Genomic DNA, 230,686 nt, shown 5'->3' on the forward strand with positions numbered 1-230,686 from the left:
ATCACTTTCAGTGCCCAAAAATGGTGTTCTACCCTTTCTAGCAAAGTCATAGGTATTAATAGACAAGCTATAGAGAGGGTGGAAGGATGAAAAGAAGAAATTCCCCAGGAATCATAACAGCCGTTCACGGATCAACAATAATAAAAACTTTTCTAGGTATTCTCGCCTTGCTTCTTTTTGTTTTTTCAGTCAGTGGGGTCATGACTTCCCTAAGACCGGAGTATCGGATATCTTCCAATTCCGTACATACTGTAGCCAACCAATTCTCGGGAAAAATGCTGTTCTCGATGCTGGCCAATGAAAACCATTATCTTTTTAATGCCCTGCCGGAAGGTAAGCAGGAATCAGTGATCACGAATCAATTGATAAAAGTCTCGACAAACATTTCACTCGAGGACCCGCGAAGTTTACTTGGCAGGGAATTGCCTGGTTTTTCGATTTTTGATAATGAGATCCTCGTTGCCGGGGAAGGGACGAATTATACGAATATGCCATATGAATCCTCGCCTCCGGTGGACGTGCTAAATGAAGAAAGGGATGCATCCCTGCAAAACCTGGATGAGATTGAAGAACCGGAAAAAGGAGCGGCCAATCAGCCGAAACAAACGACCAATGGACGGAAAGTGGTCGAGATTTACCATAGCCATAACCGGGAGTCCTATCTTCCATATTTAAAAGGCGTGACAAATCCGGACCTGGCCTATCATTCTAAAATCAATATCACGAAACTTGGGGAACGGATGGTTGAAGATTTGGCCGATAAGGGGATTGGCTCCTCGCTCGATAAAACGGATATCATGGGAAATCTGAATAATAAAGGATTGAATTATGCCAAATCGTATCAAGAATCACGAAAATCCGTACAAACGGCATTGGCCAATAACAAAGATTTAGAATATATGATCGACATCCATCGCGATTCAAAACGAAAAAAACATACGACCATTAACATTAATGGTAAAGATTATGCCAAGATCGCATTCGTGATCGGGGGGAATAACCCGAACTTTGAAAAAAATGCGGCGCTTGCCAATAAACTTCATAAAGCTCTGGAAAAAAAATATCCCGGAATTTCACGAGGGGTTATGAAACAGGGCGGAGCGGGTCAAAATGGAGTATATAATCAGGATTTATCAAGCAAAGCCATGCTTATTGAAGTTGGCGGTGTTGATAATACTTTCGAGGAAATGTATTTGACCGTTGATGCCTTTGCCGATGTTTTCAGTGAATTTTACTGGGATGCCAAAGCAGTGGATAACCCGACCGGGGATTCGGAAGCGAAGTAATTTGAAAGGAGTTCTCTTATCATGGTTCGATTTTGGTTGAAATGTACAGGGATCGTGCTCGTATTATTTTTAGGTGTTCTGATTGGGATGCAGCAAGCGAACGATGGGATGAAAAAAATGAAGGGGTATGAAGATCCCGCTTTGAATAGTGCATTCATTATTAACCAATCGGACCAAGGGGAGATGGAAGCGGATATCCTTGGCGAAAAAGTAACAAGTCATGATTTAGAGACGAAAAAAGAAAAACTTGAAGAAATGAAAGCCTTCAACTTTTTTTCATCGATCGGCAAAACGCTTGGAGAGTCCATATCGGGTGCCTTCCAAGCCCTGATCGATATGATTTAGGTATGAAATAAGGTGAGTGCCCTGCCAAAAGGCTGCATCCGAATCCGGAATGCAGCCTTTTTTTATCCTTTGGCCTGCAATGATGCTTCTTTTGTAACTATTCTGTTGAATCTTGCATTTTCTATTGATATAATAAAAAATAGTGTATTGTGTCGACTAGTGGGAGTGAACGTCATGAATAGAGAAGAAAAATTAAAAAGACAATCAAAAATTCGTAACTTTTCCATCATCGCTCATATTGATCATGGTAAATCTACATTGGCGGATCGTATCATAGAAAAAACGAACGCCATGACTCAGCGTGAAATGAAGAGTCAGTTGCTGGATTCCATGGATTTAGAACGTGAGCGCGGAATTACGATTAAATTGAATGCGATTCAATTGAAATATAAAGCGAAAGATGGAGAAGAATATATCTTCCATCTTATTGATACACCGGGACATGTCGATTTTACGTATGAAGTGTCACGAAGTCTTGCAGCATGTGAAGGCGCTGTCCTTGTTGTCGATGCGGCACAGGGGATTGAGGCCCAAACGCTAGCAAACGTGTATTTAGCTTTGGACAACAACCTTGAAATCATTCCGGTCATCAATAAAATTGATTTGCCGAGTGCGGATCCGGAACGTGTGCGTGGAGAAATCGAGGAAGTGATCGGATTGGATGCTTCCGATGCTGTCTTGGCTTCGGCTAAAGCCGGAATCGGAATCGAGGAGATTTTGGAACAGGTCGTTGAATTGGTTCCAGCTCCACAAGGTGATCCGGATGCTCCTTTCAAGGCGCTTATTTTCGATTCACTGTTTGATGCGTACCGGGGTGTAGTTGCCTATATCCGTGTTGTCGAGGGTTCCGTTAAAGTGGGCGACAAAATCAAAATGATGTCCACTGGCAAGGAATTCGATGTTACCGAATTGGGAGTCTTCAACCCTAAGACCCAGCTGTTGGATGAACTGAACGTAGGTGATGTAGGTTTCCTTACGGCATCCATTAAAAACGTTGGTGATACGACTGTTGGCGATACGATTACAAGTGCCGTGAATAGTGCGACGGAACCATTGCCTGGTTACAGGAAGATGAATCCGATGGTATATTGCGGTTTATACCCGATTGACGCATCGAAATTCAATGATTTACGGGATGCATTGGAGAAATTGGAATTGAATGATTCAGCGCTTCAGTTCGAAGCGGAATCGTCGCAAGCATTGGGCTTCGGTTTCCGTTGCGGATTCCTTGGGCTCCTTCATATGGAAATTATCCAGGAACGGATTGAACGTGAATTCAAAATCGATCTGATCACCACTGCACCGAGTGTTATTTATGATGTGGTCCTAACGGACGGAACGGTCCTGAAAGTGGATAACCCGTCTAATATGCCTGATGCCCAAAAGATCGAACGGGTCGAGGAGCCATATGTCAAAGCAACGATGATGGCACCGACGGAGTTTGTCGGGGCGATCATGGAAATCTGTCAAAACAAACGCGGTAACTTCATTGATATGGAATATATCGATGAGACCCGTGTGAGCATTCATTACGAAATTCCATTATCGGAGATCGTGTATGATTTCTTCGATCAATTGAAATCCAATACAAGGGGCTATGCTTCATTTGATTATGAGCTGATCGGCTACAAACCGTCCAAGCTTGTGAAGATGGATATCCTATTGAATTCTGAAACTGTCGATGCTTTAAGTTTCATCGTTCATAAGGACTTTGCATATGAACGCGGTAAAGTCATTGTTGAAAAATTGAAGAAGCTGATTCCAAGGCAACAATTTGAAGTGCCGATCCAAGCGGCAATCGGGCAAAAAATCATAGCCCGTTCTTCGATTAGTGCAATGCGCAAAAACGTATTGGCTAAATGTTACGGCGGCGATATTTCCCGTAAACGTAAGTTGCTCGAAAAACAGAAAGAAGGTAAAAAGCGGATGAAACAAGTAGGTTCCGTTGAAGTTCCGCAAGAAGCTTTCATGGCTGTTTTGAAAATGGATGATACGACACCCAAAAAATAAATAAAATAAACGATAGTTAGAAAAAAGAGGGTAGAGGAGATCTAGCCTCTTTTTCTATCGACTCATTCGATTAAAAGGTTGTGAACACAATGATCAAAAGCGCCTACCTCCATATACCATTTTGTGAACATATTTGTCATTATTGTGATTTCAATAAAGTATTTTTGCAGGGGCAGCCGGTCGACGAATATTTACAGATGATGAAAAGGGAAATGCAGATGCAGCTTTCCAAATACCCGACTGCGGGTTTGGATACGGTTTTCGTCGGTGGAGGGACACCGACCTCTCTAGATGAAAAGCAGCTTGCCTTCTTATGTGAAGCAATCAATGAAACCCTGCCCTTTGAACCTACAAAGGCTGAATATACATTCGAAGCCAATCCAGGGGATCTTTCGAGGGAAAAACTCGAGATTCTTTATGATTCAGGGGTCAATAGACTTAGCTTTGGAGTGCAAAGCTTCAATGATGAATTACTAAAACGAATTGGCCGGACTCACCGGGCTTCTGAAGTATATGAAACGATTTCTTTGGCTCAAGAGGTTGGCTTTACGAATATAAGCATCGACTTGATTTATGGATTGCCGGGCCAAACGATGGAAGACTTCAAGGATACACTGGATAAAGCGATTGCCCTTCAATTGCCGCACTATTCCAGCTACTCATTGATTGTTGAGCCGAAGACGGTTTTTTATAATCAGATGCGAAGGGGGAAATTGAACCTGCCGCCGCAGGAGCTAGAGGCTTCGATGTATGAGAGGCTGATGGAACAGATGGAGAAGCACGGTCTGCATCAATATGAAATCAGTAATTTTGCCCGAGCTGGGTTTGAAAGCAGGCACAATCTGACATATTGGAATAATGCGGGGTATTATGGCATTGGTGCAGGTGCACATGGCTATACTGGAGGTAAAAGGGTGGCCAATCATGGGCCTGTGAAGAAATATATCACACCATTGCTGGCGAACGAGCTCCCTGTGTTGGAAGAACACCCGGTACCGCTTCATGAACGGATGGAAGAGGAGATGTTTTTGGGGCTCCGGAAAACGGAAGGGGTTTCATTGCAAATCTTTAAGGGTAAATTTTTTGTTGAAATGACGGAGATTTTCAGGAAACCGCTCGAAGAAGGGGTGGCAAAGGGTCTGCTAAAAGTGGAAGACGGGTTTGTGCGCTTGACTGAGCGGGGCAAACTGCTGGGAAATGAAGTGTTCCAATCATTTTTAGGCGTTATTGAATCCGACTGAAGAAAATCTATGTTATTTTAACGATGAATTAGCGGTTTTCATTGTTGACATCATAAGCTTCATTTGATAATTTATTAGTATATTAGCACTCGATGAGACAGAGTGCTAACAGAGGTGATCATACATGCTAACTGATCGTCAATTATTGATTCTACAAGTGATAATCGAGGATTTCATCCATTCTGCCCAGCCAGTCGGGTCACGAAGCTTGTCGAAGAAAGATGAAATTACGTTCAGCTCTGCCACAATTCGCAATGAAATGTCTGATCTTGAAGAAATGGGGTTTTTGGAAAAAACCCATACTTCTTCAGGTAGGATCCCTTCTGAAAAAGGGTATAGATATTATGTGGATCATTTACTTTCTCCTCAAGCTCCGAAAAAGAATGAAATGAAGATATTAAAATCCGTTTTTGTAGAACGAATTTATGAATTGGAAAAGATCGTTCAGAAGTCAGCGAAAATACTTTCGGAACTGACGAATTATACGGCAATTGTACTCGGGCCAAAAGTGAATGAGCATAAGCTGAAAAAAATCCAGATCATTCCTTTAAGTCCTGAAACGGCAATAGCCATCATTATTACGGATACAGGTCATGTGGAAAATCGAATGATTTCCTTACCGCCTTCTTTTGATATAAATGAAATTGAAAAGATGGTGAACATATTGAATTCCCGCTTGGTCGATGTTCCGCTTGTTGATCTAAAGGATAAGATCTATAAGGAAGTTGCCGTTCTATTGAGCCGCCACATTCATAACTATGGATCGATGGTCTCGATCCTTGCGGAGACCCTGACGGATACAAAGCCCGAAAAAATATTTTTCGGCGGGAAAACGAATATGCTGAGGCAGCCGGAGTTCCATGATATTGCTAAAGTAAGCACGCTTTTATCAATGATTGAGCAGGAACAGGGATTTTATGAACTTATTACTCAAAATCCATCGGGCATCCACGTCAAGATCGGCCGTGAAAACCAAAACACGGTTCTTGATGATTGCAGTTTGATTACGGCAACCTACTCAATCGGGCAGGAGCAAGTTGGCACATTGGCCATATTGGGTCCAACGAGGATGGAATATTCGAGAGTGATCAGTTTGCTTTCGTTTTTCTCGAAAGATTTAACGGCCCTGATGACAAAACTGTATCAAAAATAGTAGCAAAGGTAATATTGTTAAGGTGGCGGAGGGGTATTTTCCGCGGCCTGGCATATTACTTTAGCATAAATTGTATAACCCTTTTAGGGAGGTGAGATTGTGACAGAAAATAAAAACGAAGAACAAACATTGGAAAATGAAACAATCGAGGAAAGCGCTGCAGAAGCAGTTTTCGCTGAAGAAGAAATTCCAGCGGAAGAAAACCAAGAGGAAACTCCGGTTGAAAAAGATGAACTTCAATTGGCTCAAGAAAAGATTGCCGAACTTGAGGCGAAAATCGAAGAAATGGATAACCGTTACCTTCGTCTGCAGGCCGATTTTGATAATTCAAGACGCCGTGCCAAGCTTGATATGGAGGCGGCTCAAAAATATAGAGTTCAAAGTATTGCCAGTGATTTAGTTGAGGCTCTTGATAATTTTGAAAGAGCTACAAAAATCGAAGCGGATAATGAACAGACAAAATCCTTGCTATCCGGCATGGAAATGGTCTATAAAGCGATTACTGATGCATTGAATAAAGAAGGCATCGAACCGATCAGTTCGGTTGGCGAAGAGTTCGATCCGCGTTTGCATCAAGCGGTCATGCAAGTTCAAGATGAAAACTTCGGTTCGAACATCGTCGTCGAGGAATTCCAAAAAGGATACATTCTTAAAGACCGTGTGATTCGACCTGCAATGGTAAAAGTGAACGAATAGATTTTTACATATAAATAATTGGGAGGTAGTGAAACTATGAGCAAGATTATTGGTATTGACTTAGGTACAACAAACTCTTGTGTATCTGTACTTGAAGGCGGGGAACCAAAAGTAATCCCGAATCCAGAAGGAAACCGTACGACTCCATCCGTAGTGGCATTCAAAAATGGTGAAAGGCAAGTAGGGGAAGTGGCAAAACGCCAAGCGATTACAAACCCTAACACGATCATTTCGATTAAACGCCATATGGGTACCGACCATAAAGAAGTCATTGAAGGAAAAGAATACTCACCTCAAGAAGTTTCTGCAATCATCCTTCAATACTTGAAATCATACGCTGAAGAGTATCTTGGCGAAAAAGTTACGAAAGCGGTTATCACAGTACCTGCTTACTTCAATGATGCAGAACGTCAAGCAACTAAGGATGCAGGTCAAATTGCCGGCCTTGAAGTGGAACGTATCATCAACGAACCGACAGCTGCAGCACTTGCATACGGTTTGGATAAAACGGAAGAAGATCAAACGATCCTTGTATTCGACCTTGGCGGCGGTACGTTTGACGTATCGATCATGGAACTGGGAGACGGCGTTTTCGAAGTTAAGTCCACAGCTGGTGACAACCGTCTAGGTGGGGATGATTTCGACCAAGTCATCATCGATTACCTAGTTGAGGCATTCAAGAAAGAAAACGGAATCGACCTTTCAAAAGATAAAATGGCTGTTCAACGTTTGAAAGATGCAGCTGAAAAAGCGAAAAAAGATCTTTCAGGCGTAACGTCAACTCAAATTTCTTTACCGTTCATCACTGCTGGGGAAGCTGGCCCGCTTCACTTGGATGTAACGATGACTAGAGCTAAATTCGACGAGCTTTCCACTGGACTTGTGGAACGTACCATGGGACCAACTCGTCAAGCATTGAAAGATGCTGGCCTTTCAGCATCTGAAATCGACAAAGTAATCCTTGTTGGTGGATCAACACGTATTCCTGCGGTTGTTGAAGCGATCAAAAAGGAAATCGGTCAAGAACCAAGCAAAGGTGTAAACCCTGATGAAGTAGTGGCTATGGGTGCTGCAATCCAAGGTGGCGTATTAACAGGGGATGTTAAAGACGTTGTCCTTCTTGATGTAACACCACTTTCACTTGGAATTGAAACGATGGGCGGAGTATTCACGAAACTGATTGACCGTAATACTACGATTCCGACAAGTAAATCACAAGTATTCTCGACAGCGGCTGATAACCAAACGGCAGTTGATATCCATGTCCTTCAAGGTGAGCGTCCAATGTCAGCGGATAACAAAACTCTTGGCCGTTTCCAATTGAGTGACATTCCACCGGCACCGCGTGGAGTTCCACAAGTTGAAGTGACATTCGATATCGATAAAAACGGAATCGTGAACGTTCGTGCGAAAGATCTTGGCACGAACAAAGAACAAGCGATCACAATCAAATCATCTTCAGGACTTTCTGATGAAGAGATCGAACGCATGGTACGTGAAGCGGAAGAAAATGCCGATAGCGATAAACAACGTAAAGAAGAAGTCGAACTTCGTAACGAAGCTGACCAACTAGTTTTCCAAACGGAAAAAACGCTTAAAGATCTAGAAGGTAAAGTGGATGAAGCGGAAGTAACAAAAGCGAATGAAGCGAAGGATGAACTGAAAGCTGCAATCGAGAAAAATGAGCTTGAAGAAATCCGCGTGAAAAAAGATGCGCTTAACGAAATCGTTCAAGCTTTGACAATGAAGCTTTATGAAGAAGCGGCAAAAGCTCAGCAAGCTGGCGAAGCCGGTGCTGGCGAGTCTGCTAAAGACGATAATGTGGTTGATGCTGAATACACGGAAGTTAACGAAGAAGAGAAAAAATAAATAGTGGCCCAATCGGGACACTGATATATTGGGCAGTATTTCTGCCTGCCATTGTAAAAAAGTCAAAGTCAGGTTATCTTGACTTTGGCTTTTTTACAGTGAATGGAATCATTGTCGGAAGTATTACAATCACTGGTGGGGAATCGTTGGATTTTAGAGGGAAATGTGTGCAAATTGGCGCTGGCAATACCATTTGCAAAAATGTGCTAAAGCCGTTTGTACTTTTCTAGTTGATTATTATCTTCGTTCAGTGATAATATTACCTTTATGTGAATCGAATCGGGAGTGGATTTTAGATATGAGTAAACGCGATTATTATGAGGTGTTAGGCCTTTCGAAGAGTGCTTCGAAGGATGAAATCAAAAAAGCGTATCGAAAGCTCTCCAAACAATATCACCCTGATATTAATAAAGCGGACGATGCTGCGGATAAATTCAAGGAAATCAAGGAAGCTTACGAAGTATTGAGTGACGAACAGAAAAAGGCCCATTATGACCAATTTGGGCACACAGATCCCAATCAAGGCTTTGGCGGTCAGGACTTTGGCGGTTTCGGCGGTTTTGAAGATATTTTCAGTAGCTTTTTTGGTGGCGGCGGACGCAGGAGAGATCCTAATGCACCGCGTCAAGGGGCGGATTTACAGTATACGATGACGCTTTCTTTTGAAGAGGCTGCATTTGGAAAAGAAACGGAAATCGAAATTCCGCGTGAAGAGAATTGTGATACTTGTAAAGGATCCGGTGCAAAACCAGGTACAAAAGTGGAAAACTGTTCACATTGCCATGGAACCGGTCAATTGAATGTTGAACAAAACACAGCGTTCGGAAGGATTGTGAACCGGAGAGCATGTCACCATTGTCAAGGAACAGGAAAAATCATACCTAATAAATGTTCAACATGCGGCGGTGACGGAAAAGTCCAAAAACGTAAAAAGATCCAAGTCAAGGTGCCGGCAGGAATTGATGATGGCCAGCAGTTGCGGGTAACCGGACAAGGAGAGCCAGGAATCAATGGCGGTCCGGCAGGAGACCTGTATGTAGTCTTCCATGTACGCAGCCATGAGTTCTTTGAGCGGGATGGCGATGATATTTATTGTGAAATGCCGGTTACTTTTGCCCAGGCGGCATTAGGCGATGAAATAGAAGTTCCGACGCTTCATGGAAAAGTGAAGCTGAAGATTCCTGCAGGTACACAAACAAGCACTCGTTTCCGTTTAAAAGGCAAAGGGGTTCCGAATGTCAGAGGTTATGGCCAAGGAGATCAGCATGTGGTCGTATTAGTGGTCACGCCTAAGAAATTAACGGAAAAACAAAAGGACCTGCTTCGTGAGTTCAGTGATATCAGCGGACATGGTGTAGATGAACAAGATGATGGCTTTTTCTCAAAAGTAAAGCGTGCTTTCAAAGATAGGTGAATAAAAGTAAAAGAACAAATTGGGAGTTGGTAGATTATGAAGTGGTCTGAATTTGCAATCCAAACAACGAATGAAGCGGTTGAACCTGTTTCGAATATTCTTCATGAGGCAGGTGCGAGTGGTGTTGTCATTGAGGATCCTCTAGAATTAGTCAAGGAACGAGAAAATGTTTTTGGCGAAATCTACCACTTAAACCCAGATGATTATCCGAATGAAGGGGTAGTCATTAAGGCTTATTTGCCTGTTAACAGCTTCCTTGGCGATACTATTGATGCAATTAAGGAATCAATCAATAATCTCCTTCTTTTTGATATAGACCTTGGGAAAAATATTGTTTCAATTAGTGAAGTGAATGAAGAAGAGTGGGCGACGGCTTGGAAAAAATATTATAACCCTGTCAAGATATCTGAACGTTTTACCATCGTGCCGACATGGGAAGACTACACTCCAGTAAGCAGTGACGAATTGATCATTGAACTTGATCCAGGCATGGCCTTCGGTACGGGTACACACCCGACGACGGTCATGTGTATCCAAGCGCTGGAGCGTACAGTACAGCCTGGGGATTTAGTCGTTGACGTAGGAACTGGTTCTGGTGTTCTGAGTATTGCAGCTGCATTATTGGAGGCAAAACGAATCCAGTCCCTTGATTTGGATGAAGTGGCAGTAGAGTCAGCCAAACAAAATGTGGAATTAAATAACGTGCAGGATAAAGTATCCGTCTCACAAGGCAATTTACTGGATGGAGTGAATGAGCAAGCGGATATCGTCGTCGCTAATATTCTTGCCGAAGTGATCATGCGTTTTACGGATGATGTAGCGAAAGTGGTTAAACCTGGAGGATATTTCATCGCTTCCGGAATCATTCAAACTAAGAAACAAGATGTGAAGGATGCGATTATAGCATCTGGATTCACCGTCGAGGAAACGATCTTGATGGAAGATTGGGTGGCAATAATCGCGAAAAGAAATGATTAATTGAAAAAGTTACTCTGATTATCGGTTTTTTTGATAGTCAGAGTACCTTTTTTTAGCTTGAATATTTGCACGGGTTGCATTCTGGATTCCTGACTGTTAGCCTGTGAGTTTTTTAGACTAGACGAAGTAGGTGGCAGTGTGCAACGGTATTTTCTTAACGAAGCAGATATCAATGGAAACACGGTGAAGATATCAGGCGATGATTTTCACCATATCGCCAGGGTGATGAGAATGGGACCAGGGGAACGGATCATCACGGTGAAAGGTAATGGTATGACAGCTATCGCGGAAATTTCGGAAATTACGGATGATGCTGTTATAGGGACGGTTACCGAATGGAAGAATGAAGAAAAGGAACTTCCTGTAAGGGTTGTGATAGCGAGCGGTCTGCCTAAAGGGGATAAGTTGGAATATATCGTCCAAAAGGGCACCGAACTGGGTGCCGTTGAATTTATCCCTTTTATTGCTGCTCGTTCGGTGGTAAAATGGGACCACAAAAAGGTAGGTAAGAAATTGGAGAGACTCCAGAAGATTTCAAAAGAGGCGGCTGAGCAATCCCACCGCACGGTTATCCCTGCCATCAAGGAACCGATGACGGCAGATCAGCTAGCTGGATATGCTTCCGGTTTCGATCATAAATTAATCGCTTTTGAAGAAGAGGCAAAACGGGGGGAAACTTCTGTACTCGCTTCTGTCTTGAAAGATATCGCCGCTGGGCAATCCATCCTGTTCGTATTTGGGCCTGAGGGTGGTTTGGCGGATAAGGAAATAGAAAAACTGACTGATGCCGGTTTTATGGCTTGCGGTCTTGGACCAAGAATATTAAGAACTGAAACAGCACCTTTATATGCACTTTCCGCTGTTTCTTATCATGTAGAACTTTTGAGGTGATGAAAAATGGCAACGGTCGCTTTCCATACATTAGGCTGCAAAGTGAATCATTATGAAACAGAGGCTATATGGCAATTATTCAAAACGGGGGGATATGATCGTGTTGAGTATGAACATGCATCGGATGTATATGTCATCAACACATGCACGGTGACGAACACTGGCGATAAGAAAAGCCGTCAGGTCATCCGTCGTGCTATTCGTAAGAACCCGAATGCCGTAATAGCGGTAACGGGATGTTACGCACAGACATCGCCGGCAGAGATCATGGCCATACCAGGTGTGGATATTGTTGTAGGAACACAAGACAGGGTTAAACTCCTTGATTACATTGAGCAATTCAAGGTAGAACGTGAACCAATCAATGCCGTAGGAAATATCATGAAAAACCGTGTCTATGAAGAGCTGGATGTGCCTGCTTTTACAGACCGTACACGTGCTTCACTGAAGATTCAGGAAGGCTGCAATAATTTCTGCACTTTCTGCATCATCCCTTGGGCTCGTGGTTTGATGCGTTCCCGCGATCCAAAAGAAGTCATACACCAAGCTGAACAGCTTGTCGAGGCAGGCTATAAAGAGCTAGTCCTCACCGGAATTCATACTGGCGGCTACGGAGATGATTTAAAAGACTATAATTTGGCGATGCTGCTGCGGGACTTGGAAAAAGTCGATGGGCTGAAGCGTATCCGTATTTCATCCATTGAAGCCAGCCAAATTACAGATGAAATCATTGAAGTGCTGACGAATTCGAAAAAAGTGGTACGTCATTTGCATATACCAATCCAATCGGGTTCCGATACAGTTCTAAAACGGATGAGACGTAAATATACGATGGATTTCTTCGGTGATCGAATCGAAAAGTTGAAAATCGCACTTCCTGGTCTTGCTGTTACTTCTGATGTCATCGTAGGTTTCCCGGGAGAGACCGAAGAAGAATTCATGGAGACATTTAACTTTATAGAAAAATATAAATTCTCCGAACTTCATGTTTTCCCTTATTCAAAACGGACAGGGACTCCGGCTGCACGTATGGAAGATCAAGTGGATGAAGATATCAAAAATGAACGCGTCCACCGTCTTATCGCGTTGTCGGATCAGCTGGCAAAAGAGTATGCCTCCCGATTCGAGGGGGAAGTTCTGGAAGTCATTCCTGAAACGAAGTTGGAAAATGGCCTTTATGAGGGCTACTCCGATAATTACATGAAAATCGTCTTTCCGGCTTCGGATGAAATGATCGGTGAAATCGTCAAGGTGAAAATCACAAAGTCTGGCTATCCATCTAGTGAAGGTCAGTTCGTGACGGTAGTGAAGGATTTTCCGTTGCAACAAGCATCCAATATCTAAGACAGCGGTTAATCGCTGTCTTTTTTTTTATCCTTTTTTTGATGTGTTTTCTTGGCACTTTCGGGTAAAGACTATATATATCGTCAAAGTGGATAAACTATGGTATCATAAGAGGTACGTACAACTAGGTATAGATTGTTTTTGAGGAGGATTTATTCATGTCACAAAATGTAGCAGGTTTAATTGACCACACGTTATTAAAAGCAGATGCAACCAAAGAGCAAATAAAGGTATTATGCGAAGAAGCGAGAGAGTATAACTTTGCTTCCGTATGCGTTAACCCGACTTGGGTGAAATATGCAAGCGAACTTTTGGAAGGTTCAGAAGTGAAAGTTTGTACGGTCATCGGCTTCCCTCTAGGTGCAACCACACCGGAAACCAAAGCTTTTGAAACGAAAGACGCCATCTCCAATGGCGCTCACGAAGTCGATATGGTAATCAATATCGGCGCATTGAAGGACAAGGATGATGAGTTGGTAGAGCGGGATATCCGTGCTGTTGTGGCGGCATCCACTGGTAAGGCTCTTTCAAAGGTGATCATTGAAACTTCTTTATTGACTGATGAAGAAAAAGTCCGGGCATGTGAATTGGCCGTAAAGGCAGGAACGGATTATGTGAAAACATCAACTGGTTTTTCGACCGGTGGAGCGACTGTTGAAGATGTCACGCTTATGAGAAAAACGGTTGGCCCGGATATCGGTGTCAAAGCTTCAGGCGGGGTCCGCAACACGAGCGATGCCCAGAAAGTGATTGAAGCTGGTGCAACAAGAATTGGAGCGAGTGCAGGTGTATCCATCGTAAAGGGCTTAACGGCTGATTCGGATTATTAATATATCCTGAAATAAAAAAGGCGGAGAAAAATATTTCATTTTTCTCCGCCTTTTTTTATTACCTCCATAATTAATCGGATGGTCATTCAAATGGTGATATCCGATGATGAAAAAGAGGACCGGTATCATTTTTGGAACCCGTATTCAGATTCGAGCTTTTCTAATTATAAAAAGATTAGCTAATAAACCTCCTTTATCTTTTTATATCTGGTACAGCTACATATGTTGTCAGTCTTCCCGCAAAGCTGTCCTAAAAGAAGTCACTTAAGGCGGCTTTTGGTCAGCTCCTTATTTTTTTATATGTGGCCGATGCACCAAAAGAATGAGGTTGGAGAATTGCCTTGCCAAAGGCAAGACGGCCAAAGAAGTCAAGATATTGAATATGACACTGGCATGGGCGAGCTGTGTCCCCTTGTTTTCGGTGAAAAAGGCAGCAGTGCTTTCCAGGATGTCCACAAAAGGCAGAAATGCGGCAACCCCGATGACATTTAGCCAAATATGTGCATAAGCTGTGAAGGCAGCTTGTCTACCGGAACCGATGCTGGCCATGTATCCGGTGATGCAAGTGCCTATATTCGATCCGAGCATGATGATGATTGCGGAGTAGACGGATAACTCCCCATTCATCAAAAAGCTCATGGCTATGCCGATGGTTGCCGAACTGGAGTGGATGAGTGCGGTCAATAAAATCCCGGCTAAAAGGGCATAGCTCATGTGGCCCTCTATGTATTGGATGAGCGTTTGTATGGATGGATAGGCTGCAATCGGTGTCGAAAGCGTTTTAAAACCGCTCATAGCCGCGAAGATGGCCGAGATACCGATAAGGGACATCCCTATGCTTCTCGGTAATGCTTTTGGCATGAAGCAAAGGAAAGCGCCGCTTACGACACCGGGAATGATCCAACGATCCAGGGAGAAGGTCATGAACTCTGCTGTAAAGGTGGATCCGATATTCGTTCCCAGAATAATCCCGATCGTTTGCGGGAACGTTAAGCTTCCAGCGGAAACGAGGCCGACCGTCATGACCATGACCGCCGAGCTGCTCTGCAGGATCCCGGTAAAGATGGTTCCGGCCATGAAGCCTTTCCATGGCTTATCCGTAACCTTTGAGAGAAAGGTTTTTAATGCTGCACCCGACATGTTGAACAGGCCGATTCGTAAAACCGACATACCTGCCAAAAACATCGCAATGAATAAAAGGAATAAAAATAGCTCATGCATGACTGTCACCTCATAGTAAGCTTATGGCCCAATATCGGGAGACATGCTATAAATTGGTTTTTCCTGCATGTTGAATCATCGTTTCGAGAAAAATTATGATAATAACTTGATGATATTCAAAATAAGTTTGATTTTATTGGTTGACCTGCTAAAGATGATATATTATAATTGTTTAGTACATGTATAACATGTTGACAACTTGAGTTAGTGTGTTGTTTTCGGAGGGAGGGAAAGAGATGTCTAAAACCGTCGTTCGTAAAAACGAATCGCTTGAAGATGCTCTTCGTCGTTTCAAACGTACTGTATCTAAAGCAGGATCGCTTCAGGAAGCTAGGAAGCGTGAATTTTATGAAAAACCAAGCGTAAAACGTAAGAAAAAGTCTGAAGCTGCAAGAAAACGTAAATTCTAAGAGAGGGTGGAAAGATGAGTCTTCTCGAGCGTTTAAATAATGATATGAAACAAGCGATGAAGAACAAGGAAAAGGACAAACTATCTGTTATTCGGATGCTGAAAGCTTCTATTCAAAACGAAGCCATGAAGCAGAGACAAGATTTAACAGATGATGAAGAATTGACAGTGCTCTCTCGCGAATTAAAACAACGCAAAGACTCCCTCCAGGAGTTTGAAAACGCAGGTCGTTCAGATCTCGTGGATAAAGTCCGCACCGAACTAGTATACGTAGAGGCATATATGCCTGAGCAACTTTCAGAAGAAGACATTTCTAATATCGTTAAACAGACGATTGAAGAAGTCAATGCAACATCCAAAGCAGATATGGGGCGAGTTATGGGAGCTTTAATGCCTAAAGTTAAAGGTAAAGCGGATGGTTCTCTAGTAAACAAATTAGTGCAACAACATCTATCTTAAACTCTAAACTTAAAACTCGAAACCTAACCGCAGGCAAATTGCCTGTGGTTTTTGTGTATTTCATGAATTTTATGCGTATATTATTGAAATGTGGCCCAAGATAATGGGGCACTTTTAATTTTATTTGCTTTTTTTTGAAACCTTTTTCATATACATACGTAATAACTAAAGAACAGAGTAAAGGGTCGCTACATTTGCTCCTTATTCGAATTTTAGTTGCGTGCTGAATTTACTGGTAGGTTTTCCTCCTGAACAATGGAGGCACTTACCGCGTTTAATACGGGAAAGGGGGCGTTCCGTTGAAAATTTGGCGTTATTTATCTGTACTCTTATTTGGATTGCTGTTCACCATGTCTTCTTTTGGGGGGGCGACGGCATCTGCAAACGGGAAGATCGTTTACCATGTTCCAATTGAAGAAACGGTGGAAAAGGGACTCTCGGCCTTTTTGGAGCGCGCGCTGAACACTGCTGAGGAAGCTGATGCAGATCTTGTCGTTTTCGAGGTGAATACCCCTGGAGGTGCTGTGGATGCAGCGGGGGAAATTGCCAAGTTACTGTCGGATTCACCGATCAAGACAGTTGCCTATGTCAATAACAGGGCTTTATCTGCAGGGGCATACATTTCTCTAAGTGCAGATGAGATCTATATGGTTCCGAGCGCCACCATGGGATCTGCGGCTGTGATAGATTCAACGGGGAATGCTGCAGGTAAGAAAGCGCAATCTTATTGGTTAGCTGCCATGAAGACTGCTGCAGAACAAAATGGACGTGATCCCATATACGCCCAGGCGATGGCGGATGTTGACATCGATCTGCCCGAATATGGAGCGGAAAAAGGGAAGTTGCTGACATTTACAGCCGATCAGGCAAAAAAGGCTGGATATAGTGAAGGCACCGTCTCTGGTAAAGCGGAACTGTACCGTATACTTGGAGTCGAGGATGCTGATATTCGTTCAATCGAAGAAAGTTTTCCTGAGAAACTTGCCCGCTTTTTGACTAACCCGATCGTCGTTCCCATTTTATTGACGATAGCTGGAATCGGGATTGTGATGGAATTGTTTTCACCCGGTTTTGGAATTCCGGGGGTCATAGGAATCACCAGTCTTGTCTTATTCTTCTATGGTCATCTTGTCGCCGGTATCACCGGATACGAATCGTTAGCGATGTTCATCATCGGGGTCATTCTCGTACTAATTGAATTTTTTATCCCAGGGGGGATTATCGGGCTGCTCGGATTTTCCGCAATAGTGGGGAGTTTATTCCTCGCAACAGGTGATCCGGTACATATGACGATATCCTTGCTAATCGCGGTCACCGTATCCATTTTGGTATTCATCCTACTTGTAAAGGTGTTTGGAAAACAGATGAAATTTTTCAGGAAAATGATATTAACCGATGCAACAAAAACGGAACAAGGATATGTCAGCAATCCAAATCGTTTGGATTTATTAGGTGTTGAAGGGAAGGCCCTTACAGACTTGAGGCCTTCAGGAACAGCTTTGGTCAAAGAAGAAAGAGTGGATGTCGTGACCGAAGGAAGCTTTATTTCCAAGGGTTCGTCAATCATCATCGTTAAAGTTGAAGGATCAAGGGTAGTCGTCCGGGAAATCCCGGAATCAAATTAAATTAAATCAAAAGATACAGGAAGGATGAATCATTAAGTGATAACTTCAGGAACGATATTTATTGTACTGGCAGTGATTGCAGCCATTATCGTATTGTCAGTGTTTTTCACATTCGTACCAGTAATGCTCTGGATTTCCGCTTTAGCGGCAGGAGTCAAAATCAGTATATTTACATTAGTTGGGATGAGGCTTCGCCGTGTTATACCAAGCAGGGTCGTCAACCCGCTCATCAAGGCCCATAAGGCTGGAATCAATGTTTCTACGAATCAATTGGAGAGCCATTACCTTGCAGGAGGTAATGTCGATCGAGTGGTGAATGCATTAATTGCAGCAGAACGTGCCAATATCGTGCTGCCTTTCGAACGGGGTGCAGCCATTGACCTTGCAGGCCGTGATGTCCTGGAAGCCGTTCAAATGAGCGTTAACCCGAAAGTGATCGAAACTCCGTTCATCTCTGGTGTGGCGATGAATGGTATTGAAGTGAAAGCGAAGGCAAGGATAACGGTCCGGGCCAATATTGAACGCCTGGTCGGTGGTGCCGGTGAAGAGACGATCATTGCCCGTGTAGGTGAAGGGATCGTATCGACGATCGGTGCTTCGAAAATGCATACGGATGTACTTGAGAACCCCGATTTGATTTCAAGAACGGTTTTATCGAAAGGGCTGGATTCAGGTACTGCATTCGAAATTCTTTCCATTGATATAGCTGAAGTGGATATCGGAAAAAATATCGGGGCCATATTACAGACGGACCAAGCCGAGGCCGATAAGAAAATAGCCCAGGCAAAGGCCGAAGAACGCCGTGCGATGGCTGTTGCGCTTGAACAGGAAATGGTTGCCCGTGTTCAGGAAATGAGAGCGAAGGTTGTTCAATCCGAAGCGGAAGTTCCATTGGCCATGGCCGATGCACTGAAAAGCGGGAACCTTGGAGTGATGGATTATATGAATATCCAAAATATCACGGCCGATACGGATATGCGCGACTCCATCAGTAAAATTTCAGACAATCCGAAAGATAACAACAATAACCATAATAATAATTAGGTCAAGGAAGGAAGGTCTTTAAATGGGAGATTTTATTGATTTCTTTCTCCAGAACCCATTCCTTATCATTGTCTTGATCGGTATTTTAACGTCCATGTTAGGAAAGAAAAAGCAGCCTCAGCAATTCGACGATCCTAACACGCCTCCGAAAAAGAAATGGCAGGAGGTCATGCGGGAGCTTCAAGGTGAAATGCAGCAAGGGAATCCGCAGCAAAGGCCTGCCCCTGCTCCCGTAAGGAAAGTCGAACAGCAGGCTTCTCAGGCTGTTGAAGTGATCGATGAGACGACGAACGAAGCGGACAAAAGGATTGCTGAGCTTAGAAGGCTTCAGCAGAAGTACGATCAGGAGCGTCTATATCAAAAAGCGAAGGCGGATCAACTTACATCAACGATTTCCGATAATAGCAGTCCGGTCTATCGCAAAGGGCCGTCTTTTGGTAAAAAGCAGCTGATTGATGGCATCATCATGTCAGAAGTGCTGGGACCGCCAAGGGCGAAGAGAAGTCTTCAGAGAACCAGAAGGTGATTCGGAGCCCCGGTCTTTTTTAAGCCGGTCATTAAATGAGCAAGAAAAAATAGGTTTTCATTCACTGATAATTTTGTGCTAGAACCCTCTTTCATTTCATACATTGAGATGAAAGGGGGTTCTTTTTTATGGCACGCAATTGGGGAAAAAAAGTGAAACAGCTTATGACCAAAACAATGGACCTTCCGCAAGATGTCATGATGGACCTGCCGCGAATTACAATGATCGGACAATTACATATTTATATTGAAAACCATCGTGGCTTATTGGCTTTTACAGACAGCGAAGTACGATTGATGCTGAAAAATGGGCAGTTGCTGATAAAGGGAAATGCCTTTGTCATAAAGACGATTTTGCCGGAAGAAATCATGCTTGAAGGCAAAATCGATAAGGTCTATTTTATCAATGAATGATCCCGGGAGGTCTCCATGAAAAACCAATGGACAAACTATTATACAGGCTATGTAAAGGTGAAGGCTTATGGCAAAGGTGCAGAACGGCTGATTAATATGCTGACGAGAAGGGGGCTTCATGTCTGGGATGTGAAGCGTGTCGGAAGTGAAGCCCTGATTTTCCATATGGATATCAGGGATATCCCCAAACTCCGTCAGGTCATGCGGAAAAGTGATTGTAAAGTAAAGTTCATGCAGGGAAAGGGTTTCCCTTTCCTGATGAAGAGAGTCATGAAGAACAGCGGGTTTTTAGCGGGGATGATCGCTTTCCTGCTTTGCATATTTGTACTTTCCAACATGGTATGGGGCATCGAGGTTCAAGATGCCAAGCCGGCAACCGAGCATGCCATCCGGAAAGAATTGGACAAGATGGGCGTGAAGATCGGGAAAGTGCAATTCTTTGTTGATGATGTGGATACGATTCAGCGTAAGCTGTCGGACCGGATTGGTGCCTTGACATGGGTAGGGGTGGAGCTAAAGGGAACGACATACCATTTTCGGGTTGTAGAAAAACGGCAGCCTAAAGAAGTCGAGAAAACATCCCCGCAAAATCTGGTAGCTTCAAAAAAAGCGATCATCACTGATATGTTCGTTGAAAAGGGACAATCTATTGTTAATGTGAATGATTATGTAGGAAAAGGACAGCTTCTTGTTTCAGGATTGATTGGTAAAGAGGATAAACAGGAAATTGTATCTGCAACGGGAGTAATAAAAGGGAAAACGTGGTATAAAGCGAAAGTGGAAGTTCCGTTAAAAACAAAATTTTCAGTTTTTAACGGAGATGAAACGAGCAGGCACTTTTTGAAAATGGGGGGCTTTTCCCTTCCGGTATGGGGGTTTAAGGATCCCGGATATGAAAAACAGGAAAAAGAAACGACAGTGAGGCCTTTTCACTTTCTTCAATGGGAACTTCCCATTTCCTATAAACAAGTGACCTTGAGGAGCAAGGAAGATATTATACGAAGTTATACGGAGGAAGAAGCGGTGAAGGAAGGCAGGAAAATGGCTAAAGCAGAATTGAAAAAGCATTTAGAAGAGGAAGATGAAATCATCGAGGAAAAAATTTTGCACGAAAGCATGGAGAATGGTAAAGTTAAATTATCTATACATTACCAAGTTATTGAAGATATAGCGATTGGACAGCCAATCATTCAAGGAGACTAACGAATGGCAGATGATGTGAAAGTAATTAAGCTCGAAATAGAATCACCCAATGAAGCAATCGCATTATTGGGCAATGGAGATTCAAATGTAAAAGTGCTCGAGGAGGAGCTTGGCATCTCCGTCATAACCCGAGGTGAAGCGGTGAGTGTTGCCGGGGATATCGAGCGGGTAACGATGGGGGAGGAAATCCTCAATGCGTTATTGAAGGTGGTCAGAAAAGGAATTGCAATCAGTTCCAGAGATGTGCTTTATGCCATTGAATTGGCAAGAAAAGGCACATTGGAGTATTTCGGTGAATTATATGATGAGGAAATCGCTAAAACCGCTAAAGGGAAATCCATTAAAGTCAAAACAATCGGGCAAAGATACTATATCCAGGCTATAAAGAAACAGGATCTTGTATTCGGAATTGGGCCTGCCGGAACCGGGAAGACCTACCTTGCTGTAGTGATGGCCATCAATGCATTGAAGAATGGACATGTTAAACGGATCATCCTGACACGGCCTGCCGTCGAAGCGGGGGAAAGCCTGGGTTTTCTGCCTGGTGATCTGAAGGAAAAGGTAGATCCTTATCTACGTCCGCTGTATGACGCTCTCCATGACCTTCTAGGGATGGAACAGACGCAAAGGATGATAGAGCGCGGAACGATCGAAATAGCTCCTCTGGCTTATATGAGGGGCCGTACGCTTGAAGATGCCTTTGTCATATTGGATGAAGCCCAGAATACGACCGAAGCCCAAATGAAGATGTTCTTGACCCGGCTCGGTTTCGGATCGAAAATGGTCATTACGGGAGATCGGACACAGATTGACCTTCCGAAAGGCATGAAATCAGGTCTGGTCCGGGTAGAAGAGGTCTTGAAGAATGTTAAAGGCCTTTCCTTTGTTCATTTTGAACAAAGTGATGTAGTAAGGCATCCGCTTGTCGCCAAAATCATTACTGCTTACGAGCAGGCGAAGTCATAAGAAAAAATCCGCCATTTCAATCGGCGGATTTTTCGTGATGTGTCTAAATGGCAAACTTTATGGGGAAAAAGTGGATAAGAAGCTTCATTTATCAATACGAAGGTGAAAATTCACATGAAAACTGTTATGATTTTACATATCTAGAATAATAAACATCATTTTTTAGGAGGACCTTCCTTGAATCGTATCCAGAAATTTTTCACTCAAATAAAAGGGCTGTTGGTCCATCGTTTTTTTCAAGTGCTTTTGTTCATCATACTTGGTTTGTTTGCGTATGGGTTAATGTTCTCCAATGTTAAGCCGGAAAGGGTCCAGGTAGAGCTTTTTAAGCCTGCGGAACAAACAATCCGTTCAACCAAGACTGTGGAAGATACTTATAAGACGGAACAGGAAAAAGAAGAGATTTCAAAACAGGTGGCGGATGTTTATTCTTTAAAAAAGGAATATGCCAAAAATAAAGTCGATCTGATTTCATCCATTTTCGATTCAGCAATAGAGGTCAATAAAGAAACGGACCCCGATGAAGAGCATAAAGAAGGTGATAAAAAAGAGCCCATAAAGACGGATGCTCAAAAAGTTTCCATATTAAAAGAAAAATTGACCGATGAAGTGAATAAAAATATCGAGGAATCCGTTTTCCTTGCATTAGTGCAGGCGGATGAAGATGAGTTAAAAATAGCGAAGGATTCAACCATTACAGCCGTGAATAATGTGATGAGCTCCCGAATCGCTGCAAGTGACGTGGAAAATGCCAAGAAAAAGGTTGTCGAGGAATTGGATTATATGAGCATTGGCGGCGATATGAAAAAAGCCTCCACTTCCCTTGCACGTACGGCAATCATTCAGAATGTATTTTTCGATAAGGACAAAACCGAGGAACAACGAAGGAAAGCGGTTGAAAGCGTGGAGCCAATCAGGATCCTTCAAGGTCAAATCATCGTTGAAGAAAATCAATTAGTGGACAGGGATGTATATAGACAGCTTGAACTGGCAGGATTCTTAAATACGGAGTCTACCATTTACCCGTATATCGGCCTGCTGTTATTCATATTCCTGACTTTTGCCGCTTTTTATTATTATTTCTACTATTCCATTTCCAAAAAGGATAACAAGTACAATCAGTTATTGATCTTCAGTCTTGTCTTTATCCTTTCAATGGCTACCATGAAAACGATCAGCATTCTGGCTGACCTGAAAAACTCGAACTTGGAATACATTTTTCCGGGTGCCATGGCGGCGATGCTCATCAAGATTTTATTGAATGATAAGTTAGCGGTGGCTATGATCATATTGTTAGGTTCGTATGGTACGATTATATTTAATGGTGATACACCTGGAAATCTGGATTTCTCGATGGGGCTATATATCATTTTCGGGGGATTGACGGCAATCATCATTCTATCTAGGCCAAATTTCAAATCAAAGGTGCTTGTAGCGGGGCTGCTATTGTCTTTAATCAATATGGCATTTGTTTTTTCGCTCATCTTTATTATGGACAGCCATTATACTAGAATGGAGTACTTGTATTATGCTGCTGCCGCCATAGGTTCCGGAGTGGGTTCAGCCGTTTTGACAATGGGCCTGTTACCGTTTTTCGAGGCTGGTTTCGGGATCTTATCTTCGATTAAGCTTATCGAGCTCGCGAATCCCAATCATCCGTTATTGCGGAGGATCTTGATTGAGGCTCCGGGGACATACCATCACAGTGTAATGGTCGCCAATTTGGCGGAATCGGCTTGTGAAGCCATCGGCTCGAATGGATTGCTGGCAAGGGTCGGCAGCTATTATCATGATATCGGTAAAACGAAGCGGCCGCACTTCTTCATCGAAAATCAGATGAATGAAGAGAACCCGCATGATCGGCTGCAGCCGGAAACGAGCAGGGATATCATCATTGCCCATGCCGTAGATGGCGGGGAGATGCTGCGCAGTCACAAATTCCCGAAAGAGATTGTGGATATTGCAGAGCAGCATCATGGCACCACTTTATTGAAGTTTTTCTACCATAAAGCAAAAAAACAGGATGAGTCCACACTCGAATCAGCCTACCGATATCCCGGGCCGAGGGCGATAATGAAGGAAGTAGCCGTCATAGGCATAGCCGATAGTGTTGAAGCTGCAGTGAGATCGATGAAGCACCCAACTCCGGAGAAGATTGAAGAGCTGGTAAGTTTCATCATTCAGGACAGGATTTCTGATGGTCAATTTGATGAATGTGACATTACTATGAGAGAATTGAGTATCGTGAAGCATTCCCTATGTGAATCGCTTAATGGTATCTTCCACTCCAGGATTGAATATCCGGAGCCGGATAAATTAGGACAGAAGGTGAAAGAATGATTTTAGCTATCGATTTAATGGATGAAACGAATGAAGTAACGGAGGAAGCTCAAAGGCTTGTTGAGAGCATTCTGCAATTTGCGGCAAGAAAAGAAAACATTGAAAAAGACACCGAGCTGTCAGTCACATTTGTAGACAATGATAGGATTCGGGAAATCAATAAAGAATATCGACATAAAGATTCAGCTACAGATGTCATTTCTTTTGCACTTGAAGAAATGGGAGAAGATGAAGTGGAAATCGTCGGTGCGGAAATGCCCCGCATGTTAGGGGACATCATCATTTCCATTGAACGCACGAAAGAACAGGCTGAAGAATATGGTCATTCGTTTGACCGGGAACTTGGATTTTTAGCACTGCATGGTTTTCTGCATTTATTAGGATTCGACCACATGAATGAAGAAGATGAAAAAGTGATGTTCACTAAACAAAAGGAGATCTTGGAAGAATATGGACTTTCAAGAGAAGGGTAAAAAAAGGTATCCTTTATTAAAAAGTTTCTCTTTTGCCTGTCAGGGAATTTTGGAGGCTGTTCGGACTGAACGCAATATCAAGATACATTTCGCGTTAACGGCAATCGTCGTCTTCTTTGGTTGGTACTTCTCATTGGATGGGATGGAGTGGCTTTTCATTTTAGCGGCCATAGCCGGTACGATTACCTTGGAGCTCGTTAATTCAGCGATTGAAAGGGTAGTCGACTTGGTGACGGATCAAATCCATCCGCTTGCCAAGCAGGCAAAAGATATTGCAGCAGGAGCTGTATTCATATATGCTATATTTTCTATAATAGTTGGATTGATTATCTTTTTGCCCAAGTTTGGCCTGTAGGTTGCCGAAATGGTACTCAATTTGAAAGGAAGATGTGAATTGAATACGAAAGAATTGATTGAGGAAGCTAAAAAAGCAAGGGATAAAGCTTATGTACCTTACTCCAAATTTAAGGTGGGAGCAGCCCTTTTAACCGCTGATGGAAAGGTTTATCATGGTTGTAATATAGAAAATGCTGCATACAGCATGTGTAACTGCGCCGAAAGGACAGCTTTATTCAGCGCTTATGCCCATAACGATAAAAAATTCACTAAACTTGCAGTAGTGGCAGATACCGATGGTCCCGTTTCCCCATGCGGGGCTTGCAGGCAGGTTATTTCGGAACTGTGTGAAAAGGATATGCCGGTCGTTTTGACCAACTTACAAGGGGACATAAAAGAACTAACAGTACAGGAATTGCTTCCAGGAGCTTTTTCACCGGAGGATTTAAATGGATAAACTATTTGATGATACACAAGTAAAAGATTACAAATCAGGTTTCATTTCGATTATTGGACGACCTAATGTTGGAAAGAGTACATTTCTGAATCGGGTCATCGGACAAAAGATCGCCATTATGAGCGATAAGCCGCAAACTACAAGAAATAAGGTCCAGGGTGTACTTACGCAGAACGATTCACAAATGATTTTCATCGATACACCCGGCATCCATAAACCAAAGCATAAGCTTGGTGACTTCATGATGAAAGTGGCAACGAATACATTGAAGGAAGTCGATTTGATTCTCTTCATGATCAATGCGACTGAAGGATACGGACGCGGTGACGAGTTTATCATCGAAAAGCTTCAATCTGTAAAAACGCCCGTTTTCCTGGTCGTAAACAAAATCGATGCGATGCATCCGGATGATTTACTTCCGATCATTGAAAAATACCAGCAGCTTTACCCTTTTGCGGCGGTCGTTCCGATTTCTGCCCTTGAAGGAAATAATGTGGATACACTGCTGGAACAAATCAAGGAACATCTGCCAGAAGGTCCCCAGTTTTACCCAGCTGACCAAGTGACAGACCATCCGGAACGTTTTATCATTTCCGAATTGGTCCGCGAGAAGGTCCTGCACCTGACACGTGAAGAAATTCCGCATTCAGTGGCAGTTGTCATCGATTCAATTAAAAAAATGGACAACAGTGACACCATTAATGTCATGGCGACGATCGTTGTCGAACGTGATTCACAAAAAGGCATTGTCATCGGAAAGCAAGGGAAAATGCTTAAAGAAGTCGGCAGCCGTGCCAGAGTGGATATCGAAAACTTATTGGGCTCTAAAGTTTTCTTGGAACTGTGGGTGAAGGTACAGAAGGATTGGCGGAACAAAGCAAGCCAGCTTCGCGATTATGGCTTCAATGAGAGCGAGTATTAATTAACAAAATTTACGCGTCATGAAAGTTCGGAAAACGGTCAAGCTAACCATATGGTCGGATATTCATATTGCTAGTTAAAAATGAAAGGTGGGCTTTATATGTTGGATTTTACCTGGGAGTTATTTACTGAAACAGGTAATGTGGACACCTATTTGCTGTTTAAGGAGATAGAAGTCGAGAGACAGGAAAGACACTTGGTATTGAATGATGAGCTAGCAGAAATTGATTTTCCTGTTTCATAGGTTAGTCTTGGCGAGCATGGGTGGTGTCTTGGTATGCTCCAAAAATGTGAGGGCATTGTCATAAGGCGAACTGCATATGGAGAAAATAACAAAATCATTACTATATATACCCGTGAGCTAGGAAAAATTGGCGTTATGGCTAGAGGAGCCAGTAAACCTAACAGCAGGCTTTCTGCCGTCACACAGCTTTTTTGCTCCGGGTATTTTCTTGTAACTACATCAACCGGACTCGGTAGTCTTCAGCAAGGCGAAATGGTCGATTCGCTCCGTTTCATAAGGGAGGATCTTTTTGCCACTGCTTATGCTTCATATATTGTTGAATTGCTTGATAAAAGCGTCGAGGATAAGAAACCGAATCCATATTTGTATGAATTGCTTTCGCAAACCTTGCATTACATAAATGAGGAATATGACGCTGAGGTTTTGACATTCATTTTTGAAATGAAGATGCTGCCCGTCAATGGGATTAACCCAGTGCTGAATCAGTGTGCGGTATGTGGTGAAACGGAAGGGGAATTCTCCTTCTCGCTTCGGGAAGCGGGCTTTATCTGTCACCGCTGTCTGGGGAAAGACCCTTATCATTATAAAATTTCACCTGCAGCCGTTAAATTGCTTCGAATCTTTTATTATTTCGATTTATCAAGGCTCGGAAACATTTCCGTTAAGCCTGAAACGAAACAAGAACTGCGGAAGATCATCGATGCATATTATGAGGAATATTCCGGTCTGCATTTGAAATCAAAAAAGTTCCTGAAACAGATTGATACGATGAAAGATATGTTTTAGGATCTGAACTATTGACATTCCATGCTAGTTTGTATAAAATTCTAATCATTAAAATAAGAAGATTGCGTTGATGGAAAAGAGTATCTGTCATTCTCCATAAAAAGCGAACCCGGGACGGTGGAAGCCGGGATATGGATTTACAGGGAAGGGCGTTTCCGGAGCATGTAGCTTTTGAAAAGAGGCCGTTTTATAAACGGCAATTAGGGTGGAACCGCGGGTAAACTCTCGTCCCTATGCATTTCGCATAGGGACGGGAGTTTTTTGTTTGCCAAGATGTAATGGGTTCCGATCCTTAATTTTAATAAGAGCCGTTTTAAATAACCTGGAGGTGCACAATGAATATTCAAAATATGATTTTAACGTTACAAAAGCATTGGTCTGAACAAGGCTGCATATTGATGAATGCTTATGATGTAGAGAAAGGGGCAGGAACGATGAGCCCGTACACGTTCCTGAGAGCCATTGGACCGGAGCCATGGAGCGTTGCTTATGTTGAGCCTTCCCGCCGTCCAGCTGACGGCCGTTATGGCGAGAACCCTAATCGACTGTACCAGCATCACCAGTTCCAAGTGATCATGAAGCCGTCGCCTGACAATATCCAAGAGTTATATTTGGATTCATTGCGCGCATTAGGGATCAATCCGCTTGAGCATGATATTCGCTTTGTGGAGGATAACTGGGAAAATCCATCACTAGGATGTGCTGGTCTAGGTTGGGAAGTATGGCTTGATGGAATGGAAATCACTCAATTTACATATTTCCAACAAGTGGGCGGCCTTGAGTGTAAGCCGGTTTCCGTGGAAATTACATACGGGATCGAACGTCTAGCCTCTTACATTCAAGATAAGGAAAACGTATTTGACCTAGAATGGACAGATGGATTCACAGTTCGGGATATATTTGGTCAGCCGGAATACGAACATTCGAAATATACGTTCGAAACCTCCGACCTTGATATGCTGTTCCAGCTTTTCACGATGTATGAAAAGGAAGCGCATCGCCAAATGGAAGAAGGACTTGTACATCCTGCGTATGACTATGTTTTGAAATGTTCACATACATTTAACCTTTTGGATGCCAAAGGTGCCATCTCGGTGACGGAAAGAACGGGTTATATAGCCCGGTGCCGTAACTTAGCGCGTAAGGTTGCCAAAACCTTCTATGAAGAGCGGGAAAAATTAGGCTTCCCGATCCTGAAAGTGAAAGGGGAGAATACAAATGAGCAAGCGTGATTTGTTATTGGAAATTGGATTGGAAGAGCTGCCTGCCCGTTTTGTGACAGCATCAATGAAACAGCTGTCAGATAAAGTGCAGCAATGGCTAACGGAAAAAGCGATTGAATTCGGAACGGTTGAAGCCTTTTCCACACCAAGACGTTTAGCCGTATTGGTGAAAGATGTGGAAGAATCGCAAAAGGATATCGAAGAAGAAGCAAAAGGTCCGGCTAAGAAAATCGCTTTGGACAGTGAAGGCAACTGGTCTAAAGCCGCATTGGGATTCGTCAGGGGTCAAGGCATGACTTCAGAGGACATTTATTTTAAAGAACTCAAGGGTGTGGAATATGCCCATGTGAATAAATTCATTAAAGGACAGCAGACTGCCCAGCTTTTATCTGAGCTGCAGGAAATCATCAGCGGCATGACGTTCCCGAAAAATATGCGCTGGGCCAACCAGGAGCTCCGTTTCGTCCGTCCGATTAAATGGCTGATTGCCTTATTCGGCAATGAAATAGTTCCATTTAGCATTGCTGACGTTGAAACGGGCCGCGAAACAAAAGGACACCGTTTCTTGGGCCATAGCGCAATCATCGAGCAGCCGGAACGGTACGAAGATACGTTAAAAGAACAATTTGTAATGGCGGACCCAGATAAACGCCGACAACTTATATTGGATCAGATTAAAGAGCTTGAGCAGGAGAAAGGCTGGATCATCCCGGTCGATGAAGATCTGCTTGAGGAAGTCAATAATTTGGTAGAGTATCCAACGGTGTTATTTGGACATTTTGAAGAAGAATTCCTGGAGCTTCCTGCTGAGGTACTCATCACATCAATGAAGGAACACCAACGTTATTTCCCTGTTAAAGATAAGGACGGGAAACTGCTCGCTTACTTTGTAACCGTGCGTAACGGCGATGACCGCCATTTGGATAAGGTATCTAAAGGTAATGAAAAAGTATTGCGTGCCCGCTTATCGGATGCAGCATTCTTCTATGAAGAAGATCAGAAAAAAGAGATTTCGGATGCTTTGAAAAAGCTTGATAGCATCGTTTATCATGAAGAAATTGGTACATTAGCCGAGAAAACGGCCCGGGTAACTGCCGTGACCGGTGCCCTTGCGGATGCTTTGAATTTAAAGGCGGAAAAAGAAATGGCGCTTCGTACAGCGGCAATTGCCAAGTTCGATTTGGTGAGTCATATGGTTTATGAATTCCCTGAATTGCAAGGGTATATGGGTGAAAAATATGCTCTCTTAAAAGGGGAAGCCAAAGAAGTGGCCGCGGCGATCAATGAACATTATATGCCAAGACATGCGGATGACATTGTACCGCCTTCAGTCATTGGTGCGGTTGTGAGTTTAGCTGAAAAAATTGATACGTTGTCTTCATTCTTCGCCATTGGTGTCATACCGACAGGTTCCCAGGATCCTTATGCATTAAGAAGGCAGGCGAGCGGGGTCGTCCAAATCCTTGCTGAGAAGAAATGGGATATTACTTTAGAGGAGCTTATTGTTTTAGGCCTTAAAGGACTGGAATCAAAAGGCATCTTAAAACGCGGTCTTGATGAAGTTAAAGCGGATATGTTCACATTCTTTAAAGCCCGTGTCAAACACCTGCTTCAAGAACAGCAAATCCGTTACGATTTGATTGATGCAGTTCTGTACAATGAAATCGGCTATATCCATTCTATCGTGGAACGTGCACATGTCTTGAATGCGAAAAAAGACGAAGCTGGCTTTAAAGAAAGCCTGGAAGCTTTAAGTCGGGTCATGAACATTGCCGTGAAATGTGACAATAAGGTGACTGTCGACCCTAGCGCCTTTGAAAATGATCAAGAAAATGCGTTATACGTAAAATATCAAAAAGTGGCAATGCGTTATATGGAATCCAAAGATGAGAATGAGCGCTTTGAACAGCTTGTTTCGCTTCAAACGGAAATAGAGCCATATTTCGAGAATACGATGGTCATGGCAGAGGATGAAGCAATCCGCAATAACCGTTTATCCTTAATGAAGGAAATCAGTGATTTGGTTGCAGGTTTTGCGGCCATGAATAAGATTATCCTTACATGATCGGAAGGAATGTGGAAATCGGAAACCCTTTAAATAAGGGCTTCCGATTTCTTCAAAAGATAAATGGTCAATAAGTGGGACAAAAATGCCCTAATTAAATAATTTAGTATATAATTATTAAATGAATAACTTTTGTTACTTTACTCTGCGAAAGCAGTGGGGTGGTGATTATGATCCAATTGAATAAGCGTCAGGAACAAATTTTACAAATCGTAAAAGAAAACGGACCGATTACTGGAGAACATATTGCGGATAGATTGAACCTTACCAGGGCGACACTTCGTCCAGATTTAGCCATTTTAACGATGGCAGGTTTTCTTGATGCCAGGCCAAGGGTGGGATATTTCTATACAGGCAGGTCAGGGACACAGCTTTTGACAGATAGCCTCAACCATCTTTATGTACGAGACTACCAATCAATACCTGTCGTTGTTGACGAGGGCATTTCCGTATATGATGCAATAGTCATGATGTTTTTAGAAGATGTCGGAACAATGTTCGTCGTCGATAAGCATGCATTGCTTGTTGGTGTCTTATCAAGGAAAGACTTGCTGCGTGCGAGTATTGGGAAACAAGAGCTTAACTCCATTCCGGTCAATATCATCATGACTAGGATGCCCAATATTACAATGTGTTCAAAAGAAGACCTTTTGATTGATGTGGCCAAAAAATTGATTGATAAACAAATCGACTCATTACCGGTCGTCAAAGACACGGAAAAAGGCTATGAAGTAATTGGAAGGATTACAAAAACCAATATTACGAAAGCATTCGTAGCTTTGGCTGATGAAGGCTATTAGGGGGCTTGCAAAAGGAATGACGGAGAATATGAACGGTTCTATTATATATGTTGTATCGGATTCAGTAGGGGAAACAGCGGAATTGGTAACAAAAGCCGCTGCAAGCCAGTTCTCGGGATCTGCTTTTTCCATAAAGAGAATTCCGTATATTGAAGATGAACAAAACGTGGATGAAGTGATATCACTGGCTAAGTTGGATGGGGCAATCATTGCTTATACTCTTGTCAAGCCAGCCATTAGAGCGTATATGAAAGCACAGGTAGAGAAAGAAAACCTGTCTGCTTATGACATTTTAGGGCCGCTCATGGACATCCTTCAGGAAAGGGCGCCAAAAGGGCCGCTTAATGAACCTGGTCTGGTGAGAAAGCTGGATGATGATTATTTCAAGCGTGTGGAAGCCATTGAATTTGCAGTAAAGTATGATGATGGACGTGACCCTCGGGGCATTTTACGTGCAGACATCGTCCTTGTGGGTGTTTCGCGCACTTCCAAAACACCATTATCACAGTATTTAGCCCACAAACGCTATAAAGTGGCGAACGTACCTTTAGTGCCTGAAGTGGAACCTCCAGAAGAGCTGTTCCTGGTACCTCCCGAAAAATGCATTGGTTTAAAGATCAGTCCGGAAAAGCTGAACCATATCCGTAAAGAACGATTAAAGTCACTTGGGCTCAATGATCATGCCATTTACGCAAATGTGGAGCGCATAAAAGAAGAATTGACATACTTTGATACAATCATATCAAGGTTGAACTGTCCTATCATTGATGTAACCAATAAGGCTGTTGAAGAAACAGCCAACTTGATAATCAATATCCTTCAAAACAAAAACCGTTGATCCTTATAATTAAGGCAATTCAAAATGTGAGCTAGACACACTATGTGTCAGCTCACATTTTAATGCCAAGGTCAAAAAAGGGAATAACAAGTATAAGTTCAAAATAATTACATAAAATTATTCTTGGTTTCCAAGTGCAAATCCGTTGATTAGCATGAAAAAACAATCTGAATTTAAATGTTGGCATCTTCTAATCAAATAGACTATAATAAAAAATTGTGAGAAAAAAGTAATCTTAAGGTTTAGACTTAATTAATAAGGAATAAACTAAAGGTTAATGAGATGTCAAGGTTTTTATCATAAAAATAATTCGACATGTTCCGTATAGTTCAGGAAGTGCTGGTCTTTTTCAAGGCAAAAGAGGTGCTTTCACTTAAATAAGAAGGTATTCTTTGAAGAATAAAGTGTGCTCTTTTTAGAGGGAACCCTTAGAATCAATGCTGAAAATTCACCATATCTTCATAAAGTTTAGGGGAGAAAAAGGATTATGCAGAAAGATGTAGAATTAGAAGGTATGAATAATAAACCTACGATACACGTCGATGCCGATGCATGCCCGGTGAAAGACGAAATTCTTCATTGTGCAAGTTTGCACGATATTGAAGTCTGTTTTGTTGCATCATATAAAAATATGATGAATAACCCTGAAGGTAAATGGGTTTATGTCGATGCAGACAAAGAAGCGGCAGATCTTTATATAGTAAACTCAGTAAAAAAGGGTGATATTGTCGTTACTGCAGATATTGGTTTGGCTGGGACCCTGCTTCCTAAAAACGTTTATGTCCTTTCGCCAAGGGGAAAAGAATACACGGACGAGAATATTTTCATGCTCTTGGATATGCGTTATCAATCGGCGAAACTCCGCAGGCAGGGTAAGCATTCGAAAGGGCCGAAAGCATTCACAAAGGAAGATCGTGCATGTTTTACAAATAAACTTATGAAAACATTGTCGAACTTTGCAGGGAATTAGGAAACCGTATCGAATTAGAAACTATCACCAATATTGCAAGGTGGAAAAATGATAAATGGCCGTATAGAAGATGAGAAAATTAATCAAATTCGTGAAGCTGTTGACATTGTTGATTTAATTGGGGAGTATGTCCAGCTGAAGAAGCAGGGACGCAATTACTTTGGCCTATGTCCTTTTCATGGTGAAAACTCGCCCTCGTTTTCCGTTTCTACGGAAAAACAAATCTTTCACTGTTTTGGTTGCGGGGCAGGCGGAAATATTTTTACCTTCTTGATGGATATAGAAGGCTACAGCTTTGTGGAATCTGCAAAAGTTTTAGCTGAAAAAGGGAATGTTCCTTTGGATGTTGAAATCAATAAGGATTCCAAGCGATCTAACATGCCGGCAGGCTCCCAGCAAATGATTGAAGCCCATGACCTGCTGAGGAAGTTTTATCATCATCTCCTCGTTAATACAAAAGAGGGGCAGGATGCTCTTGAGTATTTACTTAAACGCGGGTTTACTGAAGAGACGATAGAAAAGTTCCAAATTGGCTACTCTTTGGATTCATGGGACTTCGTATCCAAATTCCTTCTAAAACGCGGGTTTCCAGCGGAATACATGGAGCAGGCAGGACTTATTATTTACAGGGAAAAAGACGAGTCATATTTTGACCGTTTCAGAAATAGAGTCATGTTTCCAATTATGGATCATCAAGGAAATACGATTGCGTTTTCAGGAAGAGCGATGGGGGACGATGAGCCCAAATATTTGAATAGTCCTGAAACGCCAATCTTTAATAAAAGTAAAACTTTATATAATTTCCATCATGCAAGACCACACATACGAAAGAAAGAACAAGCAGTCATTTTTGAAGGCTTTGCCGATTGCATTTCAGCAGTTGGCGCAGGTGTGGAGAATGCGGTCGCTACAATGGGCACTGCCCTGACGGACCAGCACATCCAGCTTTTAAAAAGAAATACTGACCAGATACTTATTTGCTACGATTCGGACTCTGCGGGATTGAACGCTGCCAATCGTGCAGTTAATATGTTACAGGACCATGAGTTTTCCGTGAAAGTCGCTCTCATGCCTGATAATTTGGACCCCGATGACTACATAAAGGAATTCGGTGAAAAAAGCTTTGTTTCTGAAGTAATAGGGGCCAGTTTAACCTACATGGCATTTAAAATGCATTATTTGCGTCGAGGGAAAAATGTAAATAATGAAGGAGATCGAATTCAATATATCGAAGAAGTCCTTAAAGAAATTTCGCGATTGCCCAATGCAGTGGAGAGGGATCATTATCTCCGGCAGCTATCCTCTGAATTTTCCCTTTCATTGGATGCGCTGGAACAGCAGCAGCGTCAGGTGTTCTTTGCGGAACGCAAGAAGGGGACACTGCCGCAGCCAGCAGCTCCAAAGAAAATGGCCCTGCAATATGAGCATAAGTTAAAGCCTGCTCACCATAATGCAGAAACGAAGTTGATCGCCCATATGCTAAAAAGCAGGGATATGACTTTCAAAATTCAGCAGTTGCTTGGGCAAACGGTCTTTCATGTAGATGAACATCAGGCAATCATCACCTATTTATATGCGTTCTATGAAGATGGACACGAACCGGATACAAGCTTTTTCCTTACGTACTTACCGGATCCAAACTTGAGAAGGATCGTTTCGGAAATAGAAATGATGTCAGTGAATGAGGAAGTTACCGATAAAGAACTGACCGATTGTATAAATCAAGTGTTGAAATATGAAAAGTTGTTAAAGATAAAAGAAAAACAAGTTGAAGAAAAAGATGCAGTTAGACGAAGTGATTATGTCACTGCTGCACAAATTGCCATGGAAATCATTAAGTTGCGTAAAATGTTGTAGTCGTTTAGGTGTAAGTCCTGGAAGGAGGGGAACTAATGGCTGAAAAACCAGCACGTTCCAAACAAGTTGATAATGAATTTAGCCTTGAACAGGTGAAAGAAAAATTACTAGAGCTAGGTAAAAAACGGGGCTCTTTGACTTTAGAAAAAATTGCTGAAATGATTGGCGGTTTTGAGTTGGATTCCGATCAAATGGATGAGTTCTATGAGGTGTTAGCAGAAAACGGCGTCGAAATACTCACTGATGGTGAGGAAGACGATGATGAAGATGATCCAGATGAGAAGAAACTTGCAAAAGAAGAAGAGTTTGACTTAAATGATTTAAGTGTTCCTCCTGGCGTTAAAATTAATGACCCAGTACGCATGTATTTAAAGGAAATTGGTCGGGTCGACCTTTTATCGGCAGAAGAGGAAATATCTCTGGCGACGCGAATTGAAGATGGAGATGAAGAAGCGAAACGCCGTTTGGCAGAGGCTAACCTTCGTCTTGTGGTCAGTATCGCCAAGCGTTATGTCGGACGCGGAATGCTTTTCCTTGATTTAATTCAGGAAGGTAATATGGGACTTATCAAAGCAGTGGAAAAATTTGATTACCGCAAGGGATTCAAATTCAGTACGTATGCAACATGGTGGATTCGCCAAGCGATAACCCGTGCCATCGCCGACCAAGCAAGAACGATCCGGATACCGGTGCATATGGTGGAAACCATCAATAAATTGATCCGTGTCCAAAGACAGCTTCTACAGGACTTAGGGCGTGAACCTTCTCCGGAAGAAATTGCGGAGGATATGGACTTAACTCCTGAAAAAGTTCGTGAAATCTTGAAAATCGCTCAGGAGCCTGTTTCATTGGAAACGCCAATAGGTGAAGAAGACGATTCACATTTAGGTGATTTCATTGAAGATCAGGATGCGACATCCCCATCGGAACATGCAGCATATGAACTTTTGAAAGAACAGCTTGAAGACGTATTGGATACTCTTACTGACCGTGAAGAGAACGTCTTGAGACTCCGCTTTGGACTTGATGATGGCCGCACCCGCACTCTAGAAGAGGTAGGTAAAGTGTTTGGGGTCACCCGCGAGCGTATCCGTCAAATCGAAGCGAAGGCGCTGCGTAAACTGAGACATCCAAGCCGCAGCAAACGCTTGAAAGATTTCCTTGAATAGAATATAAATGCCCTTAACAGAGCCCTCTTTGAATGCCCAGCGTTCGGGAGCGGCTCTTTTTTTCAATTCTGAAAGAACAGTACTTATCTGTTTATTTCCGTGTAATGGAAATCGATTTTACATAACTAAAAAGCTAAGCCGTTAAAAAGAAATGATCATCATGAGGATGTGAGATTCATGGATGAGATGAGAAAGAAAATCATCATTCAAGAAATAAACTCCTGGAAGGAAAGTCGTATGCTTCCGGAGCAATATTGTAATTACCTGCTTGCATTATACTGTCAAGGCGAATTGCCGCCATCTAAATCGAATAAAACTTGGAGCAAAAAAAACGACATCTTTTCAGTGGCGATGATTGGGGTCCTTTTTGCATTTATTGTATTTTTGAATTATTTTACTGAAATACCCATAAGAATGCAAATGCTTATGACAACAATTTCAATACTTGTCTTTTGGTTAGCGGTCCGCCGCTTTAACGGCAGGAAAATCATATTTCAAATGTCGTTGATTGGAATGGCGCTCTCATTGCTTTTATTATCTATCGGTTTTGCGGAATTCATCGCACCCGGCAAAATGGGTTTCCTTTATATTTTCTTGTTCATAAATTGCGGACTCTGGATACTAATGGGCAATAAACTGAAACTTCTTCATTTTTCCATAGCGGGAGGCCTGGGAGCACTGGTCACTCTTTACTTTTTATTCATATAACCAGCGGTTTTAAATCATGGTTTTAGGGTATGATGAAACATATGTAAGGAAAAGTAAAATTGTTTGGAAAAATACATAAGTTTTTGACAATTTTAAGAAATTATATAATATCTTCTATTTTTGGGCTTTTACTTGAAACTCTTTTCAAGTAAAATAATATATAGCTGTTTGTATATAATATTAATTATGGTAAGTTTAGGTTCTACATAGGGGAGGAAATACTATGAATCGCAATCCAGTAATGCCTTTTATTATTATCATGGTTTTTGGTATTGGACTTATGTTTTTACTTTCGTTTAAAGGTTTGGGTGATGCCAAAGATCTTGCTAAGGAGAAAGAGGGCGGCGAAAAGACAGAAGAAACAGAAAATGCCTCAGCATCACCTGAGGACATTTATAAGCAAAACTGTATCTCCTGTCATGGTGACGCGTATCAAGGCGGTGTCGGGCCTGCTCTAAAAGGAGTTGGCGATCGTCTGTCGGTGGACGAGGTTAAAGAAGTGATCACTAATGGACGAGGTGCAATGCCACCAGGTTTAGTCGAAGAACAGAACATTGACGCCATGGCCGAATATATTCATGGACTGAAATAAGTCATGAAACTGACTCGAGAAATCGTTGGAAAGCGATCTTTTTGGGTCAGTTTTTCATTTTCGGAAAAGGAGCTCCAGAATGGAAGAAAGGGCCCCATTTCTCCTTTCTGTAATTTTTCGATTGAACTTGGTATAATCGAATGGGAAACGAATTATAGTAAGACATTATTTGAATTAAGAGAGTTGATGAATATGAATCATGAAAAACTATCAATGAGATTAGAACGTGTTGCCATACATATACCAAAAGGTAGCATCCTTGCAGATATAGGTTCAGACCATGCTTACTTGCCGTGCTATGCGGTGACTAACGGCTTGTGTGACAGCGCCATAGCAGGTGAGGTTGTAGAAGGTCCCTATCAGTCAGCACGCAAGCAAGTGGCAATGACGGGGCTTGGGGACAAGATAGAGGTCCGTAAAGGAGACGGGCTTGAAGTATTGAATCCCGATGAAGCGACGTGCATTACGATTGCAGGCATGGGTGGGACGTTAATATCAAGTATATTGGAAAGCGGAAAAGGGAAACTCGGCAAGGCAGAAAGGCTTATCCTTCAGCCTAATGTCGGTGCAGCGAATGTTCGCAGCTGGCTAATCGAAAACGGCTGGGAACTTAGTGGAGAGGAAATCCTTGAAGAGGATGGGAAAATCTATGAGATCTTAATTGCCAAAAAAGGGGACCCGCTCCGCCCTTATGGGGTAAACAAGCAAGCCGGCCTCACTTTCGGTCCATACTTAAGCGAACAATTCAGTGACACTTTCATAAAAAAGTGGCAGCTTGAGAAAAAACATTTGGAAAGAATCATCGAGCAATTGGATGAAAGCGGAAGAAGCGGACTGGAAACGAAGCGCAATGAATTAAGATCTCAAATTTCAGGAATTGAGGAGGTGCTTAAAGGGTGAAGAAAGTGAATGGGCACGAAATCATTGAAACGTTTGAACAATTTTCCCCAAAGCATTATGCAATGGAGGGGGATCCAATCGGGCTGCATGTCGGGCAGCTCAATAAGCCGGTTACTAAAGTGCTGATTGCCCTTGATGTGCTGGAAGAGGTTGTTGACGAGGCGATAGAACATGGCGTGGAATTGATCATCGCCCACCATCCGCTTATTTACCGGCCATTGAAAAGGATCGATACAAACGCAGCTGGAGGCCGCATCATCGAAAAGCTGATCAAACATGATATCGCTGTTTATGCTGCACATACCAATTTGGATGTTGCCAAGGGCGGAGTGAATGATTTACTTGCCGAAGCGCTACAATTGCAGGACACAGAAGTATTGATTCCAACTTACGAGACAGCTTTAAAAAAATTGGTCGTATATGTTCCAAAGACCGACGAACAAAAGGTGAGGGAAGCCCTAGGGAAGGCTGGGGCCGGAGCGATCGGGAACTACAGCAATTGTTCGTTTTCGGGGGAAGGTACCGGACGCTTCTTGCCAGGTGAAGGCAGTGAACCGGTAATTGGCTCTGAAGGAAAGCTTGAAGAAGTAGCTGAAATGCGGATTGAAACGATATTTCCGGAAAATATCGAGAAGAAAGTGTTAGCTGCGATGATTAAAGCCCACCCATATGAAGAAGTTGCTTATGATATATATAAACTGGATAACAAAGGTGAGTCTCTTGGCTTAGGAAAGATTGGCGTACTTGCTGAAGAAATGACACTTGAACAATTTTCGGAACATGTGAAGCAGGCTCTCGATGTTGAAAAGGTGCGTGTCGTTGGTGATTTGCAAAGTCCGATAAAAAAAGTGGCTGTTTTGGGCGGAGACGGCAATAAATACTTTACCACAGCGAAATTCAAGGGAGCTGATGTTTACGTTACGGGTGATATGTATTACCATACAGCCCATGACGCAATGATGATTGGATTGAATATCGTGGATCCGGGCCACAATGTTGAAAAGGTGATGAAAAAAGGTGTAGCACGAATCCTTGAAAAAATGTGCCGCGAAAAGAACTACGATGTGGAATTCATTCCATCCCAGCTGAATACAGACCCTTTCCGCTTCATTTAAATAATAAGAAAAAGGCAGCCCTTAGTGGCTGCCTTTGTTTTTGTGCAATCATTTCTTCACTTTAATCTTAGGTAAAATCTTATGCAATGGCGTTTTCTTTTCAGTATTCCAAGTCGATTCGTCATTTGCTTCGTATTGCTCTAGAAAAGTGATGACTTCCTTCGTGATCGGAGTTGGTGTAGAAGCCCCAGAAGTGACGGCAACCGTTTCTGCATCCTTTAGCCATTCAAGGTTCAGCTCGGAAATGTCAGCGATTCGATAAGCTCTCGTGCCGGCAATCTCTTGGGATACTTGTGCAAGACGGTTTGAATTATTACTCTTTGGATCTCCGACAACTATTAAAACATCCGCTTCGCCAGCTTGCTCGGCAACCGCTTCTTGGCGAACTTGTGTCGCTAAACAAATTTCCTTATGGACTTCGGCATGTGGGAACTTTTCCTTGACCTTATCCATGATATCCAAAACATCCCATTGGCTCATCGTTGTTTGATTGGTGACGATGATCTTATCACTATCCAAAGTCAAGGCTTCCACATCTTCATCCTTTTGAACCAGGTGAACGACATCAGGAGCAACTCCGACAGCACCCTCTGGTTCCGGATGGCCTTTTTTTCCAATATAAATGATTTGATAGCCTTCCGCTTGTTTTTCCCGAATTAAGTCATGTGTTGCGGTAACATCGGGACATGTTGCATCGAGCGTAACAAGACCTTTTTTCTCAGCGATCTTCCTAATCTCAGGTGAAACGCCGTGAGCAGTAAAGATGACGGTTCCGCTGTCCACCTGTTCGATGATATCGTTGCGGTTGCTTCCGTCCAACGTGATGATGCCTTCCTCTTCGAACGCATCCGTCACATGTTTGTTATGCACGATCATTCCTAAAATGTAAATGGGACGTGGCAAGGTTTTATCTAAAGCCGCATTTCGGGCGATGACCATGGCATCGACAACGCCATAACAATAGCCGCGCGGGGAAATTTTAATTACTTTCATCTATGTGTCCTCCTTCAAGGCAAGAAACTCCCACTTTTTATACCTTTCTATTATATAAGACCATAGATGATATTACAAAACATCATATTTACATAAAATCAGTTATTGGAAAATATTTTGGTAGAGATTATATATAAAGCTTGGGACCTGAAGTTCTTTCCCTTTTCGTTTCGGTACGAGCTTGGGCGATGGGGCTAGCTTCTTTAGTTTCTTTTTTCTTCGAATCCGTTCCTACCTCACTGTTTTTTTGTGCCTCAACCTTTGGCCCGCTTTCAACGGAATCTCCCTGATCCTCGGTCTCACCGGCTGATGATATGCTCCTGAAAACTTTCCACATGGAAGGAAGATTTTTAATCACTGGCCCGTATTGTTCCACCATAGGCGTGAATTGCTCCGCCGCCTGTAACACTTTTTGCGTGTTTGAAAGCATATTATTAAGCGAATCGGGGTTTTTTAATGTTTCTAAGATACCGCCTCCGCTGCTTCTTGAAGAACTTTTGCTTGTGGAAGCGGCTGGCGCAAACAAATTGGGAGAAGCTCCTTTTTGTTTCGACTTACCGAGTATTTTCGACAATAAACCTTCTTTCTTTACTGGCGGCATTTCCTGTCGCTGCGGTTGGGTGAAAGGGCCTCGGAAACCTTGAGGTCCTTGTGGCATCTGGGGTCTATTTTGGACCATCGGCCGTTGCATTTGCTGATAAGGATTGGGAATTTGCCGTGGCTGTCTGAATGGAGCAGGGTGCTGCTGCATCCTTCGGCCATTGGGTGGCTGAAAACCGGGTCCGGGTTGACGATTTCTATTTGGGAACATAGGTTTCACCTCCTCAGTTTTTTATATGCGGTGTAATCTTCTATATAAATTATGCAACTCGGCAAAAAAGGTTTGAGGAAAGAGTGACTGGGCAGTTGTGAAGTAACCGGAAAGAAGGTAAGATGGTAACGGTAGTCTTTTAGCTCCATGTCTGCGGGGGATACGCTATGACCAGGACAGGGGCTTTTCGTTTGCAAGAGTCCATTTTAAGAGAACTAACCTCAGCGCATGCGCTTTTTGTATAATCCAGCTTCAGCGCCTAGCTCGTTGTTAAAAAGAAGATTGCCTCCACAAGGCAAAAAGCGCCTTATGGGCCAATCCCTATTTTCTTCACGAGCAACCCAGGCGCTTGCGCTTTTTGTGTAAAATTTATTATAATAACAGGACATGTCTAATGACTGACAGGATAAAGGAGTTTTTTGATGAAACAAAATCAATTTGAACGATTTAATTTGAAAAGCTACATTCTAGATGCGGTTCGTACTTTAGGGTTCGATAAGCCGACGGAAATTCAAGAGCGTGTGCTTCCGTCGCTTTTAAAGGGAAGTAGCTTAATTGGCCAGTCGCAGACAGGTACAGGAAAGACACATTCCTATTTGCTGCCGATCATGAACAGGCTTGATGCCGGTAAAAATGAGGTTCAAGCTATTATTTCCGCACCAACCCGTGAGTTAGCGAACCAAATCTACAAAGAAGCTTTGAAAATTGCTGACCATTTCCCTGAGGATGAGCAGATTCAAGTCCGTTGTTTCATCGGTGGCACTGATAAACAGCGAATGATAGATAAATTGAAGACACAGCCACAATTAGTAATTGGTACGCCGGGCCGGATCAAGGACTTGGTTGAAGCTCAGGCATTACAGGTGTATACAGCTAAAATGCTTGTAGTCGATGAAGCGGACCTTATGCTGGACATGGGGTTCATTGAAGATGTCGATTTATTTGCATCACGTATGGCTGAAAAAATTCAGATGCTTGTCTTTTCGGCAACCATCCCAGAAAAATTGAAGCCGTTTTTGAATAAATATATGGAGAATCCAAAGTATGTTCAAGTAAATCCCAAGCAGGCGACAGCTTCGAAAATCGAACATGTTCTGATACCGCTTCGCCACCGTAACAAAGAGCAGTTACTTCATGATATCATCGTTCGATATAATCCATATTTGGCGATTGTTTTCACGAACACAAAGAAAATGGCAGATCATGTGGCTAATTCCTTGAGCGAAAAAGGATTGAATGTCGGCCGAATTCATGGGGATTTAACACCTCGTGAGCGTAAAAAAATGATGAAGCAAATCAATGATTTGGAGTATCAATTCATCGTTGCGACAGATCTGGCTTCCCGTGGAATCGATATTGAAGGTGTAAGTCATATCATTAACTATGAATTGCCTTCGGATTTGGATTTTTATATCCATAGGACGGGTAGGACGGCTCGTGCAGGATATTCAGGCATTGCCACTACCATTTATGATACTTCCGATGAGGATTCATTGAACCGCCTTGAAAAGATGGGCATTCAGTTCCGTGATGCCGATATCCAAAACGGTGATTGGGTTGATATCGACGAACGTAATAAACGGAAAAACCGTAAAAAACAAAAATCTGATATTGATGTTAAAGCGAGCAGGCACGTCAAGAAGCCAGCTAAAGTTAAGCCAGGATACAAGAAGAAAATTCAACGTGATGTGGAAAACTTTAAAAAACGCGAACGTCGTATACAGAGAAAGAAATAGGGGAGAAATCAGATGCTGAAGATTGGATCGCATGTTTCAATGAGCGGGAAAGGTATGCTTCTTGCTGCGAGTCAAGAAGCGGCTTCGTATGGCTCCAACACATTCATGATCTATACAGGGGCCCCTCAAAACACAAGACGTAAAAAAATCGAGGATTTAAATATCGAAGCCGGAAGACTGCATATGGAGGAGAATGGAATCAGTGATATCGTAGTCCATGCCCCGTATATCATTAATATAGGAAATACCACGAATCCAGCCACATATGAGCTTGGAGTCAACTTCTTACGCAGCGAAATCGATCGAACCGAAGCGATTGGCGCAAAGCAAATCGTACTTCATCCAGGTGCGCATGTTGGTGCTGGCAGTGAACTGGGAATCAAGAGAATCATCGAAGGTTTGAATGAAGTGCTGACTGCCGATGATAAAGTTCAGATTGCCCTTGAAACGATGGCGGGTAAAGGTTCTGAATGTGGCAGGTCTTTCGAGGAGCTGGCGATGATCATTGATGGTGTAACCCATAATGAAAAATTATCGGTATGCTTCGATACTTGCCATACTCACGATGCCGGATATAATATCATCGAGGATTTTGATGGCGTACTGAATGAATTTGATAAATTGGTCGGTGTTGACCGTATCAAGGTCCTTCATATAAACGATAGCAAAAACGAACGCGGAGCCCGTAAGGACCGCCATGAGAACATTGGATTTGGTCATATTGGTTTTAAGGCGTTGAATGATATTGTGCACCATCCTCAATTAAGCAATGTTCCGAAAATCCTAGAAACACCTTATGTAGGGGAAGACAAAAAAGACAAAAGGGCACCATATAAATTCGAAATTGAAATGTTCAAGAATCATCAATTTGAAGAAGATTTATTGGAAAAAATCAAATTCCAACAATAATCATAATAGAAAAGGACGATTCATTGAAATAAAGATGAATCGTCCTTTCATTTGACTAAGTATGCTCAAATAAAGACTGCCAACAACAAACTTAAGATCTTTAAAAAGTGGCCGTAAGGTTGTTGAAGAGGGATTCTATCTCCCTGGCTGTGCTTGCCCCGGCAACTTTTGCAATTTGCCCAAGTACGTTCTGTCTTTGACGTATATCAAAAATGTTAATATTTTTACCGGCCAGAAGTGCAGTGATATCCTGTGCTTGTTTTTGCGTGAGTGCAACCTTATGCTGTTTAGCAAGGGAAAGCAGTTCATCGGGGCGTATATTGTTGATTTTATGATTGACCATCATTTCAAATAATTTCAAACGATCTCCTCCTTTGTTAAAACATATGAAGGAGGAAGACGTATGTGAACATGAAACTTCGTTTTGGTTACGGTAAATTGATTCAGATGATATTTTTTTGTGATACAGGGAGTCTCGGTCCTTGTTAAAGGACCGGATTCTTTACATCTGGACTTCTTTGATTTATACTAACGATTGTTAATCGTAATGATTCTTAAAAAATAGGTGATCTCTTTGGATAATGTAGTAAACCCCATAGTTAAATTTGAAGATATATCTTACAAATATACAAAAGATCTAGTGCTGGAACATGTTTCACTTGAAATTCCCAGAGGGGCTTTCTTAGCTATCGTCGGGCCGAATGGATCCGGTAAGTCAACGCTTTTGAAGTTACTGCTAGGTCTGTTCAAGCTTCAAAAGGGCAAAATTGAAATATTCGGGGAAGACATACGGCGCTTTAAAGATTGGCAAAAGGTCGGGTTCGTCTCCCAAAAGGCAAATTCCTTCAACTCAGGGTTCCCTGCCACTGTTTTTGAAGTGGTTCAGAGCGGTTTGACCAAAAAAATTGGCTTGTTTAAGTTTGCAGGCAAAGAGGATAAGCAAAAGGTGAAGAAGGCTCTGGAATCCGTGGATATGCTTGAATATCAGAACCGTAATATCGGTGAATTGTCCGGAGGCCAACAGCAAAGGGTATTCATTGCCCGTTCACTTGTCAGCGAACCGGAATTGATGATATTGGATGAACCCACGGTTGGCGTTGACTCAAAAAACGTCCACCAATTTTATGATATGCTTGAGATGTTGAATAAAAAATTAGGAATAACCCTGATTTTAGTAACCCATGATGTTGGGACTGTGACCGATAAAGTCACACATGTCGCCTGCTTGAATAAAAAACTTCATTTTCATGGGGATGCCCGTGAATATAATGAATTGGATGAAGGGGAACTCTCGGCCATTTATGGACATGGGGTCCAATTTTTAAATCATGATCATTAATATGTTTTGGAGGATAGCCCAATGATATCGGGGATATTGCAATTTGAGTTTTTGCAGAACGCATTCTTGACCGGAATCATCATCGGAGCGATTGCGCCATTAGTGGGCGTTTTTATCGTGGTAAGGCGGATGTCGATGATTTCCGATGCGCTCAGTCATGTAGCGCTTGCTGGTATAGCGTTTAGTTTATTGCTGCAGAAGAGCTTTCTATCTTTAGCAGGGTTGAATCCGCTTTATATTGGAATGGCTTTTTCTGTAGGTGGTTCATTATTCATTGAAAAATTAAGAGGGGTGTACAAGCATTACCAAGAGCTTGCAATCCCGATCATAATGTCCGGCGGGATGGGTCTTAGTGTCATTTTCATATCCGTTGCAGATGGTTTCAATACCGATTTATATAGTTATTTATTCGGCAGTGTCAGCGCCGTCAGCCGGGCGGACCTTTATGTCATTTTGGCAGTGGGGATAGTCGTAGCCTTGATGCTTACTTTATTGTATAAAGAATTATTTCTGTTATCTTTTGATGAAGAGCATGCCAAGGCGTCTGGAATACCTTATAAAGCGATTCATTTTATTTTCATTGTCATGGTCGCATTGGTCATTGCGGCTTCCATGAAAATCATTGGCATATTGCTTGTATCTTCGCTCATGACGCTTCCGGTAGCAGCTAGTCTCCGTTTTGCGAAGGGCTTTAAGCAGATGATCGGTTATTCGGTATTATTTGGTGAAGTTTCTGTCATTGGCGGATTATTCTTATCATACAACCTTGACCTTGCACCTGGTGGGACCATAGTAATTATAGCTGTACTAATTCTCATCTTGTCAATTTTGTTTGATAAGTGGAAAAATCGATAGATGGGGTGATGTATTTTGAACGTAACTACTGCCATGCAACTTTTGAAAGATAAAGGTTTTAAGCATACAGGAAAGAGGGAAGAAATGCTTCAGCTTTTCTCTTCCAGTGATAAATATTTAACGGCCAAAGATGTATTGGAGAATATGAAACAGGATTATCCAGGATTAAGCTTCGATACGATTTACAGGAACCTTTCCTTATTTGTCGAACTCGGCATCTTTGAAGCGACCGAGTTGGAAGGGGAAAAGCGATTTCGTTTTACATGCGGTCATTCTTCCCACCATCACCACTTCATCTGTTTGAATTGTGGAAAAACGAAAGAAATCGAACTGTGTCCGATGCAGGAACTTCAGGAAAGCTTGAAGGACTATGATGTTTCGGGGCATAAATTTGAAATTTACGGACGCTGTCCCGCATGTAGCGTATCTTTGGAAGCATAAAAACCATTGACCTCCAGTCAATGGTTTTTTCTTATTTCATTTTATACTCGCCACTTTTCCTGACATCCAGTTATTCACCCAGGCTGAGGCTTCTTGCCAATTGTTGACCCGAATCACCCTTTCAGGCACGGGATCTTGGTTGTAGGGAGTATTGAATAAAATCACGGGTATTTTACACTCCTCCGAAATCGCCACTGCGTTATCGTGCTTGTCCTCTAAAAAGAGATCGACTTTGAATTTTTTGGCTGCAGCAATCTTATCGTGTGAACCCACAAGTTCTATATGATCATAAAGGACTTGATTAGTCGTGAACCAATCCTTCGTTACATCCAATAGACGGGTGCTCCTGGCACTGATGAAATAAAGGTTGGCATGTTCTGCCCATTTTTCCAATACATCTTTCGCACCCTCAGCCAATAATGATTCGGAATAGATGAGCGGCTCGGTCTCAATGAACCATTTAGTGAAATCCTCTTTTGGAACATTCACAAAAGGTAATAAGTCATATTCGGTAATGTCTTCATAGGCTAAATTCAGCTGAAAAGCTTTATTTAAAAAGGGGACCATGGAATCAGGTCTTGTGACAGTCCCGTCTATATCGATGCCAAAACGTTTTTTCATGATGAATCTCTCCTCATTATTAATACTTGTAATAGTGTAACATATCCACTCATAGCTTTGGTAAAAACCCGTATTTATTTCCAAGACATGAAACCATTTTCACGATGGTTCCTGCAATTTTTACATACACTATAAATGCTTCACAAACGAAAGTGAGGGATGCACGAATGGAAAAAGATCAATACTCCAGTATTGACGATGAAATGCAATTGGCGAAAGAAGGCAGTGAACCAACCGTTGTGGATGATCAGCATCATGAGCGGTATTATAATGAAGATACACCTGAAGATGACAGACGATATGAGAGTCGGGGAAACATAACCAATATGGACAACCGGTATCAGGAAGAAACGTCTGCCGAGATTTCAACACCGCCTCAGCGAATCAGGTCATATAGAAATGATGAACCTGCAGTGGATGGTTCGGGGGATGTGGCATCAAGAGGAAAAGCGATTGGTGTCATATCATTGATCATCTCCATTTTATCGTTATTCATGATGCCTTTCATTTTAGGGATTGTAGGTATCATTGTAGGGATAGTGGCCAGAAGCCGAGGATCGAACCTGGGTACTTGGGCAATCGGCATAGGTGCAGTCTCCATCATTGTTGCCATATTCATCCTGCCGTTCTTTTAGCACATTAAACCCTTTGATGTCATCATGCATCAAAGGGTTTTTCAAATAAAACAAAAAATCCCGATAATGAAAATTCGGGATTTTTTTGCTTTATTTATTGAGTGTAGCTGCAGCAGCAGCAGCTTCGGCTCTTTGTTTTTCATAGTACTCTTCAGCGATTTTGTCAATTTCCTTTTTCAGTTCCTCGACCATGGTCTCTTCAGGCACTTTACGTACGATTTGACCTTTTCTGAAAAGTAACCCTTCACCACGGGCCCCTGCAATGCCGATATCAGCCTCACGGGCTTCTCCAGGGCCGTTTACCGCACAACCAAGCACTGAAACTTTGATTGGTGCTTTAACCGTCTGGATGTACTCTTCAACTTCATTGGCGATGGAAATCAAATCAATCTCGATTCGACCGCAAGTTGGGCAGGAAATTAAAGTGGCCATGTTGGAAGCAAGGCCAAATACTTTTAGAAGCTCCCTTGCCACCTTCACCTCTTCGACAGGGTCGGCACTTAAGGAAACACGTATCGTGCTCCCGATTCCTTGACTTAGGATGGCACCTAGTCCTGCAGCGCTTTTTACGGTCCCGGAAAACAGTGTCCCTGATTCCGTAATCCCAAGATGTAAAGGATAATCGAATGTTTTTGAAGCTTTTTCATATGCTTCGATGGCTAAATTGACATCGGAAGCCTTCATGGAAACGATGATGTCATGGAAATCGAGATCTTCCAGGATCTTGATATGGTGTAAAGCACTTTCCACCATTCCATCAGCAGTCGGGAAGCCATATTTCTCGATGATTTTCTTCTCGAGAGAACCAGCATTTACCCCGATGCGGATTGGGATTCCTTTTGCCTTTGCAGCTTTCACGACTGCTTCAACCTTTTCACGGCGTCCGATGTTACCAGGATTTATCCTGATTTTATCCGCTCCGCCTTCAATGGCCTTCAGGGCAAGTTTGTAATCGAAATGGATATCGACTACAAGAGGGATGTTTATCCGTTTCTTTATCTCGGAGATTGCATCGGCTGCCCTTTCATCCGGACAGGCGACACGTACGATTTGACATCCCGCTTCTTCAAGACGAAGGATTTCTGCAACCGTTGCTTCAACATCATGTGTTTTTGTCGTTGTCATGCTTTGTACGATAACTTCATTATTGCCGCCAATCGTTAAGTTTCCGACTTTAACTGGCCGCGTCTTGGTGCGATGTATGATTTCACTCAAGTGGAATTCTCTCCTTTAGGAAAAAAATCAGTTTTGATTTTTAATTTGCTTCTCTGAAATATTGTATCAATGTACATACCGCTTGACAAGGAAATAGGACGCATAATCTTTTTTCAATATGAGATATTTCCTATTTCAGGATATACCTGGTGCCTGGAAATCGCCTTTAATGGTTCTTGTGAAGGCGCAGACCCTTTTGACAGTCATTTATAAACGGGAATCTTATATGTTTTGCCAATCTGCATATTTTCGGGCTTCAATCCTTCATTCAAACTTTGAAAGTCAGCAATGATCGTTTCGATTGGCTGATTGGATCCGTCTTTTTCCGTTTCAACAATGGAAAGTAAGGTATCCCCGGGTTTCATGGTGATTTCTTTATAAGCGGCAGTTGGTGCGGATGCTGGCTGACTGGCCGGCACGGCCGGTTCGCCTGTGGAGGCCGGTGGATGGGAAGCCGGCAGGGTACCCGTAGTCAAATCAAAATAAATAATAAATAAAGTGAAACAGAATGAGATAAAAAGCAGTAGCCGTTTCAATTTTCCATCCTCCCAAGCTTGTCTTTAATTCATCATACTTGGAGGAGACAAAAAATATGCCTAAAAATGGGCGGTTTTTTCAAATGGAATGTGAGATTGACCAACCATATTTTCTATTTCGGTTGAGTGGCATCCTTAATATTTGAATGTGTGCTAAGAAAGGAGCGAATTTCCTTTGGGGTCAGGCCAATCTTTTTTGCCTCCATTATGAGTAACAACCACTGTACATCAATATGACTCTCCTTCACGTCTATCACCTCTTAAATACTATTTCAACCATAAGTATAGGAATAACTTGGTGAGTATTTTGTCGAATTAAGTAGATATAAAAAAATGATTACTGTAGTCATATGCGGGAAAGTTTTTGCGAAAGCAAAAAGATCCGGACCAGGTGGGCGGATCTTGGCTTGTAGATGAATGAGTCAAATTAACAAATCGATTGGCACCGGTGTACGGGACACCTGCTTAAAAAAGCTCGGTGCTCTATTTACCTATCAACGAATTTTTCAAACCCATAAAAGACAGTAGGCAAACGTACATCGAGTTTGCCTACTGTCTGGGTTCGAAACTTTTTCATGTCAATTTCCAATTTTATCGGCTGAAGTTTCTTTGATGGATAAATATAACATCATCAATGTCACAAACCAGCTAATGATGGAAGCGAATGGTACCATTGCTTGAAAAGCATCCATGATGGTGAAGAATATGGTGGCAAGCGTTATGCTGTATGCACCGATTCGCCAAAGATGCCTATAGGAAAGAGGACGGCCAAGCGCATTTTTGAAAAAAATTCCGAAAGCGGCAAGGATTGTCACTTTAATGAAGATTCCGCTAGCAGTAAACAGGTATAATATAAGTAGAAGCAATGGAAGGATGATCGGCAGTACAGATTCAACTGAATCAAGCCAAGTGGATATTTCCTGATTATCTCCCTCCAGAACTGAATATGGAGAGGATTGCACGTTGCCTCCGGATACGAAAACCAGATCGGACTTTAAAAGCGCGACAGCCTCATCAGCTTTTGCGGCTACTTCTTCCGGGGTCAAGGCTCCCGTGCCATCTACAAAAATTTGATATCCGTTTTTATTCAGGCTAAATGGCTCATCTTTCTCAGTCGTCAACGTGCCATTTTTGATTTCAAATGGCGGTAAGTCTTCGGATACTGTTTCGTGCATGGCATCTATCCCGTCAGCTACCATTGTACCGAAATAAAAAGCTGAAGGGAGAAAGGCGATGAGACTTATAAAGAAAACGAATAAAATCGTTTTCCCGATACCTTGGTTTTGAAAGGAAGCGATATCTTTAGGAGAATATAAGCTTACCCACAGTTGTTTGAATATGTTCAATGTTTTCAGCACCTAACTATATAAGATTCCTAACCAATTTTAACTATATGGGAAAGATAAAACAACCTGTATTCCACTGCATTGGTTTCAACCGTCAGTAATGAGGTAATTATGGAGAGATAAAGTCAAATTATAAATGAAATGAGAAAGGGGCGTTTCGGTTATGGATACACTATTTTGGATAATCATCACCCTCATGTTCATAATGGGATTTGTCGGTCTGATTTTTCCAATCATCCCAAGTGTTTTGTTCATTTTCGGGGGAATATTGTTATATGGACTATTTTATTCTTTTGAACCATTTGGCTGGTTTTTCTGGACGGTCCAAATTTTATTCGTCATCCTTTTATTCGCCGCCGATTATATTGCGAACATGGTCGGGGTCAAAAAGTATGGAGGAACGAAAGCGGGAATTTGGGGCAGTACGATCGGGCTTCTGGTCGGGCCATTCGTGATTCCGTTCGTCGGAATACTGATAGGTCCATTCATCGGGGCGTTCCTTGCTGAGATAATAGTGCATAAAAAAGACCCGGTTACTGCTTCAAAGATCGGCCTTGGTTCCGTTGTAGGCTTTATAAGCAGCGTAATCACAAAAGGCATCATTCAACTTCTGATGATTGGATATTTTATATTCGTGGTATTCTCATAGGAAATATAATCGAAAAATGAAAAATTGAGGCATAAGGTTTGAAACGGTTACAAAAATTTGATACTCTATTGCTAGCGAGCTTTAGGTATCTTTCGAGAACTGAAGCCCTCAAAAAAACAGCTTACATAGGGAGGAATTTTATTATGGCTTTTGAACTTCCACAATTACCGTATGCATATGATGCATTAGAACCACACATCGACAAAGAAACAATGAACATTCACCACACTAAACATCACAACACATATGTGACAAACCTGAACAATGCGCTAGAAGGCAACCAAGAACTTCTAAGCAAAAGCGTTGAAGAAATCGTCGCTAACCTTGACGCAGTACCTGAAGCTGTTCGTACAGCTGTACGCAACAATGGTGGCGGACATGCCAACCACACTTTATTCTGGGAAATCCTTTCACCTAACGGCGGCGGACAACCAACTGGTGAATTAGCGGATGCTATCACTTCAAAATTCGGAAGCTTTGACAGCTTTAAAGAAGAGTTCGCTAAAGCGGCTACTACTCGTTTTGGATCTGGCTGGGCTTGGCTTGCAGTCAACAATGGCGAGTTGGAAGTAACAAGCACACCAAACCAAGACAATCCATTATCAGAAGGTAAAACACCGATTCTTGGATTGGACGTTTGGGAACATGCTTACTACTTAAACTACCAAAACCGCCGTCCTGAATACATCAATTCTTTCTGGAATGTTGTAAACTGGGATGAAGTTGCAAAACGTTACAGTGCTGCAAAATAATTTGTAATTAAAAAAGACAGGATTCCTTTTATGAAAAGGAATCCTGTCTTTTTTTGTTTCTTTTATCCGAACGGGAACATGGAAGAAAAGCAATCTAAAGGCAAATTCACGAGTAATATCTTCAAACTCACGAGTAAAAGCATCGAATTCACGAGTAACGCACCAACGAGTAAACACTCCAATTCCTGAGTGAAATCTCGAAACTCAGGAGTAAAACCATAAAAATTTACAAGTAAAAGCTCAAAAATTCATGAATTAAAGCCCGAATTCACGAGTATACACTCCAAATTCATGAACATCCCCCTCGTCTTCGCCAATCGAAGAGCTTCTTTACACTGTTATTGTTCAAGTTCAAAAGGAAAACAGTGTAAGGGCAACTGCTTCTCTGTCTGAAAAGAAAGGGCCTTTAAGGAAAACAGTGTAAGTGCAACTACTTCTTTGTCATCGCCATTCTGTCTCGCCAATCGAAGAGTTTTCTTTACACTGTATTTATTTTTTGAGTTCAAAAGGAAAACAGTGTAAGTGCAACTACTTCTCTGTCATCGCCATTCTGTCTCGCCAATCGAAGAGTTTTCTTTACACTGTCCATGATTGAAAAGAAAGGGCCTTTAAGGAAAACAGTGTAAGTGCAACTACTTCTCTGTCTTCGCCAATCGAAGAGTTTTCTTTACCTTTTTTTACATAAATTCTTTTGTTTTTTCAAACACTAGAGTGGAATTTAAAGGAGAGTTAAAACAATGGGTATTTTAGAGAGATGGTTGGGTGAAGCGGGAGGGAAGAAGGATTTGCACCTCCTTTTGTTTATTGGCGGGCTGTACAGCCTCAGTATTGCTTTATCCAATACATTCGTTAATGTGTACTTGTGGAAACAATCCGGTCAAATAGTTGATATTGCCGTATATAATCTAACCGTGGTGCTTTTTCAGCCGCTTACTTTTGTCTTTGCTGGCAGGCTGGCGAAGAAGGTTGATCGAATCATTGTTTTGCGTCTGGGTGTTATCTTTTTGGCCCTATTTTATTTATCAGTGCTATTGGTTGGCACAAGGGCTACGGATTTCCTTTGGTTGCTTGGAGCACTGTTAGGAATCGGTTATGGGTTTTATTGGCTTGCTTATAATGTATTGACATTTGAGATAACTGAACCGGAAACAAGGGATTTCTTCAATGGTTTTTTAGGGATTTTATCATCACTGGGGGGAATGGTCGGTCCGATTCTTTCAGGGTTCATCATTTCAAGGCTAGAAAAATTCACGGGTTATTCCATTGTATTCGGATTGTCCTTGCTTTTGTTTTCCGTTGCGGTGTTTCTTAGCTTTTCGTTAAAAAGACGTCCAGCGCATGGAAGATACTGTTTTCTTCGGATATTGCAGGAACGGAAAAATAATCGGAATTGGCTCTTGATCACTCGTGCCCACTTTTTTCAAGGGATACGAGAGGGTACATTCATGTTCATCATTTCGATTACCGTTTTCATTCAGACGGATAGTGAACTTGCGTTAGGGAGCTATGGTCTGTTAAATTCGGCCATATCATTCGTTGCGTATTTTTTGGCTTCACGGTATATAAAACAGCCGATGCGAAAAAAGGCCATCCTTATTGGAGGAATCCTGTTGTATGCAGGTGTCTTATTGATTGCATTTGATATCACATTCGGGAAGCTTCTCATTTATGGGGCAATTGTCGCTACCGCTTATCCTATTCTTTTGGTCCCTTATATATCATTGACTTATGACATTATAGGACGGGCTTGGAAAGCAGCGGAAATGAGGATTGAATATATCGTTGTCAGGGAGCTGTTCGTCCATATTGGAAGGATTGTATCCATATCAGGATTCATACTTTCCGTCATGTTATTCGACCTAAAGCAATTACTGCCGATTTATCTGTTAATTGTCGGTGCTGGGCATACCGTGATATATTGGTTTGTACGGAAAATCGAATTCATTGACCAAGATTGAAAAGAGGCCTTAGAGGCCTCTTTTCAATCTACATGACTTACGGTTTTGGGATTTATGAGCCGTAAGTCACTTTTTATGTAATGTTCGTTAGTTGTTTAATATTTCTAGAACACTAAGGTAGAAAAAAATATAAATGTTCTATAGAATAGTATAGGACCTATTATGACTATGTAAAAAAGGATGTGTGGCTTAGTGTGAATAAAAAGAAAAAGAAAAAGACGCATGTGCCTTTCAGATTGAATATTCTTTTCTTTTTAGTGTTTGTTTTGTTTTCCGCTTTAATTTTACGCTTGGGAGTTGTACAGATTGTTTATGGTGATGATTACCGGCGTGAGATTGAAAGAACAGAGGAAGTGACCGTGAATAATTCGGTGCCCCGTGGGAAAATGTATGACCGGAATTTAAAACTGATGGTCGATAACCAACCACTGGATGCAATTACATATACACGAAAGCAAGGTACGAAACAAACAGAAATGGTGGAAACGGCTGAGAAACTCGCGAAGTTGATCGAAAAGGAAACAGACAAAGTGACTGAGCGCGATAAAAAGGATTTTTGGATTTTGAAAAATCCAAAGCTGGCCGAGAAAAAGATTACGGATAAAGAACGGAAAAAAGTGGAAGAGGGCGAGATGGAAGAAAGTGAATTGTATAAGCTTCAGCTTGATCGGATAACTGAAGAAGAAACAAAGCTTTCGGAAAAAGATCTGGAGGTCCTTGCGATCTACAGGGAGTTTGCAAGCGGATATGCCCTTACACCGCAAATCGTGAAAAACAAGAAAGTAACAAAAGAAGAATTCGCCAGGGTGAGTGAAAACCTTGATTCTCTCCCAGGGGTCGATGTATCTACAGATTGGGATCGTTTTTATACATATAATAAAACACTTAAATCTGTATTGGGTAAAGTTTCCTCATCTGAAGAAGGGTTGCCTAGTGAAAGCCTGAACTACTACCTTGCACGTGATTACAGCCGGAATGACCGTGTAGGTAAGAGTTATATTGAGGCGCAATATGAAGATATCCTTCAAGGGCAGAAAGCGAAAGTAAGGAATGTGACCGATAAATCAGGAAATGTCGTCGATTCCGAAGTGATAACCGAAGGTTCGCGAGGAAAAGATCTTATATTGACAGTTGATATGGATTTACAGCTTGCAACAGAGGAGATCATTGAAAAGCAATTGATCGCCAAGAAAAAAATGGGTAACACCAAATTCTTGGACAGGGCCTTTGTCGTTATGATGGATCCCGATACGGGGGAAGTATTGACGATGGCTGGCAAGAAATATGAGAAGGACCCAAAAACGGGGAAATCCTCGATTGAGGACTTCGCATTAGGAAATATCACGACTTCCTATACGATGGGTTCTGCGGTTAAAGGTGCTACCGTTTTAACCGGTTATCAGCAAGGTGCGATCCAGCCGGGTACGTACTTTTATGATACGAAGTTGAAAATCAAAGGTACACCGGCCAAAGGTTCATATAGTGACTTCGGGAACATAAATGATTTGACCGCATTGAAAGTATCTTCGAACGTTTATATGTTCAGAACGGCAATAAATATTGCAGGTGCACATTATGTGCCGAATGAACCGTTGAATATTAGTTCAAGCGCCTTTACGACCATGCGAAATTCATTCGCCCAGTTTGGCTTGGGAGTCCGTACGGGGATTGATCTTCCGAATGAAATGAGCGGGTTCAAAGGTTCTGACGTATCTCCTGGTAAACTGCTTGACCTTGCCATCGGCCAGTATGATACGTATACACCAATGCAGCTCGCGCAATATGTTTCAGCCATTGCGAATGGCGGTAACCGCATGAAGCCGCATATGGTTAAGGAAATCCGCGATCCGGTTGATAATAATGAGGAATTGGGGCCAGTTGCCGAAGACGTTTCACCGACTGTCCTTAATCGTCTTGATATGAAGGAAGAGTGGATTGAACGTGTTCAGAGCGGTTTCGATAAAGTTGCGATGGAACAAGGCGGAACGGCTTATACCTATTTTGGGAATAAACCGTATACGGTGGCAGCTAAAACCGGGACGGCGGAAGCATTCTATGATGGCCCGAACCGGATGGATTATAACGAGCCCCAAGAAACGATGAACATCACGCTTGTAGGATATGCCCCAGCCAAAAATCCGGAGGTCGCTTTTGCGGTCGTTGTTCCGTGGGCATACCAAGGACATTCAGGCCACAGCATGAGTAAAGAGATAGGTGAAGAAATTATGGATACTTATTTCGAACTGAAAAAAGAACGGGCTAAGAAGGAAACGGAAAATACCGAAACCTCGACTGATTTGAAAGTAGAGAATGGTAAAGACGTTCAAAAGGACCAGGCTGACGTCAGGAAAAGCCAGGAAAATGAATAAAAGGTTAAAACACGTTTTTGGGTAAAACCGAAAACGTGTTTTTTTGTGTTTTAAGAACGAGATCAGTACTGTTCTTTCGCCTTTACAAATAACACACAATTATTTACTGAATGTTTACAAATGCTTTAAACGGAATTTACAGTCTGAAAGTATGATGTGAGAGTAGGACAAAATATTCATATAAAATTCTTAGGGGGATTTACAAATGAGACGTTTCAAATTTATGGCTATGACCGCAGTAATGGGTGGAGTAATCGCAGTGGCAGCTGGATGTGGATCAAATGATACTTCAAACAGCGGTAAAGGAAATGAAGCGGCTTCAGATCAACTCAAGGGCGAAGTTATTACGGATGGTTCTTCAACGGTCTTTCCAATCATGGAGGCAGTTGCAGAAGAATATATGGCTACACAGCCTGATGTGAAGGTTTCAGTTGGATCGTCAGGAACAGGTGGGGGATTCAAGAAATTCATCGCTGGTGATACGGACCTAGCCAATGCATCCCGCCCGGTGAAAGAAGAAGAAAGTGCCTTACTTGATGAAAAGGGAGTTAAATATACAGAATTGAAACTGGCTTTTGACGGGATATCAATCGTCGCCAATAAAGATAATGAATTCATTGATTCACTAACAGTTGAAGAACTTCAAAAACTGTGGGTTGATAATGGAAAGGTGAAGAAATGGTCTGATATACGTCCTGAATGGCCGAACGAAGAAATTAAATTCTACTCTCCGGGAACAGATTCAGGAACATATGATTATTTCAATGAAGTGATCCTTGAAGAAAAACCGATGGTGGAAAATGCTACGCTTTCAGAAGATGATAACGTTCTTGTACAAGGTGTAGAAGGTGATAAAAATGCGATCGGATTCTTCGGTTATGCCTACTATGCAGAAAATAAGGATAAGTTGAAGATCATTTCCATCGACAATGGCAAAGGTGCTGTTGAACCAACACATGAAACGATCAAAAGTGGGGAGTATGCACCGTTATCACGTCCACTTTACACATATGTAGCTAATAAGTCTGTAGCTGAAAAAGAACAAGTCGCAGATTATACTCAATTCGTCATTGAAAATGCAGGAGAGCTTGCTGAAGAAGTGGGTTATATCAGCCTGCCGGAAGAAGAATACCAGAAAGATCTTGATAAATTAAAAGAACTGGAAAAATAAAACGATATTACAGGCTACTGAAATCCCGCCTTGACTCGATTAAGGCGGGGGTAACAGCTTGTAAATCCAAATATTGCGTGTCTGAAATGGAGGATGCAAGTTGGAACTTAGAAAAACAGAAACCTATTCTGTACAGCAAATGATTCTGGAAAAGAAAAGTAAGAAAAAAATCAATATGGAAAAAGTCATACCTAAGCTTTTGTTCCTTACGGCGGCAATTTCCGTTTTTACTACAATCGGGATCATACTGACCCTTATATTTGAAACATTTATCTTTTTTGACAGAGTTTCCATCGTCGAATTTTTTACGGAAGCTAAATGGCTGCCATTTGCATCTACACCTTCCTTTGGGATTATGCCACTTATAGTTGGAACGTTGAAGATAACAGTCATAGCAGCGGCGGTTGCAGTTCCGGTAGGACTTGCAACAGCCATTTTCTTGAGTGAATATGCATCAGAGAAAACACGGAGAATCATCAAGCCGATTTTAGAAGTTTTAGCTGGGATTCCTACTATCGTTTACGGTTTTTTTGCCTTAACTTTTGTAACACCGGTTTTGCGGGATCTATTTCCTTCCCTTGACATGTTCAATGCCTTGAGTCCAGGAATCGTTGTAGGTATCATGATCATGCCGATGATAGCCTCATTGTCGGAAGATGCCCTTGTATCGGTGCCTAAGTCGATTCGCGAAGGTGCGTATGCTTTAGGAGCAACGAAACTCGAAACGACAATTAAAGTGGTATTGCCAGCAGCCATTTCAGGAATTGTGGCATCCATCGTCCTTGCTTTATCAAGAGCGATCGGGGAAACCATGATTGTGAGCGTTGCCGGTGGCTCGACTCCAAATATGAGCATGGATGTCACTTCATCAATTCAAACGATGACCGCTTATATCGTTCAGGTCAGTTCGGGGGATGCAGGATACGGGACAACGATTTACTACAGCATATATGCGGTTGGAATGACACTGTTCGTCTTTACGCTTGTCATGAATTTACTGGCGCAGTTCATCTCTCGCAAGTTCAGGGAGGAATATTAAGACATGAAACTGATAAACAAAAGTCATGTTGCAAAAAAAATGCCTGCTAGGCTGGCTGTTAACACGATTTGTAAAGGATTATTCTTCTTGGCAACATTGGTTGGCCTCCTAGTATTGGCCATCTTATTTTATCGGATATTCACTCAAGGAATTGGCAGTCTGAATGGGGATTTCCTTCAGAATTTCGCTTCAAGGAAACCTGAAGAGGCTGGTATAAAAGCAGCACTGATCGGTTCAATCTGGTTGATGGTAGTGGTGGCTCCAGTTTCCCTGCTGCTTGGTGTTGGAACGGCCATTTATTTAGAGGAGTATGCCAAAAAGAATTGGATCACCACTTTTATCAAAGTGAATATTTCCAATCTGGCAGGTGTCCCATCAATTGTATTTGGACTGCTGGGCTTAACGGTTTTCGTTCGTGCACTAGCCTTGGACCGGTCCATATTGGCAGCAGGCTTGACCATGAGCCTGCTCGTTCTCCCGGTTATCATAGTAGCTGCCCAAGAGGCCATACGTGCCGTACCTCGTGATTTAAGGGAAGCTTCATTTGGAATGGGTGCAACGAAGTGGCAAACCATATTGAAAGTGGTCCTGCCGGCTGCCGTACCTGGCATTTTAACTGGAGGAATACTTGCTTTGTCACGGGCAATCGGTGAAACGGCGCCATTGGTGGTGGTTGGCATACCAATGTTCATCGCCTTTTTACCACAATCGTTCATGGATACATTTACAGTGCTGCCAATGCAAATCTATAATTGGACATCTCGTCCGCAGGAGGAATTCCAGCAGGTTGCTGCCGCGGGGATCATCGTATTACTCTTCCTGTTAATAATCATGAATTCAATAGCGGTTATCATTCGAAATAAATTCCAGAAAAGATACTGACAGGAGGAAGGAAGCGTGAATATGACCTTAACGAGAGAAAAAGAGTCACATGCAATCGGGATCGAAAATGTCGGACCAGCTGCCTTGACGAAAAAGGTGTATGAAACATCCAATCTCAATTTATGGTATGGAGAAAACCATGCTTTGAAAAATATTAATCTGGATATGCATCAAAATGAAGTGACCGCCATCATCGGGCCTTCAGGATGCGGGAAATCCACATACATCAAAACATTGAACCGTATGATAGAACTAGTCCCGGATGTGAAAACGACAGGACAGATTAAATATAGAAACAGGAATATCCTCGATCAGTCCTATAAGGTGGAAGATTTAAGGACACAGGTGGGGATGGTCTTCCAAAAGCCTAATCCCTTCCCTAAATCAATTTATGAAAATGTTGTATACGGACCAAAAATCCATGGAATTAAAAATAAAAAAATTCTTGATGAGATCGTTGAGAAGAGTTTAAAAGGGGCAGCCATTTGGGATGAGGTGAAAGACCGTCTGCATGAAAATGCATATGGACTTTCAGGCGGACAGCAACAGCGTCTTTGTATTGCGAGATGTTTGGCAATCGAGCCAGATGTCATTTTAATGGATGAACCGACTTCTGCCCTTGATCCGATATCCACTTTGAAAATAGAAGAATTGGTCCAAGAACTGAAAAAGGATGTCAGCATCATCATCGTTACACATAACATGCAGCAAGCAGCACGTATCTCTGATAGAACAGCCTTCTTCTTAAATGGGGAAGTCATCGAATATTCTGATACAAACACCATCTTCTCTAATCCGAATGATAAAAGAACAGAAGATTACATTACCGGACGCTTCGGTTAAAGAGAAAGGGAGATGCGATAATGATCGTTCGTGAAAATTTCGAGCTTCAATTGAAAGAGCTACAGGAGAAAATAGTGAAATTGGCTAATTTAGCTTCAGGTGCCATATCGAAATCATATGCCGCACTGGAAAACAATAATGTGGATGATGCTCTTGAAGTTATTGATGATGATACAATAGCTGATTTACTGGAAGAGGAGATCAATGACTTTGCGATTTTACTGATTGCTAAGCAACAGCCGGTTGCAATTGATTTAAGGCGCATCATTGCTGCCATAAAAATCGCCTCGGATATTGAAAGGATGGCTGACTTTGGTGTGAATATCGCTAAAGCATCCATTCGAATCGGTGACCAGCCATTTATTCTGCCATTAACACCATTAAAGCAGATGCATGATATCACATTAAAAATGATTCAACTTTCGATAGAAGCATTTGAGAAGGAAGATGTTGTTCTTTCAAGGGAAATCATTGAAATGGATGATGAGGTTGATCGCTTTTATGGAGATATGATTCGAAGTCTCCTTCGCCTTTCAGATGAAAAAAACCTGCAGCAGGTTACACAACTTTCCTTAATTGCCCGATATTTGGAAAGGACAGCGGACCATACAACGAATATCGCAGAGAATATTTACTTCCTGGTAAGAGGAAGATATATCAGCAGGAATGAATGATTACATCCTAATGTAAATAAGAGAGACTTTTTATCGGACATCGTCCATTTAAAAGTCTCTCTTATTCATTAATGGGTCAAAGTATGGGCCAATTGTCTATATGTCATATTATTTGTAACAACAAACTCGCCGATTTGTATTTTTTTTGAGAAATCACGGTCATTCATGTAAGCTTCAAATTCAGCAGAATCCTCGATGATTTTTTCCTTGGAAAGGCTTTCGGCAATTTCTGTTGCGGTCATATTCGATTTCACTTTAAGTGTATAAGTGACGATGGAGGGATCTTTTATTGAAGCCTCTTTCTCCATTGATTCCTTAACCGGATCCTTGGGTCGCACGGTCTTTTTAGCTTCCTCCATAGGAAGTGTAACGACGTATCCCTTTTCCACGAGCAATTTCTTGGCTTCCTCCGCAGTAGGGGGGGGCCTTCGAATAATCCGGTCCCATAATAAAAGCCAGCAAAGGTTGTTGTGGTAAAAATGATCCCGGCGGAAAGACCTTGCAGTCTTGCTTTGTTCATGTTCATTCACCCCGCAATCTTTGCTGCTCGATCACTGAAATGGTTTGTTCCTTCGTTAACGAGGATTGTCCAGCTATCTGGTCCAAAGAAAGACCTTGACTATATAAAGATAGAACCTGGCTTTTTAGAATGTCATGAATAGGTTCGATATCATTGGGATTGACAGTTGATTTATCCTTAACAGGGGGAACAATGTCGTCCTGGATGACGAATTCCTCTTCAAGTATCTTCACCTTCATCTTTAATTGGTAGATATCCTGCATATACGTTAGTGTCATATGTTCTAAATCTTCTTCTAATTTGGCAACTTTATCTTTACCGAAATAGGAAATGATGAGAAGGACGATTGCTAATGAAAAGAGAAGGATGATAAGTGTTACCATGTTTTCACCTCAGAAGATAAATTTCGACAATATACTTATATTTTACACATATTTTTAAAAAAATGGAGATTTTCATATTCAAAATGGGACTTATCCTTCATTTATCTTCTGTTTTTTTAAAAAAAATGACGAAAAGCCTTATGACCGTCGCTGAAGAAAAAAAATTAGATATTAAAACGGGAAAAAAACCTTTGAGAGATAACATACATAAAATTCGACAAAAAGTGTTTATTGTCCATCAGCCAATTCAGTGCTAACATAAAGATAGAATAAATCGAAAAAAACAAAATATTTTGAATAGTTAAAATCGTTCAACCTATAAGAAAATGGTGTGCAGATTCTAAGTGATTGTTTCACTGTCAGCGCCTAACGATAAGTTATATAAAGATAAATAAAGGGGAAGGGATGATTATTATGAATTCGCTATTCGCGTATATGCCGCAGGATAACCAGGATATATTCCGTAAGGGACTAAAAGTTGGGCTATGGATGGATGGGAGTTTTGATTGGTATCCTGAGGAAGATATGATGAGTCATCCTAATGGAGAGATCCGGACACTTTCACAAACATATACCCAAGGGCAGGTGACCTTTTCGAAGTTCACGATTAGGAATACATCATTCGAGACTAAGCGTCCTAAAGTGTTTTTTCACTATGAAAACGCTTTCGAAAGGCAGGCAGTAGCCTTTTATAGCCCGAATGAACGGGCGATTTTACATGTAGCCCCTCAATCGATTGCCTTATTGGGTGGATTGGTGAAAGGAAAAAGCATCTCCCAATATTGCATCCAAGGTAAGGGAAGCCTTTATCAAGAGGGGTGCTTCAAATCATTGAAAGAAGGACTCCTGGCTTATTCACCACTCGCCAAAGGGGAAGTTACCAGTGTGTTTACGTTAGAGACGGAAATATTACCGAAAGAATGTGTGGAAGCCGTGGCATGGGTCATTCATGCTGAAACGAAAGAAGAAGCGAAAGTTATAAATAATCAGCTCCTCCTGACGATGCAAAACGTAAACAATTAAGAATTCAAAAACTTAATGTTGGATTTCCCAAAAAACATACTAGCAATTCGCATTGAATAATGCTATTATAGAAAAGTCCTATGTGAAAATGTCAATATGTTTGGAGGGAAATACACAATGCGCGTGAATATTACATTAGCTTGCACTGAATGTGGAGACCGTAACTATATTTCTAAAAAAAATAAACGTAACAATCCAGACCGTCTTGAGCTTAAAAAATACTGCTCAAGAGAAAAACGCAGCACGACTCACCGTGAAACAAAGTAAGCAACAGGATTTTTCCTGTTGTTTTTTTTATTCATTTTTTTAATTCCTTCTTTCTCACTTTCCTTTCGTGAATATTTTCAGAAAGCCCTAATGATTCGGCAATTTCCGACACGGTATTTTCGAAAATGAACAAATATTATGAGATAATGAAAGAGATAGACTAAAGGAGTCGGAAGAGATGAGAGAAAACAAGAATAAGATCCGTCAAGAAGTTAGGTCCCGTTTAATGGAGCTGACTAAAGAGGAACATGAAGAACTATCGAACAGAATCGCTGAAAACTTATTTTCCCTGGAGGAATGGAAAAAAGCAGAAAAAATTGGCATCACCATCTCCATCCCGCCTGAAGTTCCAACGGTACGGATCATCGAAAAAGCATGGAGTGAAGGGAAAGAAGTGGCAGTGCCAAAATGTGATCCTGAAAAAAAGACAATGGAATTCAAAAAAATTTCGTCCTTCAATCAGCTGGAGTCTGTTTATTACGGATTGCTGGAACCAGTCGCTGAAACGGCCAAAGCTCGCAAAGAGGAATTGGATGCATTGATCGTACCCGGTCTTGCTTTTACCAAGGAAGGGTATCGCTTAGGCTTTGGAGGGGGCTATTATGACCGTTTCCTATCCTTTTACCGTGGTGATACATTGGCCCTTACATACGAGCTTCAATTAATGGATGAACTCCCGATAGAGGTACATGATATAGCGGTCGGCAAACTCATTACCCCATCCAGGATTATACGCACGTACGCTCATTAAGAACATGTTTATTAATTATCACTTTTAGCTCATAAAAATCCTGTCCTGTATCAAACTATTGATAGGAGGGATTGTTATGCTTCGAATAATTATTCAAATCTTCTTGGTTGGTTTAGTTGTTTATGCAGGTTACCAAAACCGGTACCGCCTGATAAATGTTGCGCTGTCCAACGGCGTACTGAGAAGATTTCTAGTGACTAAATCCTTGGATATGCCAATGTTCAGGGATAAAATGATGCAAAGCATGTTCACTCAGACCAAATGAGGATGCCGGCGTCTTGAAAAGGAACCTGATCAGGGGTTCCTTTTTTATTTATAAGGATAGGGGAGAGTGGATTTTAAGCAGTCTCCTTTTTTACTTTTTACATGATTTCGTCTATAGTTTTAATTAAAGAAACAGGAATTTTAGAAGCCTAAGTTTCATTGGAAAGTGGGGAAGGCATTGGGATTTAAAGAGGATTATTTGTATTGGGAAACCATAAGGGAGTTGTCTGCCCATTATGATTATCGAATGATCACTGTCACGGAAAACCATCAGGAGATTTGGCTAGAGAGCGATAAGAATAAGGAGTTTCCAGTCATAAGACTCATTAGGCATGATTTGGATTGGGCTAATTGGCTGAAACGCGATATCGACCGAACATTGCAGAATGGGGAAAGGATCAGAAGGAAATTATACAAGAAGCCCATAAACATATTAAGTATCTATGTTAGTAAATTCGCCCCGGTGGATGATCATGAATTTAGTTCACGGGTGGCTTCCTTTAAAAAAACGAATGTCCACACGTTTCTTCTAACGTGTGAAAACTTTCATGATTCGTTGCAAAACCTTGAACTTGTTTTGAAAAAACCATTTTCAATTCAAATTCCTGAAGAAAATGAAATAGATGAGGAAAAGGTCATCGCAGTAAAGAAGGCTGCCATCTCGGAGTCAGTCAAAAAGGCAAAGGCAGAGCAAAAGGTATTTCAAAATGCCAATAAGCCATTCTTTACATATATATTCATGGCGATACAAATAGCTGTGTTCATCTTGATGGAGTTTAATGGGGGCAGCACCAATTCAAAGACTTTGATCGAGTTTGGGGCTAAATTTTCCCCTTATATCATACAAGGGGAATGGTGGCGGTTCTTTACTCCGATGATTGTCCATATTGGGTTCATTCATTTACTGATGAATACATTTTCATTGTATTTAATCGGTGCTGAAGTTGAAAGGATTTACGGAAATGCCAGGTTCCTTATCATCTATATATTCGCTGGTTTCGCTGGAACTTTAGGCAGCTTCATCATGACCCCGAATCTTTCCGCGGGAGCGAGCGGAGCCATTTTTGGCTGTTTTGGGGCACTTCTGTACTTTGGCATCGTCTATCCGAAATTATTCATGCGTTCGATGGGCTCATCGGTGATTGTGTTGATCATCATTAACTTAATATATGGTTTCACCGTTTCGGGAATTGATAATGCAGGGCATATCGGAGGTTTGATCGGAGGGTTCTTGGCTGCTGGAGTGGTCCATTTGCCAAAATCCAAGAATATCTTTCGGCAGCTGGCTTTTCTGATAGGGACGGTAATACTGACCTATGCCCTGCTGCAATTTGGTTTCAATCATCAGGAAAGTGCAGCAATAGATGATAATACCATGGCCATAATGGCCCAAAAGTATATAGATGATGATGAAGAGGACAAAGCGGAAGAGATGCTATTCAAATATGTGGATGCGAATCCAGAAGCACCGCTATCGCTTTTTATACTGGGAAATTTATCTTTTGATAAAAAGGACATATACAAAGCAAGGGATTATTATGAAAAAGCGATCGAAAGTAATCCGGATTTGCATGAAGCCCATTACAATCTTGCCTTAGTCTACATGAATCTCGGATCATTCGATCAAGCCAAGGAGCAAGCTGATAAGGCCATTGAGCTTGCCCCGGATAATAAGTCATACACTAAACTGCTGGCGGAAATTGAAAAGCAACTATAACTTTTGACGCAACATGACTGGGGTACCGTCTTTTAGGGTAAACAAGACAAGTATTTCACTTTGATTCTTCGCCATAAGCAATAGGGGGGTGGTGCTACCTTGTGGAGTCACAGTGGATCCATCCTCCTTTTTTATTCCCAACACATAATTTTTGTAAAGTCCTTCCCATAGTTTCCCCACAATTTCCTCCCGTTTGAATTGGGGGAAGGCAGCAAGCCATTGATTTTTCTTTGAGGGCAGATCTGTTAAAGAGATGATATCAAACTGTTCCAGATTCACTTGAAAAGCTTGACCCGCTTTCTCCAAACCATTTCGAACCGTTTGCTCTGTCAAGCTGTCCAGCGTTTTTTTCCACTGAACCTGTTCTTCTGAAAGGGGACGGTGGAAAAATTGAAAAACCGGTGTCGTTACTGTATAGAGTTTATCTTTACTGAGCTGCTGGGCACTGGTGAAAATTGTGTCACTCGGATGAACCTCGGCATAATGAAATGTTACCGCTTCATAACGCCCGCTCTCGGATTCTTTAGATTTTGCTTTTTGAGAGAGTTCTTGTTTATTTTGGCGCCAATTTTTTAAAGCTCCAGTCAATTTTCCATTTTTGTATAAAAGCGATACGTCCTGACGTAAGTAAGCAGGCCGGTCCAAAGAAGAATCTACCCTCCAAGTGATGGTATAGGTGGAATCCCCGGTACCGTTCGGTGTCAGGTTGGTGGAGGCATAATCAAAATGGAGCGAGGAATCGATGGGAAAAAAAATGATGGTTTCCTCTGTCTGTTTATGATTTGATAAATAAAGGATGACAAAAATGGTGGTTAAAATCAAAAAGACGGTATACTTCAATTGTACTTTCATTATTCCCCTCCGTTTTCACGCGTGATGAATGCATTAAACATTAAGCCGTTAATCAAATCGAAAGAGTCCACATTCTTGATATTTCATCATATGAATACAATTGGACATGTATGTGGGGGGATGGGGGAAATTATCATAGGGGAAATGGGCGCTTGTTACAAAGAGGCTGATTCGATATACTTTCCTATAGAAAAGAGTAAAGAGGTTTACTATGAAAACATATTATGATCTACAACAATACTTGAAAAGATTTGGTACATTTATCTATATTGGTGATCGCTTAGCCGAGCTTGAACTGATGGAAGCCGAAATAAGGGAAATCCACCGTATGCAGATGATGGATACGAAAGATTATCAAATGGCGATCCTTTTAATTAGGCAGCAATTGTCTCTTGAAAGGGAAAAACAGAAAAAAAATTGATAAAAAAGGTGAGAATGATGGAAAAGTGGCTGATGGGTGTGGATTTAGGCGGTACAACTACCAAACTGGCTCTGATCAATTTATACGGAGAGATTATTCATAAGTGGGAAATCAACACCGACATCTCCGAAAAGGGAAAATTCATTACGATTAACATAGCCAAAGCAATTGATGCGAAGCTCGTGGAACTTAAAGAACCGAAAAGTAAGATAGTAGGGATAGGGATGGGTGCTCCCGGGCCGGTGAAATTTGTTAACGGTTCCATATATGAAGCCGTCAATCTGGGCTGGAAGGACTATCCTTTAAAAGATTTATTGGAGGTGGAGACATCTCTTCCGGCAGTGATCGATAATGATGCCAATATGGCAGCTTTGGGAGAAATGTGGAAAGGTGCCGGTAACGGTGCCAAAGACCTCGTTTGTGTAACTCTAGGAACGGGTGTAGGCGGCGGGATCATCCATAATGGGCAAATTGTCCATGGGACCAGTGGGGCTGCTGGAGAAATAGGGCATATAACGGTTGTAACGGACGGAGGGGCACCATGCAATTGCGGGAAGACTGGTTGTTTGGAAACGGTTGCTTCAGCTACGGGAATCGTCCGTATGGCTTTAGAGGCCTTGAATACCGCCGATGAACAGTCAATGCTTCAGCAGAAAGTCGAAGAGGGAAATGCGGTTACTTCCAAACTGTTATTCCAGTGCGCTGCAGCAGGTGATCCTTTGTCCAAAGCTGTGGTAAATAAGGTAGGCAATTACTTGGGTCTGGCATTATCACATGTTGGCAATGTCATGAATCCAGATAAAATCGTCATTGGTGGCGGCGTTTCGCAAGCGGGAGACATTTTGCTTGATCCTGTCCGTTCTGCCTTCGGAAAGTATGCATTCAAACGGGTTAGTAAATCAACGAAAATCAGCCTGGCCACACTTGGCAATGATGCAGGGGTAATAGGTGCAGCCTGGCTCATTAAAAGCCAACTGAATACGTGATCCCTTGCTGCCCTGTGGCAAACAGGGTGAAAAAAAGATGGAATCTTCAAAAAACACCCCCTTTTGAGGGGCGGGGCAATCGTTCCTGCTTTTGCATAGGGGGAGAAACCATGACCCATGATTGAGGCGCTCTGCATCTTAGCTAGCGCTTTTTCGATGAGGAGGGAGCAGGATTGAAAAGGGTCTTCAAAAAACAGGGATATTCTTTGTTTTGGGTCGTATTGATTTCACTTTGGCTTAAAACATATATTGCTTATAAAACAAGTTTTGAGATAGATATTGATAATTGGATCCAGGAGTTCATACTATTCATCAATCCTGTCAGTTTCCTCTTGCTTACTCTTGGCGTGAATATATTTTTAAGAGAAAGTAGAAGGACAGCCTACTTATTGATCATGAGTTTTTTCATCACCCTTGTCCTTTTTGCCAACCTTGTTTTTTATCGCTTTTTCAATGACTTCTTAACCATTCCCGTTCTTTTCCAAACGAGCAATATGAACGACCTTGGAAGCAGTGTGCATGAATTGATCAATCCAAGTGATCTTTTGTATTTTGCCGACATTCTGGTCTTGATGCTTCTGATGAAATATAAACCAAAAACATTCCATGAATGCCGATACAATCCCAAGGACCGTAAATTCTTTTTGTTAATGGCTTTGGGAGTGACATTTTTTAACTTGGCTTTAGCGGAAGCGGCGCGCCCTGAACTCCTGACAAGAACGTTTGACCGCGAAATCCTCGTTAAGAATATCGGTACATATCATTATCACCTTTATGATGCAATATTACAGACGAAATCATCAGCTCAACGGGCACTTGCGGATGGCAGTGAATTGTCGGAAATTGAAAATTATGTCCGTGCGAATCAAAAAAAGGTTAATGATGACCTTTATGGTCTGGCAAAAGGCAAGAATGTGATCCTGGTATCATTGGAATCCACTCAAAGCTTTGTCATCAATAAAACTGTCAACGGTGAAGAAATCACTCCTTTTCTGAACCAATTCATTAAAGAGAGCTATTATTTCAATAACTTTTATCACCAAACTGGCCAGGGGAAAACATCCGATTCAGAATTCATTATTGAGAATTCCCTCTATCCTTTAGGTAGGGGTGCAGTATTTTTCACCCATGCCCAAAATGAATACAAAGCCACCCCAGAAATCTTAACGGAAAAAGGGTACAATACAGCTTCCTTCCATGCCAATAATAAAAGCTTTTGGAATCGTGACATCATGTATGCTTCTCTTGGGTACCAACGGTTTTATGATAGTGATGAATACAAAGTCTCTGAAGGGAATACCATTAATTGGGGTTTGAATGATAAATCGTTCTTCAAGCAATCAATCTCTCACTTGAAGCGGTTGCCAGAGCCTTTTTATGCCAAGTTCATAACGTTAACCAATCATTTTCCATTCACTTTGAATGAAGAAGACCGGACATTGGAGCCATACGATTCAAATTCAAAAACATTGAATCAGTATTTTCCGACCGTACGTTATACAGACGAAGCCTTGGAACAATTTATCGGTGATTTGAAACGGGATGGAATATATGAGGACTCCATTATTGTACTATATGGTGACCATTATGGAATTTCGGAAAATCACAACTCTGCCATGAGCCAGTTCCTTGGGAAGGAAATCACGCCTTTCGAATCCACCCAACTGCAGCGTGTCCCGCTCATCATACATATCCCTGGGCAGGAGGGGAAAACGATTTCCACCGTTTCCGGCCAAATTGATGTAAGGCCGACTCTCCTTCATTTATTGGGGATTGAAAATGATGATTATCTCGAATTCGGCAAAGATCTTTTTTCTGAAGAAAGATTAGAATTCACCGTTCTTCGCGATAGCAGTTTCATCACAAGGGATTATCTCTATACGATGGATACCTGTTATGATAAAAAGACCGGAGCGGCGACTGCAAAGGATTCATGTGAAAAGTATTTGGATAAGGCAAAGCAGGAGCTTGAGTACTCCGATAAAATCATATATGGGGATTTGCTCCGATTTTATGAGCAACGTTGAATAAGGAAACCTGGCGCAATCCAGGTTTTTTTGTTTTTTTAGGAGAATCAGTAGCATGCCGAACATGAAACACGTAAGACTTCCTGAACATTTTTCCGTTTTTCACTTCATAAAGATAAAACAATGAAAGGGGCGGAGGCTGAAATGAAAGTTATGAGCAGAAGCGGGGATGATTTGGCTTATTACAGTCAATTGTTCCAAATTCCACGGGTTTTGATTGAGGATGCCAATCCCGCCATTACTGGCGGGGTTTTGCCAAATGGCATGGAGGTACAGATACCTGGGTACATTGTTCAGGAAGAGTCCCGGTTGGATATTGATTTTGCCGAAATCGCGTTACAATATCACCTGCCCATCGATGGGATCATATTGCTGAATCAAGATGGACAAAAACCTTTTTCCGTACCCGTCCGGGTGATCAATCCCATGATTGTGGCCGACAAGCCCTATGATTATCAATCACTTCTTGACGATCTTGATATTCTATCTTTCCATTACCCCTTTATTAAGGTTGAATCGATCGGGCGGAGTGTGTTGGGAAAAGAACTACTTGAGGTAAGAATCGGTCAAGGTGAAAAGGTTATTCACTATAACGGTTCATTCCATGCTAATGAATGGATCACCACGGCGGTTTTGATGAATTGGCTGAATGATTTTCTGCTGGCGGTAACGAACGATCGTACACTATGTGGAATGGATTGTATGCCTTTCTATCGGGATATGACCATTTCGATGGTTCCAATGGTGAATCCGGATGGAGTCGAGCTTGTCCTAAAGGGGGAGGAGGCGGCAGAGGGGAAGGTTGATGTTTTAAAAATAAATAATGGTAATCCTGCTTTTTATGCTTGGAAAGCCAATATCCGCGGTGTAGACCTGAATAATCAATATCCTGCCAATTGGGAGATTGAAAAGCGCAGAAAGATTCCAAAAGCCCCTGCCCCGAGGGATTTTCCAGGAGAGACCGCGCTATCAGAACCAGAAGCATTGGCCATGAAAGAGCTGGCAATAAAACGGAATTTTGAAAGAGTGATTGCACTTCACACCCAGGGAAAAGAATTCTATTGGGGATATGAGGGACATGAACCTGAACAGGCAGCGATTGTTGCGAGGGAGTTTGAGGAGCGCAGCGGATATCGGGCCGTACAATATGTTGACAGCCATGCCGGGTATAAAGATTGGTTCATTCAGGAATTTAAACGCGGCGGATTCACAATCGAACTGGGAAAGGGCATCAATCCGCTTCCGCTATCCCATTTGCCTGGTATATATGAAGATTCTGTCAAGATTTTGATGGCAGGCCTATATATGTGATGCATCCCCACTAAGGAATATACTTCCAAAAAAATATAAGATCATTATCCGCCACATTTTCTCTTTTTTACACTATAATGAAAGAGAGTAAGGATTCGATTGGTCACTCCTTACTCTCTTTCTAATGTCTCGCTCACATATGCCAGGCGTTTTAGTTTAGAAGTGGGAGGTGTGTGGAGATTAAAGTATCCAAAGCGGCACTTTGTATGCGGCTTTCCATTTGTAAGATGTTGTGTTTCGTCCCATTATTTATCTCCACTATCCTTCTTATCTCGGCTTGTGAGCCTTCCAAGGACCTTAGTAAAACCGTAAATGTTACGGAAAAAGAACATTCCCAATCTAACATGGAAACTTCAGAAAAAAATTTAAAGGTCCCGACCGCAGAAACGGAAAAAATCGAAGCCATTTTTGGATGGCTGGATTCTAAAACCATTTTATATTCTGTGAAGCGGGATGGTAATGAATTATCCCAGTTGATGGCATGGAATTTGGAAACGAATGATACTTCCGTTTTCTATCAGCCGGCTTTTACGTTTTCTGAAGTATCGATCAGTCCGTCTGGTACGCATATTTTGTTAACGTCCTTCACCTCTTCGGATAAAGCATCAATCACAATACTCGATAAAACGGGAAATCCATTGTATTCCGTGGCGATTCCAGCCTATGAATTAGCTTATGAGTGGAATTCATTTAAAGATGGCCAGTTGTTTGTATCGAGTTTTTCTGAAGATTGGACATACAGCAGTTATGTGTTGAATCCAGATGAACAAACCATGGAAACTCTGGACTTTCCGCAGCCCTTTGCTCAATGGGCAAGTGAGAATGAATTGATGTTTCTGGATTGGGACAAGGAAGAACCTGCTTTGACGGCTCCCCTAGAAAGAAAAGCGCTGAATGAGGATGGGGCGGACAGCGTTATGCTTGATGTCATTCACTTTAAAAAAATGAAACAAGCGCTGATGACGATTCAAGTGGAGACAGAAAAAAAAGATCGGGGTACATATGCATTTTATGATTCAACAAACAAGCCGATCCACTCTTTTTCCGTGCCGCTATTGAAAAGCTTTTCAGATTGGGTGATCCCATCCTATGATTTCATTGAAAAAAACAAGGAATTCATTACGTTCATTCCTAATGAATCAAAAGATGCGGACCAATATGAGGGAAGGTTTACCTTAACTAAATTAAATTGGGAAAAAGGCACACAAGAAGAATTGATGAAGGACATGGAAAATGAACCATTAAGCTGTTCGCTTGATGGCAACTTCTGCTTATATGGATATCAATTTGAGAAAATCATTGATATGAAAACCCATCAAATACAAAGATTGTTCAAACAAACATGATGACCTAATACAAAAGCTCGCCGGATGGCGAGCTTTTTTCTTCAATGGGCAACAGGAAAACCGCTGTTGATGATAGTCATGACAGTGAACCAGCCAAACACGACTGCACTGCCGGCTGCAAAAATGAATCCTAAGAAGTTTCTCTTTTTTAATGAGGTAAACACAGCTGCTACGCCTAATATAGCCACAAGTCCGAAAACAACCATTAATATCATGTCAAAACCCCCTTTTTACGTAATGAATACCTAATCCCTAATAATATACCCAGAGAATAAAGCAACTACCAAAAATATGTAGAAAAGATTGCATTTGTTAATATCTTAATATTTTTTCAATTATTTGTCGAGGTTTAATAGGTGACACTTCTATGACTTGAGTAAACTGGATTAACATTAGCAGCTTAATTAGTGTAAGATGAAGGTAGAAAATCATAAATGGAGTTGATGGAAATGAAATGGAAACAAATTCCTCTAGGTCCGCTGCAAACGAATTGTTATGTAGTTTCCGATGGACAGGATTGCATCATTTTCGATCCGGGTGAAGAGCCTCAGAAAATCATACAGTACATACAAACAAAAAATTTAAAGCCGTTGGCGATTTTATTGACACATGCACATTTTGACCATATCGGCGCTCTTGATGCTATTCGGGAACATTATGGGATACCTGCATATATTCATGAAAAAGAGGCCAAGTGGCTTCTTGATCCCTCGTTGAATGGTTCCCAAAACTGGTTCCCTGAAAACCCGATGCGAATGAAGCCTGCCGATCACATCCTGGCAAATGAGCAGGAGCTTACTATTGGAGGATTCACTTTCGAAGTATTTGAAACTCCCGGACACTCACCAGGAAGCGTTTCGTATTATGTGAAGGAAGAACGTTTCCTCTTTTCAGGCGACGTCTTGTTCCAAGGAAGCGTTGGCAGAACCGATTTAATAGGCGGAAGCGAGGCAGTGCTTTTAAATAGCATTGAAACGAAGCTGCTGACACTTTCTGATGATGCTATCGTTTTTCCTGGTCATGGACCTGTCACGACCATTATGGATGAAAAGAATACTAACCCCTTTTTGAGATAAGACTTTTACAGGTGCCACATGGCACCTGTTTTATTTTTACCATCTTATAATGTAAAAATATTGAAAGGGGTCATTTCCACAACTATACTGAATATAAAAAACGTTGAACTTCCTGGGGGTTTCCTAGTGTGGATGACTCTTCTGATTCTGCTCTGAAGTAAAATGCCTATTTGCTGGAAGCATTCATTTTTTAATTGTTGCACTCTTTAGAACTGTGAGATGAAAAATTGAACATTTTGTGAACCTTATATTTTTTTCGTGTATGATTGTCGATAAAAAAACTTATTTATGTGTTTTATTAAGAAAAAGGGAAATTTAATTTTCAATATGATGGAAGATCATGGAGACGGAGGCTATTTTGTTGAAAAATCACTTGAAGGAATTGATTGCAGGAAGCCCCCAAAAAAGGATTTCCTATCATGACTATATGGATGCTGTTTTATATACGCCAACCATAGGCTACTATGCACGCGCAAAAGAGAAAATCGGCACAAGAGGGGATTTTTATACGTCTGGCAACGTTGGGGATGCATTTGGGAGATCACTGGCCAGGTGGTTCGTTTATTTGATAAAAAGGTGCGGAGTTTCACCAAGAATCATCGAGGTCGGAGCAGGGGACGGTAAGCTTGCTTATGACATCCTCGTTTTCATAAAAGAAATGGAACCGCAGATATGGGACTCCCTGACTTATATCCTTGTGGATGGCAGTCCATATCATAGAAAGGTTCAGCAAGAACGTATAGGGATGTTCAAACAGGCAGTTTCTGCCGCCAGTTTAGAAAAATGGACGAATGTAAATGGAATCGTCTTTTCAAATGAACTTTTCGACGCGTTGCCCGTACATGTCATTGAAAAGTATAAGGGAGGCCTGGTAGAGGTATTCGTCACTGAAAAGGAAGGAGATTTGGTAGAAGTGAGGGGACCTTTGGACAACCCCGAGATTCTATCTTACCTTACAGAACGAAATATCACCTTAAATGAAAAACAACGATATGAAGTTCCGCTAAAAATGGTCCTTGAATATGAGAAGATCGTTTCCTGTTTCGAATCTGGTATTCTCCTTACGATTGATTATGGCTATACCGAAAGGGAATGGAAGGAGCCAGCTCATCTTCAAGGGAGCTTGAGGGGCTATTATCAGCATCAAATGATTAAAGATGCGCTTATGTATCCTGGTGATATGGATTTGACGGCACATATCCATTTTGACACATTACTCGAGATTGGGAAAAGAAACGAACTTTCCAATCAGGGGCTTTTTCTTCAAAATGATTTCTTGCTTAAAGCAGGGATACTAGAGGAATTGACGGACCATCAAGGAACTGATCCATTCTCGAAAACGGCAAAGCGTAATCGTGCAATTCGGGGGCTGATCGTTCCAGGGGGATTTAGTGAACATTTCAAAGTGCTGCTCCAATCGAAGAATTTAGCAGGAGATGTGACGATGTTTCCTGAATGGTGACATGTAAAAACCCATGAATCAAAATTCATGGGTTATGTAATATTGCTTGTTCTTAATGCGCAGTACCCGGAGTCATCATGAATACGCTCCAGTAGGAAAATCCTGCAAAGAAAACGGTAAGATAGGCGCCGAAAACATAAATATACATGCGCTCGGATAATTTCAAATAACTTAAAAGTACAAAAAAGATCGTTTGTGCAAAGAAAAGCAAAGACGTTTGATGCATATGGCCAAGATAAAAGAAAATTGCCATAATTCCTGTCCAAAATCCACATACTCTGAACATGCGTTCCACCCGAATCCCTCCTTATGTCTAGTCTTGTACATTCTAAATAATTATAAATGAAATTGTAAGGTAATGTAAAGGATGCCTTTTGTTTCTATGTGAGAACCGAAGCCTGGTATGAACATGTTGCACAATTGGACATCATATTTTCTAATTCCACAATATTGACATTCTCAAACAAGGCTTCGAACATACCTTCTAAAAATGAATTATGCATGGAGCATAGTGTTCTTGGCTCCACTTCAGCAACTTCCTTAAACGGGCAATTGAAGATACGGAAGTATATTTTATTTTCTTCTTCGCTTGCTTGTATTTCCGGAGATAACCCTGCGATGGTAGCCGCATTCTTAAGCATGTTGACCTTTTCCCCAAAACCAAGTCGATCGATCGATGTCGAATTAAGGGCTAGTTGCTGATTGATCAATTCTTCCCCGAATGCTTTTCCCGTTTCATAAAGTGCCTGTTTTCCTTGTTCCCCTAATGTCATCATCGTCTTGATGGCAATCCTTGAAAGCAGCTGATAGTTCCTGTATGGAAAATGAAGCTGAATGACTTTATCAGATAATCGATAAAGTCTGCTGGGACGACCGCCTTTCCCGGTCTTTCGGGCATCAGAGGTCAACATATCGATATCCTCCAGTTTCGACAAATGCAAACGGGCAACATTTGGATGGATGTTAAAAGAATCGGCGATTTGCTGTACCGATACATCACCATGCTTGTTCACAATATGCTGATATATATAATATCTGGTGGGATCAGCTAACACGTTTGTTATTTTTAACGTTTGTTCCATTACACCCTCCTGCTATTCCATAGTTTAACTATGTCCATTATAATGCAGGCAGAAAAAAATGGAACACGAGAAAGGGCAAACTCCCTTTAGTTTAAAAAATGTTCACAAATAAAGCGGATTAATAAGCAAAAATATATACAATACTTGTACAAGTATTATACAATCATTACATAGATTATTAATGTATACAAAATGTGAACGAGGAGTGATTAGTATGGCACAGTTAACTTTCTTTTCGTATCCAAGTTGTACATCTTGCCGTAAAACAAAAAAATGGTTAAGAGCCAATCAAGTTTCCTTCGATGAGAGACATTTATTCAGAGAGACTCCGACTGTTGCAGAGTTAAGAAGAATTCTTGAATTGACATCGGAAGGGCTTGATGAAGTCTTAGCAACAAGAAGTGAAGCATACAAAGACTTACGAGTTAATATTGACGAAATGATGCTATCTGATGTAATCCAATTATTAACAAAAGAACCGAAGTTATTAAGAAGGCCCATTCTCATAGACGGGCAGAAACTAGTGATTGGTCATAATGTAGACGCATTAAGAAATTTGGTTTCCAAAAGGCTGGATTTGAAAATGAGCATGTGAGAGGATTCTCGAAGTTTTTTTCGGGAATTTTTTTTTGAAGCAGGAATTTGTCGTGGATTGTCGAATCCATACAACAAGAATCATAGGAGGTGATGAATGAATTGATATCGATTGAAAAGACCGCAGAAAAAATACTCACCCGTGCTGTACAGGAATCGGCATCGGATATCCACATTTTTTTTCGCAGGGAGGGACCTCTCATCCAATTCAGGATAGACAATAAGCTTGTTCCAAAGGAAACATTGTCATTTTTTGAAGCTGAGAGGCTGATCGCTCATTTGAAGTTCCTTGCTTCGATGGATATAGGGGAGAAAAGAAGGCCCCAAAGTGGTGCCATCACCATCAATTTGGCTAATCAGGTGGTCGGACTCCGCCTTTCCACTTTACCCACTGCCCATCTCGAAAGTTTGGTCATCCGCTTAATACCCCAACAGAATATCCTTCCTCTCGAACAGTTATCCTTATTTCCAAGCACCGTTCAAAAATTGATTGCACTCCTGAAGCATTCCCATGGCATGCTCATATTTACCGGTCCGACCGGCAGCGGAAAAACCACGACACTATATTCCCTGCTTCACCATGCCCATGAGATGATCAATCGAAATATTATCACACTTGAAGATCCCATTGAAAATGTATCCGAAAAGGTATTGCAAGTCCAAATCAATGAAAAGGCGGGCATTACGTATTCTGTCGGTCTAAAAGCTGTTCTAAGGCATGACCCAGATGTGATCATGGTTGGGGAAGTCAGGGATGCAGAAACCGCCAGAATCGCTGTGCGTGCCGCATTGACCGGTCATTTGATACTTACAACCATGCATACAAGGGATGCCAAGGGCGCCATCTCCAGGTTACTGGAATTTGGTGTCAGCTTGCTTGAGGTTGAACAGAGTCTGATTGGCGTGACAGCACAAAGGCTGGTTGAATTGCGATGTCTTCGATGTAAAGGGGACTGTGCTTTTCCTTGCAAAATGACTGCCAGGAATAAAAGGGCAAGTGTATATGAATTGCTATATGGAAAAAGCCTGGCTGAGGTTCTCCGGATAATGGGAGATGAGAAAGGAAAGGCAACGGTCAGCTACCGCCAATTGAAGGATGAAATCGGTAAAGCGGTTGCGATGGGCTATGTGGATTCCGAGGAATTTGAACGGCTGGTATATGATGAAACCAAGTAAATGGAAGGTAAAAGAGCAGGCGGTCTTTATTTCGAAGCTAGGTGAATTATTGAATCATGGTTATCCTTTGGCGGACGCTTTACATTTTCTTGAGTTTCAGGAATCAAAGAAGAAAGCGGAAGACTTCACCAAGGCTAAAGCCGATTTAAGGAACGGTTACCCGTTGCACATGGTGCTGACCCATCTTGGTTTTCATCCGCAGCTTATAAGTTATATATTTTATGGAGAACAATATGGCGACCTGGAACGGGCGTTGAAAGAAGGAGGGCGATATTGGAAGAAAAGAACCGAGGATATGGATAAAATAAAAAAGTTAATGGTGTATCCATTATTCTTAGTCTTTTTTGTAAGCATCGTTTTTTATATTCTTCAGAGTGTTCTCCTTCCAAAATTCCAGACAATCTATTTCACGATGGATGTCGATCAGCACACACTCCTTAAATTGATGTCAGCCTCCACATTCATTCTTCCGGCACTCCCCTTCTTTTTATTAGGATTGCTCCTATTCTTGTATGGACTCAAACGATTTTGGTTTAACGGATTATGCCCATTAAGGCAGCGAAGGATTTTGATGGGAATTCCGATATTCGGGACCTTCATCAAATTATACGAAACCTATTTTTTTGCTAGCCAATTCAGTGGCTTACTTTCCGGGGGGCTATCGATAAACGATAGCATCAAATTATTCTCGATAAATCAACAGCAGCCTTTTTATCAAAAACTATGCAATATCATTAAGGATGATCTGATCGAGGGCAGATCACTTGAAATGATTTTTCGGGAGCTCCCATATTTTGATGGGAATTTACCAGTGGTTGCTGCAAATGGTCAAAAATACGGCAGACTTGATGCGGAGCTGCTTCATTACAGTCGTTTTTTACTGGAAAGAATTGAAGAGAGAATGAATACAATCTTGAAAATCATTCAGCCTCTGATGTTTTCACTAATAGGTCTTTTGATCGTGTCCATTTATTTGGCAGTTTTGCTGCCGATGTTCTCACTGCTCGAAGGTATATAGGATTTCATTTTTGATTCCGGAGGTGAAAATGCTCGAAGGTCATCTGGTATTCAGATGGTTTCAGGAGCATGATGATATGTTGAAGAAAGTGATGAATGAACGTGGTTTTACACTAATTGAAATGCTTATTGTTTTACTGGTAATATCCATCCTTCTCATAATAACGATCCCCAATATTACGAAGAACCAATCTACAATACAATCTAAAGGATGTGAAGCATTCGTGAAGATGGCCCAGGCACAGGTACAGGCCTATGAGATCGACAATGCTAAACTGCCCGGAAGTATCGGTGAATTGGAAAGCCAAGGCTATCTCAAACAAACATCCTGTCCTAATGGGGATGATATTAGTTTGGATAGTAAAGGAAAGATAACGGTCGTTGAGTAGGATAGAAGTGAAAAAACGGCATTCCAATGGAGGGTATACACTATCTGAAACCCTGATTGTCCTCGTTATGTTTGTACTCCTGTTTTCCTTCGCTCCTAATCTATATCCCAGCTTCACTAAAGGAATGGAAAATAGGCTATTCCTTTCACAATTCCATGAAGATCTTTTCTATGCACAACAGTATGCCATCAGTCATGAGAGCTTGATTTACCTCCATATTGATACTACCAAAAAGGTTTATACCGTTTCGTCTTATAAGGAGGGAATCGTTCTAAAGAGAAGCATACCAGAGGATATACAGTTTTCAAGTGGCACTTTGGGGTTCAGTTTTCATTTTAATCAATATGGAAATGCCTCAAAAGCCGGAACGATGATGATTGACACCTCAAAGGGAAAGTACAAGCTGATCCTCAATATCGGTAAAGGGAGGTTCAGGATTGAGAAATTGTAAAGGGTACGTCTACCTGGAGTTGATTGCCGCATTTGCCGTTTGCATATTCCTGGTCCTTGCCATTTTACCAATTCTTGAAGAGTTAATGATGGATCGGAAAGATATTGCCGTAAGGACAGAAGCCCACCATTTATTATATGAAAGATTGACGGCGTTCATGGATGGGGAGATACAAGCAGTCGGTCAGGAAATCATTTACAAAAAAAGATCCTATGAATTGGTTTGGAAGGACCATGGGGATTTCCAGGGAATGATTGAAGGGTGTGTACGTTATGAAGATGAATCGGGTAATCTTGAATCCATTTGCGATGCTGCGAAAAAATGATGGCTTTACGATGATCGAAATGCTTTTTTCTTTAATGATTTTAATCGCGACGTCCCTTTTTGTTCTGCAGCTTTTTTCTATCATTCACACCCAAATGGGGTTCGTTGATAAATTGCATCCTAAAGAGTGGGAGGTATTTACCATGCAAATGAAGCAGGAGGTCCGGAGTTCCAAAGATCAAGATGTAATGGGAAATAAATTATATTTGCTTTCAGCAGAGCAATTGTCATCGTTTGAACAATATGAAGATAAGGTTCGAAGACGAGTGAATGGCATGGGGCATGAGGTCATCTTGCAGAACATTTCGGAATTCCGGGTTGAAAAGGACGGCGGTGTCATTGTTATAAATATAACGGATAAAGCCGGGACCACTTTCAGTCGAAGATTTCACCCGTTCATCAGGAATGTTACGAATGTCAATGAATAATCAAAAAGGAGTCGTTTTCCCGATGGTCATGATTGTAGCGAGTGTTTTCATCATGTTCACGATACTAATGATAGACCAGTTCATCATTGATAAAAAGTTTTATAAAGAAGTGGAAGAATCACTTGTGGCCGACCATCTTGTCCATTTAGCCATCAAGGATGTGACGGAAGAGTGGGGCGAAGGCGAAGAGATCCCAAAAATCATCCAGGGGGAGATTTCATATCCCAATGGTGTGGTACGGTATTCCTTGATGAAACAAGAAGGTCCTTACGTATATATCGAGTTTTCTTCCACGACTAAAAATGATCGCGAGGGCAGGGTAATCATTCAATACGATAAAGAAGCGGGAAAAGTGAAAGAATGGTTGGAAAAGCAGGCTGTATAATGCGCAAGATCAACACCTTTTTAAAACGGAATGTGACAGGTTCACGTTTTCATGGAACAATCATAGGAATAAGAGGAGCGTAAACCGGGCATACTTTGCATTGGGTGATGATTTTATATGTCTACAAACGCTTATATTAAATATCTGACGCAGCAGCTTGTCGAGTATTTTAATTTGACGAAAAAGGAACGAAAAGAAAAGCGCCGGCATAGAAAAGAGGATAAAAACCATGGTATGTCCCATTGGTTTGGCATTGTCCCTTTTGCTTTGTCGATGTTCGTAAGGAAAAATATCAAAAAGTGAAACAGATGTCCCGAACTTAGGACATCTGTTTCTTTTTCGTTCTTTACTTATCCCAACGCTCTATCCGAAAGGTAAAATACTCCTCCGTTGATGATGGATATTCTGATGTTGGGTTCATATTGAGCTTTTAGTGCTTCTTTCTCGGTATGATAACTCTCACTTTTTTCGTCCATATCCTTGTAAAAATGCTCCAATAAATTCAAATCATTCTGCCAGCGCAGCATTGCTTCCTCCGCCCAGGAATGGTCATCATCCTCGAAACTGGTCCTGATGTATGTATCCAGTCTTGCCAATCCACTCTTGGGCATGATCAAAGGTGAAAGCGTAAAGGAGTAATCCGGTATTTTTGGGGTGACCTTAACCGGTAAAACCCGATGGTGGAACCCTTCCATGATTTCACCCGAGATTAAATTCAATCCGATCGACATGAAAGTATCTTTTTTACGGTCGCATTGATAGGATATTTTTACATTCAGGGTCAGCCAAGGATACAAAGGATTATTTCCGCCGCCTTTTAATGGAGGAGTATCCTCAAAAAGTCTAGTATACCCCGCCAGCTTTTTGGTTGATTGAATAATTTGATGTAGGCGTGGGGAGCCAAAATGAATCATTTCTCCCTTTAAATCGGATGGAGCCTGTTCTGGATCGGTAATGAAAGTCATCCGTGCTGGGTTCGGAACGCCACCTGTTTTTTCTAGATAATGCCAATAAAAGGGTCTATTCATCAATTCTTTATCCATTTCAATCGTCAATTGGACTGTAAGGTGGGTTGGTGCCTTATCCAGTATTTCACAATCGTTGGCCTTAAAGTAAGTTATTAAAAAATCATGAATTTCCCGTTGCTGCATGAACCTCACCTTCCTTCATTGATTGAGCGAATTGGATTAATGATGAAAAATTATCCATCTTGATTTTCATTTCGCCCTCTGTTTTGGACTCGCCGACCACATCGATTAAATATTCTTCAATGTTGTTAATATCCAGTTTGGTTAGAATATCATCCAATTCTCCAATTACTTTTTCGAATAAATTTATTTTTTCGTATAGTAACTTCAGAATATGTTCTTCCACTGTATTTTTCGTGGCAAAGTTATAAATCATCACATCTTCTTCCTGGCCAAGGCGGTGAATCCGTCCAATTCTCTGTTCGAGCCTCATGGGGTTCCATGGCAGGTCAAAATTAATCAAGTGATGGCAAAACTGCAGGTTTATCCCTTCCCCGCCAGCTTCTGTTGCAATTAATACCTGTATATTCTTTTGGAATAATTCTCTCATCCAGTCTTTCTTTCCGCGCTTAAAACCGCCTCGGAAAGGAACCGAAGAAATGCCATTCTGCTGTAGGTACCATTGGAGATATAGCTGAGTCGCCCGGTACTCGGTAAAGATGATCACTTTGTCATCAATTTTCTTTATCAGTTCCAAAGCTTTTTCAGCCTTGGAGTTCTGAACGGTTTCATTCACTTTAGAAAATAAATCATCAAGCTTTGCCAAAAAGTCAGGGGAAGGCTGATCATATTTTTCTTTCATATTCTTTAATGTATAAAAGACCGCCTCTCTGCTGCTGCATGCTTCCCTTTGGAGTGTGAGAGCCGAAAAGGCGCTTCCTTTCGATCCATCCGAAATAGGCTTGAATTTGGAAACAGCATCGTACAATGCCTGTTCCGTTGGAGAAAATTCAATGGTGATGGTTTCCACATGCCGTTTTGTCCATTCAATGCCAGTATCGGCCCGCCGGTTTCGAATCATGACAGTATTGACCAGTTCCTTTAGATGCTCATCTTCAATGATGTTCCGGCCTTTCCCCTTATACTTTTCCGAAAAGAGTGAGGCATTTCCCAAGTGGCCCGGTTTCAATAATGAAACGAGGTGGAAAATCTCCTCGACTTTATTTTGAATCGGAGTGGCTGTCAGGAGTAAACAAAATTTCTTTTTCAGATTTTGGACGAATTCATAGTTCTTCGTCTTATTATTTTTTAGTTTATGAGCTTCATCAATAATGATGAAGTCATATTCCTGGGTGAAAATGATATCTCGATGTGGAGCGCGTTTCGCTGTATCGATGGATGAAATGACCACATCACAGGAGTCCCAAACATAACTTTTTCTCTGAACGACTGCCGGTATATGAAACTTGGTATTCAATTCAAAAGCCCATTGTGTGACAAGGGAGGCTGGAACAAGGATCAATACTTTTTTTACAAGGCCCCTGATCATATACTCTTTCAGGATCAAGCCTGCTTCAATTGTTTTTCCGAGACCCACCTCATCAGCTAAAATGGCCTTTCCATTCATCTTTTCCACCACTTGCTTGGCTGCTTCCAATTGATGGGGAAGCGGGGTTAACTGCGGAAGGTGCTTGGGAGCCTGTAAACCTTCAAAATCAGGTATGATAAGATTTTCCTCCATTTGAACCGCCAACTTATAAAGCTCCCAATTTCCCCATGGACCGTCATTTTCCATTTTTTGCAGAAACTCGTCATTCCATTCAGAATTGAAGGATATATTGATTTTCATAGAAATAACTCCCTCTTAAATCATAATTTCCTTAATAAAAGGTCAAAAACCGAACATTTCGTATGTGAAGTGAGAAAAATATTTCTCTTCAAAAGATATTGCAGAGATAAGTTTCTTAGGGTAGGATATAAGTATATTTAGAAAATTCCAATTTCCAAACGCTACAAAGAATCTTTGAACATCGATTTTGCAGTTCGCGTTTTCTTAGTATGGGCTATAGGCTCCTAATTTATCCAAGATTACTGAAGGAGATCATTCAAACGGTTTCTAAGAAGTTTTAGGAGAATTGGCAGAGAATGCATTCAAGAAGCTCAAAGGTTTTACCGATGTTCGGGGCTATTACGCTTCCTTTCATTGGTAGACCATTCATATGCGGGTGAAGATAAGGGGAGAGACTACGGATGTAGCGCCGAAGGAGCAAACTTAGCAGTGAATCTCTCAGGCAAAAGAACTCTTATTGGACGCAACTCTGGAGAGCGCCGCCCGTTTTGGGACGGCCACCAAAGGGGAAAACCTATTACATAGGTAAACTTTCAGGTTTCAGGACAGAGAAAAAGCTCAAACGGGCTTTCTCTGTCCTTTTTTGTGCTTTTTTCACATCATGAATCAGGGTATGCCTGATGCGTAATGACAAGAAGCTTTTGATAATGAAGCCAATCAATTTTAAAAAAATCTGAAGGGGGTCATTTTTTGACCGATTTAAAAAGAACACCACTATTTGAGGTTTATCGTGAATACGGAGGTAAAACGATTGATTTTGGCGGCTGGGAACTACCTGTCCAATTTTCGGGTATAAAGGATGAACATGAAGCCGTACGTACAAAAGCGGGGTTATTCGATGTTTCCCATATGGGGGAAGTCGATGTTAAGGGTCCAGGGAGCGTTTCCTTTTTACAGAAGATGCTGACTAATGATCTTTCAAAGCTGCAACAGGGCGGCGCCCAATATACAGCCATGTGTTATGAAAACGGAGGCACGGTTGATGATCTTATCGTGTATAAAAGGGCTGAGGATGACTATTTGCTCGTGGTCAATGCAGCAAATACAGAAAAAGATTTCAATTGGCTGCAAGCTAATTTAACGGAAGATGTCCAAATTACGAATGTATCGAATAACTACACACAGCTGGCACTACAAGGACCGTCTGCAGAAAAGATCTTACAAAAACTATCGGGAAATACTGACTTAAGTGAAATTGGATTTTTCAAGTTCAAGGAAAATGTTCTGATTAACGGTATCTCCACGTTGGTATCCCGTACTGGATACACTGGTGAAGATGGTTTTGAAATATATAGCGACAGTGAAAATGGTCCTGCCCTTTGGAAGGCGATTATGGAAGCAGGAAAGGAAGAGGGGGTTCAGCCGATTGGTTTAGGTGCTCGTGATACCCTGCGTTTTGAAGCGAAACTGCCGCTGTATGGGCAGGAGCTTTCAGCAGATATCACCCCGATGGAAGCCGGTATTGGTTTTGCAGTAAAAGTGGATAAGGAAGTGGATTTTTTCGGGAAAGCCGTACTTGCTGAGCAAAAGGCGAAAGGAGCTCCCCGTAAGCTTGTGGGAATTGAAATGATTGACCGTGGCATTCCGCGTCATGGGTATAAGGTCTACAGCGGGGATAAAGTCATTGGGGAGGTCACGACCGGTACCCAATCACCGACGTTGAAGAAAAACGTGGGATTGGCACTTATCGATAAGGAATATTCGGTGCTGGATGCGGAAGTCGAAGTGGAAATCCGTTCCAAACGCTTGAAAGCCGTTATCATACAAACACCTTTTTATAAAAAACCACGTAAATAGAGGGGAATGGTCACTAGATGAAACATCGTTATTTACCCATGACAGAGCAAGATAAACAAGAAATGCTGGAAGCGATAGGGGTATCCACTGCACAAGAACTTTTCAATGATATCCCTGAAAGCGTTCGTTTTCAAGGAGAATACGATATCAAGCCTGCTAAATCGGAACCTGCATTAATGAAAGAATTATCAAGGCTTGCCGCCAAGAATGCGGACCTTAAAAACTATGCTTCCTTCCTCGGTGCGGGTGTCTATGACCATTACGCACCGGTCATCGTCGATCATGTTTTATCCCGTTCTGAGTTTTATACGGCTTATACACCCTATCAGCCTGAAATTTCACAGGGCGAGCTACAGGCAATCTTTGAATATCAAACGATGATATGTGAATTGACGGGCATGGATGTAGCTAACTCCTCCATGTATGACGGCGGGACGGCGCTAGCTGAAGCAGCCATGCTTGCTTCAGGCCAGACACGACGCAAGAAGATTCTCATTTCAGGAACCGTTCATCCTGAATCAAGGGAAGTCGTGAAGACATATGCCAAAGGGCAACGGGTGGAAGTGGTCGAAATTCCTTATCAAGACGGTGTGACGGATTTGGCTGCTTTAAGGGAATTGGCGAAGGATGACATTGCAGGAGTGATCGTACAATATCCGAACTTTTTTGGCCGTATCGAGCCATTGAAAGAAATGGAGGAAATCATTCATGGTGTCAAGTCCATGTTTATCGTTTCCAGTAACCCGCTTGCATTGGGAGCTTTGACATCCCCTGGTGCACTCGGTGCAGATATCGTCACGGGGGATGCCCAGCCATTTGGTATTCCAGCGGCATTTGGGGGACCTCATTGTGGATATTTTGCCGTTACCAATAAACTTGTTCGTAAAGTTCCGGGCCGGCTCGTCGGTCAAACGGTGGATGAAAATGGAAAAAGGGGGTTTGTACTGACCCTTCAAGCCCGTGAACAGCACATCCGCCGTGACAAAGCCACATCCAACATTTGTTCCAATCAAGCTTTGAATGCCTTGGCAGCTTCCGTTGCAATGACTGCGCTTGGGAAAAAGGGTGTCAAAGAAATGGCCGTGCAAAATATTCAAAAAGCGCATTATGCGAAAAAAGCACTGATGGCAAAAGGGGTGGAAGTGATATTCGACGGCCCTTCATTTAATGAATTCGTCATTAAACTTCCTGCTTCGTTTTCAGAAATCAATAAAAACCTTTTTGAAAAAGGGATGATCGGCGGCTTCGATTTAGGGACGGTTTATCCTGAGCTGAAAGACCATATGCTGGTCGCGGTAACAGAACTTAGAACAAAAGAAGAAATTGATGCACTAGCGCAGGAATTGGGGGATCAACATGAATAATCAAGATCAATCACTCATTTTTGAAATCAGTACTTCCGGACGAATCGGATACAGTCTGCCAGAAATGGATGTTGCAACTATTCCGCTAGAAGAAATTCTTCCTGCCGACTACATCCGTGAAGAGGAGGCAGAGCTTCCTGAGGTGTCCGAACTGGATATCATGCGTCATTATACAGCACTTTCCAAACGGAATCATGGAGTGGATTCGGGTTTTTATCCGCTGGGTTCATGCACGATGAAATATAATCCGAAAATAAATGAAAATGTGGCACGCTTCAATGGTTTTGCCCATATCCATCCATATCAGGATCCGGCTACTGTTCAGGGAGCATTGGGACTATTATTTGATTTGCAGGAACACTTAACGGAAATCACCGGGATGGACCAAGTGACATTACAGCCTGCAGCAGGTGCTCACGGTGAATGGACTGGATTGATGATGATTCGCGCATTTCACGAAGCGAATGGCGATACAGAACGGACTAAAGTAATTGTACCTGATTCTGCACACGGTACGAATCCTGCCTCTGCAACTGTTGCCGGACTTGAAACGATTACAGTGAAGTCGGATGAAAATGGGTTAGTCGACCTTGAGGATTTAAAGCGTGTCGTCGGACCGGATACCGCGGCCTTGATGCTGACGAACCCCAATACATTGGGTTTGTTTGAAGAAAACATTTTGGAAATGGCACAGCTTGTCCATGACGCAGGCGGGAAGCTTTATTATGATGGAGCCAACCTGAATGCAGTCCTATCAAAAGCACGCCCGGGTGATATGGGCTTTGATGTGGTTCACTTAAATCTCCATAAAACATTCACAGGCCCTCATGGCGGCGGCGGCCCGGGTTCTGGTCCTGTTGGGGTGAAATCGGACTTGATTCCATACTTGCCTAAACCGCTTGTTGTCAAACAAGGTGATCAATTCGTTCTTGATTATGATCGTCCGCAATCCATTGGCAGGGTAAAACCTTATTATGGTAATTTCGGGATAAACGTGAGGGCATATACGTACATTCGGTCAATGGGTCCTGATGGCCTTAAAGCCGTCACCGAGAATGCGGTCATCAATGCCAATTATATGATGCGTAGGCTGGAACCTTATTTTGACTTACCATATAATCGTCATTGTAAACATGAATTCGTATTAAGCGGACGACGTCAAAAGAAATTAGGGGTAAGGACTCTCGATATAGCTAAAAGATTGCTGGATTTCGGGTATCATCCTCCAACCATTTACTTCCCGTTGAACGTGGAAGAAGGAATGATGATCGAACCGACTGAAACCGAGTCTAAAGAAACGCTGGATGCGTTCATCGATGCAATGATCCAAATTGCCAAGGAAGCGGAAGAAACCCCGGAAATCGTACAGGAAGCTCCGCATACAACCGTAATAAAGCGGCTTGATGAAACTCTTGCTGCCAGGAAACCTGTTCTGCGCTATCAAGCCTAGACTGATAGCTTACACGAAAAAAATCCCTGCCTGCCGGCGGGGATTTTTCATGTTTATGTAAGAATTCATTAAAGTCCACAGTTAACTTTCACTTGCCCATGATCCAGATGAAGGCCTTTTCATTTAAAATAGCCCATACGGTGATGGGGTCTTATTTCTTTGCTTTGATTTTCCCGGTCCACATCTTGAAACCGCCCTTTAGGTGAAAAAGTTCCCTGTAGCCCTTTTTGTATAGCATGGCTGCAGCTCTTCCGCTGATGATTTCGCTTTGAGCGTACAAATATACAGGCTTGTCCGGTCTAATTTCGACCAAGCGCGTTTTCATTTGCGTCATAGGGATGTTTCTTGCTCCTAAGATATGACCATTATTGAAATCATTCGGTTCCCGCACATCGATTAGCTGCACTTTTCTGTAGTTAGCGATAAATTCGTCCTGTGTTAATGTTTTAACGATTTTACGCTGGCGGTACCAATTAAAAAGTGAATACGCAATAACCACTCCCAAGATGATGAGCAGTGTATATAATATTTCCAAACATAAAAACTCCCTTCTACCTTAACGAATACAGACAATCTTTATTATATAATTGCTTTACCCAATAATCAAAAAGAATTTTCATCAAATTCTTCATCGACTTGATAGCACTTTCTTTTTTAGAGTGTTAAAGTCTGTTAAACTACTACATGTGAGTTTTTTTGCGGGGGATTGAAAAACAGTCTATTGAAACGAGGGGTAAGGATGACTAAAGAAAAATGGGGTTTTATAGATTCCGGGTATTGTTCACCGGCTTTTAATATGGCGTTGGACGAAGCACTGTTAAACTGGCAAAGCAAAGGTGAAATTCCGCCAATCATCCGCTTTTATGGCTGGGATCCAGCGTCATTGTCGATTGGTTATTTTCAAAAGGCGGAAGCGGAAATTGATTTGGAAGAGGTTAAAAGGCAGGGCCTTGGTTTTGTTCGCAGGCCGACAGGAGGACGAGCGGTACTGCACGAGCATGAATTGACGTATAGCGTAATCGTTCCAGAATCCTATCCGGGAATGCCAACTACCGTTACTGAAGCATATCGTGTCATTTCTGAAGGAATATTAATGGGGTTCAGGAATCTGGGATTGGATGCTTATTTTGCCGTGCCTAGAACCGATCAGGAAAAAGCGGCTTTAAAAACGCCCAGGTCTTCCGTCTGCTTTGATGCTCCAAGCTGGTATGAACTGGTCGTCGAGGGCAGGAAGGTCGCTGGCAGCGCTCAAACCAGGCAAAAAGGCGTCATCCTTCAGCACGGTTCCATTTTGCTTGAACTTGATGATGATAAGCTCTTTAGCGTATTTAAATTCTCAAATGACAGGGTTAAAGAGAGAATGCAAAAAAACTTAAAAAATAAAGCTGTGGCCATAAATGACATTGCCGGAAGAAAGATTACCATACCTGAAGCGAAAGAAGCTTTTGAAAAAGGTTTTGCGGAAGGACTTTCGATCGATTTAGAGCCATACGTCCTAACTGAAAAGCAATTGCTGGAAGTGAAGGCCATTGCAGAAAGCAAATATGAAAGCGATGAATGGAATTTCATGAGATAGACGAAGTGGGATAATTAATTGATTAAATAAAAAAGTTTTTTCAGATTTTTTTGACCAAATAAGCTATCCCTTACAGGGATAAGCCCTAAAAGGGCTGGTGAAAAAGCAAGGTCCAAATTAATTGAAATCTGATGAAAAATTATTGTAAATCGACATTTTCCTCCCTTTTGCTAACTATATTAATTGATTTATCGTTTGACAAAATTAAAAGTTATTCAAAACAAACACAATATATAGTAGTTGAAATATTTAATACGACACTATATATTGATTTTTGGGTTTCGCTATGATAAATTTAGGGTACTTGTTAAGCGAAACGGACATGTAAGGCTACATAAAGATTTTTGCGGCAGCAAGAACGGATCTTGAAACATATAAAGGAGAGGGAATTATGTCGGTTGTAATAAAAGAAGCTTTAAAGGTTGATCTAGAAAGGTTGAATAAGGATATTTCTTTATTTCCCCAGGTTCACCCTGTAACAGCTGATATGAAAATGGCGCATAAGGGAGTGTCCCGTCTAGTCATGCTTGACCGCTATTCTTTTAAGGATACTGAAAAAATCACACTCTCGGCAGGCGATTTCGTCGTGTTGACGATTAAGGAAGATCCGAAATTCCCGGCAAGGGGTCTCGGTTACATCGTGGAAATTGATTGGGAAACTAAAAAAGCCAAGGTATTGGTGGATGAAGAATTCCGTGGCGTATTGGATAATCCGGAAGAAATGGAGACGGGAATCGTAAACCGTCCGTTGGATATCATCGAAAAGCCGCTTGAAATATACTATGAACAAATTGCGAAACGTAATGCAACGGGATTGGCATCAGTGGAAGCCACGGAAGAAAAAAGAACGGAATGGTTCAATAAATTCTATGAAGAATTAAAGAACCTTAATTTTGTCCCGGCAGGACGGGTATTATACGGTGCAGGTTCCAATACGGACGTTACTTATTTCAACTGCTATGTAATGCCATTCGTACCTGATTCACGTGAAGGGATCTCAGAACATAGGAAACAAGTGATGGAGATCATGAGCCGCGGCGGCGGAGTGGGTACGAACGGATCGACACTGCGTCCAAGAAACACTCTGGCAAAAGGGGTGAATGGAAAATCCTCTGGTTCAGTCTCATGGCTTGACGATATTGCGAAACTGACGCATCTTGTTGAACAGGGCGGCAGCAGACGCGGGGCGCAAATGATCATGCTTGCTGATTGGCATCCTGATATTGCGGAATTCATCATTTCCAAAATGCAAAATCCAAGGATTCTGCGTTACCTAGTGGAAAACACTAAAGATGAAGCCATCAAGAAATATGCGACGGATAAATTGAAATTTACGCCGCACACGGAACAGGAAACGGCTATGTATCAAGGGATCATCAATTATAAGGAGATTCCTGGCCAAGGTGGATTTAGCGAGAAAATCATTAGGGATGCAGAAGAAAAGATCCGTACAGGTGGAACGTACAGTGTCCATAATTCTGATTTTCTGACGGGAGCCAATATCTCTATTTGCCTGACTAAGGAATTTATGGAAGCGGCGGAACAAGATGCGGAATACGAATTGCGTTTTCCTGATGTAGAGAGCTATAATGCCGAAGAAATGGCCATTTACAATGAAGAATGGCATAATGTCGGTGATGTTCGTGAATGGGAGAAAATGGGTCACAAAGTCCGTGTTTACCGTAAAATCCGAGCTAAAGAGCTTTGGAACTTAATTAATATTTGTGCGACATATTCTGCTGAACCAGGTATTTTCTTTATCGATAATGCTAATGAAATGACGAATGCCAAAGCATACGGTCAGCAGGTCGTTGCCACGAACCCTTGTGGCGAACAGCCATTGGCTCCATATTCAGTATGTAACCTTGCGGCAGTCAATTTGGCTGAAATGGCTGATAAAGATAGCAAAACGGTCAATTTCGAGAAACTTAAGCAAACCGTCGAAGTCGGTGTGCGTATGCAGGACAATGTCATTGACGCAACTCCTTATTTCTTGGATGAAAACAAAAAACAGGCACTGGGCGAGCGACGTGTTGGACTTGGCGTAATGGGTCTGCATGACCTGTTGATTTACTGTGAAACGGAATATGGCTCTGAAGAAGGAAATATCCTGGTTGACAAGGTGTTTGAAACGATTGCGACTACAGCTTACAGGACTTCCGTGGAACTTGCTAAAGAAAAAGGCAGTTTCCCGTTCCTGATCGGGTCAACGGACAAAGAAACCAAAGAGCTTAGAACACGTTTCACACAAACCGGATTCATGGAAAAAATGCCGGAAGATATTAGGGAAAGTGTTGCTGCACATGGCATCCGTAACTCTCATTTATTGACAGTGGCTCCTACAGGAAGCACAGGGACGATGGTTGGGGTATCAACAGGTCTTGAACCGTATTTCTCCTTCACGTATTTCCGCAGCGGCCGTCTGGGTAAATTCATTGAAGTGAAGGCTGACATTGTACAGGAATACTTGGACCGTCATCCGGAAGCCGATACAGAAGTGCTTCCAAAATGGTTCATTTCCGCTATGGAATTAGCTCCGGAAGCACATGCTGATGTTCAATGCATCATTCAGCGCTGGATTGACAGTTCGATCAGTAAGACAGTCAATGCTCCAAAAGGATATACTGTTGAACAAGTTGAAAAAGTATATGAACGTCTTTATAAAGGCGGAGCAAAAGGCGGTACAGTATATGTGGATGGAAGCCGTGACAGTCAGGTCCTTACGCTTAAAGCGGAAGAAAACCAAATGGACGAGCAGCTTGAAATGGATGAATTGACAGATGTGGAAGTTAAGAAGAAAGTTGTATTGGTCGATACGATAAATGAACTGCGTTCGACAAATGTTACAATTGGATCGGAAGTGGGTAACACTTGCCCGGTCTGCCGTAAAGGTGAAGTCCAGGAAATGGGCGGATGCAATACTTGCACGAATTGCGGAGCACAATTAAAATGCGGGCTATAAGCTGATGAAAGGGAAGGTCGTTAAGTATGCTGCAAAGCTATCTTAACGGCTTTTTTCAAGTAACAGCCTGTTCAGTTACATGGCAAAAGAAGACCGAATCCTCGTAAATTCGGTCTTCTTTTTGCGTTCAATCAACCATTTTCATTTTGCTGCCCTATCTCCTTTTCAGCTAGATATTGGTTGCCATCTTTCAAAACCGAAAATTCATCGACCGAGTCTCCAGGTATATTCCTTGGATTTGGATATTTATTATCTGTTTGGACGGTGATCGCTTGTTTCCCCGTTCCATTTGTCAAGAAGTCTCGTTTATTTGCCATATCGCATCTCCTTCATTTTGAATTTCCAAGTAAAAACAATCATGAGGCTAACAGAATATTGAAAAACTATCCTTATGAATTAGATTGTGTAGTTCGATTGAAAATATGAACAAATCGATAAAAGAATGGAGATCGAAATGAAACCATTTATGCCGCAGTTAGTATATATTGAGCCAAGGGCACTGGAATACCCGCTTGGCCGGGAATTAAAAAAGAAATTCGAAGATTTGAACATTGAAATCCGTGAGACTACATCGCATAACCAAATCAGGGATCTTCCTGGAGAAAATGATCTGCAAAAATATCGTGTCGCCAAATCGACGCTTGTGGTAGGAATCAGAAAAACATTGAAATTTGATTCTTCAAAACCATCTGCTGAATATGCCATACCCCTTGCTACAGGGTGTATGGGGCATTGTCACTATTGTTATTTACAGACGACACTCGGATCAAAACCATATATTAGGACATATGTGAATCTTGACGAGATTTTCGAGGCAGCCGAAAAATATATGGATGAAAGAAAGCCTGAAATTACCCGTTTTGAGGCAGCCTGTACATCGGATATCGTTGGAATTGACCATTTGACACATTCGTTAAAAAGGGCCATAGAATATTTTGGGAAAAGTGAATATGGGGTTCTAAGGTTCGTAACTAAATTTCATCATGTCGACCATCTGTTGGATGCTGAACATAATGGAAAAACGAGATTTCGCTTCAGTATAAATTCACGTTATGTGATAAAGAATTTCGAGCCCGGAACTTCGAGCTTCGAAGAAAGGATGGAAGCGGCACGTAAAGTGGCAGGTGCCGGATATCCCCTCGGTTTTATCGTAGCGCCAATATACCGTCATGAAGCATGGAAAGAAGGCTACCATGAATTATTCGAGCGGTTGAGTGAGGCGTTAAATGGGGTGGATATCCCTGACTTGACTTTTGAGTTAATCCAGCATCGGTTTACTGGCCCAGCAAAAAAAGTGATTCAAAAAAACTACCCGAAAACAAAATTGGAATTGGACGAAACAAAGCGAAAATATAAATGGGGCCGATATGGAATTGGTAAATATGTTTATCAAAAAGAAGAAGCTGCAGAATTGGAAACGACCATTCGAGGTTATATAGCGGAATTCTTCCCTAAAGCTGAGATTCAGTATTTTACCTGAATCAAGGGAATTTTCTATTTAAAACTGTCATAAATCCCTGAAATCCTGCTTAGAAATGTAAAGACCGGATTAGGGGAGGGCAGCTATGATTATTGACGGCGTTTTTTCCGGAGGCGGGATTAAAGGCTATGGTTTAGTGGGAGCCCTGCAGGAATTAGAAGAACGGGGATTTGTATTCCATCGAACAGCCGGTACAAGTGCGGGATCCATAATTGCAGCTTTCGTAGCAGCTGGGTACACAGGTAAAGAAATGGAAAAGCTTTTTCTTGATATAGATTTAAGCGGCCTGCTGGACAAAAGGCGAGGTCTATTGCCTATCCCGCTGGCCAAATGGCTCCTTGTATATTGGAAACTTGGCCTTTATAAAGGCAACGCACTGGAGACATGGGTCGCCGGTAAACTTGCTGAAAGGAATGTAGTCACCTTTAAGGATATTCGACCAAAATCCCTCCGAATCATAAGCTCAGACATTACAAATGGGAAATTGGTGGTATTGCCTGATGATTTACCGAACTATGGCATTGATCCGAGCACTTTTCCCGTGGCAAAGGCAGTAAGAATGAGCTGTAGCATTCCTTATTTTTTTGAGCCAGTCAAACTTGATGTCGGAAAAAGCAAGTCCCTTTTTGTTGATGGAGGTGTGTTAAGCAATTTTCCAATGTGGCTATTCAATTCAGATCATGTAAGAAAGGAAAGGCCGGTCATCGGCTTGAGGCTAAGTGTCGATGAGATATGGAAACCGCATGAGGTGGATAATGCGGTTGAATTGTTCTCCGCATTATTCAAAACGATGAAAGATGCCCACGATGCACGGTATATTTCCAAGAAACACGTCCATAATATCGTATTTATCCCGATGAAGGGAATTTCTGCAATGGATTTCAATCTGAATGATGAAAAAAAGGGTGAATTGATGAATCGGGGCAGGCAGTGCACAAGAGAATTCCTTAAAAAATGGACTTATTGATTATAAATAAAAAATCGGGCTCTTAAAAAGAAGCCCGATTTTTCTTTTTATTCTTTTTCCCTTCGATGACGGTTAAGTGACTATCCGTTTTCTTTCTCCATTTTATTTTCTTTGATGATTTTGCTGCTGAGAAGCTAGCCACATTGTCTTTTTTCGAAGTTCGGTTTTTTAGCCTTTTTTTCGATTGGCGGGCAGCCTTTCGGAATGCTTGCTGCTCTTTCTTAACTGGTTTTCCCTTTGTTAATCCGGTATAAATCATATAAATAATCCCTGCGACAATGGCTATTATGAGAATGTTTCTAAAAAAGCCAATCGGGTCATTAAATAGTCGGCTCATTAGTCCGAGGACTCCGAGGGCGATGATTCCGTATATCATGAAAGATATGAAACGTTTCAACAAAGACACCTCCTTAAGAGCATCATAAGCATTTTTAGCTTATTTTAAACATTATTAATGTAAAATATTTGAAAAAAAGTAAAGAGCATTCCCATAGTTAGTATATGATTTTCCATAATCAAAATGTGTATAGATGTTTTACACAATTACATCGGATTCTAAACTTTTTTCTGTCTCTTTTTCCATCCTTAACAGTTCCTGGAAGGATGCTAATGCGACTTCGACTTGGTCATCGGTAGGGGCTTTGGTTGTCAATAACTGAAGCCAAAGGCCGGGATAGCCAAGGTAACGGAGAATGGGAATATCCCTTACTTTGTTGGTCAACTGCAGTACCTCGAAGGCTATGCCAAGCACGACGGGGATTAACAAAACTCGATTCACGACACGGAGCCATAATGGATCGGTCGGAACGAGCATATAGACGAACATGCCTACAATGACTGTAAATAAAATGAAGCTGCTGCCGCAGCGATAATGAAGGCGTGAACTTGCCTGAACATTTGCTACGGTCAATTCTTTTCCACTTTCGAAGCAATTGATCACCTTATGCTCTGCTCCGTGATACTGAAAGACACGCTTGATCAAAGGCGTCATGGATACTACGTAAATGTATACCAGCAATAATATCAATTTGAACAAGCTTTCCATTAAAACCTGTGCCATATGGCCGCTGAATATGGGTTTTGTCAATTCGGCAAGAAAGACTGGAATCAAAGTGAAAAGCAACTTCCCGAATAGGAAGGAAAGAACACCGATTACGGCAACTCCCAGCCATACACTTATTTTGGAAGATTCTTTCGTTTCCTTTTTCTTTTCCAGCTTTTCCCCGTCTTCTTCTTCATACTGTTCAGTTGAAAAGTTTAGATGTTTCGAGCCGGTGGCACTTGACTGAATAAGTGATATGATACCGCGTAGAAACGGTACTTTTTTTAAGCGGTTGACAACAGGTTTCGATTCACGCGGTAGATGATAATATACAATCGTCGAATCTTTGCGGCGTACCGCTGTGACTGTGTGATGTTTGCCGCCGAACATGACGCCTTCCACTACAGCCTGCCCTCCATAAACGGGTTTTTGAACCTCAGACATTTCTACACCAACCTAATAGTTATTCACGTAGCTCTCTCAAGGGTGCTAACATGTTTATTATCAAGCATCACAAGGGTTTAAAGGCATTCCAATAAATTTGAATGGAGGCTTTAACCCAGCGAGTACTTTATGAATGTTGAATCACAGGAAGGTAGTATCCTGTGTACATTATAAACTTCAACAGAGGATGGGTATTTTCCTCTGAAAAAAGTAGATTATTTATGATTTAATCATACAGAATAAATCGCAAAACCTCTAGTGATTCTCCTTCCTAACAATAAAAAAAAATAGTTCTAATTAACAAAGGGCATACTACGTAGCGGAGGTGATTGATATGTCTTCTAATGAAAATGGACAAATTCAACAGGAATATCAAAGCATGTTAATCTACAATGTACTTGCCGTCGGTTTTGTTGGGGGGGCTTTAGCGAGTTTTATCGGGATCTTTGCCCATTATGTTAATTTTATGGATTTCAGCCCAAAATTCATACTAACTTCGTGGTCCAACATGACCTGGATCGATCATTGGCTCGGTACGGTAATGACCATAATTTTATTCGGAATTCTATCCGTGGGAATCGCTTTTATATACTATAGTCTTTTTAAAAGGGTGAAGAGTATTTTTTCGGGTATTCTTTTCGGAGTGGTCTGGTGGGCTTTGCTGGTGTTTGTCCTAAAACCGATGTTCGTCGATTTGCCAACCTTTTCTAAAATGTCAGCAAATACGGTTATAACAAGTATCTGCATTTTTATTATATACGGTCTTTTTATAGGGTTTTCTATATCATACGATCATCAGGAGTATATACGTCAAAAAAACAAAGCCGAGAAGCAGCAGGAAAGCTGATTGCTTCCTGGTTGTAAAAAAGTAGTAAGACAATTTGTAATTATGATAGAATGTTCATGGAAAGCATTCTTATAACATGAGCAGGTGTTTGATGATGACAAAAATTTTATTAATCAATGGTCCGAATTTAAATCGCTTGGGGAAGCGGGAACCTGCGCATTATGGATCCTCGACGCTTGCGGATGTGGAAGCGCAATTAATGCAGCAGGCTCAAGGGTTAAATGTGGAATTAACCTCTTTTCAAACGAACCATGAAGGAGCGATCATCGACAAGCTCCATTGGTCAGAGGATCATGGGATCGACGGGATTATCATTAATCCTGGAGCTTTTACTCATTATAGCTATGCGATTCGTGATGCAATAGCCGGAATTGATGTTCCTGTGGTGGAAGTGCATATTTCGAACATACATGCCCGTGAAAGCTTTCGGCATGAATCAGTGACCGCGGCGGTATCGGCGGGACAGATTGTCGGCTTGGGGATACACGGATATGAATTGGCTTTGCAGGCGATTACAAAGATTGCAAAGGGGAGAAATTAAATGAATAAACTATTGCGCTTAAGGGCCTCAATGGAAAAGGCGGGCATTGATGGTTTTTTGATCACCAGTACATATAACCGCCGATTCATGACCAACTTTACGGGAAGTGCAGGCGTTGTCCTTATTTCCCAAAAAGAAGCTAAATTCATCACTGATTTCCGATACGTGGAACAAGCGGGCAAACAGGCACCGGATTATGAGATCGTTCAACACAAAGGAACCATCATCGAAGAAGTAGGCAAGCAGGCTAAATCGATGAATATCGGCAAGCTGGGCTTTGAGCAAGAGCATTTGACCTATGCCACATATAAGGCATACGAAGCGGCCGTTGATGGTCAACTTTTGCCGGTGTCGGGTGTTATTGAGAATTTACGCTTGATAAAGACTTCATCAGAGATTAAGATATTAAAGGAAGCGGCTGCTATCGCTGATGCTGCGTTTACACATATTCTGGATTTCCTGCGTCCAGGGATCTCGGAACTGGATGTATCCAATGAACTTGAATTCTTTATGAGGAAACAAGGGGCAACTTCTTCTTCCTTCGATATCATTGTAGCATCCGGCATAAGGTCCGCACTTCCGCATGGAGTGGCTACGGATAAAATCATCGAAAAAGGCGATTTTGTCACATTGGATTACGGGGCATACTATGACGGGTATGTGTCTGACATCACTCGGACATTAGCAGTTGGCAAGCCAAGTGAAGAACTTATTAATATTTATGACATTGTTTTGGAAGCTCAACTGCGGGGAATGGCTGGGATCAAACCTGGTATGACTGGCAGGGAAGCGGATGCACTAACTCGAAATCTAATTGAAGAAAAGGGATATGGCCAGTATTTCGGTCATTCGACCGGACATGGAATCGGTCTTGAAGTTCATGAAGGTCCAGCATTATCCTTAAAGTCTGATATCATTTTAGAACCAGGTATGGCTGTAACCGTTGAACCGGGCATTTACTTACCGGGTGTAGGCGGAGTGCGGATTGAAGATGATACAATCGTTACAATAGAAGGTAACGAAGCACTTACTCATTCAACCAAAGAGTTAATCATTCTGTAAACATGTACATGTAGGAGGACAAATTTATGATTTCTGTAAACGATTTTCGCACGGGTGTTACAATTGAAGTAGATAATGGAATTTGGCAGGTTATCGAGTTCCAACATGTTAAACCTGGTAAAGGTGCAGCTTTTGTACGTTCTAAACTTCGTAACCTTCGTACGGGTTCGATCCAAGAGAAAACATTCCGTGCTGGTGAAAAAGTTGCTAAAGCGCATATTGAAAACCGCAAGATGCAATATCTTTATGCAAGTGGAGATAGCCATGTATTCATGGATAACGAAACCTATGACCAAATCGAATTGCCTGCTTCAAGCATTGAACGTGAACTTAAATTCCTTAAGGAAAATATGGAAGTGCATATCATGACTTTCCAATCGGAAACACTTGGGGTCGAGCTTCCGAACACAGTGGAACTTGAAGTGGCGGAGACTGAGCCGGGAATTAAAGGAGATACTTCTTCAGGCGGCACGAAATCAGCCGTACTTGAGACGGGCCTTTCGGTTCAAGTTCCATTCTTCATCAACCAAGGTGACAAATTATTGATCAACACTAATGAAGGTTCATACGTATCGCGTGCATAATTGTTAGGAGGCCGATATTATTTTCTCGGCCTTAAATTGTAGACAAAAAGGTTTCGGAATGGTCTTATTCCGAAACCTTTTTGATTTTTTATTGGATTAGACTTCATGATGACGTAGATGATCTGCTACTTCCATTTATTCTTGCCAAATAAGGTGTGTCACCACTTTCTGATAGTCCTTACTTACTGTACAAGCCATAAAAAAACGTAGGCAAACTCGTTTTCTTAAAATTTGCCTACAGACTGTAGACCGGGATAATTTCTCGGTCTTTTTTTGTTTTTTGATCCGGGAAGATATAAAAAATCAATAAAAGGTCTGTTTCTTTAATAGCCTGTCATCATTATGGGCTTGTCGGCATATATTTTATTGAAAGTGGTGTATACAGGAGGATTGTCAAAATGGAAACGATTCTTTCTTTTTTACCGAAAAAATTAAACGAGCAACTCCGGGGTATGACACCGATGATGATCGATAGGATGGAAGAGCTGCGAATACGGGTTGGAAGGCCGCTTGAGGTCATTGTAGGAGGGGAACCATACTTCTTTTCCTATGAAGTGACCCATCTGGATGCAGATCAATTATTAAATCAAATAGGTCAATTTTCGTTATATACACTTGAGGAAGAATTAAAGCGGGGTTATATAACCATAGCGGGCGGACATCGGGTGGGGCTTGCTGGGAAGGTGATCCTTGAAAATGGGTCGGTCAAAGCAATCAGGGATATATCCTCATTCAATATTCGGGTTGCACGTGAAAAAATAGGTGCAGCTGAACCACTCACTTCATATTTATATGACGGGGAATGGAAACATACTATGTTGATAGGTGCTCCGCAAACGGGAAAAACGACTATATTACGTGATATTGCAAGAATGATATCCAGTGGTAATGAAAAACGTGGCATTGCTCCTCAAAAAGTGGGGATAGTGGACGAGCGCTCGGAAATTGCCGGATGTGTTCATGGAGTGCCGCAGCTCGAATTTGGAACAAGGGTTGATGTGCTCGATGGATGTCCTAAAGCGGAAGGGATGATGATGATGATCCGTTCAATGTCCCCGGATGTATTGATCGTGGATGAAATAGGTCGTGCAGCCGATACGCAGGCTGTGCTCGAAGCGGTGAATGCCGGTATTAAACTCATGATAACCACACATGGCCATACTCTGGATGAGATTAAGAAACGACCTTTTATCGCCGAAATTTTAAAGCAAGACATCTTTGAACGTTTTATAGAATTACAGAGAAATAAATCCGGCAAGAGGGGCTACAAAGTCCTTGATGCAGCGGGGGTTCCCATTTTCTTGGGAGAAAGTGTGAACCCGCATGTTTAAGATTATAGGAGCAGCGATAATTATTATTGCAACGACATGGGCAGGTTTCGAAGCTGCGAAAAAATTAAGTATGAGGCCCCGTCAACTGAGACAGCTGAAAGTGGCCATGCAATCGCTTGAAGCTGAAATCATGTATGGTCATACACCTTTGAAAGAAGCGGCAAGGAAACTTTCCAAACAGATGGCCAAACCTTTATCCATCTTTTTCGATACATTTGCAAATCTACTCGAGTCAGGTGAGACCACCGTCAAAGAAGCATGGGATGATAGTTTGAAGAAAATATGGCAATCCCTTGCTTTACAACATGGAGAATTCGAAATTCTTTCACAGTTTGGGGAGACGCTTGGAAAAAGCGATAAATATCATCAGCAAAAGCAAATCATGCTAACGATGGCACACTTGGAACGGGAAGAGAGCGACGCACTCGACCGCCAGGGAAAATATGAAAAAATGATGAAAAGTCTTGGTTTTTTATCAGGGCTATTATTGATCATCTTGCTGATGTAGGAATATGTGGGGGGAATGAAAATGGGCATTGATGTGGACATCATATTTAAAATAGCGGGTGTTGGGCTAGTTGTGGCATTTCTTCACACGATACTCGATCAGGTTGGGAAGAAGGAATATGCCCAGTGGGTGACACTTTTCGGATTTATCTATATTTTATTCATGGTTGCTTCTGTTGTAGAGGATTTATTTCAAAAAATTAAATCTGTATTTCTATTTCAGTAAGGGAGGGATTCGCGATTGAAATCATAAAAATCGTGGGGATTGCCCTAGTTGCTACCTTTTTGGCACTGATCGTCAAAGAGCAAAAACCAAATTTCGCATTCCTGCTAGTCGTTTTTGTAGGATGCTCCATCTTTCTTTTTTTAGCTGACAAAATATACGAAATCATTTTAATGTTAGAAAAAATTGCAGTTAATGCGAATGTAAATACCGTGTACCTAGAGACCATCTTAAAAATAATCGGAATTGCCTATATTGCAGAATTCGCTTCTCAAATTACAAAAGATGCGGGGCAAGGTTCGCTGGCATCCAAAATAGAATTGAGCGGAAAAATCTTGATTCTTGCCATGGCGATTCCGATTTTGACGGTCATTATCGAAACGATTTTACAGATGCTCCCAAGTTAACGGATTACTCCTACTAGTCAATGAGGTGAATGTATGAAGCAGCGGATGCCTTACTTATCCATTCTATTCGTTTTACTCTTTTTTTTGCATGCATCTATTGGACAAGCTGCCGAAAATCCAGAAAATGGTGAAATCGATCAAGAGCCGATCATGCAGTCCGAACTGGTACAATCCCAAATAGAAAGGCTGGGTGTAGATGAGCTCAAACAATATTGGGATGACATCGTTACCGAATATGGAGGATTCTTACCGGAAAGCCAGAAAGGAAGCTTCATGGATTTTGTAAGCGGAGATAAGAAATTTTCGTTTGAGCAATGGATAAAGGGAATGACAAAATTCATTTTTCATGAACTGCTCGTGAATGGAAAGCTGCTGGGATCACTCATTTTATTAACCGTTTTCAGCATGTTCCTCCAGTCTTTGCAGAATGCTTTCGAGCAAAGCTCAGTAAGTAAGGTTGCTTATGCAATCGTTTATATGGTGCTGATCATTTTGGCACTTAACAGTTTTCATGTGGCGATGGAATATACAAAAGATACGATAGATTTGATGATTTCCTTTTTAATGGCGCTCATCCCCTTACTCTTGGCATTGATAGCCGCTTCAGGCGGACTTGTATCGGCAGCATTCTTTCATCCGGTATTGATGTTCTTGATGAATACAAGCGGCATCTTGATCCAGTTTGTCGTCCTTCCGTTATTATTCTTTGCAGCGATTTTAAGCATAGTCAGCACGCTGACCGAACATTACAAAGTGACTCAGATGGCACAACTTCTCCGTAATTTTGCCATCGGTATCCTTGGAGCATTCATGACCATATTCCTTGGTGTGATCTCCGTACAGGGAGCATCCTCAGCTGTAGCTGACGGAGTGACCATCAGGACAGCCAAATTCGTGACAGGTAACTTTATACCGGTAATAGGGCGCATGTTTACCGATGCAACGGATACGGTCATCAGTGCATCCGTCCTTTTGAAAAATACAGTGGGCTTGTCAGGCGTCATCATTCTCCTGCTCATTACCACATTTCCCGCCATGAAAATCTTGATGATTTCTTTTGTATATAAATTGGCAGCGAGTCTTTTGCAGCCTCTGGGCGGAGGACCTGTAATAAAATGCCTCGACATTATCAGTAAAAGCATGATTTATATTTTCGCTGCATTGGCCATCGTCTCACTCATGTTTTTTTTAAGTGTCACGGTAATTATCGCCTCTGGAAACATTACCCTGATGGTTCGTTAGAAAGGAGGAGGGCTTGGTGAGTTTTTTAGCTGGCTGGGTATCCAACATCATCATATTTGTATTGCTGGCTACTGTGATTGATATGCTTCTTCCGAATTCAACTTTACAGAAGTATGCCAAAATGGTCATCGGACTTTTACTGATTGCGATCATCATCACTCCTATATTGGGATTATTCAATATGGATTTCGACGATATTCTCACTGCGGCTACTAGCGAATTTCAGGATCAGGAAAAAAAAGATTTAGGAAATTTGACAGAAATGAAGAAAAAAGAAATACAAGCTACCCAGGGTGCATATATTTTAAAACAAATGGCTGTTGACTTACAGGCAGAAGTGGAAGAGGAGCTGATGGTGGATTATAACATGAAGATTAGTTCAATTGATGTAGGTGTCAAGAATGAGGAAGAGCCGAGTGTTGATGATCTGCAGAACATAACCATCTCATTGGAACAGGCAGAAGGGAAAGAAAACTCGGAGATAGAGGCAGTAGCGAAGGTTGATATCGATGCAGATAGCCCATCCACTTCGAATGATGCCAATCTGGATGCTGTCAAAAGGTTTCTGGCAACAAGTTGGTCCGTTGATGAAGAAATCATTGAAATCGCCGGGGAAAGGAAGTGACTGAGTATTGAACAAAGACAAAGGTCCATTATCCTGGCTGCAAAAACTATTAAATAAAGATCCTGACCAAAAAGAGCCTAAGGAAAAAAAACCTTCCCTGTATGTCTATGCTCTAATAGTTGTCCTTTTGGGAGCGGGAATCATGATGGCCGGGAATTTGTTAACCACCAACCAGACTGGACAAACACCTGAAGTGAAGACGGTATTCAACAATGATAAACAGCAGGATGATGAGGGGGATGTTGAAACATTCGGCCAGAAGAAATCAGAATTCAAGACAACAAAAGATTATGAAATATATCTTCAGAATGAAATGAAGGAAGCGCTTGAATCCATTGCAGGCGTCCAGGATGTAAAAGTCGTAATCTACGTCGATGCATCCGAGAAAAAAGTATATGAAAGAAACAAAGTCACCCAAAAACAAGTTACTGAAGAAACCGATCAGGAAGGCGGCAAAAGGACGGTTGAAGACACATCTGTTGATGAACAGCTAATTTTGGTCAAGAGCGGTGAAAAAGAGGGACCGATCATTTCGGAAACGAAAAAACCTAGTGTACGAGGAGTCCTGGTTGTCGCTAAAGGGGCCGAAAACATTCAAATAAAGAAGTGGATCATCGAGGCTGTCACACGCTCACTTGATGTACCGAGTCACAGGGTTTCTGTCATGCCTAAAAAATAAGGGGGAAAATCTACATGTTATTAAAAAAACAAACCGTTTGGTTATTGACTATGCTAAGTCTGGTCGTTGTGCTTTCAGTCTATTATTTAACCGCTCCTGAAGAAAATGCAGCCGATATGACGGCAACAGAGCAACAGGAAGAAAATAAAGCAGAAACTAAAACAGAGAACAAAGCGGATACAAAAGGGGAAAATAAAAGTGAAAAAGAAACGTCCAAAAATACAGAAGGTTCTTCTGTAACCATTGCATCTGGGGATGAGTTCGAATCGTTAAGGATGCAGATTGAAGATGAACGGGCGAAGCTGAATGAAGAATTGACTGCAAAGATGGGCAACACAGAACTATCAGCTGAAGAAAGAGACGAGGCTTATGCAAAAATCGAGCAATTAAGTGAAACGAAAGTAAAAGAAAATATCATCGAAAACTTAATAGTTGCCATGGATTATAATGCCGCACTGGTACGGGTGGATGGCACGGATGTAAAGGTGAGTGTCAAGGCAGATAAACAAACGAAAACAGAGGCCAATAACATTATCCGCCTCGTTAGGAAAGAAGTGAGCGATGCACAAAATGTAGTGGTCGATTTCCAACCGGAAAAGTAAATACACATACAGAAAAAGGTGCTGATACAGAACAGTTCAACATCATAAAAATTTGAAAGCCCCCTTAATAAAAAAAAAGGGGGCTTTTTATTATGTTTTTTTACTATCTTACAATCTGGAAACTTTAGAGGAAAAGTTTTTTTATGTCAATTGGCATAAGGAACTCCAATAAAAATGGTAATAATGATCATCCGTAATATTTTAGAAAAGTAATTGACATGTATATTATGGCTGATTTTCTATGAATGTAAAGCGATATTCAAGAGAATGCGTTAAGGCGCCACGGGTGAAAAATATTCACAATATTATAATAAAGGTGTAAGATAGAAGTATGGATAATAAGTTACAATTAATCTATCATTGAATTTGTATAAGCTAATATTGTATGATGTTAGAAGCTGGTCATAAACTTTTCAATTTTCTTAGGGAAACAATATTTTGAGAAAGTGAAATATCTGTTATAATACAGATGAGGTTTGTATTCAGTTTATTCGCATTCGCATAAAGAAAGCGGCTACTTTGTGCAGTATTGGACAAAGTAGGATAAGCTAAGGGTAGGGTTACATAAAATATATTGCCTCACAAACTCATATTAAATTAGACAAGGGGTGCCACAAAATGAAAGTGCAAGAAATTCGTGAAATTATTAAGCTGGTCGATCAATCAAATATCAGTGAATTCGTTTTTGAAAATGAAGGAACGAAAATTAAATTGAAAAAAACTGAAACGGGTACAGTATTACAACCAGTAGCTACTCCAGATGTTGTTCAAGCCAATGCAGCTGTAGAGGTCAAGCCCGCAGCGGCACCTGCCCCTGCAGTGCCGAAGGCTGTTGAGCAAGCAAAACCTGCTGCTGCCGCCACTGAACAGGAAAATTTACATAAAATCACTTCTCCGATGGTAGGGACATTCTACCAATCTCCTGCACCGGATTCACCTGCATACGTTAAAACAGGCGATAAAGTAACGGGGGATTCCATCGTCTGCATCGTGGAAGCCATGAAACTTTTCAATGAAATCGAAGCTGAAGTAAGCGGTGAAATCGTTGAAGTCCTTGTAAAAGAAGGGCAGCTTGTAGAATATGGTCAACCATTATTTTTAGTAAAGCCTGAATGAGGAGCTGTTTCTAAATGATTAAGAAGGTATTAATTGCCAATCGTGGGGAAATTGCTGTCCGAATCATCCGGGCATGCAAGGAATTAGGAATCGAGACTGTTGCAGTCTATTCAGAAGCAGATAAAGAAGCATTGCATGTTCAAATTGCGGATGAAGCATATTGCATCGGTCCAAAATTATCAAAAGACAGTTATTTAAATACAACGAACATTATCAGCACAGCCAAGAAAACGGGATCTGATGCAATTCATCCGGGATATGGATTCCTAGCTGAAAATGCCGACTTTGCTGAGCTATGCCGTGAATGCAATATCATTTTCATCGGTCCTAGCCCCGAAGCGATCAACAAAATGGGAACAAAGGATGTAGCAAGGGAAACCATGCGCAAAGCTGGTGTACCGATCGTTCCAGGTTCTAAAGGCATAATTAAAGATACGGATGAGGGTGTAGCCCTAGCTAATGAAATGGGCTATCCAGTCATCATCAAAGCTACTGCCGGCGGAGGCGGTAAAGGTATCCGCGTTGCAAGGACGGAAGAAGATCTCATTAAAGGCATTAACATCACGCAGCAGGAAGCCGCGACGGCATTTGGGAATCCTGGCGTATATATTGAAAAGTTCATCGAGGACTTCCGTCACGTTGAAATACAGGTCATGGCAGATAACCATGGCAACGCCATCCATTTAGGTGAGCGTGATTGTACGGTCCAACGACGTTTGCAAAAACTGGTTGAAGAAACCCCGTCACCAGCTTTGGATGGTGAAACACGTGCGGAAATGGGGCAGGCTGCAGTAACGGCTGCACTTGCCGTTAACTATTCAGGTGCCGGAACAGTAGAATTTATTTATGACTATGTGAATAGAAAATACTACTTTATGGAAATGAATACACGTATCCAGGTTGAACACCCAGTTACAGAAATGGTAACGGGCGTGGATTTGATTAAAGAACAGATCAAAGTTGCTTCAGGTAACAAACTATCGCTTTCACAAGAGGATGTCACTTTTAACGGATGGTCTATCGAATGCCGGATAAATGCGGAAAATCCAGAAAAGAATTTCATGCCATCTGCAGGTAAGATCCAAATGTATTTACCACCAGGCGGCTACGGAGTTCGTGTGGATTCCGCTGCATACCCTGGGTACTCGATACCGCCGTATTATGATTCCATGATCGCTAAATTGATCGTCCATGCATCGACTAGGGAAGAGGCGATCGAGAAGATGAAACGCGCCTTAGGTGAGTTTGTCATTGAAGGGATCAGTACCACAATTCCTTTCCATATTAAGTTACTTCAGCATGAACAATTTGTTTCCGGGGAATTTAATACCAAATTCCTTGAAATATATGATGTAATGAACTCATAATGTAAAGGAAGACAGGAGGTGCTTTTGAATGAGTGAAATGGAAGGCCAATTACTGGAAATGAATGATTATAATAGTGGGCTGGGCAAAGTGGAGATTGCGCCTGAGGTGATAGAGGTGATTGCGGGTATCGCTGCATCGGAAGTTGAAGGTGTTGCACATATGCGCGGGAATTTCGCTACGGGTGTGGTTGAAAAGCTTGGTAAAAAGAACCACGGTAAAGGTGTTAAAGTGGACTTAACGGGAGACTCCATCAAAGTGGAACTTTATTGTGTCATGAAGTTTGGTGTTTCAATTCCGAAAGTTGCTCAGGAAGTTCAAGATAACATTCGTGAAGCTTTGTTGAACATGACCGCTATCGACGCTGGTGAAGTGAACATTCATGTAGTGGGCATTGCGTTTGAAAACGCTAAACAAGAAGCGGATTACGAACAAGAAGTGTAAGTGGCTTCATTCGATTCACACCTGCAAAAACCCGGCAAAAAGCCGGGTTTTTGTTTTTTTGAATGTATACTGCGTGATACCCCTAATTTGGAGCCTGCTTATAATATTAAATTTAAATGAACATAATAAGGCGGTGTCTGGAAGTTTCCCTTTAATTCAAGGGTGATTTCTGTTAGAGTGTAAAAGGTGAAATATGAGCATGAAAGCTAGGCATGAGCTTTTTGACACTTTCAAAAAGTATGGGATTGTGTTGGCCGTTTATTTGGAAAGTAATCTTGAGATGTTATCTTGATTCAAGATATTGAGTCTTTTGGCCTTGATTTTAGTGGGATTTAGCTGGAATTTTAAAAAATATAGCGAAAATCTTAATATTTTTGAAAAAATGTTATTTAATGTTCGTTTGTTCTAGCATTTTCATATATAATAGTAGATGTTAAAGGAGTAAGATTATGAAAAGAAGAGAAGCCCGTGAAAAATCCCTTCAAGCACTATATCAGATAGATATTGCCAACTCGAATGCAGAAGAAGCAATGGAAAGCGTATTGGATGGTGCCCCAACTGATGAATATTTCAGGAAATTGGTAATGGGAATAACGGAAAATCGAGAACAAATCGATGGAATGATCAGGGACAACTTAGAGAATTGGACGTTGGAAAGACTGGCGAACATTGATCGGAATTTACTGCGGATCGCGGTTTATGAAATGGTTCACAGTGAAGATGTTCCTGTAAGTGTTGCAATGAATGAAGCTATTGAAATTGCTAAGAAATTCGGTGATGATCAATCGAGCAGCTTTGTAAATGCCGTTTTATCCAAAGTAAAGGTGAAAAGCGGCAGCTAAAGTTGCAGCCTTGGATTCTCACAGCAATTTCTTTAGCGAAATTAACTTGGGAGGAATAAACACATGTCAGCTCAAATCATTAATGGTAAAGAAATTGCGGAGTCAGTTAGGCAGGAAATCAGCAAGGAAGTTCAACAATTACGTGAAAAAAATATCGTCCCGGGTTTGGCTGTAATCCTGGTGGGTGACAATCAAGCTTCACAAACTTATGTACGCAATAAGCAAAAGGCCTGTGAGGACCTGGGCATGCATTCCGTATTGATTAAAAAGCCTGCGGAACTCTCGCAGGAGGAATTAATTCAGAGCATTGCTGAATTAAATCAGGATGACAGCATTCATGGTATATTGGTGCAGCTGCCATTGCCTGGACATATTCAGGAAAAAGCGATCATTGAAGCGATTTCGCCTGAAAAGGATGTTGATGGATTCCACCCGATTAATATTGGCCGGATGATGACGGGGCAAGATGCATATTTACCTTGTACTCCATATGGCGTCATGGTGATGCTTGAGTATATCGACTATGACCTTGAAGGTAAGCATGTTGTCATCGTAGGGAGAAGTAATATCGTCGGAAAACCAGCTGGACAATTATTTTTAAATGCAAATGCAACCGTTACATACTGTCATTCACGGACAAAGGATCTTGCCTATTATACGAAGCAAGCCGATGTCGTTGTGGCAGCTGTCGGAAAGAGGGACACGATCACGAGTGACCATATTAAAGAAGGTGCAGTCGTCATTGACGTCGGAATGAACAGGAATGATGAAGGGAAGCTATGCGGTGATGTGGCGTTTGATGAAGTGAAAAATAAGGCTTCATACATTACACCTGTTCCTAAAGGCGTTGGTCCAATGACGATTACGATGCTTATGAAGAATACGGTCAAATCTGCTCAAAAAGCACTTGAACAGAACGGGCAAGCATTAAAAAGCTGAAAAAAGCGTTAAATTATTTTAAAGAAGCGGACCTCTTGTTTTATAATAACGGGAGACCGCTTTTTTCCATTCATGGATTGATCAAGTTCAAGTGTAATCCATAGGCGGTTTTCTTTATATCCGATTTCCATCGGAAGGAGACATGATATGAGCAACCAACAATATTTGAGTGTGTCGGCTTTAACGAAGTACATCAAAAGGAAGTTCGATGCCGACCCTCATTTGCAAAATGTATACATAAAAGGTGAAATTTCAAATTTTAAACAACATACAAGCGGACATATGTATTTTACTTTAAAAGATGAGAAGGCCCGGCTTCTCTCCGTAATGTTTGCCGCCAATAATAAAGGGATGAAATTCCTGCCCGAAAATGGTATGAAGGTACTTGTTAAGGGCGATATATCATTATATGAAGCAGGGGGACAATATCAGCTTTATGTGAAAAGCATGGCCCCTGATGGTGTGGGGGATTTGTATCTTGCTTATGAACAGCTGAAGAAAAAGCTGGAGGCGGCAGGTTTGTTTTTGGCCGAACACAAGAAGCCGATCCCGCAGTACCCTAAATCTGTAGGTGTCATAACATCACCGACCGGAGCTGCATTAAGAGATATCCTGATAACCATCAAGCGGAGATATCCAATCGCCAGGATCATCGTTTATCCAGCCCTTGTACAAGGGAATAATGCCGCTAAATCGATTGCCAAGGCAATTACCATGGCTAACGCAAGGGCGGAAAGCGATGTTCTCATTGTCGGTAGGGGCGGAGGCTCCATCGAGGAACTATGGGCGTTTAATGAGGAGGTAGTGGCCGAATCGATTTATGATTCCGATATACCGGTCATTTCTGCTGTCGGTCATGAAACAGATTTTACAATTGCTGATTTTGTCGCCGATATGCGTGCTCCTACACCGACTGGTGCAGCAGAGTTAGCGGTTCCTCACTTGAATGAAATACTCGAACGCCTGATGAACCGCAAGAACCGATTGACCCGCTCCATTCAAGAAGCGGTGAATTTTGAACGGACCCGTTTGACCAGGATGGAGAGGTCTTATGCCTTCCGTTATCCACATAAAATGTATGAACAGAAGCTGGAACAGCTAGACAAGACGATGGACAGGCTAGGTAGGACCAGCACGCGATATTTCATGAAAAAGAGGGATGAGCTGAATCAGCTGAATGATATTCTGAAAAAGCAGCATCCTGAACAAGCGGTGAAAAATGCGAAAGATGAATTACAGCAGCATACAAAGGATTTACGGAGGGCCATGGAAGCCATCTATCGGCAAAAAACACAGCAGTTCGTCCATATAACAGCCACTCTATCTGCCCTAAGTCCACTAAAAATCATGGAACGGGGCTATGGTTTGGTTTTTGCTGAGGATGAGACATTGGTGAAAAGTACACAGCAAGTATCCAAAGGGGATAAGATAGCGGTTTCGATTAAAGATGGAACACTTGAATGTGAAATTAAAGAAATAAAGGAGCGGATTGAACCATGACAAAAAAACAGGAAGCTACGTTTGAAGAAGCGATGGAGAACCTCGAAAAAATCGTTGAGCAGTTGGAAGAAGGCGATGTGCCCTTGGAAGAAGCCATCTCCATATATAAACAAGGAATGGATTTATCAAGGCTTTGCCATTCGAAGCTTAAGGCTGTTGAAGATCAGTTGACTCAAATTTTACGCGAAGATGGGGAACTTGAAAACTTCGCTGTACAGGAGGAAGAATGACATGGGTACGGCATCCTTTGAAATGTTTTCTAAAGAATATAAGGCGGTTATAGAACGGGAAATTGTGGAATATGTCAATAAACTTAAAGCTCCGGCAGTAGTAAAAGAAGCGATGATCTATTCACTGGAGGCAGGTGGTAAACGGATTCGCCCGTTATTGGTCTTTGCGGTTCTGGAGGCCTTTGGAAAAAACTTGAGGATGGGGATTCCTGCAGCGGCTGCCATTGAAATGATTCATACATATTCTTTGATTCATGATGATCTTCCGGCGATGGATGATGATGATCTCCGCCGCGGAAAACCGACGAACCATAAAGTGTTCGGTGAAGCGGTAGCAATACTGGCAGGTGATGCGCTTCTTACATATAGCTTTCAATTGGTGACGGATATGATCGATCCCGAGGTGACGGCTGAAATGAAGCTGAACCTGGTAAGTGAAATTGCGAGTTCTGCAGGAGCCGAAGGAATGGTTGGAGGTCAAGTAGCGGATATGGAAGGTGAAAATAAACAGTTGACCCTTCAGGAATTGGAGTATATACATGAACATAAAACAGGGAAGTTATTGACTGCAAGCATCCTTTCCGGTGCTATATTGGCAGGTGCTAATGAAGAACAGCAATTCCATTTACGTGACTTTGCCTACCACCTGGGGCTTGCTTTTCAAATTCGCGATGATATCCTGGATATTGAAGGGTCGGTCGAGTTGATCGGCAAACCGGTTGGCAGTGATGTGGGGAATCATAAAAGCACATATCCATCTTTACTTACGCTTCAAGGGGCAAAGGAAAAGTTGGAACACCATATAGAGCTTGCCCATGCCGCTTTAGGAAAAACAACCTTACAAACGGGTTTGTTGAATGAACTAACTGATTTAATAGCGAACCGTAATCATTGATTGTGGCTAAATTTGTTATCAATTGAGGTTTTATGGTATACTCATTGTGCAAAATTATGTGAAAATCAAAATGAATTTTTTTATTGAGATACGTGATAAAATAGGTATAATAAGCCGCCGAAATCACCTGGGTGTTGGCGGCTATTTTTTAACTTAAAACCAATTTTTCGGTCTAGTCATCCATAGTCCTCTTTAATGAGGCTTTGTTTATGCTTACAACCGAAAATTACAGAAAGTGAGTGGTCCTGTTTGGATCTTCTATCTATAAAAGACCCTTCTTTTTTGAAGAAGATGAATAATGAAGAACTTGTCGAGTTAAGTGTGGATGTACGTAAATTCCTTGTGGAAAAATTATCGGTGACCGGTGGGCATATTGGACCCAATTTAGGTGTCGTCGAGTTGACTATAGCCTTGCATAAAGAATTCGACAGTCCGAATGATAAAATTTTATGGGATGTCGGACATCAATCCTATGTCCATAAAATCCTGACTGGCAGGGCTGGAGAGTTCGACACCTTAAAGAAATATAAAGGTCTTTGCGGTTTTCCTAAAATGATTGAAAGCCCCCATGATGTTTGGGAAACAGGTCACAGTTCGACTTCCCTTTCAGCTGCAATGGGAATGGCGGCTGCCCGTGATATCAAAGGTGAAAGCAGTTTTATTTTGCCTGTAATCGGGGACGGTGCACTAACAGGCGGAATGGCGCTTGAAGCATTGAATCATATCGGTGATGAAAAAAAGGACATGATCGTTATCCTGAATGATAATGAAATGTCCATAGCCCCTAACGTAGGTGCTTTGCACACGATATTGGGAAGATTGCGTACAGCAGGTAAATACAACTGGGCGAAAGATGAATTGGAGCTGCTTTTGAAAAAAATTCCTGCAGTCGGTGGGAAACTTGCAGCTACAGCTGAACGCTTGAAGGATAGCATGAAGTACTTATTGGTCTCGGGAATCTTTTTCGAAGAGCTTGGTTTCACATACCTTGGACCAGTGGATGGTCATAATTATGAAGAATTGCTGGAGAATTTAAGATATGCCAAGAAAACGAAGGGACCTGTACTGCTGCATGTCATCACGAAAAAAGGCAAAGGGTATTCACCTGCCGAATTGGATACAACAGGAAACTGGCATGGGACAGGCCCATATAAGATCGAGACTGGCGATTTCGTGAAATCCCCTAGTAAAGGTCCTGCTTGGAGCGCTCTTGTAAGCGATACTGTGAGCAGGCTAGCTCGTGACGATGAGCGGATAGTCGCGATTACACCTGCAATGCCCGTAGGATCGAAGTTGGTGGGCTTTTCTCAAGAGTTCCCAGAGCGTTTCTATGATGTGGGGATTGCCGAGCAGCATGCTGCAACTTTTGCGGCAGGATTGGCAACGCAAAAAATGAAACCCTTCCTGGCTATTTATTCAACCTTCCTGCAAAGAGCTTATGACCAGGTCGTTCACGATATCTGCCGTCAAAATTTGAACGTTTTCATAGGGATCGATCGTGCCGGATTGGTTGGTTCCGATGGTGAAACACATCAAGGCGTTTTCGATATTGCTTTCTTACGCCATGTTCCGAATATGGTGCTGATGATGCCAAAAGATGAAAACGAAGGTCAGCATATGGTCAATACAGCCTTAAACTATAATGATGGTCCGATCGCTATGCGTTTCCCTCGTGGAAATGGTTGGGGAGTTGCAATGGATACCGAATTAAAGCAGATTCCAATCGGTTCGTGGGAAGTTCTTAAAGAAGGAACGGATGCTGCCATCTTAACGTTCGGAACAACGATACCCATGGCTCTTGAAGCGGCAGAACTGCTGGAGAAAGAGGATTATTCAGTTAAGGTGATCAATGCCCGGTTCATTAAGCCTTTGGATGAGAACATGCTAAGCAGTCTCCTTGGTGAAAAGATGCCAATCTTGACAATAGAAGAAGCGGTTCTTCAAGGTGGATTTGGTAGCTCAGTACTTGAATATGCTCATGATCAAGGGTTTTATGGGGCAATTATAGATCGAATGGGAATACCTGATTATTTCATTGAACATGGAAGTGTCGATGAACTTCTTGAAGAAATCGGTTTAACGACTGAGACAGCCATCAAAAAGATTAAAATGATAACACCCAAAAAAGAAAAAAGGGCCTGACAATATGAAAGTGATGAAAGAAAGAGTAGATGTATTACTTGTAGAACAAGGCTTGGCCGATACACGTGAAAAAGCGAAGCGTATGGTTATGGCGGGCCTTGTCTACGCGAATGAAGAAAGGTACGAAAAACCGGGAGAAAAAGTGCCGGTCGATCTCGAGTTTACGATCAAAGGAAAAGTCATGCCTTACGTTTCAAGAGGCGGTCTTAAACTAGAGAAGGCATTAAGGGAATTCGATTTACAAGTGAATGGAAAAATACTGCTTGATATTGGATCATCAACTGGTGGGTTCACGGATTGTGCTTTGCAAAATGGTGCCATAATGTCTTATGCGCTTGATGTAGGTTATAATCAACTTGCCTGGAAGCTTAGGCAGGATGAGCGGGTAAAAGTAATGGAACGTACCAATTTCCGTTATGTTACACCCGCCGATCTCGATGGGGAGATGCCAAATTTTGCAAGCATTGATGTTTCTTTCATCTCGCTTACGTTAATTCTCCCGGTGCTAAAGACCTTGCTCGTCCCGGATAGCGATGTCGTTGCCTTGGTTAAACCGCAATTCGAAGCTGGGAAGGATCAAGTGGGTAAAAAGGGGATTGTCCGTGATCCCAAAATCCATAAACAAGTGTTGGATAAGATCATTTCTTTTTCTTTAAAGGAAGGCTATGATATTAAGGACGCCTCCTTCTCACCGATTACCGGCGGTGATGGAAATATTGAATTCTTACTTCATTTACACTGGCAAGGTTCAAAGGAAGATGGAGCGATATTGCTTTCGAAAACGGTTGATGACATCGTTGGGGAGGCCCATGCCCAATTTAAAAAAGAATAGCTAGAACTTTGTATGGGCTCCTTTGGCTGAATGGTTGGCTAAAGGAGCTTTTTAACTATACATTGTGCGTGATGAACTTGAATCATTTATCGGTTGATACATAAGATAGGTAAGTACAAATAAGAGACTTGTATTCATTTTTAGAGAAATAGTTGTACAATTGCATAAAAATCCGATAACATTAATATTAGCCACTTTCAAAAGCGGCCTATTTGCACGTACTGATGACCGAAGCAACCCCATAATGGGACAACTGCTTAAGCAAGAAATGAAAGTGATACCATTACCATTAAATGAGCAACAGTTGAGAAGAGGTGCTTCTACTTATGAATAAAGGACAACGACATATAAAAATAAGGGACATTATAACGAATAATGATATCGAAACCCAGGATGAGTTAGTTGAAGAATTGAAATTGGCTGGATACAATGTAACTCAAGCCACTGTTTCTAGGGATATTAAAGAGCTTCACCTTGTAAAAGTGCCTTTAACGGATGGAAGGTATAAATACAGTCTGCCGGCCGACCAACGTTTCAATCCACTTCAAAAATTAAAGAGAATCCTTGTCGATGCATTTGTACGCATTGACTCAGCCAACAATTTACTGGTCATGAAGATGCTACCGGGTAATGCACAGGCAATCTGTGCATTGATTGATAATTTAAATTGGCAAGAAATACTCGGGACGATCGGCGGCGACGATACTTGTTTAATTATCTGCCGTTCTGAGGAAGATGCAAAGATCATTTCCGGCAAATTCTTGGACATGCTCTAATAATGTTGTGAGGTGACCTAGTTTGTTAACAGAATTATCGATTAGGAATTTTGCGATCATAGACAGCCTGTCCGTTTCATTTGATAAAGGCTTGACGGTCTTGACAGGAGAAACAGGCGCAGGGAAGTCAATCATAATAGATGCCGTTCATCTTTTGGTTGGGGGACGTGGTTCTGCAGAGTTCATTCGGCATGGTGAGTCCAAGGCTGAAATAGAAGGATTATTCCAAATTGAAGATGAAAAACACCCGGTCTTTGACAAAGCGGAAGAGTTTGGCATTGATATGAATGATGGGATGGCGATACTTCGCAGGGATATCTCACTGAGCGGCAAAAGCGTTTGCAGGGTAAATGGAAAGCTTGTAACGATTTCCACCTTACGTGAGATAGGAAGGACGCTGATAGATATCCATGGTCAGCATGAACATCAGGAATTAATGGACGAACGACTCCATCTTCCGCTGCTCGATCAATTCGGCGGTGAAAAAATCGCATCTGCACTCACTGAATACCAAAAGCTATATAAACGTTATGAAACCGCTTCTAAACAATTGAATGGTTTGAGCCAAAATGAACAGCAAATGGTCCACCGCCTTGATTTGATTCAATTTCAATTCGATGAAATCCAAAAAGCTGATTTGAAATTACACGAAGATGAAGAATTGATGGAAGAGCGGAAGAAAATTAATAATTTCGAAAAAATCCATGAAGCGCTGCAAACCAGTTATAATGCTTTAAATGGTGAGCAGCATGCAATTGATTGGCTTTCCGTAGCCATGAATAATTTGGAGGAAGCGGCAGCGCTTGATGAAGGTTTGAAAAACAGCTCTGAAACCGTTTCAAATAGCTACTTCCTGCTTGAAGAGGCCGTGTCTAACATCCGTGACCAATTAGACTCTTTGGATTATGATACAGAACGAGTGGAATTCATTGAAAGTCGCCTTAATGAAATAAATCAATTAAAGCGGAAATACGGGCGGACCATCGAGGAAATCCTGGAATATGGGGCAGCTATTGAAGAAGAAGTCGAAAAGCTGCAAAATAGGGAAACCCATATAGCGAAGCTTGAAAAGGAAATGAAATCCATCAAGGCAGATTTAATTGTCGAAGCAAAGAATCTGTCTGAACTTCGCCAGAAATACGCTCAGCAGCTAACCAAAAAGATTCATCAGGAATTAAAAGATTTATACATGGAAAAGACAATTTTTGAACCCCATTTCCTTCAAACGGCCTACACATTCGATGAATTGTCAGATAAGGGCATTAATCAGTCAGGGCTGGATACAATGGAATTTTATATTTCCACCAATCCAGGAGAACCATTAAAACCTCTTTCTAAAATCGCATCTGGTGGTGAACTGTCCAGGATCATGCTGGCATTGAAAAGCATATTCTCCAAGCACCAAGGCATAACGTCCATCATCTTTGATGAAGTGGACACAGGTGTGAGCGGACGTGTCGCGCAATCCATAGCCGAAAAGATCTACAAAGTGGCAACTGGATCACAAGTACTGTGCATATCCCATTTGCCGCAGGTGGCAGCCATGGCGGATACTCACCTTTTCATAGCGAAAAATGTAAGGGCCGGACGCACGAATACCTCGGTAAAGCCGTTAATTGAAACTGAGAAAATAAAAGAAATTGGCCGGATGATTTCAGGAGTAGAGATAACGGATTTGACGAAACAACATGCCAATGAATTAATCCAGCTGGCCAAAAGGCTGAAAATTACATCTTGATGGGCCGGTAGGAAGATTAATTAAACGAATCATAAGCATTCATTGTAAAGCTATCCAAAAACGGATAGCTTTTATTTTTTGCACTTGTTATAAATGACTGTCATGAGGGCTAAATTAAAGGTGTAGCCATTAAGTTTCAGAGAGCGAGGAGAGTGAATGGATTGAAATTTATATGGATAAACAGGATCATCGGTGGAATTCTCCTTGTTTCGCTATTAACATTAGGGTTATACCAGCCATCTCGTGAATATTTTTTAATTCCAAATCATCTTGTACTATTTGAAGGAAGTCAATATAGTATTTCCAAATCATTGCCTGTTTCTGCAAAAACTTCGGGATCCAGTGATGGAATTTCGCTTCATGATGAACAAGCTTCGATTACGCTTGGTGCTGAAAAACCAGGTACGAATGAAGTGTTACTCGATGTAGCAGGCTTGCCTGCCAAAAAGGTCGACATCAGGGTGTTAAAAGACTTTAAAGTCATGCCTGGAGGCCAATCCATTGGAGTGAAGCTTAATACTCTTGGGGTGCTTGTAGTAGGTCATCATCTTATTGATACTGCGCAGGGGAAAAAATCACCGGGAGAAAAAGCGAAAATTGAAATCGGTGATATTATTACAGAAATCAATGGTCAGACGATAAAGAAGATGGGGGATGTAACCCCTTTTGTTCAGCAGGCAGGCGAAAAGGGTAAGGCGTTGAATCTTGTCATTAACCGTGATAATGAAGTGCTTCACAGTACCCTTTTACCTCTAAAAGATAAGAATGAAGGAACATACAAATTGGGTTTATATATCCGTGATTCGGCAGCGGGTATCGGAACGATGACGTTTTATCATCCGGATTCAAAGAAATATGGGGCGCTGGGACATGTCATATCCGATATGGATACAAAAAAGCCGATTGTTGTTAAGGACGGACAGATTGTTCAATCGACGGTCACATCCATCGAAAAGGGAAGTAATGGTGATCCCGGAGAAAAATTGGCACGCTTTTCTTCTAATAAAGAAAAAATAGGAAATATCAATCGCAATAGTCCCTTTGGAATTTTTGGGAAATTAAATCAAGACTTTAAAAATGGAATTAACGATAAGCCACTCCCCATCACCCTTTCCCATGAGGTAAAGGAAGGACCAGCAAAGATCCTTACAGTGGTGGATGGTTCTGAAGTGGAGGAATTCGATGTCGAAATCGTCAGTTCCATACCACAGAAGTTTCCTGCAATTAAAGGAATGGTCTTAAAAGTGACGGATAAAGAATTGCTGCAAAAAACAGGTGGGATCGTTCAAGGTATGAGCGGCAGTCCTATCATACAAAATGGGAAATTAATCGGTGCAGTTACCCATGTATTCGTTAATGATCCTACAAGTGGGTATGGAGTCCATATCGAATGGATGTTAAACGAAGCCGGTATCAATATATACGACAAAAATAATTATGAAAAGGCAAGCTAAGAATCCGGGTATCCTTTAGGATGCCCTTTTTTAATGGAAAGTACTGGATACCATAGGTTTTCGGTAGGAATTAATTTTGTTTTCTTCAAAAAATAGAGGTTTTTTTGAAACGATGTGATAAAATGATAACGATATGAAGATTTTTCGACAATCGCTTTATTCGAATAGCAAACGAAGTCGAAAACAAGAGATATCCGGAGAATAATATTGAATTCCTTATATTTTTTCAAAAATAAAAGGAATTTAGTTTCCATTGTCGAAAAGTTCAATTACAATAGAATTTAGTCATATAGAAAAAAAGACCAATTGTAGTTGAGGAGGAAATCAAGCGTGAAAAAAATTAAGGTGTGCGTTGTAGATGATAATAGAGAACTTGTTGGCCTTCTGGAAGAATACATTTCTGCACAGGAAGACATGGAAGTAATTGGGGTGGCACATAACGGTCAAGATTGCCTGGGGATGCTTGAAAGCGTTGATCCGGATATATTGATCCTCGATATTATCATGCCTCATTTAGATGGATTAGGTGTACTTGAAAAACTTCGTGAAGTAAAACGGGGTGCTATGCCTAATGTGATTATGCTTACTGCCTTTGGTCAAGAAGATGTAACGAAAAAAGCTGTTGATTTGGGTGCGTCTTACTTTATCCTGAAACCATTCGATATGGAAAACCTGGCCAATCACATACGTCAGGTAAGCAGTAAGGGGCAGGCGGTTTTAAAAAATCATAGTCAATTTAGCTATCGTCCACAAAATGAATCCAAGCCGAAGAACCTTGATGCCAGCATCACGAGCATCATTCACGAGATAGGAGTCCCTGCACATATTAAGGGCTATTTGTATTTAAGGGAAGCGATATCAATGGTATATAATGATATTGAATTATTGGGTTCTATCACCAAAGTTTTATATCCGGATATCGCAAAAAAATACAATACTACGGCCAGCCGTGTTGAACGTGCTATCCGGCATGCGATCGAAGTGGCCTGGAGCCGTGGAAATATAGAATCCATATCATCTCTTTTCGGATATACCGTAAGCATGACAAAGGCAAAACCTACAAATTCCGAATTCATTGCCATGGTTGCCGATAAGCTGCGCCTCGAACATAAAGCTTCTTGACAGGGGTAGGGGAAAACCGGTTGTAAGGATTCAGGGTAACAATGGACCATATATAGGCTAGAGCCGCTAAATATAAATAGGAACTCTCCGTCTGGGGATAAAGGACAGGAAGAAGTTGCTTCTTGATTTTTTCTAATCGGCAACTTCAAATTTTTTATGCCGGTTAAAAAAAATTAAACGCCTTTTATTTATTGGATTTTGAAGGAAATCCCATAAATAAAAGGCGTTTTTGTTTGGTCGAAACAGCGGTTCAAATCATTTTTACCTTTTAAATAGATATGACTGTGCGAATAGGAGTAGGTAATGAATGATTTATGATGAAAATGAGCATTTTGTATGAAGCGGATAGAGAAAGGACGATAAACGGAAGTCCACCATGGACTTGCCCAAATCAAATGGTGAAGGGGAAATTACTTCCCGGATACCCGGTTGTAAATCAAAAGCTTGGGAGAGAAATTAAGTGTTTTGAAGAAAAGGAACATTCCATGCAGAAAATAATCACCTGCATTTTGATTGAAGGATTGATCTAGTTGAAAATAATTTGCTTTTTCTATTCATAAAATGGGGATATAACACTTATTGTGAGAGGCGGCGTTTCATCATGACTTTAATCTTTGCGCATCGAGGCTCAGCAGGAACTCATCCGGAAAATACGATGTCGGCGTTCAAAGAAGCTGCCCGTGTCGGGGCGGACGGAATTGAAACGGATGTCCAGCTCTCGAAAGATGGAGAAGTGGTCATCATTCACGATGAAAAGCTAGATCGGACCACGAATGCCTCGGGGTATGTAAAAGACCGGACCTTGATGGAGTTGAAAACACTTAATGCTTCTGCAACCCATAAGGGTAAATGGGGTAAAGAAAAGATTCCGACGCTTGAAGAACTATTTATATGGCTTTACGAAAATCAGCTTTTTTGCAATATTGAATTGAAAAATACCCTTTTTCTGTATCCAGGCTTAGAAGAGAAAGTCATCAGGCTCATCCGTACTTACGAAATGGAGGAAAGGGTGATCCTTTCTTCCTTCAATCATTACAGTTTGGTCCATTGCCATCAATTGGCACCGGAATTGGAAACCGCACCGCTTTATAGGGATGGTCTATTCATGCCGTGGATATATGCCAAGGCAATAGGCGGAAGTGCAATCCACCCAAATATCCGGGCTGCCCCTGATGCACTAATTCAAGCATCGGTGAGTATGGGTGTTCCTGTACGGCCATATACCATTAATAAAGAAGCCGAGATGAAGCGGTTATTCAAACTGGGATGCAGCGGCATCATTACCGATTTTCCCGAGGCAGCCGTACGGATTAGAGAAGGATTGAAATCAAAATAAAAAAAGAAGGTGCCATATGATATATGGCACCTTCTATTTGCGTTTAAAATTTAGTGAATCTGCTTTGGACCTTATTTTGTTTTCGGTCTCGATGAAGGATGAAGCCGGCGATAAAGGCTACTCCGCCAATCGTAATGAGCAGTCCGATTAAAAATTGCAGCCAAAGGACTGGGTAGGGAGGCTGTAAAATACCGAACACCATGTCCCTCATTATTTTTATGCCATATGCAGCAAAGGCACCGGGTATAAAAAGAATCAAAAAAGCGATTAAACGTTTCATGCGGTCAAATCCCTTCCGAAAATTCCGTCTTTAAAAATGATAAAGGATATAAATTATTTGTCAAGTTTCGGGAATCTAGATAATGACTGGGAGTTGGTGATTGTTTTTAAAGGGTACCGATATGGTAAAATGGTTGGGAGCATGAAAGAAATTGCAGGGAATATTTATATCTTAAGGGGGATGGCTCATGCAAAAGGTCATGATAGTAGGGGGAGGAGTGGGAGGGACAACCGTGTTGAAACTCCTATCGGAAAGTGAAGTATTCGCCATTGTTTGTATGGCTGATACGAATGAATCCGCTGAAGGGATGCTTGCTGCCAAGGAAAGAAGGATTCCTACAGTGACTGATTGGAGCATGGGATTGAGGCGGGATTTGGACATCATTTTTGATACCACCGGAGACCCATCTGTCTATAAAAAGATAAAAAGGGAAATGGGCGAACAAACGATTCTCATTCCTGGAAGTGTCGCCCTCATTATGACTAAGTTGTTTGAAGAGAAAAGTCGTTTAATAAGTAAATTGGAGAATACCTCGGCAAAAATGGATTTGATCCTTAATACGACCAGTGAAGGAATGGTGGTGATTGATCATGAGGGATACATAATCATGTTCAATGATAGTGCGGAACGTGCTTCTGACATAAAGCGCGAAGATGTGATAGGCAGACATATCAAAGATTTCATCCCTTCAACTGGATTGCTGCGAGTGATGGAAACGAACCAAAAAGAAATAAATCAGGAAATCACCCTTAAAAATGGGATGGAACTCATAACGACAAGGATACCTCTCGTGAATGCCGATAAGGAAATCATAGGGGCTTTTTCCGTGTTTAGGAATAAAACGGAAGCTGTACAATTGGCAGAGCAGATCACTGATTTAAAAGAGATACAAACGATGCTCCAGGCGATCATTCAATCCAGTGATGAAGCCATTTCTGTTGTGGATGATCAAGGAAGGGGCCTATTGATCAATCCGGCATATACTAGAATCACCGGCTTAACAAAGACCCAAGTGATCGGTAAGCCGGCTTCCATCGATATTTACGAAGGGGAAAGTATGCATATGAAAGTGCTTCAGACAAAAAAACCTGTTCGGGGTGTCAATATGCGTGTCGGCCCAAAACATAAGGAAGTGATCGTGAATGTTGCTCCGATCATTGTAGATGGGTGCCTGAAAGGGAGCGTTGGGGTCATTCATGATGTATCGGAAATTCAAGCCTTGACCAACGAACTGAATCGGGCAAGACAAATTATCCGGACATTGCAGGCAAAGTATTCCTTCGATGATATAATTGGGGATTCCGAAGAGATGAAGCTCCCCATTGAACAGGCGAAATTATCGGCAAGAACACCTGCTACTGTCTTATTAAGAGGGGAATCAGGGACTGGCAAAGAGTTATTTGCACATGCGATACATAATGCGAGCGATAGGAAATTCAATAAATTCGTACGGGTAAATTGTGCGGCCATCTCGGAATCATTACTTGAAAGTGAACTGTTCGGTTATGATGAAGGAGCCTTTACTGGGGCAAGCAGGGGGGGGAAGGTCGGTTTTTTTGAAGAGGCAAATCAAGGAAGTATCTTTTTGGACGAAATTGGTGAATTGCCAGCCAACATCCAAGCTAAATTACTTCGGGTATTACAAGAAAAGGAAATCATCAGAGTGGGGGGGACGAAGCCGATCCCCATCAATGTCAGGGTGATAGCCGCCACGAATATCAACCTGGAACAGGCCATCGCAAACGGATCATTCAGGGAAGACTTGTATTTCAGGCTGAACCGCATGCCTATTTTCATTGCGCCTTTAAGAAAGAGAAAAGAAGATTTGAGGGAATTGGCGGAGCATTTGATCAATAAAATCAATCAGGAGTATGGACGGAGCATAGAGGGAATTACAGCAGCAGCTATACATAAAATGCAAATTTACAACTGGCCTGGTAATGTGAGGGAACTGGAAAATATCTTAGGACGGGCAATCATTTTCATGAAATTGAATGAGACGGTCATTGATATACAACATATTCCGGATTTTATCGAAGAGATTCCATTAAAACAGGAGAAATTATTAATGAAGCCTTCTGGCTACGTATCGGGGAAACCGCTCTCGGAGATAATAGACCAGTATGAAGCAGAAATCATTCAGCAAGCGTTCCATACTCACAAGGGAAATAAAACGCTTACGGCAAAAGCGCTGGGGATTTCAGTTAGAAATCTATACTATAAAATGGAAAAACTAAAACTATGAAGATTCTTGCATGCAAATAACTGCGTACCGTGAAAGAAATTGCGTGGAATTTTCTGATTTGTTTTAATTTAAGCGAGACTCCACTTCTGACATGAAATTTTTTTGAATTTGTTATAGGCTATAGTTGCCCAACATATTAACCATCATCTCCTTTATTTGGATATAAACGCTCTCAATATGTATTTTATTGGCATGTTATTTGCATATTTAAAAAGTGCATGGATTTTTCAAGGGAACCATTCCCCATGGGGAAAATATCATGTTAGTAGCGGATTTTATTTAAAATGAACGTAGTAACAAGTAAGAATGAGGAGTAATTCAGTGTCCTCATATCTGATATGTATTAAAACATCTAGGGAGGATTCCTTTATGGAAATTTTTAAATATCTTGAAAAGTATGATTACGAGCAATTGTTATTCTGTCAGGATAAACAATCGGGTTTGAAAGCGATTATTGCCATTCATGATACGACATTAGGGCCTGCGCTTGGAGGCACCAGGATGTGGACGTATGCATCTGAAGAAGATGCCATTGAAGATGCCTTAAGGCTTTCAAGAGGAATGACATATAAGAACGCAGCTGCCGGCTTGAATTTAGGCGGGGGAAAAACCGTCATCATCGGTGATCCCCGGAAGGATAAAAATGAAGAAATGTTCCGTGCATTCGGAAGGTATATCCAAGGGCTGAATGGTCGTTATATAACAGCGGAAGATGTAGGCACAACGGTTGAGGATATGGATCTCATTCATGAGGAGACGGATTTTGTCACTGGGATTTCCCCTGCATTCGGTTCTTCGGGGAATCCTTCCCCTGTAACTGCTTATGGGGTATATCGCGGTATGAAAGCTGCTGCAAAAGAAGCATTCGGAACTGATTCCTTAGAAGGCAGGGTGGTTGCGGTCCAAGGCGTCGGGAACGTTTCTTATAATTTATGCCGTCACCTTCATGAGGAGGGCGCCAAACTGATCGTTACGGATATCAATAAAGAAAGCGTGGCCCGTGCGGTTGAATCCTTTGGTGCGACAGCAGTCGATCCTGGCGAAATTTATGGAGTGGACTGTGATATCTATGCACCTTGTGCATTAGGTGCTGTCATAAATGATGATACAATTAATCAAATCAAGGCGAAGGTCATTGCAGGTGCGGCCAATAATCAATTAAAGGAACCTGTTCATGGCGATCAAATTCATGAAAAAGGTATTATATATGCTCCTGACTATGTAATTAATGCAGGTGGAGTCATAAACGTGGCAGATGAGCTTTTAGGGTATAATCGGGAAAGAGCCCTTAAAAAAGTGGAAACGGTTTATGATACAATTGAAAGAGTCATCGAGATTGCAAAACGTGATCAAATCCCGACCTATAAAGCGGCGGATAGGATGGCAGAAGAGCGAATTGCTCGCATGAGGAATTCAAGGAGCCAATTCTTACAAAATGAAAAACATATCTTGAATGGAAGAAAATGATTGTAATTTACAAGATATAGATTCCTGTGTTTTTTTAAATAAACACAGGAATTTTCAACATGGATAACGTAATAAACATAGGGCAAGTAAAAATGGTGACAAATAGTATGTATTTTGTGAGGAGGAGTGGTTTTGGCTGAAGAATTTGACCTCGTTATCCTCGGAGGAGGAACAGGAGGATATGTGGCGGCAATAAGGGCTGCTCAATTAGGATTGAAAACGGCTGTCGTGGAGAAAGGCAAGCTCGGCGGAACGTGTCTACATAAAGGCTGTATCCCTTCTAAAGCACTTTTAAGGAGTGCGGAAGTTTATCAGACTGCAGTGAAAAGTGAGGAATTCGGTATTGTTACCGGGGATGTAAAGGTAGATTTCCTCAAGGTACAGGAAAGAAAGAATAAAGTGGTCGACCAACTCTATAAAGGTGTCCAGCATTTGATGAAACAAGGAAAGATAACGGTTTATGAAGGGTTAGGGCGTATACTTGGTCCTTCTATATTTTCACCGATGCCTGGGACAATTTCCGTGGAAATGAATAATGGCAGTGAAAATGAAATGCTCATTCCTCAGAATGTCATCATTGCTACCGGTTCGCGTCCGAAGACACTTCCCGGTTTAACGATTGATGGGGAATTGGTGCTTACATCGGATGAAGCTCTAAAGCTTGAGAGCCTGCCAAAATCAATGATTATTGTTGGCGGTGGAGTTATCGGCATTGAATGGGCTTCGATGCTCAATGATTTTGGTGTGGATGTGACAGTACTGGAATATGCAGATAGAATCATCCCGACCGAAGACCATGACATTTCCAGTGAAATGCTTCGTCTCCTGACGAAAAAAGGCGTCAAATTCGTTACAGGTGCGCAGGTATTGCCTGAAACCCTGAAAACGGATGGTTCAGTTTACATTTCTGCAGAAGTCAAAGGTTCTGTGGAGGAATTCACAGCTGAAAAAATGCTGGTTTCCGTAGGCAGATCAGCAAATGTTGAAGGGATCGGCCTAGAAAATACGGAAATTGTTAAAGAAAAAGGCTTTATTGAAACCAATGACTTCTTCCAAACGAAGGAATCACATATCTATGCCATCGGTGATTGTATTGGCGGTCTCCAATTGGCTCACGTTGCCTCCCATGAAGGGATTACGGCCGTTGAACATATCGCAGGCCAACAACCGGAACGGCTGGATTATTCGCTCATTTCCAAATGTGTGTATTCAAGTCCTGAAGCTGCAAGTGTCGGTTTGACTGAAGAACAGGCAAACGAGGAAGGTTATGACCTTAAAATTGGGAAATTCCCATTCCGTGCAGTTGGCAAGGCCCTTGTTTTCGGGGAAGCGGATGGCTTTGTCAAAATCATCGCCGATAAGGGAACGGATGATATACTGGGCGTTCATATGATCGGACCACATGTTACGGATATGATTTCAGAAGCGGGACTTGCAAAAGTGCTTGATGCGACACCTTGGGAAATAGGCAAGACAATCCATCCGCACCCAAGTCTTTCTGAAGCAATCGGAGAGGCGGCCCTTGCTGTCGATGGACGTGCCATTCATTCATAAAGAATAAGGTCAGGAGGTTTTATGATGGTAGAAAAACGTCATGAACAATTAGGCTTAAATGAGGAAACGGTTTTAGATATGTACCGGACAATGCTTTTGTCACGCAGAATTGATGAGCGCATGTGGCTTTTAAACCGATCCGGGAAAATTCCCTTCGTGATTTCCTGCCAGGGGCAGGAAGCTGCACAGGTTGGGGCTGCATTTGCCCTTGATCGGCAGAAGGATTATGTACTGCCTTATTATCGGGATGTCGGTGTGGTACTTACTTTCGGAATGACGGCAAAGGACTTGATGCTTTCAGGTTTCGCGAAAGAGGAAGATCCCAATTCAGGCGGGCGCCAAATGCCTGGTCATTTTGGTCAAAAGGAAAATAGGATCGTCACTGGTTCATCGCCTGTAACGACACAGGTCCCGCATGCTGTTGGAATCGCCCTTGCAGGGAAGATGGAAGGTAAGGATTTGGTGACATTCGTAACGTTTGGGGAAGGTTCATCCAATCAGGGCGATTTTCATGAAGGGGCCAACTTTGCAGGTGTGCATAAGTTACCGGTCATTTTCATGTGTGAAAATAATAAATATGCGATTTCCGTTCCTATTGAGAAACAGCTTTCGTGTGAAAATGTTTCCGACAGGGCGATTGGCTATGGGATGCCTGGAATAACGGTGGATGGCAATGATCCATTGGAGGTGTATGCAGCGGTGAAAGAAGCGGCTGACCGTGCACGAAGGGGAGAAGGCCCTACACTTGTAGAAACCGTTTCATATAGGCTTACGCCTCATTCAAGTGATGATGATGACCGAAGCTACCGGACTGCGGACGAAGTGGCCGAAGCCAAAACGAAGGATTCCATATTGACATTTGGAGCGTATTTAAAAGCAGTGGGAATCATGGATGATGACCTTGAGAAACAAATGAATGATGAAGTCATGAAGATAGTCAATGAAGCAACCGATTATGCTGAAAATGCTCCATATCCGAAGGCTGAAAGTGCTATGAATCATGTGTATGCACAAAAGTAAGGGGGTAATAGAATGCCAGTGATTTCTTATATAGATGCCGTGACAATGGCAATGAGGGAAGAGATGGAACGTGATTCCCGTGTATTCGTATTGGGAGAGGATGTAGGAAAAAAAGGTGGGGTCTTTAAAGCCACTAATGGTTTATACGACCAATTCGGTGAAGCCAGGGTCATCGATACACCGCTCGCTGAATCTGCAATTGCAGGAGTGGGAATCGGGGCCGCCATGTATGGACTTCGCCCGATAGCTGAGATGCAATTTGCTGATTTCATTATGCCTGCCATTAACCAAATTGTTTCAGAGGCAGCCAAAATTAGATACCGTTCTAATAATGACTGGAGCTGTCCCATGGTAATCCGTGCTCCGTATGGAGGAGGGATTCATGGAGCTCTTTATCATTCACAATCGGTTGAAGCGATCTTTGCCAATCAGCCGGGCTTGAAAATTGTGATGCCCTCCACTCCGTATGATGTAAAGGGTTTGCTTAAAGCTGCCATTCGTGATGAAGACCCAGTGCTTTTCTTTGAACATAAACGCGCATACCGCTTGATCAAGGGTGAAGTACCGACTGAAGATTATGTTCTTCCCATCGGTAAGGCAGACGTAAAAAGGGAAGGGGAAGACATTACTGTCATCTCTTATGGCCTTTGTGTGCATTTTGCCCTGCAGGCAGCGGAAAAATTAGCTGCAGATGGAATTTCTGCACATGTTCTTGACTTGCGTACGGTCTATCCGTTGGATAAGGATGCTATCATAGAAGCAGCTTCTAAAACGGGGAAAGTATTACTGGTTACGGAAGATAATAAAGAAGGAAGCATCATGAGTGAGGTCGCAGCCATCATTGCCGAGCATTGTCTTTTTGATTTGGATGCCCCTGTAAAACGATTGGCCGGACCTGATGTACCTGCCATGCCATATGCGCCTACGATGGAAAAACAATTTATGGTGAATCCTGATAAAGTGGAAAAAGCAATGAGGGAATTGGCCGAGTATTAATGACTGTTAAGAAGGAGGAACGAATTATGGCTATGGAATTAATGAAGATGCCTCAACTAGGCGAAAGTGTCACAGAGGGAACCATCAGTAAATGGCTTGTGAAGCCTGGGGATCATGTCACGAAATACGACCCGCTAGCTGAAGTGATGACGGATAAAGTAAATGCTGAGGTTCCTTCTTCCTTCACCGGCATCATCAAGGAATTGAAAGCGGATGAGAATCAAACATTGGCAGTCGGGGAAGTCATTTGCTCGATTGAAGTTGAAGCGGCAAAGACGGATAACGGACATGCTGGGCAAGTTTCTCAAAATGAGGAAAATGTTGATGTACCTGTTACAAGAGATGTGCAGCAAGCTTCTGCAGAAACATCAAGGAAAGCCCGCTATTCGCCAGCTGTGTTAAAACTTTCCCAGGAGCATGGAATCGATCTTTCAAAAGTTAAAGGAACGGGGAATGAGGGACGGATCACCCGTAAAGATTTACTGAAACTTGTTGAATCAGGGAATCTTCCTAAGGCGGATGAGCCTCCCGCAATATCCGATTCGGCTCCTGTTGAGATCGCCCCTCAAGTTAAACGTCAAACCAGTCCGGTACCTAACGTGCCGACTGCGGCTGGGGACAAGGAAATACCTGTTACCGGCATCCGTAAGGCAATTGCGTCCAATATGTTGAAAAGTAAGCACGAAATTCCGCATGCTTGGACGATGGTGGAAGTCGATGCAAGCAATATGGTGAAGTTGCGTGATAATCTTAAATCCGAGTTTAAACAAAAAGAAGGCTATAATTTAACGTACTTTGCCTTTTTCGTCAAAGCGGTTGCCCAAGCCCTAACGGAATTTCCAGAGCTCAATTCGATGTGGGCAGGCGAAAAAATCATACAAAAAAAAGAAATCAATATATCAATAGCGGTTGCAACCGAAGATGCCTTATTTGTACCGGTCATTAAAAATGCCGATGAAAAATCAATCAAAGGTATAGCAAGGGAGATACAGGAACTTGCATCCAAAGTGAAGACGGGTAAGTTAAAAGCAGAGGATATGCAAGGTGGTACGTTCACTGTTAATAACACTGGCTCATTCGGTTCTGTCCAATCCATGGGAATCATCAATCATCCACAGGCGGCCATTTTACAAGTTGAAACGATCGTAAAACGTCCAGTGGTCATAAATGACATGATTGCAGTACGAGATATGGTGAATCTCTGTTTATCACTTGATCATCGAGTTTTGGACGGACTGGTATGCGGACGATTCCTTGCAAGGGTTAAAGAAATCATCGAAAAGATTTCCAAAGAGAACACTTCCATATACTAAAATGAAGAAAAGGAAGGCCGGAAGGGTATTCCTTCAGACTGTAGGCAAACCCGATGAAAATCGGGTTTGCCTACAGTTTTTTTGATTGGTGTGATTTGCACGTGAATGCAGGCACTCGATTTCGCCTTGCTTTTTGATTTGGTGAGCACTGTATGCCGAAGTCAATCGCCAAAGTTTAGACTCTGTCATTTCTCTTTTCCATAGAAAAACATCGACAAAAAATTTTTTTTTGCTATTATTTTAGTAAGAGCTGTTCTAATACAGATCAGGAGCTGTACTTGATTTAAAAAGGCGAAATAGGCTAGTGGTTTTCCTACCAACAGATCTATTGTCTTAAATTTCAAGAAAATTATGGTAGAATGTTAGTATAGTCCAGATCAAATTGACGGGAGGGTGGTTTTCTTATCCAAAACTGACTGAGCGTTCGTTCTCCCAAAGAAAGGACAGGCGTATGATGCGGCAGAAGATAAGAAAGCGATTACAGATGGAACTGAAAGATGTAAAAAACATTACCTTTCCTAAGCCTTCTTTTGAAGAGTGGAAAGAAGCTGCGGAAGCAAGTTTAAAAGGGAAAAGTGTAGAAAAATTAAAAACGAATACATATGAGGGCATCACTTTATATCCGCTCTATACAGAAAAGGCGGATTCAGCGGAAAAAGCAGCAGAATTACCAGGATTTTCCCCTTTCACCCGAGGAACGTCGCCAACGGGATATCACGAAAAGCCTTGGCTTGTCGTTCAACCTGTAAGCGGTATCACGGCTGAAGAAGCAAATGAAAAGATGAAAGCTTCATTCAAGCGCGGTCAAAATGTCGTGGCATACCCTGCACGATTGCTTGCCGAGGGCGCAAGGGCTGAAAAGTTGTTTAAGGATATCCCATTAAAAGAAATTCCGGTTTTCATTGACCTTAAGGGGAAACAAAAAGAAGCATTCCCTCAATTCAAGGCTATTGCCGAAGCACAAAATACCCAATTGACAGGCGTTATTGCTGAAGATCCCATTGCAGAATGGCTCATTAGCGGTCAGCTGCCAGAAGATACGGATAACTATTTTGCGGACTGGCTGATGACGATCCAAGATTATCAGGATGTAGGCAGGGATTTAAAAACAGTTTTGATTAATACGGCAGTCTACCATAATGGGGGAGCTAGTGCCGTACAAGAATTAGCTTACGGATTATCGGCAGCCGTCCAATATCTATTGGAAGGGCAAAAACAAGGTCTTTCTATAGCAGCGGTTTCCGAAAAGATCGTATTCTCTTTTGCTTTGGATTCAAATTACTTCATGTCCATCGCTAAACTGCGGGCTGCCAGAAGGCTTTGGGCAGGACTTGCAGAAGCTTTCGAGACGGCATCGGACCATTTTAAAATGGCCATACATGCGGTTACTTCCGAGTTGACAGAAACGCTTTATGATCAGCACGTCAATATTCTTCGGACCACAAACCAAGCTTTCGCTGCAGCTATTGGAGGCATTCAATATCTTCAAATTCATCCATTCACACACGCGACTGGTGAAACCGATGATTTTTCAGAAAGAATCGCCCGTAACACTCACTTGATTTTAAAGGAAGAAACAAATATCACAACAGTGGTCGATCCTGCTGGCGGTTCATGGTATGTTGAGCAACTAACGGATGAATTGGCTGAAAAGGCTTGGGCAAAGTTCCTTGAAATTGATGCAGCTGGAGGGATTCTTGAGCTAATTAAACAAGGCACCCTTCAGAAAGAAATAGCTGAGGTTTACCAAGGAAGAATCCAAAATGCGGCTTTCAGAAAAGAAAGTATCATCGGAACGAACGTTTATCCAAATCCCGCTGATAAGATTAAAATCCCGAAACGGAATGACCATGTGTCATATATGAAAGTGGAAAAGCCGGTTGGCATTACCCCGCTTGACTTGGATCGGGTATCCATTCAGTTCGAACAAATAAGACTACGAAGTGAGAAGTATATAGAAATAAGTGGAACGTCTCCCACTATTGGTTTGATTAATTTGAAAAATCTTAAATCCTATAAACCACGTGCAGATTTCGTAACAAGTCTTGCTGCGGCAGGTGGTATTGAAACAATCGGCAGTAAGGGGTGTCAAACCATTGAGGAAGCAGTCGATTATGTAGCTGGGACCAAGCTCCCTATCTATTGTGTTTGCGGCAGTGATGCTGACTACTCGGAAATAGCGCCAGTCATCATTAAAGAAATTAAAAAGCAATTTCCTGAAATCACTATTTATTGTGCCGGCAAGCAAAAAGAAGAATTAGAGATTTCACTAAGTGAAGCAGGAGTCAAAGATTTTATCCATGTTAAAACGAATGCAATATCCATTTTATCGGAATTATTGCAGAAGCTAGGGGTGAACTGAAATGAAAAGACCGAATTTTTCTGCTATAAATCCTGCTAAGTCTGAGATTAAAGGTACGGTGGAAACATGGAAAAAGGAAGCCGAAAAAGCAGTTGGGAAAAACATGGAGGACCTTCTGTTTGAAACCAATGAACAAATAAAAATCAAACCGCTTTATGTTGAGGAAGATAATCGCGATTTGGAGCATATGGAAAGTGTGCCAGGCATCGCTCCATTTACAAGAGGGCCCTATCCTTCCATGTATGTCAATCGTCCTTGGACGGTACGTCAGTATGCAGGTTTTTCGACTGCTGAGGAATCTAATGCGTTTTACAGGCGTAATCTGGCGATGGGGCAAAAAGGGCTCTCAGTTGCTTTTGATTTAGCTACACACCGCGGTTATGACTCCGATCATCCACGCGTTGTCGGTGATGTAGGGAAGGCGGGAGTTGCCATTGATTCCATTCTTGACATGAAAATCCTGTTCGACGGCATTCCGCTTGATCAGATGTCCGTGTCAATGACGATGAACGGTGCTGTATTACCCATCCTTGCATTTTATATCGTGACAGCTGAAGAACAAGGCGTAACACAGGATAAGCTTTCAGGAACGATTCAAAATGACATCTTAAAGGAATACATGGTTCGGAATACGTATATCTACCCACCTGAAATGTCCATGAAAATCATAGCTGACATATTTGAGTATACATCCAAATATATGCCCAAGTTCAATTCCATTTCAATCTCCGGCTATCATTTGCAGGAAGCGGGGGCGCCGGCTGATATCGAACTTGCCTATACGTTGGCGGATGGGCTTGAGTATGCACGTACCGGAATGAAAGCAGGTATTGATATCGATAAATTTGCACCACGCCTTTCATTCTTCTGGGCTGTAGGAATGAATTATTTCATGGAAGTTGCGAAAATGAGGGCAGCTCGTTTCATTTGGTCAAAACTGATGAAACAATTCGAACCGAAAAATAACAAAGCGATGGCATTGAGGACGCATTCCCAAACCTCCGGCTGGAGCCTCTCCGAGCAGGATCCGTTTAATAATGTCGCAAGGACCCTTATTGAAGCGCATGCGGCTGCACTTGGGCATACACAGTCCCTCCATACGAACGCATTGGATGAGGCCATTGCCTTGCCAACTGATTTCTCGGCACGTATTGCCCGTAACACACAGCTATATCTGCAGGAGGAAACCGGGATCACAAAAGTAATCGATCCATGGGCGGGTTCTTACTACGTAGAATCGCTCACTAATGAATTAATCGAACGGGCTTGGGCTCACATAGAAGAAATCGAAGGTCTGGGTGGAATGGCGAAGGCTATTGAAACCGGCCTTCCGAAAATGAGGATCGAGGAAGCAGCTGCAAAGCGTCAGGCTAAAATCGATTCTCAAGTTGAAACGATCGTGGGCGTCAATAAGTATCGGTTGAAAAAAGAAGATCCTATTGAAATATTGGAGATTGATAATACGGTAGTTCGCGAAAGTCAGCTTAAGCGTTTGAGCGAATTAAAAGCGAAACGTGATCAGGCAAAGGTGGATGAAGCTCTTCAAGCGTTATCCATGGCAGCCAGAACTGGCGAAGGCAACCTTCTTGAACTGGCTGTGCAAGCTGCAAGAGTACGGGCTTCATTAGGTGAAATATCCGATGCAATTGAAGAGGTGGCTGGACGACACAAAGCAACGATCCGTTCAATCAGCGGTGTATATAGCTCGGCATACTCAAAAGAAACGGAAATTGAGGAAGTCGTCCGCATGACGGAAGAGTTCCTGGAGAATGAAGGAAGAAGACCGCGTTTGTTAATGGCTAAAATGGGTCAGGACGGTCATGATCGTGGAGCTAAAGTAGTAGGAACGGGATTTGCGGATTTAGGCTATGATGTCGATATCGGTCCATTATTCCAAACACCGAAAGAAACCGCCATCCAGGCCGTGGAAAATGATGTGCATGTAGTCGGAATGAGTTCGCTTGCTGCAGGCCATAAAACTTTGTTGCCGCAGCTTATGACGGAACTGAAGAACTTGGGACGTGAGGACATTATAGTAATTGTTGGCGGCGTCATTCCTGCGCAGGATTATGATTACCTAATGGAAAATGGGGCTACAGCGATTTTTGGTCCTGGTACGGTCATTCCACAGGCAGCGAAGAAAGTGCTTCAGGAAATATACAATCGCCTCGGATATGAGGAAGTGGCCCAATAATGAGTGAAGACAAGAAGCCGGAATGGGTCGATCTTAACAATCAGGAAGGTTTTGCTTCTTCATTAAAGCCAGGTGTGGAATTAGCAGCCAGCCAAAACATGCCTTCAAAAAGCAAATTCGTCAAAAAACATAATGCAAATATACCGGTCCATGAACTTAAAGAGGGAATCATAAAAGGGGACAGGGCCAAGCTAGCTAAAGGGATTACATTGGTTGAAAGCAATGCATCCCACCACTTGGATCATGCACAGCAATTATTGCATGCCATCCTTCCTCATACAGGGAACTCGATTCGCATAGGGATTTCCGGAGTGCCCGGTGCCGGAAAAAGTACCTTTATCGAAACGTTCGGAACGTATTTATGTGACAGGGGCCATAAGGTTGCCGTTCTAGCCGTCGACCCAAGCTCTTCGATCAATGGCGGAAGCATACTAGGTGATAAGACAAGGATGGAGGAACTGGCAAGAAACCCCCATGCCTTCATAAGACCCTCACCATCCGAAGGCACTCTTGGCGGGGTTCACCGCAAAACGAGGGAAACGATGTTGCTTTGTGAAGCGGCAGGATTTGATGTGATACTGATAGAAACTGTCGGGGTCGGTCAGAGTGAAGCTATCGTCCGTAGTATGGTCGACTTCTTCATGCTCCTTGTCCTAACAGGTGCCGGAGATGAATTACAGGGGATGAAAAAAGGGATTCTGGAACTTGTGGACGGAATTGTGGTCAATAAAGCCGATGGAGAGAACATTCCTCTGGCGATTAGGACGAAGTCCGAATATAGCAGAATCTTGCACTTCCTTCAGCCAGCAACAAAGGGATGGGCAGGAAAGGCATATGCTTGTTCTGCCATAACCGGTAAAGGAATCCCTGAGCTTTGGGATGTATTGAATGAATTTTCCGATATGACCAAGGAATCGGGTGTTTTTCAAGAACGGAGAAGAATGCAATCGAAGGAATGGCTTTATTCATTGATTGATCACCAGCTTAAAACGATGTTTTATAAAAATGAAACCGTCAAAGGTCTTCTCCCCATACTCGAGAATCAAGTAATGTCAGGGAATAAAACGGTCACGGCTGCTGTTAAGCAGGCCTTTGAAACTTTTACAGAAACACTTAAATCAAATTAAAAAAGAAATAGGATGGGGCAGCGTGGAATGTCTCCTAGGATGCCCTATCTTTTTGTAAGTCTTGTTGTTTCACAAATGATTCTCGCTTTTTTTTATTCGAATCTGTTTATGCGGTTTTAACAGGTAAATTTATTGAATCACGAAGTGGCAATTGTTATGATAGGATGGAAGAGAAAACTTGGAAGGAGCAAATGCCATGAATATGGATTTTAATTTTTTAATGAATGACGTAGTCAAACAAGCTCGCGATGAGATAAAGACTGCTGGATATACAGAATTGACTACTCCCGAGGAAGTAGAGGAAGTATTCGCACAAAAAGGAACGACACTTGTTATGGTGAACTCCGTTTGTGGCTGCGCTGGGGGAATTGCTAGACCTGCAGCTGCTCATGCAATCCATAATGATAAACGTCCAGATCAGCTTGTAACCGTTTTTGCCGGGCAAGATAAAGCGGCTACGGAGAAAGCCCGTGATTATTTCGAAGGGTATCCGCCGTCATCCCCATCATTCGCATTGCTGAAGGATGGAAAAATCATCACCATGATAGAGCGTCATGAAATTGAAGGGCACCACCCGATGTCTGTAGTGGAAAAATTACAAGACTACTTCGATCAATATTGCGAAGAAGTGTAAGCCCATAGCCATAGCAAAAAAAAACCGCCTATCCGGCGGTTTTTTTATTCCTGATTTTGCATAAGTCAGGGGCATTTAGGAAAGAAGATAGATAAGGATGCCGATATATTCCCTTTGGAACTTAAAGTGCGAAAATTAGAAATAAAGTTATAGCAATATTCTGAAAAATAAATCTATTATTTACGTTATTGAATAATTATAAGAGTGTGTTAAAATACACATTAGTGTATGAATATTAGTTATTCAAATTTTAACTAAACCAAATTCAAGAACAAGAGAATTGAAAATATCATTTTGGAGGAATAATAATGAAGTTGAAAAAGCAGTTAGCATTGTTGCTTACTTCTGTTTTATTAGTAGGTATTTTAGCAGCATGCGGAACATCCGGGAAAGAAGATAAGGACACAGCTGGTACAGAAGAAAAAAAGGTCTTGGTAATGGGAACATCTGCGGATTATCCGCCATTTGAATTTGTTGAAACATCTAAAAGTGAGGAAATCAAAGGATTTGACATCGATATCGCTAAAGCAATCGGAAAAAAATTAGGTTATGAAGTTCAAGTGAAGGACATTGACTTTAATAGTCTGGTGCCTGCTCTGGAAAATAAATCGGTCGATTTCGTTATCTCTGGAATGACTCCAACAGAAAAACGTGAGCAATCAGTCGACTTCAGTGATATTTACTATACAGCTAAAAACATGATCATCACGACAAAGGACAGTAAAATCAAAACTGTTGAAGATTTAAAAGGGAAAACCGTAGGCGTACAGCTTGCATCCATTCAGGAAACATTGGCAAATGACTTGAATAAATCCCAGGATATCGGGATGAAAATTGAAAAACGGAATCGTATTCCTGAGGTTGTTCAAGAAATGTCAACAGGGCGTTTTGATGCAGTGATCATGGAAGATACTGTGGCAAAAGGCTACTTGAAAGATAATAAAGAATTGGTTGGGCATTTGATCGAGTCCGGTGAACAAGATGCCGGTTCGGCAATCGCTTTCCAAAAAGGAAGCAAGTTAACGGAAGAATTCAATGCCGAGTTGAAAAAAATGATGGAAAATGGTGAAATGGAAAAATTAATATTAAAATGGTTCGGTGGCAGTGAAACTGAATAATGCAGAAAGATGAAAAACGTTCAGAAGAGATTTAGTATGCCTTCTGAACGTTTTTCCGCGCTTTATTGTTAATAAAATGAAGCAGGAAGAAGGACCTAAGATAAAGGCCTTCATAAGAGAGGATGAATGGAGTGAATCTGGAATTTGAAAGGATTATACCTTCCCTTCCATATATCCTGGAGGGGATACCGACTACATTAAAGGTTGTAGCGGTAGCGGCAGTAATCGGATTTGTTTTGGGGATATTACTATCTATACTTAAAATCAGCAGAATCAAGCCCTTAAATTGGATTGCTGACTTTTATACATCCATTTTTCGCGGTACACCTTTGGTGTTGCAATTAATGCTGATTTATTTTGGTTCACCACAAATATTAGGGATTCAAATCGAAGCGTTCCAAGCAGCATTTTTAGCATTCGGGCTAAATTCAGCGGCATACATCTCTGAAATTATCAGGGGAGGCATTTTAGCTGTCGATAAAGGCCAACGAGAGGCTTCGCTTGCACTTGGGATTCCCTATTCAGGGATGATGCTTAATATTATCCTTCCGCAGGCCATCAAGAATATCCTGCCATCGCTTGTGAACGAATTGATTTCCTTAACGAAGGAATCAGCCGTTGTCACAATTATTGGATTAGGGGATATCATGCGCCGTTCTTATATTGTCGGCGGTGAGACATATAAATTCTTCGAGCCGATATTATTTGCCGGCCTCATTTATTATGTGATGGTCATGGTTCTCACCATCTTAGGCAAAGTGATTGAAAGGAGAATGAGACGCAGTGATTAAAATTGATGGACTCAAAAAAAATTATGGTAAGCTCGAGGTATTGAAAGGAATCAGCACCGAGATAGGGCAGGGTGAAGTGTTAGCGATCATCGGCCCATCCGGTTCGGGAAAATCAACTTTCTTACGCTGCATCAATATGCTTGAAACTCCAACTGATGGTCAAATCAGGTTTAAAGATCAAATCATCACTGAGAAAAAGACCAATATCATGAAAGTGCGTGAGAATGTCGGAATGGTGTTTCAGCATTTTCATTTATTTCCGCATAAAACCGTACTGGAGAATCTGACATATGCACCTATGAAGGTGAAAAAACTATCAAAGGCCGAGGCTATAAAACAAGCTCGTGAGCTCTTGACCAAAGTCGGTTTGTCCGATAAAGAATCGACTTATCCAAATCGTCTGTCAGGCGGGCAAAAACAAAGGGTCGCGATTGCTCGGGCATTGGCAATGAACCCTGAAGTAATCCTTTTCGATGAGCCGACATCGGCGCTTGATCCCGAGATGGTAAAAGAAGTGCTCGAGGTTATGAAGTCACTGGCACATACGGGGATGACCATGCTGATCGTAACGCATGAAATGGGATTTGCCAGAGAAGTGGCAGATCGTGTACTATTCCTGGACGGGGGCCTGCTCGTTGAGGAAAGTGCTCCGGAAGAATTCTTTTCCAATCCGAAAAGCCAGCGTGCAAAAGACTTCTTGGAAAAAGTTTTATAAGCTAAAGGCAATAGTATATAATTGTGAAAAAAGGTAACGTTTAGGTTACCTTTTTTATTTTTTTCCTATAATGTATTTTTGCGTGATTGTATTTAGAAAAATTGGAAATTTAACTCGCAAAGGACTGTGAAAATATCTGATTTCCTGATAGTATTATAATAGATAGAGAAAGAGCCAGGTGATACATAACAATGTTTAAAATCGGATACAGGACGATTAAAACCGCTTTGGGGGCCACCCTGGCAATTATTATTGCACAAATGCTTAATCTCGAATATTTCTCTGCTGCGGGAATCATTGCGATCTTATGCATTCAAGTTACAAAAAAGAAGTCGGTGTATGCCTCCTGGCACCGGTTTTTAGCTTGTTTGATCGCAATGGCCTATGCATCCCTATTCTTTCATTTCATTGCATTCCATCCGCTGATAATAGGTTTGATCCTCTTGATTTTCATTCCAACGACTGTTGCCTTGAAGATTAATGAGGGGATCGTGACGAGCAGCGTCATCATCATGCACCTATACGGGGCGGGTGACATCACTTTTTCCCTGCTGATCAATGAAACGATATTAATCGCGGTTGGAGTTGGAGTTGCGCTTGTCATGAATCTGTACATGCCCAGTGTCGATGACAAACTGCTGGCCTACCAGGAAAGCATCGAAACGAACTTCAGTGCGATCTTGATGGGGATTGTCCGCTATTTAAGGGATAATGATCACACATGGGATGGTAAGGAAATCACCGAAACAGCCAATCTTCTTAATCAAGCCAAAAGCCTTGCCTTCAGGGACGTGGAAAATCATTTTTTAAGGGAAGAAGACCTGTATTACCATTATTTCAAAATGCGTGAAAAGCAATTTGAAATAATTGAACGAATTCTGCCCTTGGTCACGAATATTCCACTGGTCGTCAAGCAAAGCGGGATAGTGGCAGATTTTATAGAAGATTTGGCAGAAAACGTCCACCCACAAAATACGGCCATCCTTTATCTGAAGAAGCTTGAAGAAATGGAGATTCATTTTAGGGGAATGGCACTGCCGCAGACTAGGGAAGAGTTCGAATCCAGGGCAGCATTACTGCAGCTCATGAAGGAGATGGAGCGTTATTTATTGTTGAAGCATTCCTTCAAGGGACTGCCCAAGCTGAATAGCAACCGAATGAAAAAGAGGCACTTGGCTTAAACTAAGCAAAAAAGTGAAGGAATTGATACAAATGAAATGGATCCTTTCTTTGTTGCTCATGCTACCTTTGTGGCCATTGCAGGTACAAGCCCAACCTCAATCGGTTATGCCTGGCGATCCGTTCATCATCATCAATAAAGCTAACAATAAATTGGCGTTCATTGATGATAACGAGGTCAAGGAGATTCTGCCAGTCGGTACGGGAAAGAGCCAGGAACTTACACCCGAAGGGATTTTCACGGTCAAAGTAAAAGCAGTCAATCCATATTACCGCAAAAAAAATATCCCTGGCGGCGATCCCAGGAACCCTCTGGGGTCGCGGTGGATTGGATTCGATGCACGAAATACCGATGGGAGGATTTACGGGATTCTTGGTACGAATCAGCCATCATCAATTGGTAAATACATTTCAAATGGCTGTGTACGGATGCTTAAATCCGATGTAGAGCGTTTGTACGAAAAAGTCCCCATCGGCACTAAAGTGATGATCACCATATCGAACGAGGATTTCAAAACGTTGGCAAAGAAAAATGGAGCGATAAAATAAAGAGAGGGAAGCTTTGCTCCCCTCCCAATTACGGTTTCTATTACAAAAGAAATGCGATACCTGATAATAAGCTCGTTAATAACATTGAGATAAGCATTAAATACACGACGATTTTTCTGATTTTCTTGTTTCCCATATGCTCTCTCCCTTAAAACAGTTTAATTGATTTTATTTTAACTTGAACATTTAGTAGAAACAAGTAAAAGTATAATGTTCATATTATTCCGAATCTTGAAAGGCTTTAATGCAAGAATAGTAGTATTTCAATGGAGTCATCCAATAATACATAGCATGGGGGTTTTTTATGATGATTAAAAATATCGATCATATAGGTATTGCCGTCAAGTCACTGGAGGAAGCCTTGCCACTTTACACGGAAACATTGAAATTGAAACTTGAAGGAATCGAGACAGTGGGGAGCCAAGGAGTGAAAGTGGCCTTCATCCTGGCAGGCAATACCCGTTTGGAGTTGTTGGAAGCGTTGTCACCGGCAAGCCCAATCGCCAAATTCATCGAAAAACGCGGTGAAGGGATTCATCATGTGGCACTTGGCGTCGATGACATCGAAGAGAGAATAAAAGAAATCAAAGAATCTGGATTGCGCATGATTGATGATTCATCAAGAAAGGGCGCGCACAATGCGGATGTTGCTTTCATTCATCCCAAGTCTACCGCGGGTGTATTATATGAGCTTTGTGAACAAGCATTATCAAAGGAGGAGCAGAAATGACAGACATATACGATACGATCAATGACCTATATGACAGACGCCGCAAAGTGGAAATGGGCGGCGGTGAAGAAAGAATCGATAAGCAGCATGAAAAGGGAAAACTGACTGCAAGGGAAAGAATTGAACTTTTAGTTGATCCGGGTACTTTCATAGAGCTTAATCCTTTTATCAAACATCGTAATACCAATTTCGGCATGGAAAAGGAAGAGGGGCCGGGAGAAGGGGTTGTCACTGGCTACGGAAAGGTCAACGGCCGTGACATTTATCTGTTTTCACAGGATTTCACTGTTTTTGGCGGAGCACTCGGTGAAATGCATGCTCTGAAAATTGCCAATGTTATGGATTTGGCGGCGGAAAATGGAGCCCCTTTCATAGGTTTGAACGATTCTGGTGGGGCACGTATTCAAGAAGGCGTGGTTTCTCTTGACGGGTATGGCCAAATCTTTTACCGGAATTCCATTTATTCAGGGGTCATTCCACAGATTTCTGTCATTATGGGACCTTGTGCAGGTGGAGCCGTATATTCCCCAGCCATAACCGACTTTGTCTTCATGGTTGAAAAAACGAGCCAAATGTTCATAACAGGTCCTAAAGTCATTGAAACGGTTACAGGGGAAAAGATTTCCTCTGAAGGATTGGGTGGGGCGACGGTACATAATACAATAAGCGGTAATGCCCACTTCAAGGGAGCATCTGAGGAGCAAGTATTGGAAGACGTTAGACGTCTCCTGAGTTATCTTCCACAAAATAATGAAGAGAAGCCGCCGGTTTTGGAAGCCGACGATGGAGATGACTACCGTCCGGACTTAACGGATGTAGTCCCTTATGAAGGGATCCGTCCATATGATGTCCGGAAAGTATTGGAACAGGTTGTCGATGAGGGTTCCTTTATGGAAGTTCAAGAGGGCTTTGCGAAAAACATAGTGGTCGGCTTGGCCCGTATCAAAGGGAAATCAGTGGGGCTTGTCTGTAACCAGCCAAAGGTGCTGGCTGGGGGACTTGATATTGATTCATCTGATAAGGCTGCCCGTTTTATTCGTTTCTGTGACTCGTTCAATATTCCGCTAATCACGTTTGAAGACGTTTCAGGGTTTTTCCCGGGCGTTAAACAAGAACATGGCGGGATCATTCGCCACGGTGCAAAGCTGCTATATGCTTATTCGGAAGCAACTGTACCAAAATTGACAATCATTCTGCGTAAAGCATATGGAGGAGCTTACGTGGCTCTTAATAGTAAATCCATCGGTGCGGATCTTACGTTTGCATGGCCGAATGCTGAAATCGCGGTAATGGGTTCTGCTGGAGCGGCAAATATCATTTTTGCCCGTGAAATTCAAAATAGCCAAGATCCGGAAGCGACACGTGCAGCAAAAATTGAAGAATACCGTGAGAAGTTCGCCAATCCATATGTTGCCGCAAGTCTTGGAATGGTGGATGATGTTATTGATCCCCGTGAAACCAGAATTAAGATCATTCAATCTCTTGATATGCTTCGCAACAAGAAAGAAACTAGACCATGGAAAAAACACGGGAATATCCCGTTGTGATCCAACGTTGCAAGGAGCCCAAACGATCTGTTTTGGGCTCTTTTCCATACTGGGGTAGATATCATTTAAAAGATTACCATTAATATGCCATCGTTGACCTTTTGGCAGGGAAATGAACAGCAAGCCATTGTGGGGTCTTCCTTATCACATTATTTGCCGGGGCGCCGCTTTTAGCAGTATAATTAAAGAGGAAAACTTTTTTGGAGGTTTTATTTTATGATTAATGAACAACGTTTAGTTAATGAATTTATGGAATTGGTGCAGATTGATTCCGAAACGAAAAATGAAGCAGCCATCGCCAAAGTGCTGAAAGAAAAATTCGGGGCACTGGGTGTAGAGGTTTTTGAAGATGATACAACAGCAGTTACCGGCCATGGTGCAGGGAATTTAATATGTACTTTAAAAGGAAATAAAGAAGGCGTAGATACCATTTATTTCACCTCCCATATGGATACGGTTGTACCAGGTAATGGAATCAAGCCTTCCATCAAAGATGGATACATAGTGTCAGACGGAACGACCATTTTAGGTGCGGATGACAAAGCTGGATTAGCGGTCATGTTAGAAACGCTTAAAGTGTTGAAAGAACAGAATATCGAACATGGTACAATCGAATTCATCATTACGGTCGGTGAAGAATCTGGCTTGGTAGGGGCAAAGGCATTGGATCGCTCCCTTGTAACGGCTAAATTCGGTTTTGCACTTGATAGTGATGGAAAAGTGGGCAATGTGGTTGTTGCTGCACCTACCCAGGCGAAAGTATCTGCAACCATTTTAGGCAAGACTGCTCACGCTGGTGTCGCTCCTGAGAAAGGCGTTTCGGCCATTACGATCGCTGCAAAAGCAATCTCTAGAATGCCATTAGGAAGAATCGACGAGGAAACGACTGCCAATATCGGACGTTTCCAGGGGGGGCAGCAAACCAATATTGTTTGTGACCATGTTGAAATCCTTGCAGAAGCAAGATCCTTGATTCCTGAAAAAATGGAAATACAGGTAGCGAAAATGAAAGAGGCATTCGAGACGGCAGCCATTGAAATGGGCGGACGTGCTGAAGTTGAAGTTAACGTCATGTATCCTGGCTTTAAATATGGTGCTGGCGATCATGTAGTCGAAATCGCAAGAAAGGCAGCAGAGAAAATCGGCCGTCCTTGCGAGCTGGTCAAAAGCGGCGGAGGAAGCGATGCGAATGTCATTGCAGGCTTTGGCATCCCTACTGTCAATCTCGCGGTGGGCTATGAAGATATCCATACTACGAATGAAAGAATCCCAGTTGAGGAATTAACGAAGCTAGCTGAAATGGTTGTCACTATCATCAAAGAAGTAACAGGGGAATAATCACCCTAAATAGGACAGGGAGATGGAGGAGAGTTTCCTGGGTAAATCGAAAACGGCTGTCGTAATTCGTGAAGAGGACGATGAATATGCCTTGCTGATTGAGGCCTGTTGCCGGGGTTTCCTGTAAACAGGTAAATCAGCCGCGCTATGATGGTCAATGGTGGATTACGGTAAAGACGATATCCTCCATCAAACTATTGTCGATGGAATATATGTACAGTCATCAATAACATGATGGCTGTTTTTCTTGGAGTGGAAGCATCTTTCAACGTGGTTACCAAAGATAAATAGGGGTACCTTAATAGAAGTGGTTTTTTATTGGGCCTATTATTCGGTATTTTTTTATTTTACAAGGATGTGACGGTCAAACATGAAGGACATGTATCCCAAAAATGGCAGGGTCATTCTCCATGTAGACATGAATAGTTTCTATGCTTCAGTGGAAATGTCATATGATGCTTCATTAAAAGGCAAACCGCTTGCCATTGCAGGCAATGTTGAAGAAAGAAGGGGCATAATCGTCACCTGCAGCTATGAGGCGAGGAAGTTCGGGGTTAAAACGACCATGCCGATTTGGCAGGCGAAAAAACTATGTCCTCAATTAGTGATTCAGAAACCAAATTTCGAGCGCTATCGAAAGGCATCACTGGCTATTTTTGATGTTTTAAGGCAATATACAGAGATGGTTGAACCGGTTTCGATAGATGAGGGGTATCTGGATATTAGTGAATGCGCCGAATTGGGTTCGCCTTTAAATATAGCCAATAGCATTCAAGAAAGAATTTTTAATACGATGGATCTCCCTTGCAGCATCGGGATTGCCCCTAATAAATTTTTGGCCAAAACTGCTTCCGATATGAAGAAGCCCATGGGAATCACCGTGTTAAGGAAACGAGACATTTCGGAAAAACTCTGGCCTTTACAAGTGGGCCAAATGCATGGCATCGGGGATAAGACCTCGGAAAAGCTTCAAACTATCGGGATCATGACGATCAGGGACCTTGCACACGCCAATGATAGTCAACTTAAACAGCTTCTAGGGATCAATGGCATCCGTTTGAAAGATAGGGCTAATGGAATCGACCCAAGGGCAGTGGATCCCGAAGCGATTTTTGAGCATAAGAGCATTGGGAACTCGACAACTCTTCCGCATGACTCCACCAATCAAAAAGAACTGATAAGTGTATTGGATAAGCTTTCCGGGAAGGTAGCCGTCCGTTTGAGGAATAAACGCCTGCTTGGTCAAAAAATAGGTGTGACAATCCGTTACAAAGACCGCCGCACAATAACGAGAAGCAGGACGGTCCCTAATCCATTTTTTGAAAAGAAGGATATTTTGGATGGAGCCATCGATCTCTTTATGAAAAATTGGAATGGGGAAGGAATCAGGCTTCTTGGTGTCACGGCCTATGATGTCATCGAAAAAGAGTCGGCTTTCAAGCAACTGGATATTTTCTCCTTTCAAGAGGATGCAGAAAAAGAACCTCTGTATGAAGCGATGGAAAACTTGCAAAATAAGTACGGAGAAAATATTATTAAAAAGGGATTACCCTTGAAAAACCGTTCAATTGGAACAGACACTAGCTTCAGCAAAGATTTCTTTGGGCAATCCAGAAGGAATGATCCTTCATTTGACAAAGAATAGCGTACAAGCTGTGTAAAGATATAGAGAAGGGAAAGATGAAGCATGACAAAACAGCAGATTGGCGTTATCGGACTAGCCGTAATGGGTAAGAACCTTGCATTTAATATTGAAAGCAGGGGATATTCCATTTCCGTGTATAATCGGTCAGGGTCAAAAACGGACGAAATGATGAAGGAAGCGGAAGGCAAAAACGTAACACCCGCTTATACACTTGAAGAATTCGTCAATTCTTTGGAAACGCCACGCAAAATTTTATTGATGGTTAAAGCCGGAGCGGCAACAGATGCAACGATCGAGCAATTAAAACCGTTACTTGAAAAAGGTGATATCGTTATTGATGGAGGGAATACCTTCTTCAAGGACACTCAGCGCCGCAATGAGGAATTAAGCAAGCTTGGCATCCATTTCATCGGTACAGGCGTCTCAGGAGGGGAAGAAGGAGCTCTAACAGGTCCATCCATCATGCCTGGCGGTCAAAAAGAAGCATATGAACTTGTTGCACCGATCTTGAAGGATATTTCAGCTAAGGTCGATGGTGATCCTTGCTGTACGTATATCGGACCGGATGGCGCAGGTCATTATGTTAAAATGGTACATAATGGTATTGAATACGGAGACATGCAATTGATTTCCGAATCTTATTTCCTTCTGAAAAATCTCCTTGGACTATCTGCTGAAGAATTCCATGAAGTCTTTACTGAATGGAATGAAGGGGAACTTGATAGCTATTTAATTGAAATAACTGCTGATATTTTCAAAAAATATGATGAAGAAACCGGCAAGCCGATGGTCGATGTCATTTTAGATAAAGCTGGCCAAAAAGGTACAGGGAAATGGACAAGTCAAAGTGCGCTTGATCTTGGTGTTCCGCTTCCAATCATTACGGAATCCGTGTTTGCCCGGTTTATTTCAGCAATCAAGGACGAGCGTGTCGAAGCGAGTAAAATCCTTCGTGGTCCAAAAGCCGAATCATTTACAGGCGACAAAAAGGCTTTGATTGAAAATATCCGTAAAGCACTTTATATGAGCAAAATCTGTTCATATGCACAAGGATTCGCACAAATGAAAGCAGCATCAGAAGAAAATGGCTGGAACCTGCAATATGGGGAAATCGCGATGATTTTCCGTGGCGGCTGCATCATTCGTGCACAATTCCTCCAAAAAATCAAGGAAGCGTACGATCGTGAAGCAAACTTGAACAACCTTCTTCTAGATCCATACTTCCAAGGGATCGTCGAAAGCTATCAAGGAGCTTTACGTGAGGTCGTGTCAACGGCTGTGATGAACGGTATTCCGGTTCCTTGCTTATCATCAGCACTTGCCTATTTCGACAGCTATCGCACTGAAACGCTGCCAGCTAACCTGATACAAGCTCAACGTGATTATTTTGGAGCTCATACTTATCAACGCATCGATAAAGAAGGAACGTTCCATACCGAATGGATGGAAAAATAAAAAGTTCAAGCCGGCCTAAAAGGGGATTCCCTTTTATACCGGCTTTTTTTGGTGTCATTTTCATTTTGTTGAGGACCTCGAATGCACAGAAAAAAGAGGGCGCTTTTTGCGCCCTCTTTTTTTACTATCTCCGATGCTCTACAAGGTCAATGACCCCTAATACAACATGTGCCAAACCGAAACCAAAAACGGTATTAGCTATCATTTTGTTTGAGCCCCGGGTCTGCTTCATTGCATAACCCGCAGCTGTCACGGCTGTACCCAATGCTGTTGGAATTAATCCTTCACGAATGTCCATAGTTTAATCCCTCCACATCGAAGTTAGTGGTGCCGTCCTCTGGCACCTTTTCTAGTGTAACCTTAGCTAGGACTTAGCATTCTTTATCCATTAGGGTAAAAATGGTAAAGGTGAACTAGTTGTAAATAGTTCCAAATAATTTACCTTTTTTAGGAAAAATGTAGTATGATGTATGTCATTCATCCCTGCTTTTTAGGTTTTAAAACCTGCGGAAAAAGGAATATAAAGATTGAAAGAGTTGGACGGACCGTAGGATACAGTAGGCAAAAAGAAGAGAGAAGGAGCGGAGACTTATGTTCATCATCTGGTGGGCTGTAGCCATTTTTTTATTTTTCATTGCCTTAGAATCGGGTGTTACCTTTTGGCTTAATTCAGAAATAAAGGAAGAAATGTCCAAGCCCAAGGAAATGTTCGATATAATCCGGAATAAATTGCTGAGGAAGAGTGTTTCATGAATGAGAAGGGATGCAGATTCGAATCTGCATCCCTTCTTCATTTCAATCTACATCATTTTCGTTATTCTTGATTTCCCACCAAATATGTCCATCTTCTGCCAGGAGTTCATCGGATGCCAGCGGACCTGTGGATCCCGCTTCATAGTTAGGGAAAGACTCGTCCTTAGTATTTTCCCAAGCATTGGAAATGGTATCGACGAACTTCCATGATAAGGCAACCTCGTCCCAGTGCGTAAAGTTTGTAGCATCCCCGCGCATGCTGTCAAACAATAGTTTTTCATATGCCTCGGGAGAATTGATGTGTTCGATCCCTTTGTTGGAGACGGTCAGCTTCACTGGCTTTGTATTGGATGTCGTCCCGGATTTCTTAACATTTAAGTACAGTGTGATCCCTTCGTCAGGCTGGATATGGATAACGAGAAGATTCGGGTTCAGCGTTTCTTCCGTTTTATAATACAGATTCATTGGGATATCTTTAAATTGAACGACGATATTCGTTGATTTGACATCCATTCTCTTACCGGTACGGATATAAAAAGGAACACCGGCCCAACGGAAGTTATCAATCATCAATTTACCCGCCACGTAGGTTTCTGTGTTGGATTCGGGATCTACGTTATGTTCATTGCGGTAGGCCGGAAGTGTTTGATCGTCTATCGTTCCTTCACCATATTGGCCGCGGACGAAGTATTGATTCACTTCCTCCACTTTCATTGGCCGAAGTGAGCGCAATGCCCGCACTTTTTCGCTTCGAATCTCTTCTGTCGTCAAAGCGATCGGCGGTTCCATGGCAAGCAAGGCCACCATTTGCAGCAGATGGTTTTGGACCATATCCCTTAGGGCACCGCTGGTTTCGTAATAACGCCCGCGTTCTTCAACGCCAAGTGTTTCGCTTGAAGTAACCTGGATATTGGATATATATCTGTTATTCCAAAGCGGCTCGAATAGGGCATTTGAAAAACGTATGACCTCAATATTTTGTACCATTTCTTTACCTAAATAATGATCGATACGGTAGATTTCATCTTCAGCGAATGCAGTCCGAATCTGCTCATTCAATTTTTGCGCTGTTTCGAAACTGTGTCCAAATGGCTTTTCAATGACAAGGCGCTTATATCCATTCGTGTCGGTCAGGCCTTGAGCTTTAATCTGTTCGGCAATCGTTCCGAAAAACTCGGGTGCCATCGCCAAATAGAAGATCCGGTTTCCTTCTAATTGATATTGTCCGTCCAATTTTTCGGCAATGTCTTTCAATTGCAGATATGATTCCGAACTGGAGACATCATGGGAGTGATAATGGAAATGGGAAATGAATTCGTCGACCTTTTCTTCCGCATGTCCGAACGTAAGTATGGAATCCTTGACACTTGTTTGGAACTCCTCGTTCGTCAATGGCCTCCTTGCCACTCCAACGACGGCGAACTTATTTATTTTCTCTTTTTGAAATAGTCGATATATAGAAGGAAACAATTTCCTTTTCGCTAAATCTCCGGTAGCACCAAAAATCATGATCAATGCTGTGGGTTTATTGTTTTCTGTCATGTGTTAAAACCTCAACTTTCCGTTAAATCTGTCTATAAAGTTGGAATTCCCGTATGTGTACCAATTTCTAATTTTACGTTTAGCTTTCCCTCAAAGCAATCAATTTGCGCATTTTTTCTCATATTTCATTAAAAGTTTAATTTGGTTTCGGTTTTTATGGGTCATAAATGAAACAGGGCCCTGGTTATGCTATAGTTAACCATAAAGAAGTATTTGCAACGGAGGTAGTATGAGTGGATTTCGTTTTATTGGGTACAGGTGCCGGCGTTCCGGCTAAAGCGCGTAATGTGACATCAATCGCCCTTCAATTATTGGAAGAACGTGGGACGGTTTGGTTATTCGATTGTGGGGAAGCAACACAGCATCAAATATTAAAAACCGCGGTCAAGCCGCGAAAGGTTGAAAAGATCTTCATCACCCATTTACATGGCGACCATATCTTCGGACTGCCTGGATTTTTAAGCAGCAGATCTTTTCAAGGCGGTGTGGATAAACTGACCGTATATGGACCACAAGGAATAGATGCATTTATTAAGACGAGCTTACAGGTGAGTGGAACCCATTTAAAATATCCTTTGGAAATCATCGAAATAGAAGAAGGCGCAGTATTTGAGGACGATCAATTCACAGTGACGGCGATGTCGCTTGATCATGGCATTTACAGCATCGGTTACCGGATTGTTGAAAAGGATCGTCCTGGAAGCTTATTGGTCGATCGGCTGCGGTCTGAAGGTGTGAAGCCGGGGCCCCTTTTTAAAGCATTGAAAAATGGACAAACGGTCTGTCTCGATGATGGCCGTGTCTTAAATGGGAAGGACTATCTCAGTGCTCCGCAAAAAGGGCGGATCATCACGATACTTGGTGATACAAGAATGTGCAGCAATGCGCTCATTCTTGCTAAATCGGCGGATTACCTTGTTCATGAAGCTACATTTTCAGCAGAAGAATCCGAAATGGCATCAGCCTATTATCATTCGACCACCGTTCAGGCTGCAGAGACGGCTTTGAAAGCGGGAGCTAAGAACCTGATCCTAACGCATATCAGCTCACGGTATACTCCGGAGGATGCTGAAAGGCTAAAGGAGGAAAGCAAAGCGATCTTTGCAAACACGATTATGGGTGAAGATCTAATGGCAATTAAAGTTCCTTTGTATTCAGGGGAATCGTGCAGCTGAAATCAAAGCCAATGTTTGATATAATTAATCAATTGTTCATTGGATATTTAAAGGAGTGTAAATATGACTGACAAAAGTGACCTACATACTAAAGCAATGGATTTTCTCCTAAAAACAAGCCGGACTTTTTTCATTCCAATCAGCTATCTCCCAAAGGGATTGCAAGAGGCCATTGGGGCTGCGTACCTTTGCATGCGCGCCATCGATGAAATCGAGGATCACCCGGGTCTTCATGCAGATAGTAAGGTTTCCCTTTTAAAGTCTCTTAGTGAGGTGCTTGATGGGGATCTCAGGGAAGAAGATCTTCAATCGTTATTTGAACCATATAAGGAGGATCTTCCCGAGGTGACCCTGTTTCTTTCGGACTGGATTGAATTTTGTCCTCCCGGTGCAAAAGACAAAGTCTTGCAATCGACAAGGGAAATGGCCGAAGGCATGGCAAAATGGGTTACTAAGGACTGGCAAATCCATAATGAAGAGGAACTCGATGATTACACATATTATGTTGCAGGTTTAGTGGGGGTCATGCTGTCTGACATGTGGAATTGGTACGATGGAACCGAAACGGACCGCGAACTTGCCATCGCATTTGGCCGTGGACTCCAAACGGTCAATATCCTGCGTAACCGTGAGGAAGATGCAGAACGTGGTGTGAACTTTTATCCGGATGGCTGGGGTTTCGACGAGATGCTTGCCCATACGGAACATAATCTTGCATTAGCCGAGGCGTATATTGAGGAGATTGAAACGAAAGAGATCATCCAATTCTGTAAAATACCCTTGGAATTGGCAAAAGCCACATTGAAAGCCCTAAAAGAAGGGAAAGAAAAAATCGATCGTACTACAGTTACCGAAATTGTCAGCCAGGTTGTCGAACACTGATTTTTCATAAAGCTGCTGTGAAAGTTACCATACCTTTCACAGCAGCTTTTTTTATGTTTTGCATTCAGAACTCAAAAAATTCTAAAAAGTTAAAAAATATATTGGAATAATTGGGACTAAACGATTATAATTTAGGAAATAAAAGCGAAAAAGTTGACGTCGCTAGAAAAAACCTAATTTTAAATAAGAAAAAAGCGGGGGGAAAGTATGAAAAAGAAATTATATTCAACTGCAGCTATGACATTGGTCGCAGGGTTATTATTGGCTGGGTGTGGAAATGACAAGGAAAAAGATGCGGCAAAGGATGAAAGCAAAAAGGATACCTTCAACATTGGGGTAACACAAATCGTTCAGCATGATTCGCTGGATCAGGCTTATGAAGGATTCCAGGCGGCATTGAAGGATAGTGACATCAATGCCAAATATGATCTTCAAATCGCACAGGGTGACCAAAATAACAGTCAAACGATCGCTAATAACTTTGTTGGGGATAAAGTGGATTTAATCTTTGCCAATTCTACTCCTAGTGCCCTTAGCTCCTTGAATGCGACAAAGGATATCCCGATCGTTTTTACATCGGTTACCGATCCTGTGGCGGCGGAGCTCGTTACATCTTTGGATAAGCCAGGCGGAAATGTGACGGGTACGACGGATTCCCATCCTGAAGCCATTGCCAAATCAATGAAATTCCTGGCAGAGGAACTTGGCGCCAAGACAATTGGGACCGTTTATAATACAGGGGAGCAAAATTCCGTCGTCCAAATAAAAAACGTGAAAGCGGAAGCGAAAAAAGCGGGATTGAAAGTCGTGGAAGCATCCGTCTCCACTTCAGCCGAGGTTAAACAGGCAACGGAATCATTAATCGGAAAAGCCGATGCTTTCTATATCATTACTGATAATACCGTTGTATCCGCACTGGAATCGGTCATTTCGGTGGCAAATGATAAAGATATCCCATTGTTTGTTGGTGAGCTTGATTCCGTGAATGCAGGTGGTTTTGCAGCATATGGCTTCAGTTACTATGATATTGGTTATGAAGCGGGGCAAAAAGCGGTTGAAATCTTGAAGGATGGCAAAAAGCCTGGAGATATCGCAGTTCAATATCCACAAAAACTGAAATTGGTCATCAATGAAAAGGCAGCAAAAGATATGGGTGTTGAAATAAAAGAAGAATGGAAAGCAGATGCTGAGTTTGTAAAATAAACTCTGCTTTTGTTCGGGGAAGGAAGAAAAAAAATGTTCTCAGCTTTATTCAACTCTTTTGAGTCGGGAATGATTTATGCAATCATGGCACTAGGTGTCTATTTAACATTCAGGATCCTCGACTTCCCGGATATGACTGTGGAAGGCAGTTTTGTGACAGGGGCCTCTGTGGCCGCGATTATGATCGTTAACGGTTTCTCGCCAGTCATGGCCACGTTTTGTGCCATGGTGGCAGGTTTCATCGCTGGGACAATAACGGGATTACTGCATACGAAAGGAAAAATCAATCCACTTCTGGCAGGTATCCTAATGATGATTGCCCTCTATTCCATCAATTTAAGAATCATGGGTGCATCTAACATTCCGTTGCTTTCTCAAACGACCATTATCACGAATATTCAGGATGCCTGGGCTGGCACTGGCATGGACAATATGTTGAATGGTCTTTTATCGCTTGTGGGCCTTGGTGATAGCTTGCCAAAAACATGGGCCATACTAATTGTTATGTTGATTGTGGCCTTAATCATTCAAGCTGGAATGTCAGCTTTTTTAAAAACGGAAATTGGTCTTGCTTTACGTGCGACTGGTGATAATGAAGCAATGGTCAAGAGCTTTTCAGCCCATACAGGAAACATGAAGATCCTGGGACTTGCGATTGGAAATGCCCTTGTGGCTTTCTCGGGATCCCTGGTTGCCCAATATAACGGATTTAGCGATATTGGCATGGGGATTGGAATCATCGTCATCGGATTGGCATCCGTCATAATTGGCGAAGCATTATTTGGCTCAAAAACGATTGCACGTGCAACCCTTGCGGTCATCGGAGGAGCGATCATCTACCGAATCGTCGTAACTTTGGCACTTCGCGTAGAATTTCTTGAAACAGGTGATGTTAAATTAATTACGGCACTTATTGTGGTAGGGGCACTTGTCATTCCGAAAATTACCGATAAACAAAAGGAAAAAAGCCGAAAGAAAAGGCGTCTCAAAGAAATACAGATGCGCCATGGTGGGACTTTATCGAAAGGGGGAGAAGGATATGCTTCAGTTAAATCAGATTTATAAGGTCTTCAATGAAGGGACACCAGATGAAAAGCTAGCCCTTGGGAACCTGGACCTGCAGATGACTAAAGGCGAATTTGTAACAGTCATCGGGAGTAATGGAGCGGGTAAATCGACGCTGATGAACATGATATCCGGCAAAATTCTCCCTGATGCCGGTGAAGTCATCATTGATGGGGAAAATGTATCGGCCATTGAGGAACATGCACGTGCTAAAATGATCGGCCGCGTTTTTCAGGATCCCATGCTTGGTACGGCGCCACATATGACGATTGAAGAAAATATGGCGATTGCCTATGGCAGAACCAACAGAAGAGGTTTAGGCTTCGGGGTGACAAAAAAACGGAAAGAGCTTTTTAAAGAATGTTTGGGTACCCTTCATTTAGGCCTGGAAAATCGGATGACTGCAAAAGTGGGATTATTATCAGGAGGGGAGCGCCAGGCATTATCATTGTTGATGGCCACCTTCACAGATCCTAAAATCCTGCTTCTTGATGAACATACAGCCGCTCTCGATCCTTCCAGGGCAGAGCTTGTTACAAATCTGACGAAGGAAATCGTCGAAAAGAGCAAGTTAACGACGTTGATGGTGACTCACAATATGCAGCAGGCAATCGATCTTGGAAATTCCTTGATCATGATGGATAAAGGACAGATCATTTTTGAAGCAAGGGGTGCTGAAAAGCAGAAGCTTACCGTTGAAAAACTGCTTAACGAATTCCAGCGCATCAAAGGAGAAAAAATGCTCAATGACCGTGCGGTGTTAATTTAAGATGAGAAAAGACCCGACCAAGGTGATTAACCTTGAGTCGGGCCTTTTTATTTTTGGGGTGATTAATTAGATTAGGTCCTATTACTGAAGAAATGCTCGGCATAAGAAAAATGGCTATCGTGGGGTGCTCATGATCCATCTTGAATGATATCGATGTTAATCGCTGTCGGCTGTGCTCCATGATGAATTATCGTTCTTTCTGTTTCCAAAAATCATTTTTATGAACGGCCTTTTCTTCGTCTTTTTAGTGGCAGCAGTTTCTTCAGCCGCGAGTAAATAATCAAACGGCTGACCCATTGGTGTTTCTAACGCTTCGATACGGGCTTCGAGTTTCTTCACGAGTTTGTGCATTTCTTCCATTTCACTTCTGTGCTGTAAAAGCTGATAGGATACAACATCGTCCGCTTTTGTTTTCAGACCATTTTCAAGCCGGGTGACCCGTTCTAGCAGTTGATCATGTTCTTTATCCGGTTCGGATTGTTTCTGGATGGTTGCTTTTCTAATTTTTTTCTCTGAGATGCTGACCTTTTGGAGAATGATGCCATCGTTCAGCTGATCTTGGATTTTTCTCAATAATGCAATGTCTTCATCCGAAAACTGGTAGTGGCCGAGCTGATTCCGTTCTACTTCCATGTTCAATTGGGTGACCCAGCGTTGAATCGTACTATGGGAAACATTCAGTAACCGGGCAACTGCACTTGTATTCATCGAGATTCCCCCTTTTGGTTGTTGAATTCGATAAGTATGAGGGAATTCCTTTACAGATGACAAAACATGTATTCATTCGGCAAAGAAAGTGGAATTCCTACGTAATTTGCATAAGGAGCGTTTTTAGGAACTTTAAGAAGCATTTGTGATGGTGTTGCTATGGTCAATCAAGCTATAAAGGGAAAAGTGATCCAGATGTCGAATTTACCCTTAAAAGATGAAAAAAGGAGGATGAACAGGATCAACATTATAACTTTAGGTGTCAGGGGATATTACTGAATCATTAAGGGTTTACCGGGACGGATTGGGATTCCGTACATCGGTTAAAGAGGACGGACCCGCAATCGTATTTTTCAGTAATGCCCGCTCCGGAAGGATTACCCGTTATAAGAGTCAGGATCATAAAAGGGCTGTTGCCTGGCCGCTGCTGTAGGAGCGGTCAGGCAGCAGCCGATCATCATCATGGGGCTTACTGCGAGACTACATATTTGGCTAGTTCCTTACTTATTTGATTGCCCATTCGCTTCGATTGCTCTGTCGCTTCTTGTACACAGGCAATGAATGCTTCTTCCACTTGATGTGCTTGAAGTGCTTTCAAACCAGCTTCAGTCGTTCCGCCTGGTGATGTTACTTCCTTTCTTAGTACGGCAGGCGTTTTAGGTGATTTCTGTAACATATCGGCCGCACCCATCAGTGTCTGCAGAATCAATTGCTTGGCGGTTTCGGAATCAAGACCTATTTTTTCAGCTGATTTTTCCAATGCCTCGACCAAGTAATAAATATAAGCCGGACCGCTGCCTGATAAGCCTGTTACCGCATCTAGCTGGGTTTCGTCGACGACTGCCACCGTACCTACCGTTTCAAAAAGGGTGATCGCCGTTTGTAATTGCGAGTCATTCGTATGACTGTTAGCCGCAAGGGCCGTTGCTGATTTTCCTACAGCTGCCGATGTATTAGGCATGGCACGGACGATCGAGAACCGCTTGTTGGCTATTCCCTCCAAGCTTGCTGTCTGAACCCCGGCAACCACGGAAATGAACAGCATTTCCTCACGGATGTATTCTTTTATTGATTGCATCGTTTCTAAAATATCTTTCGGTTTCACCGCCAGTACGACAAGACTTGCATCTTGTACTAATTGCTGCAGCGATCTTGTGGAAGTAACACCATATTGGTTCTTTAAATAATCGAACCGATCATCATTTGATTTATTTGTAACAAAAATATTTGCTGGTTCAATCACCTGTTGGGTCACCAGCCCCGAAATGATTGCTTCTGCCATCGATCCAGCTCCGATAAATGCGATTTTTTTCATATTTCCCGCTCCTTTTTCTTTTAAATTTTCGGCCCTTTTTTGAAAAACAAAAAGACCCCTCATCCAATAAAGGACGAAAGGTCTAGCTTCCGTGGTACCACCTTTGTTCAACTTTTCCATAACAAATAAACAGAAAAGCTGCACTTGAATCCTCTAACGCGGGAATTACGTCAGGTTTTCCTGAAGGCTCATAAGGTAGGTTCAATAATGAGGGGGCGATGAAGCCTTTCAGCACATTCTAGCTTCACTCTCTTTACGCCATCATAAATTTACTTGGCCTTAATCAATGCCACGCCGTCTTTAATTACTTGTGATTATGAAGGATATATAAGTACTCTGTCAATGATAATATATGCAAGGACGACAAAAAGTAGACATGAATTATGTGAAAATAATGACAGTGATTTAAAATACATGTAAAATGGTAATTATACATGATAAGTGTACTAGGAATCCTGTTTAGCGTATAAAAAGATTTATATAAATATAATTTACTAAGGTGGAAAAGATTATGGCGAATTGGAATGGAGATATTGCAAAACTTGCATTGCCCACGCCGTTTGCAGTGGGTGATGTGAATGTTTATGTAGTTAAAGGGGATGCTTTAACGCTAATCGATACGGGAGTGAAAACAAAACGATCAAAGGAAGCCCTGACTAATGGGCTTGGGGATTTGGGTCTGAAACTGACTGATATCGAACAAATCATTTTAACCCATCATCATCCTGATCATGCTGGTGCACTCGATTTCTTTGAAAAGGAAATCCCGGTTTATGGTCACAAGAATAATCAGCGCTGGCTGACTATCAGTGATGAATTCCTTGAAACCCATAATCGTTTTTTCCTTGATTATGCCACAAAGTTCGGAGTGGCAGAAGAGCTGAAAAATAAACTGACCCATAACCGCGACGAAATCAGTTTCCTTAGTGAACGGAAGCTTCATGGATATTTGGCCGAGGGAGATGAGCTCCCTGGTCTTCCAGGCTGGAAAGTGATCGAGACTCCAGGGCATGCGCAAAGCCATTTATCCTTTTACCGGGAAAGTGACGGTGTCATGATTGCAGGTGATCACTTGCTTGCCAAGATCTCACCTAATCCATTAATGGAACCACCTTTACTTCCCGGAGGCATGAGGCCTCGTCCGTTACTGCAATATAATGCATCCCTTCAGAAATTATTGGATCTTTCCATATCCACTGTTTACTCCGGACATGGATCTGAAGTGGAAGGAGATGCGGTTGCCGACTTGATTCAATATCGATTCGAGCGGCAGCATAACCGTGCCATGCAGGTGAAAAGTATGCTTCAAGATAGGCCTTTATCCGCCTTTGAAGTGTGTCAGCAGCTTTTTCCGAAAGTATACCTTCAGGAAGTGGGCCTGACACTTTCGGAAACGGTCGGTCAGCTGGACTATTTAGAAGACTTGGGTGAAGTCGAAACAGAAATCCAATCAGGGGTCATTCTGTATTCAATCGCTTAATGTTCGCAAGGAGGCTCACTTTTTTGAATAAGTTGCAAGGCAAAGTTATTGTTATTACCGGTGCTTCCGGAGGGATTGGCAAGGAAGTTGCCATTCAAAGTGCAAAGCAGGGAGCCCGTCTTGTCCTCTTGGCCAGAAGCCTGGATAAATTACTTCAGCTAAAGAATGAACTGATCACCCAATATGGGATTGATGCATATGCTTATAAGCTTGATGTTGCAGATACTGATCAGGTGACAAATGTATTTAATGACATCCATGCGCAAATAGGAGAAGTGGATGTGTTGGTCAACAATGCTGGCTTCGGCACGTTTAAAGAAGCGCAGGATACGGATTTAAAGGAAACGAAAGCGATGTTTGCTGTCAACGTCATTGGATTGATGGCCTGCACAAAGCTGGTTCTTCCGTATATGAAGCAGAGAAAAGCGGGGCATATCATTAACATAGCTTCACAGGCCGGTAAAATCGCCACTCCTAAATCGACATTGTACTCTTCGACCAAGTTCGCTGTTCTTGGCTATTCAAACGCACTTCGGCTCGAGCTGATGGACGATCATGTTTTTGTGACCACCGTCAATCCTGGCCCTATAGAAACGAATTTCTTTAACATTGCGGATGAATCAGGTACATACTTAAAGAATGTTGAAAAATTCATGCTTAAGCCTGGAGATGTCGCTGCCAAAATCGTTGCGGCGATGCTGACCAATAAGAGGGAAATCAATCTACCTGGCTGGATGAATTTTGCTGGGAAATGGTATAACATGTTTCCAAAGATCACCGAAACATTAGGAAAAAAGGCGTTTTTTAAAAAATAGGCTAAACTTTCGATGCCGGAAAAGGCGAATGTATGTTGGTCTAATAATAGGCAAAGGGGAATGTCGATGACATTCCCCTTTTTGGACATGACCGAAATTTTCATATGATTTGGTAACTATTTCATGGGGAATCCGTCTATTTTTAGTAGGAGGGATTTGTATGAAGAGGATTGTGAACCTTTATATCTCTATATTCATTGCTTTTATTCTGGGCAGCTGCCAATCCCCTGATTGGAACATGGATGAAGTTATTGATAAAGGGGAAGAAGGTTTCATTACGGCTCTTGACGATAAAAGGATTTTGATAAAAGGGACGTATTATAAGGTGACCAATGATACATATATTCAAGATAAACAGGGGAATGACCTTGATTATTCCGATTTGGAAATTGGCATGAAAGTGAAGCCATGGCACCGGGGCGTGGTGAAGGAATCATTTCCTGGGAAAGCGGAAGCGGAACTGATTCTTGTTTTGACGGATGAAAAAAGCTTAGCCGAACAAAGGGCGGTCACTGCTGCCCTCGATCATGTCAGCAAAGCGGAAAGTCAGCGATTCATGGTTCTCGAAGTCGTCCATTTACCTTCAGAGCATGTTTATAATATCGAAATGATGAATCGTTCAAATTTAGACTCTTCATTCATTGTGACAGTAGAGGATGTAACGGATGAAATATTATATATAAAATAAAACAACCGGACTGAATCATTTTGGAATTCTGTCTGGTTGTTTTATGGGATTCGCTCACAAGAATGAGATCTTGTCCGATTATTTTATAAAGTTTTCGCACCTAAATATTTTGGTTTCCAATATGAATTATCCATATCCGTGATGGTTATTCCTTTAGAAGACGTAGCACTGATGAATTGACCATTTCCGATATAAATCCCAACATGGGATACCCCTGTTCCAGAAGTATTAAAGAATACAAGATCACCCTTAGCTGGTGAAGATACTTTTAAACCTGTATTGGAATAGAGCAATGATGTTGTACGCGGCAAGGTAATTCCTTGTGATTTCTGGAATACATAATAGACGAAGCCTGAGCAGTCGAATCCAGTCGGTGTCGTCCCGCCCCATTTGTAAGGTTTGCCTATTAAGGTTTTCGCATAGCTGATCAATGTAGTATTGTTGACATTATAAACACCAAGCGCATTAAATGTGCCCCGGCCGGCAATTCCATCGACAGTTAACCCTTTAGCTTTTTGGAATTTTTTTACTGCAGATGTAGAATAGGTGCCGTAATATGTAGTCAGTGAACCTGTATATGTGAAATAACCTTTGGTTTTTAAAAGTTGTTGTAGTTGTTTGACATCGCTGTGTGTCATTCCGGGTCTGAGGGTTTGATCTCCAATATTTGCAAAGGCTTGCAGTGGGGTTAGCATCATGGCAGATGCAACAGCAGCTGAAGCGATCCATTTCTTCATAATTTTCATTTCCTCTCTATCTATCTCTCTATAATTGTTAACAATATTATCCTACAATACCATTATGACAATTAGACATAATTTTAGTTACAGTTTCATTACAAAAAATGAGCAGTAAGACTAACTGAAAAACGGACGAAAGACTATTGAAAAGGGTTCAGTAATTTAAAAAAACTGAGCATATGGATCCATTGAAAATTATTCAAGTTACTAATTGATTCTCTTTTAAAAAAACTTTTTGGATACTAAGTTTAAATTTGGTATTTTATCCATTTTTAGTATCCATTATATTTTTCAAGGGAATTACAATAAAAAGTAGAAATTTGTATGAAAACTTCCATTGAATAAGAACGTATATTCGGTTAAAGTTATGAATATAATAAAAGCGAACGTATATTCTTGTTAGGGTGAAGAAATGATGGATTATGGGACGATGCCGAAACAATCAATTATGTGTATCGATATGAAAAGTTTTTATGCAAGCTGTTCAGCAGTCATGCTTGGTTTGGACCCGCTTGATTGCTATCTGGCGGTGGTTGGTGATTTGAAGAGGACAGGGAGCATTGTGCTCGCGGCTTCCCCAAAAATGAAGAAGGAATTTGGCATCAAGACAGGGTCGCGGATGTTTGAGATCCCGAATGATCCGAGGATTGTCGTCGTTGAACCTAAAATGGCGACCTATTTAAGGGTTTCGACGGAAATCACCCGCTTGTTCAACCGTTATGTGCCAAAAGAAGCGATTCACGTATATAGTGTGGACGAAAGTTTTGTGAAAGTCGATGGTGCCGCTTCTTTATGGGGAGATGCCCGGATGATAGCTGAAAAGATAAAGGATGAAATCGAACGCGAATTACAGCTCCCTTGTGCAATTGGAATTGGACCGAACATGCTTATGGCCAAACTTTGCCTTGATTTGGATGCTAAACATAAAGGAATTGCTGAATGGAAGTATGAGGATGTGCCAAGCAAACTTTGGCCGATTTCCCCGCTTCGTGAAATGTGGGGGATTGGCAGGCGTGTTGAAAAAACCCTTCATGGAATGGGGATATTTACGGTTGGGCAGCTTGCCAATTATGATCTTGAATTACTTGAAGCGAAGTTTGGGATTATGGGCAATCAGCTTTACCACCATGCGTGGGGAATAGATTTATCCGATATGGGGGCAGCGATCATCGAAGGGCAGGTAAGCTTCGGCAAAAGTCAAATACTGCTGCGGGATTATAAGGAGGAGCATGAGGTGAAGCAGGTCATGCTGGAAATTTGCGAAGAGGTTGGGAGAAGGGCACGCACCCATCGCAAGGCAGGAAGAACGGTGAGCCTAAGCATTGGTTACAGCAAGGATGAGTTTGGCGGAGGTTTCCATCGTTCGCGTTCGATTAGCGAACCGACCAACATTACGATGGAGTTATATAAAGTTTGCCTGGAGCTTTTTCATGAGAACTATAAGCAAAAAACGGTTCGGAGCATAGAGGTCAGACTCTCGAATATTGTGGAGGATAACGAAATGCAGCTGACTTTATTCGATGCTTCGCGCTGGAAAAAGCGGGAATTGAGTTACACGGTTGATCGAATCCGCCATAAATATGGAGCCAAATCGTTATTGCGTGCGGTTTCGTATACGGAAGCGGGTACAGCTGTTTACCGAAGCAGGCTGCTTGGTGGGCATAAGGCGTAAGGGCGACTTTGAAGGGAGGAAAAAGAATGATTCGTGATCGCGGCCGTATCAAATGGACATCGATGATGTTACCGGAGCATGTGAAGATGCTGCGGGATTGGGTGGTGGAGGATGGCTATGAAACGAAGCGCATCCTGGATGAGCAGCAACTGGAAGAAATGAATGCGGTAATGGGGGAAGCGATGGAGGAAAGAAAGGATGTTACGATTGCTCATTATGAAGGAAAACGGTATCAGTTGTTAATCGGCAGGATCCATTATTATAATGAGTCCACCCAAAAGCTTCATATCGTTGATCGGTTTCAACAGGTTCACTATATCAGGCTTACCGATATAGCGGATGTAAGGATAATGGAATGATGAACGGAAAGGCTGTTCCAAGGACAGCCTTTCATTATATGAAACGGCATCGTGATGAAAGGGATCACGGGGAGTAAGAGAATCGGCATTTGTTAGCACGGTCTTCGTGTGGCTCCTCTTGTAAAAGGAAGCAGGCAGTTTCATTAACAGAAGCGTTTTTATCGTTTATAATGGGGGAAAGGAAAGACATCGGGAGGCGTGCAATCATGTATATTGAATGGACGGAAACAGCGGCTGAGAAAATAGTCGATAAGGTACGGGGACAAGAAGGATATTTGCAGTTGAAATATGATACTGATGGCTGTGGCTGCGTGGTAAGCGGAGTGACCGCGCTATGGTGGGTCAACGAACCTGAAGAAGGTACCGAAAAAGTGGAAACAAACGGGATTCCTCTATATGTGGAGAAATCAAAAATGATTTTTCTTGATGAAGTCATGAAAATAGACTTTGTTCCGGAAGCGAACAGCTTTCAATTAAAAAGCCCGAATCAAATCTTAAATCCGAGGATGAGCTTTTTTTATAAAATCTAAATGAAGCAAAGAGGGAATCTTGATTCCCTCTCTTTCTTTTCAGACAAGTTTTAGAAACTGATCGATTTGATCTTCATATTCTCTTGGATTTTCATTATAAGATTGAGCGTGGGCCCCTTTTTTAGCGATGTACAGCTGCTTTGGGCCCTCTTTTGCTGCATATAATTCGGCTGTCATCGAAGCGGGGATGAAACTGTCATTTTCACTATGGATGAAGAGCACGGGGTTTCGGATATTTTTCATATAATCGATTGGTGACACTTCATTGGTCCAATACCCATCACGTAGTTTGATGAACGTACGCCCAAGCGGAAACACGGTCCAAGAGGGAAGTGGGACTACATGTTTAAGTTGGTGTTTGATCTGATCCTCGAAATTTGAAAATGGACAGTCCGCAATGTAAAAATCTGCGCCATCTTCAAGCATTCCGGCATATAAAAGCAGGGTTACAGCTCCCATGGATTCTCCATGAATGCCAATATGAAGGTCCGGACCTTTACGTCTTTTCAATTCATCGATTACGGCCTTCAGATCGAATTTTTCATAATGTCCATAACTGCTCGTCTTGCCACCGGAATCCCCATGCCGGCGGTGGTCATAGATGATAGCGTTGAAGCCCCGCTTAAGAAAAATATTCATGTACTTAATCGAATTGACTTTGTTCTCCGTCACGCCATGAGAAATGACGACCCACTTATTAGTAGCATGCGGTTCGATAAACAAGCATTTCAAGGAATATCCGGATGGTGACGATACCCAAATTTCCGTTTTAGGCAGATTATCAAAATCCTCCGTGATCAGGCGTTTGGCCATGATTTCACGATTCTGGATAAAATCATCTTCCTTCTTTTTCATGTACATGATCCGATTGGAAAAATAAATGCCGACGCCGATGATATACGATAGGATTCCAGCCAGTGTAAACCACCATTTCTTCATGAGATGTCCTCCTCGGTTGATTTTCTTTATTTTACCATGATGGAAATGGGAAAACACTGTTTGAAAAGCATGACGAGGAAAACGGCAGTCGTGATATAATAATTTCATAAATGGCCAGGAGGTTTTAAGGGTGAAAAAGAAACAGCAGCGAAATCAAAATCAAAGCAAAAACCAAGATAAAGATTCATCTTCATTGAAACTTGGTGATATGATCAACCAGGATATCATGTCCCAGCTTCGTCAAAAGCAAAAGGAACTTAATGAGGCTGAACAAGAAAAAAGGGCAGCGGAAGAAGAAAAAAAACGCGAAGAAAGAAAGCGTCGGGAAAAGAATAAATCATTCGAAGAACTATTGGGTGAAAGCAATCTGAACTGGAAGAACTATAAATGAAGAACAGGGAGCAGTTTAAGTTTAAGAGGGCTGGCTCCCTTTTTCCGTTTTAGGAAGACCGTTCCTTGCTGATATTCCTTTATTTTATAAAGTATAACGATTATATTAAAGATAAGTTCGATATGCTTTCATATCGGATGGACTACAATTAGCTGGTGATATGATGCAAAGTAAAATAGAAAAAGTACTGGAAGACCAATTATGTTTCCTGCTTTATGCAAGTTCAAGGGAAATGACGAAGAAATATAAACCGCTGCTTGATAAACTCGAAGTGACATATCCTCAATATCTTGTTCTTCTTTTATTATGGGAACAGGATACGCTTACAGTAAAAAAACTAGGGGAGCTCCTTGCCCTCGACTCAGGAACGCTTACCCCCATGTTGAAACGAATGGAGCAGAATGGCTTGATTGCCCGTGAACGTTCGTCTGAAGATGAACGGTCTGTCATGATTAAGTTGACGGAAAAGGGACTTGGTCTACAGGAAGAGGCCTGTTTCATTCCCGATCGCATTTCGGCAATGTCGGGTGATGATAAGAAGGTGGTTGAGGAATTAAAAGCTTCGCTGCTTCAACTATTGAAAACATTACAGAAATTTTAGCAAAAAAAGACGCTTGGGAATCCCAAGCGTTTTTTTTGCCGAATTTACTCTACATCTATTTTAAAGGCGACGTCCACATTGCCATTGATTGCTTTTGAATAAGGACACATTTGATGCGCCTTATGAACAAGGGTTTCGAATGTCTCCTTGTCGACCCCGGATCCCTTCACGGCCAAAGTTACAGCCAAGCTGTACTGATGCATCTCACCCATCAAAAGACTGACGTTTGCGGTGACCTTGGAATCGAAAGAAACGCGTTCAATTTTACCGACTGATTGCAAAGCACTATCAAAACATGCAGCATATCCGGCTGCAAAAAGCTGTTCCGGATTAGATGCTTCAGGCATCTGTTTAGCCCTTGGTGTCCCAGGCATCGCGATATCAACCGTGAAGTTGCCGTCAGCGGAAATTGCCGTTCCTTCTCTTCCGCCATCAACTGTTACAGAAGTTGTAAATAATGTTTTTGTCATATTTTTTCTCCCTTATCTTCTTATTTTTAATTGTGTACAATTGAATTGTACAATAGCTAAATCGAGATGTCCAATAAAAAAGTTTAAAAATGTTGGGATGAAGTAAATTGGTTTTGAAATGGATTGGAATGATGGGAAACTTGAAAGCGGTACAGAAGCAGTAAGACGAAAAAAACGAAGGAATGGAAAAAGGCTGCCTATCACGTTGGGGAAACGGAGATAGTGCAGCCTAAAGGTTGTCCTGGCATTCCTTTGAAACATTTAGTTTAGTTTTATTCTTTTTACTCCCGGTGACTTTCATATTTGTTCGCTTTGGTCAACCGCTTCAAGATATCCAGCTCGGTTTTGGACAGTGTAGGGCTGTTAGCGGCCTGGCAGTTCTCACGGAGCTGCTGTACTGAGCTTGCTCCTGGTACAACGGTAGCGACGCTTTGATGAGACAATACATATTGAAGTGCCGTTTCATTCAACTTCCTATCAGAAAGTTTGTCCTTTATTTGCGGAAGCAAATCTTTAAGTTCGTGATAGCTATAGTCAAGGTATCCATCCTCATTTGCCTTTTTGAGCATTTTTTCACTGAGCAGACCTTTGGCAAGGGGGCCACGGGCGATAATGCTGATCTGTTTGTTGGCCAAAAGGGACAGCCACTCTTCTGGGCGGCGGTCGAGTAGATTAAACTGCATCATCACGGAATCAAGCTCAGACTTTTCAGTGAATTCCTTGATTACATTCGGACGAATCGAGGAAATTCCATAATATCGGATATAGCCTTCTTTTTTCAAATCTTCAAATGCTTCTACCGTTTCTTCGATATTGTCTGAAATGGTGCCGCCATGTAACTGGTAAAGATCGATATAATCTGTACCCAATCGCTTTAAGCTATCTTTTACTGCCGCTTTAATATAGGCGCCAGATGGATCCCAGCTCCAGGAATCTTTTGTTTCATTCCAGCGGTTTCCAACCTTGGTGGCTATGTATACCTTATCGCGGACCGATTTTAAATTCTTTCCGACGATTTCTTCATTCATACCGAAATCATATAAGTCAGCAGTATCAAAATAATTGATTCCTTCATCTAATGCGGCCTGTATGATTTCGGATGCCTGATTTTCAACAGTCCCCAATGACATGCATCCGAGCCCGATTTCAGAAACTAGCAAGTCAGAATTTCCTAGTCTGCGTTTTTTCATGTTATCCACTCCCTTTACAGTCATTGTAAAGGAGAAATCCATTTCACTCAAAGAATTCACTTGATCCGTTTTAAAGGAGTGGGGGGCACCTGATCATGTATGTCGGCAATCCAATCATTGATATAGACATATTGATTTTGTAATTGTTTTAGTTTTTGAAGGATTTCCCAACTCTTTCCGGATAAAGTAACGCTTTTTTCCAATACGTAAACTTTCATTAAATCGCCCTCCATCTCTATTATGGTAAAATGTATGAGGAATCATGCTGCAATTAGAACAGAGGAGTGGTCAGGATGAAAAAATTTGAAGAAAAAACGCTGTCTTCGAAAAAAATCTTCACGGGAAAGGTCATCAGCCTGCAAGTGGATAATGTAGAGCTTCCAGATGGGAAAACGGGTAAACGCGAAATAATCAAACATCCGGGGGCGGTTGCCATCATAGCTCTCACGGCAGACAATAAAATCATCATGGTTGAGCAGTACCGTAAAGCGCTGGAAAGGAGCTTGGTGGAAATACCTGCAGGAAAGCTGGAAGTAGGCGAAGAGCCGGTTCTGTCGGCTAAACGGGAGCTGGAAGAGGAGACAGGTTATGAATGTGAAGAAATGGAGCACATCATATCCTTCTATACATCCCCGGGTTTCGCCGATGAATTGGTGCACCTGTATGTGGCTCACAATTTGACTAAGAAAGAAAATGCGGCCCCACTGGATGAGGATGAATTTGTCGAGATGCTTGAACTCACGTTGGAGGAAGCTCAAACTTATATGGATGAAGGGAAAATCCAGGATGCCAAAACGGCATATGCAGTTCAGTACCTGCAGTTGAAAAAGGCGATGACATCATAAATGAAAGAATTTTACGCTGACCTGCATATTCATATAGGCAGAACGAGAAGCGGAAGGGCCGTGAAAATAACAGGTGCTAAAACGTTAACTTTCAGCAATGTGCTGCAAGTGGCCAGTGAAAGGAAGGGCCTTGATCTAATCGGGATAATCGATTGCCATTCTCCTGAAATTATCGAAGAGATCGAAGCGGGGATTCTTGATGGCGAAATCACGGAAAAAATGGAAGGCGGACTTCAATACAAGAATACAACCATCATTCCAGGCTCGGAGATTGAAATTTATGATCAGAATTGTAATGGACCGATCCATGTCCTCGCTTATTTTCCGACTTTAAAAGCGATGAAGGAATTCTCCTTATGGATGAGCGGACATGTTAAAAATATCACTTTGAGCTCCCAAAGGATTTATTGTGATGGAAGAACGCTGCAAAAGATCGTGAAGTCACTGGGCGGCCTGTTTATCCCGGCACATGTTTTTACCCCATTTAAAAGCTTATATGGAAAAGGTGTACGGTCCAGTCTGACAGAAGTATTCGATCCGAAGCTAATTGATGCCATCGAACTTGGTTTAAGTTCAGATACAGAAATGGTCAAGGATATCGGGGAGTTGGACTCCTATGTCTTCGTGACCAATTCCGATGCGCATTCGCTTGGGAAAATCGCCCGTGAATATCAAAAAGTCCTGCTTGAAGAACCAAGTTTCAATGAGCTGGCAAAAGCCCTTAAAGAAACAGGGAATCGTAAGGTGGCCGTTAATTATGGATTGAACCCCTTATTGGGAAAGTATCATCAAACCGTATGTTCAGGGTGTTTACACCAGGTATTGAGGGATGATGAACAATGTCCCGAGTGTGGTAATAAATCCATTATTAAAGGGGTATCGTCCAGGATTGAAGAACTCTCCAATTCCGAGTTGGATGGAAGAAACGGAAGGGAAAGGCCGCCGTATATCCATCAAGTGCCACTCGATTTCATCCCAGGGCTCGGACCTAAATCCATGGAAAAACTGCTGGCGGCATTTGGAACTGAGATGAATATCCTTCATGAAGTCACGCTTGAACAGCTCATGGAAATCGTTCCTGAAAAATTGGCGTGCTACATCGATTCTGCTAGAAAAGGGACGCTTTCTTTTGAAGTGGGGGGCGGAGGAAAGTACGGAAAGGTCAAAAAGGAATTAACCTGAAAAAAGTCCTGACAGATGAGAACTGTCAGGACTTTTTTAGTTTGTTGTTTTTGCATAAATGGAGGTGTCCCGCACTTCCTTACCGTCTGCACTAAGGCAGTCATTACGCAAAATACCTTCAAGGGTAAATCCCAGCCTCTCGGGAATCCGTTTGCTGGCAATATTATTAGGGTCACAGCGGATTTCGACTCGTTTTGCGCCATAATGGTAAAAGGCAAATTTAGTTAACTTTTCCACTGCCTCCGTTATGTAGCCTAGTTTACTGTATCTCGTATCGATCCAATAGCCAATTTCGAATTTAGGGATATCCCAGTTAATTCGGTGCAGTCCAGTGGAGCCGATGAATTGATCGTCTTCTTTCCTATAGATATGGAGTCTGATATCCTCTTTTAAAATAAAGTCCGCAAAGGACTTAAGGACGTTCTGTTCAGAGGTTTCCAACGAAAAATCTTGATGTGCAAACGGCAGCCACTGTTTCAATTCAGGTTTAGAATGGGCAATGGCTTCGTAAAGGTCCAGGCCATCGCCAGGCTGACAAGGTCTTAGATATAATCGAGGGGTTTCAATTTTTACGGGAAAATCCATTAATATAGCTTTCATATCCTGCCTCCATATCATTGATATGGAAAATTATAACACGGATTGGGCACAAGGAGTTCGGCTGATGGGGAAAGTTTTCTTAGCATAAATGAGAGAGTGAAAACATAGATTCTAGTAAGCGGAGTTGGGAGGATGAAAGATGAAAAAAAAATCTGTCGTACAAAATGCCGTAATGAAACATATTAACGAACATTCCTCATTATATGTCTTTATCACTGTGCTTTTTTTGATGGGTGTCATTTTCGGGGCAATATTGGTGAATAGTTTGAGCTTTACCCAAAAGGAAGACTTGTTCTATTACTTATCGCAATTTTTCGGACAAGTATCCAAGGGTGAATTTGCATCTTCGCATGATATGTTCAGCCAAAGTATTATGCATAATATAAAATATATCGGGGTCATCTGGATTCTCGGAATATCGGTCATCGGTTTGCCTGTCATCCTGGTTTTGTTATTTATAAAAGGGATGGTTGTTGGATTCACAGTCGGCTTTTTAGTCAATCAAATGGGATGGAGCGGGTTTTTATTATCGTTTGTCGCTATTCTGCCCCAAAATATATTCATCGTCCCGATATTCATCGTAATAACCGTACTTGCGGTCTCACTATCAATGAAAATGATCAGCCGGATTTTCCTAAAGCAGGTTCGTGAACCGCTGAAGCCGATAATTTCGCGGTATATTTTCTCATTGGTTTTGTCCGGGTTATTTTTGATTACGGCTGCCGTGTTTGAAGCGTACCTTTCCCCTTCTTTAATGAAAAATGTCGTAAGTTTATTGGGTCATTGATGGAAATTTACCGTTCCCGCAAATTTTTTTATCATTAACAAGAAATCTATTTTGACAGTTTTCCCTCTTTTGTTATAATGGATAAGATAGCGGCGCGGGAGGGAATATTAGGTATGGAAATAGAAAACAGAATTGATAGGATAAAAAAGCAGTTACACTCGTCCAGCTACAAATTAACGCCTCAGCGAGAAGCGACCGTCCGCGTTTTACTTGAGCATGAAGAGGATCATTTAAGCGCAGAAGACGTTTACCTCCTTGTCAAAGAAAAGTCGCCGGAAATTGGATTGGCAACAGTTTACCGTACGCTAGAGTTGCTGACTGAATTGAAGATAGTAGATAAAATTAACTTTGGAGACGGGGTATCCCGTTATGATTTAAGACAAGAAGGAGCTGCGCATTTCCATCATCATCTTGTTTGCGTGGAATGTGGTGCGGTGGATGAGATCCAGGAAGACCTACTTGAAGAAGTGGAAGACATTGTGGAACGAGACTGGAACTTCAAGATTAAAGACCATAGATTAACCTTTCATGGCATTTGTCATCGATGTCATGACAAAGAAGAAAATTAAGGTGAATGAAGTCGGGCCTTTTCCATTTAATGGAGAAGGTTTTCTGCATTTTAAAACCTATTTTCTCAAGGAAGAGCTGTTTTTGTTTTCTCCTTTCCGAAACACGTATAAAACTTGTCCTGTTGGGCATAGATTGATACAAAGGATCGAATGGGAGGGGAAGGATGATGAAAACATCATTATCGCTTGTTTTGCACACGGCTAAAGTGATGGTTCTCTTTGTTAGCTTCACTGTTCTTTTTTATATAGGAATGGTATGGTTAAATCAGGAATATCAAAGTTATCATCGTTATGATGAACCGAAAGGCATGGCCGTAAAAGTATCGAAGGCTGTTGATACGGGTGATGATGCATGGCTTGAACGCTTAATGTTGTTTTATTTAAACGGGGAGTAATGGATATGGAGAATCAAATTAGGGATTTCATTCATTTTTTAACCATTGAAAAAGGACTTGCGAAGAATACACTCGTCTCGTATGAGCGTGACTTAAGATCATATTGGAGCTATCTGAAAGATGTTGAAACCATTGAAGCTTGGAATGATTCAAGGCGGGTGAACATCCTGCATTTTCTCGTGCATTTGAAGGATCAAGGGAAATCATCGAAGACGGTGGCACGTCATATAGCTTCCATTCGGTCTTTTCATCAATTTCTTCTTAGGGAAAAAGTAACCGAGCAGGATCCGTCCATACATATAGAAACGCCAAAACCAGAACGAAGCCTTCCAAAGGTATTAAGCATGGAAGAGGTTGAAGCACTATTGGAAGCCCCGAAGAAAATGGATGAATTCGGTTTACGCGATAAGGCGATGCTAGAATTGATGTATGCGACGGGGATGCGTGTCAGTGAGTTGATATCCATGAATGTGAGTGATGTCCATGCATCGATGGGGTTTGTCCGATGCATAGGAAAAGGAAATAAAGAGAGGATCATTCCGATTGGACAAACTGCATTGGGTGCGATTGAACATTATATGGAAAGTTCCCGGGGGAAAATGGCCAGTCCCAAGCACAGGACAGATTCACTTTTTTTGAATCATCATGGAAACAGGCTGACAAGGCAGGGATTTTGGAAGATTTTAAAAAAACTTGTGAAATCGGCACAAATTGAAAAAGAGATTACACCGCATACATTAAGACATTCTTTCGCGACACATCTATTGATGAACGGGGCTGATTTACGTGCCGTCCAAGAAATGCTTGGTCATGCGGATATTTCGACAACTCAAATTTATACACATATTACGAACATACGGATCAAGGATGTATACTCAAAATTCCATCCGCGAGCTTAAAAGAATAATAGAATGATAGAAAAGGTTGTGAATGTAACTGCAAGGCAGTTGGAGGAGCAGCCTTTTTTCTCCGTTTTTACCGACTGCTGTAATAGGTGCAAATGATTCCAATGTGCGTCTCAGTGCACTTTATTTCATTCCGAAATATATTATTTGTCTACATCATGGTAATCGTTTACAATGTAGAGAGGTCAGACTTCTGACGTTCTCGCGATTTCATTTAAATGAAGAGTAACTGAGCAGGATAAGGGTATTATAGAGAGTATAAAAAGTGATTTACTATTTTAGGAGGAATGACTCATGAAAGAGAATTCAGCATTTAAACGAATATTCGTAATAGTTATGGATTCAGTAGGGATTGGCGAAGCACCTGATGCAGATTTATTCGGCGATAAAGGGGCTGATACACTTGGCCATATCGCAGAACGAATGAATGGATTGAACATGCCGACTCTCGCAAAATTGGGTTTAGGCAATATCCGTGAAATCAAGGGGATCGATAAAGTTCAGCAACCTCTCGCCTACTATACGAAAATGAAGGAAGCCTCTACAGGAAAAGATACGATGACTGGACATTGGGAAATCATGGGGTTGAATATATCGACTCCATTCCGTGTATTTCCAGATGGTTTCCCGGAATTATTAGTCAATGAACTCGAGGCGAAGATGGGGCGGGGAATTATTGGGAACGTCCCAGCAAGCGGTACGGAAATCATTGAAAGGCTTGGCGAGGAACATATGAAAACGGGTGCGCTGATCGTTTATACATCAGCTGATTCCGTATTACAGATTGCTGCACATGAAGATATCGTCCCGATAGACGAATTATACAAGATTTGTGAAATTGCCCGTGAAGTGACAATGGCTGATGAGTTCAAGGTTGGACGCGTGATTGCCAGACCGTTCACAGGTGAACCAGGCAACTTCAAAAGAACGTCTAACCGCCATGATTATGCGTTAAAGCCTTTTAACCGGACGGTAATGGATGAATTGAAAGATTCTGGATATGATGTGCTCGCAATCGGGAAGATCTCTGATATTTTTGATGGGGAAGGCGTCACTGAATCATTGAGGACCGTATCCAATATGGATGGAATGGATAAATTAATCCAAACGGTAGAACAGGACTTCAAAGGGTTAAGTTTCCTTAATCTAGTCGACTTTGATGCTTTATACGGTCACCGCCGCGATCCAGAGGGATACGGAAAGGCATTGGAAGAATTCGATGCCCGGATGCCGGAAGTCCTTGATAAACTGAAAGAGGATGATTTATTGATCATCACTGCAGATCACGGAAATGATCCGGTCCATGAAGGAACCGATCACACACGTGAATATGTACCATTATTAGTTTATTCCAAACGATTTACAGAAGGTGCCGAACTACCGATAAGTGATACATTTGCTGATATTGGGGCGACGGTCGCTGCTAATTTTGACGTTAAAATGCCTGCCTTTGGAAAAAATATATTGGGCGATTTAAATTTAGGGGAGATTAAATAGATGTTTAATAAAATAGAGACTGCTGCATCATTTATAAAAAGTAAAATTGAAGGCACTCCGGAGATAGGGCTGATTCTTGGTTCCGGGCTTGGCGTATTGGCGGATGAAATTGAAAATCCGATAACGATTCCATATCACGAAATCCCGGAATTCCCGGTATCGACTGTCGAGGGACACGCTGGACAGCTTGTCATTGGACATTTAAGTGGCAAAAAAGTTGTAGCCATGCAAGGACGTTTCCATTTTTATGAGGGTTACTCCATGGAGAAGGTCACTTTTCCAGTACGTGTAATGAAACTACTTGGTGTTGAGCAGTTAATTGTAACGAATGCTGCCGGAAGCGTTAATGAAAGCTATGAACCAGGTGACTTGATGCTCATTACGGATCATATTAATTTAATGGGGGCAAACCCATTGATTGGTCCTAATGAAGAACGTTTCGGCCCTAGATTCCCTGATATGTCGGAGGCTTATAATAAAGACCTTCGGACACAAGCAAAAAAAATAGCAGCTTCACTAGGATTGGATATTAAAGAAGGTGTCTATATCGGAAATACAGGACCGACCTATGAGACGCCGGCAGAAGTGAAAATGGCAAGGATCCTTGGCGGGGATGCAGTTGGTATGTCGACAGTTCCGGAAGTCATCGTAGCTAGGCATAGTGGTATGAAGGTGCTCGGAATTTCATGCCTTACAAATATGGCCGCAGGCATTCTTGATCAGCCTTTGTCGCATGAAGAGGTAATTGAAACGACTGAAAAAGTGAAAAGCAGTTTTCTTGAGTTTGTTAAGCTTATCGTTAAAGACATATAAAACGAACAAAAAAATACAAGTACACCTAAGAGAGCGGTGTCTTTGAAAAAGTGGGGATTCTAATATGAGAATGGTAGATTTAATCGAGAAAAAGCGTGATGGAAAGGCTCTTACTACAGAAGAAATACAGTTCATCATCAAAGGATTTACCGATGGAACGATTCCGGATTACCAAATGAGCGCTTGGTCAATGGCAGTTTATTTCAAAGGCATGAATGAGCAGGAACGTGCTGATCTAACCATGGCTATGGTCGAATCGGGAGATCAAATTGATTTATCGATGATTGAAGGAATCAAGGTCGATAAACATTCAACAGGCGGTGTTGGTGATACCACAACTTTAGTGCTTGGACCACTGGTTGCTGCTGTAGGAGTCCCAGTAGCAAAAATGTCAGGACGCGGTCTTGGTCATACAGGCGGAACAATCGATAAGTTAGAGTCTGTAAAAGGATTTCATGTCGAAATAGAAAATGACGAGTTCATTCGACTTGTTAATAAAAATAAGATAGCTGTCATTGGCCAAAGTGGTAACCTGACTCCAGCTGACAAAAAGTTATATGCATTGCGCGATGTTACGGCTACCGTTAACAGTATCGGTTTGATTGCTGGCTCGATCATGAGTAAGAAAATCGCCGCTGGTGCTGATGCAATCGTACTTGATGTTAAAACGGGTGCAGGCGCTTTCATGAAAACTCTCGCAGATTCCGAAGAGTTGGCGCATGCAATGGTCAGCATTGGAAACAATGTGGGACGAAACACGATGGCCGTCATTTCCGATATGAGCCAACCGTTGGGTTACGCAATCGGAAATGCTTTAGAAGTGAAGGAAGCCATCGATACGCTGAAAGGAGAGGGACCGGAAGATTTAACGGAACTTTCTTTAACACTAGGAAGCCATATGGTATACCTTGCCAAAAAGGCAAGCTCGTTGGAAGAAGCAAGAACCTTGCTGGAAAATGCGATTAAGGATGGTTCTGCACTTAACTCATTCAAGGTTTTCCTAGAAGCGCAGGGAGGCGATGGTTCGGTTGTCGATCAGCCGGAAAAACTACCGCAGGCTGCTCATACTTTCGAGCTGGAAGCGAAAGAGGACGGATATGTATCGGAAATCATCGCTGATGAGGTAGGAACGGCAGCCATGCTCTTAGGCGCCGGGCGGGCAACAAAAGAATCAGAGATTGATTTGGCAGTCGGACTGGTACTTCGTAAAAAAATCGGGGAAACCGTGGCAAAAGGTGAATCCCTCGTGACGATTTACAGCAATTTTGAAGATGTTTCAAAGGTAAAAGAAAAATTGTATGAAAGCATTGCGATTTCAAAAGAGAAAATAGAAAAACCTACATTGATCTATAAAGAGATCATGGAATAAACATTTTCCAAAAAAGGCCGCTTTTTAGCGGCCATTTTACGTTTATCCCATTGAATGTTAAAAGAGGATGCCCATGCGCATCCTCTTTTAATTTGGTTCACCTTGTTACCATATATCCAGTATGTGTTTCAAAATTCATCTTTATTTGTATAAAAATGGGTTTAATGGAAAAAATGAAAACTATAAAGATTGGAGGGTATGGAGATGAAGCGGATTCTTTCTCTATTTTTAACCGTTTTGGTAGCACTTGGTTTTAGCATCCCGCATACAAAAGCAGCTGAAGAAAAAGGGGTCGAATTGGCGGCAAATGCTAAATCAGCTATTTTGATTGAACGGGATACAGGTACTGTACTCTATGATAAAGATGCAGACGTTCGTCTTTCACCGGCAAGCATGACGAAAATCATGACGATGCTGCTGATCATGGAAGCGATCGATAAAGGCGAACTTAACATGAAGGAGAAAATCAGGACCAGTGAGTATGCAGCATCGATGGGCGGTTCCCAGATCTTTCTCGAGCCAGGTGAAGAAATGACCACAGAACAAATGCTCAAGGGCATCTCGATTGGTTCGGCGAATGATGCATCGGTGGCGATGGCTGAACGTCTAGCTGGATCGGAAGAAGAATTTGTTAGGAAAATGAACAAAAAGGCGAAAGATCTCGGGTTGAAAAATACAAAGTTCCAAAATGCAACAGGCCTTCCTGTTAAAGATCATTACAGTTCGGCACATGATATGTCGATCATGGCAAAGGAATTATTGAAATACGATACGATTACAAGGTTCACGGGTACATATGAAGATTATCTCCGTGAAAATACCGAAAAGAAATTCTGGCTTGTCAACACAAACAGATTAGTGAAATTTTACCCTGGGGTCGATGGATTGAAGACAGGATTCACAAATGAAGCCAAGTATTGTTTGACAGCAACTGCTAAAAAAGGCAATATGCGTGTCATTGCCGTCGTTTTCGGGGCCGTTTCTCCAAAAGAACGAAACGCACAGGTCACCAAGATGTTGGATTATGCATTTTCACAATACGTCACATACCCGATTTATAAACGCGGCGAGGTGTTAGGTGAAGCCAAGGTAAGTAAGGGACACAAAAAAACCGTGGTGGGAGTAACAAGTGAACCGATTTCAGTTTTGACAGCCAAAAACGGAACGGCAAAGGACTTTACAAAAAAAATCACACTTGATAAAGATTTGGATGCCCCGATTAAAAAAGGGGATGAAATTGGTACGCTTGAATTGAAGAAAAACGGTAAGGTGTATGTCGAATCTCCGATCGTTGCGAAGGAAACGGTTGAAAATGCCAGCTGGTGGCAATTGTATAAAAGGGCTTTCGGCATGTTTACCCAGGCAAAATAGAATAAATTGTCGCATTGCCTGTTAATCGTACTAATTTAGGCGAAACTCCACTAGTTTTGCTAGTAAGGAGGAATCGGCAGGTGAAAAAGAGAATTTGACTCTTTATAAGACAGTGAAGGAGGCTGTATATAATGAGTCTTACGATTAATATGGAGGCGAAAAACAGCGTATTGTGCATTCGTCTCAAAGGTGATTTGGATCATCATACAGCAGAAAAATTGAAAAACCAGGCAGAGGCAGCCATTCAAAAGCATAACATCAAGCATATCATCCTTAATATGGAAGAATTGGATTTTATGGACAGTTCAGGGCTCGGAGTTATTTTAGGGCGCTATAAACAGGTGAACAAAAAGCAAGGTGAAATGGTGGTCTGTGCAATATCTCCAGCAGTAAAGCGGTTATTTGAGATGTCAGGGTTGTTTAAAATTGTTAAAATGGAACTATCCGAAAAAAACGCTTTGCAAAGACTGGGGGTTGCCTAAGATGAAAAATAAAATGGAAACGAAATTTTCTGCACTTAGCCAAAATGAATCTTTTGCCAGGGTGACTGTTGCGGCTTTCATTGCCCAATTGGACCCGACGATGGATGAATTGACAGAGATCAAGACTGTCGTGTCAGAAGCCGTTACGAATTCGATTATCCATGGTTATGAAAGTGATCCGGAAGGGTGGGTCTATATTTCAGTGGTTATCGAAGGCGATACTGTGGAATTGACCATCCGGGATGAAGGACTGGGCATTGAAGACGTCGAGGAGGCTAAACAGCCGTTATTTACGACAAAACCCGAACTTGAACGTTCCGGTATGGGATTCACCATCATGGAAAACTTCATGGATGAAATCAATATAATTTCCCACAAGGGCGAAGGCACGATCATTCGATTAAAAAAGCACTTAACTACAAGCAGAGCTTTGTGCAATTAAGGGAGACTTGCATATGGATGTGGAGGTTAAAAACGAGAAAAGCAAGAAAGGCCAGCCCCATTTAAAAGATGAGGAATTGCGGAATTTAATCCAACGCAGCCAGAGTGGTGACCAAGATGCGAGGAACCTGATTGTCAACAGCAATCTGAGGCTTGTATGGTCAGTGGTGCAAAGGTTCCTCAATCGAGGTTACGAACCGGATGACCTTTATCAAATAGGCTGTATTGGCCTGTTGAAGTCCGTGGATAAATTTGACTTATCGTTTGAAGTGAAATTCTCAACGTATGCTGTGCCAATGATCATTGGTGAAATCCAACGCTTTATCCGTGATGACGGAACGGTTAAAGTAAGCCGGTCATTAAAGGAAATGGCGAATAAAATTCGCAGGGCCAAAGAGGAACTTTCAAAGACGTATGGCCGTGTTCCGACTGTCAATGAATTGGCGGAACATCTGGAGCTGTCCCCAGAGGAAATTATCATGGCCCAAGAAGCTAGCAGGAGCCCTTCATCCATCCATGAAACGGTTTACGAAAATGATGGAGATCCGATTACTCTTCTTGACCAAATTGCCGACCATAATGAAACATCCTGGTTCGATCAAATCGCCTTGAAAGAAGCCATACAAGAATTGAATGAACGTGAAAGATTGATCGTTTTCCTGAGGTATTATAAAGATCAGACGCAATCGGAAGTGGCGGCAAGGCTCGGCATTTCTCAAGTCCAAGTGTCAAGGCTGGAAAAGAAGATTCTTCAGCAAATGAAAAACCACATGAATCAGTGATTCATGTGGTTTTTTATTGAGCTGAAAATAAATCTTGATTTTAGGAAAAAGTAAAAGTGATTCCTTTTCAAGTAAGGCGAAAATATGAATGAGGTCGAATTTTTAGTTGAATTTAGGATAAAAAACGAATATTATAGTAAAGGTCGCGTTTCTCATTCGTTTTTTATCTTTCTTTCAATAAAATAACGATCAGGAAAAACGTCGATGCAGTACAATATTAGGACACCTTGTACTTTCGTGCAAACGGTTGTCGGTGTTTCCTTTAGATCTGGAGGTCTAAATATGTTTTTGGAAAAGTTTTTCTCCCTGAAAGAAAATGGGACGGATGTCCGTACAGAAGTCATGGCGGGTGTTACGACATTTTTAACTATGGTTTATATCCTTATTGTGAATCCGGCTTTATTGTCTTCAATCGGAATTCCATTTGAACAAGTTTTCATGGCAACGGTCATATCAGCGGTGATTGGTACCCTTAGCATGGGGCTTATTGCAAAATACCCGATTGCCATAGCACCGGGGATGGGTTTGAATGCTTATTTTGCCAGCGTAGTGGGGGCACAGGGCCTTTCATACCAGACTGTATTCGGTACAGTTTTCATTGCTGGTTTGCTATTTCTATTAATTAGCGTGACAAGCTTGCGTAAAATGATAATTGATGCGATCCCTGATTCATTAAAATATGGCATCACATCCGGAATTGGTTTATTCATTGCGTTTATCGGATTGAAAAATGCCGGAATCGTAGTGCCTAATGAATCAACGATGGTGACGCTTGGAGATTTGCACCAGCCTGGAACCGTTTTAGCTTTAGCAGGTTTATTCATTACCTTGATTTTTATGGCTCGTAATATTAAAGGCGCAATTTTCATTGGTATGATCATTACGGCAATCATTGGCTACTTTATTGGTTTGCTCAACTTTGATGGGGTCTTATCTGTGCCTCCAACACCGGTATTTTTCGATATCGATATTGCTGGGGTCTTCACGAATTCATTATATTCCATTGTTTTCGCCTTTTTACTTGTGACGATCTTTGATACGACAGGAACCTTGATTGGCGTGACGGAACAGGCTGGACTAACGAAGGATGGAAAAATCCCTCGTGCCAAGAAAGCCTTTTTAGGTGATGCGATTGCGACGACAGTCGGTTCGATGTTTGGTACTAGTCCTTCGACGGCCTATGTTGAATCGAGCACGGGAGTGGCCGCAGGCGGACGTACGGGATTAACCGCTACTGTCGTGGCAATTTTGTTTGCTGCGTCGATTTTCTTTTCTCCATTGATATCGGCAATTTCTTCCGTTCAAGCGATCACAGCTCCCGTTTTGATCATTGTAGGATGTTTCATGATGGAAGGGCTAGCTAAAGTAAATTGGAAAATTTTCGATGAGGCATTTCCGGCCTTTGCGATCATTTTAACGATGCCGCTTACTTCAAGTATATCTACAGGGATTGCGATCGGGTTCATTACACTTCCACTTATGAAGGTATTCAGTGGAAAAGGAAAATCGGTACATCCTCTCATTTATATTTTTGGATGTATATTTTTGATCCAGCTGATTTTCTTCCCCACTCATTAATGTATATCTGTAATCAAAAAGACATGCTGTCATTGCAGCGTGTCTTTTTTTTGTTTTCAAATTAGTAATATTTGGACATGGTTCACTTCCTGCATTTTCAAACTGCTTCCAAACCATACTACTAGCATAAGGAAATAAAAGGTCGGGATGTGATGATAGTGGCAGTTGTATATATCAGGATGAGGAACCGTGTACAAGTAAAGGGAAATCAAACGGTGAGGATAAAAGATATTGCAAGGATAATCGGACCTGAAGAAGTGATTACCATTATTGAAGAAATTATATTATTAACGGTCAAGAAGGAAGATAAGAATATTATTGTCGTTGATTTGGCTCAAATTATCGTGGCCATCCGCAAGATGGATCCGACTATTGAACTGGAGACATTCGGGCCCTCCCAAACGATCATCGAAATCATCCTCTCGAAAAAGAAAATGTCATACCTGACATTCGCCCTGGTTTGGTTTTTGTTATTTGTCGGCGGCGGGATGACGATCATGAATTTTCATGTGGATGTCAGCATGGGGGAAGTGCATCAAAAAATCTTCACTATAATCACGGGAAAAGTGGATGATAAGCCGTTATTGATCCAAATCCCATATAGCTTCGGCCTTGGTATGGGCATGATTCTATTTTTTAATCACTTTTTTAAAAAACGCTTCAATGAGGAACCTAGTCCGCTCGAGGTTGAAATGTTCAACTATCAGCAGGATTTGGACAGTTATGTAATCATGAATGAAAATAAGGAGAATGTACGACACCTTGATGACCGGTAAAATCATCTTTGGAATCTTTGTCGGTTTAGCTGGGGGATTTGCGACAGGTGCGGGTTTTGTAGCGTTTTTAACTGTACTTGGGGTGATTCCGAGACTGACTCAGCTGACAAAAACAATGAAGATGATTCATTACTACGAAGGAGCCATCATTGCCGGCGTTGTCGCAGGAACATGGTTAGGATTACAGGAAACGGAACTTTCCCTCCCATATTTTTTATTGATTCCAATCGGTTTGGCTGACGGGATATTTAATGGAATGCTTGCTGCTGCCCTAACTGAAGTCCTGAATGTGTTTCCGGTTCTGTCAAAGCGGATCGGAATTCAAGAGAAAATCATTTATCTGTTAATGGCACTTGTATTGGGAAAAATAGCCGGATCATTATTCCAATGGATTTATTTAGTGGATTTATAAGTTTATGAGGTAACTATTCCTGATGATGAAAGGTAGGCCCAAGATGGTGACCAAACGAAAAGTGATATTGATTACGGATGGAGATGAGTATGCGAAACGGGCTGTCGAGCATGTAGCCAAGGAAATAGGGGGCAGGTGTATCTCGATGTCCCAAGGTAATCCATCACGATATACGGGCTTGGAGCTAGTTGAATTAATAAAAAAGGCGAAGTATGATCCTGTATTGGTCATGTTTGATGATAGCGGTTTCATCGGTGAAGGATCAGGCGAACAGGCGATGAAGGTAGTTGCCGGCCACCCTGATATTCATGTCCTTGGAGTGATAGCGGTCGCTTCAAAGACTAGAAGGGAAGAATGGACCAAAGTGGATATCTGTATTGACCGTGATGGTAACCTGACACCGAATGGGGTTGATAAATACGGCGCCGAAGAATTTGAACTCGGCAAGATTACAGGGGATACGGTGTATTGCATCGATCAATTGCATGTTCCCATAGTAGTAGGGATAGGGGATATCGGGAAAATGTCTCATCAGGACGATTTTAAAAGAGGAGCACCGATAACGAAGCTAGCGGTGGAAATCATATTGGAAAGGAGTGGTCATGATGACTTCAGAAAAACCTGAAAACATGAAACCGATACCGGATAGAGTAGCGGAAGTTGACGCGTACATGAAAGAGAAAGTAGGTCTGGGCGTCAGCTTTGACTTAGGTGTAAGGAGGATAAAGGTCCTAAGAAAAGATGTGCATCTTTACTATATAAACGGGCTGACGGATACAGAGTACATCATTGATATCCTCGATTCTCTTATTCATAACAAAAATGCGGAAATCTTGACTACTAAAGTTTTTGATGCAGTCAAAGAGTTGCTTGTACACCAATCCGTTGAGGAAATAAAGACGATGGATGAACTTGTTGATCAGGTATTATCCGGTTTGATAGTCGTTGTTGTTGATGGTAAACCAATAGGATTGGTTGTGGATGTCAGGAGTTATCCCGGGAGACAGCCAGTAGAACCCGACACGGAAAAAGTCGTCCGTGGATCAAGGGACGGTTTTGTCGAAAATATCATCATTAACACAGCAATAACAAGACGGAGGATCAGGGATGAAAGATTGCGTTTCGAAATGTTGCATGTAGGGGAACGATCGAAAACGGATATATCCATCGGCTACATTAAAGATATTGCCGATCCTGATTTAATTGAAATCGTTCGTAAGGAATTGAATAGCATTGAGGTTGATGGCATAACGATGTCTGATAAAACGATCGAAGAGTTCATCGTCAAGCAAAGATATAACCCATACCCTCTTGTCAGGTACACGGAACGGGCTGATGTAGCTGCAACCCATTTACTTGAGGGGCATGTCCTTATTTATGTGGATACGTCACCGAGTGTCATCATTACCCCGTCCACCCTTTTCCATCACATGCAGCATGCTGAGGAATATCGGCAGGCACCTGCCGTTGGATCCTTGGTGCGCTGGGTCCGTTTTTTGGGAATTTTCGTTTCGTTATACTTGCTGCCGATTTGGTTATTGTTTTGTTTAGAGCCCTCCCTCCTGCCGGAGAAGTTCGAGTATATCGGGCCGAATGACAAAACGCATATACCCATTGTGATCCAAATCTTCATTTCCGATATTGGGATAGAATTTTTAAGGATGGCGGCCGTTCATACCCCGACCCCGCTTTCTACAGCAATGGGCTTGGTTGCGGCAGTTTTGATAGGACAGATAGCGATAGATGTTGGCCTATTTGTCCCTGAGGTGGTTCTCTATGCTTCCGTAGCGACAATCGGTACATTTGTCACTCCAAGTTTAGAATTAGGGGTTGCAAATAAAATTTCCCGCTTAGTCCTGCTAGTGTTGGTCGCTTTATTTAAAGTGCCTGGCTTAATCATTGGCATCACACTCTACATTATTTTGCTTACTAGTATAAAAACGTTAAATACGCCTTATTTATGGCCGCTTCTCCCGTTTCAGCCGAAGGCCCTGTCACATATAATATTTAGAAGGCCTTATCCTGGAACTATAGAACGTCCGAGTATTGTACATCCCCAGGATCTATATAGGCAGCCGAGAAAATCTAAAGGTTGATGTTGTCGAAAAGTTGTGGTAATTTAATTTTATTCGGATAAAGAGGTATTGTTAGGCTTCACAAAGAGATAGAGCTACTAGGACTCTTTGGAGTTTAAACCAATCTGTCTTTCCCTTCGAACTACAAAGCAGTCATAGAAAAAATATTTACATTGAATATCGATTCGGATGAGGCTTGTTCATATAGAGGACCTTTTACAGCAGGGTTTCTTTATTTGAGGCTGCCTCATTTCTTAATTAATCTTTAGTTTTAAGTCAGGAAGGTGAGGCTATCATGCATTTGTACGGAACCGGTGGTGTAAATGAACGTGGACATCTGGAGATTGGCGGAGTGGACACGATCGAATTGATCGAGCAATTTGGAACACCATTATATGTTTATGACGTAGAGCTAATTCGCGAACGGGCAAGAGGGTTCAAGCGAACATTTGAGGAATTGGGGATTTCAGCTCAAGTTGCCTACGCAAGTAAGGCTTTTTCTTCGATTGCCATGATTCAGTTGGCAGAGCAAGAAGGACTTTCTCTCGATGTTGTCTCAGCAGGCGAATTGTATACGGCAATTAAGGCAAATTTCCCAACAGAACGGATTCATTTTCATGGAAATAACAAAAGTGAAGAAGAGCTACATATGGCTTTGGATCATGACATTGGCTGTATAGTAGTCGATAATTTTTCAGAGTTGACACTGTTGGAAGAGATTTGTACAAACCGTGAACAAAAGGTGAAAATCCTTCTTCGTGTAACACCAGGTATCGAAGCCCACACGCATGATTATATTTTGACAGGGCAAGAAGATTCGAAATTTGGTTTTGATTTAATTAACGGCCAGGCCGAAGCTGCCCTTCGTCAAGCACTGCAAAGTGATTTCCTCGAAGTGCTGGGGCTTCACTGCCATATCGGGTCCCAGATCTTTCAAACGACCGGTTTCCTGCTTGCAGCCCAAAAAATTATCGGCAAGCTGAATGATTGGCACGGCTCGGCAGGGTTTCAACCAAAGGTATTGAATCTCGGAGGGGGGTTCGGGATTCGGTATACACAAGAGGACGACCCGCTGCCGGCATCTCAATATGTTGAGGAAATCGTCAGGGAAGTGCAGAACCTGATTGCCGATTCCGATTTAGTGATGCCTGAAATCTGGATCGAACCTGGCCGTTCATTAGTCGGGGACGCCGGTGTGACATTGTATAAGGTCGGTTCCGAAAAGGAAGTTCCTAATGTCCGTAAATATATTGCCGTTGATGGTGGCATGAGTGATAATATACGTCCCGCTCTTTACGAAGCGAAATATGATGCCATTCTTGCAAACCGGCCCCTTGACCCTGTAGAAGAGACAGTATCCATTGCCGGGAAATGCTGTGAAAGCGGAGATATGTTGATTTGGGATTTACCATTGCCAAAAGCCGGCCGCGGTGATGTCTTGGCGGTATTTTGTACAGGGGCATACGGATATTCCATGTCGAATAATTACAATCGGATTCCAAGACCGGCTGTCGTCTTTGCCGAAAAAGGAGAAGCCCGGTTGGTCATCAAACGAGAGACGTACGATGATCTTATTCATTTGGATTTGGCCCTTCATGAAGCGGCAGTCGTCACGAAAGAATAGAAAAAAGGATGGCAGTGGCCATCCTTTTTTTATTTGATTAGCTGAAAAGTGACTTGATCGCGTCTATTAAACTACTGAAGACTTCTTTCAATTTATCCAGAAATGATTGACCTTCTTCGGATTCAAGAAAGTTGGAAAGTTTATCTTTAGCTGCAGTAAGCTGATCACCGACAGCGTTCCAATCAATATCCAATTCTTTTAGCTTATTGAATAAATCAATTAAACTTTGAACTTGGGCATCATTTAAGGTGATTCCAAGGTCTTTTGCAGAAGACTCGACAACTTCGCGGACCTCTTCAGTATTGGCTGGTGGATTTGCAGCCATTTCCTCTTTGATTTTCGTAACCAGTGCAGAGGCTTCTTCTGTACCGATTTCGTCACCCAATTTTGCTGTTTTTACCATTTCTTCATTCGCTGCCTGTTTCACATCTTCAGGAATCTTCTTGTCGGCAGAGATTTCATAGGCTTTAATGACTCCTGTCAAAGCCGCTGTACCGGAAACGGGTATAGGTGCAGTGACATAAACGGTAGCATCCTTTACTCCAGCAGTTGCCAGTGCATTGATATACATTTCATCGGTAACCCAGTTAATGTTTTTCGACTCCAGTTTAAGTCCGGTACCTTTTTCCTCCAAAGTAATGGCGGAAGATGAAATCGCTTTTGTACCGATCAGACGGCTAGCGATATAGTCTCCCAAGTATTCATGTTCCTCCGCATTTGTAACCGTCAGGACCTCAACATCGTTCGGTGCTTTCATTTCTGATAAAATCATATTTTTTTGTTCATTTGTCAGATTCTCACCAAGTGTGACGATCATTTCACCAACAGCTGCATCTGCAAAAGCCTTATATGGCAATAATAGACATAATAAAATGGTCACAATGACCCATTTATTCATTTTTTTCATGATAATCCTCCTTAACTTTTCCTGCTGAATTGGGAATCTTTCAATAAAAGGGCGGCGCTTTAAATCAGATTCATAGTATTTGACGAAACAAAGGATAAAAAAGATACATATTTTCCTGAAAAAAATTTATATAGCCCTGGATAGCTACGGTTTTAAACGAAAAAGTTTGGTGTATCTTTGCCTTTTTTACCTAAGAGGGCACTCTATGAACCTAGATCACTTTACCAATGTAGTAAAATCGAAGCAAGATTGCAAGGATATTTGTCAGATTGTGTTAAGTTATAGTAGAATGAATTCGATATTTAAATATTTGGACCATTCATAAAGGGAGTATGGGATGAGGAAAAGTAATAAGGCTCTTTTACTTATGATGCTTATTATCGCTTTGATGTGGGGAATCATATATTGGCTGTTTATCGCTTAGCATATAGCACATCGATAAATCAAGTGCTGAAAGTGATGTTGAAACGAACGAGGTTTTTATGTATGATGTAAATGATATATGTGAGGATCATTATTCAAAGCAAATTAATTGGAAACAGGAAGATAATAAAAACGTTATTTAGTAACGAGGGATATTATGTTGATTAAGTATAAGAAAAGTTATGAGAAATTTGCCATGGGATTATTATCTTTCATGCCAAATGAAAAAGAGATAAAAACGCTTCGGAATACGATGAAGAATTATGAAACGGATGAAAATCTACAGCTGTTCTTATGGAAAGATGAAGAGATTACGGGCTTGATCGGGATAGAAGTCTCTCCAAACCATATTGAGATACAACATATATCCGTAAATCCATCCTTCCGGAAGCAAGGTATCGGTAAAACGATGGTCAGGGCCATCAAGGAGCAATATCCTGACAAAGAATTGAAAGCAAATGAGTTTACGGAAAGCTTTCTTGACAGGTGTTAAGATTTTTGAATAGGAAAGCATAAATGGAGGACCGCCTTTAAGGGCGGTCCTCCATTCTTGTTTTTCGAAGGGATAGTTGCCGAGCCCTTTCTGAAATGACATCCGAACGGTCACGAATCAGATGCTTATCAACTATGGATGAATTAGACATGTCGCTATCCGTACCCCAAATGTACCCTTCTTGCAAACAGATGGACTGGCATTTTTCGATCAAGCTTTTATCGGTTATCGGCAGATCAATGCTTTTATATGGCTTATGTGATGACATTCGCTCATGGGTATCCTCGAGCAATTTGAACAGTCGTTCTGGATCGAGTCCCAACTTCAGGATCTCGGCCTTTTTATGGTGAAGATTTGCTAGGGCTTTAGACAAGGTCCTTACAGCACCTTTTTTGTTTCCCCTGCGATCATGATACAGGGCAACCGCAATTTGAATGAGCCCGACCCAATGAGAGTCACGCTCTTTTGGTGCGGTTTCCTTCCAATATTCTTCAAGAATTTCATGACATTCGAAGTAATCCCTTGGCCCATGGAAATGGACAAGGAAAGAAAGGTAGTCTTCCGCGTAATTCAATAGGAGCACCCCTTTTGTTTGATGGATTCATCTAAAGTAAGGCAAAAAGCCATTTCTAATAGCCTAACACCCGCTATGTATACACACTAAGTTTAGCATAGATTTTTTTCTTGGAAAATAAAGAAAGCCGATTGCAAAGCAATCAGCTTGATTCATCAGTCTTCAATTAACACCATGAAGCACCGACGATAACTAATAAAATGAACAATACTACTATAAACGCGAATCCGCCGCCGCTTCCAAAACCACCTGCACCCATAATGAGTACCTCCTTTGTTCTGCTATTCTTACATTTCTAGGTTATGTTGGATTTCAGAATGTGATTGGGCAATGACCCATTTGACGGTAATCCCAAATAAAAACTTTTCTAAGGTCAGTAAATTATTATTTGGATAAAGGGCGGCAATCCACTATACTTGATTAGTAAAAGAAATAGGTCTATATGGACCAATTAGATTTAAATGAGGTAATTTAATGGGTTATAATATAAAAATTGACGCTTTCGAAGGACCGATGGATTTACTTCTGCATTTGATTAATCGCCTGGAAATAGACATCTACGATATTCCGATGGCTGATATTACAGATCAATACCTAAGTTACATCCATACGATGCAGCATCTTGAATTGGATGTCGCCAGCGAATATCTGGTGATGGCTGCAACGCTGCTTGCCATCAAGAGTAAAACGCTGCTTCCAAAGCATGAAGATGAACTGATGATTGATGAAGATGGGGAAATATTTGAGGAAGATCCACGTGATGAGCTGGTGGAAAAACTATTAGAATATAAAAAGTATAAAAATGCAGCCGAAGAATTTAAAGGGATGGAAGAAGAAAGAAGCTTGATTTTCACCAAACCCCCTAGCGATTTATCAGTTTATGTAAAAGAAGCGGAAAGTGATAAGCAAGAGTTGAATATCAGTCTATACGATATGTTGGGGGCTCTTCAAAAACTGCTGCGAAGGCAAAAAATTCAAAAGCCGCTTTATACGAAGGTAACAAAACAAGAGATATCGATAGAGAAACGAATGGATGAAATCATGATTGAGTTACAATCGATTAAAGGAAAGAAAAGTTTTTTTGAACTGTTCTCGCTCCCTGTTAAAGAGCATATCGTCATCACTTTCATGGCGGTGCTGGAACTGATGAAATTAAATGAGATCATCGTTGAACAGGAAGATAATTTTTCGGATATCATGATTGCTGCTAAGGAAGGTGTAGAACCAGTTGGAAGTTATTAATTGGAAAGGGATTCTTGAGGCATTATTGTTTGCTGCCGGAGATGAAGGGCTATCCGTCAAACAAATTGCCTCTGTCCTGGAAATTACGGAATATCAAGCAACGGACATCGTTGAAAGTTTAAAAGAAGAATATATATCGGATGTACGAGGGATTCAGGTGATCGAAATAGCGGGTGTTTATCAAATGACGACAAAGAAAGAGCACTCGGATTACTTGAAAAGGCTGGTGGAAACATCAAGCAATCAAGGATTGTCACAGGCGGCTTTGGAAACACTCGCAATCATTGCCTATAAGCAGCCGATTACTAGAGCTGAAATTGATGAAATTCGCGGAGTGAAAACGGATCGTCCCATTCATACACTTGTCACTAAAGTCTTAATAAAAGAGGTCGGACGTGCTGAAGGCTCGGGCCGGGCTTATTTATATGGGACAACAAAAGAGTTTTTGGATTGCTTCGGCCTGAATTCCATCGATGAATTGCCGCCTCTCGCCGATAATTCGGATGATGGCTTTGAAAATGATGAAGCCGATCTGTTTTTTGAAAAATTTCAGCAAACAATCGAATAACATTTTTCAATAAATTGTGATAATATAGAAAAAAATGAATGCGGAGGGATTGCGGGTGCGAATTGTAGCATGCAATGGGTTTGGGCTTGAAAAGGAAAAGTCAAATTCACCTGAGGAATTCTTTAATCGATCCGTTATACGATACATAAAGGATGGAGAAGAAAAGACGCTGAATGTACTGTATCTTCGCTATTTTGATGAGATGGTCACCCGTTGGACCCCATATCCCGCCAATCCTATATTCAAAAGTCCTAACAGAGATATTTATATGGCTGATATCATTGCCATGGTCTGTCTACTCAAAGACCCGAACCTGGTTAACCGAAAACGTATTTATATAAATGCAGAAAAAGAGCTGGCTGGTTATTTCGAAAATATAGATTTTCAAAAATTGGAGAAAGTGTTTATATCGATTGACCAAGCTAAACCATATGATATAGAGTCACATGTTGACTATTATATTCAATCTTAATCATTTTGAGGAGGGTTCACGGTTGGGGAATACATTGGTAAAATCTCAGCTTGAGGATGTAAAAGGGTTTTTAGAAACGACAGTGGCTCAACTAGAGGAATTTATAAATGAGACGACCTATTCTAAGCTGCAAGAAGAAAAAAGCGGGGATGAAACCTATTATAAAGGAATCCTTTCCAGTTTAAGAAGAATGCTTGTAAGTTGTGAAGAGGGCTTGGAGGCTTGCCAAATCGTTCTGAAAAATGATGTTTTCAATAAAGCTGCAGCTGAAAAGACGCTTTATAGAGTTTATCATCAATGTATCGAAGAATACTTTTCCCCAAAATCAGATCGGTGGTTTGAGGACAGCAGATCTGCCTATACAGGAAAAAACTCGATTAAATTTCACCAAAGTGTACCTGACAGCATAATATCCATTCTGAAGGCCGTGGAAAGTGGATTCCAGACCATGCGTGAAGAATTGGAGTTTTATGAAACGGATTACCGGACGAAAATGTTACAGTCAAGATAATGAAACAGCTGGGCTTAAATGGCCTAGCTGTTTTTTTTTGCTATAAATGGAATCTCCGCTTAATCGAAACATAAAATACTTTGATGATTTATGTGCCTAAAGGTTAAGAGGAGGTTGCAAGATGTTTGATGAAAGAGATTATGCTAAAGAGGTAAGTGATTGGATTGATGGAGTGATGGAATATCTTGAGAAGATCGATATCACCGATTCGCCATTGCTGTCAAATATTGAACGGCTTTCCCAATTGACAAAAGATATGGATGAGGAAGAAATGGATTATGAGCATATGGTCCTGATCGAAGAAGAGATGGCTCGGGTCTATGAGGAAATTGAAGAACTCGCTAGAGAATTCAGTGTACAGGATAGGCAGCCAGTGCCGATTGGGAAGCATACGCTACCGCCTTTGCCTTATGCGTATGATGCGTTGGAACCGACGATTTCAAGGGAAATCATGTATCTGCACCATGATAAGCATCATCAAACATATGTCGATGGTCTGAATAAAGCGGAATTGATGATGAAAAAAGCGAGGGAAACGAGAGATTTTTCCTTGTTGAAACATTGGGAGAAGGAAGCAGCCTTTCATGGGTCAGGCCATTATCTGCATACGCTGTTCTGGGAAGAGATGATACCGGGAGGGGGCGGACAGCCAAGGGGGGAATTACTCAAACAGATTGAGACGGATTTTGGAAGCTTTGCCGCTTTTAAGAGTCATTTTAGCGAAGCTGCCAAACAAGTAGAAGGTGTTGGCTGGGCGATTCTAGTCTGGGTTCCGCGTGCGCGGCGGCTAGAAATACTTCAATCGGAATTGCATATGGTTTTGACTCAGTGGGATACGATCCCAATTCTTGTTCTTGATGTATGGGAACATGCTTATTACCTGCAATATAAAAATAATCGGGCAGCCTATGTGGACAAATGGTGGGACGTTGTAAACTGGCCGAAAACAGCCGTAAGGTTCACCGAAGCGAAAAAGCTTATTTGGAAAAAGCAATGACTAAATAAAATAGAACCAATTACCAAATATACGGGCCGAGTGGGTTCGTATTTTTTTTTGAAATTTTATTAAGAATTTTTTAGGGAAAATATGGGAAGGATATGAAGGGTGAGCTGTAAATTTTTTTTGGAAGCGACTTATGATTCTCATTTGGATATCATAATTAGATTGAAAAGGAGATGATATCATCTCACGAAATAATGAGCATGTGTCTTATTTAAATCCTTGAAATAACATTGGAAATGTGTTAAGAATGCTACTTTGAAGTACTATCGGTTTTTAAAAATAATTAATTTATATCAATATAAAAACTGTGACCAATTTGTGAACTTAAAAATTATTAAGGTATATTTATTGACTAGTTTCTATTTAATAATTATTATAAACAGGAGCAGATAAAAAAATTAGCTATTGGAGGAATTTATTATGTCATTGATCAATAAACAAGTTGAAGATTTTAAAGTACAAGCTTACCATGCAGGAGAATTCAAAGAAGTTACACTTGAAGATGTTAAAGGAAAATGGGCAGTATTCTTTTTCTATCCAGCTGACTTCTCTTTCGTATGTCCGACTGAATTAGCTGATCTTCAAGATAACTATGAAACATTCAAGGAAATTGGTTGTGAAGTTTACTCAGTTTCTACAGATACTCATTTCAGCCACAAAGGATGGGCTGATGCAACTGATACAATCGGTAAAATCCAATATCCAATGTTAGCTGACCCAGCAAACGTTTTATCCCGTCAATTCGGTGTATTGATTGAAGAAGATGGATTGGCTCTACGTGGAACTTTCATCGTAAATCCAGAAGGACAAATTAAAGCATACGAAATTAATGACCTAGGAATTGGCCGTAATGCTGAAGAACTAGTTAGAAAAGTTCAAGCTGCACAATTCGTAGCGGAACATGGAGATAAAGTGTGCCCTGCAAAATGGACTCCAGGTGAAGCCACTCTAGAACCAAGCCTAGACCTTGTAGGAAAACTTTAATTTTTAATGGGATGGTCCATTTATACAGGTAATGGACATACCCAGCATTGATTACGATTACTGGGACAACTCGTCCTTCAAGATCTTAAGACAAAAGGCACTTACCTAAAATAAGTGCCTTTTGTTTTTCAAAATAATCAGTTTAGCACGTATTATCATTCAGCAAGGAGCACATAAGATGAAAAAAATATATGATTTATTAATTATTGGTGGCGGACCTGCAGGCCTCTCAGCCGGCGTTTATGCAGGAAGAGCTAAGTTAAAAACAATAATTCTTGAAAAAGGAACTGGCGGCGGACAAGCTGCAACCACATCGGAAATAGCCAATTATCCTGGTATCCGTCATATCTCGGGCCCTAGGTTAGTTGAAGAAATGAAGCTTCAAAACGAAGATTTTGGCGTTGAATTCGCCAAAGCTGATGTAACGGGCGTGGATTTCTCCAGTGAGGTGAAAGTCGTTAAAACCCTTGGCGGGGACTATCATGCCCGCGCCGTCATCATTGCAACGGGTGCTACTCCAAGAACACTAGGATTTCCAGGTGAAGAGGAATTTACTGGCCGCGGTGTAGCATATTGTTCAACATGTGATGGTGAATTCTTTGAAGGGTTGGAAGTTTTCGTTATCGGGGCAGGATATGCAGCTGCTGAAGAGGCTATATTCCTGACACGCTTTGCTACAAAAGTTACAATTATCGCCCGGGAATCAAGCTTCTCGTGTGCCCCGTCCATCGTGGATAAAGTAATGGCAAATGATAAGATTGAAGTGAAATTCAATACAGAGATCCTTGGGGTATATGGAGACGGGATGATTCAAAGTGCCCGATTCATCAATAATGAGACTAAAGAAGAATTTGAATATAAGGCGAAGGAAGAAGACAGTACATTTGGAGTGTTCGTTTTCATAGGGTATGAGCCGAAAACAGAAATTTTCAAGGGCCATATCGAAATGGATCATGCGGGATACATTTTAACCGATGATGATATGAAGACTAATGTGAAAGGTGTATATGCAGCGGGTGACCTAAGACCAAAATCCTTGCGCCAGATTATTACAGCTGTATCTGATGGAGCGATTGCAGCAACGGATGCCGGTAAATATATTGAAGAAGAAAAAGATCGCCTAGGAATCAAGGATGAACCTGAAGTTGAAAAACCGGCGAAAAAAGAACAGGCTGCTGTCCCGGCAGGGAAGAGCGCTTTATTAAGCGATGCGTTACGCGGCCAATTAAAGGGAATCTTCGGCAAGATGGAGAGCGAAGTAACATTGGTGTCGATCGTCGATGAAAGTTTGCCAAAATCAGTCGAATTGCGAGACTTCTTGTTGGATGTTGCAGAATTAGGAGACAAGCTGCATCTTGAGTTATACAACAAGGGGGAAAGTCCGGAAATTGAAGAAAAAATCAATGCAGATAAGTTCCCTGTCGTTTCCCTCTTAAATTCGAACGGTGAGTACAGCGGCGTCAAATACCACGGCGTCCCAGGCGGCCATGAATTGAATTCCTTCATTTTGGCTATCTATAACTTGGCCGGACCTGGTCAAGCATTGGATTCAGTCGTATTGAATTCAATTAAGGGAATCAGTAAAAAAGCGAACATTAAGGTTATGGTTTCATTGGCATGTCACTACTGCCCAGACGTTGTAGTGGGTGCACAGCGCATTGCGATTGAAAACCCTAACGTTGAGGCTGAAATGGTCGATATAAGTAATTTCCAGGATATCAAGAAGAAATATAAAGTCATGAGCGTGCCGGCCATGATCATCAATGATGAAGAAGTGGTATTCGGAGCTAAGAAAATTGATGAAATCGCTGCATTATTAGTATGATAGAACACTAAATCGATAGGGGCCCCTATCGATTTTTTTTATGTTGATAATCAATGGATATCATGAAGGTTTACATTCTTTTATTCATAACCCTTGTCCATTTGCATAAACTTGTACAAAAACAAGTAAAGAGACGAGGGGGCACTCATGCGTTTTCTATATAAAGGGTTATCAAGTTTGTGTATCGTCATTCTCCTGTTGTCTTTTATGGCACCCGTACAAAGCGCTAATGCAAATGTATCCGTAAGTGCCCATAGTGCAATTTTAATGGATGAGGAAAGCGGAAGGGTCATATATGAAGTGAATGCTCATGAAAAGAACCGCATAGCAAGCATTACGAAAATAATGACGGCTATCTTGGCTATTGAATCGGGACTAATGGATGAAACAGTGAAGGTGAGCAGCAATGCCTTCGGGACGGAGGGCTCGTCACTTTATCTGAAAGAAGGAGAAAAAATCAAGCTCGAAGATTTGGTTTACGGCTTGATGCTTCGTTCAGGTAATGATGCAGCGGTCGCAATCAGCGAAAAGGTTGGTGGAAGCCTGGATGGATTCGTGTGGATGATGAATCAAAAGGCGGAAGAAATCGGGATGAAAAATACCCATTTTTCAAATCCACATGGTTTGGATGATTCGAAGAACCATTATTCAACCGCATATGATATGGCCATACTCACTCGTTATGCCATGCAAAATGAAACGTATGCAAAGATTTCCGGCACAAAAGAACATAGGGCACCTAATTCCACAGAACAATGGGATTATGTATGGAAGAACAAAAACCGCCTACTTACTCAATTATATGAGTATTGCACGGGGGGAAAAACCGGGTATACCAAACTAGCAAAACGTACCTTGGTCACGACCGCAACAAAAAATGGGCATGACCTGATTGCTGTGACATTGAATGGTCCGGATGATTGGAATGATCATATTCAAATGTACGAATCCGCATTTAAGGATTATAAGCCAACAGAAATTTTACCTGAAGGCATGGTGAAGGATCTGGAAAATAAAATATATAAAGGGCATGTCTACATTAAAAATGATTTTTCGTACCCACTGACAAAAGAAGAGAGAAAGCTGGTCAATGTGAAAATGAAATTGTTGAAGCCGCAGCGGGCCTGGAAGGATAAAAGGAAAATCCCGGCAGTGGTCGGCAGAGCATCCATTTATCTCGACGGAAAGAAAATAGGCAGTCGTTCGATTTTTTATGGGGAATCAAAAGAAAGCTTCAAGCAACAATCATTCCAATCCTCATGGGCTGATGTATTTGAAGCAGTATTGGGAATCGGACGCAATGGTTAATTACATTTGGGTCGGGATGTTTGTGGTTGGTATTGTCTTTGGCATGATTAATGGGACGATGGATCAAGTGAATGAAGCTCTTTTTGTCAGCGCAAAAGAAGCGGTCACCCTTTGCTTGGGACTGATGAGCATACTTGTCTTTTGGCTGGGATTGATGAAAATAGCGGAGGAATCGGGGCTGTTAGATAAACTATCCAATTTATTCAAGCCGTTCATGAGATGGTTATTCCCTGAAGTGCCTCCCAATCATCCCGCTATGGGTTATATACTTTCCAATATGATGGCAAACACATTCGGATTGGGGAATGCAGCTACGCCTCTTGGTATAAAAGCCATGGAACAGCTAAAGAAACTAAATGGGGGAAAAGCAACGGTAAGCCGCTCGATGGTCACTTTTTTAGCCATCAATACATCAAGCGTAACGTTGATTCCAACTACTGTCATTGCTATCCGCATGAATTACGATGCCCACTCCCCGACGGACATCGTTTTTCCGACCATAATAGCAACCGCCATTTCTGCAGTTGGAGGAATCGCCATAGATCGATATTTTTATTACAAGAGAAAGAGGAGCGGGAGGGAATAGGATGTTGCACTGGATGACCACCATTTCAATTTGGATGATACCGACTTTGATCCTCTGTATATTACTGTACGGCACATTGAAAAGAGTGCCTACATATGAGACCTTCGTTGAGGGGGGGAAAGAAGGAATCAGCATGTCTTTTTCCCTCATCCCTTTCCTGGTAGGGATGCTAGTGGCGATTTCAGTATTTAGGGCATCAGGGGCCTTGGATTTCATTGTGCAATCACTGCACCCCTTGCTTTCCCTTTTTCATTTCCCGTCTGAAGTTTTACCCCTTGCGATCATCCGGCCAATATCCGGAACAGCCGCTTTAGGAATAACCAGCGACCTGATCTCCGTTTATGGACCGGATTCCTTTATTGGGCGCTTGGCTGCCACGATTCAGGGAAGTACAGATACCACCTTCTATGTATTGACCGTTTATTTTGGGGCTGTCGGGATCAAAAAAATGGGTGATGCCCTAAAGGTCGGTCTTTTGGCAGACTTAATCGGTATCATAGCTGCCGTGATCGTCGTCACATTGGTTTTCGGTATGAATTAAAGGCTAGGGAAATGGGCGATTCCATTTCTTTTTTTTTGTTTTTTTCTTAAACAATCGGCTATGTTAAGCTCTCCATTTTTAAACGGAATCGGACTTTCATCCAAAAGAAACATTTTTTTGTATGGAAAAATAAGCTATGTTACACTCATTATGGAAACCAACCCATTTAACCGTCCCGTTATTGGTGTAATAATAAAAGAAAAGCTCTTATTCGCGAAAAACCTTTTGTTTTTGCCTCTCAATATGTAATAATTGTATGATTGTGTATGTATAGACAATAACAAACGAATGATTATACTATGGGGTGAAGATAGATGGAACGATTACAAAAGGTGATAGCACATGCTGGACTGGCTTCCCGCCGAAAAGCAGAAGAGTTGATTTTAGAAGGTAAGGTAAAAGTGAACGGCAAAGTAGTGAAGGAATTAGGTGTGAAAGTTGGGCCTAATGATAAGGTTGAGGTTAATGAAGTCCCGCTAGAAAAGGAAGCACCGGTTTATTTCCTATTCTATAAACCGCGCGGCGTCATTTCGGCAGTTTCTGATGATAAGAATAGAAAAGTCGTAACTGACTTTTTCCCTTACATCAATGAACGGATTTATCCAGTTGGCCGCTTGGATTACGATACTTCGGGCTTATTGATTTTAACCAATGATGGTGAGTTTGCAAACACGTTAATGCACCCGAAGCATGAGGTGGATAAAGTGTATGTAGCAAAAGTGAAAGGGATGCCTTTGCGTGAAAGCTTGAAAAAGTTGGATAAAGGGATAAAGTTGGAGGATGGCAAGACTGCACCGGCAAAGACAAGGGTATTGTCTACCGACAAGAAAAAGGAAACGGCGATAGTAGAAATCACAATACATGAAGGAAGGAACAGGCAAGTCCGCCGGATGTTCGAAGCAATTGGCCATCCCGTCATTAAATTGAAGAGGGAACAATATGGTTTCTTGACCTTGGACGGTTTAACAGCCGGAGATTCCCGGGAGCTGACTCCACATGAAGTTAAATTGATGCGGACTTTAGCAACGACCGAACCTAAACAGCGGAGAATGTAAGAAAGTATTTTTCCTGTATTAATAGGTTGAACCCACTACCGCATTCTTCCCCTGGAAGAATGGGTGGTGGAACAATCTGTAAACACCTTTTCCTTCATGAATCAGGAAATAATGTCACAAAACCTTCAGAACTGTAAATAAAAAGGACATGGCGTTAAATGGTATAATGGTATGGTTAAATTTAGTGTGGCCTTAGGAGGATCTCTATGGATAAAAAGAAGCGACGCCTGATCAGCAGAACCATCATTCTCCTGCTGTTAGGTGCAGCTTTAGTGTTCGCCCTTTATACGAACTTCACTAAAGATAAGAATGAAAGTCTGAGAAAAGGATCCGATGCACCCAATTTCGTCTTGACAGATATGGAAGGCAAAGAGCATAAACTTTCCGATTACAAGGGGAAAGGCGTCTTCCTGAACTTTTGGGGTACATATTGCAAGCCATGTGAATACGAAATGCCTTATATGGACAATCAATATAAAAACTTTAAAGAACAGGGCGTTGAAATATTGGCGGTTAATGTCGGGGAATCTGACTATGCTGTCAACAATTTCATTACAAAGCATGACCTGACCTTTCCTGTCATGATCGATAAAGGTAGGGAAGTGGAAAATGCTTATCGCGTGGATATATTGCCTGTCACCTTTTTGATCGATAAAGAGGGGAAAGTCATAGATATCATCACCGGAGCTTTGACAGAAGAGAGCATCCAAAAGCATATGGAGAGAATTAAACCATAATATTGGGGAGTTTTTGACATGGAAGAAGTAAAATGCGATTGTGGTCATATAAATCCGTTTGGCACAAAGATTTGCGGGAAATGCGGGATGGTGCTTGGTAGCGAAAGAGAAAACAAGCTTATTGATATGAGATATGAAGGAAGTGCCAGGCGTTCACAAACATATAAAAAAACGATCATCGATAAAATATGGAACTTCTTTTCTTCCGTTAAGGTAGGGGTGACGCTCATTGTCATTGCCTTGATCGCTTCAGCTATCGGGACGATTTTACCTCAGGAAATGTACATCCCTTCAACAGCTACGCCTGCAGAGCATTATGAACTGGAATACGGCTGGTTCGGAAGAGTGTATTATGAACTAGGGTTTCATAACTTGTATAGTTCATGGTGGTATCTGATTATCATAGGCATGCTGGGCATATCACTATTGATTGCCAGTATCGATCGGTTCTTTCCATTATATCGATCGTTAAAAAAACAAGGGGTAACACGTCATGACGGCTTCATGAAACGTCAGCGGGTTTATGGGGTGACAAAGCTGGAAGACCAAGATATAAACCTTGAAGGGGTAAAGGATAGACTAAAAAGGCAGCGTTATCATATACGGGAGGAAAACGGTCATATACTTGCCGAAAAGGGTCGTTTTTCGCGTTGGGGACCTTATGTTAATCATATTGGACTTATCATTTTCTTAATTGGCGCATTATTGCGTTCTGTCCCTGGGATGTATATCGACAAAGTACTTTGGCTGCGTGAAGGCGAGAGAAAAGAAATTCCGGGTACAAATGGTGAATATTATCTTCAGAATAATGAATTTACCTTAGAGGTGTATGACAAAGAGAATGAAGAAGATGCGCAGTACAGTGCTGCCATTGATAAAACCGGTACGATTGCAAAAACCTATCAATCTGATGTTACGTTGTATGAGCGCAAGGGAGAAACCTTACCAGGGGAAAAAGTGGACCTTGATAAGCTTAAAGATTATAAAATCAAAGTCAATGAACCTCTGAAACATGATCATTATGCCCTCTACCAAGTAGATTATAAACTGGATGAGCTCAGTACGATGGCTTTTAATTTGATAAATAAAAAAACCGAAGAGAAATATGGAAGCATAAAGGTTGATTTGAACGATCCACAAAAGAAATACGAGTTGAAAGAAGGATATTCCGTTGACTTGATCAGTTACTTCCCCGATTTCGAGTTTGATGAAAAAGGTGAACCTAGAACGATATCGAAGATTCCGAATAATCCAGCATTTATCTTTAAAATGCATACTCCGGATAAGCCAGAGGGTGAGGTCAGTTTCGTAGCGATTAAGGAGACTGTGGAGCCTTTAGGGGAAAACACTTATAAAATGGCTTTTAATGGTGTGGAAACCCAAGATGTCACGGCTTTGACAGTCAGGAAGGATTTAACGCTTTGGATCCTATTCACGGGTGGAATCATTTTCATGATCGGTGTTGTCCAAGGGTCTTATTGGAATCACCGGCGTATATGGATTAAGAGGAAAGATGATGAGATATTAATCGCCGGCCATACAAACAAAAACTGGCACGGTATTAAAAGAGATATAAAACAAGCGATAGAATCAACATCTCTTTCCGAACCGATGGATCAACTTGAAGATGAGAAATCTTCTAGTAAGGGGGAAGTTTTAAATGGCTGAATTAAGCAGTAACTTTTTATATGCAGCTTTCTTATTATATCTTGTCGCTACCTTTTTATTTGGGGGATCGATCAAGGATAAACACGGAGCGGAGGAAAAGAAACAAAACAAATGGGCTAAACTGGGCATTTTCATCACCATTCTTGGTTTCGCCGCCCAAATTGGCTATTTCATCACTAGATGGGTTGCTGCCGGCCATGCCCCGGTAAGTAACCTGTTTGAATTCACGACCTTTTTCGGAATGATGCTGGTCGGTGCTTTCATATTAATTTATTTTCTTTATAAAACACCTGCCCTTGGGCTATTCGCTTTACCGATTGCCTTATTGATAATCGCCTATGCAAGTATGTTTCCTACAGAAATTTCGCCACTCATTCCTGCTTTGCAGAGCGATTGGCTTCATATTCATGTAACGACTGCAGCGGCAGGACAGTCGATCCTTGCCATAAGTTTCGTTACTGCCATCATTTATTTAATCAAATTCGTCGATCAAACACAATCAAGCAAAAGAACGTTCTGGCTTGAAGGCATCATGTTCACATTAGTTTGCACCATCGGTTTCGTCATCATCACTTCTTCTTTTGCTGCGATGGATTATAAGGCGAACTTTGATTGGGTAGATAAACACGGAGCCGAGGCCAAACAGGAGTTCAACCTACCGGCATTGGTTGGTCCCCATGAAGGGAAACTTGTCGAGACTGATCGATTTGAACCGCTGGTGGACATGCCTGCACTGATTAATGCCAAGAAACTGAATACTGTACTTTGGTCATTCGGTATGGGGCTCGTCTTGTACGGTTTAATAAGGTTGATTGCACGCAAAAGAGTGGCAGCATTGATTAAACCGATCGTCAAAAATGTGAATTTGAATTTATTGGACGAGATAAGTTATCGTTCGGTCCTTATCGGTTTTCCGATTTTTACACTCGGTGCCCTCATTTTTGCAATGATCTGGGCTCAAGTGGCCTGGACACGATTCTGGGGCTGGGATCCGAAAGAGGTCTGGGCGCTGGTTACTTGGTTGTTTTATGCAGCTTTCTTGCATCTCCGCATGTCAAAGGGATGGCAAGGGGAAAAATCAGCTTGGCTTGCCGTCATTGGTTTTGCCATCATTATGTTTAATTTGATATTCGTCAATCTTGTTATTGCTGGTTTGCATTCATATGCTTGATTCTGTATTGTGATATTTAAATGAAGGGGGTCTTTTGATAGAAACGTCGAGGAGTGGGCTTATCGATTTTTCTGGAGAATGATCCCTTTTTCAGTCAATCCCATTAATAAGGAAATTTCGGTGAAATAGCATATATGAACTTTTTAGTGAACGGTCGAAGTCTTTTTTTGTGACAAAATGGTGAAAGGTTCATGGAAGCCATGCAAAAATGGCTCTTAATCGTACTTTGTAAGGAAAAAGTATTAGTCATGTAAGTTTTCATTTTGTAGAATATATGATAGGAGGCTGATTACATAATGTATAATGCTATAAAAATTCTCGTGGTGGATGATGAGGAAAGAATCCGCCGGCTGCTAAAGATGTATTTGGAAAGAGAAGAATACATAATCGATGAAGCGGAAAATGGAGATATGGCTTTAACAAAAGCCCTTGAAAATGATTATGATTTAATTTTATTGGATATTATGATGCCTGGTAAGGATGGAATCGAAGTTTGCCGTGAATTAAGGGAAAAGAAAACGACACCTATTATCATGCTGACTGCTAAAGGGGAAGAAGTGAACCGCGTCCAGGGGTTCGAAGTGGGGACCGATGATTATATCGTAAAACCGTTCAGTCCCCGTGAAGTCGTATTAAGGGTTAAAGCTTTATTACGCCGCTCTTCAAGCACAAGTTACATGCAGACGGAAACGACGGCAAAAGATGTGATCGTCTTCTCGCATCTAACCATTGATAATGATGCCCACCGTGTACTTGCTGATGACAAAGAGGTTTCATTAACACCAAAAGAATATGAATTATTATATTTCTTGGCGAAATCCCCAGATAAGGTTTTCGACCGGGAGCAATTGTTGAAAGAAGTGTGGCACTATGAATTCTTTGGGGATCTTCGAACTGTTGACACGCATGTTAAACGCTTACGTGAAAAATTAAACCGCATATCCGAAAACGCAGCCAAGATGATTGTCACTGTATGGGGTGTAGGTTACAAGTTCGAAGTCATTAATGACTGATGCTATGGGGCAGTGTTGTAGGGAAGCTATGGGCAACGATCCTATTGCTCGTGTCGTTTGTATTAATTGTTTTAACCGTTCTGCTGGTCGAATTCTTTGAGAATTTCCAGATTGAAAATATTGAAAATGATTTAACCAAAACCGCTGAACAAATCATTAAGGTAACGAATGAACATCAGGGATCCAGCAATGAGGTTTTACAAATTGCTTCGGAATTAATAGGCAACGAAACGAAAATGATCATTCTAAATGATGACAAAATGGTATTCTCATCAATCGGAGGAGATAATGAGTTCGAAATCACGCCGGAACTCATTAAAAATGATTCCGAATTGATCAAGGTTTTCACGGAAAGAAAGACTGTGAAAAAGGAAATGGCGCTATCCGATGATGCAGGCAACGAAGAGTTGTCCGCAATCGTGGTAGGCATTCCACTTGAATTGAATGGGGAACAGGATGAAGTTTTCCTATTTCAATCGTTGGAGTCAATGGAGGAAACGACAAAATCGACTACACAGTTCATATTATTGGCAGCAGGCATTGCCATTATTTTAACAACGATCTTTGCTTTCTTTTTATCTACAAGAATCAATGCCCCATTGGTGAAGATGAGGGAAGCGGCACTAGCGATTGCCCGGGGGAAATTTGATACAAAGGTTCCGATCTTGACTCAAGATGAGATAGGCGAGCTTGCCATAGCGTTTAACCAGATGAGAAAACAGCTGAAATTCAATATGAATGCACTTAGTCAGGAAAAGGAACATCTCTCAAGCATTCTTAGCAGTATGGCGGATGGGGTCATTACCTTCAATAAAGATGGCACAATTCTTGAAACGAATCCGCCAGCTGAAAGGTTTCTGCAATCCTGGTACTTTGAAAAGGGCTACAACAGGGAAGATAATGTCAATGTCCCGTTGGTTTTGATGAATCTTTTTGATGAATCGGAGTCCTTCCATAAGGAGCAAGTCGGTGAAATTACTTTGCAGGGCCGTGATTGGGGATTCATTGTCAGTCCGCTATATACAAATGCCGAAAATATTCGGGGAGCGGTGGCCATCATACGGGATATGAGTGATGAAAGGCGTATGGACAAACTTAGGACTGATTTCATAGCGAATGTTTCCCATGAGTTAAGAACGCCGATTTCAATGTTGCAAGGATATAGTGAAGCGATCGTAGATGACATTGCGAGCAGTGAAGAGGAAAAGGTGGAAATGGCCCGCATCATCTATGATGAGTCTTTGAGAATGGGCCGTTTAGTCAATGATCTCCTCGATCTTGCTAAATTGGAATCGGGTAAAATGAACCTTAGCTATGAATGCGTACCTATTTCCCCTTATTTAAAGAGGATTACAAGTAAGTTTTCCGGGCTGGCTAAAGATAAGGGAATCACAATATCAGCCAGCATGCAAGACGATCAAATTCAATGGCATTTCGACCCCGACCGCATTGAACAGGTTTTGACAAATTTAATTGATAATGCGATTCGTCATACTCCTCCGGGCGGTAACATTGAAGTCATTCAGAGGACAAGTGATCGAAGGGGACTGATCATTGATGTGAGGGACTCTGGATCTGGAATTCCCGAAGAAGATTTGCCTTTTGTATTCGAGAGGTTTTACAAAGCGGATAAAGCAAGGACCCGCGGCCGTTCGGGCACCGGTTTAGGTTTGGCAATCGTAAAAAATATAATCAATGCCCATGATGGCTTCATTTCGGTAAACAGTTTGCCTGATAAAGGGACGACATTCAGTTTTATCCTGCCTCGAATTATGGAAAATGCTGAATGACGGTGGCTTGCCAAAAAAATCTTGTTTCATAAGGAACTGAGAAGCAAAGGCAATTGGATTTCTTTCCAACTTGTCTTTGTTTTTTTTAGGAAACAAAATAAGAAGTCCCTGATATGTGGAAATTAACGGGATTTTATAATAAGATTAAGCCGAAGTATGTAACTTTTGTTTAGGATTGACGACTATATTTATGAACGGATGTGGGGAAATGATGGATTCCGTTTTCCACGATCTTTATGAAAAGTATCATCAGGAAATATACCAATTCATTTTTTATATGACTAAAAATCGAGAAACGGCTGAGGACCTTGTTCAGGAAGTCTATATCCGGGTGATGAAGGCCTATGAACGCTTCGAAGGAAAAAGCAGTGAAAAAACGTGGATGTACTCGATTGCAAGAAATGTGACGATTGATCACTTTCGGAAACAAAAAGGGTGGAAAGAAAAAATCTTTCCTAACTTTGATTGGGATAGGCAATTGATAAAAGATAAAGAGCCCATTCCGGAAGAAGTGGCCATCATGAACGATGAAATCAAAGATATTTATCTATGCTTAAACCGGTGTACCACGAATCAAAGATCCGTCATCATTTTACGATATATTCAGGGATTGTCCATTACTGAAACCGCTGAAGTATTGAATTGGAGTGAAAGTAAAGTAAAAACGACCCAGCACCGTGCTTTGAAGGCTATTAAAAAGTTGATGGAAGATTTATCTGGAAAGGAGGGCCACCGCATTGAGAAAATTCCATTGGAAAGAAAGCGAAATTGAAGACATGCTCCGCGAGCTTCCGAAATTAAAAGATGACCGTACCAAGGCAGATGTGTTTGCGAGAATACATGATAAGAAGAAAAAGAAACACTGGATACCTCTATTTGCGGGTGTTGCCTCCTTATTCTTAATGGTTGTTTTGGCATCATCTTTAATTATTGAAAAAGAAGGAAATACAAGTCAAGAAGACAGTAGGGGGAAATTATCTCTATCTGAAAATAAGGAAATGGCAGATTTTGAACGCCAGGATGCAAGTAACAAAGAAAATCAATCAACAGATAAACAGGATAATCAAAAGTTTTCGAGTAAGCAAGCGGAAATCGAATCTAAAGAAAAGGTTTCAGAAATGGAAACCCGAAAAGAGGAAAAGGTTAACACATATGCACGAGCGATCTATCAAGATGACCTTAAACATGCATCGATCATTACGATGGGCATTCCAGATGATCAAATGAATTTCATTGTTCCTATTTCAATTAAACTCGAACATTATGACGAAAGTGATAAACTGAATCAGTTAGTTAATCAAATGTCAGAAATGGATGAAGAGCAATATGGGCTTTCTGACTATTTTCCACTTGATATAAAGATCAGCCAAGGAGATGATAGGACCACTGCTCAGATTGATTTTCAAGAAAAAAGCCGACTATTGGATGAAGATACACTTTTTCTCCGTTCGATGGAGGAAACGCTATCCTATAACAATATAAAGAGAATGACATTTTCTACAGATGGAAAGCAAGGTGCCATGTTTGCGCACGCCGGATATTTAAAGGAGGTGGATATACCTCATCAAAAAAATCGCACATACTTTCTTTACCAAAGGGATGAATCATCCCCAAGGTTCCTTGTTCCAAGCAATATGGGTTATCAGGACTTTGAGGAGGCGCTGCAAGCAGGAAAAGGGGAGGCAGACATCGAGGGAATTTCACCTTCAATCCCGCATGACCTGAAATGGAAAAGGATAAGCTCTAAAGGGGATCTTGTGATCATTCAATTATCAAATCAAACGGCCATTGAAAATAGTAAAGAATCCCTTCAAGCTTTAGAAGCTATACTCTTCATTGCCAAGGATTTTGGTTTTGAAAAAGTGAAATTTGAAAATGCCCCTATTGAAGAGGTAGGCCAGCTGAATTTAACTGAAGACATATTGGTGCCCAAAGCACCGAACCAAGTGAATTGATGGTGCAATAAAAACACCCTTTCTATGGTTGCGTTCACAGAAAAAGTGCCCGTGCAGACGGGCACTTTTTTCTTCTTATAATGAAATGCGTGCCATGAATGTAATTTCTTCTGTTTCCATTAAAAATTGTTTCATTTTGTCTTCTAATGGTAAATCAAAACTCAAAACCATGATGGCTTCCCCGCCAGCTTCTTTTCGGCCAACCTGCATGGTGGCGATATTCACTCCATGGTCACCTAGGACCTTACCTACGTTACCGATTACACCAGGTTTATCGGTATGCTGGATATAAAGCAAATTCGATTCTGGATGAAAGTCGATTTTGAAACCATTCAAACTTACAATTCGAGAACCGTAATTTTCGATATAGGTTCCACTGATTGTCAATTCACGGTTGTCACCTTTTACTTTAAGGCTGATCAAATTCGAGTAACCTAAAGAGTCCGTGGAGATTTTTTCACCAACGGTTATGCCACGCTCTTTTGCGATCAACAAGGCATTCACTTCATTGACTGATGCATCAACTCTTGATCTGAGAAAGCCAGAGATTAGACTTTTTGTCAGAATCGCTGTATCGAAATCCAATGATTCGCCTGCATACGTAACGGAGATTTCCTGAATTCCTTCATTCATGCACTGAGAAGCAATGGATCCCATTTGCTGAACAAGTTGATAGAAAGGCTGTACCTTTTCAAACACTTCTTTAGATATGGCTGGAAGATTGATTGAACTTGAGACTGGATTACCTTCAAAATAGGTCAATACTTCCTGGGCAACCTGTACGGCAACATTTAATTGGGCTTCTTTCGTGGAAGCACCAAGATGCGGTGTAGCAATGACGCTATCCAGTTCAAGCAGTTTATGGCCAAGTGGAGGTTCTTCGACGAAAACGTCCAGAGCGGCCCCTGCAACATGTCCTTGAACTAACATTTCATATAAATCATCTTCATCTAGAATTCCACCACGGGCGCAGTTCAGTACATAAACCCCCTTTTTACAGGTAAGCAGTTTTTCTTTATTGATTAATCCTCTAGTATCATCCGTTAGTGGTGTATGAACAGTGATGATGTCTGCTTTAGGAAGCAAGTCATCTAATGGCATGGCCGTTACGGACATCTTCTTTGCACGATCGACAGTCAGGAACGGATCATAGACAATGACATCCATGCCAAACACTTTAGCACGTTTTGCAATTTCCCCTCCGATACGTCCAAAGCCAACTATACCTAATGTTTTACCACGAAGTTCAGTTCCCGTATATGAAGAACGTTTCCACTCTCCATTCTTCAGTGAAGCATATGCTTGCGGAATGTGGCGCATTAATGAAGCCATCATCGCAAATGTATGTTCAGCTGTTGAAATGGTATTGCCGTCAGGTGCATTAACCACGACAATCCCGCGTTTTGTCGCTGCGGGGATGTCTATGTTATCAACACCGACACCAGCGCGTGCTATAATCTTTAACTGTGGCATACGGTTCATTAAATCTTCCGAAACCTTCGTTGCACTTCTCACAAGAATTGCATCGATCCGATCCAGTTCGTTTGCAGCTTCCTCTACGGTTTTCTGAATGAGATGAATATTGGTTGCCTCTGATAGCGGTCCGAGTCCTTCTGGTTTAATGGCGTCTGCTACTAAAATCCGATACACGTCTAAACACCTTCCTAGGGAAAAGAATTATCTTAAATTTCAGTTAATTTTACAATTGAAATGCCAAAGATGTCAATTTGGCGTATCTGGATGTAAGCGTTTAATAACATGATTTTTAGCTGATCATCTAATTAATGTCGTGATATAAATGGCTTCGTCTTCGTTTGCATAATATAAAAAAATTTTTGCTATTCGTTTTAAACCTTTCAATGTGGCAATCGCTATTCATCCTGAATGCATTAACTGAGAAAAAATGCTATCAAAAAAAAGGAATTTCAGATATAATGGAAAGTATAAAAATTTATAGGTCTATCTTCGGGGCGGGGCGCAATTCCCCACCGGCGGTGATGAAGGAATTTCCTCTTCTAAGCCCGCGAGCCTTACAAGGCAGGATTTGGTGTGATTCCAAAGCCGACAGTATAGTCTGGATGGGAGAAGATGGAGGTTCCTGAATGCGTTTCAACAGTTATTTGCTGAACGTTTGTTTGATGTAACCTTTAATTTATCCCTTTAATTCTATTGGAATTAAAGGTTTTTTATTGAGCATCAGCATATTTTGGAACCCAAACCTCTTTTTCAGGTAGATCGGAAAAGAAGGAGAGAGAACTATGAATAAGAACAAAGTGAAAAAAACGGTCACACTTGCGATGATGGGGAGCATTTCCTATTTATTGATGCTTTTAAATTTCCCGTTTCCAGGATTCCCGCCTTTTCTCAATGTCGATTTTAGCGACATACCAGCATTGATGGCGGCATTGATTTTCGGTCCAATGGCAGGCATTCTAGTCGAGTTCATTAAAAACCTATTGGATTTAGTCATGACAGGGACCTTGACTGCTGTACCTGTGGGGCATATCGCTAACTTTATAGCCGGCATCCTGTTTGTTTTGCCAACTTATTATGTATTTAAGAAAATCAATTCAAAAAAAGGGATGACGTTCGCTTTACTTGCTGGGACAGTTTCCATGGCAGTATTCATGAGTGTTTTAAACTATTTTGTTTTTTTACCGGCATATACCTTCTTCATGGGATGGGATGCAATGTCGGCGCCCGAGTCAAGAAAGTTCGTTACGACGGCAATCTTGCCTTTCAACGTGATAAAAGGCGTGCTCATCACATCTGTATTCATGTTGCTGTTCATTAAATTACAGACATGGATCAATAAGCAATCATTATATAAAAATGCTTAACTCATTGACGATAAATGAAAAAAACAACCGGATATCCATATTCGGTTGTTTTTTTAAGTCTGTTTTTTGGGTATGAGAAGATGCAATCCGACATTGGCCAAAAGAAAAAGCCATTCTCGATTGAAAATGGCTTGTACCGTTATTCGAATTTTAGTGCATCCCCGTCAAATGCCTCGTCAGCAACTTTAATGGAATCCGTTGGGCATCCTTCAAATGCATCCATCATGTCGTCTATAAGTACATCTGGAATTTCAACGATTCCCTCGTTATCGTCAAGGGTAACAAATGCAATCCCTTCGTCATCATAATCATATATATCTGGTGCAGCTGCTCCGCAAGCTCCACAAGCTATGCATGTTTCTTTATCCACAATAGTAAATTTAGCCATGAATATAACCCCTCCTAAGTTGATTAACAACTGATAATCTTTTTATTTCAGATTATTATCTCTTTCTTATTGTAAGACCGAATGCCAAACTTTTCAATAGAAATTGTATTGATAATAACTATCAAGTAGCAGAATGTCAATGAAAAACATCCATATAATTAATCTGGTTCTTTCCATGGTTCGTCATTTAGTCACATAATTTCCCTTGTATTCATCAATAATAACGGCGATTTTAGCAGTTTTTTGTTACAATGGGGTTATTGGTTAAATGAAACAAGGATGTGAGTCCCATGAATAATTATCTACAGGCCATCATTCTATATGCGATAAAAAAATTTCAAGGCGAACGTTCCATTTATGCTATATACCATATGCTGCAGGGTAAGAAATCGTCACAAACAATCCAGGATGCCCATTTATTCGGGTTAACGGATATTTTTGGGACAATACCCCGATTTACCCGTCAGCAATTAAATCACGACATAGAACATTTGCTTAAGCATGACATGATTAATTTAACGGATAAACCTGATGCGTATGAAATTAGTATGCAAGGTGAGGGAATGTTAGTCGATTACTTTAAAAGTAATCCTTTCCCGACGTATATAAATGGTTGGAAGTATCACAATATCACCCCGGTTTTCTGGGGAAGGTTAAACTTACTCATTCAAACCATATCCCATATTGTCCACAATGAAAGACGTTTTTATCCGATACAACGAAATCCTAAAATCCAATTTTTCGTAAAGGAATTTTTACATGTCAATCGTCAGGATCGAGCGGTGATTGCACAACATCTATATGATGAACTGATATCCCTTTTAGAAAGTCAAAATGATATGAAACGAGACATTTTCATTTTGAGGTTAACCGGAATAAACAGGATTGGTCTTACATTCGAACAAATTGCAAGAAGGAAAGATGTAGAAGAAGAGTATGTTCGCTTTACATTCCTTGACTCATTGCATCAAATGCTGATGGAAATGGAAAAGGGAAAGGATTACCCTCTCTTGTCCTCATTAACCAATGATTGGAAAAGAAGTGGGAATCCTCAATTGACACAGTCTACAAAGACAACTTTACGATACATCCAGGAAGGGAAAAATCTGGGTGAAATTGCTGAAATCCGCAGATTGAAGGTAAACACCATCGAAGATCACCTCGTGGAAATTGTCTTATCGGAAAAGGATTTTCCAATTTCCGATTATGTAACGATCGAGGATGAGAGGGAAATTGCTGAAGCCATTGAGGAACTTGGTACAAAAAAGCTTAAAGCAATCAAGCAGATGGTCGATAATAAACAAATAAGCTTTTTCCAAATAAGACTTGTACTTGCGAAAATAGGTGAGTGATGATGAATATAGAACGAGTCCTCAAAGAAAAATTCGGATTTGATGAATTCCGCCCTGGACAAAAGGAAGTGGTTGAATCATTGTTGTCCGGCCGTCATACCTTAGCGATGCTCCCGACTGGATCAGGTAAATCATTATGTTACCAGCTGCCTGCTTATCTCTTAAATAAGACTGTCCTAATTGTCTCCCCTTTATTATCTTTAATGCAGGATCAAGCAGATCAGCTGAAGATGAGTGGCGAAAAAAGTGTATTGACCCTCAACTCTTTTTTGACGCTAAATCAAAAAAGGAAAGCTTTCGACCGGTTACATAGTTATCGTTTTATCTTTTTATCCCCTGAAATGTTAAGTCTGGATGGTGTGATAAAATCCTTGAAATCGATAGACATAGGTTTGTTCGTCATAGACGAAGCACACTGCATCTCCCAATGGGGGTATGATTTCCGACCGGATTATTTGAATTTAGGAGAAGTGAGGCGTGAATTGAACAACCCGTTGACACTTGCCCTTACGGCAACGGCAACAGATGAGGTCCGGAGGGACATTGTTGGTAAACTCAATATAGGGCATGCCAAGGAAATGGTCTCATCTGTTGATCGGGAAAATATTGCCATTATTGTCGAGCGAATGTTCAGCTACGATGAAAAGCTATCCCGTGTGCTGGAACTTGTCAGGAAATTTACCGGAAGCGGAATTATTTATTTTTCCTCTAAAAAAGCGGCGGAATCAGTCACTGGGTTTTTACAGGATAACGGGATAGATAGTGTCAATTATTATCACGGTGGAATGGAACAGGAACAAAGGATGCTCATTCAGCAGCAATTCATTTCCGGCCAGTTGAAAATTATATGTGCAACAAGTGCTTTTGGAATGGGTGTGAATAAATCGGATGTCAGATATGTTATCCATTTTCATATCCCGTCCACGATGGAAGCATACCTTCAGGAGATAGGCAGGGCGGGACGAGATCGGAAACAAAGTGTGGCGGTCTTATTATATGCCGAAGGGGATGAAGGGCTTCCCCTGCATTTGATGGAGCAACAATTGCCTACGGATTCGCAAATTGATGGTGTATGTTCTTTCCTTAATGCATCTCACAAAAATATGGCGGATTTGACCCTCTCGGAAAAAGATCAGCTGTCTCAATCTTTTTCGTTGAACGAAATCCAGCTCCGTTTTTTTATGCAGCTTATCACGGGCAATGACCTAGATCAAATCGCAGAGATGAAAGAGTATTGTCAAAAGAGAAAATCGAACAATCAGGAAAAGCTGCATAAATTCCTTCACTGGATATATGCACAGGAATGTCGCCGTTTAGGGATACTGGACTACTTTGGAGAAAAGCATCTGGAAGTGAACCCCATCTGCTGTGATATCTGTGGGGTGGCTGTCGATAAACTGGCAGATGTATGGCCGGAAGTCAAGCTGGATCCCGTCGATTCCTTTTCCACTTGGAAAAAAGAATTGGCTAATATCTTATTAAAGAAGGAAAATGGCAATGAAAAATAAGCAAGCTGAAATAATTAAACAACTTACAGATAAACAGTTGCTATATAATTTGTTTCTTACACAAATTATTCTCTTAACGTTAGCCATCTTTTTAGGTATTATTTTATTTAAAGACCGTTCAGCTTTTTTCGACTTATTTATCTTTGATGATCTGAACATTTTACTTATTGGGATTCCTGCTGGAATCATTGTCGTGTTAATTGACATATTGTTTATGAAAGTGACACCATCTTCCTATCAGGATGATGGCGGTATTAACGAACGCATTTTCAGTAATTTGTCATACCCGATGATTTTTGCCGTTACTTTAATGGTTGCGATAAGTGAAGAAGTATTATTCCGGGGAGTGTTGCAAACACATTTTGGTTTGCTTATTACGAGCCTCATATTTGCAGCCGTTCATTATCGTTACCTTTTTAATTGGTTTTTATTTTTAAATGTTCTGGTTTTGAGCTTCTTTATCGGTTTTCTATTTGAAATGACTAATAATCTTATCGTGACGATGACAGCTCACTTTTTGATTGACTTTATCCTCGGTATGTTAATAAGGAACAAAAAGCACAGAGGGTTTAGCAAGAAAGGGGGTGACTTGAATGAGCCAAGTGCAAAAGAATGAAAAAGAAAACGATCAGGCCGGTGAACTTCGTTCGCGGATGGAACGTCAGAAGGCTAAGTCCTCATTGCCCAAGCGGAGCAAAGTCCACCAGAGTAAAAAGAAAAAAAGTAAATCGAAGAAGATCCCGATGATTCAATTATTAGCATTATTTTTTATTTTACTTCCAATTGGATTTTACACCCTTTATACATATCTGCAGGATAGGCCTGTACCTGTTGTGAAAAGTGACCAAGTCGTCTTTAGAGAGGAAGATACTGAATCGATTCCAACTACAGCTACTTCAGATGATTTAAAGGAAAAAGATTCGGCAAAGGCTGCAGCGGAGAAAGAAAAAGAAGAAGCTGAGGAAAAGGCCAAAGCGCAGCAAGAAGCTGAGGAAAAGGCCAAAGCACAGCAAGAAGCTGAGGAAAAGGCCAAAGCGCAGCGAGAAGCTGAGGAAAAGGCCAAAGCACAGCGAGAAGCTGAGGAAAAGGCCAAAGTACAGCAAGAAGCTCAAGAAGCTGAGGAAAAGGCCAAAGCACAGCAAATAGCTGCCGAAAAAGCGAAGAAGGCAGAAACAGAAAAGAAAAAGGCTGCCGAAAATGATAAAGCTGCGAAACCGGATAAAGAGGGATACAAGGTTGTCTTACATACTGTTCAAGGTGAAGAAACATTATTTCGCATTTCCATGAATTACTACAAATCACAGGAAGGGATTGCTCTGATCAGGGAGTGGAATGGGCTGAATGGCAATGAAATTTCCAAAGGTCAGGTATTGAAAATCCCCATCAAGAAATAACGATGGCACTCTGTCTTTATAGGCAGGGTGTTTTTAAGATTGTTTGACTTAATTCAGTATGAAGGTAAACGTGATAGGTACTTTATCATTTTTTCCTTTGCTCTTTCATATCATGATTTGAAAGAGCAGAGGAGGAAATGCGATGGAATCGACAATCATTTTATTGGATGAGAAAACGGATCAAGCAACAAAGCAAATGCTGCAGAATGTCGTAGATCGAAAGAAAAAATTCGAGGCACTTAAAAAGAAGCATCTTCAAAGCTTATGGGCAACCATGATTGTTGCTGCCCTTTTTATGATTTATCTATATTTTTATATCGTTGTACCTTATTCCTATTCCTTTTTCAGTATGTTTAGTGTTTTCGTGGATCATTTTAGCCATTTCCTTTTTTTGGCGGCAGCAATCGGCCTTTATGGATATATGGTATTAATTAAAAAAAAGCTTGATAAAGCTGAAAAGGAGTTTCAACTGTTACGCTGTGAAATCATTAATAAAAGTAAGCAATTGTGGGAAAAAGAGGAAGAATGGAAAAACCGCCATAAGGTTTTTGAAATGATGAAGAAGAACTATGATATTAATTTATATCATGAAAATAAATGATAATCGCGATAAACCATATTTAATTGCGGGTAATATGGTTTTATGGTTATATGAAAGTACGTTTGGGATATGGATGGAAAGAAGGTTTAACTAAGATGTTATGGTTATCAGGATTATTTTTATTCATCATTTTGCTGTCATTTGCCGTAATCATTTACATGTGGCGTACCGCTATGCAAGATAGGGTGATTTCTCAAGACTTATTTTTTAAAGATTTTCCTGAAGGCTTTGGAGATGTTCGGATTTTTTTTATATCCGATCTTCATCGGCGGATCGTTGCGGATAAATTAATTGAGGAAGCTCGTGACAAGGCAGATTTGGTGATAATCGGCGGTGACATTAGGGAAAGCGGGGTTCCCTTAGAACGTGTGGAAAAAAATATATTGAATCTAAAAGAACTTGGTCCCCTTTATTTTGTTTGGGGTAATAATGATTATGAAGGAGACTTTCATGAACTGGATGCGACTCTTTTGAAACATGGTGTGAAAATCCTTGATAATACAGCTGTTTCTTTTGAATCTCAAAATGGCACCAAAATCGCTCTTCTGGGCATTGATGATATATCGGAAGAACGTGATAGGCTTGACCTTGCCCTGTCGGATTGCGGGGATGAAGATTTTCGGATTTTGGTGAGCCATAATCCATTGGTCAAGAAACAGTTGACTCCAGAACACCATATTAGTCTTGTCCTGTCAGGTCACACCCATGGCGGGCAGATTCGTCTATTCGGATTCGGGCCCTACCAGATCGGCAGTATTGAAAAAGAGGGGGACTGTTTATATATGACGAGTAATGGCTATGGGACAAGCGCAGTGCCTTTAAGGCTTGAGGCTAAGCCGGAAACGCACCTCTTCACACTGAAAAGGGGGACAAACACTGAAATAGGTGAAGCCGTGGTAAAGACCTATTAGGCTCCTATTGATGGAGCATCTCGGAATTTTACAGACCATGAAAAATCCACTATAATTTCAACAAATGATCGTACAATTATTGGAGGCCTTGTAAAACCATGCAAGAAGGTAAATATAATATAAAGGCAGTTTCAAAACTGCTGGACATTCAGTCGGGAACCCTTAGGGCATGGGAAAGGCGCTATAAATTTATTGAGCCTGTCAGGAATGAATCGGGTCATCGGCTGTATACTGAAAAACATTTGCAAATCCTTAAGTGGCTCATCAATAAGACAAAGCAAGGTTTTACAATAAGCCAAGCCGTTTCACTTCTTGAAAGTAGTGGCACTCCAGCTCCTGGAGTTCCTGAAACGAACCGTAAGGATGAACAAGCGATTAAGTTATCGGATGAATTAATTGATGCCCTATTGAATTTCAATGAAAATAAAGCGCATATGCTGATAAGCCAAGCATTCAGTATGTATACAATCGAGCAAACCATAGTTGATGTACTTGGCTCAATATTGGTTCAGATTGGGGATAAGTGGGAAAGGGGGGAAATTACTTCCGCTCATGAACACTTTGCGTCGAACATCCTGAAATCCAGGATCAGTTCAGTTATGCATACCATTCCGACTAACGGTTTTCTTCCGAAAGCCCTTACCGTTTGTGCCCCGGGTGAAAAACATGAATTTGGGCTTTTGGTCTTTACCGTTTTTTTGAAGCGGAAAGGGTATGAAACCATTTATTTAGGTGAATCGGTAGCTGATAAGGACCTTTTCACCGTTTTGGACATCATAAAACCGTCTTACCTATTCATGTCTTGTTCACTGAAAGAGAATTTAGATGGAACATTTAGGCTGGTTGAAATGTTAATAAAGGATTTCCCGGACTTGAAGGTGGGGCTTGGCGGTGCGGCGCTGAGCCTCATTTCCGAGGAAAACCGTGCGGCCTTCAGCGAAGTTATAATGGGGGACACACAACCGAAATGGGAGGAATGGCTGAAAGGTTAGCGGCATCCGGCTTAAGAGAAATAATGGATATGCACCCTGCGACCAAGGCTTCATATGATGTATGAAGATGGTAACCAGGGGGCATTTTTTTATGAAGCTGGAGCGATTAACTAATAATAAAATCAAGATTTTTTTGACCCTTGATGATTTAATTGATAGAGGCATAACAAAAGAAGATATATTAGGGAATTCCTTAAAGGTCCACAAGCTATTTCAGGATATGGTCGAAGAAGCGTGCGAAGAACTCAGCTTTAAAATGAGTGGCTCCATTGCAATTGAAATTTTCTCTTTGCCCGCACAAGGGTTGATAATCATTGTGACAAAGGACGAAGAGGAATTATTGACTGATGAAGAGGAATTCTTGGATTTACAAGTGAAAATAGATGACTTCCCCCATATTCTGTATGTGTTCGATGACTTTGAAGATATCGTCCAATTATGTCGTAGATTATCTTTTCAAGGTTTGCTTAATAGTACTCTTTATCATTTTGAGGGAAGATACTATTTACTTATCGAAAATGTTAAAGACACGACATATGACACGGTCATATCTTTGGCGGCTGAGTATGGCCATGCATCTACTTTGACACTCAGCCGCATCAATGAATATGGAACATGCATAATCGAAAAAGAAGCGATACATGTTTTGCTCAAACATTTTAGCTGATGTGAAACAAGGCAGCCACATTATGGTAAAAACTATGCGGGCTGCCTTTTTTGCCTCAACTTTCTGCCGAAGGAGATAGACGCTTAAAGAGTATGAAAACAGTTGATATGATAACGTTTTCATTTTTAGAATATTTCCAACTTTTAATTTCCCATTTTTACTCTTGCATTAATGTAACGAAGGTGTATACTAGCACATGAAGAGGACTATTTGTACATTATAATTTTTATATATGGAGATTTACTAGGAGGTACTTTTAATGGAATCGGCAAAAGGCAATAGCCATGTAAATGAAGAAGAAAAACACGACGTACTGAGGTCTACCCAAACTGTAATACATAAAGCTTTGGATAAGCTGGGTTACCCGGAAGAAGTTTTTGAGCTGTTGAAGGAACCATTGCGTTTATTAACGGTGAAGATTCCGGTCCGCATGGATGATGGCTCGGTTAAAATTTTCACAGGTTACCGTGCACAGCATAACGATGCTGTTGGCCCTACAAAAGGTGGTATCCGTTTTCACCCTAATGTAACGGAACGTGAAGTGAAGGCATTATCCATTTGGATGAGCTTGAAATGCGGCATCGTCGATTTGCCATACGGCGGGGGTAAAGGCGGTATCGTTTGTGATCCTCGTAATATGTCATTCCGTGAACTTGAAAGGCTGAGCCGCGGCTATGTACGTGCAATTAGCCAAATCGTGGGGCCGACTAAAGATATCCCGGCACCTGATGTGTTTACAAATTCCCAAATCATGGCTTGGATGATGGATGAATACAGCCGTATGGATGAATTCAACTCGCCAGGATTCATTACGGGTAAGCCGCTAGTGCTTGGAGGTTCTCATGGCCGTGAATCAGCAACTGCTAAGGGTGTGACGATTTGCATCAATGAAGCTGCCAAAAAACGCGGCATAGATATTAAAGGTGCGCGGGTAGTCATTCAAGGTTTTGGTAACGCAGGTAGTTTCTTAGCTAAATTCATGCATGACGCAGGTGCTAAAGTTATTGGGATTTCGGATGCATATGGTGCTCTTCATGATCCTGAAGGATTGGATATCGATTATCTTCTCGATCGGAGAGATAGTTTCGGAACCGTAACGAAATTGTTTAAATCCACAATTTCAAATAAAGAATTGCTTGAATTGGAATGTGATATTTTAGTTCCGGCTGCAATTGAAAACCAAATCACTGAAGAAAATGCTGCTGATATCAAAGCATCGATCGTTGTCGAGGCAGCTAACGGACCTACAACGATTGAAGCGACACAAATCCTGACGGATCGCGGAATCCTTCTTGTTCCTGATGTCCTTGCTTCAGCTGGCGGTGTAACGGTTTCTTACTTCGAATGGGTACAAAATAATCAAGGGTATTACTGGTCTGAAGAAGAAGTTGACGAAAAGCTGGAAAAAATCCTTGTTAAGTCTTTTAATAACATTTATGAACTTGCACAATCAAGACGTGTTGATATGCGCCTAGCGGCATATATGATTGGTGTAAGAAAAATGGCTGAAGCTTCCCGCTTCCGTGGTTGGATCTAAAAAATTCAAATCATGTATTGCTTTATAGAAAATCATGTTCATTGCATTATCATTGAAATGATTTGTAAAAACTCCTATCATGTATTGATAGGAGTTTTATTTTTTAGCGAACGAATTACATAGTGCATGGAAAGGCAGTGGAATGAAGATGAATGTTGAAGAAGTCATTATCATAGGTGGGGGCCCTTGTGGATTGGCTGCTGCAATCGCTCTTAAAGAAGTGGGAATACAATCCTTGATCATTGAAAAAGGCAATGTGGTTGATTCCATTTACCGTTATCCGACACATCAAACATTTTTCAGTTCGAGTGAAAAACTTGAGATTGGTGATATTGCTTTTATAATCGAAAACCGTAAACCGGTCCGCAATCAGGCGCTAGCCTATTATAGGGAGGTAGTCAGGAGGAAAGAATTGCGGGTCAATACATTCGAAAAAGTGGAAAAGGTGGAAAAACGAGAAGATGGGAAGTTTTTAGTCAAGACATCGAAAGGTGAGTATACAGCTTTGCATGTGATCATATCGACCGGTTACTATGATCATCCTAACTATATGTGCATTCCGGGTGAACAGCTCCCTAAAGTGTTTCATTACTTCAAGGAGGGCCATCCCTACTTCAATTGTGACGTTGCAGTCATCGGTGGCAAAAACTCAAGTGTGGATGCCGCTCTGGAATTGGTCAAATCAGGAGCAAGGGTTTCAGTCCTTTATAGAGGATCGGATTACTCTCCAAGTGTCAAGCCTTGGATTCTTCCTGAATTTGAATCATTGGTACGCAATGGAACCATCAAGATGGAATTTAATGCAAATGTTGACAGGATAACGGAAGACAGCGTCATCTATCACGTGGGTGATGAGGAAAAAGTCATAAAAAATGATTTTGTATTTGCAATGACTGGTTACCATCCTGACCATTCCTTTTTAGCTTCAATGGGCATTACTATTGATAAGGAGACTGGAAGGCCCGCATATAACGAGGAAACGATGGAAACGAACGTTAATGGTCTTTATATTGCAGGAGTTCTGGCAGCCGGAAATAATGCGAACGAAATCTTCATCGAGAACGGCAGGTTTCATGGTGGATTGATTGCCTATCATTTGGCACTTAAAGAAAAGTGAATTTTTTAAATGAGGAGCAGTGACCGTATGGAAAAAATATCATTAATAACGACTGGTGGGACTATAGCCAGTAAAGAAACTGTGAATGGAATGCTGGCCTCTGGTGCATTGACTGGCCATGAGTTGGCAGCACTTTGTGAATTGCCCAACGATATCAAAGTTAAAGTGGTTGATCTTTTCCAGATTTCAAGCATGTCCATGTCCTTTGAGAAAATGCTCCAGCTTAAATCAGCCATTCAAAAGGAATTGGAGGATCCCGAAGTCACGGGAATCGTCGTGACCCACGGTACGGATACACTTGAGGAAACGGCTTATTTCCTTGATGTCACGAGCAGGGATCAAAGACCTATCGTATTAACCGGTTCCCAACGTTCTCCTCATGAGGTGGGCACCGATGTATATTCCAATCTAAGGAATTCGATTTTATGCGCTGCGAGTGATCTTATTAGGGATGTTGGTGTAGTGGTCGTTTTTAATGAGCGGATCTATTCTGCAAAGTATGTCAAAAAAGTACATGCCTCCAATTTGCAGGGGTTCGAATCTTTTGGCTATGGATATTTGGGGATAATTGATAATGATGTCGTCAGCATCTATCAAAAACCTCTGCATAGGGAGTGTTATGATATTCAGAATCGGATCCCAAGGGTGGATATCATCAAGTGCCATACAGGCGCTGATGGCCTCTTTATTGATGCTGCGGTTGCAAACGGTGCGAAAGGCATTGTGCTCGAGGGTGTAGGAAGGGGACAAGTTACCCCTGTAATGGTAAAATCCATACAAACTGCAATCGATAAAGGAATCACGATCATCATGACCACAAGTGCAGAAGAAGGAAAAGTTTACCCAGCTTATGATTATGAAGGCAGCGCATTTGATTTAAAACAACGCGGTGTGATATTAGGTGCTGATTATGACAGCAAGAAGGCTCGAATCAAGTTAGCTGTCATGCTTGCAAGCGAAAACCCTATAGATGAGACCTTCTTTAAGTACTGAAGGATAAAATTAAATTTGGAAGACTTGATTTTGGATTCAGTTTTTCTTCATTCCATGATAGGATTAAGGAAAAGAAGATGAAAAGAGGGTCAGCTAATGCTGGTCATGTTGTCAGCGGCTATTGCGCCAGGATTGGCGCTACTGAGCTATTTCTATTTGAAAGATCAATATGAAACCGAACCGATATCGGTTGTGGTCAAAACTTTTTTATTCGGTGTATTTCTTGTATTGCCGATTATGTTCATACAGTATGTGCTCGAAACCGAACATATCCTGAATACTGATTTAGCAAATGCTTTTTTATGGGCTGCACTGCTTGAGGAATTCTTCAAGTGGTTCATACTCATTTATGTTATTTATCAGCATGTGGCATTCGATGAGCCATATGATGGGATTGTATACGGAGCTGCAGTCTCCCTTGGATTCGCTACAATGGAGAATATTTTGTACTTGTTGGCCAACGGGGTGGAACACGCTTTTCTCAGGGCGGTACTCCCTGTATCCAGTCATGCTTTGTTCGGTGTGATCATGGGATATTATTTGGGTAAGGCGAAATTTTCGGCTTCAAATAATAGGGTCTATTTATTATTGGCATTGATCATACCGATTTCGTTACATGGGGTTTACGATTATATTTTGGTTTCCCAAAAATTTTGGGTGTACTTTATTATGCCATTCATGATTTATCTATGGTGGTTAGGCATGAAAAAAGTAAAGAAAGCACGTTTGTTGTCTGACTTTCATGCAAAGAAACTTTCTCAAAATCATTTCCTTAGCAAATGACGAATACTATCTAAACGGAGTGCTGGCATATTTTGCCCACTCCGTTTTTTTTATGTTTGGAATAAAAAAACCAGTAAAGAAGAAAATAGAATTATATTAATTCAAGAAAAAGAGGAGTGTTTTTGATGAAAGGAATTTCGTCAAAATGGAAATGGCTTTTGCTGTTTTCGTGTATAACTATTTGTTTCGTAATTTACCCGGAAACAAAAACAAATGCCTTTTCGGGCCAAGTCATTCAAAAAGGTGCGGTTGGAGATGATGTAATTGAACTGCAGGCACGCCTGCAAAACATCGGTTACTATAATGGAAAGATTGATGGAGCCTATGGATGGGGCACTTATTGGGCACTTCGAAACTTTCAACAAGATTTCGGGCTTCCAATCGATGGTCTGGCAGGGACAACAACAAAACAAAAGTTGGCGAATGCATCTAATTTCAATAAACAATTTGTTCACGAACAGATCAATAAAGGGAACGAGTTCACCTATTATGGGGGAGTCCCCATTGAAAAACAGGTAAAAGCGAAAGGAAAAGGATCTGCTTCCGGAGGGGCAGCTTCCGGAAATGCCCCTACCAAAACGGCTACATCAGCCAATCTTCCAGGAGGATATTCTCAAAACGATATACAGCTGATGGCCAATGCCGTATATGGAGAAGCACGAGGGGAGCCATATACAGGTCAGGTTGCTGTTGCAGCAGTAATTCTGAATAGGGTGGAAAGTGCTGCCTTTCCTAATACCATTTCTGGAGTGATTTTTGAGCCTGGGGCCTTTACGGCTGTTGCGGATGGACAGATTTGGCTGACACCGAACGAAAGGGCGAAAGAAGCCGTGGTGGATGCTATCAATGGGTGGGATCCGAGCGGCAATGCAGAATATTACTTTAATCCCGATACGGCAACAAGCAAATGGATCTGGTCAAGGGAACAAATTAAAAGAATCGGAAAACATATCTTTTGTAAGTAAAGAGGTGAAGGAAAATGATCAGGAATATAGTGATTGCCCTGCTTGTTGTAGTTGTTGCGGGAACTGCATTCTGGGGCTATCAAGAGCATAAAGAAAAAAATGCTGTATTAATCAATGCTGAAAATACGTATCAGCGAGCCTTCCATGATTTAAGCTATCAAGTGGATTTATTGCACGATAAGGTCGGCAGTACTTTGGCTATGAATTCACGTTATTCATTAAGTCCGGCTTTAACAGATGTTTGGCGTATCACTTCCGAAGCCCAAAGTGATGTCGGGCAGTTGCCATTGACCTTGCTTCCTTTTAATAAGACAGAGGAATTTTTATCTAAAATTGCGGACTTCAGTTATAAAACAGCGGTACGTGACCTTGAAAAAGAACCATTGAATGATAAGGAATATGCGACTCTCCAATCGTTGTACACACAGGCAGGGGACATCCAGGGCGAATTAAGAAAAGTTCAGTATCTAGTCCTAAAAAACAATTTAAGATGGATGGATGTCGAAATGGCGCTTGCATCAGGAAAAGAAAATTCGGATAACACGATCATCGACGGATTAAAGACAGTAGAGAAAAAAGTATCTGGGTATGGGGAAACGAATGAGATGAATCCGACTTTTACTTCTGCACAACAGAGGGATGAAAATTTCAAAAATTTGCAAGGTGAAACCATTACAAAAGAAGAAGCCATTGAGACGGCAAAAAAATATGCACACTCAAAAAGCAAGAATTTGAAGGTGAATGTGGAAGAGAACGGGAAAGGGTCCGATTTTGGATTTTATAGTGTGAGCATCCTCGATAAAGATTCCGATACCGAATTGAATATGGATTTGACAAAAAAAGGCGGTTATCCTATTTGGTATATCAATAATAGGGACGTGAACAAAACAAATATTGATTTGAATCAAGCTTATACAAAAGCAGAAGAATTTTTAAAGGAACATGATTTCAGTTCACTTGAATTATTTGAAAGTGCTCAATATGATAATATCGCATTATTGAATTTCGTAACATCAGAAAATGGCGTCAAGATCTATCCAGATTCAGTCAAGGTCAAAATCGCATTGGATGATGGATCCGTTATAGGGTTTTCAGCCGACGAGTATTTAAAATCACATAAAACCAGGGAAATAGGGAATCCGAATATTTCCGAGAAAGAAGCGAAGGACAAAATCAATAATAATGTAAAAATAATGGAAGAAGGAAAGGCATTAATCATCAATGATATCGGTGAAGAAGTCCTTTGTTATGAATATCTCGGTACGATTAAGGATGATACCTACCGTATTTTCATTAATGCAGATACCGGTCAAGAAGAAAAGGTGGAAAAATTAAAGAATTCCGAACCGATATACGAGAATATAATTTAATTTAAACTTTACCGCATATCATTAGTTATAGGGAAATGTGCTTAGTCACTTTCCCTTTTTTCTATTTCGTGACATAATAACTTAATGATTATTGGATTATATGGGGAAATTGGTAGGTAATATTATTCAGTTTCCTTCCAATCAAAAAGGACGTGGAAGACGATGGTTAAAATTGGTGATATATTAATGCTCGAACCGAAATACCCAGAACAGAAGGAAAAGTTCAATTGTATGGTTGTCGAAGTGGGACCGGGTTGTGTCTATACCGATTTTCCCATCAATGTAGGGACTAAAAAAATTGCCTTTCTCATGGATGGTACACAGTTCAACGTTACATTTTCCAATGAAGAGCAGGCTGTTTATGTATTCGATTCAGAATTGCTTGGAAAAGTGAAAGGTAGAATACCCATGATGCAACTGTTGCTGCCCGGAACAGAAACGTTCGTGAAGATCCAACGGAGGCAATACGTACGCCTGGATGTAACATTGGATACAGCCATTCATCCTGAACATTCAGAGTTTACCCCTTTTCGCGCATTAACGGAGGATATCAGTGCAGGCGGCGCCTCGATAAGGCTTATAAAAGGCACTAATATTCAATCTGTTTCGCAATTATACCTGTGGATGGCGCTTACGTTAAAATCAGGGGAAATTCATTATTTAAGGCTAAAAAGCAAAGTCATTCGCGTAACGGAGAAAAAGCAAGGAAATATGCTGATGCACGTCCAGTTTCTTGAACCTGCAAAAAATGATGTACAGACATTAATGAGATTTATATTTGAAAAGCAGGTGGATTTAAAGAAAAAAGGCTTGTATGTATAACATGATTGAATGAAAAGTAGCGATTCCATCCATACTGCTAATATAAACGGATGGAGGGTGCGGTTTATGAAAACATTTGAAAGACTATTAATTAAAGTGATCATCATCCAATTGGCCTGCTTATTTCTTTTCCAGTTCCTTTTGGGCAGGGAGGATCAAATCTTTGATTTGACCAAGCTCTCGAGGTATGAAGGTGTCACCAGCAATAATTATACGAAAATCATTGAAACATTCAATGGAACGCAAAAGTAAAGCGGTGATCCGCTTTTTTTGTATGAGATTTTCAGGTGAAAGATACCTTTTGATGGCTGTATCAATCAAAAAAACAAAGGTAATATTGAAAGTACATATCCCTTTTATTAATGATTTTCCCGCTAGTTGTGATAAAATGAAAGGGTACTAAATAATCAGCATGATTGTAGGATTCTTGGGAGGATTTATGGATAAAAAATTATCAGTCGCAATCGATGGGCCAGCTGCTGCTGGAAAAAGCACGGTTGCTAAAATTGTTGCAGAAAAGTTCAATTACATATATGTGGATACAGGTGCAATGTACAGGGCCCTTACCTATAAGGCCCTAAATCAAAAGATTCGCCTGGATGATGAACAAGCATTATCAGAAGTTCTCATCAATACGGAAATCGAATTAAGACCAAGTGAAAACGGACAGTTGGTGTTCTTGGATAATGAGGACGTAACAGCCCACATCAGGAACAATGAAGTGACCGGTTCCGTATCGGAAGTGGCAAAGCACCGGAGCATCCGGGAAGAATTGGTTCGCAGGCAGCAGATCTTTGGTGAAAATGGCGGTGTCGTCATGGATGGCAGGGACATCGGTACGCATGTTTTACCAAACGCCGAAGTAAAGGTATTTCTAATCGCTTCTGTGGATGAAAGGGCACAGCGGAGGCATCAGGAAAATATAATGAAAGGTTTTCCATCAGATATCGAAAAATTAAGGGAAGAAATCGCAACAAGGGACAAGCTGGACTCCGAACGCGAGGTATCGCCACTGAAAAAGGCAGCAGATGCTATCGAAATAGATACGACTTCATTATCGATTCAAGAAGTTGCAGAAAGTATCATGTCTTTAATAGAAGAGAGGAAAAGATGACATTGGATTTTTACACATTTGCCAAAAACGTCGTAAAAGGCATTTTAACGCCTTCGTTTAGGGTTAAAGCACTCGGAAAGGAACATTTCCCTAAAGAGGGCGGAGTATTGATCTGTGCCAATCATATTGATAATTTGGATCCGCCCATAGTTGGCATGACATCTCCAAGGGATATTCATTTCATGGCGAAGGAAGAGTTGTTTCAAGCACCTGTTTTAAAGGGTATATTACCTAGAGTAAATGCATTTCCCGTAAAGCGGGGCAATAGCGATCGGGAATCACTTAGAAAAGGTTTGAAGCTTTTGAAGGAAGGCAAGGCGATCGGTCTGTTTCCCGAGGGAACCAGAAGCAAAACTGGTGAATTGGGAGAAGGTTTGGCGGGGGCTGGCTTTTTCGCATTGCGGTCTGATGCCGTTATCATACCGTGTGCAATTATCGGCCCATATAAATTTTTACGTCCGTTGAAAGTCGTTTACGGCCCTCCAATAGATTTCACCGAATATCGCGAACAGAAAATATCAGCCGATGAAGCTACAAAAATCATCATGGACCATATTCGGAAATTGATTTCCGAGCATAAATAGTCCTTCATACTTGACAATTTTCTGTTTTTGTTAGAATTTATAAAATAAGGGTATTGTTCCTTCATGCAGATGAAAAGGAATATAACTTTATTACTCTAAAAAAACTGTTTTTATCTTTAGTAGGAAAGTGTTTTTATTGAACCACTTTAAATAAAATATGTGGCCGATGAAGAGGAAATTTGCTGATCAGTCATGGGTTAAGGAGGAGTTAGTAATGACAGAAGATATGAATCAGGTAGAAGTGAACAATTACAAAGTTGGGGATCAAGTTAAAGCAACCGTTTCAAAGGTAGAAGAAAAACAGGTCATTGTCGATGTGGAAAACAGCAAGACGGATGGAATCATACCCATCAGTGAGCTTTCAAGCCTGCATGTCGAAAAGGCGTCAGATGCCGTTTCGGAAGGTGATGCATTGGAGCTTGAAGTGATTAAAGTCGAAGAAGAAGCTCTTATTCTATCAAAACGTAAAATTGACGCTCTTAAAGCATGGGATGACCTGGAATTGAAATTTGAAAATGGAGACGTATTTGAGGCAGAAGTTAAAGATGTCGTCAAAGGCGGACTTGTTGTAGATCTAGGCGTACGTGGTTTTGTTCCAGCTTCTCTAGTAGAAGACTATTTCGTTGAAGACTTTTCTGATTACAAAAACAAAACTTTAACATTCAAGATCGTTGAGCTTGAGAAAGACAAGAATCGCTTAATCCTCTCACATCGGGCAGTGGTCCAAGACCAAAAGGAAAAGCAAAAAGCAAACGTTTTGGATAAGATTGAAAGCGGGCAAGTGCTTGAGGGTGTGGTCCAAAGGATAACCGATTTTGGTGCATTCGTGGATATTGGAGGCGTAGACGGCCTTGTCCACATTTCCCAGCTTTCCCATCAGCATGTCGACAAGGCATCGGATGTCGTTTCCGAAGGGGATAAGGTACAAGTGAAAGTACTGTCCATCGATCGTGATAATGAAAGGATTTCGCTTTCCATCAAGGATACCCTTCCGGGACCATGGGCAGGCATTGGAGAAAAAGCGGCCAAAGGCTCTACACTGGAAGGTGTCGTCAAGCGCCTTGTTTCTTTCGGTGCATTCGTGGAGATTTTTCCAGGGGTAGAAGGGCTTGTCCATATTTCACAGATTTCGCACAAGCATATTGCCACACCGCAAGAAGTACTTAAAGAAGGCCAATCAGTCAAAGTGAAAGTGCTGGAAGTCAATGAAACGGATCAACGTCTATCATTGAGCATCAAGGAACTTGAAGAACCTCAATCCAATTACAACACCTCGGATTATGAACTCCCTGAAGAATCGAAGGGCTTTCAGCTAGGTGAAATGATCGGTGATCAATTGAAAAAACTAAAATAAGATAATAATGGTGATGGCCTTGGAGAGAAAACAACGAAAATTAGATCATATAGAATTTGCGCTAAAGACAGGACAGCAGCATAAAACTGGGCTAGAAGATATTTCGTTTATTCACCAAAGCTTACCAGGTATTTCCTTGAATAATGTGAACCTCACAGCAGAAGTTGGCGAACTTGAATTAAGTTCGCCAATTTTTATAAATGCCATGACCGGAGGCGGAGGCCCTGAAACCGAAAAATTGAATGGTGACCTAGCAGTTGCTGCAAGGGAAACGGGAATTGCCATGGCGGTAGGATCGCAAATGGCAGCCATCAAGGATTCTGCCCAGCAAGCTTCTTTTAAAGTTGTAAGGAAGGAAAATCCTGATGGTGTGTTGATTGGTAATCTCGGTGGAGAAGCAACAGTCGAACAGGCTAAGTGGGCAAGCGAAATGATCGGGGCCGATGCCCTTCAGATTCATATTAACGTCATCCAGGAATTGACGATGCCTGAAGGGGACAGGGATTTTGCGGGAACCCTTTCGAGAATAGAAAAAATCAACAGAACGATTGGAATTCCCGTCATCGTAAAAGAGGTTGGGTTTGGGATGAGTATGGAAACGGTGCGGCAATTACATTCCGTGGGTGTTTCGATCATTGATGTAGGCGGGTTTGGCGGAACGAATTTTGCTAAAATCGAGAATGAAAGACGAGCAAAAATACTCGGATATTTTAATGAATGGGGCATACAGACAGCCGCTTCGATTGTCGAAGCAGTTAATGTTTCACCACAGCTTTCAGTCATTGGATCAGGTGGAATTCAAAGCCCTTTGGAAATTACAAAAAGCCTGGCATTAGGAGCGAAAGGAGTCGGATTGGCCGGACATTTCCTCAAGATCTATAAAGAGTTGGGCTTGGAACAATTGATTAAAGAAATACACTACATACATGAAGATTTGAAGGTCATCATGACTGCGCTCGGGTGCGGTACCATCCCAGAACTAAGGAAATCGAAATTAGTCATCAAAGGAAATACCTATCATTGGTTATCTCAAAGAGGTATTGATTGCTCGGCGTATGCTAAATGAATGAACAAAAAAGAAGCATCTCATTGAATTGAGATGCTTCTTTTTGTTCAGGGACAGACTTAACTATTCCTTTTTCGTGCCTCTTCAGGGCCCTCCATTCTTGTTGCCCCTTTATGATCAAGTGATTGGTCCCTGTCGGACTCCACTCGTTTACTTTCTTTCAATTTCTTCTCTTGCCGATCTTTTCCCATGTTCACACCTCCTTTTAATTGATAGGGGGAAGGTTTTCCTCATTAAATGCCGTGCTTCATGTTTATACTTTGAATAAACAAGCCATAATGTTCCTAAAAGGGGGGGACGCTGCATGGATGGAATTATATTTTATTGGATTTCATGGATAGTTTGGGTCATTGTCATGTTTTTTATTCCAAAAACGGTTCCCTATCGTTTTGATTTTCTTTTTCATCTATTAGCCGTGATGGTATTAGCG

At 41.6% G+C, this 230,686-nt stretch carries 241 protein-coding genes, 3 riboswitches and 1 other annotated feature (1 of these 245 cut by a window edge); of the genes, 202 read left to right on the plus strand and 39 right to left on the minus strand.

Features of this window, described 5'->3' with window-relative positions:
• Positions 1–86: 86 nt before the first annotated feature.
• The 12 genes from spoIIP to deoC all read left to right on the plus strand — a co-directional run bounded on the left by spoIIP (position 87) and on the right by deoC (position 14,057).
• On the plus strand, positions 87–1,286 hold the full coding sequence (spoIIP, locus tag ACQKNS_RS13580) for a stage II sporulation protein P (protein WP_427643564.1): 1,200 nt from the start codon (positions 87–89) through the stop codon (positions 1,284–1,286).
• Positions 1,287–1,307: 21 nt separating this feature from the next.
• A complete protein-coding gene (locus ACQKNS_RS13585; RefSeq protein ID WP_427643566.1) occupies positions 1,308–1,631 on the plus strand; it encodes a YqxA family protein in 324 nt (107 codons plus the stop codon).
• Positions 1,632–1,805: 174 nt separating this feature from the next.
• Positions 1,806–3,641 (plus strand): translation elongation factor 4, encoded by a 1,836-nt coding sequence (lepA, locus tag ACQKNS_RS13590; protein WP_427643568.1) that lies wholly within the window; start codon positions 1,806–1,808, stop codon positions 3,639–3,641.
• Positions 3,642–3,730: 89 nt separating this feature from the next.
• Complete coding sequence (gene hemW, locus ACQKNS_RS13595) at positions 3,731–4,882, plus strand: radical SAM family heme chaperone HemW (protein ID WP_427643570.1); 1,152 nt, start codon at positions 3,731–3,733, stop codon at positions 4,880–4,882.
• Between the two features lie 124 nt (positions 4,883–5,006).
• A complete protein-coding gene (gene hrcA / locus ACQKNS_RS13600) occupies positions 5,007–6,035 on the plus strand; it encodes a heat-inducible transcriptional repressor HrcA (protein WP_076365204.1) in 1,029 nt (342 codons plus the stop codon).
• Positions 6,036–6,134: 99 nt separating this feature from the next.
• The gene (gene grpE, locus ACQKNS_RS13605) at positions 6,135–6,731 is read left to right on the plus strand and encodes a nucleotide exchange factor GrpE (RefSeq protein ID WP_427643573.1); all 597 of its coding nucleotides are present in this window, start codon (positions 6,135–6,137) and stop codon (positions 6,729–6,731) included.
• A gap of 36 nt (positions 6,732–6,767) precedes the next feature.
• Entirely contained in the window at positions 6,768–8,600 is a 1,833-nt protein-coding gene (gene dnaK, locus ACQKNS_RS13610) for a molecular chaperone DnaK (protein WP_283897468.1), read from the plus strand.
• Between the two features lie 298 nt (positions 8,601–8,898).
• Entirely contained in the window at positions 8,899–10,014 is a 1,116-nt protein-coding gene (dnaJ, locus tag ACQKNS_RS13615; RefSeq protein ID WP_427643575.1) for a molecular chaperone DnaJ, read from the plus strand.
• A gap of 36 nt (positions 10,015–10,050) precedes the next feature.
• Complete coding sequence (gene prmA, locus ACQKNS_RS13620) at positions 10,051–10,992, plus strand: 50S ribosomal protein L11 methyltransferase (protein WP_427643577.1); 942 nt, start codon at positions 10,051–10,053, stop codon at positions 10,990–10,992.
• Between the two features lie 138 nt (positions 10,993–11,130).
• A complete protein-coding gene (locus ACQKNS_RS13625) occupies positions 11,131–11,883 on the plus strand; it encodes a 16S rRNA (uracil(1498)-N(3))-methyltransferase (RefSeq protein ID WP_427643579.1) in 753 nt (250 codons plus the stop codon).
• A gap of 6 nt (positions 11,884–11,889) precedes the next feature.
• On the plus strand, positions 11,890–13,227 hold the full coding sequence (gene mtaB, locus ACQKNS_RS13630; protein WP_427643581.1) for a tRNA (N(6)-L-threonylcarbamoyladenosine(37)-C(2))-methylthiotransferase MtaB: 1,338 nt from the start codon (positions 11,890–11,892) through the stop codon (positions 13,225–13,227).
• A gap of 158 nt (positions 13,228–13,385) precedes the next feature.
• Positions 13,386–14,057 (plus strand): deoxyribose-phosphate aldolase, encoded by a 672-nt coding sequence (gene deoC / locus ACQKNS_RS13635; protein ID WP_427643582.1) that lies wholly within the window; start codon positions 13,386–13,388, stop codon positions 14,055–14,057.
• Positions 14,058–14,345: 288 nt separating this feature from the next.
• Here deoC and ACQKNS_RS13640 read toward each other — a convergent pair whose 3' ends face one another.
• Entirely contained in the window at positions 14,346–15,278 is a 933-nt protein-coding gene (locus ACQKNS_RS13640; RefSeq protein ID WP_427643584.1) for a Na/Pi symporter, read from the minus strand.
• A 236-nt stretch (positions 15,279–15,514) separates the two neighbouring features.
• On the opposite strand from ACQKNS_RS13640, the gene rpsU reads away from it, so the two are divergent.
• From rpsU to ACQKNS_RS13770, 26 genes are all read left to right on the plus strand, one after another.
• On the plus strand, positions 15,515–15,688 hold the full coding sequence (gene rpsU, locus ACQKNS_RS13645) for a 30S ribosomal protein S21 (RefSeq protein ID WP_028391853.1): 174 nt from the start codon (positions 15,515–15,517) through the stop codon (positions 15,686–15,688).
• Positions 15,689–15,702: 14 nt separating this feature from the next.
• On the plus strand, positions 15,703–16,146 hold the full coding sequence (locus tag ACQKNS_RS13650) for a GatB/YqeY domain-containing protein (RefSeq protein WP_098369770.1): 444 nt from the start codon (positions 15,703–15,705) through the stop codon (positions 16,144–16,146).
• A gap of 350 nt (positions 16,147–16,496) precedes the next feature.
• Positions 16,497–17,771, plus strand: coding sequence for an NfeD family protein (locus ACQKNS_RS13655; protein WP_427644206.1), 1,275 nt, complete (start codon positions 16,497–16,499; stop codon positions 17,769–17,771).
• A gap of 54 nt (positions 17,772–17,825) precedes the next feature.
• Entirely contained in the window at positions 17,826–18,815 is a 990-nt protein-coding gene (floA, locus tag ACQKNS_RS13660) for a flotillin-like protein FloA (protein WP_427644208.1), read from the plus strand.
• Between the two features lie 22 nt (positions 18,816–18,837).
• Positions 18,838–19,341: a hypothetical protein gene (locus tag ACQKNS_RS13665; protein ID WP_427643586.1), complete on the plus strand. Its 504-nt coding sequence runs from the start codon at positions 18,838–18,840 to the stop codon at positions 19,339–19,341.
• A gap of 128 nt (positions 19,342–19,469) precedes the next feature.
• Entirely contained in the window at positions 19,470–19,754 is a 285-nt protein-coding gene (gene yqfC, locus ACQKNS_RS13670; protein WP_034308511.1) for a sporulation protein YqfC, read from the plus strand.
• 15 nt (positions 19,755–19,769) lie between these two features.
• Entirely contained in the window at positions 19,770–20,957 is a 1,188-nt protein-coding gene (yqfD, locus tag ACQKNS_RS13675) for a sporulation protein YqfD (protein ID WP_427643588.1), read from the plus strand.
• Positions 20,958–20,960: 3 nt separating this feature from the next.
• Complete coding sequence (locus ACQKNS_RS13680; protein ID WP_427643590.1) at positions 20,961–21,923, plus strand: PhoH family protein; 963 nt, start codon at positions 20,961–20,963, stop codon at positions 21,921–21,923.
• Positions 21,924–22,100: 177 nt separating this feature from the next.
• The gene (locus ACQKNS_RS13685; protein ID WP_427643591.1) at positions 22,101–24,263 is read left to right on the plus strand and encodes an HD family phosphohydrolase; all 2,163 of its coding nucleotides are present in this window, start codon (positions 22,101–22,103) and stop codon (positions 24,261–24,263) included.
• On the plus strand, positions 24,260–24,736 hold the full coding sequence (gene ybeY / locus ACQKNS_RS13690; protein WP_076365237.1) for an rRNA maturation RNase YbeY: 477 nt from the start codon (positions 24,260–24,262) through the stop codon (positions 24,734–24,736). The genes ACQKNS_RS13685 and ybeY overlap by 4 nt, the downstream gene beginning before the upstream one ends.
• Positions 24,714–25,091, plus strand: a complete 378-nt coding sequence (locus tag ACQKNS_RS13695) for a diacylglycerol kinase family protein (protein ID WP_427643592.1) — start codon at positions 24,714–24,716, stop codon at positions 25,089–25,091. The genes ybeY and ACQKNS_RS13695 overlap by 23 nt, the downstream gene beginning before the upstream one ends.
• A gap of 39 nt (positions 25,092–25,130) precedes the next feature.
• On the plus strand, positions 25,131–25,529 hold the full coding sequence (gene cdd / locus ACQKNS_RS13700; protein ID WP_427643593.1) for a cytidine deaminase: 399 nt from the start codon (positions 25,131–25,133) through the stop codon (positions 25,527–25,529).
• A complete protein-coding gene (gene era / locus ACQKNS_RS13705; RefSeq protein ID WP_367410758.1) occupies positions 25,522–26,451 on the plus strand; it encodes a GTPase Era in 930 nt (309 codons plus the stop codon). The genes cdd and era overlap by 8 nt, the downstream gene beginning before the upstream one ends.
• A gap of 99 nt (positions 26,452–26,550) precedes the next feature.
• Positions 26,551–26,694, plus strand: a complete 144-nt coding sequence (locus ACQKNS_RS13710; protein ID WP_076365246.1) for a YqzL family protein — start codon at positions 26,551–26,553, stop codon at positions 26,692–26,694.
• 33 nt (positions 26,695–26,727) lie between these two features.
• Positions 26,728–27,480, plus strand: a complete 753-nt coding sequence (gene recO / locus ACQKNS_RS13715) for a DNA repair protein RecO (RefSeq protein ID WP_427643594.1) — start codon at positions 26,728–26,730, stop codon at positions 27,478–27,480.
• 58 nt (positions 27,481–27,538) lie between these two features.
• Positions 27,539–27,716 (plus strand) — a binding site (T-box leader).
• A 99-nt stretch (positions 27,717–27,815) separates the two neighbouring features.
• Complete coding sequence (gene glyQ / locus ACQKNS_RS13720; protein WP_034308488.1) at positions 27,816–28,712, plus strand: glycine--tRNA ligase subunit alpha; 897 nt, start codon at positions 27,816–27,818, stop codon at positions 28,710–28,712.
• Positions 28,699–30,768, plus strand: a complete 2,070-nt coding sequence (gene glyS / locus ACQKNS_RS13725) for a glycine--tRNA ligase subunit beta (protein WP_427643595.1) — start codon at positions 28,699–28,701, stop codon at positions 30,766–30,768. The genes glyQ and glyS overlap by 14 nt, the downstream gene beginning before the upstream one ends.
• A gap of 170 nt (positions 30,769–30,938) precedes the next feature.
• Positions 30,939–31,568, plus strand: a complete 630-nt coding sequence (locus ACQKNS_RS13730) for a helix-turn-helix transcriptional regulator (RefSeq protein ID WP_318682842.1) — start codon at positions 30,939–30,941, stop codon at positions 31,566–31,568.
• Positions 31,569–31,584: 16 nt separating this feature from the next.
• Positions 31,585–32,406: a pyruvate, water dikinase regulatory protein gene (locus ACQKNS_RS13735; protein ID WP_370662553.1), complete on the plus strand. Its 822-nt coding sequence runs from the start codon at positions 31,585–31,587 to the stop codon at positions 32,404–32,406.
• A 514-nt stretch (positions 32,407–32,920) separates the two neighbouring features.
• Positions 32,921–33,376, plus strand: a complete 456-nt coding sequence (locus tag ACQKNS_RS13740; RefSeq protein ID WP_427644210.1) for a YaiI/YqxD family protein — start codon at positions 32,921–32,923, stop codon at positions 33,374–33,376.
• Between the two features lie 48 nt (positions 33,377–33,424).
• Positions 33,425–35,233, plus strand: coding sequence for a DNA primase (dnaG, locus tag ACQKNS_RS13745; protein ID WP_427643597.1), 1,809 nt, complete (start codon positions 33,425–33,427; stop codon positions 35,231–35,233).
• A 35-nt stretch (positions 35,234–35,268) separates the two neighbouring features.
• Positions 35,269–36,402: an RNA polymerase sigma factor RpoD gene (gene rpoD / locus ACQKNS_RS13750; protein ID WP_285768943.1), complete on the plus strand. Its 1,134-nt coding sequence runs from the start codon at positions 35,269–35,271 to the stop codon at positions 36,400–36,402.
• A gap of 177 nt (positions 36,403–36,579) precedes the next feature.
• The gene (locus tag ACQKNS_RS13755; protein ID WP_427643599.1) at positions 36,580–37,110 is read left to right on the plus strand and encodes a hypothetical protein; all 531 of its coding nucleotides are present in this window, start codon (positions 36,580–36,582) and stop codon (positions 37,108–37,110) included.
• A 223-nt stretch (positions 37,111–37,333) separates the two neighbouring features.
• Entirely contained in the window at positions 37,334–37,702 is a 369-nt protein-coding gene (gene cccA, locus ACQKNS_RS13760; RefSeq protein WP_260284719.1) for a cytochrome c550, read from the plus strand.
• 192 nt (positions 37,703–37,894) lie between these two features.
• Positions 37,895–38,602, plus strand: coding sequence for a tRNA (adenine(22)-N(1))-methyltransferase (locus ACQKNS_RS13765; RefSeq protein WP_427643601.1), 708 nt, complete (start codon positions 37,895–37,897; stop codon positions 38,600–38,602).
• Positions 38,599–39,717, plus strand: a complete 1,119-nt coding sequence (locus ACQKNS_RS13770) for a Nif3-like dinuclear metal center hexameric protein (protein WP_427643603.1) — start codon at positions 38,599–38,601, stop codon at positions 39,715–39,717. The genes ACQKNS_RS13765 and ACQKNS_RS13770 overlap by 4 nt, the downstream gene beginning before the upstream one ends.
• A 48-nt stretch (positions 39,718–39,765) precedes the next feature.
• Here the strand turns inward: ACQKNS_RS13770 and ACQKNS_RS13775 are convergent, their stop codons facing one another.
• Together ACQKNS_RS13775 and vrrA are read right to left on the minus strand one after the other, a co-directional pair.
• A complete protein-coding gene (locus ACQKNS_RS13775) occupies positions 39,766–40,710 on the minus strand; it encodes a 4-hydroxy-3-methylbut-2-enyl diphosphate reductase (protein ID WP_427643604.1) in 945 nt (314 codons plus the stop codon).
• 127 nt (positions 40,711–40,837) lie between these two features.
• Positions 40,838–41,521, minus strand: a complete 684-nt coding sequence (gene vrrA, locus ACQKNS_RS13780) for a VrrA/YqfQ family protein (RefSeq protein ID WP_427643605.1) — start codon at positions 41,519–41,521, stop codon at positions 40,838–40,840.
• A gap of 422 nt (positions 41,522–41,943) precedes the next feature.
• On the opposite strand from vrrA, the gene ACQKNS_RS13785 reads away from it, so the two are divergent.
• Together ACQKNS_RS13785 and ACQKNS_RS13790 are read left to right on the plus strand one after the other, a co-directional pair.
• Positions 41,944–43,257, plus strand: a complete 1,314-nt coding sequence (locus ACQKNS_RS13785; protein ID WP_427643606.1) for a DEAD/DEAH box helicase — start codon at positions 41,944–41,946, stop codon at positions 43,255–43,257.
• A gap of 12 nt (positions 43,258–43,269) precedes the next feature.
• Entirely contained in the window at positions 43,270–44,166 is an 897-nt protein-coding gene (locus ACQKNS_RS13790) for a deoxyribonuclease IV (RefSeq protein ID WP_427643607.1), read from the plus strand.
• A 100-nt stretch (positions 44,167–44,266) separates the two neighbouring features.
• Here the strand turns inward: ACQKNS_RS13790 and ACQKNS_RS13795 are convergent, their stop codons facing one another.
• Positions 44,267–44,527, minus strand: coding sequence for a DUF2624 family protein (locus ACQKNS_RS13795; RefSeq protein ID WP_427643609.1), 261 nt, complete (start codon positions 44,525–44,527; stop codon positions 44,267–44,269).
• A gap of 213 nt (positions 44,528–44,740) precedes the next feature.
• Between ACQKNS_RS13795 and ACQKNS_RS13800 the strand changes: the two genes are divergently transcribed.
• Genes ACQKNS_RS13800 through ACQKNS_RS13810 form a run of 3 tightly spaced genes read left to right on the plus strand, consistent with a single transcriptional unit; the run spans position 44,741 to position 46,801 of the window.
• Positions 44,741–45,505, plus strand: a complete 765-nt coding sequence (locus ACQKNS_RS13800) for a metal ABC transporter ATP-binding protein (RefSeq protein ID WP_427643610.1) — start codon at positions 44,741–44,743, stop codon at positions 45,503–45,505.
• A gap of 21 nt (positions 45,506–45,526) precedes the next feature.
• The gene (locus ACQKNS_RS13805) at positions 45,527–46,360 is read left to right on the plus strand and encodes a metal ABC transporter permease (RefSeq protein ID WP_427643612.1); all 834 of its coding nucleotides are present in this window, start codon (positions 45,527–45,529) and stop codon (positions 46,358–46,360) included.
• A gap of 15 nt (positions 46,361–46,375) precedes the next feature.
• Positions 46,376–46,801 (plus strand): Fur family transcriptional regulator, encoded by a 426-nt coding sequence (locus tag ACQKNS_RS13810; RefSeq protein WP_034308449.1) that lies wholly within the window; start codon positions 46,376–46,378, stop codon positions 46,799–46,801.
• 36 nt (positions 46,802–46,837) lie between these two features.
• On the opposite strand, the gene ACQKNS_RS13815 is transcribed toward ACQKNS_RS13810, so the two are convergent.
• The gene (locus ACQKNS_RS13815) at positions 46,838–47,422 is read right to left on the minus strand and encodes a 5' nucleotidase, NT5C type (protein WP_427643614.1); all 585 of its coding nucleotides are present in this window, start codon (positions 47,420–47,422) and stop codon (positions 46,838–46,840) included.
• 167 nt (positions 47,423–47,589) lie between these two features.
• Between ACQKNS_RS13815 and ACQKNS_RS13820 the strand changes: the two genes are divergently transcribed.
• Complete coding sequence (locus tag ACQKNS_RS13820; protein ID WP_427643616.1) at positions 47,590–48,057, plus strand: DUF4190 domain-containing protein; 468 nt, start codon at positions 47,590–47,592, stop codon at positions 48,055–48,057.
• Positions 48,058–48,147: 90 nt separating this feature from the next.
• On the opposite strand, the gene ispG is transcribed toward ACQKNS_RS13820, so the two are convergent.
• From ispG to ACQKNS_RS13840, 4 genes are all read right to left on the minus strand, one after another.
• Positions 48,148–49,263, minus strand: a complete 1,116-nt coding sequence (gene ispG / locus ACQKNS_RS13825) for a flavodoxin-dependent (E)-4-hydroxy-3-methylbut-2-enyl-diphosphate synthase (protein ID WP_427644212.1) — start codon at positions 49,261–49,263, stop codon at positions 48,148–48,150.
• 212 nt (positions 49,264–49,475) lie between these two features.
• Positions 49,476–49,808 (minus strand): hypothetical protein, encoded by a 333-nt coding sequence (locus ACQKNS_RS13830; RefSeq protein WP_427643618.1) that lies wholly within the window; start codon positions 49,806–49,808, stop codon positions 49,476–49,478.
• Between the two features lie 113 nt (positions 49,809–49,921).
• Positions 49,922–50,065 carry an anti-repressor SinI family protein gene (locus tag ACQKNS_RS13835; RefSeq protein ID WP_427643620.1) on the minus strand — a complete coding sequence of 48 codons (144 nt, stop codon included), beginning with the start codon at positions 50,063–50,065 and terminating at the stop codon, positions 49,922–49,924.
• 321 nt (positions 50,066–50,386) lie between these two features.
• The gene (locus tag ACQKNS_RS13840) at positions 50,387–51,154 is read right to left on the minus strand and encodes a DUF1189 domain-containing protein (protein ID WP_427643622.1); all 768 of its coding nucleotides are present in this window, start codon (positions 51,152–51,154) and stop codon (positions 50,387–50,389) included.
• A 163-nt stretch (positions 51,155–51,317) separates the two neighbouring features.
• Here ACQKNS_RS13840 and ACQKNS_RS13845 point away from each other — a divergent pair, with 163 nt between their 5' ends.
• From ACQKNS_RS13845 to phoU, 9 genes are all read left to right on the plus strand, one after another.
• On the plus strand, positions 51,318–51,803 hold the full coding sequence (locus ACQKNS_RS13845; protein ID WP_098369794.1) for a DUF456 domain-containing protein: 486 nt from the start codon (positions 51,318–51,320) through the stop codon (positions 51,801–51,803).
• A 143-nt stretch (positions 51,804–51,946) separates the two neighbouring features.
• Positions 51,947–52,555, plus strand: coding sequence for a superoxide dismutase SodA (gene sodA, locus ACQKNS_RS13850; protein ID WP_427643624.1), 609 nt, complete (start codon positions 51,947–51,949; stop codon positions 52,553–52,555).
• A 737-nt stretch (positions 52,556–53,292) separates the two neighbouring features.
• The gene (locus ACQKNS_RS13855) at positions 53,293–54,513 is read left to right on the plus strand and encodes an MFS transporter (protein WP_427643625.1); all 1,221 of its coding nucleotides are present in this window, start codon (positions 53,293–53,295) and stop codon (positions 54,511–54,513) included.
• 194 nt (positions 54,514–54,707) lie between these two features.
• Positions 54,708–56,882 carry a peptidoglycan D,D-transpeptidase FtsI family protein gene (locus ACQKNS_RS13860; RefSeq protein WP_427643627.1) on the plus strand — a complete coding sequence of 725 codons (2,175 nt, stop codon included), beginning with the start codon at positions 54,708–54,710 and terminating at the stop codon, positions 56,880–56,882.
• A gap of 205 nt (positions 56,883–57,087) precedes the next feature.
• Complete coding sequence (locus ACQKNS_RS13865; protein WP_076365289.1) at positions 57,088–58,053, plus strand: PstS family phosphate ABC transporter substrate-binding protein; 966 nt, start codon at positions 57,088–57,090, stop codon at positions 58,051–58,053.
• Positions 58,054–58,192: 139 nt separating this feature from the next.
• Positions 58,193–59,092, plus strand: coding sequence for a phosphate ABC transporter permease subunit PstC (gene pstC / locus ACQKNS_RS13870; protein ID WP_427644214.1), 900 nt, complete (start codon positions 58,193–58,195; stop codon positions 59,090–59,092).
• A gap of 3 nt (positions 59,093–59,095) precedes the next feature.
• On the plus strand, positions 59,096–59,974 hold the full coding sequence (gene pstA, locus ACQKNS_RS13875) for a phosphate ABC transporter permease PstA (RefSeq protein ID WP_427643629.1): 879 nt from the start codon (positions 59,096–59,098) through the stop codon (positions 59,972–59,974).
• A 54-nt stretch (positions 59,975–60,028) separates the two neighbouring features.
• Positions 60,029–60,817 carry a phosphate ABC transporter ATP-binding protein PstB gene (pstB, locus tag ACQKNS_RS13880; protein WP_427644215.1) on the plus strand — a complete coding sequence of 263 codons (789 nt, stop codon included), beginning with the start codon at positions 60,029–60,031 and terminating at the stop codon, positions 60,815–60,817.
• A 20-nt stretch (positions 60,818–60,837) separates the two neighbouring features.
• Positions 60,838–61,491: a phosphate signaling complex protein PhoU gene (gene phoU / locus ACQKNS_RS13885; protein ID WP_192205541.1), complete on the plus strand. Its 654-nt coding sequence runs from the start codon at positions 60,838–60,840 to the stop codon at positions 61,489–61,491.
• Positions 61,492–61,559: 68 nt separating this feature from the next.
• Here the strand turns inward: phoU and ACQKNS_RS13890 are convergent, their stop codons facing one another.
• Both ACQKNS_RS13890 and ACQKNS_RS13895 read right to left on the minus strand, forming a co-directional pair.
• A complete protein-coding gene (locus ACQKNS_RS13890) occupies positions 61,560–61,886 on the minus strand; it encodes a hypothetical protein (protein WP_427643631.1) in 327 nt (108 codons plus the stop codon).
• A 127-nt stretch (positions 61,887–62,013) separates the two neighbouring features.
• A complete protein-coding gene (locus ACQKNS_RS13895; RefSeq protein WP_427643633.1) occupies positions 62,014–62,394 on the minus strand; it encodes a hypothetical protein in 381 nt (126 codons plus the stop codon).
• Positions 62,395–62,799: 405 nt separating this feature from the next.
• Between ACQKNS_RS13895 and ACQKNS_RS13900 the strand changes: the two genes are divergently transcribed.
• The 5 genes from ACQKNS_RS13900 to ACQKNS_RS13920 all read left to right on the plus strand — a co-directional run bounded on the left by ACQKNS_RS13900 (position 62,800) and on the right by ACQKNS_RS13920 (position 66,416).
• A complete protein-coding gene (locus ACQKNS_RS13900) occupies positions 62,800–63,417 on the plus strand; it encodes a hypothetical protein (RefSeq protein WP_427643635.1) in 618 nt (205 codons plus the stop codon).
• Between the two features lie 117 nt (positions 63,418–63,534).
• Positions 63,535–63,684, plus strand: a complete 150-nt coding sequence (gene rpmG / locus ACQKNS_RS13905; protein WP_028391797.1) for a 50S ribosomal protein L33 — start codon at positions 63,535–63,537, stop codon at positions 63,682–63,684.
• 178 nt (positions 63,685–63,862) lie between these two features.
• Positions 63,863–64,435, plus strand: coding sequence for a 5-formyltetrahydrofolate cyclo-ligase (locus ACQKNS_RS13910; RefSeq protein WP_427643636.1), 573 nt, complete (start codon positions 63,863–63,865; stop codon positions 64,433–64,435).
• A 76-nt stretch (positions 64,436–64,511) separates the two neighbouring features.
• Positions 64,512–64,700 (plus strand): hypothetical protein, encoded by a 189-nt coding sequence (locus tag ACQKNS_RS13915; protein WP_427643638.1) that lies wholly within the window; start codon positions 64,512–64,514, stop codon positions 64,698–64,700.
• A gap of 177 nt (positions 64,701–64,877) precedes the next feature.
• Positions 64,878–66,416, plus strand: coding sequence for a rhomboid family intramembrane serine protease (locus ACQKNS_RS13920; RefSeq protein ID WP_427643640.1), 1,539 nt, complete (start codon positions 64,878–64,880; stop codon positions 66,414–66,416).
• On the opposite strand, the gene ACQKNS_RS13925 is transcribed toward ACQKNS_RS13920, so the two are convergent.
• On the minus strand, positions 66,411–67,268 hold the full coding sequence (locus ACQKNS_RS13925) for a hypothetical protein (protein ID WP_427643642.1): 858 nt from the start codon (positions 67,266–67,268) through the stop codon (positions 66,411–66,413). The two genes, ACQKNS_RS13920 and ACQKNS_RS13925, sit on opposite strands and share 6 nt — an antisense overlap.
• Before the next feature lie 211 nt (positions 67,269–67,479).
• Here ACQKNS_RS13925 and ACQKNS_RS13930 point away from each other — a divergent pair, with 211 nt between their 5' ends.
• The 5 genes from ACQKNS_RS13930 (at position 67,480) to ACQKNS_RS13950 (ending at position 73,359) form a co-directional block, all read left to right on the plus strand.
• Complete coding sequence (locus ACQKNS_RS13930) at positions 67,480–67,689, plus strand: YqgQ family protein (protein WP_076365307.1); 210 nt, start codon at positions 67,480–67,482, stop codon at positions 67,687–67,689.
• Positions 67,690–67,703: 14 nt separating this feature from the next.
• Positions 67,704–68,675: an ROK family glucokinase gene (locus ACQKNS_RS13935; protein WP_427643643.1), complete on the plus strand. Its 972-nt coding sequence runs from the start codon at positions 67,704–67,706 to the stop codon at positions 68,673–68,675.
• A 173-nt stretch (positions 68,676–68,848) separates the two neighbouring features.
• A complete protein-coding gene (locus ACQKNS_RS13940; protein WP_427643644.1) occupies positions 68,849–70,702 on the plus strand; it encodes an LTA synthase family protein in 1,854 nt (617 codons plus the stop codon).
• A 144-nt stretch (positions 70,703–70,846) separates the two neighbouring features.
• Positions 70,847–72,013: a M14 family metallopeptidase gene (locus tag ACQKNS_RS13945; protein ID WP_427643645.1), complete on the plus strand. Its 1,167-nt coding sequence runs from the start codon at positions 70,847–70,849 to the stop codon at positions 72,011–72,013.
• Between the two features lie 173 nt (positions 72,014–72,186).
• Positions 72,187–73,359 carry a hypothetical protein gene (locus ACQKNS_RS13950; RefSeq protein ID WP_427643647.1) on the plus strand — a complete coding sequence of 391 codons (1,173 nt, stop codon included), beginning with the start codon at positions 72,187–72,189 and terminating at the stop codon, positions 73,357–73,359.
• A 41-nt stretch (positions 73,360–73,400) separates the two neighbouring features.
• On the opposite strand, the gene ACQKNS_RS13955 is transcribed toward ACQKNS_RS13950, so the two are convergent.
• Positions 73,401–73,574, minus strand: coding sequence for a DUF2759 domain-containing protein (locus ACQKNS_RS13955; protein WP_064505148.1), 174 nt, complete (start codon positions 73,572–73,574; stop codon positions 73,401–73,403).
• Between the two features lie 234 nt (positions 73,575–73,808).
• Here ACQKNS_RS13955 and ACQKNS_RS13960 point away from each other — a divergent pair, with 234 nt between their 5' ends.
• Positions 73,809–74,435 carry an MBL fold metallo-hydrolase gene (locus ACQKNS_RS13960; protein ID WP_427643648.1) on the plus strand — a complete coding sequence of 209 codons (627 nt, stop codon included), beginning with the start codon at positions 73,809–73,811 and terminating at the stop codon, positions 74,433–74,435.
• 361 nt (positions 74,436–74,796) lie between these two features.
• Positions 74,797–75,897, plus strand: a complete 1,101-nt coding sequence (locus ACQKNS_RS13965; RefSeq protein ID WP_427643649.1) for a class I SAM-dependent methyltransferase — start codon at positions 74,797–74,799, stop codon at positions 75,895–75,897.
• A 52-nt stretch (positions 75,898–75,949) separates the two neighbouring features.
• On the opposite strand, the gene ACQKNS_RS13970 is transcribed toward ACQKNS_RS13965, so the two are convergent.
• A complete protein-coding gene (locus tag ACQKNS_RS13970; RefSeq protein ID WP_076365317.1) occupies positions 75,950–76,192 on the minus strand; it encodes a DUF2626 domain-containing protein in 243 nt (80 codons plus the stop codon).
• 85 nt (positions 76,193–76,277) lie between these two features.
• Positions 76,278–76,979, minus strand: a complete 702-nt coding sequence (locus tag ACQKNS_RS13975; protein ID WP_427643650.1) for a helix-turn-helix transcriptional regulator — start codon at positions 76,977–76,979, stop codon at positions 76,278–76,280.
• Between the two features lie 214 nt (positions 76,980–77,193).
• On the opposite strand from ACQKNS_RS13975, the gene ACQKNS_RS13980 reads away from it, so the two are divergent.
• The 9 genes from ACQKNS_RS13980 (at position 77,194) to ACQKNS_RS14020 (ending at position 82,046) form a co-directional block, all read left to right on the plus strand.
• Complete coding sequence (locus tag ACQKNS_RS13980; RefSeq protein WP_427643651.1) at positions 77,194–77,574, plus strand: Spx/MgsR family RNA polymerase-binding regulatory protein; 381 nt, start codon at positions 77,194–77,196, stop codon at positions 77,572–77,574.
• A 101-nt stretch (positions 77,575–77,675) separates the two neighbouring features.
• Positions 77,676–78,749: a competence type IV pilus ATPase ComGA gene (comGA, locus tag ACQKNS_RS13985; RefSeq protein WP_427644217.1), complete on the plus strand. Its 1,074-nt coding sequence runs from the start codon at positions 77,676–77,678 to the stop codon at positions 78,747–78,749.
• Positions 78,736–79,767, plus strand: a complete 1,032-nt coding sequence (gene comGB / locus ACQKNS_RS13990; protein ID WP_427643652.1) for a competence type IV pilus assembly protein ComGB — start codon at positions 78,736–78,738, stop codon at positions 79,765–79,767. The genes comGA and comGB overlap by 14 nt, the downstream gene beginning before the upstream one ends.
• 28 nt (positions 79,768–79,795) lie before the next feature.
• The gene (gene comGC, locus ACQKNS_RS13995; protein WP_397268246.1) at positions 79,796–80,155 is read left to right on the plus strand and encodes a competence type IV pilus major pilin ComGC; all 360 of its coding nucleotides are present in this window, start codon (positions 79,796–79,798) and stop codon (positions 80,153–80,155) included.
• 7 nt (positions 80,156–80,162) lie between these two features.
• Positions 80,163–80,606, plus strand: coding sequence for a competence type IV pilus minor pilin ComGD (gene comGD / locus ACQKNS_RS14000; protein WP_427643654.1), 444 nt, complete (start codon positions 80,163–80,165; stop codon positions 80,604–80,606).
• Complete coding sequence (locus ACQKNS_RS14005; RefSeq protein ID WP_427643656.1) at positions 80,593–80,931, plus strand: hypothetical protein; 339 nt, start codon at positions 80,593–80,595, stop codon at positions 80,929–80,931. Before comGD ends, ACQKNS_RS14005 begins: the two co-directional genes overlap by 14 nt.
• A complete protein-coding gene (gene comGF, locus ACQKNS_RS14010) occupies positions 80,879–81,358 on the plus strand; it encodes a competence type IV pilus minor pilin ComGF (protein WP_427643658.1) in 480 nt (159 codons plus the stop codon). The genes ACQKNS_RS14005 and comGF overlap by 53 nt, the downstream gene beginning before the upstream one ends.
• Positions 81,345–81,743, plus strand: a complete 399-nt coding sequence (comGG, locus tag ACQKNS_RS14015; RefSeq protein WP_427643660.1) for a competence type IV pilus minor pilin ComGG — start codon at positions 81,345–81,347, stop codon at positions 81,741–81,743. The genes comGF and comGG overlap by 14 nt, the downstream gene beginning before the upstream one ends.
• A 117-nt stretch (positions 81,744–81,860) precedes the next feature.
• Positions 81,861–82,046 carry a YqzE family protein gene (locus tag ACQKNS_RS14020; protein WP_063233067.1) on the plus strand — a complete coding sequence of 62 codons (186 nt, stop codon included), beginning with the start codon at positions 81,861–81,863 and terminating at the stop codon, positions 82,044–82,046.
• A 47-nt stretch (positions 82,047–82,093) separates the two neighbouring features.
• Here the strand turns inward: ACQKNS_RS14020 and ACQKNS_RS14025 are convergent, their stop codons facing one another.
• Both ACQKNS_RS14025 and ACQKNS_RS14030 read right to left on the minus strand, forming a co-directional pair.
• Positions 82,094–82,894, minus strand: a complete 801-nt coding sequence (locus ACQKNS_RS14025; protein ID WP_427643661.1) for a YqhG family protein — start codon at positions 82,892–82,894, stop codon at positions 82,094–82,096.
• Positions 82,872–84,560, minus strand: coding sequence for a DEAD/DEAH box helicase (locus ACQKNS_RS14030; protein WP_144526705.1), 1,689 nt, complete (start codon positions 84,558–84,560; stop codon positions 82,872–82,874). Before ACQKNS_RS14030 ends, ACQKNS_RS14025 begins: the two co-directional genes overlap by 23 nt.
• A gap of 376 nt (positions 84,561–84,936) precedes the next feature.
• A riboswitch (glycine riboswitch) is annotated at positions 84,937–85,024 on the plus strand.
• Between the two features lie 3 nt (positions 85,025–85,027).
• Positions 85,028–85,111: riboswitch (glycine riboswitch) on the plus strand.
• 139 nt (positions 85,112–85,250) lie between these two features.
• Here ACQKNS_RS14030 and gcvT point away from each other — a divergent pair.
• Genes gcvT through gcvPB form a run of 3 tightly spaced genes read left to right on the plus strand, consistent with a single transcriptional unit; the run spans position 85,251 to position 89,171 of the window.
• A complete protein-coding gene (gene gcvT, locus ACQKNS_RS14035) occupies positions 85,251–86,357 on the plus strand; it encodes a glycine cleavage system aminomethyltransferase GcvT (protein WP_427643663.1) in 1,107 nt (368 codons plus the stop codon).
• A 17-nt stretch (positions 86,358–86,374) separates the two neighbouring features.
• Complete coding sequence (gene gcvPA, locus ACQKNS_RS14040; RefSeq protein ID WP_427643665.1) at positions 86,375–87,721, plus strand: aminomethyl-transferring glycine dehydrogenase subunit GcvPA; 1,347 nt, start codon at positions 86,375–86,377, stop codon at positions 87,719–87,721.
• On the plus strand, positions 87,714–89,171 hold the full coding sequence (gene gcvPB / locus ACQKNS_RS14045) for an aminomethyl-transferring glycine dehydrogenase subunit GcvPB (RefSeq protein WP_427643667.1): 1,458 nt from the start codon (positions 87,714–87,716) through the stop codon (positions 89,169–89,171). The genes gcvPA and gcvPB overlap by 8 nt, the downstream gene beginning before the upstream one ends.
• Positions 89,172–89,322: 151 nt before the next feature.
• Here gcvPB and ACQKNS_RS14050 read toward each other — a convergent pair whose 3' ends face one another.
• Positions 89,323–89,706 carry a rhodanese-like domain-containing protein gene (locus tag ACQKNS_RS14050; protein WP_427643669.1) on the minus strand — a complete coding sequence of 128 codons (384 nt, stop codon included), beginning with the start codon at positions 89,704–89,706 and terminating at the stop codon, positions 89,323–89,325.
• A gap of 204 nt (positions 89,707–89,910) precedes the next feature.
• On the opposite strand from ACQKNS_RS14050, the gene ACQKNS_RS14055 reads away from it, so the two are divergent.
• Together ACQKNS_RS14055 and ACQKNS_RS14060 are read left to right on the plus strand one after the other, a co-directional pair.
• Positions 89,911–90,747, plus strand: a complete 837-nt coding sequence (locus ACQKNS_RS14055) for a lipoate--protein ligase family protein (protein ID WP_427643670.1) — start codon at positions 89,911–89,913, stop codon at positions 90,745–90,747.
• 391 nt (positions 90,748–91,138) lie between these two features.
• Positions 91,139–93,709 carry a vitamin B12-dependent ribonucleotide reductase gene (locus tag ACQKNS_RS14060; protein ID WP_427643672.1) on the plus strand — a complete coding sequence of 857 codons (2,571 nt, stop codon included), beginning with the start codon at positions 91,139–91,141 and terminating at the stop codon, positions 93,707–93,709.
• Positions 93,710–93,840: 131 nt separating this feature from the next.
• Here ACQKNS_RS14060 and ACQKNS_RS14065 read toward each other — a convergent pair whose 3' ends face one another.
• Complete coding sequence (locus tag ACQKNS_RS14065) at positions 93,841–94,026, minus strand: hypothetical protein (RefSeq protein WP_076365389.1); 186 nt, start codon at positions 94,024–94,026, stop codon at positions 93,841–93,843.
• A gap of 137 nt (positions 94,027–94,163) precedes the next feature.
• On the opposite strand from ACQKNS_RS14065, the gene splB reads away from it, so the two are divergent.
• Entirely contained in the window at positions 94,164–95,189 is a 1,026-nt protein-coding gene (splB, locus tag ACQKNS_RS14070; RefSeq protein ID WP_427643673.1) for a spore photoproduct lyase, read from the plus strand.
• Between the two features lie 85 nt (positions 95,190–95,274).
• Entirely contained in the window at positions 95,275–96,156 is an 882-nt protein-coding gene (locus tag ACQKNS_RS14075) for a patatin-like phospholipase family protein (protein ID WP_427643675.1), read from the plus strand.
• A gap of 22 nt (positions 96,157–96,178) precedes the next feature.
• On the opposite strand, the gene ACQKNS_RS14080 is transcribed toward ACQKNS_RS14075, so the two are convergent.
• Both ACQKNS_RS14080 and ACQKNS_RS14085 read right to left on the minus strand, forming a co-directional pair.
• On the minus strand, positions 96,179–96,553 hold the full coding sequence (locus tag ACQKNS_RS14080; protein WP_081395494.1) for an SA1362 family protein: 375 nt from the start codon (positions 96,551–96,553) through the stop codon (positions 96,179–96,181).
• A 138-nt stretch (positions 96,554–96,691) separates the two neighbouring features.
• On the minus strand, positions 96,692–97,642 hold the full coding sequence (locus ACQKNS_RS14085) for a DUF1385 domain-containing protein (RefSeq protein WP_427643677.1): 951 nt from the start codon (positions 97,640–97,642) through the stop codon (positions 96,692–96,694).
• A 334-nt stretch (positions 97,643–97,976) separates the two neighbouring features.
• On the opposite strand from ACQKNS_RS14085, the gene ACQKNS_RS14090 reads away from it, so the two are divergent.
• The 27 genes from ACQKNS_RS14090 (at position 97,977) to ACQKNS_RS14220 (ending at position 123,023) form a co-directional block, all read left to right on the plus strand.
• On the plus strand, positions 97,977–98,489 hold the full coding sequence (locus ACQKNS_RS14090; RefSeq protein WP_427643679.1) for a YqhR family membrane protein: 513 nt from the start codon (positions 97,977–97,979) through the stop codon (positions 98,487–98,489).
• Positions 98,490–98,583: 94 nt separating this feature from the next.
• Complete coding sequence (gene aroQ, locus ACQKNS_RS14095; RefSeq protein ID WP_076365401.1) at positions 98,584–99,030, plus strand: type II 3-dehydroquinate dehydratase; 447 nt, start codon at positions 98,584–98,586, stop codon at positions 99,028–99,030.
• Positions 99,031–100,092 (plus strand): M24 family metallopeptidase, encoded by a 1,062-nt coding sequence (locus tag ACQKNS_RS14100; RefSeq protein ID WP_427643681.1) that lies wholly within the window; start codon positions 99,031–99,033, stop codon positions 100,090–100,092. It abuts the gene before it with no gap.
• Between the two features lie 26 nt (positions 100,093–100,118).
• On the plus strand, positions 100,119–100,676 hold the full coding sequence (efp, locus tag ACQKNS_RS14105; RefSeq protein ID WP_192205468.1) for an elongation factor P: 558 nt from the start codon (positions 100,119–100,121) through the stop codon (positions 100,674–100,676).
• Positions 100,677–101,074: 398 nt separating this feature from the next.
• Positions 101,075–102,007: a stage III sporulation protein AA gene (gene spoIIIAA / locus ACQKNS_RS14110; protein ID WP_427643683.1), complete on the plus strand. Its 933-nt coding sequence runs from the start codon at positions 101,075–101,077 to the stop codon at positions 102,005–102,007.
• Positions 102,000–102,515, plus strand: a complete 516-nt coding sequence (spoIIIAB, locus tag ACQKNS_RS14115) for a stage III sporulation protein SpoIIIAB (protein ID WP_427643685.1) — start codon at positions 102,000–102,002, stop codon at positions 102,513–102,515. Before spoIIIAA ends, spoIIIAB begins: the two co-directional genes overlap by 8 nt.
• A 21-nt stretch (positions 102,516–102,536) precedes the next feature.
• Positions 102,537–102,740 (plus strand): stage III sporulation protein AC, encoded by a 204-nt coding sequence (spoIIIAC, locus tag ACQKNS_RS14120; protein ID WP_034308319.1) that lies wholly within the window; start codon positions 102,537–102,539, stop codon positions 102,738–102,740.
• 14 nt (positions 102,741–102,754) lie between these two features.
• Positions 102,755–103,144, plus strand: coding sequence for a stage III sporulation protein AD (gene spoIIIAD / locus ACQKNS_RS14125; RefSeq protein ID WP_214789950.1), 390 nt, complete (start codon positions 102,755–102,757; stop codon positions 103,142–103,144).
• A 33-nt stretch (positions 103,145–103,177) separates the two neighbouring features.
• Positions 103,178–104,386, plus strand: coding sequence for a stage III sporulation protein AE (gene spoIIIAE / locus ACQKNS_RS14130; protein ID WP_427643686.1), 1,209 nt, complete (start codon positions 103,178–103,180; stop codon positions 104,384–104,386).
• Between the two features lie 16 nt (positions 104,387–104,402).
• Positions 104,403–105,011 (plus strand): stage III sporulation protein AF, encoded by a 609-nt coding sequence (gene spoIIIAF / locus ACQKNS_RS14135; protein ID WP_427643687.1) that lies wholly within the window; start codon positions 104,403–104,405, stop codon positions 105,009–105,011.
• Positions 105,012–105,018: 7 nt separating this feature from the next.
• Positions 105,019–105,690: a stage III sporulation protein AG gene (gene spoIIIAG, locus ACQKNS_RS14140; RefSeq protein WP_427643689.1), complete on the plus strand. Its 672-nt coding sequence runs from the start codon at positions 105,019–105,021 to the stop codon at positions 105,688–105,690.
• A 14-nt stretch (positions 105,691–105,704) separates the two neighbouring features.
• On the plus strand, positions 105,705–106,292 hold the full coding sequence (locus tag ACQKNS_RS14145; RefSeq protein WP_427643691.1) for a SpoIIIAH-like family protein: 588 nt from the start codon (positions 105,705–105,707) through the stop codon (positions 106,290–106,292).
• A 618-nt stretch (positions 106,293–106,910) separates the two neighbouring features.
• Positions 106,911–107,408: an acetyl-CoA carboxylase biotin carboxyl carrier protein gene (gene accB / locus ACQKNS_RS14150; protein ID WP_427643693.1), complete on the plus strand. Its 498-nt coding sequence runs from the start codon at positions 106,911–106,913 to the stop codon at positions 107,406–107,408.
• A gap of 14 nt (positions 107,409–107,422) precedes the next feature.
• Complete coding sequence (gene accC / locus ACQKNS_RS14155) at positions 107,423–108,775, plus strand: acetyl-CoA carboxylase biotin carboxylase subunit (protein WP_260284667.1); 1,353 nt, start codon at positions 107,423–107,425, stop codon at positions 108,773–108,775.
• Positions 108,776–108,812: 37 nt separating this feature from the next.
• Positions 108,813–109,217, plus strand: coding sequence for an Asp23/Gls24 family envelope stress response protein (locus ACQKNS_RS14160; protein WP_422121650.1), 405 nt, complete (start codon positions 108,813–108,815; stop codon positions 109,215–109,217).
• A 449-nt stretch (positions 109,218–109,666) separates the two neighbouring features.
• The gene (gene nusB, locus ACQKNS_RS14165) at positions 109,667–110,059 is read left to right on the plus strand and encodes a transcription antitermination factor NusB (RefSeq protein ID WP_098369841.1); all 393 of its coding nucleotides are present in this window, start codon (positions 109,667–109,669) and stop codon (positions 110,057–110,059) included.
• A gap of 63 nt (positions 110,060–110,122) precedes the next feature.
• Positions 110,123–110,998: a bifunctional methylenetetrahydrofolate dehydrogenase/methenyltetrahydrofolate cyclohydrolase FolD gene (gene folD / locus ACQKNS_RS14170; protein ID WP_427643695.1), complete on the plus strand. Its 876-nt coding sequence runs from the start codon at positions 110,123–110,125 to the stop codon at positions 110,996–110,998.
• A 147-nt stretch (positions 110,999–111,145) separates the two neighbouring features.
• The gene (gene xseA, locus ACQKNS_RS14175) at positions 111,146–112,498 is read left to right on the plus strand and encodes an exodeoxyribonuclease VII large subunit (protein WP_427643697.1); all 1,353 of its coding nucleotides are present in this window, start codon (positions 111,146–111,148) and stop codon (positions 112,496–112,498) included.
• Complete coding sequence (locus ACQKNS_RS14180) at positions 112,495–112,728, plus strand: exodeoxyribonuclease VII small subunit (RefSeq protein ID WP_034308286.1); 234 nt, start codon at positions 112,495–112,497, stop codon at positions 112,726–112,728. Before xseA ends, ACQKNS_RS14180 begins: the two co-directional genes overlap by 4 nt.
• A gap of 1 nt (position 112,729) precedes the next feature.
• Positions 112,730–113,623 (plus strand): polyprenyl synthetase family protein, encoded by an 894-nt coding sequence (locus ACQKNS_RS14185; protein ID WP_427643699.1) that lies wholly within the window; start codon positions 112,730–112,732, stop codon positions 113,621–113,623.
• A 249-nt stretch (positions 113,624–113,872) separates the two neighbouring features.
• On the plus strand, positions 113,873–115,765 hold the full coding sequence (dxs, locus tag ACQKNS_RS14190) for a 1-deoxy-D-xylulose-5-phosphate synthase (RefSeq protein WP_427643701.1): 1,893 nt from the start codon (positions 113,873–113,875) through the stop codon (positions 115,763–115,765).
• A 4-nt stretch (positions 115,766–115,769) separates the two neighbouring features.
• The gene (locus ACQKNS_RS14195; protein WP_427643703.1) at positions 115,770–116,597 is read left to right on the plus strand and encodes a TlyA family RNA methyltransferase; all 828 of its coding nucleotides are present in this window, start codon (positions 115,770–115,772) and stop codon (positions 116,595–116,597) included.
• A gap of 326 nt (positions 116,598–116,923) precedes the next feature.
• A complete protein-coding gene (gene ahrC / locus ACQKNS_RS14200) occupies positions 116,924–117,373 on the plus strand; it encodes a transcriptional regulator AhrC/ArgR (RefSeq protein WP_034308279.1) in 450 nt (149 codons plus the stop codon).
• Positions 117,374–117,395: 22 nt separating this feature from the next.
• Positions 117,396–119,111 carry a DNA repair protein RecN gene (gene recN, locus ACQKNS_RS14205; RefSeq protein WP_427643705.1) on the plus strand — a complete coding sequence of 572 codons (1,716 nt, stop codon included), beginning with the start codon at positions 117,396–117,398 and terminating at the stop codon, positions 119,109–119,111.
• A gap of 161 nt (positions 119,112–119,272) precedes the next feature.
• Positions 119,273–120,565 (plus strand): SpoIVB peptidase, encoded by a 1,293-nt coding sequence (gene spoIVB / locus ACQKNS_RS14210; protein ID WP_427643706.1) that lies wholly within the window; start codon positions 119,273–119,275, stop codon positions 120,563–120,565.
• A gap of 330 nt (positions 120,566–120,895) precedes the next feature.
• Positions 120,896–121,687, plus strand: a complete 792-nt coding sequence (spo0A, locus tag ACQKNS_RS14215) for a sporulation transcription factor Spo0A (protein ID WP_063233099.1) — start codon at positions 120,896–120,898, stop codon at positions 121,685–121,687.
• A 601-nt stretch (positions 121,688–122,288) separates the two neighbouring features.
• Positions 122,289–123,023 carry a glycerophosphodiester phosphodiesterase gene (locus ACQKNS_RS14220; protein WP_427643708.1) on the plus strand — a complete coding sequence of 245 codons (735 nt, stop codon included), beginning with the start codon at positions 122,289–122,291 and terminating at the stop codon, positions 123,021–123,023.
• A 43-nt stretch (positions 123,024–123,066) separates the two neighbouring features.
• On the opposite strand, the gene ACQKNS_RS14225 is transcribed toward ACQKNS_RS14220, so the two are convergent.
• Positions 123,067–123,303: a DUF2627 domain-containing protein gene (locus ACQKNS_RS14225; protein WP_427643710.1), complete on the minus strand. Its 237-nt coding sequence runs from the start codon at positions 123,301–123,303 to the stop codon at positions 123,067–123,069.
• A 187-nt stretch (positions 123,304–123,490) separates the two neighbouring features.
• Between ACQKNS_RS14225 and ACQKNS_RS14230 the strand changes: the two genes are divergently transcribed.
• The 15 genes from ACQKNS_RS14230 to ACQKNS_RS14300 all read left to right on the plus strand — a co-directional run bounded on the left by ACQKNS_RS14230 (position 123,491) and on the right by ACQKNS_RS14300 (position 142,567).
• On the plus strand, positions 123,491–125,548 hold the full coding sequence (locus ACQKNS_RS14230) for a sigma 54-interacting transcriptional regulator (RefSeq protein ID WP_427643712.1): 2,058 nt from the start codon (positions 123,491–123,493) through the stop codon (positions 125,546–125,548).
• A gap of 369 nt (positions 125,549–125,917) precedes the next feature.
• Entirely contained in the window at positions 125,918–127,015 is a 1,098-nt protein-coding gene (gene bcd, locus ACQKNS_RS14235) for a branched-chain amino acid dehydrogenase (protein ID WP_427643714.1), read from the plus strand.
• A 132-nt stretch (positions 127,016–127,147) separates the two neighbouring features.
• The gene (lpdA, locus tag ACQKNS_RS14240) at positions 127,148–128,569 is read left to right on the plus strand and encodes a dihydrolipoyl dehydrogenase (RefSeq protein ID WP_427643716.1); all 1,422 of its coding nucleotides are present in this window, start codon (positions 127,148–127,150) and stop codon (positions 128,567–128,569) included.
• Between the two features lie 24 nt (positions 128,570–128,593).
• A complete protein-coding gene (locus ACQKNS_RS14245; protein WP_427643718.1) occupies positions 128,594–129,589 on the plus strand; it encodes a thiamine pyrophosphate-dependent dehydrogenase E1 component subunit alpha in 996 nt (331 codons plus the stop codon).
• A gap of 12 nt (positions 129,590–129,601) precedes the next feature.
• On the plus strand, positions 129,602–130,585 hold the full coding sequence (locus tag ACQKNS_RS14250) for an alpha-ketoacid dehydrogenase subunit beta (protein WP_101222514.1): 984 nt from the start codon (positions 129,602–129,604) through the stop codon (positions 130,583–130,585).
• A 26-nt stretch (positions 130,586–130,611) separates the two neighbouring features.
• The gene (locus tag ACQKNS_RS14255; RefSeq protein ID WP_427643719.1) at positions 130,612–131,898 is read left to right on the plus strand and encodes a dihydrolipoamide acetyltransferase family protein; all 1,287 of its coding nucleotides are present in this window, start codon (positions 130,612–130,614) and stop codon (positions 131,896–131,898) included.
• 454 nt (positions 131,899–132,352) lie between these two features.
• Positions 132,353–134,260, plus strand: coding sequence for a methylmalonyl-CoA mutase family protein (locus ACQKNS_RS14260; RefSeq protein ID WP_427643721.1), 1,908 nt, complete (start codon positions 132,353–132,355; stop codon positions 134,258–134,260).
• Position 134,261: 1 nt separating this feature from the next.
• Positions 134,262–136,454, plus strand: coding sequence for a methylmalonyl-CoA mutase (scpA, locus tag ACQKNS_RS14265; protein WP_427643723.1), 2,193 nt, complete (start codon positions 134,262–134,264; stop codon positions 136,452–136,454).
• Positions 136,454–137,581: a methylmalonyl Co-A mutase-associated GTPase MeaB gene (meaB, locus tag ACQKNS_RS14270; protein ID WP_427643725.1), complete on the plus strand. Its 1,128-nt coding sequence runs from the start codon at positions 136,454–136,456 to the stop codon at positions 137,579–137,581. Before scpA ends, meaB begins: the two co-directional genes overlap by 1 nt.
• 196 nt (positions 137,582–137,777) lie before the next feature.
• Positions 137,778–138,215: a BrxA/BrxB family bacilliredoxin gene (locus tag ACQKNS_RS14275; RefSeq protein ID WP_061144385.1), complete on the plus strand. Its 438-nt coding sequence runs from the start codon at positions 137,778–137,780 to the stop codon at positions 138,213–138,215.
• Between the two features lie 314 nt (positions 138,216–138,529).
• Positions 138,530–139,333, plus strand: coding sequence for a transporter substrate-binding domain-containing protein (locus tag ACQKNS_RS14280; RefSeq protein WP_427644220.1), 804 nt, complete (start codon positions 138,530–138,532; stop codon positions 139,331–139,333).
• 131 nt (positions 139,334–139,464) lie between these two features.
• A complete protein-coding gene (locus ACQKNS_RS14285) occupies positions 139,465–140,124 on the plus strand; it encodes an amino acid ABC transporter permease (RefSeq protein ID WP_427643727.1) in 660 nt (219 codons plus the stop codon).
• Positions 140,117–140,839 carry an amino acid ABC transporter ATP-binding protein gene (locus tag ACQKNS_RS14290; RefSeq protein ID WP_427643729.1) on the plus strand — a complete coding sequence of 241 codons (723 nt, stop codon included), beginning with the start codon at positions 140,117–140,119 and terminating at the stop codon, positions 140,837–140,839. The genes ACQKNS_RS14285 and ACQKNS_RS14290 overlap by 8 nt, the downstream gene beginning before the upstream one ends.
• 191 nt (positions 140,840–141,030) lie before the next feature.
• The gene (locus ACQKNS_RS14295; RefSeq protein WP_144549734.1) at positions 141,031–142,020 is read left to right on the plus strand and encodes an aromatic acid exporter family protein; all 990 of its coding nucleotides are present in this window, start codon (positions 141,031–141,033) and stop codon (positions 142,018–142,020) included.
• Between the two features lie 31 nt (positions 142,021–142,051).
• On the plus strand, positions 142,052–142,567 hold the full coding sequence (locus ACQKNS_RS14300) for a L,D-transpeptidase (protein ID WP_427643731.1): 516 nt from the start codon (positions 142,052–142,054) through the stop codon (positions 142,565–142,567).
• Between the two features lie 40 nt (positions 142,568–142,607).
• On the opposite strand, the gene prli42 is transcribed toward ACQKNS_RS14300, so the two are convergent.
• A complete protein-coding gene (gene prli42 / locus ACQKNS_RS14305; RefSeq protein ID WP_155726463.1) occupies positions 142,608–142,703 on the minus strand; it encodes a stressosome-associated protein Prli42 in 96 nt (31 codons plus the stop codon).
• A gap of 168 nt (positions 142,704–142,871) precedes the next feature.
• On the opposite strand from prli42, the gene mce reads away from it, so the two are divergent.
• The 5 genes from mce to gndA all read left to right on the plus strand — a co-directional run bounded on the left by mce (position 142,872) and on the right by gndA (position 149,282).
• Positions 142,872–143,297 carry a methylmalonyl-CoA epimerase gene (gene mce / locus ACQKNS_RS14310; RefSeq protein ID WP_427643733.1) on the plus strand — a complete coding sequence of 142 codons (426 nt, stop codon included), beginning with the start codon at positions 142,872–142,874 and terminating at the stop codon, positions 143,295–143,297.
• Positions 143,294–144,844, plus strand: a complete 1,551-nt coding sequence (locus ACQKNS_RS14315) for an acyl-CoA carboxylase subunit beta (RefSeq protein ID WP_427643735.1) — start codon at positions 143,294–143,296, stop codon at positions 144,842–144,844. Before mce ends, ACQKNS_RS14315 begins: the two co-directional genes overlap by 4 nt.
• 216 nt (positions 144,845–145,060) lie before the next feature.
• On the plus strand, positions 145,061–146,182 hold the full coding sequence (locus ACQKNS_RS14320; protein WP_427643737.1) for a tripeptidase T: 1,122 nt from the start codon (positions 145,061–145,063) through the stop codon (positions 146,180–146,182).
• Positions 146,183–146,552: 370 nt separating this feature from the next.
• A complete protein-coding gene (locus tag ACQKNS_RS14325) occupies positions 146,553–147,827 on the plus strand; it encodes a DNA polymerase IV (RefSeq protein ID WP_427643739.1) in 1,275 nt (424 codons plus the stop codon).
• A gap of 42 nt (positions 147,828–147,869) precedes the next feature.
• A complete protein-coding gene (gene gndA, locus ACQKNS_RS14330; protein ID WP_427643741.1) occupies positions 147,870–149,282 on the plus strand; it encodes an NADP-dependent phosphogluconate dehydrogenase in 1,413 nt (470 codons plus the stop codon).
• A 124-nt stretch (positions 149,283–149,406) separates the two neighbouring features.
• Here the strand turns inward: gndA and ACQKNS_RS14335 are convergent, their stop codons facing one another.
• Positions 149,407–149,580 (minus strand): asparagine synthase, encoded by a 174-nt coding sequence (locus tag ACQKNS_RS14335; protein ID WP_377408326.1) that lies wholly within the window; start codon positions 149,578–149,580, stop codon positions 149,407–149,409.
• Positions 149,581–149,873: 293 nt separating this feature from the next.
• Here ACQKNS_RS14335 and ACQKNS_RS14340 point away from each other — a divergent pair, with 293 nt between their 5' ends.
• Positions 149,874–150,035, plus strand: coding sequence for a hypothetical protein (locus ACQKNS_RS14340; protein ID WP_427643743.1), 162 nt, complete (start codon positions 149,874–149,876; stop codon positions 150,033–150,035).
• Positions 150,036–150,077: 42 nt separating this feature from the next.
• Here ACQKNS_RS14340 and zwf read toward each other — a convergent pair whose 3' ends face one another.
• The gene (zwf, locus tag ACQKNS_RS14345; RefSeq protein WP_427643745.1) at positions 150,078–151,577 is read right to left on the minus strand and encodes a glucose-6-phosphate dehydrogenase; all 1,500 of its coding nucleotides are present in this window, start codon (positions 151,575–151,577) and stop codon (positions 150,078–150,080) included.
• Positions 151,578–151,810: 233 nt separating this feature from the next.
• Here zwf and rnz point away from each other — a divergent pair, with 233 nt between their 5' ends.
• From rnz to ACQKNS_RS14370, 5 genes are all read left to right on the plus strand, one after another.
• A complete protein-coding gene (gene rnz, locus ACQKNS_RS14350; RefSeq protein ID WP_427643747.1) occupies positions 151,811–152,752 on the plus strand; it encodes a ribonuclease Z in 942 nt (313 codons plus the stop codon).
• Positions 152,753–152,815: 63 nt separating this feature from the next.
• Positions 152,816–153,634, plus strand: coding sequence for a squalene/phytoene synthase family protein (locus tag ACQKNS_RS14355; protein WP_427643749.1), 819 nt, complete (start codon positions 152,816–152,818; stop codon positions 153,632–153,634).
• A 207-nt stretch (positions 153,635–153,841) separates the two neighbouring features.
• The gene (locus ACQKNS_RS14360; protein WP_427643751.1) at positions 153,842–154,837 is read left to right on the plus strand and encodes an ABC transporter substrate binding protein; all 996 of its coding nucleotides are present in this window, start codon (positions 153,842–153,844) and stop codon (positions 154,835–154,837) included.
• 33 nt (positions 154,838–154,870) lie between these two features.
• Complete coding sequence (locus ACQKNS_RS14365) at positions 154,871–155,902, plus strand: ABC transporter permease (protein WP_427643752.1); 1,032 nt, start codon at positions 154,871–154,873, stop codon at positions 155,900–155,902.
• Complete coding sequence (locus ACQKNS_RS14370) at positions 155,877–156,671, plus strand: ABC transporter ATP-binding protein (RefSeq protein ID WP_427643754.1); 795 nt, start codon at positions 155,877–155,879, stop codon at positions 156,669–156,671. The genes ACQKNS_RS14365 and ACQKNS_RS14370 overlap by 26 nt, the downstream gene beginning before the upstream one ends.
• Positions 156,672–156,827: 156 nt before the next feature.
• Here ACQKNS_RS14370 and ACQKNS_RS14375 read toward each other — a convergent pair whose 3' ends face one another.
• Positions 156,828–157,379, minus strand: coding sequence for a MerR family transcriptional regulator (locus ACQKNS_RS14375; RefSeq protein WP_427643756.1), 552 nt, complete (start codon positions 157,377–157,379; stop codon positions 156,828–156,830).
• Positions 157,380–157,848: 469 nt separating this feature from the next.
• A complete protein-coding gene (gene proC / locus ACQKNS_RS14380) occupies positions 157,849–158,694 on the minus strand; it encodes a pyrroline-5-carboxylate reductase (protein WP_427643758.1) in 846 nt (281 codons plus the stop codon).
• A gap of 511 nt (positions 158,695–159,205) precedes the next feature.
• Here proC and ACQKNS_RS14385 point away from each other — a divergent pair.
• From ACQKNS_RS14385 to ACQKNS_RS14395, 3 genes are all read left to right on the plus strand, one after another.
• Positions 159,206–160,174, plus strand: a complete 969-nt coding sequence (locus tag ACQKNS_RS14385; RefSeq protein ID WP_427643759.1) for an MBL fold metallo-hydrolase — start codon at positions 159,206–159,208, stop codon at positions 160,172–160,174.
• Entirely contained in the window at positions 160,174–160,989 is an 816-nt protein-coding gene (locus ACQKNS_RS14390; RefSeq protein WP_427643761.1) for an SDR family NAD(P)-dependent oxidoreductase, read from the plus strand. The genes ACQKNS_RS14385 and ACQKNS_RS14390 overlap by 1 nt, the downstream gene beginning before the upstream one ends.
• A 160-nt stretch (positions 160,990–161,149) precedes the next feature.
• Entirely contained in the window at positions 161,150–161,677 is a 528-nt protein-coding gene (locus tag ACQKNS_RS14395; protein WP_427643763.1) for a hypothetical protein, read from the plus strand.
• A gap of 83 nt (positions 161,678–161,760) precedes the next feature.
• Here the strand turns inward: ACQKNS_RS14395 and ACQKNS_RS14400 are convergent, their stop codons facing one another.
• On the minus strand, positions 161,761–162,414 hold the full coding sequence (locus ACQKNS_RS14400; RefSeq protein WP_096337656.1) for a C40 family peptidase: 654 nt from the start codon (positions 162,412–162,414) through the stop codon (positions 161,761–161,763).
• A gap of 415 nt (positions 162,415–162,829) precedes the next feature.
• On the opposite strand from ACQKNS_RS14400, the gene ACQKNS_RS14405 reads away from it, so the two are divergent.
• From ACQKNS_RS14405 to ACQKNS_RS14415, 3 genes are all read left to right on the plus strand, one after another.
• Positions 162,830–164,089 carry a DNA polymerase thumb domain-containing protein gene (locus tag ACQKNS_RS14405; RefSeq protein WP_427643765.1) on the plus strand — a complete coding sequence of 420 codons (1,260 nt, stop codon included), beginning with the start codon at positions 162,830–162,832 and terminating at the stop codon, positions 164,087–164,089.
• Between the two features lie 26 nt (positions 164,090–164,115).
• On the plus strand, positions 164,116–164,448 hold the full coding sequence (locus ACQKNS_RS14410; RefSeq protein ID WP_427643767.1) for a YolD-like family protein: 333 nt from the start codon (positions 164,116–164,118) through the stop codon (positions 164,446–164,448).
• 206 nt (positions 164,449–164,654) lie between these two features.
• Positions 164,655–164,978 carry an iron-sulfur cluster biosynthesis family protein gene (locus ACQKNS_RS14415; RefSeq protein WP_427643769.1) on the plus strand — a complete coding sequence of 108 codons (324 nt, stop codon included), beginning with the start codon at positions 164,655–164,657 and terminating at the stop codon, positions 164,976–164,978.
• 39 nt (positions 164,979–165,017) lie between these two features.
• Here ACQKNS_RS14415 and ACQKNS_RS14420 read toward each other — a convergent pair whose 3' ends face one another.
• Positions 165,018–165,917 (minus strand): alpha/beta hydrolase, encoded by a 900-nt coding sequence (locus ACQKNS_RS14420; RefSeq protein ID WP_427643771.1) that lies wholly within the window; start codon positions 165,915–165,917, stop codon positions 165,018–165,020.
• Between the two features lie 130 nt (positions 165,918–166,047).
• On the opposite strand from ACQKNS_RS14420, the gene ACQKNS_RS14425 reads away from it, so the two are divergent.
• Positions 166,048–166,308: a YqkE family protein gene (locus tag ACQKNS_RS14425; RefSeq protein WP_098369883.1), complete on the plus strand. Its 261-nt coding sequence runs from the start codon at positions 166,048–166,050 to the stop codon at positions 166,306–166,308.
• Positions 166,309–166,471: 163 nt separating this feature from the next.
• The gene (locus ACQKNS_RS14430; protein ID WP_427643773.1) at positions 166,472–166,909 is read left to right on the plus strand and encodes a MarR family winged helix-turn-helix transcriptional regulator; all 438 of its coding nucleotides are present in this window, start codon (positions 166,472–166,474) and stop codon (positions 166,907–166,909) included.
• Between the two features lie 44 nt (positions 166,910–166,953).
• Here the strand turns inward: ACQKNS_RS14430 and ACQKNS_RS14435 are convergent, their stop codons facing one another.
• The 3 genes from ACQKNS_RS14435 to mciZ all read right to left on the minus strand — a co-directional run bounded on the left by ACQKNS_RS14435 (position 166,954) and on the right by mciZ (position 168,787).
• The gene (locus ACQKNS_RS14435) at positions 166,954–167,379 is read right to left on the minus strand and encodes an Ohr family peroxiredoxin (protein WP_427643775.1); all 426 of its coding nucleotides are present in this window, start codon (positions 167,377–167,379) and stop codon (positions 166,954–166,956) included.
• Between the two features lie 281 nt (positions 167,380–167,660).
• The gene (locus ACQKNS_RS14440; protein WP_427643777.1) at positions 167,661–168,569 is read right to left on the minus strand and encodes an aldo/keto reductase; all 909 of its coding nucleotides are present in this window, start codon (positions 168,567–168,569) and stop codon (positions 167,661–167,663) included.
• Between the two features lie 56 nt (positions 168,570–168,625).
• Positions 168,626–168,787, minus strand: coding sequence for a Z-ring formation inhibitor MciZ (mciZ, locus tag ACQKNS_RS14445; RefSeq protein ID WP_076365517.1), 162 nt, complete (start codon positions 168,785–168,787; stop codon positions 168,626–168,628).
• 75 nt (positions 168,788–168,862) lie between these two features.
• On the opposite strand from mciZ, the gene ACQKNS_RS14450 reads away from it, so the two are divergent.
• The gene (locus tag ACQKNS_RS14450; RefSeq protein ID WP_427643779.1) at positions 168,863–169,414 is read left to right on the plus strand and encodes an NUDIX domain-containing protein; all 552 of its coding nucleotides are present in this window, start codon (positions 168,863–168,865) and stop codon (positions 169,412–169,414) included.
• Positions 169,415–170,596 carry an endonuclease Q family protein gene (locus ACQKNS_RS14455; protein WP_427643781.1) on the plus strand — a complete coding sequence of 394 codons (1,182 nt, stop codon included), beginning with the start codon at positions 169,415–169,417 and terminating at the stop codon, positions 170,594–170,596.
• A gap of 36 nt (positions 170,597–170,632) precedes the next feature.
• Here the strand turns inward: ACQKNS_RS14455 and ACQKNS_RS14460 are convergent, their stop codons facing one another.
• Positions 170,633–171,196, minus strand: a complete 564-nt coding sequence (locus ACQKNS_RS14460) for a GNAT family N-acetyltransferase (protein WP_427643783.1) — start codon at positions 171,194–171,196, stop codon at positions 170,633–170,635.
• A gap of 139 nt (positions 171,197–171,335) precedes the next feature.
• Between ACQKNS_RS14460 and spoIIM the strand changes: the two genes are divergently transcribed.
• From spoIIM to lysA, 17 genes are all read left to right on the plus strand, one after another.
• Complete coding sequence (gene spoIIM, locus ACQKNS_RS14465) at positions 171,336–171,983, plus strand: stage II sporulation protein M (protein WP_048680177.1); 648 nt, start codon at positions 171,336–171,338, stop codon at positions 171,981–171,983.
• Positions 171,984–172,102: 119 nt separating this feature from the next.
• Positions 172,103–172,552 carry a Fur family transcriptional regulator gene (locus ACQKNS_RS14470; RefSeq protein ID WP_427644222.1) on the plus strand — a complete coding sequence of 150 codons (450 nt, stop codon included), beginning with the start codon at positions 172,103–172,105 and terminating at the stop codon, positions 172,550–172,552.
• 164 nt (positions 172,553–172,716) lie between these two features.
• On the plus strand, positions 172,717–172,947 hold the full coding sequence (locus ACQKNS_RS14475; protein WP_370662551.1) for a YqzK family protein: 231 nt from the start codon (positions 172,717–172,719) through the stop codon (positions 172,945–172,947).
• A gap of 5 nt (positions 172,948–172,952) precedes the next feature.
• Entirely contained in the window at positions 172,953–173,846 is an 894-nt protein-coding gene (gene xerD, locus ACQKNS_RS14480) for a site-specific tyrosine recombinase XerD (protein ID WP_427643784.1), read from the plus strand.
• A gap of 300 nt (positions 173,847–174,146) precedes the next feature.
• Positions 174,147–175,349, plus strand: a complete 1,203-nt coding sequence (gene deoB, locus ACQKNS_RS14485; protein ID WP_427643786.1) for a phosphopentomutase — start codon at positions 174,147–174,149, stop codon at positions 175,347–175,349.
• Positions 175,350–176,162: a purine-nucleoside phosphorylase gene (locus ACQKNS_RS14490; protein ID WP_427643788.1), complete on the plus strand. Its 813-nt coding sequence runs from the start codon at positions 175,350–175,352 to the stop codon at positions 176,160–176,162. It begins immediately after the preceding gene.
• Positions 176,163–176,226: 64 nt separating this feature from the next.
• Positions 176,227–177,531 carry a pyrimidine-nucleoside phosphorylase gene (locus ACQKNS_RS14495; RefSeq protein ID WP_427643790.1) on the plus strand — a complete coding sequence of 435 codons (1,305 nt, stop codon included), beginning with the start codon at positions 176,227–176,229 and terminating at the stop codon, positions 177,529–177,531.
• A 204-nt stretch (positions 177,532–177,735) separates the two neighbouring features.
• The gene (locus tag ACQKNS_RS14500) at positions 177,736–178,902 is read left to right on the plus strand and encodes a D-alanyl-D-alanine carboxypeptidase family protein (RefSeq protein ID WP_427643792.1); all 1,167 of its coding nucleotides are present in this window, start codon (positions 177,736–177,738) and stop codon (positions 178,900–178,902) included.
• Between the two features lie 131 nt (positions 178,903–179,033).
• On the plus strand, positions 179,034–179,384 hold the full coding sequence (spoIIAA, locus tag ACQKNS_RS14505) for an anti-sigma F factor antagonist (protein WP_076365535.1): 351 nt from the start codon (positions 179,034–179,036) through the stop codon (positions 179,382–179,384).
• 1 nt (position 179,385) lies between these two features.
• Positions 179,386–179,826 carry an anti-sigma F factor gene (spoIIAB, locus tag ACQKNS_RS14510; RefSeq protein WP_034308139.1) on the plus strand — a complete coding sequence of 147 codons (441 nt, stop codon included), beginning with the start codon at positions 179,386–179,388 and terminating at the stop codon, positions 179,824–179,826.
• A 13-nt stretch (positions 179,827–179,839) separates the two neighbouring features.
• A complete protein-coding gene (gene sigF, locus ACQKNS_RS14515; RefSeq protein WP_076365537.1) occupies positions 179,840–180,607 on the plus strand; it encodes an RNA polymerase sporulation sigma factor SigF in 768 nt (255 codons plus the stop codon).
• A gap of 282 nt (positions 180,608–180,889) precedes the next feature.
• On the plus strand, positions 180,890–182,185 hold the full coding sequence (locus ACQKNS_RS14520) for an NCS2 family permease (RefSeq protein WP_427643795.1): 1,296 nt from the start codon (positions 180,890–180,892) through the stop codon (positions 182,183–182,185).
• A gap of 155 nt (positions 182,186–182,340) precedes the next feature.
• Positions 182,341–182,961 (plus strand): stage V sporulation protein AA, encoded by a 621-nt coding sequence (locus ACQKNS_RS14525; protein ID WP_427644224.1) that lies wholly within the window; start codon positions 182,341–182,343, stop codon positions 182,959–182,961.
• The gene (locus ACQKNS_RS14530) at positions 182,951–183,373 is read left to right on the plus strand and encodes a stage V sporulation protein AB (RefSeq protein WP_427644226.1); all 423 of its coding nucleotides are present in this window, start codon (positions 182,951–182,953) and stop codon (positions 183,371–183,373) included. The genes ACQKNS_RS14525 and ACQKNS_RS14530 overlap by 11 nt, the downstream gene beginning before the upstream one ends.
• Positions 183,374–183,416: 43 nt before the next feature.
• Complete coding sequence (locus ACQKNS_RS14535; RefSeq protein ID WP_427643797.1) at positions 183,417–183,998, plus strand: stage V sporulation protein AE; 582 nt, start codon at positions 183,417–183,419, stop codon at positions 183,996–183,998.
• Complete coding sequence (locus ACQKNS_RS14540) at positions 183,976–185,469, plus strand: spore germination protein (RefSeq protein WP_427643798.1); 1,494 nt, start codon at positions 183,976–183,978, stop codon at positions 185,467–185,469. Before ACQKNS_RS14535 ends, ACQKNS_RS14540 begins: the two co-directional genes overlap by 23 nt.
• Positions 185,470–185,743: 274 nt before the next feature.
• Entirely contained in the window at positions 185,744–187,072 is a 1,329-nt protein-coding gene (lysA, locus tag ACQKNS_RS14545) for a diaminopimelate decarboxylase (protein WP_427643800.1), read from the plus strand.
• Between the two features lie 37 nt (positions 187,073–187,109).
• Here the strand turns inward: lysA and ACQKNS_RS14550 are convergent, their stop codons facing one another.
• Positions 187,110–187,979 carry a DUF1002 domain-containing protein gene (locus ACQKNS_RS14550; protein WP_260320734.1) on the minus strand — a complete coding sequence of 290 codons (870 nt, stop codon included), beginning with the start codon at positions 187,977–187,979 and terminating at the stop codon, positions 187,110–187,112.
• Between the two features lie 580 nt (positions 187,980–188,559).
• Between ACQKNS_RS14550 and ACQKNS_RS14555 the strand changes: the two genes are divergently transcribed.
• Positions 188,560–188,895, plus strand: coding sequence for a GNAT family N-acetyltransferase (locus tag ACQKNS_RS14555; RefSeq protein ID WP_377397336.1), 336 nt, complete (start codon positions 188,560–188,562; stop codon positions 188,893–188,895).
• A gap of 37 nt (positions 188,896–188,932) precedes the next feature.
• Here the strand turns inward: ACQKNS_RS14555 and ACQKNS_RS14560 are convergent, their stop codons facing one another.
• Positions 188,933–189,469: a DUF309 domain-containing protein gene (locus ACQKNS_RS14560; RefSeq protein WP_427643802.1), complete on the minus strand. Its 537-nt coding sequence runs from the start codon at positions 189,467–189,469 to the stop codon at positions 188,933–188,935.
• A gap of 166 nt (positions 189,470–189,635) precedes the next feature.
• A complete protein-coding gene (locus ACQKNS_RS14565; RefSeq protein ID WP_082630362.1) occupies positions 189,636–189,728 on the minus strand; it encodes a YjcZ family sporulation protein in 93 nt (30 codons plus the stop codon).
• A gap of 215 nt (positions 189,729–189,943) precedes the next feature.
• Between ACQKNS_RS14565 and ACQKNS_RS14570 the strand changes: the two genes are divergently transcribed.
• The 18 genes from ACQKNS_RS14570 (at position 189,944) to ACQKNS_RS14655 (ending at position 207,898) form a co-directional block, all read left to right on the plus strand.
• Positions 189,944–190,711 carry a segregation/condensation protein A gene (locus ACQKNS_RS14570; RefSeq protein ID WP_098370821.1) on the plus strand — a complete coding sequence of 256 codons (768 nt, stop codon included), beginning with the start codon at positions 189,944–189,946 and terminating at the stop codon, positions 190,709–190,711.
• Positions 190,698–191,279 carry an SMC-Scp complex subunit ScpB gene (gene scpB / locus ACQKNS_RS14575; RefSeq protein WP_427643805.1) on the plus strand — a complete coding sequence of 194 codons (582 nt, stop codon included), beginning with the start codon at positions 190,698–190,700 and terminating at the stop codon, positions 191,277–191,279. The genes ACQKNS_RS14570 and scpB overlap by 14 nt, the downstream gene beginning before the upstream one ends.
• Before the next feature lie 55 nt (positions 191,280–191,334).
• Positions 191,335–191,751, plus strand: coding sequence for a hypothetical protein (locus tag ACQKNS_RS14580; RefSeq protein WP_427643807.1), 417 nt, complete (start codon positions 191,335–191,337; stop codon positions 191,749–191,751).
• A gap of 22 nt (positions 191,752–191,773) precedes the next feature.
• A complete protein-coding gene (locus tag ACQKNS_RS14585) occupies positions 191,774–192,262 on the plus strand; it encodes a YpuI family protein (RefSeq protein ID WP_034308117.1) in 489 nt (162 codons plus the stop codon).
• Positions 192,263–192,383: 121 nt separating this feature from the next.
• Positions 192,384–193,259 carry a superoxide dismutase gene (locus ACQKNS_RS14590; protein WP_427643809.1) on the plus strand — a complete coding sequence of 292 codons (876 nt, stop codon included), beginning with the start codon at positions 192,384–192,386 and terminating at the stop codon, positions 193,257–193,259.
• A 426-nt stretch (positions 193,260–193,685) separates the two neighbouring features.
• Complete coding sequence (gene ahpC / locus ACQKNS_RS14595; protein WP_063233159.1) at positions 193,686–194,249, plus strand: alkyl hydroperoxide reductase subunit C; 564 nt, start codon at positions 193,686–193,688, stop codon at positions 194,247–194,249.
• A 178-nt stretch (positions 194,250–194,427) separates the two neighbouring features.
• Positions 194,428–196,074, plus strand: a complete 1,647-nt coding sequence (locus ACQKNS_RS14600; protein ID WP_427643810.1) for an FAD-dependent oxidoreductase — start codon at positions 194,428–194,430, stop codon at positions 196,072–196,074.
• Between the two features lie 147 nt (positions 196,075–196,221).
• Positions 196,222–197,382, plus strand: coding sequence for a D-alanyl-D-alanine carboxypeptidase family protein (locus tag ACQKNS_RS14605; RefSeq protein WP_427643812.1), 1,161 nt, complete (start codon positions 196,222–196,224; stop codon positions 197,380–197,382).
• Complete coding sequence (locus ACQKNS_RS14610; protein ID WP_427643814.1) at positions 197,375–197,968, plus strand: nucleoside recognition domain-containing protein; 594 nt, start codon at positions 197,375–197,377, stop codon at positions 197,966–197,968. Before ACQKNS_RS14605 ends, ACQKNS_RS14610 begins: the two co-directional genes overlap by 8 nt.
• A 1-nt stretch (position 197,969) precedes the next feature.
• Complete coding sequence (locus ACQKNS_RS14615; protein WP_427643816.1) at positions 197,970–198,509, plus strand: spore maturation protein; 540 nt, start codon at positions 197,970–197,972, stop codon at positions 198,507–198,509.
• Between the two features lie 314 nt (positions 198,510–198,823).
• A complete protein-coding gene (rluB, locus tag ACQKNS_RS14620; protein ID WP_034308106.1) occupies positions 198,824–199,564 on the plus strand; it encodes a 23S rRNA pseudouridine(2605) synthase RluB in 741 nt (246 codons plus the stop codon).
• A 206-nt stretch (positions 199,565–199,770) separates the two neighbouring features.
• Positions 199,771–200,301, plus strand: a complete 531-nt coding sequence (gene resA, locus ACQKNS_RS14625) for a thiol-disulfide oxidoreductase ResA (RefSeq protein WP_427643818.1) — start codon at positions 199,771–199,773, stop codon at positions 200,299–200,301.
• Between the two features lie 18 nt (positions 200,302–200,319).
• On the plus strand, positions 200,320–201,969 hold the full coding sequence (gene resB / locus ACQKNS_RS14630) for a cytochrome c biogenesis protein ResB (protein ID WP_427643820.1): 1,650 nt from the start codon (positions 200,320–200,322) through the stop codon (positions 201,967–201,969).
• Positions 201,962–203,140: a c-type cytochrome biogenesis protein CcsB gene (gene ccsB / locus ACQKNS_RS14635; RefSeq protein ID WP_427643822.1), complete on the plus strand. Its 1,179-nt coding sequence runs from the start codon at positions 201,962–201,964 to the stop codon at positions 203,138–203,140. Before resB ends, ccsB begins: the two co-directional genes overlap by 8 nt.
• A 296-nt stretch (positions 203,141–203,436) precedes the next feature.
• A complete protein-coding gene (locus ACQKNS_RS14640) occupies positions 203,437–204,153 on the plus strand; it encodes a response regulator (RefSeq protein WP_427643824.1) in 717 nt (238 codons plus the stop codon).
• Complete coding sequence (locus ACQKNS_RS14645; protein WP_427644228.1) at positions 204,150–205,943, plus strand: ATP-binding protein; 1,794 nt, start codon at positions 204,150–204,152, stop codon at positions 205,941–205,943. Before ACQKNS_RS14640 ends, ACQKNS_RS14645 begins: the two co-directional genes overlap by 4 nt.
• Before the next feature lie 211 nt (positions 205,944–206,154).
• Positions 206,155–206,715, plus strand: coding sequence for an RNA polymerase sigma factor SigX (gene sigX / locus ACQKNS_RS14650; RefSeq protein ID WP_427644230.1), 561 nt, complete (start codon positions 206,155–206,157; stop codon positions 206,713–206,715).
• Entirely contained in the window at positions 206,681–207,898 is a 1,218-nt protein-coding gene (locus tag ACQKNS_RS14655) for a GerMN domain-containing protein (protein WP_427643826.1), read from the plus strand. Before sigX ends, ACQKNS_RS14655 begins: the two co-directional genes overlap by 35 nt.
• A 75-nt stretch (positions 207,899–207,973) precedes the next feature.
• Here ACQKNS_RS14655 and serA read toward each other — a convergent pair whose 3' ends face one another.
• Positions 207,974–209,548 (minus strand): phosphoglycerate dehydrogenase, encoded by a 1,575-nt coding sequence (gene serA, locus ACQKNS_RS14660; protein ID WP_427643828.1) that lies wholly within the window; start codon positions 209,546–209,548, stop codon positions 207,974–207,976.
• A gap of 307 nt (positions 209,549–209,855) precedes the next feature.
• Positions 209,856–209,992, plus strand: a riboswitch (FMN riboswitch).
• Between the two features lie 164 nt (positions 209,993–210,156).
• Here serA and ACQKNS_RS14665 point away from each other — a divergent pair.
• Positions 210,157–210,738 (plus strand): ECF transporter S component, encoded by a 582-nt coding sequence (locus tag ACQKNS_RS14665; protein ID WP_427643830.1) that lies wholly within the window; start codon positions 210,157–210,159, stop codon positions 210,736–210,738.
• A gap of 139 nt (positions 210,739–210,877) precedes the next feature.
• Here the strand turns inward: ACQKNS_RS14665 and ACQKNS_RS14670 are convergent, their stop codons facing one another.
• Complete coding sequence (locus ACQKNS_RS14670) at positions 210,878–211,126, minus strand: ferredoxin (protein WP_034308087.1); 249 nt, start codon at positions 211,124–211,126, stop codon at positions 210,878–210,880.
• A gap of 290 nt (positions 211,127–211,416) precedes the next feature.
• On the opposite strand from ACQKNS_RS14670, the gene ACQKNS_RS14675 reads away from it, so the two are divergent.
• From ACQKNS_RS14675 to fni, 20 genes are all read left to right on the plus strand, one after another.
• Complete coding sequence (locus ACQKNS_RS14675; RefSeq protein WP_427643832.1) at positions 211,417–212,478, plus strand: helix-turn-helix domain-containing protein; 1,062 nt, start codon at positions 211,417–211,419, stop codon at positions 212,476–212,478.
• A gap of 2 nt (positions 212,479–212,480) precedes the next feature.
• Entirely contained in the window at positions 212,481–213,986 is a 1,506-nt protein-coding gene (locus tag ACQKNS_RS14680; RefSeq protein ID WP_427643834.1) for a RecQ family ATP-dependent DNA helicase, read from the plus strand.
• Complete coding sequence (locus ACQKNS_RS14685) at positions 213,976–214,602, plus strand: CPBP family intramembrane glutamic endopeptidase (protein ID WP_427643836.1); 627 nt, start codon at positions 213,976–213,978, stop codon at positions 214,600–214,602. The genes ACQKNS_RS14680 and ACQKNS_RS14685 overlap by 11 nt, the downstream gene beginning before the upstream one ends.
• Entirely contained in the window at positions 214,580–215,380 is an 801-nt protein-coding gene (locus ACQKNS_RS14690; protein WP_427643838.1) for a LysM peptidoglycan-binding domain-containing protein, read from the plus strand. The genes ACQKNS_RS14685 and ACQKNS_RS14690 overlap by 23 nt, the downstream gene beginning before the upstream one ends.
• 142 nt (positions 215,381–215,522) lie before the next feature.
• Entirely contained in the window at positions 215,523–215,981 is a 459-nt protein-coding gene (locus ACQKNS_RS14695) for a YpbF family protein (RefSeq protein ID WP_137016062.1), read from the plus strand.
• A 50-nt stretch (positions 215,982–216,031) separates the two neighbouring features.
• The gene (locus ACQKNS_RS14700) at positions 216,032–216,892 is read left to right on the plus strand and encodes a metallophosphoesterase (RefSeq protein WP_427643840.1); all 861 of its coding nucleotides are present in this window, start codon (positions 216,032–216,034) and stop codon (positions 216,890–216,892) included.
• 98 nt (positions 216,893–216,990) lie between these two features.
• Positions 216,991–217,884 (plus strand): MerR family transcriptional regulator, encoded by an 894-nt coding sequence (locus ACQKNS_RS14705; RefSeq protein WP_427643842.1) that lies wholly within the window; start codon positions 216,991–216,993, stop codon positions 217,882–217,884.
• A gap of 91 nt (positions 217,885–217,975) precedes the next feature.
• On the plus strand, positions 217,976–218,551 hold the full coding sequence (locus ACQKNS_RS14710; RefSeq protein WP_427643844.1) for a genetic competence negative regulator: 576 nt from the start codon (positions 217,976–217,978) through the stop codon (positions 218,549–218,551).
• Between the two features lie 259 nt (positions 218,552–218,810).
• A complete protein-coding gene (locus ACQKNS_RS14715; RefSeq protein ID WP_048681753.1) occupies positions 218,811–220,088 on the plus strand; it encodes a Glu/Leu/Phe/Val family dehydrogenase in 1,278 nt (425 codons plus the stop codon).
• 148 nt (positions 220,089–220,236) lie between these two features.
• A complete protein-coding gene (locus ACQKNS_RS14720; RefSeq protein WP_427644232.1) occupies positions 220,237–221,205 on the plus strand; it encodes a YpdA family putative bacillithiol disulfide reductase in 969 nt (322 codons plus the stop codon).
• Positions 221,206–221,232: 27 nt separating this feature from the next.
• On the plus strand, positions 221,233–222,198 hold the full coding sequence (locus tag ACQKNS_RS14725; RefSeq protein ID WP_427643846.1) for an asparaginase: 966 nt from the start codon (positions 221,233–221,235) through the stop codon (positions 222,196–222,198).
• 96 nt (positions 222,199–222,294) lie between these two features.
• On the plus strand, positions 222,295–222,981 hold the full coding sequence (gene prsW / locus ACQKNS_RS14730; RefSeq protein ID WP_283915081.1) for a glutamic-type intramembrane protease PrsW: 687 nt from the start codon (positions 222,295–222,297) through the stop codon (positions 222,979–222,981).
• Between the two features lie 125 nt (positions 222,982–223,106).
• Positions 223,107–223,946 (plus strand): spore cortex-lytic enzyme, encoded by an 840-nt coding sequence (gene sleB / locus ACQKNS_RS14735; protein ID WP_427643848.1) that lies wholly within the window; start codon positions 223,107–223,109, stop codon positions 223,944–223,946.
• A gap of 14 nt (positions 223,947–223,960) precedes the next feature.
• On the plus strand, positions 223,961–225,316 hold the full coding sequence (gene ypeB, locus ACQKNS_RS14740; RefSeq protein WP_427643850.1) for a germination protein YpeB: 1,356 nt from the start codon (positions 223,961–223,963) through the stop codon (positions 225,314–225,316).
• Between the two features lie 162 nt (positions 225,317–225,478).
• Complete coding sequence (locus tag ACQKNS_RS14745) at positions 225,479–226,138, plus strand: flagellar brake protein (RefSeq protein ID WP_427643852.1); 660 nt, start codon at positions 225,479–225,481, stop codon at positions 226,136–226,138.
• 66 nt (positions 226,139–226,204) lie between these two features.
• Positions 226,205–226,390 carry a YpfB family protein gene (locus ACQKNS_RS14750; RefSeq protein WP_427643854.1) on the plus strand — a complete coding sequence of 62 codons (186 nt, stop codon included), beginning with the start codon at positions 226,205–226,207 and terminating at the stop codon, positions 226,388–226,390.
• Between the two features lie 187 nt (positions 226,391–226,577).
• Positions 226,578–227,252, plus strand: a complete 675-nt coding sequence (cmk, locus tag ACQKNS_RS14755) for a (d)CMP kinase (RefSeq protein ID WP_427643856.1) — start codon at positions 226,578–226,580, stop codon at positions 227,250–227,252.
• Positions 227,253–227,254: 2 nt separating this feature from the next.
• Positions 227,255–227,836, plus strand: coding sequence for a lysophospholipid acyltransferase family protein (locus ACQKNS_RS14760; RefSeq protein ID WP_427644234.1), 582 nt, complete (start codon positions 227,255–227,257; stop codon positions 227,834–227,836).
• Positions 227,837–228,050: 214 nt separating this feature from the next.
• On the plus strand, positions 228,051–229,190 hold the full coding sequence (gene rpsA, locus ACQKNS_RS14765; protein WP_427643858.1) for a 30S ribosomal protein S1: 1,140 nt from the start codon (positions 228,051–228,053) through the stop codon (positions 229,188–229,190).
• Between the two features lie 19 nt (positions 229,191–229,209).
• A complete protein-coding gene (gene fni, locus ACQKNS_RS14770; RefSeq protein ID WP_427643860.1) occupies positions 229,210–230,256 on the plus strand; it encodes a type 2 isopentenyl-diphosphate Delta-isomerase in 1,047 nt (348 codons plus the stop codon).
• A 59-nt stretch (positions 230,257–230,315) separates the two neighbouring features.
• Here the strand turns inward: fni and ACQKNS_RS14775 are convergent, their stop codons facing one another.
• Positions 230,316–230,447 (minus strand): YpzI family protein, encoded by a 132-nt coding sequence (locus tag ACQKNS_RS14775; RefSeq protein ID WP_076365623.1) that lies wholly within the window; start codon positions 230,445–230,447, stop codon positions 230,316–230,318.
• Positions 230,448–230,560: 113 nt separating this feature from the next.
• Between ACQKNS_RS14775 and ACQKNS_RS14780 the strand changes: the two genes are divergently transcribed.
• On the plus strand, positions 230,561–230,686 hold the beginning of the coding sequence (locus ACQKNS_RS14780) for a YphA family membrane protein (RefSeq protein ID WP_427643862.1). It continues 495 nt past the right edge of the window; 126 of the gene's 621 nt are visible here — the first part of the coding sequence; it begins with the start codon at positions 230,561–230,563; the stop codon falls past the right edge of the window.

This window comes from Peribacillus sp. NPDC094092 (genome assembly GCF_050279365.1).
In the GTDB taxonomy this organism is placed as follows: domain Bacteria; phylum Bacillota; class Bacilli; order Bacillales; family DSM-1321; genus Peribacillus.

What these genes read in the sequence shown, in the direction of transcription:
- spoIIP (WP_427643564.1), top strand. Translation starts at nt 87, where the DNA reads ATGAAAAGAAGAAATTCCCCAGGAATCATAACAGCCGTTCACGGATCA.
- ACQKNS_RS13585 (WP_427643566.1), top strand. Translation starts at nt 1,308, where the DNA reads ATGGTTCGATTTTGGTTGAAATGTACAGGGATCGTGCTCGTATTATTT.
- lepA (WP_427643568.1), top strand. Translation starts at nt 1,806, where the DNA reads ATGAATAGAGAAGAAAAATTAAAAAGACAATCAAAAATTCGTAACTTT.
- hemW (WP_427643570.1), top strand. Translation starts at nt 3,731, where the DNA reads ATGATCAAAAGCGCCTACCTCCATATACCATTTTGTGAACATATTTGT.
- hrcA (WP_076365204.1), top strand. Translation starts at nt 5,007, where the DNA reads ATGCTAACTGATCGTCAATTATTGATTCTACAAGTGATAATCGAGGAT.
- dnaK (WP_283897468.1), top strand. Translation starts at nt 6,768, where the DNA reads ATGAGCAAGATTATTGGTATTGACTTAGGTACAACAAACTCTTGTGTA.
- dnaJ (WP_427643575.1), top strand. Translation starts at nt 8,899, where the DNA reads ATGAGTAAACGCGATTATTATGAGGTGTTAGGCCTTTCGAAGAGTGCT.
- prmA (WP_427643577.1), top strand. Translation starts at nt 10,051, where the DNA reads ATGAAGTGGTCTGAATTTGCAATCCAAACAACGAATGAAGCGGTTGAA.
- mtaB (WP_427643581.1), top strand. Translation starts at nt 11,890, where the DNA reads ATGGCAACGGTCGCTTTCCATACATTAGGCTGCAAAGTGAATCATTAT.
- deoC (WP_427643582.1), top strand. Translation starts at nt 13,386, where the DNA reads ATGTCACAAAATGTAGCAGGTTTAATTGACCACACGTTATTAAAAGCA.
- ACQKNS_RS13640 (WP_427643584.1), bottom strand. Translation starts at nt 15,278, where the DNA reads ATGCATGAGCTATTTTTATTCCTTTTATTCATTGCGATGTTTTTGGCA.
- rpsU (WP_028391853.1), top strand. Translation starts at nt 15,515, where the DNA reads ATGTCTAAAACCGTCGTTCGTAAAAACGAATCGCTTGAAGATGCTCTT.
- ACQKNS_RS13650 (WP_098369770.1), top strand. Translation starts at nt 15,703, where the DNA reads ATGAGTCTTCTCGAGCGTTTAAATAATGATATGAAACAAGCGATGAAG.
- ACQKNS_RS13655 (WP_427644206.1), top strand. Translation starts at nt 16,497, where the DNA reads ATGTCTTCTTTTGGGGGGGCGACGGCATCTGCAAACGGGAAGATCGTT.
- ACQKNS_RS13665 (WP_427643586.1), top strand. Translation starts at nt 18,838, where the DNA reads ATGGGAGATTTTATTGATTTCTTTCTCCAGAACCCATTCCTTATCATT.
- yqfC (WP_034308511.1), top strand. Translation starts at nt 19,470, where the DNA reads ATGGCACGCAATTGGGGAAAAAAAGTGAAACAGCTTATGACCAAAACA.
- yqfD (WP_427643588.1), top strand. Translation starts at nt 19,770, where the DNA reads ATGAAAAACCAATGGACAAACTATTATACAGGCTATGTAAAGGTGAAG.
- ACQKNS_RS13680 (WP_427643590.1), top strand. Translation starts at nt 20,961, where the DNA reads ATGGCAGATGATGTGAAAGTAATTAAGCTCGAAATAGAATCACCCAAT.
- ybeY (WP_076365237.1), top strand. Translation starts at nt 24,260, where the DNA reads ATGATTTTAGCTATCGATTTAATGGATGAAACGAATGAAGTAACGGAG.
- ACQKNS_RS13695 (WP_427643592.1), top strand. Translation starts at nt 24,714, where the DNA reads ATGGACTTTCAAGAGAAGGGTAAAAAAAGGTATCCTTTATTAAAAAGT.
- era (WP_367410758.1), top strand. Translation starts at nt 25,522, where the DNA reads ATGGATAAACTATTTGATGATACACAAGTAAAAGATTACAAATCAGGT.
- ACQKNS_RS13710 (WP_076365246.1), top strand. Translation starts at nt 26,551, where the DNA reads ATGTTGGATTTTACCTGGGAGTTATTTACTGAAACAGGTAATGTGGAC.
- recO (WP_427643594.1), top strand. Translation starts at nt 26,728, where the DNA reads ATGCTCCAAAAATGTGAGGGCATTGTCATAAGGCGAACTGCATATGGA.
- glyQ (WP_034308488.1), top strand. Translation starts at nt 27,816, where the DNA reads ATGAATATTCAAAATATGATTTTAACGTTACAAAAGCATTGGTCTGAA.
- glyS (WP_427643595.1), top strand. Translation starts at nt 28,699, where the DNA reads ATGAGCAAGCGTGATTTGTTATTGGAAATTGGATTGGAAGAGCTGCCT.
- ACQKNS_RS13730 (WP_318682842.1), top strand. Translation starts at nt 30,939, where the DNA reads ATGATCCAATTGAATAAGCGTCAGGAACAAATTTTACAAATCGTAAAA.
- ACQKNS_RS13735 (WP_370662553.1), top strand. Translation starts at nt 31,585, where the DNA reads ATGACGGAGAATATGAACGGTTCTATTATATATGTTGTATCGGATTCA.
- ACQKNS_RS13740 (WP_427644210.1), top strand. Translation starts at nt 32,921, where the DNA reads ATGAATAATAAACCTACGATACACGTCGATGCCGATGCATGCCCGGTG.
- dnaG (WP_427643597.1), top strand. Translation starts at nt 33,425, where the DNA reads ATGATAAATGGCCGTATAGAAGATGAGAAAATTAATCAAATTCGTGAA.
- rpoD (WP_285768943.1), top strand. Translation starts at nt 35,269, where the DNA reads ATGGCTGAAAAACCAGCACGTTCCAAACAAGTTGATAATGAATTTAGC.
- ACQKNS_RS13755 (WP_427643599.1), top strand. Translation starts at nt 36,580, where the DNA reads ATGGATGAGATGAGAAAGAAAATCATCATTCAAGAAATAAACTCCTGG.
- cccA (WP_260284719.1), top strand. Translation starts at nt 37,334, where the DNA reads ATGAATCGCAATCCAGTAATGCCTTTTATTATTATCATGGTTTTTGGT.
- ACQKNS_RS13765 (WP_427643601.1), top strand. Translation starts at nt 37,895, where the DNA reads ATGAATCATGAAAAACTATCAATGAGATTAGAACGTGTTGCCATACAT.
- ACQKNS_RS13775 (WP_427643604.1), bottom strand. Translation starts at nt 40,710, where the DNA reads ATGAAAGTAATTAAAATTTCCCCGCGCGGCTATTGTTATGGCGTTGTC.
- vrrA (WP_427643605.1), bottom strand. Translation starts at nt 41,521, where the DNA reads ATGTTCCCAAATAGAAATCGTCAACCCGGACCCGGTTTTCAGCCACCC.
- ACQKNS_RS13785 (WP_427643606.1), top strand. Translation starts at nt 41,944, where the DNA reads ATGAAACAAAATCAATTTGAACGATTTAATTTGAAAAGCTACATTCTA.
- ACQKNS_RS13790 (WP_427643607.1), top strand. Translation starts at nt 43,270, where the DNA reads ATGCTGAAGATTGGATCGCATGTTTCAATGAGCGGGAAAGGTATGCTT.
- ACQKNS_RS13805 (WP_427643612.1), top strand. Translation starts at nt 45,527, where the DNA reads ATGATATCGGGGATATTGCAATTTGAGTTTTTGCAGAACGCATTCTTG.
- ACQKNS_RS13815 (WP_427643614.1), bottom strand. Translation starts at nt 47,422, where the DNA reads ATGAAAAAACGTTTTGGCATCGATATAGACGGGACTGTCACAAGACCT.
- ACQKNS_RS13820 (WP_427643616.1), top strand. Translation starts at nt 47,590, where the DNA reads ATGGAAAAAGATCAATACTCCAGTATTGACGATGAAATGCAATTGGCG.
- ACQKNS_RS13845 (WP_098369794.1), top strand. Translation starts at nt 51,318, where the DNA reads ATGGATACACTATTTTGGATAATCATCACCCTCATGTTCATAATGGGA.
- sodA (WP_427643624.1), top strand. Translation starts at nt 51,947, where the DNA reads ATGGCTTTTGAACTTCCACAATTACCGTATGCATATGATGCATTAGAA.
- ACQKNS_RS13855 (WP_427643625.1), top strand. Translation starts at nt 53,293, where the DNA reads ATGGGTATTTTAGAGAGATGGTTGGGTGAAGCGGGAGGGAAGAAGGAT.
- ACQKNS_RS13865 (WP_076365289.1), top strand. Translation starts at nt 57,088, where the DNA reads ATGAGACGTTTCAAATTTATGGCTATGACCGCAGTAATGGGTGGAGTA.
- pstC (WP_427644214.1), top strand. Translation starts at nt 58,193, where the DNA reads ATGATTCTGGAAAAGAAAAGTAAGAAAAAAATCAATATGGAAAAAGTC.
- pstA (WP_427643629.1), top strand. Translation starts at nt 59,096, where the DNA reads ATGAAACTGATAAACAAAAGTCATGTTGCAAAAAAAATGCCTGCTAGG.
- phoU (WP_192205541.1), top strand. Translation starts at nt 60,838, where the DNA reads ATGATCGTTCGTGAAAATTTCGAGCTTCAATTGAAAGAGCTACAGGAG.
- ACQKNS_RS13895 (WP_427643633.1), bottom strand. Translation starts at nt 62,394, where the DNA reads ATGGTAACACTTATCATCCTTCTCTTTTCATTAGCAATCGTCCTTCTC.
- ACQKNS_RS13900 (WP_427643635.1), top strand. Translation starts at nt 62,800, where the DNA reads ATGATTATTATGAATTCGCTATTCGCGTATATGCCGCAGGATAACCAG.
- rpmG (WP_028391797.1), top strand. Translation starts at nt 63,535, where the DNA reads ATGCGCGTGAATATTACATTAGCTTGCACTGAATGTGGAGACCGTAAC.
- ACQKNS_RS13910 (WP_427643636.1), top strand. Translation starts at nt 63,863, where the DNA reads ATGAGAGAAAACAAGAATAAGATCCGTCAAGAAGTTAGGTCCCGTTTA.
- ACQKNS_RS13915 (WP_427643638.1), top strand. Translation starts at nt 64,512, where the DNA reads ATGCTTCGAATAATTATTCAAATCTTCTTGGTTGGTTTAGTTGTTTAT.
- ACQKNS_RS13925 (WP_427643642.1), bottom strand. Translation starts at nt 67,268, where the DNA reads ATGAAAGTACAATTGAAGTATACCGTCTTTTTGATTTTAACCACCATT.
- ACQKNS_RS13930 (WP_076365307.1), top strand. Translation starts at nt 67,480, where the DNA reads ATGAAAACATATTATGATCTACAACAATACTTGAAAAGATTTGGTACA.
- ACQKNS_RS13935 (WP_427643643.1), top strand. Translation starts at nt 67,704, where the DNA reads ATGATGGAAAAGTGGCTGATGGGTGTGGATTTAGGCGGTACAACTACC.
- ACQKNS_RS13945 (WP_427643645.1), top strand. Translation starts at nt 70,847, where the DNA reads ATGAAAGTTATGAGCAGAAGCGGGGATGATTTGGCTTATTACAGTCAA.
- ACQKNS_RS13955 (WP_064505148.1), bottom strand. Translation starts at nt 73,574, where the DNA reads ATGATATTAATGGTTGTTTTCGGACTTGTGGCTATATTAGGCGTAGCA.
- ACQKNS_RS13960 (WP_427643648.1), top strand. Translation starts at nt 73,809, where the DNA reads ATGAAATGGAAACAAATTCCTCTAGGTCCGCTGCAAACGAATTGTTAT.
- ACQKNS_RS13975 (WP_427643650.1), bottom strand. Translation starts at nt 76,979, where the DNA reads ATGGAACAAACGTTAAAAATAACAAACGTGTTAGCTGATCCCACCAGA.
- ACQKNS_RS13980 (WP_427643651.1), top strand. Translation starts at nt 77,194, where the DNA reads ATGGCACAGTTAACTTTCTTTTCGTATCCAAGTTGTACATCTTGCCGT.
- comGB (WP_427643652.1), top strand. Translation starts at nt 78,736, where the DNA reads ATGAAACCAAGTAAATGGAAGGTAAAAGAGCAGGCGGTCTTTATTTCG.
- comGC (WP_397268246.1), top strand. Translation starts at nt 79,796, where the DNA reads ATGCTCGAAGGTCATCTGGTATTCAGATGGTTTCAGGAGCATGATGAT.
- comGF (WP_427643658.1), top strand. Translation starts at nt 80,879, where the DNA reads ATGAAGATGAATCGGGTAATCTTGAATCCATTTGCGATGCTGCGAAAA.
- comGG (WP_427643660.1), top strand. Translation starts at nt 81,345, where the DNA reads ATGTCAATGAATAATCAAAAAGGAGTCGTTTTCCCGATGGTCATGATT.
- ACQKNS_RS14020 (WP_063233067.1), top strand. Translation starts at nt 81,861, where the DNA reads ATGTCTACAAACGCTTATATTAAATATCTGACGCAGCAGCTTGTCGAG.
- ACQKNS_RS14025 (WP_427643661.1), bottom strand. Translation starts at nt 82,894, where the DNA reads ATGCAGCAACGGGAAATTCATGATTTTTTAATAACTTACTTTAAGGCC.
- ACQKNS_RS14030 (WP_144526705.1), bottom strand. Translation starts at nt 84,560, where the DNA reads ATGAAAATCAATATATCCTTCAATTCTGAATGGAATGACGAGTTTCTG.
- gcvPA (WP_427643665.1), top strand. Translation starts at nt 86,375, where the DNA reads ATGAAACATCGTTATTTACCCATGACAGAGCAAGATAAACAAGAAATG.
- gcvPB (WP_427643667.1), top strand. Translation starts at nt 87,714, where the DNA reads ATGAATAATCAAGATCAATCACTCATTTTTGAAATCAGTACTTCCGGA.
- ACQKNS_RS14055 (WP_427643670.1), top strand. Translation starts at nt 89,911, where the DNA reads ATGACTAAAGAAAAATGGGGTTTTATAGATTCCGGGTATTGTTCACCG.
- ACQKNS_RS14060 (WP_427643672.1), top strand. Translation starts at nt 91,139, where the DNA reads ATGTCGGTTGTAATAAAAGAAGCTTTAAAGGTTGATCTAGAAAGGTTG.
- ACQKNS_RS14065 (WP_076365389.1), bottom strand. Translation starts at nt 94,026, where the DNA reads ATGGCAAATAAACGAGACTTCTTGACAAATGGAACGGGGAAACAAGCG.
- splB (WP_427643673.1), top strand. Translation starts at nt 94,164, where the DNA reads ATGAAACCATTTATGCCGCAGTTAGTATATATTGAGCCAAGGGCACTG.
- ACQKNS_RS14075 (WP_427643675.1), top strand. Translation starts at nt 95,275, where the DNA reads ATGATTATTGACGGCGTTTTTTCCGGAGGCGGGATTAAAGGCTATGGT.
- ACQKNS_RS14085 (WP_427643677.1), bottom strand. Translation starts at nt 97,642, where the DNA reads ATGTCTGAGGTTCAAAAACCCGTTTATGGAGGGCAGGCTGTAGTGGAA.
- ACQKNS_RS14090 (WP_427643679.1), top strand. Translation starts at nt 97,977, where the DNA reads ATGTCTTCTAATGAAAATGGACAAATTCAACAGGAATATCAAAGCATG.
- aroQ (WP_076365401.1), top strand. Translation starts at nt 98,584, where the DNA reads ATGACAAAAATTTTATTAATCAATGGTCCGAATTTAAATCGCTTGGGG.
- ACQKNS_RS14100 (WP_427643681.1), top strand. Translation starts at nt 99,031, where the DNA reads ATGAATAAACTATTGCGCTTAAGGGCCTCAATGGAAAAGGCGGGCATT.
- efp (WP_192205468.1), top strand. Translation starts at nt 100,119, where the DNA reads ATGATTTCTGTAAACGATTTTCGCACGGGTGTTACAATTGAAGTAGAT.
- spoIIIAA (WP_427643683.1), top strand. Translation starts at nt 101,075, where the DNA reads ATGGAAACGATTCTTTCTTTTTTACCGAAAAAATTAAACGAGCAACTC.
- spoIIIAB (WP_427643685.1), top strand. Translation starts at nt 102,000, where the DNA reads ATGTTTAAGATTATAGGAGCAGCGATAATTATTATTGCAACGACATGG.
- spoIIIAC (WP_034308319.1), top strand. Translation starts at nt 102,537, where the DNA reads ATGGGCATTGATGTGGACATCATATTTAAAATAGCGGGTGTTGGGCTA.
- spoIIIAE (WP_427643686.1), top strand. Translation starts at nt 103,178, where the DNA reads ATGAAGCAGCGGATGCCTTACTTATCCATTCTATTCGTTTTACTCTTT.
- ACQKNS_RS14145 (WP_427643691.1), top strand. Translation starts at nt 105,705, where the DNA reads ATGTTATTAAAAAAACAAACCGTTTGGTTATTGACTATGCTAAGTCTG.
- accB (WP_427643693.1), top strand. Translation starts at nt 106,911, where the DNA reads ATGAAAGTGCAAGAAATTCGTGAAATTATTAAGCTGGTCGATCAATCA.
- accC (WP_260284667.1), top strand. Translation starts at nt 107,423, where the DNA reads ATGATTAAGAAGGTATTAATTGCCAATCGTGGGGAAATTGCTGTCCGA.
- ACQKNS_RS14160 (WP_422121650.1), top strand. Translation starts at nt 108,813, where the DNA reads ATGGAAGGCCAATTACTGGAAATGAATGATTATAATAGTGGGCTGGGC.
- nusB (WP_098369841.1), top strand. Translation starts at nt 109,667, where the DNA reads ATGAAAAGAAGAGAAGCCCGTGAAAAATCCCTTCAAGCACTATATCAG.
- folD (WP_427643695.1), top strand. Translation starts at nt 110,123, where the DNA reads ATGTCAGCTCAAATCATTAATGGTAAAGAAATTGCGGAGTCAGTTAGG.
- xseA (WP_427643697.1), top strand. Translation starts at nt 111,146, where the DNA reads ATGAGCAACCAACAATATTTGAGTGTGTCGGCTTTAACGAAGTACATC.
- ACQKNS_RS14180 (WP_034308286.1), top strand. Translation starts at nt 112,495, where the DNA reads ATGACAAAAAAACAGGAAGCTACGTTTGAAGAAGCGATGGAGAACCTC.
- ACQKNS_RS14185 (WP_427643699.1), top strand. Translation starts at nt 112,730, where the DNA reads ATGGGTACGGCATCCTTTGAAATGTTTTCTAAAGAATATAAGGCGGTT.
- ACQKNS_RS14195 (WP_427643703.1), top strand. Translation starts at nt 115,770, where the DNA reads ATGAAAGTGATGAAAGAAAGAGTAGATGTATTACTTGTAGAACAAGGC.
- ahrC (WP_034308279.1), top strand. Translation starts at nt 116,924, where the DNA reads ATGAATAAAGGACAACGACATATAAAAATAAGGGACATTATAACGAAT.
- ACQKNS_RS14220 (WP_427643708.1), top strand. Translation starts at nt 122,289, where the DNA reads ATGACTTTAATCTTTGCGCATCGAGGCTCAGCAGGAACTCATCCGGAA.
- ACQKNS_RS14225 (WP_427643710.1), bottom strand. Translation starts at nt 123,303, where the DNA reads ATGAAACGTTTAATCGCTTTTTTGATTCTTTTTATACCCGGTGCCTTT.
- ACQKNS_RS14230 (WP_427643712.1), top strand. Translation starts at nt 123,491, where the DNA reads ATGCAAAAGGTCATGATAGTAGGGGGAGGAGTGGGAGGGACAACCGTG.
- bcd (WP_427643714.1), top strand. Translation starts at nt 125,918, where the DNA reads ATGGAAATTTTTAAATATCTTGAAAAGTATGATTACGAGCAATTGTTA.
- ACQKNS_RS14245 (WP_427643718.1), top strand. Translation starts at nt 128,594, where the DNA reads ATGGTAGAAAAACGTCATGAACAATTAGGCTTAAATGAGGAAACGGTT.
- ACQKNS_RS14250 (WP_101222514.1), top strand. Translation starts at nt 129,602, where the DNA reads ATGCCAGTGATTTCTTATATAGATGCCGTGACAATGGCAATGAGGGAA.
- ACQKNS_RS14255 (WP_427643719.1), top strand. Translation starts at nt 130,612, where the DNA reads ATGGCTATGGAATTAATGAAGATGCCTCAACTAGGCGAAAGTGTCACA.
- ACQKNS_RS14260 (WP_427643721.1), top strand. Translation starts at nt 132,353, where the DNA reads ATGCGGCAGAAGATAAGAAAGCGATTACAGATGGAACTGAAAGATGTA.
- scpA (WP_427643723.1), top strand. Translation starts at nt 134,262, where the DNA reads ATGAAAAGACCGAATTTTTCTGCTATAAATCCTGCTAAGTCTGAGATT.
- meaB (WP_427643725.1), top strand. Translation starts at nt 136,454, where the DNA reads ATGAGTGAAGACAAGAAGCCGGAATGGGTCGATCTTAACAATCAGGAA.
- ACQKNS_RS14275 (WP_061144385.1), top strand. Translation starts at nt 137,778, where the DNA reads ATGAATATGGATTTTAATTTTTTAATGAATGACGTAGTCAAACAAGCT.
- ACQKNS_RS14295 (WP_144549734.1), top strand. Translation starts at nt 141,031, where the DNA reads ATGTTTAAAATCGGATACAGGACGATTAAAACCGCTTTGGGGGCCACC.
- ACQKNS_RS14300 (WP_427643731.1), top strand. Translation starts at nt 142,052, where the DNA reads ATGAAATGGATCCTTTCTTTGTTGCTCATGCTACCTTTGTGGCCATTG.
- prli42 (WP_155726463.1), bottom strand. Translation starts at nt 142,703, where the DNA reads ATGGGAAACAAGAAAATCAGAAAAATCGTCGTGTATTTAATGCTTATC.
- mce (WP_427643733.1), top strand. Translation starts at nt 142,872, where the DNA reads ATGATGATTAAAAATATCGATCATATAGGTATTGCCGTCAAGTCACTG.
- ACQKNS_RS14315 (WP_427643735.1), top strand. Translation starts at nt 143,294, where the DNA reads ATGACAGACATATACGATACGATCAATGACCTATATGACAGACGCCGC.
- ACQKNS_RS14320 (WP_427643737.1), top strand. Translation starts at nt 145,061, where the DNA reads ATGATTAATGAACAACGTTTAGTTAATGAATTTATGGAATTGGTGCAG.
- ACQKNS_RS14325 (WP_427643739.1), top strand. Translation starts at nt 146,553, where the DNA reads ATGAAGGACATGTATCCCAAAAATGGCAGGGTCATTCTCCATGTAGAC.
- gndA (WP_427643741.1), top strand. Translation starts at nt 147,870, where the DNA reads ATGACAAAACAGCAGATTGGCGTTATCGGACTAGCCGTAATGGGTAAG.
- ACQKNS_RS14335 (WP_377408326.1), bottom strand. Translation starts at nt 149,580, where the DNA reads ATGGACATTCGTGAAGGATTAATTCCAACAGCATTGGGTACAGCCGTG.
- ACQKNS_RS14340 (WP_427643743.1), top strand. Translation starts at nt 149,874, where the DNA reads ATGTTCATCATCTGGTGGGCTGTAGCCATTTTTTTATTTTTCATTGCC.
- zwf (WP_427643745.1), bottom strand. Translation starts at nt 151,577, where the DNA reads ATGACAGAAAACAATAAACCCACAGCATTGATCATGATTTTTGGTGCT.
- ACQKNS_RS14355 (WP_427643749.1), top strand. Translation starts at nt 152,816, where the DNA reads ATGACTGACAAAAGTGACCTACATACTAAAGCAATGGATTTTCTCCTA.
- ACQKNS_RS14360 (WP_427643751.1), top strand. Translation starts at nt 153,842, where the DNA reads ATGAAAAAGAAATTATATTCAACTGCAGCTATGACATTGGTCGCAGGG.
- ACQKNS_RS14365 (WP_427643752.1), top strand. Translation starts at nt 154,871, where the DNA reads ATGTTCTCAGCTTTATTCAACTCTTTTGAGTCGGGAATGATTTATGCA.
- ACQKNS_RS14370 (WP_427643754.1), top strand. Translation starts at nt 155,877, where the DNA reads ATGCTTCAGTTAAATCAGATTTATAAGGTCTTCAATGAAGGGACACCA.
- ACQKNS_RS14375 (WP_427643756.1), bottom strand. Translation starts at nt 157,379, where the DNA reads ATGAATACAAGTGCAGTTGCCCGGTTACTGAATGTTTCCCATAGTACG.
- proC (WP_427643758.1), bottom strand. Translation starts at nt 158,694, where the DNA reads ATGAAAAAAATCGCATTTATCGGAGCTGGATCGATGGCAGAAGCAATC.
- ACQKNS_RS14385 (WP_427643759.1), top strand. Translation starts at nt 159,206, where the DNA reads ATGGCGAATTGGAATGGAGATATTGCAAAACTTGCATTGCCCACGCCG.
- ACQKNS_RS14390 (WP_427643761.1), top strand. Translation starts at nt 160,174, where the DNA reads ATGTTCGCAAGGAGGCTCACTTTTTTGAATAAGTTGCAAGGCAAAGTT.
- ACQKNS_RS14395 (WP_427643763.1), top strand. Translation starts at nt 161,150, where the DNA reads ATGAAGAGGATTGTGAACCTTTATATCTCTATATTCATTGCTTTTATT.
- ACQKNS_RS14400 (WP_096337656.1), bottom strand. Translation starts at nt 162,414, where the DNA reads ATGAAGAAATGGATCGCTTCAGCTGCTGTTGCATCTGCCATGATGCTA.
- ACQKNS_RS14405 (WP_427643765.1), top strand. Translation starts at nt 162,830, where the DNA reads ATGATGGATTATGGGACGATGCCGAAACAATCAATTATGTGTATCGAT.
- ACQKNS_RS14410 (WP_427643767.1), top strand. Translation starts at nt 164,116, where the DNA reads ATGATTCGTGATCGCGGCCGTATCAAATGGACATCGATGATGTTACCG.
- ACQKNS_RS14415 (WP_427643769.1), top strand. Translation starts at nt 164,655, where the DNA reads ATGTATATTGAATGGACGGAAACAGCGGCTGAGAAAATAGTCGATAAG.
- ACQKNS_RS14420 (WP_427643771.1), bottom strand. Translation starts at nt 165,917, where the DNA reads ATGAAGAAATGGTGGTTTACACTGGCTGGAATCCTATCGTATATCATC.
- ACQKNS_RS14430 (WP_427643773.1), top strand. Translation starts at nt 166,472, where the DNA reads ATGCAAAGTAAAATAGAAAAAGTACTGGAAGACCAATTATGTTTCCTG.
- ACQKNS_RS14435 (WP_427643775.1), bottom strand. Translation starts at nt 167,379, where the DNA reads ATGACAAAAACATTATTTACAACTTCTGTAACAGTTGATGGCGGAAGA.
- ACQKNS_RS14440 (WP_427643777.1), bottom strand. Translation starts at nt 168,569, where the DNA reads ATGAAAAAACGCAGACTAGGAAATTCTGACTTGCTAGTTTCTGAAATC.
- mciZ (WP_076365517.1), bottom strand. Translation starts at nt 168,787, where the DNA reads ATGAAAGTTTACGTATTGGAAAAAAGCGTTACTTTATCCGGAAAGAGT.
- ACQKNS_RS14450 (WP_427643779.1), top strand. Translation starts at nt 168,863, where the DNA reads ATGAAAAAATTTGAAGAAAAAACGCTGTCTTCGAAAAAAATCTTCACG.
- ACQKNS_RS14455 (WP_427643781.1), top strand. Translation starts at nt 169,415, where the DNA reads ATGAAAGAATTTTACGCTGACCTGCATATTCATATAGGCAGAACGAGA.
- ACQKNS_RS14460 (WP_427643783.1), bottom strand. Translation starts at nt 171,196, where the DNA reads ATGAAAGCTATATTAATGGATTTTCCCGTAAAAATTGAAACCCCTCGA.
- spoIIM (WP_048680177.1), top strand. Translation starts at nt 171,336, where the DNA reads ATGAAAAAAAAATCTGTCGTACAAAATGCCGTAATGAAACATATTAAC.
- ACQKNS_RS14475 (WP_370662551.1), top strand. Translation starts at nt 172,717, where the DNA reads ATGATGAAAACATCATTATCGCTTGTTTTGCACACGGCTAAAGTGATG.
- xerD (WP_427643784.1), top strand. Translation starts at nt 172,953, where the DNA reads ATGGAGAATCAAATTAGGGATTTCATTCATTTTTTAACCATTGAAAAA.
- deoB (WP_427643786.1), top strand. Translation starts at nt 174,147, where the DNA reads ATGAAAGAGAATTCAGCATTTAAACGAATATTCGTAATAGTTATGGAT.
- ACQKNS_RS14490 (WP_427643788.1), top strand. Translation starts at nt 175,350, where the DNA reads ATGTTTAATAAAATAGAGACTGCTGCATCATTTATAAAAAGTAAAATT.
- ACQKNS_RS14495 (WP_427643790.1), top strand. Translation starts at nt 176,227, where the DNA reads ATGAGAATGGTAGATTTAATCGAGAAAAAGCGTGATGGAAAGGCTCTT.
- ACQKNS_RS14500 (WP_427643792.1), top strand. Translation starts at nt 177,736, where the DNA reads ATGAAGCGGATTCTTTCTCTATTTTTAACCGTTTTGGTAGCACTTGGT.
- spoIIAA (WP_076365535.1), top strand. Translation starts at nt 179,034, where the DNA reads ATGAGTCTTACGATTAATATGGAGGCGAAAAACAGCGTATTGTGCATT.
- spoIIAB (WP_034308139.1), top strand. Translation starts at nt 179,386, where the DNA reads ATGAAAAATAAAATGGAAACGAAATTTTCTGCACTTAGCCAAAATGAA.
- sigF (WP_076365537.1), top strand. Translation starts at nt 179,840, where the DNA reads ATGGATGTGGAGGTTAAAAACGAGAAAAGCAAGAAAGGCCAGCCCCAT.
- ACQKNS_RS14520 (WP_427643795.1), top strand. Translation starts at nt 180,890, where the DNA reads ATGTTTTTGGAAAAGTTTTTCTCCCTGAAAGAAAATGGGACGGATGTC.
- ACQKNS_RS14530 (WP_427644226.1), top strand. Translation starts at nt 182,951, where the DNA reads ATGACCGGTAAAATCATCTTTGGAATCTTTGTCGGTTTAGCTGGGGGA.
- ACQKNS_RS14535 (WP_427643797.1), top strand. Translation starts at nt 183,417, where the DNA reads ATGGTGACCAAACGAAAAGTGATATTGATTACGGATGGAGATGAGTAT.
- ACQKNS_RS14540 (WP_427643798.1), top strand. Translation starts at nt 183,976, where the DNA reads ATGATGACTTCAGAAAAACCTGAAAACATGAAACCGATACCGGATAGA.
- lysA (WP_427643800.1), top strand. Translation starts at nt 185,744, where the DNA reads ATGCATTTGTACGGAACCGGTGGTGTAAATGAACGTGGACATCTGGAG.
- ACQKNS_RS14550 (WP_260320734.1), bottom strand. Translation starts at nt 187,979, where the DNA reads ATGAAAAAAATGAATAAATGGGTCATTGTGACCATTTTATTATGTCTA.
- ACQKNS_RS14555 (WP_377397336.1), top strand. Translation starts at nt 188,560, where the DNA reads ATGTTGATTAAGTATAAGAAAAGTTATGAGAAATTTGCCATGGGATTA.
- ACQKNS_RS14565 (WP_082630362.1), bottom strand. Translation starts at nt 189,728, where the DNA reads ATGGGTGCAGGTGGTTTTGGAAGCGGCGGCGGATTCGCGTTTATAGTA.
- ACQKNS_RS14570 (WP_098370821.1), top strand. Translation starts at nt 189,944, where the DNA reads ATGGGTTATAATATAAAAATTGACGCTTTCGAAGGACCGATGGATTTA.
- ACQKNS_RS14590 (WP_427643809.1), top strand. Translation starts at nt 192,384, where the DNA reads ATGTTTGATGAAAGAGATTATGCTAAAGAGGTAAGTGATTGGATTGAT.
- ahpC (WP_063233159.1), top strand. Translation starts at nt 193,686, where the DNA reads ATGTCATTGATCAATAAACAAGTTGAAGATTTTAAAGTACAAGCTTAC.
- ACQKNS_RS14600 (WP_427643810.1), top strand. Translation starts at nt 194,428, where the DNA reads ATGAAAAAAATATATGATTTATTAATTATTGGTGGCGGACCTGCAGGC.
- ACQKNS_RS14605 (WP_427643812.1), top strand. Translation starts at nt 196,222, where the DNA reads ATGCGTTTTCTATATAAAGGGTTATCAAGTTTGTGTATCGTCATTCTC.
- ACQKNS_RS14610 (WP_427643814.1), top strand. Translation starts at nt 197,375, where the DNA reads ATGGTTAATTACATTTGGGTCGGGATGTTTGTGGTTGGTATTGTCTTT.
- ACQKNS_RS14615 (WP_427643816.1), top strand. Translation starts at nt 197,970, where the DNA reads ATGTTGCACTGGATGACCACCATTTCAATTTGGATGATACCGACTTTG.
- rluB (WP_034308106.1), top strand. Translation starts at nt 198,824, where the DNA reads ATGGAACGATTACAAAAGGTGATAGCACATGCTGGACTGGCTTCCCGC.
- resA (WP_427643818.1), top strand. Translation starts at nt 199,771, where the DNA reads ATGGATAAAAAGAAGCGACGCCTGATCAGCAGAACCATCATTCTCCTG.
- resB (WP_427643820.1), top strand. Translation starts at nt 200,320, where the DNA reads ATGGAAGAAGTAAAATGCGATTGTGGTCATATAAATCCGTTTGGCACA.
- ccsB (WP_427643822.1), top strand. Translation starts at nt 201,962, where the DNA reads ATGGCTGAATTAAGCAGTAACTTTTTATATGCAGCTTTCTTATTATAT.
- ACQKNS_RS14640 (WP_427643824.1), top strand. Translation starts at nt 203,437, where the DNA reads ATGTATAATGCTATAAAAATTCTCGTGGTGGATGATGAGGAAAGAATC.
- sigX (WP_427644230.1), top strand. Translation starts at nt 206,155, where the DNA reads ATGGATTCCGTTTTCCACGATCTTTATGAAAAGTATCATCAGGAAATA.
- ACQKNS_RS14665 (WP_427643830.1), top strand. Translation starts at nt 210,157, where the DNA reads ATGAATAAGAACAAAGTGAAAAAAACGGTCACACTTGCGATGATGGGG.
- ACQKNS_RS14670 (WP_034308087.1), bottom strand. Translation starts at nt 211,126, where the DNA reads ATGGCTAAATTTACTATTGTGGATAAAGAAACATGCATAGCTTGTGGA.
- ACQKNS_RS14675 (WP_427643832.1), top strand. Translation starts at nt 211,417, where the DNA reads ATGAATAATTATCTACAGGCCATCATTCTATATGCGATAAAAAAATTT.
- ACQKNS_RS14680 (WP_427643834.1), top strand. Translation starts at nt 212,481, where the DNA reads ATGAATATAGAACGAGTCCTCAAAGAAAAATTCGGATTTGATGAATTC.
- ACQKNS_RS14685 (WP_427643836.1), top strand. Translation starts at nt 213,976, where the DNA reads ATGAAAAATAAGCAAGCTGAAATAATTAAACAACTTACAGATAAACAG.
- ACQKNS_RS14690 (WP_427643838.1), top strand. Translation starts at nt 214,580, where the DNA reads ATGAGCCAAGTGCAAAAGAATGAAAAAGAAAACGATCAGGCCGGTGAA.
- ACQKNS_RS14695 (WP_137016062.1), top strand. Translation starts at nt 215,523, where the DNA reads ATGGAATCGACAATCATTTTATTGGATGAGAAAACGGATCAAGCAACA.
- ACQKNS_RS14700 (WP_427643840.1), top strand. Translation starts at nt 216,032, where the DNA reads ATGAAAGTACGTTTGGGATATGGATGGAAAGAAGGTTTAACTAAGATG.
- ACQKNS_RS14705 (WP_427643842.1), top strand. Translation starts at nt 216,991, where the DNA reads ATGCAAGAAGGTAAATATAATATAAAGGCAGTTTCAAAACTGCTGGAC.
- ACQKNS_RS14710 (WP_427643844.1), top strand. Translation starts at nt 217,976, where the DNA reads ATGAAGCTGGAGCGATTAACTAATAATAAAATCAAGATTTTTTTGACC.
- ACQKNS_RS14715 (WP_048681753.1), top strand. Translation starts at nt 218,811, where the DNA reads ATGGAATCGGCAAAAGGCAATAGCCATGTAAATGAAGAAGAAAAACAC.
- ACQKNS_RS14720 (WP_427644232.1), top strand. Translation starts at nt 220,237, where the DNA reads ATGAATGTTGAAGAAGTCATTATCATAGGTGGGGGCCCTTGTGGATTG.
- ACQKNS_RS14725 (WP_427643846.1), top strand. Translation starts at nt 221,233, where the DNA reads ATGGAAAAAATATCATTAATAACGACTGGTGGGACTATAGCCAGTAAA.
- prsW (WP_283915081.1), top strand. Translation starts at nt 222,295, where the DNA reads ATGCTGGTCATGTTGTCAGCGGCTATTGCGCCAGGATTGGCGCTACTG.
- sleB (WP_427643848.1), top strand. Translation starts at nt 223,107, where the DNA reads ATGAAAGGAATTTCGTCAAAATGGAAATGGCTTTTGCTGTTTTCGTGT.
- ypeB (WP_427643850.1), top strand. Translation starts at nt 223,961, where the DNA reads ATGATCAGGAATATAGTGATTGCCCTGCTTGTTGTAGTTGTTGCGGGA.
- ACQKNS_RS14745 (WP_427643852.1), top strand. Translation starts at nt 225,479, where the DNA reads ATGGTTAAAATTGGTGATATATTAATGCTCGAACCGAAATACCCAGAA.
- ACQKNS_RS14750 (WP_427643854.1), top strand. Translation starts at nt 226,205, where the DNA reads ATGAAAACATTTGAAAGACTATTAATTAAAGTGATCATCATCCAATTG.
- cmk (WP_427643856.1), top strand. Translation starts at nt 226,578, where the DNA reads ATGGATAAAAAATTATCAGTCGCAATCGATGGGCCAGCTGCTGCTGGA.
- rpsA (WP_427643858.1), top strand. Translation starts at nt 228,051, where the DNA reads ATGACAGAAGATATGAATCAGGTAGAAGTGAACAATTACAAAGTTGGG.
- ACQKNS_RS14775 (WP_076365623.1), bottom strand. Translation starts at nt 230,447, where the DNA reads ATGGGAAAAGATCGGCAAGAGAAGAAATTGAAAGAAAGTAAACGAGTG.